General features: G+C 60.6%; 214 protein-coding genes, 1 tRNA gene and 1 pseudogene (2 of these 216 running past the window's edge). 100 read left to right on the top strand and 116 right to left on the bottom strand.

Translation table 11 applies throughout. The annotated features are described in order from the left end of the window. Positions 1 to 3,005 carry the 5' portion of a reductive dehalogenase gene (locus So717_RS13345; protein ID WP_159978101.1) on the bottom strand. 205 nt of this gene lie to the left of the window's left edge, so the window shows 3,005 of its 3,210 coding nt (coding positions 1-3,005); its start codon is at positions 3,003 to 3,005; its stop codon lies beyond the left edge, outside the window. A 213-nt stretch (positions 3,006 to 3,218) separates the two neighbouring features. Here So717_RS13345 and So717_RS13350 point away from each other — a divergent pair, with 213 nt between their 5' ends. From So717_RS13350 to So717_RS13385, 9 genes are all read left to right on the top strand, one after another. Next, positions 3,219 to 3,698 carry a MarR family winged helix-turn-helix transcriptional regulator gene (locus tag So717_RS13350; protein WP_159978103.1) on the top strand — a complete coding sequence of 160 codons (480 nt, stop codon included), beginning with the start codon at positions 3,219 to 3,221 and terminating at the stop codon, positions 3,696 to 3,698. A 150-nt stretch (positions 3,699 to 3,848) separates the two neighbouring features. After that, positions 3,849 to 5,003 (top strand): ABC transporter substrate-binding protein, encoded by a 1,155-nt coding sequence (locus tag So717_RS13355; RefSeq protein ID WP_159978105.1) that lies wholly within the window; start codon positions 3,849 to 3,851, stop codon positions 5,001 to 5,003. A gap of 73 nt (positions 5,004 to 5,076) precedes the next feature. Then, positions 5,077 to 8,010: a methyl-accepting chemotaxis protein gene (locus So717_RS13360; protein WP_159978107.1), complete on the top strand. Its 2,934-nt coding sequence runs from the start codon at positions 5,077 to 5,079 to the stop codon at positions 8,008 to 8,010. Between the two features lie 70 nt (positions 8,011 to 8,080). Then, on the top strand, positions 8,081 to 8,203 hold the full coding sequence (locus So717_RS22525) for a hypothetical protein (RefSeq protein ID WP_275113674.1): 123 nt from the start codon (positions 8,081 to 8,083) through the stop codon (positions 8,201 to 8,203). A 304-nt stretch (positions 8,204 to 8,507) separates the two neighbouring features. Then, positions 8,508 to 9,215 (top strand): hypothetical protein, encoded by a 708-nt coding sequence (locus tag So717_RS13365; protein ID WP_159978109.1) that lies wholly within the window; start codon positions 8,508 to 8,510, stop codon positions 9,213 to 9,215. After that, on the top strand, positions 9,215 to 10,771 hold the full coding sequence (locus tag So717_RS13370) for a hypothetical protein (RefSeq protein WP_159978111.1): 1,557 nt from the start codon (positions 9,215 to 9,217) through the stop codon (positions 10,769 to 10,771). Before So717_RS13365 ends, So717_RS13370 begins: the two co-directional genes overlap by 1 nt. Continuing rightward, entirely contained in the window at positions 10,768 to 11,163 is a 396-nt protein-coding gene (locus tag So717_RS13375) for a hypothetical protein (RefSeq protein ID WP_159978113.1), read from the top strand. Before So717_RS13370 ends, So717_RS13375 begins: the two co-directional genes overlap by 4 nt. Positions 11,164 to 11,253: 90 nt before the next feature. Beyond that, a complete protein-coding gene (locus tag So717_RS13380) occupies positions 11,254 to 11,736 on the top strand; it encodes a DUF4926 domain-containing protein (RefSeq protein WP_238840922.1) in 483 nt (160 codons plus the stop codon). Between the two features lie 130 nt (positions 11,737 to 11,866). Beyond that, on the top strand, positions 11,867 to 12,139 hold the full coding sequence (locus So717_RS13385; RefSeq protein ID WP_159978117.1) for a hypothetical protein: 273 nt from the start codon (positions 11,867 to 11,869) through the stop codon (positions 12,137 to 12,139). Between the two features lie 103 nt (positions 12,140 to 12,242). Here So717_RS13385 and So717_RS13390 read toward each other — a convergent pair whose 3' ends face one another. From So717_RS13390 to So717_RS22660, 15 genes and pseudogenes are all read right to left on the bottom strand, one after another. Beyond that, positions 12,243 to 13,310 (bottom strand): polysaccharide biosynthesis/export family protein, encoded by a 1,068-nt coding sequence (locus So717_RS13390; RefSeq protein WP_159978119.1) that lies wholly within the window; start codon positions 13,308 to 13,310, stop codon positions 12,243 to 12,245. A gap of 40 nt (positions 13,311 to 13,350) precedes the next feature. Beyond that, positions 13,351 to 14,847, bottom strand: coding sequence for a type VI secretion system-associated protein TagF (gene tagF, locus So717_RS13395; RefSeq protein ID WP_159978121.1), 1,497 nt, complete (start codon positions 14,845 to 14,847; stop codon positions 13,351 to 13,353). An 11-nt stretch (positions 14,848 to 14,858) separates the two neighbouring features. Beyond that, positions 14,859 to 18,311, bottom strand: coding sequence for a type VI secretion system membrane subunit TssM (tssM, locus tag So717_RS13400; protein WP_159978123.1), 3,453 nt, complete (start codon positions 18,309 to 18,311; stop codon positions 14,859 to 14,861). Beyond that, complete coding sequence (gene icmH, locus So717_RS13405) at positions 18,308 to 19,792, bottom strand: type IVB secretion system protein IcmH/DotU (protein ID WP_159978125.1); 1,485 nt, start codon at positions 19,790 to 19,792, stop codon at positions 18,308 to 18,310. The genes tssM and icmH overlap by 4 nt, the downstream gene beginning before the upstream one ends. Beyond that, positions 19,789 to 21,123 (bottom strand): type VI secretion system baseplate subunit TssK, encoded by a 1,335-nt coding sequence (gene tssK / locus So717_RS13410; protein WP_159978127.1) that lies wholly within the window; start codon positions 21,121 to 21,123, stop codon positions 19,789 to 19,791. Before tssK ends, icmH begins: the two co-directional genes overlap by 4 nt. Beyond that, positions 21,120 to 22,364 carry a type VI secretion system-associated FHA domain protein gene (locus So717_RS13415; protein WP_159978129.1) on the bottom strand — a complete coding sequence of 415 codons (1,245 nt, stop codon included), beginning with the start codon at positions 22,362 to 22,364 and terminating at the stop codon, positions 21,120 to 21,122. The genes tssK and So717_RS13415 overlap by 4 nt, the downstream gene beginning before the upstream one ends. Continuing rightward, the gene (tssG, locus tag So717_RS13420) at positions 22,354 to 23,367 is read right to left on the bottom strand and encodes a type VI secretion system baseplate subunit TssG (protein WP_159978131.1); all 1,014 of its coding nucleotides are present in this window, start codon (positions 23,365 to 23,367) and stop codon (positions 22,354 to 22,356) included. Before tssG ends, So717_RS13415 begins: the two co-directional genes overlap by 11 nt. Further along, positions 23,364 to 25,139 carry a type VI secretion system baseplate subunit TssF gene (gene tssF / locus So717_RS13425; protein WP_159978133.1) on the bottom strand — a complete coding sequence of 592 codons (1,776 nt, stop codon included), beginning with the start codon at positions 25,137 to 25,139 and terminating at the stop codon, positions 23,364 to 23,366. The genes tssG and tssF overlap by 4 nt, the downstream gene beginning before the upstream one ends. Further along, a complete protein-coding gene (gene tssE, locus So717_RS13430; RefSeq protein ID WP_159978135.1) occupies positions 25,136 to 25,645 on the bottom strand; it encodes a type VI secretion system baseplate subunit TssE in 510 nt (169 codons plus the stop codon). Before tssE ends, tssF begins: the two co-directional genes overlap by 4 nt. Next, positions 25,638 to 26,441, bottom strand: a complete 804-nt coding sequence (locus tag So717_RS13435) for a type VI secretion system accessory protein TagJ (protein WP_159978137.1) — start codon at positions 26,439 to 26,441, stop codon at positions 25,638 to 25,640. The genes tssE and So717_RS13435 overlap by 8 nt, the downstream gene beginning before the upstream one ends. Next, complete coding sequence (gene tssC / locus So717_RS13440) at positions 26,438 to 27,856, bottom strand: type VI secretion system contractile sheath large subunit (RefSeq protein WP_159978139.1); 1,419 nt, start codon at positions 27,854 to 27,856, stop codon at positions 26,438 to 26,440. The genes So717_RS13435 and tssC (So717_RS13440) overlap by 4 nt, the downstream gene beginning before the upstream one ends. A 1-nt stretch (position 27,857) precedes the next feature. Further along, positions 27,858 to 29,336, bottom strand: a complete 1,479-nt coding sequence (gene tssC, locus So717_RS13445; protein WP_159978141.1) for a type VI secretion system contractile sheath large subunit — start codon at positions 29,334 to 29,336, stop codon at positions 27,858 to 27,860. Further along, positions 29,336 to 29,839 carry a type VI secretion system contractile sheath small subunit gene (gene tssB / locus So717_RS13450; RefSeq protein WP_159978144.1) on the bottom strand — a complete coding sequence of 168 codons (504 nt, stop codon included), beginning with the start codon at positions 29,837 to 29,839 and terminating at the stop codon, positions 29,336 to 29,338. Before tssB ends, tssC (So717_RS13445) begins: the two co-directional genes overlap by 1 nt. Positions 29,840 to 29,886: 47 nt before the next feature. Next, positions 29,887 to 30,588, bottom strand: a complete 702-nt coding sequence (locus tag So717_RS13455; protein WP_238840924.1) for a type VI secretion system protein TssA — start codon at positions 30,586 to 30,588, stop codon at positions 29,887 to 29,889. A 9-nt stretch (positions 30,589 to 30,597) separates the two neighbouring features. Then, positions 30,598 to 30,882: pseudogene (locus So717_RS22660) on the bottom strand (type VI secretion system ImpA family N-terminal domain-containing protein); the annotation flags it as partial. 254 nt (positions 30,883 to 31,136) lie between these two features. On the opposite strand from So717_RS22660, the gene tssH reads away from it, so the two are divergent. From tssH to So717_RS13500, 9 genes are all read left to right on the top strand, one after another. Continuing rightward, positions 31,137 to 33,731, top strand: a complete 2,595-nt coding sequence (gene tssH, locus So717_RS13460; protein WP_159978148.1) for a type VI secretion system ATPase TssH — start codon at positions 31,137 to 31,139, stop codon at positions 33,729 to 33,731. A gap of 78 nt (positions 33,732 to 33,809) precedes the next feature. Next, the gene (locus So717_RS13465) at positions 33,810 to 34,286 is read left to right on the top strand and encodes an Hcp family type VI secretion system effector (protein ID WP_159978150.1); all 477 of its coding nucleotides are present in this window, start codon (positions 33,810 to 33,812) and stop codon (positions 34,284 to 34,286) included. 127 nt (positions 34,287 to 34,413) lie between these two features. Continuing rightward, positions 34,414 to 35,112, top strand: a complete 699-nt coding sequence (locus So717_RS13470; RefSeq protein ID WP_159978152.1) for a hypothetical protein — start codon at positions 34,414 to 34,416, stop codon at positions 35,110 to 35,112. A gap of 94 nt (positions 35,113 to 35,206) precedes the next feature. Continuing rightward, a complete protein-coding gene (locus So717_RS13475; protein ID WP_159978154.1) occupies positions 35,207 to 35,806 on the top strand; it encodes a hypothetical protein in 600 nt (199 codons plus the stop codon). A 55-nt stretch (positions 35,807 to 35,861) separates the two neighbouring features. After that, the gene (locus So717_RS13480; RefSeq protein WP_159978156.1) at positions 35,862 to 38,210 is read left to right on the top strand and encodes a type VI secretion system Vgr family protein; all 2,349 of its coding nucleotides are present in this window, start codon (positions 35,862 to 35,864) and stop codon (positions 38,208 to 38,210) included. A 1-nt stretch (position 38,211) separates the two neighbouring features. Beyond that, a complete protein-coding gene (locus tag So717_RS13485) occupies positions 38,212 to 38,469 on the top strand; it encodes a hypothetical protein (protein ID WP_159978158.1) in 258 nt (85 codons plus the stop codon). Further along, positions 38,466 to 39,155: a hypothetical protein gene (locus So717_RS13490; RefSeq protein WP_159978160.1), complete on the top strand. Its 690-nt coding sequence runs from the start codon at positions 38,466 to 38,468 to the stop codon at positions 39,153 to 39,155. The genes So717_RS13485 and So717_RS13490 overlap by 4 nt, the downstream gene beginning before the upstream one ends. A gap of 171 nt (positions 39,156 to 39,326) precedes the next feature. Further along, on the top strand, positions 39,327 to 39,611 hold the full coding sequence (locus So717_RS13495; protein ID WP_159978162.1) for a PAAR domain-containing protein: 285 nt from the start codon (positions 39,327 to 39,329) through the stop codon (positions 39,609 to 39,611). Further along, entirely contained in the window at positions 39,611 to 40,210 is a 600-nt protein-coding gene (locus So717_RS13500; RefSeq protein ID WP_159978164.1) for a DUF4123 domain-containing protein, read from the top strand. The genes So717_RS13495 and So717_RS13500 overlap by 1 nt, the downstream gene beginning before the upstream one ends. Before the next feature lie 356 nt (positions 40,211 to 40,566). On the opposite strand, the gene So717_RS13505 is transcribed toward So717_RS13500, so the two are convergent. The 22 genes from So717_RS13505 to rpoB form a co-directional block, all read right to left on the bottom strand. Continuing rightward, positions 40,567 to 42,006 carry an exopolysaccharide biosynthesis polyprenyl glycosylphosphotransferase gene (locus tag So717_RS13505; RefSeq protein WP_159978166.1) on the bottom strand — a complete coding sequence of 480 codons (1,440 nt, stop codon included), beginning with the start codon at positions 42,004 to 42,006 and terminating at the stop codon, positions 40,567 to 40,569. Between the two features lie 240 nt (positions 42,007 to 42,246). Then, a complete protein-coding gene (gene rplP / locus So717_RS13510; RefSeq protein WP_159978169.1) occupies positions 42,247 to 42,660 on the bottom strand; it encodes a 50S ribosomal protein L16 in 414 nt (137 codons plus the stop codon). 13 nt (positions 42,661 to 42,673) lie between these two features. Beyond that, positions 42,674 to 43,381, bottom strand: coding sequence for a 30S ribosomal protein S3 (rpsC, locus tag So717_RS13515; RefSeq protein WP_159978171.1), 708 nt, complete (start codon positions 43,379 to 43,381; stop codon positions 42,674 to 42,676). Next, a complete protein-coding gene (gene rplV / locus So717_RS13520) occupies positions 43,381 to 43,761 on the bottom strand; it encodes a 50S ribosomal protein L22 (RefSeq protein ID WP_159978173.1) in 381 nt (126 codons plus the stop codon). The genes rpsC and rplV overlap by 1 nt, the downstream gene beginning before the upstream one ends. A 3-nt stretch (positions 43,762 to 43,764) precedes the next feature. After that, positions 43,765 to 44,043, bottom strand: a complete 279-nt coding sequence (gene rpsS, locus So717_RS13525; RefSeq protein ID WP_067296663.1) for a 30S ribosomal protein S19 — start codon at positions 44,041 to 44,043, stop codon at positions 43,765 to 43,767. Between the two features lie 3 nt (positions 44,044 to 44,046). Then, a complete protein-coding gene (gene rplB, locus So717_RS13530) occupies positions 44,047 to 44,889 on the bottom strand; it encodes a 50S ribosomal protein L2 (protein WP_159978175.1) in 843 nt (280 codons plus the stop codon). Positions 44,890 to 45,095: 206 nt separating this feature from the next. After that, on the bottom strand, positions 45,096 to 45,560 hold the full coding sequence (queF, locus tag So717_RS13535; protein ID WP_159978177.1) for a preQ(1) synthase: 465 nt from the start codon (positions 45,558 to 45,560) through the stop codon (positions 45,096 to 45,098). A 242-nt stretch (positions 45,561 to 45,802) separates the two neighbouring features. After that, positions 45,803 to 46,456, bottom strand: a complete 654-nt coding sequence (locus tag So717_RS13540) for a methyl-accepting chemotaxis protein (RefSeq protein WP_159978179.1) — start codon at positions 46,454 to 46,456, stop codon at positions 45,803 to 45,805. A gap of 195 nt (positions 46,457 to 46,651) precedes the next feature. Further along, on the bottom strand, positions 46,652 to 46,948 hold the full coding sequence (locus tag So717_RS13545; RefSeq protein ID WP_159978181.1) for a 50S ribosomal protein L23: 297 nt from the start codon (positions 46,946 to 46,948) through the stop codon (positions 46,652 to 46,654). Then, a complete protein-coding gene (gene rplD / locus So717_RS13550) occupies positions 46,945 to 47,562 on the bottom strand; it encodes a 50S ribosomal protein L4 (RefSeq protein ID WP_159978183.1) in 618 nt (205 codons plus the stop codon). The genes So717_RS13545 and rplD overlap by 4 nt, the downstream gene beginning before the upstream one ends. Next, entirely contained in the window at positions 47,559 to 48,434 is an 876-nt protein-coding gene (rplC, locus tag So717_RS13555; RefSeq protein WP_159978185.1) for a 50S ribosomal protein L3, read from the bottom strand. Before rplC ends, rplD begins: the two co-directional genes overlap by 4 nt. Positions 48,435 to 48,453: 19 nt before the next feature. Beyond that, positions 48,454 to 48,768: a 30S ribosomal protein S10 gene (gene rpsJ, locus So717_RS13560; RefSeq protein ID WP_108838874.1), complete on the bottom strand. Its 315-nt coding sequence runs from the start codon at positions 48,766 to 48,768 to the stop codon at positions 48,454 to 48,456. Between the two features lie 282 nt (positions 48,769 to 49,050). Then, on the bottom strand, positions 49,051 to 50,298 hold the full coding sequence (locus So717_RS13565) for an ATP-grasp domain-containing protein (protein WP_159978187.1): 1,248 nt from the start codon (positions 50,296 to 50,298) through the stop codon (positions 49,051 to 49,053). Positions 50,299 to 50,565: 267 nt separating this feature from the next. Next, positions 50,566 to 51,741 carry an elongation factor Tu gene (tuf, locus tag So717_RS13570; RefSeq protein WP_159978189.1) on the bottom strand — a complete coding sequence of 392 codons (1,176 nt, stop codon included), beginning with the start codon at positions 51,739 to 51,741 and terminating at the stop codon, positions 50,566 to 50,568. A 52-nt stretch (positions 51,742 to 51,793) separates the two neighbouring features. Beyond that, positions 51,794 to 52,219: a hypothetical protein gene (locus tag So717_RS13575; RefSeq protein WP_159978191.1), complete on the bottom strand. Its 426-nt coding sequence runs from the start codon at positions 52,217 to 52,219 to the stop codon at positions 51,794 to 51,796. Positions 52,220 to 52,311: 92 nt separating this feature from the next. Then, the gene (fusA, locus tag So717_RS13580; RefSeq protein ID WP_159978193.1) at positions 52,312 to 54,429 is read right to left on the bottom strand and encodes an elongation factor G; all 2,118 of its coding nucleotides are present in this window, start codon (positions 54,427 to 54,429) and stop codon (positions 52,312 to 52,314) included. 66 nt (positions 54,430 to 54,495) lie between these two features. Next, positions 54,496 to 54,966 carry a 30S ribosomal protein S7 gene (gene rpsG, locus So717_RS13585; RefSeq protein ID WP_159978195.1) on the bottom strand — a complete coding sequence of 157 codons (471 nt, stop codon included), beginning with the start codon at positions 54,964 to 54,966 and terminating at the stop codon, positions 54,496 to 54,498. A gap of 113 nt (positions 54,967 to 55,079) precedes the next feature. Then, the gene (gene rpsL / locus So717_RS13590) at positions 55,080 to 55,451 is read right to left on the bottom strand and encodes a 30S ribosomal protein S12 (protein ID WP_007118826.1); all 372 of its coding nucleotides are present in this window, start codon (positions 55,449 to 55,451) and stop codon (positions 55,080 to 55,082) included. A 466-nt stretch (positions 55,452 to 55,917) separates the two neighbouring features. Continuing rightward, a complete protein-coding gene (locus So717_RS13595; RefSeq protein WP_159978197.1) occupies positions 55,918 to 56,811 on the bottom strand; it encodes a DMT family transporter in 894 nt (297 codons plus the stop codon). Positions 56,812 to 57,026: 215 nt separating this feature from the next. After that, positions 57,027 to 61,271: a DNA-directed RNA polymerase subunit beta' gene (rpoC, locus tag So717_RS13600; RefSeq protein ID WP_159978199.1), complete on the bottom strand. Its 4,245-nt coding sequence runs from the start codon at positions 61,269 to 61,271 to the stop codon at positions 57,027 to 57,029. A 1-nt stretch (position 61,272) separates the two neighbouring features. Next, positions 61,273 to 61,560: a hypothetical protein gene (locus So717_RS22315; protein ID WP_238840927.1), complete on the bottom strand. Its 288-nt coding sequence runs from the start codon at positions 61,558 to 61,560 to the stop codon at positions 61,273 to 61,275. An 8-nt stretch (positions 61,561 to 61,568) separates the two neighbouring features. After that, positions 61,569 to 65,705 (bottom strand): DNA-directed RNA polymerase subunit beta, encoded by a 4,137-nt coding sequence (rpoB, locus tag So717_RS13605; protein ID WP_159978201.1) that lies wholly within the window; start codon positions 65,703 to 65,705, stop codon positions 61,569 to 61,571. 659 nt (positions 65,706 to 66,364) lie between these two features. Between rpoB and So717_RS13610 the strand changes: the two genes are divergently transcribed. Together So717_RS13610 and So717_RS13615 are read left to right on the top strand one after the other, a co-directional pair. Beyond that, positions 66,365 to 66,922, top strand: a complete 558-nt coding sequence (locus So717_RS13610) for a Panacea domain-containing protein (protein ID WP_159978203.1) — start codon at positions 66,365 to 66,367, stop codon at positions 66,920 to 66,922. A 2-nt stretch (positions 66,923 to 66,924) separates the two neighbouring features. Continuing rightward, entirely contained in the window at positions 66,925 to 67,287 is a 363-nt protein-coding gene (locus So717_RS13615; RefSeq protein ID WP_159978205.1) for a hypothetical protein, read from the top strand. A gap of 118 nt (positions 67,288 to 67,405) precedes the next feature. Here So717_RS13615 and rplL read toward each other — a convergent pair whose 3' ends face one another. From rplL to So717_RS13670, 11 genes are all read right to left on the bottom strand, one after another. Beyond that, positions 67,406 to 67,780, bottom strand: coding sequence for a 50S ribosomal protein L7/L12 (rplL, locus tag So717_RS13620; RefSeq protein ID WP_159978207.1), 375 nt, complete (start codon positions 67,778 to 67,780; stop codon positions 67,406 to 67,408). A gap of 71 nt (positions 67,781 to 67,851) precedes the next feature. Further along, a complete protein-coding gene (gene rplJ, locus So717_RS13625; protein ID WP_159978209.1) occupies positions 67,852 to 68,367 on the bottom strand; it encodes a 50S ribosomal protein L10 in 516 nt (171 codons plus the stop codon). A 368-nt stretch (positions 68,368 to 68,735) separates the two neighbouring features. Beyond that, the gene (locus So717_RS13630) at positions 68,736 to 69,215 is read right to left on the bottom strand and encodes a GFA family protein (RefSeq protein ID WP_159978211.1); all 480 of its coding nucleotides are present in this window, start codon (positions 69,213 to 69,215) and stop codon (positions 68,736 to 68,738) included. A gap of 205 nt (positions 69,216 to 69,420) precedes the next feature. After that, a complete protein-coding gene (rplA, locus tag So717_RS13635) occupies positions 69,421 to 70,119 on the bottom strand; it encodes a 50S ribosomal protein L1 (protein ID WP_159978213.1) in 699 nt (232 codons plus the stop codon). Position 70,120: 1 nt separating this feature from the next. Beyond that, positions 70,121 to 70,546 carry a 50S ribosomal protein L11 gene (gene rplK / locus So717_RS13640; RefSeq protein ID WP_159978215.1) on the bottom strand — a complete coding sequence of 142 codons (426 nt, stop codon included), beginning with the start codon at positions 70,544 to 70,546 and terminating at the stop codon, positions 70,121 to 70,123. A gap of 124 nt (positions 70,547 to 70,670) precedes the next feature. Beyond that, the gene (gene nusG / locus So717_RS13645; RefSeq protein WP_159978217.1) at positions 70,671 to 71,204 is read right to left on the bottom strand and encodes a transcription termination/antitermination protein NusG; all 534 of its coding nucleotides are present in this window, start codon (positions 71,202 to 71,204) and stop codon (positions 70,671 to 70,673) included. A 207-nt stretch (positions 71,205 to 71,411) separates the two neighbouring features. Continuing rightward, entirely contained in the window at positions 71,412 to 71,609 is a 198-nt protein-coding gene (gene secE, locus So717_RS13650; protein ID WP_159978219.1) for a preprotein translocase subunit SecE, read from the bottom strand. Positions 71,610 to 71,702: 93 nt separating this feature from the next. Further along, positions 71,703 to 71,778 (bottom strand) — tRNA-Trp (locus So717_RS13655). 81 nt (positions 71,779 to 71,859) lie between these two features. After that, positions 71,860 to 72,513, bottom strand: a complete 654-nt coding sequence (locus tag So717_RS13660) for a CatB-related O-acetyltransferase (RefSeq protein WP_159978221.1) — start codon at positions 72,511 to 72,513, stop codon at positions 71,860 to 71,862. A gap of 657 nt (positions 72,514 to 73,170) precedes the next feature. Beyond that, a complete protein-coding gene (gene tuf, locus So717_RS13665; RefSeq protein WP_159978189.1) occupies positions 73,171 to 74,346 on the bottom strand; it encodes an elongation factor Tu in 1,176 nt (391 codons plus the stop codon). A 108-nt stretch (positions 74,347 to 74,454) separates the two neighbouring features. Then, positions 74,455 to 75,069: a hypothetical protein gene (locus tag So717_RS13670; protein ID WP_159978223.1), complete on the bottom strand. Its 615-nt coding sequence runs from the start codon at positions 75,067 to 75,069 to the stop codon at positions 74,455 to 74,457. Positions 75,070 to 75,183: 114 nt separating this feature from the next. On the opposite strand from So717_RS13670, the gene So717_RS13675 reads away from it, so the two are divergent. Further along, on the top strand, positions 75,184 to 76,560 hold the full coding sequence (locus So717_RS13675; RefSeq protein ID WP_159978716.1) for a cytochrome P450: 1,377 nt from the start codon (positions 75,184 to 75,186) through the stop codon (positions 76,558 to 76,560). 205 nt (positions 76,561 to 76,765) lie between these two features. Here So717_RS13675 and parC read toward each other — a convergent pair whose 3' ends face one another. Next, on the bottom strand, positions 76,766 to 79,066 hold the full coding sequence (gene parC, locus So717_RS13680) for a DNA topoisomerase IV subunit A (protein WP_159978225.1): 2,301 nt from the start codon (positions 79,064 to 79,066) through the stop codon (positions 76,766 to 76,768). Positions 79,067 to 79,268: 202 nt separating this feature from the next. Between parC and So717_RS13685 the strand changes: the two genes are divergently transcribed. From So717_RS13685 to So717_RS13715, 7 genes are all read left to right on the top strand, one after another. Beyond that, positions 79,269 to 79,883, top strand: a complete 615-nt coding sequence (locus So717_RS13685) for an SH3 domain-containing protein (RefSeq protein ID WP_159978227.1) — start codon at positions 79,269 to 79,271, stop codon at positions 79,881 to 79,883. A gap of 57 nt (positions 79,884 to 79,940) precedes the next feature. Beyond that, a complete protein-coding gene (locus So717_RS13690) occupies positions 79,941 to 80,771 on the top strand; it encodes an SDR family NAD(P)-dependent oxidoreductase (protein WP_159978229.1) in 831 nt (276 codons plus the stop codon). Positions 80,772 to 80,846: 75 nt separating this feature from the next. Further along, positions 80,847 to 81,050 (top strand): twin transmembrane helix small protein, encoded by a 204-nt coding sequence (locus So717_RS13695; protein ID WP_159978231.1) that lies wholly within the window; start codon positions 80,847 to 80,849, stop codon positions 81,048 to 81,050. Between the two features lie 4 nt (positions 81,051 to 81,054). Next, the gene (locus tag So717_RS13700) at positions 81,055 to 81,627 is read left to right on the top strand and encodes a cob(I)yrinic acid a,c-diamide adenosyltransferase (protein ID WP_159978233.1); all 573 of its coding nucleotides are present in this window, start codon (positions 81,055 to 81,057) and stop codon (positions 81,625 to 81,627) included. A 526-nt stretch (positions 81,628 to 82,153) separates the two neighbouring features. Further along, positions 82,154 to 82,576, top strand: a complete 423-nt coding sequence (locus tag So717_RS13705) for a hypothetical protein (protein WP_159978235.1) — start codon at positions 82,154 to 82,156, stop codon at positions 82,574 to 82,576. 321 nt (positions 82,577 to 82,897) lie between these two features. After that, the gene (locus So717_RS13710) at positions 82,898 to 83,656 is read left to right on the top strand and encodes an electron transfer flavoprotein subunit beta/FixA family protein (RefSeq protein WP_159978237.1); all 759 of its coding nucleotides are present in this window, start codon (positions 82,898 to 82,900) and stop codon (positions 83,654 to 83,656) included. Next, positions 83,656 to 84,582: an electron transfer flavoprotein subunit alpha/FixB family protein gene (locus So717_RS13715; RefSeq protein WP_159978239.1), complete on the top strand. Its 927-nt coding sequence runs from the start codon at positions 83,656 to 83,658 to the stop codon at positions 84,580 to 84,582. Before So717_RS13710 ends, So717_RS13715 begins: the two co-directional genes overlap by 1 nt. A gap of 52 nt (positions 84,583 to 84,634) precedes the next feature. Here the strand turns inward: So717_RS13715 and So717_RS13720 are convergent, their stop codons facing one another. After that, positions 84,635 to 85,471, bottom strand: a complete 837-nt coding sequence (locus So717_RS13720; protein WP_159978241.1) for a DUF6473 family protein — start codon at positions 85,469 to 85,471, stop codon at positions 84,635 to 84,637. A gap of 154 nt (positions 85,472 to 85,625) precedes the next feature. Here So717_RS13720 and So717_RS13725 point away from each other — a divergent pair, with 154 nt between their 5' ends. Continuing rightward, positions 85,626 to 86,501 carry a 3-hydroxybutyryl-CoA dehydrogenase gene (locus tag So717_RS13725; protein WP_159978243.1) on the top strand — a complete coding sequence of 292 codons (876 nt, stop codon included), beginning with the start codon at positions 85,626 to 85,628 and terminating at the stop codon, positions 86,499 to 86,501. A gap of 119 nt (positions 86,502 to 86,620) precedes the next feature. Here So717_RS13725 and So717_RS13730 read toward each other — a convergent pair whose 3' ends face one another. The 7 genes from So717_RS13730 to So717_RS13760 form a co-directional block, all read right to left on the bottom strand. Further along, a complete protein-coding gene (locus So717_RS13730; protein ID WP_174239049.1) occupies positions 86,621 to 87,502 on the bottom strand; it encodes a lysophospholipid acyltransferase family protein in 882 nt (293 codons plus the stop codon). A 43-nt stretch (positions 87,503 to 87,545) separates the two neighbouring features. Then, positions 87,546 to 87,815, bottom strand: a complete 270-nt coding sequence (locus So717_RS13735; RefSeq protein WP_159978245.1) for an HPr family phosphocarrier protein — start codon at positions 87,813 to 87,815, stop codon at positions 87,546 to 87,548. Further along, entirely contained in the window at positions 87,812 to 88,225 is a 414-nt protein-coding gene (locus So717_RS13740; RefSeq protein WP_159978247.1) for a PTS sugar transporter subunit IIA, read from the bottom strand. Before So717_RS13740 ends, So717_RS13735 begins: the two co-directional genes overlap by 4 nt. Next, complete coding sequence (gene rapZ, locus So717_RS13745) at positions 88,222 to 89,118, bottom strand: RNase adapter RapZ (protein WP_159978249.1); 897 nt, start codon at positions 89,116 to 89,118, stop codon at positions 88,222 to 88,224. The genes So717_RS13740 and rapZ overlap by 4 nt, the downstream gene beginning before the upstream one ends. Further along, positions 89,115 to 89,531: an HPr kinase/phosphorylase gene (locus tag So717_RS13750; RefSeq protein ID WP_159978251.1), complete on the bottom strand. Its 417-nt coding sequence runs from the start codon at positions 89,529 to 89,531 to the stop codon at positions 89,115 to 89,117. The genes rapZ and So717_RS13750 overlap by 4 nt, the downstream gene beginning before the upstream one ends. 49 nt (positions 89,532 to 89,580) lie before the next feature. Beyond that, positions 89,581 to 91,158: a sensor histidine kinase gene (locus So717_RS13755; RefSeq protein ID WP_238840932.1), complete on the bottom strand. Its 1,578-nt coding sequence runs from the start codon at positions 91,156 to 91,158 to the stop codon at positions 89,581 to 89,583. A gap of 153 nt (positions 91,159 to 91,311) precedes the next feature. Next, positions 91,312 to 92,013 (bottom strand): response regulator transcription factor, encoded by a 702-nt coding sequence (locus tag So717_RS13760; RefSeq protein ID WP_159978255.1) that lies wholly within the window; start codon positions 92,011 to 92,013, stop codon positions 91,312 to 91,314. Positions 92,014 to 92,347: 334 nt separating this feature from the next. On the opposite strand from So717_RS13760, the gene So717_RS13765 reads away from it, so the two are divergent. Then, positions 92,348 to 93,946 (top strand): phosphoenolpyruvate carboxykinase, encoded by a 1,599-nt coding sequence (locus tag So717_RS13765; protein ID WP_159978257.1) that lies wholly within the window; start codon positions 92,348 to 92,350, stop codon positions 93,944 to 93,946. A gap of 24 nt (positions 93,947 to 93,970) precedes the next feature. On the opposite strand, the gene So717_RS13770 is transcribed toward So717_RS13765, so the two are convergent. Further along, positions 93,971 to 94,702, bottom strand: a complete 732-nt coding sequence (locus tag So717_RS13770; RefSeq protein ID WP_159978259.1) for a hypothetical protein — start codon at positions 94,700 to 94,702, stop codon at positions 93,971 to 93,973. A 54-nt stretch (positions 94,703 to 94,756) separates the two neighbouring features. Next, the gene (locus So717_RS13775; protein ID WP_238840934.1) at positions 94,757 to 95,689 is read right to left on the bottom strand and encodes a LysR family transcriptional regulator; all 933 of its coding nucleotides are present in this window, start codon (positions 95,687 to 95,689) and stop codon (positions 94,757 to 94,759) included. 154 nt (positions 95,690 to 95,843) lie between these two features. Here So717_RS13775 and So717_RS13780 point away from each other — a divergent pair, with 154 nt between their 5' ends. The 4 genes from So717_RS13780 to So717_RS13795 all read left to right on the top strand — a co-directional run bounded on the left by So717_RS13780 (position 95,844) and on the right by So717_RS13795 (position 99,237). Beyond that, the gene (locus tag So717_RS13780; protein ID WP_159978261.1) at positions 95,844 to 96,203 is read left to right on the top strand and encodes a helix-turn-helix domain-containing protein; all 360 of its coding nucleotides are present in this window, start codon (positions 95,844 to 95,846) and stop codon (positions 96,201 to 96,203) included. Between the two features lie 288 nt (positions 96,204 to 96,491). Continuing rightward, on the top strand, positions 96,492 to 98,177 hold the full coding sequence (locus So717_RS13785; protein ID WP_159978263.1) for an acyl-CoA dehydrogenase family protein: 1,686 nt from the start codon (positions 96,492 to 96,494) through the stop codon (positions 98,175 to 98,177). A gap of 137 nt (positions 98,178 to 98,314) precedes the next feature. Then, positions 98,315 to 98,836 carry a TetR/AcrR family transcriptional regulator gene (locus tag So717_RS13790; protein WP_159978265.1) on the top strand — a complete coding sequence of 174 codons (522 nt, stop codon included), beginning with the start codon at positions 98,315 to 98,317 and terminating at the stop codon, positions 98,834 to 98,836. Further along, positions 98,833 to 99,237 (top strand): META domain-containing protein, encoded by a 405-nt coding sequence (locus So717_RS13795; protein WP_159978267.1) that lies wholly within the window; start codon positions 98,833 to 98,835, stop codon positions 99,235 to 99,237. Before So717_RS13790 ends, So717_RS13795 begins: the two co-directional genes overlap by 4 nt. Here the strand turns inward: So717_RS13795 and recO are convergent. From recO to rpoZ, 11 genes are all read right to left on the bottom strand, one after another. Further along, positions 99,221 to 99,946: a DNA repair protein RecO gene (gene recO / locus So717_RS13800; RefSeq protein ID WP_159978269.1), complete on the bottom strand. Its 726-nt coding sequence runs from the start codon at positions 99,944 to 99,946 to the stop codon at positions 99,221 to 99,223. The two genes, So717_RS13795 and recO, sit on opposite strands and share 17 nt — an antisense overlap. Beyond that, positions 99,946 to 100,275 carry a DUF1491 family protein gene (locus So717_RS13805; protein ID WP_159978271.1) on the bottom strand — a complete coding sequence of 110 codons (330 nt, stop codon included), beginning with the start codon at positions 100,273 to 100,275 and terminating at the stop codon, positions 99,946 to 99,948. The genes recO and So717_RS13805 overlap by 1 nt, the downstream gene beginning before the upstream one ends. 39 nt (positions 100,276 to 100,314) lie before the next feature. After that, positions 100,315 to 101,223 carry a GTPase Era gene (gene era / locus So717_RS13810; RefSeq protein ID WP_159978273.1) on the bottom strand — a complete coding sequence of 303 codons (909 nt, stop codon included), beginning with the start codon at positions 101,221 to 101,223 and terminating at the stop codon, positions 100,315 to 100,317. Then, positions 101,220 to 101,906, bottom strand: a complete 687-nt coding sequence (rnc, locus tag So717_RS13815) for a ribonuclease III (protein ID WP_159978275.1) — start codon at positions 101,904 to 101,906, stop codon at positions 101,220 to 101,222. Before rnc ends, era begins: the two co-directional genes overlap by 4 nt. Further along, positions 101,903 to 102,742, bottom strand: coding sequence for a signal peptidase I (gene lepB / locus So717_RS13820; RefSeq protein WP_159978277.1), 840 nt, complete (start codon positions 102,740 to 102,742; stop codon positions 101,903 to 101,905). Before lepB ends, rnc begins: the two co-directional genes overlap by 4 nt. A gap of 337 nt (positions 102,743 to 103,079) precedes the next feature. Next, complete coding sequence (acpS, locus tag So717_RS13825) at positions 103,080 to 103,484, bottom strand: holo-ACP synthase (protein ID WP_159978279.1); 405 nt, start codon at positions 103,482 to 103,484, stop codon at positions 103,080 to 103,082. Next, entirely contained in the window at positions 103,481 to 104,098 is a 618-nt protein-coding gene (locus So717_RS13830; RefSeq protein WP_238840936.1) for a LysE family translocator, read from the bottom strand. The genes acpS and So717_RS13830 overlap by 4 nt, the downstream gene beginning before the upstream one ends. Further along, a complete protein-coding gene (locus tag So717_RS13835) occupies positions 104,098 to 104,847 on the bottom strand; it encodes a pyridoxine 5'-phosphate synthase (protein ID WP_159978281.1) in 750 nt (249 codons plus the stop codon). The genes So717_RS13830 and So717_RS13835 overlap by 1 nt, the downstream gene beginning before the upstream one ends. 39 nt (positions 104,848 to 104,886) lie before the next feature. After that, complete coding sequence (locus So717_RS13840; protein WP_159978724.1) at positions 104,887 to 105,558, bottom strand: DUF2062 domain-containing protein; 672 nt, start codon at positions 105,556 to 105,558, stop codon at positions 104,887 to 104,889. 81 nt (positions 105,559 to 105,639) lie between these two features. Further along, positions 105,640 to 107,799: a RelA/SpoT family protein gene (locus tag So717_RS13845; protein ID WP_159978283.1), complete on the bottom strand. Its 2,160-nt coding sequence runs from the start codon at positions 107,797 to 107,799 to the stop codon at positions 105,640 to 105,642. Positions 107,800 to 107,832: 33 nt separating this feature from the next. Further along, positions 107,833 to 108,186 carry a DNA-directed RNA polymerase subunit omega gene (gene rpoZ / locus So717_RS13850; protein ID WP_159978285.1) on the bottom strand — a complete coding sequence of 118 codons (354 nt, stop codon included), beginning with the start codon at positions 108,184 to 108,186 and terminating at the stop codon, positions 107,833 to 107,835. Between the two features lie 251 nt (positions 108,187 to 108,437). Between rpoZ and So717_RS13855 the strand changes: the two genes are divergently transcribed. After that, a complete protein-coding gene (locus So717_RS13855; RefSeq protein ID WP_159978287.1) occupies positions 108,438 to 109,103 on the top strand; it encodes a Rossmann-fold NAD(P)-binding domain-containing protein in 666 nt (221 codons plus the stop codon). 13 nt (positions 109,104 to 109,116) lie between these two features. Here So717_RS13855 and folK read toward each other — a convergent pair whose 3' ends face one another. After that, entirely contained in the window at positions 109,117 to 109,734 is a 618-nt protein-coding gene (gene folK, locus So717_RS13860; RefSeq protein ID WP_306439506.1) for a 2-amino-4-hydroxy-6-hydroxymethyldihydropteridine diphosphokinase, read from the bottom strand. A gap of 97 nt (positions 109,735 to 109,831) precedes the next feature. Here folK and So717_RS13865 point away from each other — a divergent pair, with 97 nt between their 5' ends. The 13 genes from So717_RS13865 to So717_RS13925 all read left to right on the top strand — a co-directional run bounded on the left by So717_RS13865 (position 109,832) and on the right by So717_RS13925 (position 120,268). Continuing rightward, positions 109,832 to 110,386 carry a LabA-like NYN domain-containing protein gene (locus tag So717_RS13865; RefSeq protein ID WP_159978289.1) on the top strand — a complete coding sequence of 185 codons (555 nt, stop codon included), beginning with the start codon at positions 109,832 to 109,834 and terminating at the stop codon, positions 110,384 to 110,386. 130 nt (positions 110,387 to 110,516) lie between these two features. After that, complete coding sequence (gene ispH / locus So717_RS13870) at positions 110,517 to 111,467, top strand: 4-hydroxy-3-methylbut-2-enyl diphosphate reductase (RefSeq protein ID WP_159978291.1); 951 nt, start codon at positions 110,517 to 110,519, stop codon at positions 111,465 to 111,467. Beyond that, a complete protein-coding gene (locus So717_RS13875) occupies positions 111,464 to 112,078 on the top strand; it encodes a LysE family translocator (RefSeq protein WP_159978293.1) in 615 nt (204 codons plus the stop codon). The genes ispH and So717_RS13875 overlap by 4 nt, the downstream gene beginning before the upstream one ends. Beyond that, positions 112,075 to 112,524: a DUF3429 domain-containing protein gene (locus tag So717_RS13880; protein WP_159978295.1), complete on the top strand. Its 450-nt coding sequence runs from the start codon at positions 112,075 to 112,077 to the stop codon at positions 112,522 to 112,524. Before So717_RS13875 ends, So717_RS13880 begins: the two co-directional genes overlap by 4 nt. After that, a complete protein-coding gene (locus So717_RS13885; protein ID WP_159978297.1) occupies positions 112,524 to 113,117 on the top strand; it encodes a class I SAM-dependent methyltransferase in 594 nt (197 codons plus the stop codon). Before So717_RS13880 ends, So717_RS13885 begins: the two co-directional genes overlap by 1 nt. Next, complete coding sequence (gene rnhA / locus So717_RS13890) at positions 113,110 to 113,574, top strand: ribonuclease HI (protein ID WP_159978299.1); 465 nt, start codon at positions 113,110 to 113,112, stop codon at positions 113,572 to 113,574. Before So717_RS13885 ends, rnhA begins: the two co-directional genes overlap by 8 nt. Beyond that, on the top strand, positions 113,567 to 113,968 hold the full coding sequence (locus So717_RS13895; protein WP_202981913.1) for an NUDIX domain-containing protein: 402 nt from the start codon (positions 113,567 to 113,569) through the stop codon (positions 113,966 to 113,968). Before rnhA ends, So717_RS13895 begins: the two co-directional genes overlap by 8 nt. Then, a complete protein-coding gene (locus So717_RS13900; protein ID WP_159978303.1) occupies positions 113,965 to 114,588 on the top strand; it encodes a trimeric intracellular cation channel family protein in 624 nt (207 codons plus the stop codon). The genes So717_RS13895 and So717_RS13900 overlap by 4 nt, the downstream gene beginning before the upstream one ends. Positions 114,589 to 114,775: 187 nt before the next feature. Beyond that, positions 114,776 to 116,401: a peptide ABC transporter substrate-binding protein gene (locus So717_RS13905; RefSeq protein ID WP_159978305.1), complete on the top strand. Its 1,626-nt coding sequence runs from the start codon at positions 114,776 to 114,778 to the stop codon at positions 116,399 to 116,401. A gap of 49 nt (positions 116,402 to 116,450) precedes the next feature. After that, positions 116,451 to 117,374: an oligopeptide ABC transporter permease OppB gene (gene oppB / locus So717_RS13910; protein WP_159978307.1), complete on the top strand. Its 924-nt coding sequence runs from the start codon at positions 116,451 to 116,453 to the stop codon at positions 117,372 to 117,374. A gap of 3 nt (positions 117,375 to 117,377) precedes the next feature. Next, a complete protein-coding gene (locus tag So717_RS13915) occupies positions 117,378 to 118,292 on the top strand; it encodes an ABC transporter permease subunit (RefSeq protein WP_159978309.1) in 915 nt (304 codons plus the stop codon). A 3-nt stretch (positions 118,293 to 118,295) separates the two neighbouring features. Then, positions 118,296 to 119,264, top strand: a complete 969-nt coding sequence (locus So717_RS13920) for an oligopeptide/dipeptide ABC transporter ATP-binding protein (protein WP_159978311.1) — start codon at positions 118,296 to 118,298, stop codon at positions 119,262 to 119,264. Beyond that, positions 119,261 to 120,268 (top strand): oligopeptide/dipeptide ABC transporter ATP-binding protein, encoded by a 1,008-nt coding sequence (locus tag So717_RS13925; RefSeq protein WP_159978313.1) that lies wholly within the window; start codon positions 119,261 to 119,263, stop codon positions 120,266 to 120,268. Before So717_RS13920 ends, So717_RS13925 begins: the two co-directional genes overlap by 4 nt. A gap of 58 nt (positions 120,269 to 120,326) precedes the next feature. Here So717_RS13925 and So717_RS13930 read toward each other — a convergent pair whose 3' ends face one another. The 3 genes from So717_RS13930 to So717_RS13940 are packed head-to-tail and all read right to left on the bottom strand — an operon-like array spanning position 120,327 to position 123,363. Then, entirely contained in the window at positions 120,327 to 121,349 is a 1,023-nt protein-coding gene (locus So717_RS13930) for an ABC transporter substrate-binding protein (RefSeq protein WP_159978315.1), read from the bottom strand. Continuing rightward, on the bottom strand, positions 121,319 to 122,698 hold the full coding sequence (locus So717_RS13935) for a sensor histidine kinase (protein WP_159978317.1): 1,380 nt from the start codon (positions 122,696 to 122,698) through the stop codon (positions 121,319 to 121,321). Before So717_RS13935 ends, So717_RS13930 begins: the two co-directional genes overlap by 31 nt. Further along, positions 122,695 to 123,363, bottom strand: a complete 669-nt coding sequence (locus tag So717_RS13940) for a response regulator transcription factor (RefSeq protein WP_159978319.1) — start codon at positions 123,361 to 123,363, stop codon at positions 122,695 to 122,697. The genes So717_RS13935 and So717_RS13940 overlap by 4 nt, the downstream gene beginning before the upstream one ends. 105 nt (positions 123,364 to 123,468) lie before the next feature. Between So717_RS13940 and So717_RS13945 the strand changes: the two genes are divergently transcribed. The 10 genes from So717_RS13945 to So717_RS13990 all read left to right on the top strand — a co-directional run bounded on the left by So717_RS13945 (position 123,469) and on the right by So717_RS13990 (position 132,916). Next, entirely contained in the window at positions 123,469 to 124,437 is a 969-nt protein-coding gene (locus tag So717_RS13945) for a Bug family tripartite tricarboxylate transporter substrate binding protein (protein ID WP_159978321.1), read from the top strand. After that, entirely contained in the window at positions 124,437 to 124,928 is a 492-nt protein-coding gene (locus So717_RS13950) for a tripartite tricarboxylate transporter TctB family protein (RefSeq protein WP_159978323.1), read from the top strand. The genes So717_RS13945 and So717_RS13950 overlap by 1 nt, the downstream gene beginning before the upstream one ends. Position 124,929: 1 nt before the next feature. After that, on the top strand, positions 124,930 to 126,435 hold the full coding sequence (locus So717_RS13955; protein ID WP_159978325.1) for a tripartite tricarboxylate transporter permease: 1,506 nt from the start codon (positions 124,930 to 124,932) through the stop codon (positions 126,433 to 126,435). Between the two features lie 64 nt (positions 126,436 to 126,499). Next, positions 126,500 to 127,912 (top strand): acyclic terpene utilization AtuA family protein, encoded by a 1,413-nt coding sequence (locus So717_RS13960; protein WP_238840938.1) that lies wholly within the window; start codon positions 126,500 to 126,502, stop codon positions 127,910 to 127,912. Continuing rightward, positions 127,905 to 128,204: a DUF4387 family protein gene (locus tag So717_RS13965; protein WP_159978327.1), complete on the top strand. Its 300-nt coding sequence runs from the start codon at positions 127,905 to 127,907 to the stop codon at positions 128,202 to 128,204. The genes So717_RS13960 and So717_RS13965 overlap by 8 nt, the downstream gene beginning before the upstream one ends. Positions 128,205 to 128,318: 114 nt before the next feature. Continuing rightward, the gene (locus So717_RS13970) at positions 128,319 to 129,272 is read left to right on the top strand and encodes a glycosyltransferase family 2 protein (protein WP_159978329.1); all 954 of its coding nucleotides are present in this window, start codon (positions 128,319 to 128,321) and stop codon (positions 129,270 to 129,272) included. Continuing rightward, complete coding sequence (locus So717_RS13975; RefSeq protein ID WP_159978331.1) at positions 129,272 to 129,658, top strand: GtrA family protein; 387 nt, start codon at positions 129,272 to 129,274, stop codon at positions 129,656 to 129,658. The genes So717_RS13970 and So717_RS13975 overlap by 1 nt, the downstream gene beginning before the upstream one ends. Continuing rightward, the gene (locus So717_RS13980; protein WP_159978333.1) at positions 129,655 to 130,422 is read left to right on the top strand and encodes a methyltransferase domain-containing protein; all 768 of its coding nucleotides are present in this window, start codon (positions 129,655 to 129,657) and stop codon (positions 130,420 to 130,422) included. Before So717_RS13975 ends, So717_RS13980 begins: the two co-directional genes overlap by 4 nt. Before the next feature lie 4 nt (positions 130,423 to 130,426). Further along, entirely contained in the window at positions 130,427 to 131,848 is a 1,422-nt protein-coding gene (locus tag So717_RS13985; RefSeq protein ID WP_159978335.1) for a hypothetical protein, read from the top strand. A gap of 96 nt (positions 131,849 to 131,944) precedes the next feature. Continuing rightward, positions 131,945 to 132,916 (top strand): endonuclease/exonuclease/phosphatase family protein, encoded by a 972-nt coding sequence (locus So717_RS13990; RefSeq protein ID WP_159978337.1) that lies wholly within the window; start codon positions 131,945 to 131,947, stop codon positions 132,914 to 132,916. Positions 132,917 to 133,021: 105 nt separating this feature from the next. On the opposite strand, the gene So717_RS13995 is transcribed toward So717_RS13990, so the two are convergent. The 7 genes from So717_RS13995 to xdhA all read right to left on the bottom strand — a co-directional run bounded on the left by So717_RS13995 (position 133,022) and on the right by xdhA (position 142,189). Next, complete coding sequence (locus So717_RS13995) at positions 133,022 to 134,101, bottom strand: BMP family ABC transporter substrate-binding protein (RefSeq protein ID WP_159978339.1); 1,080 nt, start codon at positions 134,099 to 134,101, stop codon at positions 133,022 to 133,024. A gap of 53 nt (positions 134,102 to 134,154) precedes the next feature. Further along, positions 134,155 to 135,075, bottom strand: coding sequence for an ABC transporter permease (locus tag So717_RS14000; protein WP_159978341.1), 921 nt, complete (start codon positions 135,073 to 135,075; stop codon positions 134,155 to 134,157). Further along, positions 135,075 to 136,157, bottom strand: a complete 1,083-nt coding sequence (locus tag So717_RS14005; protein WP_159978343.1) for an ABC transporter permease — start codon at positions 136,155 to 136,157, stop codon at positions 135,075 to 135,077. Before So717_RS14005 ends, So717_RS14000 begins: the two co-directional genes overlap by 1 nt. Positions 136,158 to 136,228: 71 nt before the next feature. Beyond that, positions 136,229 to 137,743 carry an ABC transporter ATP-binding protein gene (locus So717_RS14010; protein WP_159978345.1) on the bottom strand — a complete coding sequence of 505 codons (1,515 nt, stop codon included), beginning with the start codon at positions 137,741 to 137,743 and terminating at the stop codon, positions 136,229 to 136,231. After that, on the bottom strand, positions 137,740 to 138,492 hold the full coding sequence (xdhC, locus tag So717_RS14015) for a xanthine dehydrogenase accessory protein XdhC (RefSeq protein WP_159978347.1): 753 nt from the start codon (positions 138,490 to 138,492) through the stop codon (positions 137,740 to 137,742). Before xdhC ends, So717_RS14010 begins: the two co-directional genes overlap by 4 nt. Continuing rightward, positions 138,489 to 140,786, bottom strand: coding sequence for a xanthine dehydrogenase molybdopterin binding subunit (gene xdhB, locus So717_RS14020; RefSeq protein ID WP_159978349.1), 2,298 nt, complete (start codon positions 140,784 to 140,786; stop codon positions 138,489 to 138,491). Before xdhB ends, xdhC begins: the two co-directional genes overlap by 4 nt. Beyond that, entirely contained in the window at positions 140,783 to 142,189 is a 1,407-nt protein-coding gene (gene xdhA / locus So717_RS14025) for a xanthine dehydrogenase small subunit (RefSeq protein WP_159978351.1), read from the bottom strand. Before xdhA ends, xdhB begins: the two co-directional genes overlap by 4 nt. Positions 142,190 to 142,411: 222 nt before the next feature. Here xdhA and dnaE point away from each other — a divergent pair, with 222 nt between their 5' ends. Further along, positions 142,412 to 145,936 (top strand): DNA polymerase III subunit alpha, encoded by a 3,525-nt coding sequence (gene dnaE / locus So717_RS14030; RefSeq protein ID WP_159978353.1) that lies wholly within the window; start codon positions 142,412 to 142,414, stop codon positions 145,934 to 145,936. A 68-nt stretch (positions 145,937 to 146,004) separates the two neighbouring features. Here dnaE and So717_RS14035 read toward each other — a convergent pair whose 3' ends face one another. Then, positions 146,005 to 146,199 (bottom strand): SlyX family protein, encoded by a 195-nt coding sequence (locus So717_RS14035; protein ID WP_159978355.1) that lies wholly within the window; start codon positions 146,197 to 146,199, stop codon positions 146,005 to 146,007. Positions 146,200 to 146,304: 105 nt separating this feature from the next. Here So717_RS14035 and hisS point away from each other — a divergent pair, with 105 nt between their 5' ends. From hisS to hisG, 3 genes are read left to right on the top strand one after another with little or no spacing between them, the layout of a single operon-like run. Beyond that, a complete protein-coding gene (hisS, locus tag So717_RS14040; protein ID WP_159978357.1) occupies positions 146,305 to 147,957 on the top strand; it encodes a histidine--tRNA ligase in 1,653 nt (550 codons plus the stop codon). Further along, a complete protein-coding gene (locus tag So717_RS14045) occupies positions 147,954 to 149,027 on the top strand; it encodes an ATP phosphoribosyltransferase regulatory subunit (protein WP_159978359.1) in 1,074 nt (357 codons plus the stop codon). The genes hisS and So717_RS14045 overlap by 4 nt, the downstream gene beginning before the upstream one ends. Then, positions 149,024 to 149,716 carry an ATP phosphoribosyltransferase gene (gene hisG / locus So717_RS14050; protein WP_159978361.1) on the top strand — a complete coding sequence of 231 codons (693 nt, stop codon included), beginning with the start codon at positions 149,024 to 149,026 and terminating at the stop codon, positions 149,714 to 149,716. The genes So717_RS14045 and hisG overlap by 4 nt, the downstream gene beginning before the upstream one ends. A gap of 3 nt (positions 149,717 to 149,719) precedes the next feature. On the opposite strand, the gene So717_RS14055 is transcribed toward hisG, so the two are convergent. Further along, on the bottom strand, positions 149,720 to 150,175 hold the full coding sequence (locus tag So717_RS14055; RefSeq protein ID WP_159978363.1) for a DUF1489 family protein: 456 nt from the start codon (positions 150,173 to 150,175) through the stop codon (positions 149,720 to 149,722). Between the two features lie 131 nt (positions 150,176 to 150,306). Here So717_RS14055 and So717_RS14060 point away from each other — a divergent pair, with 131 nt between their 5' ends. After that, positions 150,307 to 152,604, top strand: a complete 2,298-nt coding sequence (locus So717_RS14060) for an adenosylcobalamin-dependent ribonucleoside-diphosphate reductase (protein ID WP_159978365.1) — start codon at positions 150,307 to 150,309, stop codon at positions 152,602 to 152,604. Positions 152,605 to 152,840: 236 nt separating this feature from the next. Beyond that, entirely contained in the window at positions 152,841 to 153,323 is a 483-nt protein-coding gene (locus tag So717_RS14065) for a TnsA endonuclease N-terminal domain-containing protein (protein ID WP_159978367.1), read from the top strand. A 379-nt stretch (positions 153,324 to 153,702) separates the two neighbouring features. Here the strand turns inward: So717_RS14065 and So717_RS14070 are convergent, their stop codons facing one another. From So717_RS14070 to So717_RS14080, 3 genes are all read right to left on the bottom strand, one after another. After that, entirely contained in the window at positions 153,703 to 155,568 is a 1,866-nt protein-coding gene (locus tag So717_RS14070) for a polysaccharide biosynthesis protein (protein ID WP_159978369.1), read from the bottom strand. A 924-nt stretch (positions 155,569 to 156,492) separates the two neighbouring features. Further along, entirely contained in the window at positions 156,493 to 157,566 is a 1,074-nt protein-coding gene (locus So717_RS14075) for a glycosyltransferase family 4 protein (protein WP_159978371.1), read from the bottom strand. Next, entirely contained in the window at positions 157,563 to 158,774 is a 1,212-nt protein-coding gene (locus tag So717_RS14080) for an O-antigen ligase family protein (protein WP_159978373.1), read from the bottom strand. The genes So717_RS14075 and So717_RS14080 overlap by 4 nt, the downstream gene beginning before the upstream one ends. A gap of 379 nt (positions 158,775 to 159,153) precedes the next feature. On the opposite strand from So717_RS14080, the gene So717_RS14085 reads away from it, so the two are divergent. From So717_RS14085 to So717_RS14100, 4 genes are all read left to right on the top strand, one after another. Then, positions 159,154 to 160,287, top strand: a complete 1,134-nt coding sequence (locus tag So717_RS14085) for an O-antigen ligase family protein (RefSeq protein ID WP_238840941.1) — start codon at positions 159,154 to 159,156, stop codon at positions 160,285 to 160,287. 174 nt (positions 160,288 to 160,461) lie between these two features. Beyond that, entirely contained in the window at positions 160,462 to 161,949 is a 1,488-nt protein-coding gene (locus tag So717_RS14090) for an aminotransferase class I/II-fold pyridoxal phosphate-dependent enzyme (protein ID WP_238840943.1), read from the top strand. Continuing rightward, a complete protein-coding gene (gene asnB, locus So717_RS14095) occupies positions 161,949 to 163,763 on the top strand; it encodes an asparagine synthase (glutamine-hydrolyzing) (protein ID WP_159978377.1) in 1,815 nt (604 codons plus the stop codon). The genes So717_RS14090 and asnB overlap by 1 nt, the downstream gene beginning before the upstream one ends. Further along, positions 163,763 to 164,608 (top strand): aldolase/citrate lyase/malate synthase family protein, encoded by an 846-nt coding sequence (locus tag So717_RS14100; protein WP_159978379.1) that lies wholly within the window; start codon positions 163,763 to 163,765, stop codon positions 164,606 to 164,608. Before asnB ends, So717_RS14100 begins: the two co-directional genes overlap by 1 nt. A 29-nt stretch (positions 164,609 to 164,637) precedes the next feature. Here the strand turns inward: So717_RS14100 and So717_RS14105 are convergent, their stop codons facing one another. The 7 genes from So717_RS14105 to So717_RS14135 are packed head-to-tail and all read right to left on the bottom strand — an operon-like array spanning position 164,638 to position 171,868. Continuing rightward, positions 164,638 to 165,354, bottom strand: a complete 717-nt coding sequence (locus So717_RS14105; protein ID WP_159978381.1) for an acylneuraminate cytidylyltransferase family protein — start codon at positions 165,352 to 165,354, stop codon at positions 164,638 to 164,640. Beyond that, a complete protein-coding gene (locus tag So717_RS14110) occupies positions 165,351 to 166,322 on the bottom strand; it encodes a Gfo/Idh/MocA family protein (RefSeq protein WP_159978383.1) in 972 nt (323 codons plus the stop codon). Before So717_RS14110 ends, So717_RS14105 begins: the two co-directional genes overlap by 4 nt. Further along, positions 166,323 to 167,459: an acyltransferase family protein gene (locus So717_RS14115; protein WP_159978385.1), complete on the bottom strand. Its 1,137-nt coding sequence runs from the start codon at positions 167,457 to 167,459 to the stop codon at positions 166,323 to 166,325. Next, entirely contained in the window at positions 167,460 to 168,263 is an 804-nt protein-coding gene (locus So717_RS14120) for an SDR family oxidoreductase (protein ID WP_159978387.1), read from the bottom strand. Continuing rightward, positions 168,260 to 169,507, bottom strand: coding sequence for a capsular polysaccharide export protein, LipB/KpsS family (locus So717_RS14125; protein ID WP_159978389.1), 1,248 nt, complete (start codon positions 169,505 to 169,507; stop codon positions 168,260 to 168,262). The genes So717_RS14120 and So717_RS14125 overlap by 4 nt, the downstream gene beginning before the upstream one ends. Then, positions 169,507 to 170,853, bottom strand: coding sequence for a hypothetical protein (locus So717_RS14130; protein ID WP_159978391.1), 1,347 nt, complete (start codon positions 170,851 to 170,853; stop codon positions 169,507 to 169,509). Before So717_RS14130 ends, So717_RS14125 begins: the two co-directional genes overlap by 1 nt. A 40-nt stretch (positions 170,854 to 170,893) precedes the next feature. Continuing rightward, positions 170,894 to 171,868: a class I SAM-dependent methyltransferase gene (locus So717_RS14135; RefSeq protein WP_159978393.1), complete on the bottom strand. Its 975-nt coding sequence runs from the start codon at positions 171,866 to 171,868 to the stop codon at positions 170,894 to 170,896. On the opposite strand from So717_RS14135, the gene So717_RS14140 reads away from it, so the two are divergent. Next, positions 171,867 to 172,889, top strand: coding sequence for a sulfotransferase (locus So717_RS14140; RefSeq protein ID WP_159978395.1), 1,023 nt, complete (start codon positions 171,867 to 171,869; stop codon positions 172,887 to 172,889). The genes So717_RS14135 and So717_RS14140 overlap by 2 nt on opposite strands. Before the next feature lie 12 nt (positions 172,890 to 172,901). Here So717_RS14140 and hisH read toward each other — a convergent pair whose 3' ends face one another. Genes hisH through So717_RS14155 form a run of 3 tightly spaced genes read right to left on the bottom strand, consistent with a single transcriptional unit; the run spans position 172,902 to position 175,229 of the window. Next, positions 172,902 to 173,543: an imidazole glycerol phosphate synthase subunit HisH gene (gene hisH, locus So717_RS14145; protein ID WP_159978397.1), complete on the bottom strand. Its 642-nt coding sequence runs from the start codon at positions 173,541 to 173,543 to the stop codon at positions 172,902 to 172,904. Next, positions 173,540 to 174,178, bottom strand: coding sequence for a NeuD/PglB/VioB family sugar acetyltransferase (locus So717_RS14150; RefSeq protein WP_159978399.1), 639 nt, complete (start codon positions 174,176 to 174,178; stop codon positions 173,540 to 173,542). The genes hisH and So717_RS14150 overlap by 4 nt, the downstream gene beginning before the upstream one ends. After that, positions 174,168 to 175,229 carry an N-acetylneuraminate synthase family protein gene (locus So717_RS14155; RefSeq protein WP_159978401.1) on the bottom strand — a complete coding sequence of 354 codons (1,062 nt, stop codon included), beginning with the start codon at positions 175,227 to 175,229 and terminating at the stop codon, positions 174,168 to 174,170. Before So717_RS14155 ends, So717_RS14150 begins: the two co-directional genes overlap by 11 nt. 153 nt (positions 175,230 to 175,382) lie before the next feature. Here So717_RS14155 and So717_RS14160 point away from each other — a divergent pair, with 153 nt between their 5' ends. Both So717_RS14160 and hisF read left to right on the top strand, forming a co-directional pair. After that, positions 175,383 to 176,702, top strand: coding sequence for an N-acetyl sugar amidotransferase (locus tag So717_RS14160; RefSeq protein WP_159978403.1), 1,320 nt, complete (start codon positions 175,383 to 175,385; stop codon positions 176,700 to 176,702). 10 nt (positions 176,703 to 176,712) lie between these two features. Then, on the top strand, positions 176,713 to 177,492 hold the full coding sequence (gene hisF / locus So717_RS14165) for an imidazole glycerol phosphate synthase subunit HisF (RefSeq protein ID WP_159978405.1): 780 nt from the start codon (positions 176,713 to 176,715) through the stop codon (positions 177,490 to 177,492). Here hisF and neuC read toward each other — a convergent pair. The 5 genes from neuC to So717_RS14190 form a co-directional block, all read right to left on the bottom strand. Further along, entirely contained in the window at positions 177,486 to 178,613 is a 1,128-nt protein-coding gene (gene neuC / locus So717_RS14170; RefSeq protein ID WP_159978407.1) for a UDP-N-acetylglucosamine 2-epimerase, read from the bottom strand. The genes hisF and neuC overlap by 7 nt on opposite strands. Positions 178,614 to 178,617: 4 nt before the next feature. Next, a complete protein-coding gene (locus So717_RS14175) occupies positions 178,618 to 179,166 on the bottom strand; it encodes a sugar transferase (RefSeq protein WP_202981914.1) in 549 nt (182 codons plus the stop codon). A 174-nt stretch (positions 179,167 to 179,340) separates the two neighbouring features. After that, a complete protein-coding gene (locus So717_RS14180) occupies positions 179,341 to 180,819 on the bottom strand; it encodes a lipid II flippase MurJ (RefSeq protein WP_159978409.1) in 1,479 nt (492 codons plus the stop codon). A 729-nt stretch (positions 180,820 to 181,548) separates the two neighbouring features. Next, a complete protein-coding gene (locus So717_RS14185) occupies positions 181,549 to 183,525 on the bottom strand; it encodes a TonB-dependent receptor domain-containing protein (RefSeq protein WP_159978411.1) in 1,977 nt (658 codons plus the stop codon). Positions 183,526 to 183,652: 127 nt separating this feature from the next. Next, on the bottom strand, positions 183,653 to 183,943 hold the full coding sequence (locus tag So717_RS14190) for a DUF2218 domain-containing protein (protein ID WP_159978413.1): 291 nt from the start codon (positions 183,941 to 183,943) through the stop codon (positions 183,653 to 183,655). 127 nt (positions 183,944 to 184,070) lie between these two features. Here So717_RS14190 and So717_RS14195 point away from each other — a divergent pair, with 127 nt between their 5' ends. From So717_RS14195 to So717_RS14280, 18 genes are all read left to right on the top strand, one after another. Continuing rightward, complete coding sequence (locus tag So717_RS14195) at positions 184,071 to 184,982, top strand: siderophore ABC transporter substrate-binding protein (RefSeq protein ID WP_159978415.1); 912 nt, start codon at positions 184,071 to 184,073, stop codon at positions 184,980 to 184,982. After that, positions 184,969 to 185,934, top strand: coding sequence for an ABC transporter permease (locus tag So717_RS14200; protein ID WP_238840945.1), 966 nt, complete (start codon positions 184,969 to 184,971; stop codon positions 185,932 to 185,934). Before So717_RS14195 ends, So717_RS14200 begins: the two co-directional genes overlap by 14 nt. Further along, complete coding sequence (locus So717_RS14205; RefSeq protein WP_159978417.1) at positions 185,927 to 186,871, top strand: iron chelate uptake ABC transporter family permease subunit; 945 nt, start codon at positions 185,927 to 185,929, stop codon at positions 186,869 to 186,871. Before So717_RS14200 ends, So717_RS14205 begins: the two co-directional genes overlap by 8 nt. Further along, positions 186,868 to 187,626 (top strand): iron ABC transporter ATP-binding protein, encoded by a 759-nt coding sequence (locus So717_RS14210; protein WP_159978419.1) that lies wholly within the window; start codon positions 186,868 to 186,870, stop codon positions 187,624 to 187,626. The genes So717_RS14205 and So717_RS14210 overlap by 4 nt, the downstream gene beginning before the upstream one ends. Before the next feature lie 222 nt (positions 187,627 to 187,848). Further along, positions 187,849 to 189,750 carry a biosynthetic arginine decarboxylase gene (speA, locus tag So717_RS14215; RefSeq protein ID WP_238840947.1) on the top strand — a complete coding sequence of 634 codons (1,902 nt, stop codon included), beginning with the start codon at positions 187,849 to 187,851 and terminating at the stop codon, positions 189,748 to 189,750. A 12-nt stretch (positions 189,751 to 189,762) separates the two neighbouring features. Beyond that, positions 189,763 to 190,995: a saccharopine dehydrogenase family protein gene (locus tag So717_RS14220; protein WP_159978421.1), complete on the top strand. Its 1,233-nt coding sequence runs from the start codon at positions 189,763 to 189,765 to the stop codon at positions 190,993 to 190,995. Continuing rightward, positions 190,992 to 192,170 carry a carboxynorspermidine decarboxylase gene (locus So717_RS14225; RefSeq protein ID WP_438810660.1) on the top strand — a complete coding sequence of 393 codons (1,179 nt, stop codon included), beginning with the start codon at positions 190,992 to 190,994 and terminating at the stop codon, positions 192,168 to 192,170. The genes So717_RS14220 and So717_RS14225 overlap by 4 nt, the downstream gene beginning before the upstream one ends. Continuing rightward, a complete protein-coding gene (gene speB, locus So717_RS14230) occupies positions 192,167 to 193,021 on the top strand; it encodes an agmatinase (RefSeq protein WP_159978423.1) in 855 nt (284 codons plus the stop codon). The genes So717_RS14225 and speB overlap by 4 nt, the downstream gene beginning before the upstream one ends. A gap of 102 nt (positions 193,022 to 193,123) precedes the next feature. Next, positions 193,124 to 194,977, top strand: coding sequence for an IucA/IucC family protein (locus So717_RS14235; protein WP_159978425.1), 1,854 nt, complete (start codon positions 193,124 to 193,126; stop codon positions 194,975 to 194,977). Beyond that, on the top strand, positions 194,964 to 196,694 hold the full coding sequence (locus So717_RS14240) for an IucA/IucC family protein (protein ID WP_238840949.1): 1,731 nt from the start codon (positions 194,964 to 194,966) through the stop codon (positions 196,692 to 196,694). The genes So717_RS14235 and So717_RS14240 overlap by 14 nt, the downstream gene beginning before the upstream one ends. Further along, positions 196,678 to 197,925: an AMP-binding protein gene (locus tag So717_RS14245; RefSeq protein ID WP_159978427.1), complete on the top strand. Its 1,248-nt coding sequence runs from the start codon at positions 196,678 to 196,680 to the stop codon at positions 197,923 to 197,925. Before So717_RS14240 ends, So717_RS14245 begins: the two co-directional genes overlap by 17 nt. Continuing rightward, positions 197,922 to 199,184, top strand: coding sequence for a DUF6005 family protein (locus tag So717_RS14250; protein ID WP_159978429.1), 1,263 nt, complete (start codon positions 197,922 to 197,924; stop codon positions 199,182 to 199,184). The genes So717_RS14245 and So717_RS14250 overlap by 4 nt, the downstream gene beginning before the upstream one ends. Next, on the top strand, positions 199,184 to 200,053 hold the full coding sequence (locus So717_RS14255) for a sugar phosphate isomerase/epimerase family protein (RefSeq protein ID WP_159978431.1): 870 nt from the start codon (positions 199,184 to 199,186) through the stop codon (positions 200,051 to 200,053). Before So717_RS14250 ends, So717_RS14255 begins: the two co-directional genes overlap by 1 nt. Further along, positions 200,037 to 201,866: an ABC transporter ATP-binding protein gene (locus So717_RS14260; RefSeq protein ID WP_159978433.1), complete on the top strand. Its 1,830-nt coding sequence runs from the start codon at positions 200,037 to 200,039 to the stop codon at positions 201,864 to 201,866. Before So717_RS14255 ends, So717_RS14260 begins: the two co-directional genes overlap by 17 nt. A 261-nt stretch (positions 201,867 to 202,127) precedes the next feature. Beyond that, positions 202,128 to 202,985 (top strand): MotA/TolQ/ExbB proton channel family protein, encoded by an 858-nt coding sequence (locus So717_RS14265; RefSeq protein ID WP_159978435.1) that lies wholly within the window; start codon positions 202,128 to 202,130, stop codon positions 202,983 to 202,985. Between the two features lie 2 nt (positions 202,986 to 202,987). Next, positions 202,988 to 203,365, top strand: a complete 378-nt coding sequence (locus So717_RS14270) for an ExbD/TolR family protein (protein ID WP_159978437.1) — start codon at positions 202,988 to 202,990, stop codon at positions 203,363 to 203,365. 9 nt (positions 203,366 to 203,374) lie between these two features. After that, positions 203,375 to 203,758, top strand: a complete 384-nt coding sequence (locus So717_RS14275; RefSeq protein WP_159978439.1) for an ExbD/TolR family protein — start codon at positions 203,375 to 203,377, stop codon at positions 203,756 to 203,758. Continuing rightward, positions 203,755 to 204,579, top strand: a complete 825-nt coding sequence (locus So717_RS14280) for an energy transducer TonB (RefSeq protein WP_159978441.1) — start codon at positions 203,755 to 203,757, stop codon at positions 204,577 to 204,579. Before So717_RS14275 ends, So717_RS14280 begins: the two co-directional genes overlap by 4 nt. Positions 204,580 to 204,660: 81 nt before the next feature. On the opposite strand, the gene So717_RS14285 is transcribed toward So717_RS14280, so the two are convergent. From So717_RS14285 to So717_RS14295, 3 genes are read right to left on the bottom strand one after another with little or no spacing between them, the layout of a single operon-like run. Then, positions 204,661 to 206,307, bottom strand: coding sequence for a hydantoinase B/oxoprolinase family protein (locus So717_RS14285; protein ID WP_159978443.1), 1,647 nt, complete (start codon positions 206,305 to 206,307; stop codon positions 204,661 to 204,663). Continuing rightward, positions 206,304 to 208,349: a hydantoinase/oxoprolinase family protein gene (locus So717_RS14290; protein WP_159978445.1), complete on the bottom strand. Its 2,046-nt coding sequence runs from the start codon at positions 208,347 to 208,349 to the stop codon at positions 206,304 to 206,306. Before So717_RS14290 ends, So717_RS14285 begins: the two co-directional genes overlap by 4 nt. A gap of 55 nt (positions 208,350 to 208,404) precedes the next feature. Then, positions 208,405 to 209,163 carry a copper chaperone PCu(A)C domain-containing protein gene (locus tag So717_RS14295; RefSeq protein ID WP_159978447.1) on the bottom strand — a complete coding sequence of 253 codons (759 nt, stop codon included), beginning with the start codon at positions 209,161 to 209,163 and terminating at the stop codon, positions 208,405 to 208,407. Positions 209,164 to 209,192: 29 nt separating this feature from the next. Here So717_RS14295 and So717_RS14300 point away from each other — a divergent pair, with 29 nt between their 5' ends. The 6 genes from So717_RS14300 to So717_RS14325 all read left to right on the top strand — a co-directional run bounded on the left by So717_RS14300 (position 209,193) and on the right by So717_RS14325 (position 215,268). After that, entirely contained in the window at positions 209,193 to 210,569 is a 1,377-nt protein-coding gene (locus So717_RS14300) for a hypothetical protein (protein ID WP_238840951.1), read from the top strand. A gap of 112 nt (positions 210,570 to 210,681) precedes the next feature. Next, the gene (locus tag So717_RS14305; protein WP_159978449.1) at positions 210,682 to 211,962 is read left to right on the top strand and encodes an ABC transporter substrate-binding protein; all 1,281 of its coding nucleotides are present in this window, start codon (positions 210,682 to 210,684) and stop codon (positions 211,960 to 211,962) included. Between the two features lie 54 nt (positions 211,963 to 212,016). Continuing rightward, entirely contained in the window at positions 212,017 to 212,943 is a 927-nt protein-coding gene (locus So717_RS14310) for a branched-chain amino acid ABC transporter permease (protein ID WP_159978451.1), read from the top strand. Next, positions 212,940 to 213,884, top strand: a complete 945-nt coding sequence (locus So717_RS14315; protein WP_159978452.1) for a branched-chain amino acid ABC transporter permease — start codon at positions 212,940 to 212,942, stop codon at positions 213,882 to 213,884. The genes So717_RS14310 and So717_RS14315 overlap by 4 nt, the downstream gene beginning before the upstream one ends. Beyond that, positions 213,881 to 214,573, top strand: coding sequence for an ABC transporter ATP-binding protein (locus So717_RS14320; RefSeq protein ID WP_159978744.1), 693 nt, complete (start codon positions 213,881 to 213,883; stop codon positions 214,571 to 214,573). The genes So717_RS14315 and So717_RS14320 overlap by 4 nt, the downstream gene beginning before the upstream one ends. Continuing rightward, positions 214,570 to 215,268, top strand: coding sequence for an ABC transporter ATP-binding protein (locus So717_RS14325; RefSeq protein ID WP_159978454.1), 699 nt, complete (start codon positions 214,570 to 214,572; stop codon positions 215,266 to 215,268). The genes So717_RS14320 and So717_RS14325 overlap by 4 nt, the downstream gene beginning before the upstream one ends. A gap of 35 nt (positions 215,269 to 215,303) precedes the next feature. On the opposite strand, the gene So717_RS14330 is transcribed toward So717_RS14325, so the two are convergent. Next, the gene (locus So717_RS14330; protein WP_159978456.1) at positions 215,304 to 215,723 is read right to left on the bottom strand and encodes a MarR family winged helix-turn-helix transcriptional regulator; all 420 of its coding nucleotides are present in this window, start codon (positions 215,721 to 215,723) and stop codon (positions 215,304 to 215,306) included. 80 nt (positions 215,724 to 215,803) lie between these two features. Here So717_RS14330 and So717_RS14335 point away from each other — a divergent pair, with 80 nt between their 5' ends. Genes So717_RS14335 through So717_RS14355 form a run of 5 tightly spaced genes read left to right on the top strand, consistent with a single transcriptional unit; the run spans position 215,804 to position 222,197 of the window. Further along, complete coding sequence (locus So717_RS14335) at positions 215,804 to 216,637, top strand: FAD binding domain-containing protein (RefSeq protein WP_159978458.1); 834 nt, start codon at positions 215,804 to 215,806, stop codon at positions 216,635 to 216,637. Next, a complete protein-coding gene (locus So717_RS14340) occupies positions 216,634 to 219,366 on the top strand; it encodes a molybdopterin-dependent oxidoreductase (RefSeq protein ID WP_159978460.1) in 2,733 nt (910 codons plus the stop codon). The genes So717_RS14335 and So717_RS14340 overlap by 4 nt, the downstream gene beginning before the upstream one ends. Then, positions 219,363 to 220,796: a 6-hydroxynicotinate reductase gene (locus tag So717_RS14345; protein ID WP_159978462.1), complete on the top strand. Its 1,434-nt coding sequence runs from the start codon at positions 219,363 to 219,365 to the stop codon at positions 220,794 to 220,796. Before So717_RS14340 ends, So717_RS14345 begins: the two co-directional genes overlap by 4 nt. A gap of 2 nt (positions 220,797 to 220,798) precedes the next feature. Then, positions 220,799 to 221,623, top strand: a complete 825-nt coding sequence (locus So717_RS14350; protein WP_159978464.1) for a UPF0280 family protein — start codon at positions 220,799 to 220,801, stop codon at positions 221,621 to 221,623. Beyond that, a complete protein-coding gene (locus tag So717_RS14355; RefSeq protein WP_159978466.1) occupies positions 221,616 to 222,197 on the top strand; it encodes an amino acid synthesis family protein in 582 nt (193 codons plus the stop codon). The genes So717_RS14350 and So717_RS14355 overlap by 8 nt, the downstream gene beginning before the upstream one ends. Before the next feature lie 40 nt (positions 222,198 to 222,237). Here the strand turns inward: So717_RS14355 and So717_RS22320 are convergent, their stop codons facing one another. From So717_RS22320 to So717_RS14400, 10 genes are all read right to left on the bottom strand, one after another. Continuing rightward, entirely contained in the window at positions 222,238 to 222,639 is a 402-nt protein-coding gene (locus tag So717_RS22320; RefSeq protein ID WP_238840977.1) for a hypothetical protein, read from the bottom strand. Further along, positions 222,560 to 222,991 carry a calcium-binding protein gene (locus So717_RS14360; protein WP_159978468.1) on the bottom strand — a complete coding sequence of 144 codons (432 nt, stop codon included), beginning with the start codon at positions 222,989 to 222,991 and terminating at the stop codon, positions 222,560 to 222,562. Before So717_RS14360 ends, So717_RS22320 begins: the two co-directional genes overlap by 80 nt. Further along, complete coding sequence (locus So717_RS14365) at positions 222,963 to 223,163, bottom strand: hypothetical protein (RefSeq protein WP_159978470.1); 201 nt, start codon at positions 223,161 to 223,163, stop codon at positions 222,963 to 222,965. Before So717_RS14365 ends, So717_RS14360 begins: the two co-directional genes overlap by 29 nt. A gap of 57 nt (positions 223,164 to 223,220) precedes the next feature. Further along, a complete protein-coding gene (locus So717_RS14370) occupies positions 223,221 to 224,279 on the bottom strand; it encodes a M48 family metallopeptidase (protein WP_159978472.1) in 1,059 nt (352 codons plus the stop codon). A gap of 3 nt (positions 224,280 to 224,282) precedes the next feature. Beyond that, positions 224,283 to 225,347 (bottom strand): YjgN family protein, encoded by a 1,065-nt coding sequence (locus So717_RS14375; protein WP_159978474.1) that lies wholly within the window; start codon positions 225,345 to 225,347, stop codon positions 224,283 to 224,285. 659 nt (positions 225,348 to 226,006) lie between these two features. Further along, positions 226,007 to 226,624, bottom strand: a complete 618-nt coding sequence (locus tag So717_RS14380) for a LysE family translocator (protein ID WP_238840953.1) — start codon at positions 226,622 to 226,624, stop codon at positions 226,007 to 226,009. Between the two features lie 45 nt (positions 226,625 to 226,669). Next, positions 226,670 to 227,644, bottom strand: coding sequence for an N-acetyl-gamma-glutamyl-phosphate reductase (argC, locus tag So717_RS14385; RefSeq protein WP_159978476.1), 975 nt, complete (start codon positions 227,642 to 227,644; stop codon positions 226,670 to 226,672). 119 nt (positions 227,645 to 227,763) lie between these two features. Further along, on the bottom strand, positions 227,764 to 228,486 hold the full coding sequence (locus tag So717_RS14390; RefSeq protein WP_159978478.1) for a FadR/GntR family transcriptional regulator: 723 nt from the start codon (positions 228,484 to 228,486) through the stop codon (positions 227,764 to 227,766). Positions 228,487 to 228,523: 37 nt separating this feature from the next. Further along, positions 228,524 to 229,270, bottom strand: coding sequence for a DUF1028 domain-containing protein (locus So717_RS14395; RefSeq protein WP_159978480.1), 747 nt, complete (start codon positions 229,268 to 229,270; stop codon positions 228,524 to 228,526). Next, positions 229,267 to 230,686, bottom strand: the 3' portion of a protein-coding gene (locus tag So717_RS14400) for a gamma-glutamyltransferase family protein (RefSeq protein WP_159978482.1). It continues 362 nt past the right edge of the window; only the last 1,420 of its 1,782 coding nucleotides appear in the window; its start codon lies off the right edge, out of view; it ends in the stop codon at positions 229,267 to 229,269. The genes So717_RS14395 and So717_RS14400 overlap by 4 nt, the downstream gene beginning before the upstream one ends.

The following is a 230,686-nucleotide window of genomic DNA, read 5'->3' on the forward strand; positions in this document are numbered from 1 at the left end:
GACCTCTCTGCGGGGACAGACAGCAGTTTGCCGGAGCGCGTCAGTTTCAGCGCAAACGCATGGTTGACGTAGTCGGGCTGCTCGGGCACCGAAAAATACTCGGAATGGCAGGCGTCTTCAGGATACCCGGCGCACCCGGCAGCTTGCAAAACGCTGGCCATATAGCTGGCGCCACCGCAGGTATAGAGGTGCCAGCCTAACTGGTAACGTGGCAGCAGAGCATTCAGATCCGCGCGGCGGCCCTCGTCGGAGATGTGCAACTGAACGGCGTCGGCCCACGGAGACCCGGCAATCTCATCCAGCAGCGCCATACTGGCCCGTGACCGCCCTGAGTAGTGCAACTCAAACGGCTGACCTTGCGCATGCAGCTCATGTGCCATGGCCACCATCGGGGTGATCCCGATACCGCCCGCCATGAGGATGGATCTTGTTGCCCCAGGATCAAGCGGGAAGTGATTGATGGGTCGGGAAATGAAGACCCGCCGCCGGACCGAGAAGATCCGATGCAGAAGCTGCGACCCGCCGCGCCCGTCCGCTTCCCTTAGAACGGCGATCTGGTACTTTGTCCGATCTGCCGGATCCCCGCACATGGAATACTGGCGCATGAATTCCGGCGCCACCACGATGTCGAGATGCGCGCCCGCGGACCACTCCGGCAAAAGGCCCCCCTCGACCGGTGCAAACTCATATATCATGACATGCTCGGCACTGCGCTCTGCCCGGATGATCTCCACCTGAATGACGGGGCTGTCGCTAGCGGCCTCGTATCGGTGCACCGCGCTCTCATCGCCTCTCGCCAGCCGCGCCTTGTACTCCTCGGGCGTGATCAGGGCACGATAGGCCGTGATCCCAGCCTCCCGATCCATCGGGAACGGATAGGGCGCGGGCGGCGGTGCCAGAGGCGCGGGATAGACGGCCAGCGTCTGATCCTCGTATTTGAGGTCCAGATCCTTTTGCAGCGCACGCTGGTTTGGAGGATTTCGGGTCGGGCGGTACCCGCCATCTTCCTCGATCTCAAGATCCCACCACCACTTCTTGACCGGGTTCAGCGTGCCGTTGTCCACCGCGTCATCCAACCGCGCCAGCGCAGGCGCCAGCTTTGGCACAGTCATCGCGGCCCAGCGGAAGGGTCTCTCCTTGAAGAGGCCCTCCAGATTCCACGGGCAGGTCTTCATACAGCGGCCACACATGGCCCCCCCGGACGTGGTGATCCGGTAGGTCGCGCATTTCTGGCTGTCGGATTTCCAGATTTCATAGCCATTGAACATCAGCTTCGGCCCGGCGGTGATCGCGCCTGACGGGCATTCGCGCGCGCATTTGTTGCAGCTTTCGCAGAACCTTTGCAGGCCGAAGTCGATAGGTTTGTCATGTGCCAGTGGCAGGTCGGTTGTGATCGTACCCGACTTCAGCCGCGGCCCCAGAAAGGGGTTGAGGATCACCTCACCGATGCGGCTGACCTCACCCAACCCTGACAGCAGCAGAAGCGGCGGTTGCAGCACTTCGCCATCCATCACCGTATGGGCCTTTGCCTCATAGCCCAGATTGCGGATCTGCCGGGCAATCACACCGCCCAGCAGGGAAAAGCGCAAGTAGGCTCGCATGCTTTGCGCCACAGCGATCCAATCGTCGCCGGACGAGCCCTCCATCGTCTCACGCCCCTGATCGATAATCATGTTGATGGCATGATCATGCGGCGGGTCGATAAGCTCGCCACGGGCGTCATGGCTGTACCAGACCCAATCGGGGCATCGCGACAGACCCACCGCATCAGCACCCAGCCAATAGCTCGTGGCCTTGATCAGATCGGCGGCCTCTTGCGGGTCGAGGCGGGCTTTCTCTGTCGCTATCGCCCCATCCTGCAACAGCGAGAACGCGGCCAACGCGCGCCGCTGCGCCATGGACGGTGCCGCCCGGCGGATGTATTGCCCGCCTTTGGCACCGTCTTGCACTTTCTTCCCCATATCGCCGAATTGGGCACGTGCGAACATGTCGGCTCGTTTTGGAACCCGCGCGACACGTGCCTCGTCAATGTAGGTCGTTGGTGTGTCGACCCGTTTCAATGTCTCAAACGGATGCGCGCCATCCACGAAGCGGCGTTTGGCGAAAGGCACGGCAGTTGCGGCGGTCTTGGCCGAGGCCGTCCCAAACCACCAGGCCGGGCCAAACGCGGATTTTGGCTGCGCCGGTCGCGGAACAAGGGGCTTATCAGGCGCGAGCACAAAGGTGGTGGTGACCGCCGCCAACCCGAACCTGTCTCCGATATAGGGATGCAGCAGGCGACCATCCTCCAGCGTCGCGAGACCGGCAGCAGCCGCGAGCCTGCCAAGGTCCACATCCGAGTTGGACACAGTGTGCCCCCGAGCGTCATAACCCAGAAGACGCAGATAGTTGGCCAGGACGATGGCCGTCTCTGCTGCCAGCAGACCGGCACGATGGGACTGCGCATCCCGGATCCAGCGCCCCCCCACCTCGTCTGCCTCCGGTGTTCTCGGGTTCTCGTAAAGCAGGACCAAAGCATGGGTATGAGCGGCAATGCTGGTCGGCGGAGCGGTCACTGACTCTTTGAGATCCGCCAGCGTGCTGTCGATGCCCGCCGCGAAGGTCTTGGTCTGGCGGGTCTGTAGATCTCGCACCAGACGCGCCACATCCGGGTTTGTGAAAGCTTGGGGCAAGGTCAGATCCGGTGACAGCAAACAAACCCCAACATCTGCCGCATCGGCGAAATATCCAAATGCTTTCAGATGATTGGCCCGTTCCTGTGGATCTTTGGGCGCATCTGCAACCACAGCGTTGACCGGGCCACTGCGGATCGCATCGAGCGTCGCCTGATGATCGCACATAGCGTTGATGATCGACGCAGGATCTTGTGGCCGCCGAAACGCCAGCGGACGCATGGGCGGAACCGCCCGGAGGTCTGGCCGATCTTCACGCCGGGCCAGCTGCTCGGTCGGGTACGGCCCCATGTGAACCGGGCGGGTCTTGTCGGAGAAAAACCGCATCGTCATCCTGCCTTGACGTGGCCGAGGGGCGCTCTGGCGCACCAAACAATGCGGCCGGCGCCCGCACCGCTGCCGTCCGATTTCGCTGGCCTGATCACGCTATGCTCCACACTCATCGAAGTTAGTTATAGATGTTAATTATTTTATTTAGAAATAATTGTGAAGCTGCATTTCTGAGGCTATGCAGAAGCACACGCCCAGGTTGGTGGAGCAGGCGATTTGACACAGAAAATTTCGCAGCGCAGCGCTGTGCCGACGGACTATAGGTTGCGGCACCGACTGGGGTTCAGGCTGAGCCGACTGTCTCGCCTGATGCAGAGCCGTCTCGAGGCCGACCTTGCCGATTACGGGCTGACCCGGCTGCGCTGGTGCGTTCTGTCAAGCGTGGAGATCGAAGGGCATCACGCGCCGTCGGAGCTGGCCGAGCACATCGGGATCACGCGGCCTGCCATGTCCCGCCTGCTTAAGGCGATGATCCGCGAAGGTCTTGTCGAACGCGCCCTAGACGACGCGGATGGCAGGTCGCGCCAGATCTCGGTCACCGAGGCCGGGCGCGCCAAGTTGCACGCGTCCTGGCGGAAGGTTGATGCCAATCAGGCGCATTTTATGTCGAAACTATCCAGCACACAGCAAGCGGCGCTGTATGACGCGCTCGACAGCCTTATGATGGGCGAATCCAAGATGTTGGATGACCTCTAGCATCCCGGTACGGTCGACAAATACAGGCAGAACGAGGGCGCATATCGCCCATTAGGTCCAAATCGAACTACCATTTCGGCGGGCGTTAATTCATTCGCAACCACTGAGGGTCAGCTTTGCGCGCAGATTTAGTGACGCAAGGATGATGCTATGCTCAAATTCACTCACGCCACAGCTGTTGCCGCTGCCTGCCTGATGGCGCTTCCGGCCTTCGCCGACGAAGGGGTCAGCGATACAACTGTGCAATTTGCCCAAGTTGCCGCCCTCGATGGGCCTGCCGCCGCTTTGGGTCTTGGCATGCAGCAAGGCATTCAGGCTGCATTCGAAGAGGTCAACCGCGCCGGGGGCATTCATGGCCGCCAGTTGCAACTGGAAAGCATGGACGACGGCTATGAGCCGAGCCGTTCTATCGACGCGGTGAATTCCGTGATTGAGAGCAATGACTACCTGGCCCTGATCGGGCCCGTCGGCACGCCGACAACCAAGGCCACGCAACCGCTTGCCACGGACGCCGCCATGCCCATGATCGGGCCTTTCACAGGTGCCGGATTTCTGCGCGATCCGTCTTTGACCAATGTACTCAACGTCCGCGCGACCTATGATGCCGAAACCGCTGCGTGGATCGATCATCTGGTCGACGATCTTGGCCTGACCAACATTGCCATCCTGTATCAGGATGACGGTTTTGGCCGCGTTGGTCTGTCGGGTGTGACCAAAGCGCTGGACGCGCGCGGTATGAGCCTGTCTGCCGAAGGGACCTACACGCGCAACACCGTGGCCGTGAAATCTGCCCTGCTGGAAATCCGCAAAGCCAAGCCCGAGGCGGTTGTCATGGTTGGCGCTTACAAACCGCTGGCCGAGTTTATCAAACTGTCGCGCAAAATGAAGATGGACGCGACCTTTGTGACGATCTCCTTTGTCGGCTCCAAAGCGCTCGCCGAAGAGCTGGGTCCGGACGGTGAAGGCGTGATCATCAGCCAGGTTGTGCCTCAGCCCTGGGATACCTCCTTGCCGGTGGTGGCAGAGTATCAAGCGGCACTGACAGCGGTTGACGCAAATGCCGAGCCCGGGTTTGTCTCTCTCGAAGGGTATCTGACCGGTCGTGTCGCAATCGAAGCCCTGCGCAACGCGGGCGCAGAGCTGACACGGGACAGCTATATGAATGCCCTGTCTCAGATCGGAACCGTCGATCTGGGGGGGTTCAGCCTGTCTTACGGCCCAGGCGACAACCAGGGGTCTGACAGCGTGTTCCTGACCCGCATTGGCACGGATGGCACCTTCGAAGCCGTTGCCCCCTCCAGCTAGGTTCCGCCAAGCGGCGGCGCCGGATCGGCGCCGCCACCTTCCCTCGACAGCAGCATAGTTTGAAGGATTCAGGATGAAATCCCTGGTATCGAAGATCGCTCATTCGATCATGGCCCGCCTGGCCCTGATCATCGGCGCGATGGGCCTCATGATCGGCGCGGCAGTGTACGTCAGCTGGTCGGTGTTTCAATCCATCGACACACAGATGAGCACCCTGTCCGAGGACAAGCTGCCGCAACTGCGGACCAGCGCCGGGATTGCCCAGGCTGCAGATCAGACACGCGAGCTGTTGTCCAACATATTGATTGCCAACACCACAGAGCAGTTGGACACGCTGCAGACCGAAAAAACGGCAATCATGTCCGATTTCCGCAATGCTCTCGATACTCTGCCCACCGCCGAGCGGGATACGGCCATCAGTTTGCTGGATCCGGTGGAACCCGCACTGGTCGACCTGCTCGATGCACAACGCGCGGAGCAGGACGCGACGGCGCATGCGCTGGAGACATTGAGAATCGCCTTCGAGGATGCGAATTCGGTAAGTGCGCGGTTGGAAGAGGCTACGGATTCAGCGCTGTTTGACATGACGCTCAGCGGTGAAGATGCCATCGGATCGATGGAGGAGACCCTGACGCAGCTGGTCGAACGTGACTTTGCACAGTTTCAATCTGTGCTCGCGGCCCAATCCGAGGTTAATCTCCTGTCCGGCTTGGGGCTGTCGCTGCGGCAAAACAGCTTCGACGCCTCGCAATCCATCACCGAGGATCTGGCTCTGTCGTCCATAGAACGTCTGCAGGCCCTGCTGGACACGATGCAGGATACGGAGAGCCTCAATGAGGTCTCTACCGCTGTCTCACAAGCCTTGCGGGTCTATGAGCGCGCCTTTTCCGGCACCGGGCGCCCGCCCGCAACCAATGAAATTCTGGAACTTCGCCTTGAGGTGGACCGCGTGCTGTCTCCCGCCGTGGATGATCTCTACTTCAATCTCATCATCGGCAGTGACGAGGCCAAAGAGACCAGCAACACCGCTCTGACCAACCTGATGGACGTCGAAGTCGCGGCAATGCGTGACATGGCGTCCCTGGATGCGGCCACGAAGTATTTTTTCTCATTGGCGCTTAAGGTCGCATTGTCCCGCACACCAACCGAGCTGAGCCTTGCGCAGGGGGAGCTTGCAGCACAGGAAGTGGTCGTCAGATCCTTGATCGAACCGATGTCTGACACCGATATCAGCACCGACGTGGAAAAACTCCTTGCCTTGGCCCAGCCGGACACGGGCGTCGCACAAGAGCAAACTGCGGTCTTCGACGCACAGCTGGCCGCAGCTCAGGCTGCGACAAACGCGAGCCGCGCGGTCAGCGCCATCGCGCAAGAGACAGCGTCCTTCTCGGCGGCGGCCGTCGACTCCATTGATGAGACAGCCGCACTGCTGAGCAGCCGGGTCGATACCGCTGGCGCTCAGGTCACGCAGATTGGTACGGTCGGCGTTGTCCTGGCGCTTATTGCGCCGCTGCTCGTCTGGCTCCTGGTCACCCGCCCCCTGAACAAGGTCGCACAGATCACCGAGCGGCTGGCCGACGGAGACCTGTCCGAAATCAAAGGGGTCCGTCGAAACAGCGGTGAATTGGGCCGCCTTGCCACCGCCCTACATGTGTTCCGCGACAACGCCTTGCAGACCATCCAGATGCGGGAGGACGAACGGAAACGCGAAAAGGCCGCCTTGGAGAAAGAACGGGCTGAAGAAGAGGAGCGTATCGCTGCAGAAGCTGCAGAGAAGAAACGTCAACAAGAGCAGGAAGAGGCTGCACGGCAGCAAGCAGAATCTGCACGGAAAGCGATGATCTCCGATCTCAGCACATCGCTTGGATCTGTGGTGAGCGCCGCTTCGGAAGGCGATTTCACCAAGCGCGTCGAGATCACATTTGAAGATGAGGAACTCGTCGGCTTGGCGTCGTCGGTGAATTCTCTTGTGGAAAGCGTCGATGATGGCCTGTCCGAGACCGCGCAGGTGCTGGCACGGGTCGCGCGCGGCGATCTGACCGAGAAGATGACAGGAGATTTCCGCGGGTCGTTTGCCAAACTGCAAGATGACACCAACGAGATGATCGAGGCTCTGCGCGTCCTAGTGTCAGAAATCTCGGGCAGCAGCAGCAATCTGGCCTCCTCTTCCGCCGAACTGCGCGACACATCCGGCGGCTTGTCACGCCAGGCCGAGCAAAACGCGGCCTCGCTTGAGGAAACATCCGCCGCCCTGGAGGAGCTCTCTGCCAGCATCAAGCAAGTCAGCGGCAGCGCCGAGGAAGCCAGCGAGAACGCACGCTTGGCCAGCTCAACGGCCAGCGCCAGCGGGACCGTGGCTGCCGAAGCCGCAGCCTCCATGACGCGTATTTCAGATGCCTCCACAGAAATCAGGCAGGTCGTGGGTGTCATCAATGACATTTCCTTCCAGATCAATTTGCTTGCGCTCAATGCCGGGGTCGAGGCCGCACGCGCAGGCGAGGCCGGGCGTGGATTTTCGGTTGTTGCTTCCGAGGTCCGCCAATTGGCTCAACGCGCCAGCGAGGCTGCAAAAGAAATCGATGCCGTCATGGCCCGCAGCGATGACGCCGTAACGGAAGGCGTGGCGAAGGTCGGCAACGCACAATCTTCGCTGGAAAAAATTGCAGACAGCGTGGTCAATATCTCGGGCCGGGTCGACGACATCTCGCGCGCCATCTCGGAACAGGTCCAGGGCATTGGTGAGATCACAAGCGCTGTGTCGCAGATTGATCGAAACACCCAAAAACAAGCCGCCTCCTTCGAAGAGGTCACCGCCGCCGGCAGCCTGCTTGCCAACGAGGCTGAAACCCTAAAGCACTCGATTGCCAGCTTCGAGACAGGTACCGCTGACACCGTGGTACCGGTGGCAAAGCAACCCGAATCTCCGCCCCCGGTGGCCGAACGCAAAGTGGCCGCCGTCGCCGGAGGCTCTGCGGTTGCCACCGATGATGGGTGGGATGAGTTCTAAGGTATGATCAGCGCGGGGTGTGACAAGACACGCACCGCGCAGGTCCATTGCAGCCGCCAAGAACTGCGGTATGGATTTCATCGAGATCGCCTTGCCCAACCCCGCATCTACCGATGCAGCCCTCGGACGGCGGCTTCTGGACGAGGCAAAACTACCTGCGGTCTGTTCGTTGGGTCTTCCTGAAGCCAACTGAGTCTCGCGCTATCCAGAATCCGCGATCCGTTTTTTGGCCCTCGCCATCGAGACCTGCGTTGCTCTTGGAGCGACGGCGCTTACCGACATCACCAACGGCGGTATGGACGAGCGGTCTGGCCTGCCCCCAACAGATACGGAGCTGGACAAAGTGGATCGGGCTTTTACGCACATGCGATGTGGCCACAGCGGCGGTGGTTTGCCGATCAGGGCCACGCCACTGGACACCCCATGCAGCCGCTATAGAACATAAATTTAACAGGTTGGCTCAAAGCTCAATTAGATCCCTCTTTTGGAGGTGACCATTGGTTATAAAGTTTTCCAAGCAACAGTTCGAGACATTCGAGTCCGACGCAGCGGACCGGTGGGATCGCGAAACAGGCCAGTCGCTTCTGGACCTCTATCCATCCCATATGGCATCGCTCGGCGTCTCGCCCGACCAAGCGGTCGCCTTCGTTCGAACCGTTCGGGAATACGCGCTGCCGTACCAGGTCACCACCAAACGTGACACTTACAAACTGGTCATCATCGCCATGTCGCTGGGCGCGCACTTCCCGCACGACCCCAGGTTTGCGCAGGCCGTGTCAGCGACACTGGGCCAGCTCTCCATCCCGCAAGACCGCCGTCTGATCTTGTTGGCTGACCATGTCGCAAATCACTTGCAGGAATGTTGGAGTGGTAAGGGGCTGGGCGCGATTGGCGGCGAGTTGGTGGCCTGCCTGCAACCCGCCCTAACACCCGAGGAGACCCTAGACAGGCTCGCCAGTCGGCACCCCGGAATTGTCCGGTCTGTGGCCCGTCAAGCCATGCTGACCGCCTGTTTGGCACAGGCTGATGGATACGGTCTGCAAGACCCGCAGCATCGCACCGCCTATCTCGGTGCCGCTGCGATCCACGGCGTATACTGGTTCGATAACCCGCTTATGGCGCGCCTACGCCAAATCGTGGAAGACACAGAGAACATTGACGATCTATGCCAGAAACTGGCTCAATTCTACGAGGGCTTTGCCTGATGGAGCCCGACGATCCACGCAACCCGGCACAGCTGCATGAGGGCCTTGCCGCGGCGGAGACCCAACCCGAGGGCAACGTTGGGCAGGTTTGCGAGGAGTGTCCGGACAACTGGGTCGAAGCCGGGGCAGTCGACGAGATAACCGGCGCGCCGATTCCCGGTATCGGTTACCGCATCTACGATATGGCCTCAGGCGATCAGGTGGCCTCCGGCGTCTTGGACGACGAAGGCCAGTCCCCACGCCATCAGATCCCTATGCCCGCCACCCAGCTTTATGTGGTCTATGGCACCGAAGAAGCGATGGATGAGGCCGAAGCGCAGCTTGAGCAACAACGCCGCCAACGTGCGCTTAAGCAGAATGCTGTCTCTGAGTGGCGCGGGTTTGACGCGGGGCTCACACGCGAAGCCTTCGACGCGCAGCATTGGGAGCGGACACGCAACGGCGACCTCGTGACCGCAGATCGCGGATTCCTCGGGCAGGCGGCACGGGGTGCCGGTGGCCTTGGAAGACTGCCCGGCGCGATTGGAGAGGCCGTCTTTGGCGATGGCTTGCAAGCGGCCGCCATGGATTACTACGAACCTTACCGAGATGAGGCCTGGGAGCAGTATCAGCTTGCAACCGGCGCGCGGGCGGCAAGCTCTGGCGAGAGCTTTGGCGCAGCCGTGCCGCAAGGAACGACCTTCGGATTTGACGAAGAGATCAGCGCTGGCCTGAACAGCCTGTTTGACAACCGCAGCTACGAGGAAATCGTCACTGCGCAGCGCCAAATCCTGCGGCAGAACCAGATCAGCAACCCCGGCGCATTTCTGGGCGGCGAAATCGTGGGCGCGATCCCAACGGTTTTCATCCCTGTGGGCGGCGCTGCTGCCAATGCGGCACGGGCAGGCCAGGGTTTGCGGGGCACAATGCTGGCTGGCGGCGGGGCCGGTGCTTTAACCGGCGGGGTATCTGGTTTTGGCCACGACGAAGGTGGCTTTGTGGACCGGCTTGATGGCGCAGGCATGGGGGCCTTCACCGGCGGACTGGGCGGTGCGGTGCTGTCTGGCGCTGGTGTGCTGGTCGCCAGGGGGGTATCCAGGACAAGGATTTGGGGCAGGATTACAGCGCGGGCGGAGCGCTTCATACCTGACAGCCCCGTGCATGTCAGCGATGCGCATAGCATCAACACAATAAGACCAAATACGCGCTTTGGCGGAGGCAACAGAAATTCACCCAAGACCGTCGCCCGAGGTGACGTTGACCTGTCGAGCGATATCGCGGAAATCAACGCGGGCCAGGCGTTCCGCCTGGACAACGGCGATATCCTGACCAACTCGGGTCGTGTATATGGCACCCACGGTGCAGAAAGCGCTGCCGTGTTTCCTCGCTCCGGGCCCGGACTGGTCAACCTCACGCAAGCGGAGTTCAGCGTCTTGCGGACTATGACCAGCTCTGGTGGGATGACCGGAAATGCTGAGCGCGCTTTGGCGGGGATGATCAGATCTGGCAACCCCGGGGTGACAAGTGCCAGTCGTCAGAGACTCATTGACCTATTTGCATCAAGGACAGCTCCATGATCGAAATAAACCTCTTTCAGGTCAAAGACACAGAGCAAATCCGAGCCGCATTGGCGCAGGCAACGGGCTTGCCTGTTTCAGTCATTCTTGAAGCTGGGGCTTATTGGGCCGTAGACAGTTTTGATGATGTTATTGGCTTTGAGCTGGTTTCTGACAACGTCTGGAATTTACTGGTAGTCCACACAACCAATGACAGTCTTGAGGAAGATGCAGTATCGATCACCAAAGAACTCGCCAGGTCTTTGCAAGAACCTTGTGCGGTTTTTGACCCGCATGTGGCTACGGAAGACGTACTGCGTATTTTCTATCCTGACGGTCGAGACGTCATGGGGTGCCTGAGGCAAGAAGACGGACGGACGACCATAGAACCAGTGCCAATCGATATGAGTTGATGGATAGACGTGTCCATTTCCGAGTGCGTTTCGACCTTTTGACATATCGACGTCTAAGACTTGTCAAAGTGATCTTGTGATTTGAAATAGATGACGCATGAGCCAATACGATCTGAACTGCACATGGCCAATAGAAGCACCAACCAGATAAGCGAATTCGACAATGTGCACTACTCTGGCGAATTCGAAAGACAACTTGCGCTCGCGCCCGGTGAGATTGGAGTCGTATTGGACGACTACGGTGACGGCAACTACGAGGTTGAATTTGCGTTCCCGGACGGGACAACTTGGTTGCAGTGTTCCTTGGCCGGCCATCTTCTGGAACCGGTTTCATCTGATGCTGAGGCTGCTGGTCCGTCTCTATCAGCGGTGTTACCCGCCGTTCAGGCATTTGAGCGCGGCGAAGCCAGCTCCTTTCGGTATCCTCCGACAAGAGAGGAGCTGTCGGTAGAACGAACCGATGACGGTCGCGTCTTGGTGAGAACGCCCTCCATCGCGGTGGTTGCGTCTATGAGCCGACCACAAGCAGCTGGCAAGACGGGCTGTTTACCACTCGATCAGCGAGACCAATGAAGTGAGACGACAGACAGTGGACCTGACATGTCAGCTATACATAGATGGCGCTGAGAACCTCGATGATTTGGCAGATCACATCCTAAAAGTGACGTCTGCCAAACGCTCAGGGCGCACACTTTCCACGCCTATGTTTGACATAGATCTGGAAATCTCTCTGGATCACAACCCTAGCCACCTTGAATCTTTGGGCGGTTTTCTCTTTTGGCCTTATGGTGCTTATTTGGAGCCAACCAGCGACGCAATTTCTGAAAGGCAGTATATCGCCAGCGTTTCAGCTTTGATTGCAGATCTCAGAAAACGCAATCTAAGGGTTGTGGCTTCTTGTGATTTTGAAAAAGAAGTATCGCAGATTACCGGTTGGAACTGGTCAGAAGGTTCGCCTATTCACCCAGTTCATTGAGAAAGAATGATGTTCGGCGGCAGGCCCAGGCCGAGCCAGCCATGAAGGTCAAGCTTTCCCTGAGGATCATCCCAATCCACGCCACACCGCAAAACATTTTCCTCTAGGGTAGAGATGGTGCTGGCACTTCAGGCGGCGTATTGAAGATCTGGAAATACTTGGAGAAGTTCGCCAGTGCCGCGTTACCGACGTAAAGCACATCTCCATCTCGCAGGAAGAACTGTTGCGCAGTCAACCGCTCTGTCGGGCTGTCGAAATCTGCACGGAAAATCACATCTCCATAGATGTTTCGTTCCGTCCCACTGCGTTCTCGATAGCGAAAGAACTCACCCGGCGGCTGGCGCCGGAACAGGAAGACGGCACCCGGGTTGGCACGGGCACTTTGCAGACCACCGGCCTTCGCAACGGCCTGCGACAGCGACAACTCCCCCTCGACAAAGTCGAACTCGCCGGTCGAGTTCAACGCACCATCCGCGATGAATTTTGCCCCGCCTCCCCCGACGATGACCGTATCACCCGGTTGCAGCGGTATGTTCTGTACCGGATCAGACAGCAGCTTCGCATAGATCTGGCGCCCGGATCGGCTGCCGCGCATGACGGTCACGATCGTGCTTTCAGGGTCGGCCTGCGTGCCCCCGGCCATGGCCACCGCATCCAACACGCGTTCCCCACGCGCGGACAGCGGGAACAGCCCACCTTGAGGCACATTGCCCTGCACTGTGAAAGCGCTTTTGGGGCTGACCTGGATATTGACCGCGGCCTGAGGCTCAATGGCATTTTCGCGCAGACGTTGCGTGATCGTGTTTTGCGCCGCGGACACGGAATTTCCGGCCACCCGGATGTGGCCGACGAAGGGGATCATGACGGTGCCCGCCGGGGACACCACGAATTCACCCAGATCAAGCGCGGTGGAATTGACGACGGACAAAACCCCATCCTCGCTGGGCTCAAAGACCCGCACCGCAATCACGTCGCCTGGCTGAATCGCTCCGGGCACAAAGCTGCGGGAGGAGAACCCGACAAACCCCTCCGGCGGCTTGGGCGTGCCAAGCGCGGCAATGACATCGGGGGCCAGCTCAAGGATCAGCACATCGGCGGCACGGGCGTCGCGGCGCACCTCAGCGGGGGTCGGCCCGTCGGACTGAGCGCAGGCGGCAAGGGTCAACCCCACCCATAGCAATACCATTTTTCGAAACATAACTTGGGCCTTTTTACATTTGATTGTAGGGCTTTGCGCTCGGCTCTTGACGTGCCTGAGCAAAAACGCTCAGCGCAGAGGCGTCAAGAGCAGCGCCCGCGATAAGTGCGCTCTGAGTCAGATGGGTCACAGCTTGATGCGGATCCGTTGCATCTGAAAGGGTTTCGCCAATCTCCTGAGGGCCGATGGCCTCAAAGAGTCCCGGAGAGACAAGTAAGAAGCGGTCCCCCGCCCGCACTTCACCAATGGCGGTGTCAGGCGACAGGTTTGGCCCTGCCCCCAAGGCGCGGGTCACAACATTGCGCAGCCGTGGGTCAAGATGCGGCCGGTTCAGTGCAAGCAGCTCACCATCCCGCAACAGGAAGGCCCGCGCGATACCGGCCCAGAGCACTGCATGCCGATGTGCCTGGATAAGCAGTGTGACCACCGAGGCGCCGCCGCGCTGTCCGGTTTGGGCAGCACAGGCGGTCAGCGTGGCATTGGCCCGGCCAAGTTTGCCCTTGGCCTCCGCGATCAGGTCGTTCATCGCGAAGGGATGCGTGATGTCCTCCAGCAGGGGTGCGACACTTCCAAGCGCTGCGGGCAGCCCCGGATTCTGTCCCAGACCGCACAGCAGGGTGAAGGCCTGCCCATCCTCAGAGGTCACAGCCACATCTGTGTTGGCGGTGGATCGCTGCCCCTTGAGGCTCGCAGAGGCGGAGGTCAGTGCCAGCAGTGGCCTTGATGCGGACGGGTATGTGACGTCGGGCGCAGCACCTGAGGGCAGCAGCCGGTCAACGGCGGGCAGTTCGTGTTCAGCCACCGCGACAATTGGCGCAGCGGCCGAGGCCGGGCGCGGCGCAGGATCTGGAACCGGAGCAGAGCGCGGTTGGTCCTGCCCCGTCCCAGCGGCTTGAGCCATGAAGACATCTGCGAAGCTGTCCGCCGCAGGCAGGCCATCGTGCCATTGCGGGTCGCGGTCTGCTGTCCACCAGACGCCGGTGTCTTGCGGGCTGTCTCCAGACTTGCGATGCGCAGCGGCAATCTGATCCGGGCCTGGGAGTGGCAGCGCCTCGATGGCCTCGTTAAACGCGCCAATCGACAGGCCGGACCGGAGCACCGACAACGCTGCCGCCTCAGCGCCCGGGTAGAACCCGCAACCATCCACCGCATGCAGCGCCTGCATCATTGGCATGGGAAAAGAGCCTGCAATGATCAGCGGGAAATAGCGCCCGACCCGGTCGACACTGGGCATCATCACCCCAAGCACAGTTTCGGGGCCAAAGGCGCCCGCTGGCACAGCAAAGTGCCAGACCGGGGTCACCAGAAATGCATCCAGCCACCCGCGCCCCAACTGCGTCTGACTGGCCCGCATCGCCGCGCGCAGCCAAACGTCCAACCCGTTTTCCACCACACGGGGCAACCCGTGACCCACAAAGTCGCCGTGCACGGGCACTTTCCCAAAATAGCCTGTGTGGATCTGCGCGCTAACCGGGGTGGTCTGTGATCCGCGATATCCCAAAGTGTCCATCCCAGCCTCCTTCAAAATCCGGTTGGGCAGCGGAAGGCGGCCAGGGCGGGCAATCGGAAGGGGTTCAGCACCGACCCGGAGGTCACGCGAAGATCGACCTTGCGGTCATCCACAACAAAGCTCACGTCGAACTGATTGTCCGCAACCGGGCGCGGATCCCCCTGATCAAAGAGCCGGAAGGGCGCCCAGGGGCCCGTGGTGACCAGCGCAGTCCGCCGATCCTGCGGCAGCAGCAGAATGCGCGCCTGGGCTGAGCCGTCGTTGGGCCAGGCCAGCACCTTGTTGTCCGACAGATCGCGGCGGTGGGTGGTGCGCATATTCCCCATATCGATCACCACGACGTTGGCGCCTGCGCCCAGCGACAACAGATCAATATCCAGATCGATGCGTGGCGCCGTGGCGCCATTGGGGAAAAACGCGCGCTGGATCGCGTCCGCGCGCTGAAACTGGCGCAATGCGCTGCTGTCCGCATCGTCGAGACCCAGCCCGCCGCGCCACGTCCAGACATCGCGCGAGGTGTCTACAAAGCCCGCGAGATTGGCGTCGAAGAAGCTATCGAACAACCCATCCGGGCCAAACACACGGGTGAAATCCGTCATTGTCACGTCGATGCGGGCGGCGCGCGAGAACGGGTAGCGGTCTTCCACGGCGGCGCGACACACGTCGACACCTTTTGCTTTCCACAGCGCATCAGCCGCAACACGCGCTTGCCCGACGGCTGCATCCGACACCCGCGCAGCCAGGCTCACAACCCAGGTGTCGACGGGGCGCGACAGCTGTCGGCCTTCGGCCACCAGCGCCTGTGACGCATCGCTCAGCGCGGTTTCCGAGGCCAGCATCTGCGCCGCCACAGGGTCCCGTGTGTCCAGACGCGTCAGCTCCTGATAGACTTGATCGAGGATCGGGGTGAGCGCTGCAAGGGGCTGATCCTCCTCTGTCTCTCCTGTTTCTGCCATGGCGCGGCGCAGCGGGCCGAACGGGTCCGGAGCCGTCTGCGGATCGAAAGGCAGCGCTGCCGACGAGACATCGGCGGGCAAGCTGGCCAAATCCGCCTCCTGCGCGATAGAGGCCGCCAGCCGCGACAAGGGCTTGGCCGGAGAGTTCACCTGCGAGACAAGCTCAGCCGCTTCGGCCAGGCTGCTGACCTCGCGGATGGTGATCGCACTGATGGCGCCGCGCCAGGCCACCATATAGTCGGCCCAGTAAAGCTCAATCGCCTGTGCTGCGATCTCGGATGGGGTGTCGGTGATGCGACCGCCAGGCCCGCGCACCCAGCCTTCTTGAGAGGCCGTCTCGGCCATCGCCATGATCTGCGGCAGCACCACACTGATGTAGCCCCGGCGCGTCAGCAGCCCGTCGATGGGCGTAGCGCTGGCGTCAAAAATCGTGCGGGCCGCCGGGCCGATGGCCCGCTGCACGGACCAGTTCGGCAGGGCGCGCGCGATCTGGCGGGCGGCCATCAGGTCAAGCACCCGCCGCGCCGGGCTGAGCGTCTCGATCCGCGCACGGGTCTGCGCCACAAGGGTCTCGTCAATCTGCAACACCGGCAAGGTGCCCCGCTCCAGCATGGCGGCCAGATGGGTGATCAGCGCCTCGCGGGTCGGCGCACGCCCTGTCCCGGGGTAGAGCCCCGCAAAGACCGTCTCGGCATGGGCCAGCAGACCATCGGGGTCAGTCGGACCCAGCCCGCCCAGCGAAAGATAGTGTTTGAGGGCCTCGAAAGCCTGCGCCTCCGTGAGATCCTCCTCGCGCAGTTGGTTTTGCAGGGCGACCATGTAGCGCGGCAACAAATAGGCCCCCAGCGCATTGGAATAGGCCTGCGCGTGCTCTTTCGAAATACGCGCGGACCGATCCATGCCAAAGCCCGCGCGGTGCAGCGGCAGTGCGCTGTCCGCATCCTCGAACGCAGCCGGGCTCTGCGCTAGCAGATTGAGAGCGGGCAGCACCCGCAGAAAGTCGGTGTCGGCGACATCGCGAACGGGGATGTTCCGGGCGAGGTTGGCATAGTCGGTCAACCGCGTGTCCACCGAGGCCAGCGCGGTGCGGTTGAAACTGTAGCCGGACCCCCAGGCCCCGATCAGAAACAGTGTCAGACAGGCCGCAAGACCATACCCCAGCCCGGTGGCGACACGCTGGCGCCGCTCGACCTGCGTGTCACGGGACACCAGCGCCGCTTCTTTCAGGATCACGTCCGAGAACAGACGATCCACGAAGTAGCTGCGGTTCATCGCACTGGCGGGGATCGGAATGCCGCTGGCGCTGCGCGGCGGGGTCAGCGGCTCATCCTGCGTGGCGGAGGCGAAATAGACCCCCCGGATCAGCGGCTCCGCCACCCGGTCAGAGCCGGAGGCCAGCTCCTCCACCACCTCGCGCAGGGCGTCATGCAGAGCGGAGACCTGAGCTGGAAAACGGAAGATGCGGCCCCGCTGGTCGATATCGGTTTCCTGTTGCAAGCGCTCGACCAACATGGCGTTGAGACGCGCAAGCAAGGCCTGGAACTCGCGTGAGAAGATACCCGGGAGGGCACCTGCGGTTTGCGCCTCCTCCAGTGGGAAGGTGATGCCCCAGACCTGCCCGCGCGCCTGTGCTCCGAGGCTGTCAAAGAACCGCGGGAAGCCGGTCAGTTTGTCGGCCTTGGTGAGCACCAGATAGACGGGCACGCGCGCGCCAAGCGTCTCTTCGATCTCGGACAGGCGCTGGCGGATGGCCCGCACCTCGCGCAAACGGTCTTCCGGTGATTGGGTCAGAACGTCCGTCAATGACAGCGTCAGCACCACGCCATTGATCGGCTGTTGCCGCCGGCTGCGGCGCAGCATCTTGAGAAAGCCCAGAAAGCCCTTCGCATCGCGCTGCTGACCCGTGTCCTGCGTGGTGTAACGGCCTGCGGTATCGATCAGAATGGCACGATCTGTGAACCACCAGTTGCAATTGCGCGTCCCGCCGACACCCTGAACCGGTTCGGCGTGCATGGCGTCACCCAGCGGGAACTTGAGGCCCGAGTTCGTGAGAAGTGTCGTCTTGCCCGCGCCCGGCGCGCCCATCATCAGATACCACGGGTACTCATAGGCCGAGCCAAAGCGCCGCCGGGTGATGCGCCGCATGGTCTTGAGCGCATCTTTCAAGCGGCTGCGCAACTCGGTGATCTCGGCCTGTGTCTCGGCGGCGGCACGATCCTCGGCGGTTTCAGTGACCGCGTCGTCCAGCGTCTTTGCGGCACGGCGGCGGCGGAGCCGCGAGACCACCATCCAAAGCAGATAGATGACCACCACCAACGCCATTAGGATCAGGCGAGGCCGCGCCTCAGCCAGCGGGGCCGTGCCCCCCAGCGACAGGCGCGGCCCGAAGATCCAGATCACACCGCAGATCGCGCAGATCCAGATGATGCCAATAAAGCGGCTGCCAGCAATCCCAGAATAGGCCTGCACGGTCGAGCGGAACGAGGTCCACATGCTCAGAGGATTCATCGGGCAACCTCCGTCTCGGTCAAACCCTGGCTCAACGCCCCTTGCGACAACAGCCCGGGCGGAATGTCGTCCCCAGCCTCCCGCACCAGAATCTCTGTCCGGCGGTTCGCTTCGCGGCCCTCAGGTGTGTCGTTTGAGGCGATAGGCCGCTTATCCGCCAGCCCTCGGATCTCGGTGCGATCAGAGGCGATGTAGCCCAGGAAGATATCCCGCACGGCAGCCGCGCGGGCATTCGAGAGGAATTCGTTGTTTGGGTAAGGCGCTGAGACGATGGGCAGGTTGTCCGTGTGGCCGAGGATCAGCACATCAAAGTCCTCTGCCACCAACGCTTGCCCGATGCGGTCAAAGATAGGCACAAAATCTGCGTTGATCTCGGACGTGCCTGGCGCAAAGGCGCCCGCATTGTTCACGCGCACCAGCACCGCATCGCCATCCCGGAACAGCCGGACAAGGCCTTCGTCCACCTCGGGCTGAAGGAAGGCGATAAGTGTTTCAATCGCTGGGGTGCTGGGCGGCTCCGGCGCGGGGGGCTCCGGGTCTACCGCCACCGGTGCGGGCTGCGGCGCAGGTTCCGGCAAGGGTGTGGGCGGCGGGGGTGGCTCCGGTAAGGCCAGCGACGGCACGTCGCCTGGCGGCAGTGCGGCCATCCGCTCAAGCGTGGCTTCGGCGCTGCGGTTCAGCAGCAGGCTCAGCGTCACAAAAAGCGCCAACAGAAGCAGAAGGGTGACACCGCTGATCAGCCAGAACATCAGGCCGCGCCGGGTGCGCGTGTGTGCTGCGTCCTCGCCCTGCCATTGCGGTGACAGATCACGCTCGACAATGTCAAATTCGGTGCGCAGCACGCGAAAGAGGTTCTCGCGCACCTGCGCCAGTTCAGTTGCCCCGCGCGGGCTGACCCGGGCGCGCCCTTCGAAGCCCAAAGACAAGCACAGGTAGATCAGCAGCAGGATGTCGCGGTTGGCACGCGGCGTTTTCTGGAAATGGCCGAGCAGGTCATAGACGCGCTCGCCGCCCTGCACGTCGTGGTGAAAGGTCGAGACAAGGCCATCCACCGCCCACTCGCCGCCCCAGTCCGTGTTGCGGATCACATCATCCAGCGTGCCGCAGACCACGTAGTGCGCCGCGCGCGCCTGTTCGGGCAGGATACCCGCCGTTGACAGATCGGAGTTGTAGCGCCGCACCGCCTCGGTCAACTCGCGACGCAGGGCCCCCATCTGATCGGTATAATCATTCTGGCGCAGCGCATGCGCGAGGTTCAGCAGCGGGGCTGCGCGTGCCACCATGATGGGCAGGTCACCGGTCTCAAACCGGAAGCCTGCAAGGATATCCGCAACCGACAGCGACGGCAGCGGGCGCACCGGATCGGGCGCCACCGATGGCGCAGTGGGAGCCTCGGGCTTGCGCCCGCCGGGTGTCGGCAAGACGATGCGCGGCAGGTCGTCTTCGTCGTCGGGTGTGGATCCAGCGGTTGAACGGCTCATGCCCGCACACCCCACAGCTCCATTTCGATCCCCGGAAACTCAGAGGCCAGATGAATCGCCACCGCCCCGCTGTCAGAGGTCGCACGCCACATCTCGTCTTGCGTATCCAGCTCGAAATACACTGTCGAGGCGCGGTAGGGCAGTTGGCGCGGGGCCACTGGCAAGGGGCGCACGGGCACACCCGGCAGCGCCACATTTACCAGCTCAGAAATACGATCCACCGGGCCAACCTTGATCTGGTTGGGCAAGGCGCGTCGCAATTGCTCCTGAGGAATATCCGCGCGGGCGGCCAGCACCATACCCGCCTCCTGTCGCAAGGCGGCGTCGGCGATCATGCCCACACGCACGCCATGGCGCCGCTGCTCCAAGGGGATCGGCGTGGCCGATTGATCCAGCACAGCCGAAAGCGCGCGCCGCAGCACCTCCATCACCGGCGCAAAGGTCGCCTCGGGCGTCATATGCACATACGGAGCGAGATCCGGCGCCAATGAGTCCTCGGCGGTGAAGGTCGCAAGCTCCCCGGCCAATTCAGCCAACATGCGGTAGACCGTCTCGGGGTGCAGCTGTGCGGCCTGCGCCTCCATATGTGCAATCTGGGGCGTCGCGCGATTGAGCGCCTGCAGCATCATGTAGTCGCCAAACTCGGCCCCGCCGCGGATCGACGGGTCACCCATGCGCCGCGCAATGGCGACAGCGCGATGCTTCAGCAGGCCCAGCAGTTCCGTCAGATACCCGCGCAAGCGCGGTGCGGCGCCAAAACTCAACACCGGCGGCACCATGTCCTCTTCGAGGATCACGGAGAGATCGGCGCGGGTTTCGGCAACGCGGGCAATGGGCAGGCACTCGAACCCCTCCCGGTCCTGCGCCTCCGTCTTCAGGCTCAGTGCCAGTCGCCCGACGGTGACCGGTGCCGTGAAATCCGCATCCGCATTGGCATCAGCCGCCTCATAGTCGGTGCGGCTGTGGCGCGCAGCGGAGGAGCCGCCCTCCGGCCCATACTCGGGCTGGCCCGCCTGGTGCATCGGCAGGGCGAGGTAGATTGTCGTCGCGCCTGACCCTTCGGCCAGTTGCACCGGCGCGGGCAGATCGGCCTGATCCGGGGCAGCGAAGGGAGTGCCATCCGGCATGATGCCCGCAATGGCCGTCAGCGCCACGCGACCCACACCCAAGGCGGCACGATCCAGCGCGATTTGCGTCAGCCCCCAGGGATAGGGCACCAGCGGCTCGGTCCGGTCGCGGATCAGGCGTTCGACCCAGCGGTCAGCCTGCTGAAAGTGCTGAGGGCGAAGGAACATACCCTCGGTCCAGGCAACGCGATTGTCGGTTTTCACCTTGGACGCTCCTCTTGGGTGGTATTGGGATCTGTGGGCTCAGACGCAGGTGGCATCGCCTGGCGGATCGCATCGGCCAAGGCAGCCTCTGTCAGGGGGGCTGCGGCGTAGCGGCTGCGATAGGTGGCCCAGGCCGCACCGGATCTGTTCAAACGGGCGCTCACGCCGCCTTGGGCATCGGTGGCGGCTTCGATCAGATCAGGGTCAAATGTCTCACCGGCCCTGCGCGCAAAGCTTTGAATCCCGGACCAGAGCGCGCGTGTGCCCGCCTCAAGATCAGCAAGCCGGGTGCTGAGCAACTGGAGCGCAAACGCGGGCGATTTGGAGACACTCATCAACGTGGCATCCGCTTGCCGGGTGGCCGCATGCGGTAAGGGGTTTGCCAGGTCGAGCTCTGCTCCGATCTGTGCCTGTGCGTCTTCCAGACGCGCCACTGCATCCAACAAATCGCGCAGCATCCGCCCAAAGGCTTGCATCTGGGCAGGCAGGTCGCCTTGCACCTCCTCCGGCAGCAGCTGCACACCTTTCAGGAAGGCGTCGACTGCCGGGTCTGATGGCGCGGGTTCTTCCGTATCAGTCGCTGGCAAGGCACGCCCAATGCGCAGCGTGACCTCGGCCAGACGCGACTGGGTCATCCGGGTGGAGGTCTCGGAGGGCGCTGTGGTCAGATCCCAGTCAGGTGGCAGGAAGGGGCCGGAGGGCGCCGATACGGCGCCAAGCGGGTCCTCCTCAACCTGAGGCTTGCCGGTTTTCTCGTAGCTACCAAGGCTCATCCATTCCGCGCGCGGCGCCGGAGTGGTGGTCAGCGCGCTGATCCAGTCCTCCTTTTCTGCCGTGCTCCCTTGCGCAGATCCAACAGTCGCTGGCTGGGCGGCACGCGACAGGATGGACGAGACCGTGGGCTGCAAAGTGGTGGTGTCGTCTCCGACCAAGGCATCCGCCATGCTTCCGGCAGCGCGCAGCTGGTGGCCTGCAACCATCAGAACCGCGCCGGGCAGCAGCGCGCGCGGCATGTCCGCCGTCAGGGCCCGCTGATCAAGATAGGCGGTACCGCTTTGCAAAACCGCCATCAACCCATCCGAGGTCGGGGCGATCCTGATGTCGCCCGGTGCCTCTTGTGTCAGAGGCAAACGCCATGTGGCCCCCGCCGACGTGCCGATGACAAAAGGCGTTTCAGTGCCACCAACCAGACGCACTTCACCCGCAGCGGGTCCCGTTATCAGCTCGATCTTAAGCTGCACGGGTCACCTCCTTTTCCATGCTGGGCGGGTTTGCGGCGAGCGCGCCGTCGATCACGACCTCGTCGCTGTCCTGAGCCGCTTGCGCGGTCAGCGCCCAGCAGTTCCACCCCAGTTGCGCCGTATCACTCAGCTGCGTTTCACGCACATCCCGGCGGTCGAGCACAATTTGAATGTCGAACTCTACCACCGGCCCAAGGTACAGTTGCGTCAGCTGCGCAAGTTGGGTCAGGCGCGGCTGCCCGAAGCCAAGCGACAGAAAATCCGCGTAGCGGACAGGACCCACAACAAGGCGCACCTGCCCCGTTCGGTTGGGCACATAAGCGCCCGCAGCTGTGGTCTGGCCCAGCGCACCCTGCCCGCTCAGGCAGGTCTGATCCTCCAGCGGCATGGGACGCCAACGCCGGTGGAACTGCAACACACTCACGGGCAGATCCAATTCCGCCTCGGCCATGGTCTGCAGACCCAGTGCCGAGCGGGTCCGCTGCGCAAAAAGGCCAACATGGCGCAGTGTTGCCTCCTGCCCCAGAGGCAGTCGTGCCGCAGTACGATCCGTACCAGCGCCCATCAACGCGCGCAGAGCCTGCAGCAGACGGTTTTCGCGGGGCGCGACCCATTGCAGAAGGTTCGGCAGATTGTACTTGCCGGAGGCCGCCGCAAAAAGCAGCGTGAGCCGACCGGCAAAGAGATCAAAAAACGCACCCAGCCCGCCCGCGCCGCGCCTCCGGTCGGCCGCTGCCAGTTCCGTATAGGCCAAAGGCAGTGGCGAGAGCGGTCCGGTCAACCCGCCCAGCGCCACATCAACGGTCACTGCGTCACCATCCGCGGCCACACCCGCGATGGCGACAGGAGCCAGCCGCGCCTCGGTCACGGCGCGAATATCCAGCGGCACCCCACGTGCCTCCGCCTCCTGCGCAGCAAGGCGCAGCGCGACAATCGCGTCAAACCGGTCCGGGGCTTCGGTCAGATCCTCAAACAGGCCTACGGTCTCAGGAACATCGGTCATATCAACGCCTCCTCACCGGCGCGGGCGTCGAACCGGGCCAGCGTGTCAGTGCGGTTCTTCATGCGCAGCGTCAGCCGGGTGAAGGTATTTATGGTCGTGTAACAGCCCAGAAACCGGTCAATCACCGCGCCGAACAGCACCGCCTGCGCGGCGCTGATGCGGTTGTCGTCAAAGGTCAGCATCACATCGGTGCCCGTGACCGTCACACCGCCCACACGCCCCAAACCGCTGCGGGTTTCAAGCGCGTCGATGGCATCGATCATCTGCGCCATCTCCGGCCCGTCGCCGGGATCGTAGAGCCGCAGGATGTCCCGCAAGGCAGCAGCCCCAGCAGTATCCAGTGAGAGGTGGTTCAAAGACAGATGCGAGATCAGAGACCATGCGCGGTCGGCATCCGCCGCAGCGCCACGATGCGCGGTGGGCGCGCGCAAACAGGTGATGCCTGCGACCACATCCTGCGGCGAGATCAGCGCCAGCCGGGGCTGCCCGCCGCCAAAGGGCAGACGGCTGGCCAGCGTGCCATTGGTGGCCAGAACCTCAACGCTGGCGGTGCTGTCGCGCCGCACCGAAGCCCGGTTGCGATGATCGACAAAGGCGATGGCGGTGGCACCCGGCGCGTGGCCGTCCGCGTCCGAAAGCCGTTGCAATTGCCAGAACACGCCGCCGCTGCGGTGATCGGTCAGCCGGTGGAAAAACGGCGGGCAGGTCTCCTCCGTCCCATTAGGATGGGTCAGGGTCACGCGGCGCACCGAATGCACCGCGCGGGTCCGGGGCCGCCGGGCATCAGCCTGAAGCGGATAGCTGCTGCGTGTCCCGTCGAAGGGTACGGGTTCGGTGCGGGCCGGAAAGAGGTTGATCGCCGGCGTCGCGTGCAGGGTCAGCGCCTCCGCCCCGATGCCTCGCAAGGTCTCATCGGCGGCTGCGTCGAAATACAAGAACAGCTCTGTTGCCGGTCGGGGTGGCAAAGACGGCAGCGCAAGATCGAAGAACAGGAATTTTTCAGGCAGAACCGCAAACTCCGTCAGCATGCGGTAGCCTCGGAAGCTGCCCTTGGGGTAGGGCAACAGCGCCGTGTCCGCATCGAACCCGATGGGCCGCAGGGCGCCTGGCGCGATCTCCAAAGGCTCGGGGTCATTGGCGTGCTGAGCCAGGACGCTGCCCAGATGGTGCTGCAGGAAAAGCCGCGCCAAAGCCGGGGCCTGCTGGCCCGGGCCGGAGAGGTAGAGGCGCAGGGTCTCAAGCCCGATCTCCTGCAGTGGCGCCCCATTTGTCGTGCGCAGGCTGATCCGCAGACAAGCGCGCGCCGCCTTAGGACCCATGGGCGCGTCAAAGGGGCGCGCCATCATGCGCACACTTTCAATCTGCAACGGCGCCAAGACCACATCCTGCGTTGTGGCAAAGCGCACGCGGTCATTGTCGAGGGTCTCGGAGGCGGCTTCGGTCCCGCGCGGCACGGTGGTGGCCACATCCAGACCGACATCGGGAGTGAAGGCCAGCACGGTCAGTGCCGGGGTCGGCGCGAGGTAGTGCGGATAAAGCGTCTCAAGCAGGCTGTCCGTGAGCTCGGGCAGGCTGTCGTCCAGCTTTTGCCGGACCCGGGCGGCAGTATAGGCGAAGCTCTGGATCAGCCGCTCCACATGCGGGTCATCCGCCGTGTCCGGCGCCAGCCGGAGCCGCCCGGCCAGTTTCGGATAGCTTGCGGCAAACCGACCCGCGCGGCGGCGCAGCGCGGTCAGCTCTGCATTGTAGAACTCCAGAAACCGCCCGCTCATCCCACCGGCCCCTGGCCGTTGGTGACCGCAAACCGCCCCGCAACCGGGTCCATCGCTGTCTCGAACACCATCGGCGGCAGACCCGGGCGCGCGGTGTAGCGCCCCGAAATCCGCAGCCGCAGCGTGCGGCGCGACGGCACCGGGCCGGCAACCAAAGACACCTCGACGCCCTCAAGGCGCGGCTCGCAGCGGGCGATCCGGGATTTCAGGCTTTCGGCAAATGCAGCGCGCTGGCGCGTCGTGGTCAGACTGGCGGAAAAGAAATCCTCGACACCATAGGTCAGCAGGCTGTCACTGAGCGCCTCATAGGCCTTGGGTGGTGTCCGGGGCATCCGACGGGTGTTCAACAACCACTCCAGATCCCGGCGCAGTGCCGCTCGGATGCCATCAAGCGTCTCGGCCTGGGTCACGGGCGGGTCCCGCTCCCGATCAGGGTCGGTGTCGACCAGCCGGTCGATCAACGACGGCTGAAGCCGGTCCGGTCGGAGGCAGCGAGCATTATCCATAGGTCAATGTCAGCCTTTGGATGTCGTGCAGCGCCACGATGTTCTCACCCGCAAGAAAGGCGCGCTGCCCGTAGGCACGGGTCAGACCGCCCGGCATTGGCGCATAATCGGTGCTGCGAGCCAGCCGTTCTTGCGCCGTGCGCGGTGCATCATAGGTGGCGGGCAAGCGCAGGTCTGCTCCTGATCCGTCGGTCAGCGTCACCCGGGCCGGACGGGCAACAAGATCCAGCACCGAGGCCAGCGGCGCGAGGATCACGTCGCTCAGTTTGCTGAAGTCGAGCCAGAGATAGTGCCCTCCGGGGGTGAACGCCTCCAGCGCATGGGGCAGCCGGTCATCCAGATCGCGAAGCCCTTCAAAGGGTGCACCGTTCAGCGTTCCATGTACGGGCTCCACTGCGCCGTCGAGCATCTCTGCTGCAGCTTCGATCTCTGCCGCCCGCTCGGCGCCAAGGGCTATGCTCAGCTGCAGTGCCGCACGGTCTGCATGCGTTGGGCCAAGCGGCATGTCGGGCATGGCCCCAGCCGCCCACCACTCCGCCCGTGCGTGCATCGCCCGCAGATACTGCCTCAGTTCCGCCACCTGCAGCGCCGCCCTGGGAGCCAGCTGTTGCGCCATGCGGGCGTGGGTCTCGGCCCGTTCCAGATCGCCCGCAATCGCAAGAAGCTGCGCCAGTGCCACACGGGCCTCAGCGGCCTTCGGATCCGCCTTGACGCGGGCAACGGCCTGCGCGCGAGCCTCGTCGAAACGGTCTTCGTTCACGAGATCGGCCAGGGTTGGCGTATCGGTCACGCTCATGCAGTGATCCTTTCGGGGCTGATCTGCCCGCTGGTTTCCGAAATCAGGTGAAAGCTGGTGGACACATCATCCAGCTGGAAATGCGGCTGCAGCCGGACCGTTGCGGCATAGATGCCAGGGCGCCCAAGCACCGGCGCCACGCTGACCGAACCGTTGCGCAGCGGATAGGCCGCCTTGAGGTCCTGATCGGCATCGTCATTGCCCAGACAATATTCGCGCAGCCAGTCGGACAGCCGGTGCTCAATTGTTTGCGCGTCAGCCACCGTGCCCACGGCGTCGCGCATCATCACCTTGAGGTAATGGGCAAAGCGCGACGCGCAGAGGACATATTGCAGCATCGCGCCAAGCCGCGCGTTTTCCGTGGCCACCGGGCTGTCGTAGGTTTCAGGGCGGTGTAGGGACGGGTTCGCGGTGAAGACGGCTTCGGGCTCCAGATAGAGCGCCGTCAGTGGCACGATGCCCCGGGCGATCAACGCGTCCTCCTGCGCCGAGGTGAAGCGGGTCTGCACGGGGGCCTGCGCGGACAGACCGTGTCGGTCCGTCCCGAAATCATAGGCGCCGAACCCGGGCACACGCCCACCGCCGCTACCGTCCTGAAAAGCACCCCGGATCGCCGCATACCAGCCGCTGTCATGAAACGCGGCCATCACGGTCGCGGCAAAGGCAAAGGCCCCCGAGACAAAGAGCGGGCGCCCCGCTGTCTCGTCAAAGGTAAAACCATCCGTGCGCGTGATCTCATAGCGTCGGTAGGCGCGGCGCAGGGCAACGCGGGGGGCTACCACACCGACAAAGCGCGTGTCGTCCTTTTGCCGCAGCCTGTCCCAGCGACGGGCATCGTCGAGCGACCGGGCGCCTGTCTGCACGTCTGTCAGGTCGGCATAGGCGGGAATATCGGCGAAATCATCCACCCCCAGCAGGTCCGGCGCCGCCCCCAGGATCACCGGGCAAAAAGCCGCCGCCGCCACGCGGGACAGCCGCCCCAGCGTCTCCACCTGATCGCCGCGCTTGCGGTCGGTCGTGGCGCTGACGTCATAGTCGCCAACGATCAGGCCAAAAGGCAGGCCACCCGGCATACCAAACTCGCCATCATAGATCAGCTGATAGATATGGCTCTGGTCGAAATCGACCGCCCGTTCCAGATCACGCCGCAGGGCTGACCAGCTGACATTCAGCACGCGAACCAACACCCGCCCCGGCCCGCTCTGCGCCTGGTCCACCAGCCGGGCAAGTGCGCGCCACCGGGCTTCCATGGCGCGGAAGTCCGGGTGATGCAGGATCTCATTCACCTGTTGGGTCAAGGCAGCATCAAGGGCAATGATCAGCCGATCAATCCGCGCGGCAAGGACCCGATGTGCCGGGTCCCCACCAAAGTCGCGATCAATCACCGCCCCGATATCGCGAACCGGGGCGGTCATGTCAGGACTTCTCAGGAATGCGCGCCACCATCCGCAGCGAGGTGGTCAGCTCTTCCATCTGAAGCCACGGGCGCAGCCAGGCCACCGCGTTGTAGCTGCCCGGACGGCCCGGGATCTCCTCAACCTTGACCCGCGCGTCGCGCAGCGGATATTTGGCCCGGTTCTCCGCCCCCGCTGCATCATTGGCGTTGACGTAATTGTTGATCCAGCGGTTCAGCCACTCTTCACAATCCTCCGGCTCCATGAAGGAGCCGATCTTGTCGCGGCCAATGACCTTGAGGTAATGCGCAAAACGTGAGGTTGCCATGATGTAGGGCAGACGTGCGGAAATCGCGGCGTTCGCCGTCGCCTCGGGGCGATCGTACTTGGCGGGTTTGTGCGTGCTTTGCGCGCCGAAGAACACCGCGTAGTCGTGGTTCTTGTAGTAGCAGAGCGGCAGGAAGCCCATCTTGCCCAGTTCCGCATCCCGACGGTCGGTGATGGCAATCTCGGTGGGGCATTTGATATCCGTGTCGCCTTCATCGGTGGCAAAGAGATGCATCGGCAGGCCTTCAACCTTGCCGCCGTTTTCCGCACCGCGGATCGCCGTACACCAGCCCGTCGCCGCAAAAGCCTCGGTCAGGCGCGTGCCCATGACGTAGGCGGCGTTCATCCAGCAGTAGTTGTTGTGCGGAATGCGGTCGCCATCATAGGCGATGGCCTCATTGTAGTCGAACTCGTCAATCGTGCGAGTGTCAGCGCCATAAGGCATGCGCGCCAGCACGCGCGGCATGGTCAGGTTGACGAACTTAGAATCCTCGCTCTCGCGGAAACCTCGCCATTTGGCGTATTCCGTCGCATCGAAGATCTTCGACAAATCGCGCGGCTTGCTCAGCTCAGTATAATCGTCAAAGCCAAAGAGCTTGGGCGAGGCTGCCGAGATGAAAGGCGCAAACGCCGCCGCCGAAACATGGCTGAGGTTGGTCAGGCATTCGAGGTCTTCAAAACTGTTGTCGAACTCGAAATCCCCGATCAGCGTGCCGATGGGCTCACCGCCGGGTGTGCCAAACTCATCCTCATAGATCGCCTTGAAGAGGCGTGACTGATCAAACTCCACAGCCTTGGCCAGATCGCGCCCGATTTCTTTCTTCGAGGCGTTCAGCACCCGGATCTTGAGGTTCGATGAGGTGTTGGAGTTCTGCACAAGGTGCTGCAAGCCGCGCCAGGACCCTTCCAGCGCTGCGAACTCAGGCGACTGCATGATCTCGGCCAGCTGCGTGCTCAGTCGCGCGTCGATCTCTTCGATGGCCTTGGTCAGCGTGATTGTCAGGTTGCGCGAATAGCTGACGGTGCCGTCCAACGCGGCATCCGTCAGGGTTTTCAGCAACTCCTTGGTCCGGTCCGGCTCGGTCTGGCGCGTGGCGCCAATAACCTGATCCAGCAGACTGTCATCCTGCGCCGTCTTTGTGGCGACAGCGGCATTCTGTGTTGCAGCAGCCATTATTTACCCTCCTCGCGGCCAAGATCATCCATCAGTTCTTTGAGCGCGTCGTTGTCCTGCAGCATCCGCTCCAGCAGCACTTCGAGCTCTTCCGAGCGGTCGGCCTTGCTCAGCAAATCGCGCAGCTGGTTGCGGCTCTCCAACAGCTTCTTCAGCGCGGGCACCTGATCGACCACGCGTGCAGGCTCAAAATCCTCCATGGATTTGAACGCGAGGTTCACCCGCATGTTATCGTCTTCCTCAGACAGCGTGTTGTTGACCTGCAACGACAGCCCAGGCGTCATCCGCTCAAGCACATCATCGAAATTGTCCTTGTCGATCTGAACAAAGCCACGCTCTGAAAACGGTTTGAGATCCTGCGTGGGCGTGCCCGAAAAATCCCCCAGAACGCCAACGACGAAGGGCAATTCCTTCTCGACCATCGCGCCTTCGGTTTCGACTTCATACTTGATATGGACCCGCGGCTTGCGCACCTGATCCAGTTTGTCGTGAATACTCGCCATTTAAGTGTCTCCTGTTGAAATTTCGATGACGGGCAGCCCGGCGCAGGTCACGTGCCGCCCGTGCTGTCAGATTTGGTCTTTCCGATCCCGGCGGAGGTCATGACCGCCTGTCGCGCGTTGGGGTCGGGGATCAGCTCTTCGATCAAGGTCAGAAAATCCATTCGCCCGCGCCGCACCAATGTCTCCAGCGTGTCGGCGATAGGGGAATGCGGTTCTGCATGGCGGAAAAAGCGCGCGATCTGCAACAGCTGCTCAAACGCATCCTCGCGGTTGCGGATCGCGGTCGTGCTGACTTCGGCAGATGCTTCCATGGACGGCGCGCATGGCTCTCTTTCGACATCCGCAGGCATCCCGTCCAGATTGGCCAACCGGCGCAGAACCGCCTCCGATTCACCCAAGACGTCCAGGATTTGCGAAAATGGCGGGGCCTCTCGCCCCAGCAACTCGGTCAGCGCAGCATCGCACGCTCTGACGGCATCTCCGGCTACTTGAATATCTGCCAAGGTGTCACCTGCGGCTTTGGCGCCGCGCGCGGCCAAGGCCGCTGTCATCTCAGCCTCCGATCCCGCCTGCGCAGACCATAAACAGGCCTCGCCATAAGACGCGCCCTTGGCCAGCGGCAACAACCGCAACGGCTGTATCAAAGAGCCTTCGCGACCAACCCCGTTCAATGACGAAATCATGTCAAAAGGACGGTCGTCAACATCTTCGCTTTGCGGGTGCAGCATACGCCCGTATACCTTAACCATATCGGTCAAAACTGCGACCGAATTAATAATTCCAGCATGGCCATTGAGACGAGTTTCCGCCTCAATCAGCCAAATGGCAACTTCAATATCTTTACCGACGTTGCGGATAGTCTTTTCCGCAAGCAGGGCAATTTCAGCCCACTGCGGCGCAACGCGCAATTGGCGGTCTGATTCATCTTGTATCTCTTGTCTACGCTCATCGTCACGAGCTGCCGACCGCAAATCCCTCAACCGACGATAATCCGCCTGTCCAACCGGGGAAATGCGCGGGTTGTCGCCGACACCGGTGCCCATGTCGCGAATACCAGACTGGAGTGACACGTTAATCCCCCCTCATAGCGAGAAAATAATACTATTATTAAACATGATGTTATGCAGTTTCCAACTGCGATTCGGATTTTCACACTACACGATAGACATCTGAATGCAGCCGAAATTAGTCCTTGAACTGCACGAGACGAATTGCATTCTCATGGCCAAATCAACGGTGAGGAATCATAGCTCCGAGCACAACCGGAAGCTGATTGTTTTGTATTGATGTTTGGCCTGTGTCAGTAATTGATTTACACATTCTTATTCGGCGCTTGACGCCGGAATTGTCGGGCACTCTGGAAAGTGCGGCGGCAATTGCAGTTCGAAATGGGCATACCTCAATTGAATTAGAACATTGGTTTTTTGCACTTGCCGACGGAGCCGTAAAGACCTCAATTGAAGCCGCTGCCGTTAACCCGGCAGAAGTCAGGTCGGAAGCAGCAAAATCAATTGAATTGCTGCGTCGCGGCAAGCCTTGCACACCCGCAATGAGCCCGCAGATTACAGAGCTTTCAAGAGAGGCCTGGGTGGCCGCATCGCTCCGGTTTTCCCACGCTCAGATTACCCCTGAAGTGCTGCTTTTGACGCTTGGTTCGGACACCACGCTGCGCGGGCATGTTCGACGCGTTGCGCCTGCTCTGCTGAAGCTCAACTTGAGCCATTTGGAGCAGGTTGCACAAAACCACGATGGTGCGTCAGCGGACGATGAAATCCGCGCAAAGGCGCCTTCAAACTCCGGAGGTGAGCGTTTTCTCAACACCTATGCGCACGATCTGACAGCACAGGCGCGTGCGGGCGAGATCGACCGGATCGTCGGGCGGGACGCAGAGCTGCGGCAAATGGTGGATATTTTGCTGCGCAGGCGCCAGAACAACCCCATTCTGCTGGGGGAGGCGGGCGTCGGCAAAACTGCTGTCGTCGAAGCTTTTGCTCTCATGATCGCGGACGGACGTGCGCCAGGGTCGCTAGCGGATGTAACGCTCTACACACTTGATATGAACCTTCTGCAGGCGGGTGCGGGCGTGAAGGGCGAGTTTGAACGCCGCCTGACCGGCGTGCTGGATGAGGTGCGTGATAGCCCGACGCCGATCATCCTCTTCATCGATGAGGCGCACAGCCTGATCGGCGCCGGAGGTCAGACCGGACAGGGGGATGCAGCCAACATCCTCAAGCCGGCACTGGCCCGAGGAGAGCTGCGCACAATTGCGGCAACCACTTGGAGTGAATACAAAAAACACTTCGAGAAGGACCCGGCCCTCACACGCCGCTTTCAGTCGGTCAAGGTTGACGAGCCGGATATCGACACCGCCGTCCGCATGTTGCGCGCCATTGTCACGCGCTTTGAAGAGCATCACGGCATTGCCATCCGCGAAAGCGCCTTGCGCGCAGCGGTCGAGCTGTCCGCCCGCTATCTGCCCGAACGTCAACTGCCTGACAAAGCGGTCAGCGTGATCGACACCGCCGCCGCTGCGGTCCGGCTCAGCCGGGATGTCGACCCCGAAGCCCTGCAAGCCCATCAGATCGAGGCGGAGCATCTGCGCGCGGAACTGGGCCGGCTGCGGTCTGAGCCCCCGACCGCAGGTGCACCGCGCGAGATCGCCAGACTGACCCAAGAGTTGACCCGGGCCGAGCAGGCCGCTGAGGTCATCGCAGCGGAACTGGCCCACCATCGCGCGCTGGCAGATGCCGCTGACGAGGTTGCGGCCAGCGGGGCAACAGATGCGCTCACGCAGCTCGGGACCCTGGAAAAGCAATTGCAGAAAGCGGGGGGAGAAAGCCCGCTGGTCAGCCGTGTGGTCGACGCGGAGGCGGTTGCTCAGGTCATCGGTCGCTGGACCGGTGTGCCATCTGGGCGGCTTTTGCGCAGCCAGATTGCCGCAGTGGGCACGCTTGCAGACCGGATCAAGACCCGCGTCATCGGTCAGGACGCCGCCATCGAGACATTAAGCGAAGCGATGCGCGTGGCGCGTGCAGGGCTCAACGATGCCCGCCGCCCGCAAGGCGTGTTCCTGATGGTCGGCACCTCCGGTGTGGGCAAGACCGAGACGGCGCTGGCACTGGCGGATGAGCTTTTTGGCGGCCCGCAGGGGCTGACGGTCATCAACATGTCGGAATTCAAGGAAGAGCATAAGGTCTCGCTGCTCATGGGCTCGCCCCCCGGCTATGTCGGCTATGGTGAAGGCGGTGTGCTGACCGAAGCGGTGCGGCGGCGGCCCTATGGCGTGCTGCTGCTTGATGAGATCGACAAGGCGCACCCAGGCGTGCAGGACATTTTCTATCAGGTATTCGACAAGGGCAGCCTGCGCGACGGCGAAGGGCGCGATGTCGACTTCCGCAACACCACGATCCTCATGACAGCGAACACCGGGACAGACACCCTCGCCACACTGGCTGAAGACCCCGAGACCATGCCCGACGCGCATCAGATCCCCGATCTGCTGAAACCCGAGTTGCTGGCGCAGTTCAAACCGGCCTTTCTAGGCCGCCTGACGGTTGTGCCCTTCCTGCCGCTGGATGCAGACACGATGGGCAAGATCGTCGATCTGCAACTTGGCAGAATCGCCGACCGCGTGACGGGCCGCTATCAGGCTCGGACCGAGGTGACCCCCGCCGCCCGCACGCGTCTGGCACAGGCAGCACAAGCTGGTGATGCCGGCGCCCGCGCGATCGAAACCATGCTCTCGCGCGATGTCCTGCCGCGCATTGCTGACCTTTTCCTGAATTCGGTGGCGGATGGGTTTGTCCCGCGCGCCATCGAGATTGGCGTCTCAGCGGATGGGGCCGGCTTCACGGTGTCCGCCCTTGGAAAAAGGAGACGCCTTGCAAGCTAGGAGGAAGGCCGCCTGCGGCCTCTCTCCTTCCTCGACGTTCACGACCACCCGTATTTCTATGTTTTAAGGAGCAAGACCATGCCGATTTACCTGCAAATGGACGGAATTCCAGGCGACGCGACACATGAGACGCATCGTGCCTGGATGGACATCGAAACCCTGCACTGGAATGTGGCCCGCAATATGAACACCCAGGCCGGGTCCACCGCAAACCGCGAAGCCTCCGAGCCGACCGTGTCGGAAGTTGTTCTCACCAAGGTGACGGACAGCTCTTCCACCCGCCTCTTTGCCGAGGCCTGCACCGGCCGCACCGGCAAAACGGTCACAATCCATCTGGTCACAACCGGCAACCCCGGCGACACCTATGTGGAGTACATCCTGACCAACACGCTGGTGTCCAACTACTCCGTCGACACATCGGGCGACCGCCCGGTCGAAACCATCCGGCTGAACTTCACCAAGATGGAAGTGAAGTACACGCCGCATGACGAAAACCACAGCCCGCAGTCGCCGATGATCGCCTCCTACGATCTGACGACGACACGCGCGGCCTGATCCTGAAGGACCCGGGCGCGCCCCGGGTTCGCGTTCAAACATTTGTGGTGGCCGCCTGACCTTTTGACAGGCGGGCGGCCCCGCTCCTTCAGCGACCCCACCCCACCGACTGCAAGGACGAGAACAAATGCAAGACTGCAACCACACCCCAAAAATCACCCGCAGCCCGGCTGTTGCCAACCCCTGCGCCATCACTCGCAGCCAGTGGGATGCCTTCTGGGCGCGGCGCGAGCGCACCAGCCCCGCCCGCGACTGGACAAATTACACCGATGGCGGACACTGGATGGGGTCGGGCAAGGACCCAAGCCATCTGGGCAAGCAGGAGTTGTCGACATCCTCGAAGGCCGCGCTGCACCTCTCCTGGCCGACCAACGGCTGCGTGCAGAAATTCCGCGAACAGACCAGCGAGATCAACTTCAAGGTCAGCGTCATGGCTGGCATCCTCGCAGGCCTTGCCACCCGCAACGCCGGGCTCGGCACAAGCATTGGCACCGGGGTCGGCACCAGCTGGCTGCTGGATCAGGCGGGCGGTCTGCGGGTGCATCGCGGATGGTCCTATGCGCTGGAAGTGGAGTGGTCTTTCACCATCGCCAGCCGCCCCTCCTGGCGCGAACCGGACATCGACCTGTCGCTCAACCGCAAGGAAACGCTGCGTGACGAGACCGGCAAGGCGCAGTATTTCAAGACGCACACCCACAAGGAAGATCGCGCCTCTGAATGGCCGCCTGACATGCTCTGGACGTTTGTCTCGGGCGTGACCGGGACCACGGATGGGGCGACGCGCATCGTATGCCCGGATGCCAGCGTGCTGGTGCATTCCGATTGATCTTCTCCCGCTTTCAACGAGGCGCCTTGCTCATGTCATTTGATCACAGCGTATCACATGCCAGACTTTGCTGTCCTGACGAAGACTGCAAGAGATGACGGGCGCGCTGCATCCACTGGCCCGCAGCCTGCCTGTTGCAGTCGTGCTTGGCGATGCAATTGTGGTCCTCTGCCCGCGCCGGAGGGTGCGCCTTAATGCGCTCACGGCGGCACTTGCCGATGCGCCGTTTGCGGACCCTCTGCACAACAGGGCCCGGCCTGCCCCACGCAAGGCGGGATACGCAATGAAAGAGGCACTCCAAGACCAAATGAGAGAGCGCGCGGCGATGGCCAGTCGTTTTGATGCCGATGCCGTTGTGGGGGTCTGCGACATCTATCCAGGCCGATCGCCAAGGGACTGCCAAGGCGATCGGCGCAAGATCGAGCGCAAATACCTGCTCAGCCGTTGCAAAAGCAACCGCATTCTCGACGGGCGTGAACGCTACGACACCCGGCGCCAGCACTCCGGGTCAAACCTTCCCGGGCGTTGGGTGCAGGAGCAGGGCATGAGCTGGAAGGACCAGCACAGCAGGCTGGTCGAAACCAAAATCCAGCGCAAGGCCGCCCGGTGTTATGGGGAATACTGCGAAATCGCCCAGCTCCTTTGGTCCGTGAATTTCGAGACTGGCAGCAAACTGAAGACGAAACTGCATTGAGACACTGGCCACCCCGGCGCGCACCAACACCGCGCCTAAGCTGATCGAGGTCACTATGAACGCTCCGAACTATATTCAGGCCGACCGCATCCTGCGCATCGATGGGCTCCTGGGGTCTGATCAGTTGCTGGCAGAACGCCTTGATCTGCGCGAGGAAATCAGCGCCCTCTTCGAAGGTGTGGTGCAGGTCCGATCCAAGCGGGATGATCTGGCCCCCGATCAGATCGTGGGCCATACAACAGACATCTCGCTGGAGCTCGGAAACGGCGAACGGCGGGCCTGGAACGTGCTGGTCACCGACATGGCGGTCGGGCCCAAGATCACGCGCGGGCTGCAAAGTTACCGGCTGACCTTGCGCCCCCAGATGTGGCTGCTCAGCCAGAAGAGCGATTGCCGCATCTGGCTCGACAAAACATCGGTGGAGGTGTGCGAAACCTTGCTGTCTGAGCATGGCCTGCCTGCGCCTGATACCTCGGGCGTGGTCGAGGCACCGCAGCCGCAACACTATTCCGTGCAGTACAATGAGACGGATCTGGCCTATCTGACCCGACGGCTGGAAGAGGACGGGATCTTCTACTGGTTCACCCACACGCCTGGCCAGCACGTGCTGCACATCGCCTCGCACACTGCCGGCTACACCGGAGGCGAGGACGTGCGCTTTGCCCATGGCTCCACCGACCGCAACCATATCAACCGCTTTGAGACGCGGTTTCGCTACACGCCCGGTGTGCGCACCGCGCGGGATTGGAACTTCAAGACCCCCGGTGCCGTGCCCGAAGGGACCGCGCCGTCCACTGTCGCGCTGCCCTCCAACGGCAACTACGAGCTTTTTGAGTATCCGATGATTGGGGGCTATGGTTCGGGCAAGGCGTCGGACGCAATTGAATCGGCCCGGATCGAGACGCAGACCAAGCTGCGCATGCAGGCTTCAGAGGTGGAACACCGACAGGTCGATGGGGCATCGAACCAACGCACGCTGGCACCTGCGGCCAAGTTCACACCCTTTGATGTCGCCAACCCCGAGACCACCTTTGACGAGCACGTCATTCTGGCGATGGAGCATTCGGTTGTCGACTCCAGCTATGAAACAGGAGGGCGCGATCCGGACTACCAGAACCGCTTTGTCGCCCTGCCCGCAGCTGTCCCCGCCACCCCTCACCGCACAACACCGCGCCCGCGCATTGACGGCACGCAGGTCGCCGTGGTGGCAGGCCCCGAAGGCGAAGAGATCCACCCCGACGAATACGGGCGCATCAAGCTGTGGTTTCCCTGGGACAGGCGGGCGGCTAAGGATGGCTCCGACACCTGCTGGGTGCGTGCCATGCAGAACTGGGCGGGCGCGGGCTATGGCGGGCAGGTCATCCCGCGCATCGGCATGGAGGTCATGGTCACCTATCTGGAGGGCGATCCGGACCGCCCCGTTGTCACCGGCGTGGTGCCCAACGAGCGCCAGACGGTGCCCTATGATCTGCCTGGCAACAAAACCCGGACAGTGCTGCGCTCGAACACACACAAAGGCGACGGGTTCAACGAAATCTCATTCGAAGATGAAAGCGGCAAGGAAGACCTGTTTCTGCACGCGCAAAAGGATATGACGCAAAAGGTGCTGAACAACCAGTCCGCCAATATCGGAGCTAACCGGGTTGAGACCGTGGGTGCCAGCCAGACGCTGCAGGTTGCTGACAACGTGGTTGAGCGCATCGGGCGCAACCGCAATGTCTCTGTCGGGGGGCAGTCGCTGCAGATGTTGTCGTTCCTCAGCCCGCTGCTGCAGGCTGGCGGGCGCATGTTCCAACGATCCGGTCAGCGGACGGGGGCCACGGCCATCACCGATGTGGCCGGTGACTTCACCGGTGACGTCAATATCGCCAATGAAGCCGCGATGCTGTTGGGCAACAGCGGGTTCCAGCAATCGGGCGCACACCGGCAGGGTCAGGGCGTTGCACAGGCCAGTCAGGCCGCGTCCCTGGCAAGCCGAGCGGCCGGGTTGATCGCAGGCTCCGGCTTGCTGAACAGCTTTGTGGAACGGATTCGGACAGACACCGTTGGGGTCGCCCGGACCGAGCATGTGGGCATCGCAAAGAACACCATCGTTGGTGACATGCAGTCCACCTCCGTCGGCAAGACCAAGAAGCTTGCCGTCGGCGAAACCTATGATTATGAGGCGCGCCAATCGATCTTTGGCCGGACGGTGCACCATACGCTATCCGCCACCGATACCTTCCGCATCGCGGGCCCCGGCGGAACGATCATCATTGATGCTTCGGGTGTGACCATCAAAACCAACCACTTCAAGGTGAAGTCTCCCAGCGTCGACTTTACCTCCGGCTCTCCCGATCAGGTGGAGGCGCTGCGCTCAGACAAGCCCTTCGTCCAGGAATGCAAAGAAAAGAGCTCAGGGTGATATGACCGACATCATGCGCGACTGCCCCAATAGCCCCGATCCCGAGTTGATAGAGGGCACGCAGGACTGGCCGAGGCGCAAGCGCCCGGCGCAAGACGGTCGGGACGGCCCCACATGGCGAAACCCGGCTCCCTGGCGGTTGGCGATCAGGATCGGCGAGAGAATTGCTGCCGCAGCCTTTGCTCCGCTGGGTCTGCCAGCCGGAGGCGACACTCTTGGTCGCAGTGCCGTCGCTTTGTCCGAGACCGCAATACAATGAATACCTTGGGCTTGATCTCCGCCAAACGCCCTCATCTATGGGAGCTGGCCTATTTCGCCCTTGATCTGGGATATGCGCATTATGCCACCTATCTTCCGGATCACGCGGATCAAGTGCACACCCTCGCCCGGCGAATCATCGATACGTCGGGCCACAGCGATGATCCCAGCAGACTTGCCGCTGTGCTCGCGGCACTGCCCGCACAAGACGCCAGTTTTGTCACAAGCTGGATCAACACCAGCTATTTTGCCGAAGATCGGCTGACCTCGTCGCGCTGCCTCGCACAGGGGGCAATCGGGCGCGGCTGGGTCGATGCATTGGGCTTTGCCTCCGCAGAAGACGCTCAGGCGGCGCTTGGTCGAACCGTCTTGCAGGCGTTTGACGATCTGGCGCACGCACAGAACACATTGTTCCTCAGGCTCGATGACGCAGCCATTGCGCTGCGCGACAAGCCGGTCTCGTCTGGTGATCAGCAGCTTCTGTCCGCCTATCCAGGTTTGGGAACCGTCGCGGATACGCTGACCTATCTGACAGACTACATCCTGGGCGAAACGCTCTGGCAAGCGCTGACGGATATCGCACCGGACCCAGCAGTGCTGGAGATCCTCGACCACCGCATGAATACGCGGCTGGCCCTTGGCGGGCGGGGCATGGCGCAGGTCAACTGGGCGGAGGTCATCGCATGAGCCTGCGGTTTTCCATCTCCCCGAAGCGGCGCATGCAGACCGCACATTCCACCGTCTGGTCCTCGACTGTGCCACACCCGCTGGAACGCGCCGACGCCCGCTTAGCTCTGCAGGCCAGACCATGAAGGAATGCGCCCGACCCCCCCCCACCCTAGATACCGGAGTCTGCTGATGTCTGCCAAACCCGTCGCCCTTCTCGGCCACGAACACACCTGTCCCAAGCACCGCAGCGGCGGGCCGATCACCTCTGCCGGGCAATCCCATGTCCGGGTCGACGGCATTCCGGTCGCAGTCGAAGGCGGAATATGCCTGTGCAAACGCAAGCCAAGCTCAGATGATCTTGTCAAAGGGTCGAGCAAGGTCCGCATCAACGGCAAGGGGGTGATGCGTGTCGGAGACAAAACCGGGCACGGCGGGCACATCGTCCTTGGCCACACCCATACGAAGTTCTGCTGATGTCCAACGACCTTGCAAGCCTCTTCCCACATGATCCGGTCAAAGCGCAGCGCGATGATCGGCTGCGCACGCTCTTGTTCGATCTGCCCGACACTGCGGACGGTGATCCAATACGCAGCTACCTGCTTCTGGATGCTGCCGCAGCCCCCGAAATCGCAACCTATGCGTTGGCCTTCCCCGAACCCGCATCCTGCCTCTTTGACGGCGACGCTTATGAAGATTTGGCGGACGTCGCGCCTTGGGTCATTCAGATCGACCCGTTTGGGGACGCCTTGGATTGGTATCTGGACAGGGGGTGGGGTCAGAACTGGGGCGTTTTCGTTCAGACCGCCCTGCCCCTTGCGCGGCTCAAGACCCGACTGAAAAGCCACCTCTATGTCTCAAGTGAAGACCAGGGGAAGATGTTCTTCAAGTTCTACCGTCCGCGCACGCTGCGCGACTATCTGCATGCTTTTGAGCCTGAACAGCTATCAAATTTCTTCTTCAAGCTCGAGGCTTATGTGGTCGAAGGTGCGGACGTCAACGAAGCGATGAAATTCAGCTGCGATACGGAGGGATCATTGTTGCGTGAAACCCTCAATTTGCGACCCGACGCGTGACCCCACATCAAAGGGAGATCTTGATGCGGTCAGAAGGCAGTCCATTCCGTGGCTTGAAAGCATGTATCTCGCGGGTCACATCGACGCGCTTGAACGCATCGAACCCATAAGCTGTCGGCGCATTTGACTTTGAACAACACCTTGCCGTTTCAAAGGTGACGTCAGGCCCTATATGCGCCGCCGGTGCACCTGGGTTCGGTGACACCACCCAGATCAATGCAGCAGATCACCCTTCCCCAGGGTGACCTTTTCTGTGACCGCCGCATTCGAACATTGCCAGGTCGAAACGACAGTACGCCCGCATCAAGGCACTCCGGCTTACGGGAGAGGCTGATCACCAAAACCTAGCAGGCAATTCAATAGGCCCCTTTGGCGCTAAAGAGGCTCAGGGGCGTCCGGAACAGCACCTGTAAATCCAACCAAATTGACCAGTTTTCAATGTAGTACAGATCATGCGCACAGCGCGCTTCGAGTTTTTCCGGACTATCAATCTCACCACGCCACCCGTTGATCTGTGCCCAACCGGTGATACCCGGCGGCAACCGGTGTCGTGCCGAGTAGCCGTCCACAATCTGGGCGAAAAGATCCTGTTGACTGGATTGCGCTTTGATCGCGTGGGGTCGTGGCCCGACCAGCGACAAGTCACCTTTCAACACGTTGAAAAGCTGCGGCAGTTCATCAATGGAACTGCGCCTTAGGAACCGACCGACTTTCGTCACCCGCGGGTCGCCCTTTGTCACCACCTGTTCAGCGTCGGGGTCAGCGGCCTCAATATACATGGACCGGAACTTCAAAACCTCGATTGTACGATCATTGTACCCGTGACGAAGCTGACGGAACAGCACAGGCCCAGGGCTTTCCAACCGAACCGCGAGGGCGGCGGCGAGCATCACGGGCCACAGCACCAGCAAGGCGATGATGGCAAAGAAGACGTCGAAAAACCGCTTGGTCAACCGACACTCGGGAGCAAAGCTGCGCCTGAGTTTCTTCAGATATGGCCCGCCAGCCTGATCAAAGGCATAATCTTTGCTGTAAGTGGACAGACCAACTTCGACCGGCAGAACCTTGAACTCATCAAGCAACCATTTGATGCGCTCTTCGGCTGCAAACGGCAGGGCGATGATCACAAGATCAACCTCAGACGCCCGCACGAAGGCGATCAGATCGCTGTAGCCTCCGATTTTGGGAACCCCCAGAACCTGCGTCGGCGAGCGTATGTCATCCCGGTCATCGAATATGCCGAAAATGCGTATGTCATTGCCGCGCTGCTCGTGCACTCCGCGGATGAGGCGGGCCGCCTCTTCCCCACCGCCCGCAATGACGGTGCGACGCGCAATCAGCCCGGTTTCGATCACCCATCTTACAATGATGCGGGCACCAAGCCGGGTTGGAACAATAGCAATAATCAGGCTGAAGCCAGCGGCGACAAAGGCGGTATTGACGCTTTCAACAGGCGCGAGGAGCACAAATCCCAATACGGGCGCAATCGCGGACAGACACGTGCGGGCGCTGAACGAGGATAAGCTCACCATCACCTTGCTGCGATATGCCCCGATTGCCGTCATGGTCACTATGAACACGCCTCCCGCCAAAACGGCCCAACCAGCCGCGAGAAGGGGATCAAACTCAACAGCGGGAATGGCTGCATAAAGCGCAAACCAGAACGCAAGAATGAAAACCGGCGCATCAACGGCAACAGCGACACAAAGCAACCAGAGAGGCTCCAACGCCCCCCGGCGCAATGTCTGCGCCACGTTCTGTGCAGCTTCGTTCAGTGGGATTGTGTGTCCGTCCATATGCGTGACGCTGAGGTGTCCTTGATGCTGCACTGTGTGCGTTTCAGGGCTTGAACCACAGACGTAACCTTCAAGGCGTTAAAGGCTGGTAATCACCACGGAAGATAGAGCGCATGCGGTGCTAAAACTTTTTCCAAAGAAAACGCCCCTGCTGACATCTCAGCGGGGGCGTTCAGTTCTTTCAGTATCCTACGCGCAGACTGTGGTTACAATTCTACACCCGACGCGCGAAGACTGTCCTTACCAGTCTTCGCGGACGACAACGCGTGTCTTGATCGGCAGTTTCATGGCCGCCAGACGCAGCGCCTCGCGGGCCACGTCGTCGTTCACGCCGTCGATCTCGAACATCACGCGGCCTGGCTTGACCTTCGCCGCCCAACGGTCAACGGAGCCCTTACCTTTACCCATCCGAACTTCGATGGGCTTGGCAGTCACCGGGACATCCGGGAAGATCCGGATCCAGACTCGGCCCTGACGTTTCATGTGACGCGTCATCGCGCGGCGCGCCGCTTCAATCTGACGGGCTGTGACCCGCTCGGGCTCAAGCGCCTTGAGACCGTAGGTGCCGAAGTTCAGGTCAGACCCACCCTTCGCCAGACCCTTGATCGAGCCCTTGAACTGCTTGCGGAATTTCGTGCGTTTTGGTTGTAGCATCTGTCATTCCCCCTTAGCGACGGCCACCGGCACCACGCGGTGCGGGACCATCCTGGAGTTCCTGTGCCTTGCGGTCGCGCGCGGAAGGATCATGCTCCATGATCTCACCTTTGAAGATCCAGGTCTTGATCCCGATGATCCCATAGGCGGTTGTGGCTTCCACATGTGCGTAATCGATGTCGGCCCGCAGCGTGTGCAGCGGCACGCGACCTTCACGGTACCATTCGGTCCGCGCGATCTCGGCGCCACCCAGACGGCCCGCAACATTGACGCGGATGCCCAGTGCACCCATACGCATAGCGTTCTGAACCGCACGCTTCATAGCGCGGCGGAAAGACACCCGACGCTCCAGCTGTTGCGCGATGCTTTCACCAACCAGGGCCGCATCCAGCTCAGGCTTGCGCACTTCAACGATGTTGAGGTGCAACTCGCTGTCGGTCATCTTGGCGATCTTCTGACGCAGACCTTCGATGTCCGCGCCTTTCTTGCCGATGATGACACCGGGGCGGGCTGTGTGGATCGTGACGCGGCACTTTTTGTGCGGACGTTCGATGATCACACGGGCAACACCGGCCTGATGACACTCTTTCTTGATGAATTCACGGATCGCGATGTCTTCCAGCAGAAGATCACCATAGTCCTTCGTGTCGGCGTACCAGCGGCTGTCCCAGGTGCGGTTCACCTGCAGGCGCATGCCAATCGGATTGACTTTGTTACCCATTAGGCTTGCTCCTCTACCTGACGCACCAGAATTGTGATTTCCGAGAACGGCTTGATGATCTTGCCGAACCGGCCACGCGCGCGCGGACGTCCACGCTTCATGGTCAGGTTTTTACCCACATAGGCCTCAGCGACGATCAGCTCGTCCACGTCGAGGTTGTGGTTGTTTTCCGCGTTCGCGATGGCGGACTGAAGGCACTTCTTCACGTCCAGTGCGATCCGCTTCTTGGAGAAGGTCAGGTCCGTCAGGGCCTTGTCCACCTTCTTGCCCCGGATCATCGCGGCCACGAGGTTCAGTTTCTGCGGGGATGTACGCAACATGCGCAGCTTTGCACGTGCTTCGTTATCAGCCACGCGGCGGGGATTTTTATCCTTGCTCATGGCTTACTTCCGCTTCGCTTTTTTGTCGGCGGCATGACCATAGTAGGTCCGGGTTGGCGAATACTCACCAAACTTCTGACCAATCATGTCTTCGCTGACGTTAACAGGGATGTGCTTGTGACCGTTGTAGACACCGAACGTAAGGCCCACGAACTGGGGCAGGATTGTCGAGCGGCGCGACCAGATCTTGATCACTTCGTTGCGGCCGCTTTCGCGGGACGCTTCGGCCTTTTTCAACACGTAAGAGTCGACAAAAGGGCCTTTCCATACTGAACGAGACATAGATTAACGCCCCTTCTTCTTGGCGTGCCGCGAGCGCAGGATAAGCTTGCTGGACGCTTTTTTCTTGTTCCGGGTCTTGGCACCCTTTGTCGGCTTGCCCCAGGGGGTGACCGGGTGACGACCACCAGAAGTCCGGCCTTCACCACCACCATGCGGGTGGTCGATCGGGTTCATCACCACACCACGCACCGACGGGCGGATGCCCTTGTGACGCATGCGGCCCGCTTTACCGTAGTTCTGGTTCGAATTGTCGGGGTTTGACACGGCACCAACGGTGGCCATGCACTCCTGACGCACGAGGCGCAGCTCGCCCGAGCTCAGACGGATCTGAGCATAGCCGCCATCGCGGCCCACGAACTGGGCGTAGGTGCCAGCGGCACGCGCGATCTGACCACCTTTGCCGGGCTTCATCTCGATGTTGTGCACGATTGTCCCGATGGGCATGCCCGAGAAAGGCATCGCGTTGCCGGGTTTGATGTCGGCTTTCTGCGACGCCACCACGCTGTCGCCCACGGCCAAACGCTGTGGTGCGAGGATATAGGCCTGCTCGCCGTCTTCGTATTTCACGAGCGCGATGAAAGCTGTGCGGTTGGGGTCATATTCGATGCGCTCGACCGTGGCCACCACATCCAGTTTGTTCCGCTTGAAGTCAACGATCCGGTAGAGGCGCTTGGCCCCGCCGCCTTTGCGGCGCATCGTGATCCGTCCGGTGTTGTTCCGTCCGCCATTCTTGGTCAAGCCTTCTGTGAGGGCTTTGACCGGGCGGCCTTTCCAGAGCTCCGAACGGTCGATCAGTACCAGCCCACGCTGGCCCGGCGTCGTCGGTTTGTACGACTTGAGTGCCATGTTGTCTGTCTTCCGTTTGCTAGACGACGAGGCCCATCAGGGTGATCCCGCCTATGGTATCAAGGCCCCCGTAGGTGCCCAAGTTCATTGCCCTTGTGGGCAACGGATAAGCCCCGGACGAATCCGGGGCCTTGCCGATGGGGTCTGGTAAAAGAAGCCCGGTGCCGCGTCAAGTCGTTTGCGGCGCTTATCCTCGGGCGCTGAACTTACCCGCGCCCGCGATACGGCGGCACGGCTTGATCGGGGATCCAGACCCCCGCAGGTATCTCGCCTGATTGCCAAAAGACATCAATCGGAATGCCCCCGCGCGGATACCAGTAGCCCCCGATCCGCAGCCACTGCGGCGACAGGAAATCGACCAGCCGCCGTGCGATGGAAATGGTGCAATCCTCATGAAAAGCGCCATGATTGCGGAAAGAGGTGAGATAGAGCTTCAGCGACTTGCTCTCCACCAGCCACGGCCCCGGTACATAGTCTATCACCAGATGCGCAAAGTCCGGCTGACCCGTCATCGGGCAGAGCGAGGTGAACTCCGGCGCCGTGAAGCGCACGTTATAGGCCGTATCCGCCTGCGGGTTCTCGACCCGCTCCAACTCCGCTTCCTCCGGGGATTGCGGCACGCGGGTCTCGCCGCCCAATTGCTTGAGGTTGCTATAAATCGTCTCGCTCATGCGCTTTGCTCCCGATGCCAGCCTCTGCCCCAACAGGACAGACAGACTTAAGACCTTGCTGGCGCTGGATCACTGCACAGCTCACCAATGGCCCCGTTACCTTGACGCCCGACTTAGACTGCAAAGTCATTCACGACAAGCATTGGGCAAGCGGGCGGCAGGGAAACGACCGACGGATTCGCTCCGTAACTAAGGGGTCCACATCTCAGGGTGCTGCTCAGCAACCAAATCTAGCAGCAAGTTCAGGAGATAGAGCTTCTCATGCGTTCGACCGCCGCGCGCGATTGCTGCGACAGATCTTTGATCTCGGAGGCAATAACGGCGAAGCCACGCCCCTGATCGCCAACGCGTGCGGCCTCGACAGAGGCGTTCACGGCAATGAAGTTGATCTTCCGAGACAGGGAGTCGATCTGCGACAAGGCGGAGGAGTCAACGTCCCGCGCCAGGCGCGCGCTTGCTTTCTCATGCGCGACCACATTGTCAAACAGCGCGGACAGAAACTTTGTGACAGCTGGCGCGAGCAGGTTTTCCGTATCCGCCTTGAGCGCGGAAATATCCTCAGGCGAGATGGTATCAGATGTCTCGGGCAAGCGATCGCAAAGATCGGCAAGGACAGTTTTTAGGTTTTCCGTTGAATCGGCCAGTGCGTCCTGCATGCCATCCGCGACATCGGCGAAAGACTTGCCAAACTCTTCGCCGATGTAACGCAGCGCTGCCTGCATGCTCCGCCGCTCGTTTGCCTGCTCGGCATCACGCTCTTTGCAGGTCGTTTCGGCCAGTTGGCAAACGGCCTGCCCCAGCAGATATGAGAGCATGCGACGTGGCAACACCACCGCATGTGCTTCGGCTGTGTTCGCAATCTCTCGCGGCATCAACGGCTTTTCGTCTTCGACCATCTGCTCTCTCACTCTCTGACAAAGATAGCCTAGAGCGGTGACATTAATTTCCGATAAAAGCGCTGAGGATTGGGGGCAGTGTACATGAGGCTGGCCGACCGATTTCTTGTACGTTTGTCATGGAAGTCCAGCTGCACAAAAAAGAAAACCCGGCCAGTTGCCTGACCGGATTCAACTTTAAGCGATGTACCAACCTTAGAGGCCAGTGGTCACATCAATGGTGTTGCCCTCTTCGAGGGTCACATAGGCCTTCTTGACGTCCTTCCGCTTGCCCAGCTGGCCGCGGAAGCGCTTCACTTTGCCCTTGGTGATGGTCGTGTTCACCGCCTTCACCTTCACACCAAAGAGCGCCTCAACGGCTTCCTTGATCTGCGGCTTGTTGCTCTCCATCGCCACTTCGAAGACAACCGCGCCGTTCTCGGACGTCATGGTTGCTTTCTCGGTGATGATCGGCTTGCGGATCACGTCGTAATGTTCTGCCTTGGCACTCATTTCAGGCGAGCCTCCAGTGCTTCGACACCCGCCTTCGTGATCACCAGCGTGTCACGCTTGAGGATGTCATATACGTTTGCGCCCATCGTCGGCAGGATATCCAGACCATCGATGTTGCGCGCGGCCTGGGCAAAGGTCTCGTTGACGCTCGCGCCATCGATGACCAGCGCGCGCTTCCAGCCCAGGTTTGCAACCTGCCTGGCCAGAGCGGCGGTTTTGCCCTCTGCGGCAGCCTCATCCAGAATGACCAGCTCACCCGCTTTTGCCTTGGCGCTGAGCGCGTGGCGCAGGCCGAGTTTGCGGAACTTCTTGGTCAGCTCATGGCCGTGGCTGCGCGGGGTCGGGCCCTTGTAGATCCCGCCCTTGCGGAAGATCGGCGCGTTGCGGTCACCGTGGCGTGCGCCGCCGGTGCCCTTCTGGCGATAGATCTTCTTGGTCGAGTAGCTGGTTTCCGAGCGCGTCTTGACCTTGTGCGTGCCGGCCTGCGCGTTGTTACGCTGCCAGCGCACGACGCGGTGCAGGATGTCAGCGCGGGGCTCAAGACCAAAGAGGTCCTCGCTTAGCTCGACAGACCCGGCTTTGCCGCCGTCCAGTTTGATGACATCGAGTTTCATGCGTCACCTTCTTTCTTGTCTTCGCCAGCATCAGAGGCGTCATCCGCCTTGTCTGCTGCGATTTCAGCTTCGGCTGCTTTCAGCGCTTCGGCTTCTGCGGCGGCTTGCTCTTCGGCCAGACGCTGTGCTTCGGCTTCAGCCTCTGCAGCGGCTGCTGCTGCGGCTTCTTCGGCGGCTTTGGCGGCCTCTTCAGCAGCGGATTTCAAAGCGGCGGGCAGAATGGCGTTTTCAGGGAACGGCTTTTTCACCGCGTCCTTGACTGTGACCCAGCCGCCTTTCGAGCCTGGCACAGCACCCTTGACCATGATCAGGCCACGGTCTGCGTCGGTGCGCACAACCTGCAGGTTCTGCGTGGTGACACGAGCAGCCCCCATGTGACCAGCCATTTTCTTGCCCTTGAAAACCTTGCCCGGATCCTGACACTGGCCGGTGGACCCGTGCGAACGGTGCGAGATCGAGACACCGTGCGAGGCGCGCAGACCACCGAAGTTGTGGCGCTTCATCGCACCGGCAAACCCTTTACCGATGGAGGTGCCCGCCACGTCGACGAATTGACCTTCGAAATAGTGGTTCGCGGTGATCTCTTCACCCACGCCAATCAGGTTCTCTTCGTCCACGCGGAATTCAGCAACCTTGCGCTTGGGTTCCACTTTGGCGGCGGCGAAGTGACCCCGCATCGCCTGGCTGGTCCGCTTGGCCTTGGCTGTGCCCGCGCCAAGCTGAACGGCCGAATAGCCGTCTTTGTCAGCGGTGCGTTGAGCCACAACCTGCAGTTTGTCGAGTTGAAGCACGGTCACAGGGATCTGCTTGCCGTCTTCCATGAACAGCCGGGTCATCCCGACCTTTTTTGCAATAACGCCTGAGCGCAACATGATAATTACCCTCCTACGCTTATGACTGCAGCTTGATCTCGACATCCACGCCAGCAGCGAGGTCGAGCTTCATCAGCGCGTCCACAGTCTGGGGGGTCGGATCAACGATATCCAGCAGACGCTTGTGCGTGCGGATCTCGAACTGGTCACGGGATTTCTTGTCAACATGCGGGCCACGCAGAACGGTGAACTTTTCAATCTTGTTCGGCAGCGGAATGGGGCCGCGAACAGATGCACCGGTGCGCTTGGCTGTGTTGACGATTTCTTGTGTGGAGGCATCCAGCACGCGGTAGTCAAACGCCTTGAGGCGGATGCGGATGTTTTGGCTTTGAATCGCCATGAGCATCACCCTTTATATCAGGGTCCAGATCGGAGAGGAGGATGGGCGCTCATCGCACACCCTCATCGCGTCTTTTTTTGAACTGAAAAAGGGCACGGCTGGCCGCACCCTGTCAGGACTTCGGCGTATTAGGGCGAGTCGTCACAAAACGCAATGGGGTTTCGGCGTGTTTTTCGATGGGACCAGACAGTGATCGACAGACGTTGTCCGTCCCTCTCGGGTCCGTACGCAATCACCCGCACACGGATGCTATAGCAGCACTGGCCTTTGTCGGGGTCAAGATGCAAGAAGAGGCTTTGACCTTTGCGGCGCGGGCGATTTTGCGGCGGGGCGGCAGTTGTCCGCAAGCAGCTGTTCAAACGCGGAGAAGATCGCACGCATGGGCTGTACCTTGTAGGGAAACACAGTCTGGGGGTCCATGTCGTGAACAATCAGGGCATTGTCCGCCTCAAAAACAATCAGGTTGCCCTCCGGATCTTCCGCACAGTCCATGCCGAAATAGTCCAACCCGACGCGGTCCACGATGGCATCGAGGCGCGCGCGATGCCGCAGACCGAAGTCACCTGAGAATCCTTCCATGAATGCAGCTTCCTCAAACCGCTTTTCCGGCGACAGATGCATGTTGGCGTTCAGATACCAGACATCCCACTGCTCTGCGATTGCCATGTGGCAAGGGAACGCTTGCCCATCCACAAAAACGATGCGGTATTTGCGATACTTCTGGTCTGCTGGTGATGCGTAGTCTTCGAAGGTTGAGACGTAGAATTCCTCCTCGTCCCGGCGCAGCAGATATGATGCGAAATCCTCAGGCGCCTCCAGTTTCTCAAGCCCCTCACCTGCGTGCGACCCAACTGGCCGCACAACATAAGGATATCCATTCAACGTCCCAAGCCTGTTGGCCTCGTCTTCACTGCAAAGCGCAGAGATCAGCTGTTGCCTGGTCAGCTTCACAGAGATCGGCACGCGCAGACCGTCGACTCCAGACAGCATTTGGCCCAGGGTATCGCGATCTAGCCTGACCATCTGTTCGGGCAGGTTTACAGTTTTTGTCCCGGACGTGCGTGTCAGCCTGTGAACGGTGTCAAAGAAGGCCTCGGCTTCTTCGGCGTCCGTCGGTGCGGCACAGAAGGCCACATCGTGATCAGGCAGGATGTCGCTGTCTGAGGTCTCGATATTCGGGTAGTAGAAAACAGAATTGAAGTCTGACCCCTGAAGCAGAAACTCCACTGGCGTATTCCCGCCAATATGCGTCGGAGCCGCGAAGACCAGAACTCTCTTTCGGGTACGATCATTGACCTGCGCCTTGAAGACCCGGCAGGTTTCAAAGGCTTTGGACTGCCACACAAGGCCCAATTCACGATGCCCGGTGAGCTGATCGATGACCGACAAATCCATGAGCGCACCCGCGCTGTTTGTGGAGCCAAAGCTCTGTTTCAACAGGTCTGACCGCAGGGGGTGCAGATCGACGCCTTCAAACGCCATCTTTGTCAGCTGTGCCAAGCCGATTCTAGCTTGAGGTTCCATTCTGGCTCCTGTTCTCAATTTGAGATGAGAGAGCCATGGTTTTATTTACAATTTATGGATCAAAGCGCCCTGCGACGGGACCTTTCGCAGCCAATTTGAATTAACTGATATGCGTGTTTGCGCGACTTAGAACGCGAGAAAGGCCGCAGTGTTTGTCTGCGGCCTTTCTTTGAACTCAGGCGGAGTGCAACGCGCCCGAGGCTCTCGGCGATCTTGCAGATCGCCTGCCGCCCGACGGTTCGCCCCGCTCACGCAGGGCAAACCTGGTTACTCGGTGATCTTGGAGACGACGCCGGCGCCGACGGTGCGGCCGCCTTCGCGGATCGCAAAACGCAGGCCCTGCTCCATCGCAATCGGTGCAATCAGCTCGACACCAAAGCTCACGTTGTCGCCCGGCATCACCATCTCGGTGCCCTCGTTCAGCTGAACCGTGCCGGTCACATCCGTTGTGCGGAAGTAGAACTGCGGGCGGTAGTTCGCAAAAAACGGCGTGTGGCGGCCACCCTCATCCTTGGTCAGGATGTAGGCTTCCGCTTCGAACTTGGTGTGCGGCGTCACCGAGCCCGGTTTGCAGAGCACCTGGCCACGTTCCACACCCTCACGGTCGATGCCGCGCAGCAGCGCGCCGATGTTGTCGCCCGCTTCGCCGCGATCCAAGAGCTTGCGGAACATCTCGACACCGGTGCAGGTGGTCTTCTGCGTGTCGCGGATGCCGACGATTTCGATCTCGTCGCCCACGTTGATCACGCCACGCTCCACACGACCGGTCACAACGGTGCCGCGACCGGAGATCGAGAAGACGTCTTCCACCGGCATCAGGAACGGCTGATCCACCGCACGCTCAGGCGTCGGGATGTAGTCGTCCACCGCTGCCATAAGTTCCTTAATTTTCTCTTCACCGATGTTGGCGTCACGGCCTTCCATCGCTGCCAGAGCGGAACCCGCGATGATCGGCGTGTCGTCGCCGGGGTACTCGTAGCTGTCCAGCAGCTCGCGCACTTCCATTTCGACGAGCTCCAGCAGCTCTTCGTCGTCAACCTGGTCGACTTTGTTCATGAAGACGACGATCTTCGGGATGCCCACCTGACGGCCCAGCAGGATGTGCTCGCGCGTTTGCGGCATCGGGCCGTCAGCGGCGTTCACCACCAGGATCGCGCCGTCCATCTGCGCCGCACCGGTGATCATGTTCTTCACATAGTCGGCGTGGCCGGGGCAGTCGACGTGCGCGTAATGACGCGCGTCGGTCTCATATTCCACGTGTGCTGTGGAAATGGTGATCCCGCGGGCTTTCTCTTCGGGCGCGCCGTCGATCTGGTCGTAGGCTTTGAAGTCGCCAAAATACTTCGTAATCGCAGCCGTCAACGTCGTCTTGCCGTGATCCACGTGACCAATCGTCCCAATGTTCACGTGCGGCTTGTTACGTTCAAACTTTTCCTTTGCCATGGTTGGCCTCCTTCTTTTCGGTTCGGCTTTTCACGCCATATTCGATTTCTGATTAAGTCAATGCGGAACGCGCATATCTGTCTTTGAGCCCGTCCAGCAATCGCTCCGCATATATGTCGGACATGTATTCGCGTGCTGCATCAGCATCCGTGAATCTCTTTAAGGGTGACAAATCTGTCCGAAGTTTTGCTTCAATGGTTGTGTTAGCGTAACGCATTGTAAGGCGTGTATCCAACACGAAGCCGAGATAGACAAAACCACCCAAGTGGTTTTTTGGTATAGCGACGTCTTTAACAACCACGTGCACCTTCATCGGTTCTGAACCATTACCGGCACCAACGAGGTTATTCCTAAAGTCTTCCTGCAGACCATTCTCAAGCCAGGCCAAGCCCGTCTCCGCAACCATATTGTTTGCGGAACGAACTTTGGCTTGACTTGCATCGACAGTCACACTTGCAATAGTGACTTCGTCCATCAACTTCGGTGGACGCGGTTTCCGAGGTGAGGAAGCGCACCCAGTCGTGAGCAAAGCCGCTCCACTCAGTGTAAAAAATCGACGTGAGAAGAGCATCAGGCAAATTTCGCCTGGATCTCGTCCGAGATGTTCTGTGGCACCGGGTCGTAGTGATCGAACTGCATCGTAAACTGCGCCCGCCCAGAGGACATCGACCGCAGCGTGTTGATGTAGCCGAACATATTCGCCAGCGGCACGAAGGCGTCGATTGCAATCGCGTTGCCGCGTGGCTCCTGACCGGACACCTGACCGCGACGGGAGGTGAGGTCGCCGATGATGCCACCTGTGTACTCTTCCGGCGTGATCACTTCGACCTTCATGATCGGCTCAAGCAGCTTCGCACCCGCACCCTTCATGCCTTCACGCATACCCATGCGGGCCGCGATTTCGAACGCCAGCACGCTGGAGTCCACATCGTGGAACTTGCCGTCGATCAGAGCGACCTTGAAGTCGATCACGGGGAAGCCCGCAAGAGGGCCAGAGTCCATGACCGATTTGATGCCTTTTTCCACGCCGGGAATGTATTCCTTTGGCACGGCGCCACCGACGATGCGGGACTCAAACGAGTAGCCTTCGCCCGCTTCTGTCGGGGTCAGGATCATCTTCACTTCCGCGAACTGACCCGAGCCACCGGACTGCTTCTTGTGGGTGTAGGTGACTTCATACTCTTTCGAGATCGTCTCACGATAGGCGACCTGCGGCGCACCAATGTTCGCCTCGACCTTGAATTCGCGCTTCAGGCGGTCGACGAGGATGTCGAGGTGCAATTCTCCCATGCCCTTCATGATGGTCTGACCGCTCTCAAGGTCGGTCTCCACCCGGAAGGAGGGGTCTTCTGCCGCCAGACGTGCGAGACCTTGCGACATCTTCTCCTGGTCGTTCTTCGTCTTCGGCTCCACCGCGATCTCGATCACCGGATCGGGGAAGGTCATGGTTTCGAGCACCACCGGATCATTCTGCGCGCAGAGCGTGTCGCCTGTCGTGGTGTCTTTCAGACCGGCCAGCGCGATGATGTCACCTGCAAAGGCTTCTTCGATCTCTTCGCGGTTGTTGGAGTGCATCATCATCATCCGACCAACGCGCTCTTTCTTGCCTTTGGTCGAGTTCAGGATGGTGTCGCCCTTGTTCATCACGCCCGAGTAGATGCGTGTGAAGGTCAGCGAGCCAACAAAGGGGTCGTTCATGATTTTGAACGCAAGACCCGCAAAGGCCATGTCATCGTCCGCACGGCGCGCGATGTTGCGGGTTTCTTCCTCGTCACCGGGTTTGAAGCCCATGTAGTCGACCACGTCGAGCGGGCTCGGCAGATAGTCGATCACGGCGTTGAGCAGCGGCTGCACACCTTTGTTCTTGAAGGCAGAGCCGCCCAGAACCGGCACGAAGTTCAGCGCCAGGGTGCCCTTGCGCAGCAGTTTGCGCAGGGTCGGCACGTCGGGCTCGTTGCCTTCCAGATATTCCATCATCGCGTCGTCGTCTTCTTCGACGGCCGCCTCGATCATCTTGCCGCGCCACTCTTCGGCCATGTCCTTCAGGCTGTCACGTACAGGCGCCTTGACCCAGGACGCACCCAGGTCTTCACCCTGCCAGAGCCACTCTTCCATGGTCACGAGGTCGATCAGACCTTCCAGCTCGGTCTCGGCCCCGATCGGGATACCAACCGGCACAGCGCGCGCACCGGTGCGGTCTTCGATCATGTTCACGCAGTTGAAGAAGTCAGCGCCGATCTTGTCCATCTTGTTGACGAACACCATGCGCGGCACCTTGTAACGGTCAGCTTGGCGCCACACGGTTTCGGTCTGCGGCTCAACACCGGCGTTGGCGTCAAGCACACAGACGGCCCCGTCGAGAACCGCAAGCGAGCGCTCCACTTCGATGGTGAAGTCCACGTGGCCCGGGGTGTCGATGATGTTCAGGCGGTGCTTGGGCGTATCGGCGGTCTGACCGTCCTCGGTGCGCTCCCAGAACGTGGTGGTCGCAGCAGAGGTGATGGTGATGCCGCGTTCCTGCTCCTGCTCCATCCAGTCCATGGTGGCCGCACCATCGTGCACCTCACCGATGTTGTGGGATTTGCCTGTGTAGTACAGGATGCGTTCCGAACAGGTGGTTTTACCGGCATCGATGTGAGCCATGATGCCAAAGTTGCGATAGCGGTCTAGCGGATAATCGCGTGCCATGGGGCTGCTTCCTTGAGGTATCTGAAAACGATTTGCCGCGCCCCCGGATGGGACGCGACGTTTGTCTTACCAGCGGTAGTGGCTGAACGCTTTGTTGGCGTCGGCCATCTTGTGTGTGTCTTCGCGCTTCTTCACTGCGGTGCCGCGAGATTGAACAGCATCCAGAAGTTCACCGGCGAGGCGCTCTTCCATGGTGTTCTCATTGCGGGCGCGGGAGGCTTTGATCAGCCAGCGGATCGCCAGCGCTTCACGGCGCTCGGGGCGCACTTCGACGGGCACCTGATAGGTCGCACCACCAACACGGCGGGAGCGGACTTCGACAGAGGGTTTGATGTTGTCGAGTGCTTCGTGGAAGACTTCGACAGGGGCGCGCTTGATCTTGGTTTCAACGCGTGTGAGGGCGTTGTAGACAATGCGCTCTGCGACTGACTTCTTGCCGTCGATCATCAGGTTGTTCATGAATTTGGTCAGCACCAGATCGCCATATTTGGCGTCGGGCAGGACTTCGCGTTTTTCGGCTGCGTGGCGACGGGACATCTTGGTATCCTCTTGAAACTCTTCGTTGCGTCATCCTCGGGCTTGACCCGAGGATCTGCGGGGCCGGAGATCCTCGGGTCAAGCCCGAGGATGACCCGCCCCATGGGGTCAGGTCACTTGGGTCGCTTCGCGCCGTATTTCGAACGGCGCTGCTTGCGATCTTTCACGCCCTGGGTGTCCAGCACACCGCGCAGGATGTGATAGCGGACACCCGGAAGGTCTTTCACACGACCGCCACGGATCAGAACAACCGAGTGCTCTTGCAGGTTATGGCTTTCACCGGGGATGTAGCTGATGACCTCGAACCCGTTGGTCAGGCGGACCTTGGCCACTTTCCGCATCGCGGAGTTCGGTTTCTTCGGCGTTGTCGTATAGACGCGCGTGCAAACGCCACGCTTCTGCGGGCATTCCTGCAGATGCATGGACTTGGAGCGTTTTACTTTTGGCTGCCGCGGCTTGCGGATCAGCTGTTGAATCGTTGGCATTCCGGTTCTTTCCCCGTGTTGCTCACATATGTGTGCACGAGGACGGCCCCCATGCGGTTGAAACTTGCGCGCAGACGCGTCCGCCTGCGGGTTCTGCGCGAAAGGTGCAATGAAGCGACCAGCGCAATGCGAAAAGACCGCCACGTTTCCGTACCGAGGAAAACGACGCGGTGGGTTTACAGAGGATCGGGCCGATAGGGGGCCGGATCGTGACCACTTCAGTTCTGATTTCGGCGCGCAGGTGTGACCCTGCCGTCGAGATGAGCGGCGTATAGAAGGAGTCGAGGAAGCTGTCAACCGCAGCTCAATGGAATTTGCCGGCCCCGCAGGGGGCTTGGGTTTGTGGCAGGTGCTTTGAAGACAGAAAGCGCCCTCACCCCCATTGAGGGGGATCGCGGGCGCTGCCCGCCGTGACCCGCCGGGCCAACGGGTTGAGAGGTCTCTACAACCCTATCATAGGACACCGCTAACCGCGACGTTGGGCAAGGTGACGTTCCCGAACCATGGTGTAGGCACTTGCGCTGACGATGACCCCTGCCCCGACCAGCGTCAGGAGCGCTGGCCATTCGCCAAACACCAGCCAGCCCAACACAAGCGCCCAGAGAAGCCCCGTGTACCGGAACGGCGCGACAAAGGACACGTCGCCCTGTCGCATTACCTGAACGCTGAAGTAATAGCCGCCCACGATGAACACCGACGAAGTCGAGACCAGCATGCCCAGCGTCGGGGTCAACGGCGCCCAGGTGATGGTCAGAGAGCCCGCTCCCGCCGCGAGCAGCACGCCTAGAGATGCGGAAAACGTCACCAATAACGAAGGCGCGGCATTGGAGATGCGTCGCATGATCAGGTCGCGTGCCGTGACGCAAAGCACGGCGATCAGCGCATAGACCGACCAGATGGTGAACCCATCGGCACCCGGGCGCACAATAAGGAGCATGCCGCAGAACCCGATTGTGATCGCTGTCATCCGTCGCCATCCAACGGCCTCGCGGTAGATCAGCGCCGAACCCAGCGTCACTGTCAGCGGGAGAACCTGAAGGATCGCTGTGACATTGGCAAGCGGCATGTTCAGCAGTGCGGTAATGAAGAAGTAAGCAGCTCCGACCTCCGAGGCGGAGCGGAGCGCGATCCAGTTCCAGTCTTGCCGGGGCACCCGAGCCTGAAAGGCACCAAGCGACCATGCGAGGACGCCGATCAGCGCAGTGGCCAAAAATCCGCGCAACACCAGAAGCTGGAACAGCGGCACAGCCCCACCCGTTGCTTTGATCAGCGCGTCATTGATCGTAAAGCACGCCATCGCGGCCATCATCAGTAACGCGCCGGTGATATTGGGTGAGAGGCTGCTTCTGCCCTTTTTCATCATAGGATGCCCGTCAAAGGGGTTTGATATCTGACATGTATGAGCCTTCTGACAGCACAAACGTGTGGTGAGATACCCGCGTTTCAATGCGGAGGACGCTACCGACGGCGGGTGGGTTCGACCATATCGATTTTCGCGCGGGTCCCCTGCCCACAAGCAAAGAAAAAGCCCCCGGGGCACCGCACCGGGGGCTCTCTCAATAGTATCCGCGCGGCTTAGTCGCGGCTGTCGATGTCCGGTGTGATCACTTGATCAAAGACATCGCCGCCAACCATGTCGTCACCGGACGGCGCAACCAGCGCGGCGGCGGCTTCGGCCTCCTCGCGGCGCGCTTCGATCACGACATTGTCGCGGTCTTGCGCCACGCGGCGAACCTTCATGGTGGCCCCGCCGGTACCGGCCGGGATCAGACGACCCACGATCACGTTCTCTTTCAGACCGACCAGTTTGTCTTTCTTCCCTTGCACGGAGGCTTCGGTCAGAACGCGCGTGGTCTCCTGGAAAGAGGCCGCTGAGATGAAGCTGCGGGTCTGCAGCGACGCCTTGGTGATGCCCAGAAGGATCGGCTCGCCCTGTGCCGGGCGACCACCTTTGGAAATCGCCTTCTCGTTGGCGTGATCGAACTCCTGCTTGTCCACATGTTCGCCCTTGAGCAGCGTGGTGTCGCCAGAATCCTGGATCTCCCACTTCTGCAGCATCTGGCGCACGATGACCTCGATGTGCTTGTCGTTGATCTTCACACCCTGCAGGCGGTAGACGTCCTGCACCTCGTCGATCATGTAGTCCGCCAGCGCTTCGACACCCATGATGGCGAGGATGTCATGCGGCGCCGGGTTGCCGTCCATGATGTAGTCGCCCTTCTGGACAAAATCACCTTCCGCAACCGGGATGTGCTTGCCCTTGGGCACCATGTACTCGACCTTGTGATCCGGATCTTCCGAGGACTCGATCGCGATACGGCGCTTGTTCTTGTAGTCCTTGCCGTAGCGCACATAGCCGTCGATTTCGGCGATAATCGCGTGATCCTTCGGACGCCGTGCCTCGAAAAGCTCGGCCACACGCGGCAGACCCCCGGTGATGTCCTTGGTCTTGGCACCCTCACGCGGGATCCGCGCGACCACGTCACCGGCCTTGATCTCGGCCCCGTCTTCGATGGAAAGCACCGCGTCGACGGACATCGGGTAGGTCACCGGGTTGCCCGCGTCATTGCGCACAGGCTCGCCATCAGACCCCACCAGGATGATCTCGGGCTTGAGCTCGTTGCCCTTGGCCGCCGAGCGCCAGTCGATCACGATTTTCTGGGTCATGCCGGTGGCATCGTCCGTCTCGTCCTTCACGGCAATGCCGCTGACCAGATCGACGAACTTGGCTGTCCCGTCTTTCTCCGCGATGATCGGCAGCGTGTAGGGATCCCACTCAAAGAGCTTGTCGCCCCGTGCGATCTCCTGCCCATCCTTGACGAAGAGCTTGGAGCCGTAGCCGACCTTGTGGCTGGCGCGTTCCTCGCCGTTTTCGTCCTGGATGATCAGCTTCATGTTGCGACCCATGACCATGGTCTCGCCTGCGGCGTTCTCAAGGGTCTGGGCATTCTCGAAGACGACGGTGCCTGCATGGCTCGCTTCCAGGAAGGACTGCTGGCCACCCTGGGCCACACCGCCGATATGGAAGGTCCGCATGGTCAGCTGTGTGCCAGGCTCACCGATGGACTGCGCAGCAATGATGCCCACCGCTTCACCGGTGTTCACCATGGTGCCGCGCGCGAGGTCACGTCCGTAGCACATGGCGCAAACGCCTTCCTCGGCCTCACAGGTCAGCGGGCTGCGGATACGTGCCGAGGCCACGCCAGCCTCTTCGATGGCATCCGCCATACGTTCATCAATCAGCGTGCCCGAGGCCACCATAACGTCCTCGGTGCCCGGGCGCAGGATATCCTCCGCCACAACGCGACCCAGAATACGTTCGGAGAGCGAGGCGACGACCTCACCATCGTTTACGGCGGCAACCGCAGTGATCGAGGTTTCGGTGCCACAGTCGGGCATGCGCACGATGCAGTCTTGCGCCACGTCGACCAGACGGCGGGTCAGATAACCCGAGTTCGCGGTCTTCAGGGCGGTGTCCGACAGACCTTTCCGCGCGCCGTGGGTGGAGTTGAAGTACTCCAGAACGGTCAGACCTTCCTTAAAGTTGGAGATGATCGGCGTCTCGATAATGTCGCCATTGGGCTTGGCCATCAGGCCGCGCATGCCCCCCAACTGTTTCATCTGCGTGACCGACCCCCGTGCCCCGGAGTGCGCCATCATGTAGACCGAGTTCGGCTCCATTTCGGCACCGGCCTCATCCCGCTTGCTGGCCGAGATCGAGCCCATCATGGCGTCGGTGACCTTGTCGTTACACTTCGACCAGGCATCGACCACCTTGTTGTACTTCTCGCCCTGGGTGATCAGGCCGTCCATGTACTGCTGCTCAAAATCCTTCACCTGGTCGCGCGTCTCTTCGACGATGGGCCATTTGGTGTCTGGAATCAGCATGTCGTCCTTGCCGAAGGAAATCCCGGCCTTGAAGGCCTCACGGAAGCCCATGGTCATGATCTGGTCACAGAAGATAACGGATTCCTTCTGGCCGCAGTACCGGTAGACGGTGTCGATAACCTGCTGCACCTCTTTCTTACGCAGCAGACGGTTCACCAGCTCGAACGGTGCCTTGGCGTTGAGCGGCAGGAGCGCGCCGAGGCGCACACGGCCCGGCGTGGTCTCAAACCGTTTCATCACTTCGAGGCCATTCTCGTCGATCTGCGGAATCCGCGCGGTGATCTTCGAGTGCAGGTGCACCAGCCCTGCGTCGAGCGCGTGCTGAACTTCCTCGACGGAGCCAAAGACCATGCCTTCACCGGGCATTCCTTCGCGTTCCAGAGTCGTGTAGTAAAGGCCCAAGATCATGTCCTGCGAGGGCACGATGATCGGCGCACCGTTGGCAGGGCTGAGCACGTTGTTGGTGGACATCATCAGCACGCGCGCTTCCAGCTGGGCCTCAAGGCTCAGCGGGACGTGAACCGCCATCTGGTCCCCGTCGAAGTCGGCGTTGAACGCCGAGCAGACGAGCGGGTGCAACTGAATGGCCTTGCCTTCGATCAACACGGGTTCAAACGCCTGAATGCCCAGCCGGTGCAGGGTCGGCGCACGGTTCAGCATCACCGGGTGTTCGCGGATCACCTCATCGAGGATGTCCCAAACCTCCGGACGCTCTTTCTCGACCAGCTTCTTCGCCTGCTTCACGGTGCTGGAAAGGCCCTTGGCCTCCAACCGCGAGTAGATGAAGGGCTTGAAAAGCTCCAAGGCCATCTTCTTCGGCAGACCACATTGGTGCAGCTTGAGCTCCGGCCCGGTCACGATGACCGACCGGCCCGAGAAGTCGACGCGCTTGCCGAGGAGGTTCTGACGGAAGCGACCCTGCTTGCCTTTCAGCATGTCCGACAGCGATTTCAGCGGGCGCTTGTTGGCACCTGTGATCACGCGACCGCGACGACCGTTGTCGAACAGCGCATCAACGGATTCCTGCAACATCCGCTTTTCATTCCGCACAATGATGTCGGGCGCACGCAGCTCAATGAGCCGCTTGAGGCGGTTGTTCCGGTTAATCACCCGGCGGTAGAGATCGTTCAGGTCGGAGGTCGCGAAACGGCCCCCATCGAGCGGCACCAGCGGGCGCAGCTCTGGCGGGATCACCGGGATCACGGTCAGAACCATCCACTCCGGACGGTTGCCGGATTCAAGGAAGCTCTCCACCACTTTCAGACGCTTGATGATCTTCTTGGGCTTCAGCTCGCCGGTAGCCTCTTTCAGGTCCGCACGGAGAGTTTCGGCTTCCTGCTCCAGATCAATCGCGGCCAGCATTTCACGGATCGCCTCAGCGCCGATGTTCGCCGTGAAGGCGTCCATGCCATAGGCGTCCTGCGCGTCCATATATTCTTCTTCGGTCATCATCTGACCGTATTGAAGATCCGTCAGGCCCGGCTCGATCACCACGTAGTTCTCGAAATAGAGCACCCGCTCCAGATCGCGCAGCGTCATGTCGAGCATGAGACCGATGCGGGAGGGCAGCGATTTCAGGAACCAGATGTGCGCGACGGGCGAGGCCAGCTCGATATGGCCCATGCGCTCACGGCGGACCTTTTGCAGCGTGACTTCCACACCGCATTTCTCGCAGACAACGCCGCGATACTTCATGCGCTTATACTTGCCGCACAGGCACTCGTAGTCCTTGATTGGCCCGAAGATCCGCGCGCAGAAAAGGCCGTCACGTTCCGGCTTGAAGGTCCGGTAGTTGATGGTCTCGGGCTTTTTGATCTCCCCGAAGGACCAGCTCAGGATGCGCTCTGGCGAGGCCAGAGACACCTTGATTTCGTCAAACACCTTGGGCGGCGTGAGCGGGTTAAACGGGTTGTTTGTCAGTTCCTGGTTCATATCATAGTCCAATCTGACGAGCGTTTTGCGTCATATCGCCAGCCATGCCGCGAAAAGGCAGGCCGCAGTTATTGCTAGATGAAGTAGTGCGATCAAAGCTGCGCGAAGAACGAAAGCTTTTGTCATGTACTTCCAGTTCCACCAAGGCCAATGCGGCCTCAGACTTTCCGGGTACATCGGCACTCGATGCTCGTGATAAAGCCTGAAGCCCCTGAACATCAGATACATGGTCGCGAAGAACCATCCGATGAACAGGGCACTCAGAGTAATCACGGTTGAGGCCATGCATCACAGCCCTCACTCATCTTCCTCCGCATCGAGAAGTTCCATATTGAGGCCGAGGCCGCGGACCTCTTTGACCAGCACGTTGAACGACTCCGGCACACCGGCCTCGAAGTTGTCCTCACCCTTGACGATGCTTTCGTAGACTTTCGTCCGTCCGGCCACGTCGTCCGACTTCACGGTCAGCATCTCCTGCAGGGTGTACGCGGCACCGTAAGCTTCCAGAGCCCAGACCTCCATTTCCCCGAAGCGCTGGCCACCGAACTGCGCCTTACCGCCCAGCGGCTGCTGGGTGACGAGGCTGTAAGGCCCAGTCGAGCGTGCGTGGATCTTGTCGTCCACCAGGTGGTGCAGTTTGAGCAGGTACTTCACGCCCACGGTTACAGGCCGCGCGAATTGCTCGCCCGTGCGCCCGTCGAAGAGGATCGACTGGCCCGATTCCGAGAAGCCAGCGCGCACCAGAGCGTCATTCACGTCGCCCTCTTTCGCCCCGTCAAAGACCGGCGTCGCAATCGGCACACCGCGTGTGACGTTGCTGGCCGCTTCGATCAGCGTCTCTTCATCCATGCCCGCGACGCCTTCGTCATAGACGTTCTCACCATAGGCGTGGTGCAGCGCGTCGCGCACAGGGGTCAGGTCACCCGACCGGCGGTACTCCTGCAGTGCCTCGTCCACATTCAGGCCCAGACCGCGCGCGGCCCAGCCCATATGCGTCTCGAGGATCTGCCCGACGTTCATGCGCGAGGGCACGCCCAGCGGGTTGAGGCAGAAATCGACCGGCGTGCCATCGGCGAGGAACGGCATGTCCTCCATCGGCACCACCTTGGAGATCACACCCTTGTTGCCGTGACGCCCGGCCATCTTGTCGCCCGGCTGCAGCTTGCGCTTCACCGCCACGAAGACCTTGACCATCTTCATCACGCCCGGGGGCAGATCGTCGCCGCGACGGACCTTCTCGACCTTATCCTCAAAGCGGGCGTCAAGCGCGCGCTTCTGGATCTCATACTGCTCGTTCAGGGCTTCCACGACTTGCGCGTCGGCCTCATCCTTGAGCGCGAGCTGCCACCACTGACCGCGGGTCAGCATCTCCAGCAGGTCTTCGGTGATCTCGGAGTTCGCAGAGACGCCTTTCGGGCCTTTCACCGCGACTTTGCCGAGGATCATGCCCTTGAGGCGCGCATAGATGTTGCGGTCGAGGATTGCGAGCTCGTCGTCCCGGTCCCGGGCCAGTCGCTCGACTTCCTCGCGTTCAATCTGCAGCGCACGCTCGTCTTTTTCCACACCATGGCGGTTGAAGACGCGCACTTCGACGACAGTGCCGAAGTCACCCGGTTTCACGCGCAGTGAGGTGTCCCGCACGTCGGAGGCTTTCTCACCGAAGATCGCGCGCAGGAGTTTTTCCTCCGGCGTCATCGGACTTTCACCTTTCGGGGTGATCTTGCCCACGAGGATATCGCCCGGCTCCACATCGGCACCGATGTAGACGATGCCGGCCTCGTCGAGGTTGCGCAGGGCTTCCTCGCCGACGTTCGGAATATCGCGGGTGATCTCTTCTGGTCCAAGCTTGGTGTCACGGGCGGCGACTTCGAACTCCTCGATGTGGATCGAGGTAAAGACGTCATCACGGGCAATCCGCTCGGAAATCAGGATCGAGTCCTCATAGTTGTAGCCATTCCAGGGCATGAAGGCGACGACGACGTTCTTGCCGAGCGCCAGCTCCCCCATGTCCGTCGACGGACCATCTGCGACCACCTGACCTTTGGTCACCATGTCGCCCACCTTCACCAGCGGACGCTGGTTGATGCAGGTGTTCTGGTTCGAGCGCTGGAACTTGCGCATGCGGTAGATGTCCACACCCGCGTCGCCCAGCTCCAGGTCTTCGGTGGCGCGGATCACGATCCGGCTGGCATCAACCTGGTCAATGATACCCGCACGGCGCGCCATGATGGCCGCCCCGGAGTCGCGGGCCACAACCTCTTCGATGCCGGTGCCGACGAGCGGCGCCTCGGCTTGCAGAAGCGGCACCGCCTGACGTTGCATGTTCGAGCCCATCAGAGCGCGGTTCGCGTCGTCATTTTCCAAGAACGGGATGAGCGAGGCCGCAACCGAGACCAGCTGCTTCGGTGACACGTCGATGAGGTCCACCGACTCGCTCGGCGCGAGCGTGTATTCACCCGACTGGCGGGTGTTTACGAACTCATTGACGAACTTGCCGTCCTCATCGATCGCCGCGTTGGCCTGCGCCACGGTGTGGCGCTGCTCTTCAGTGGCGGACATGTAGTGGACGTCATCCGTGACCTTGCCGTCTTCGACCTTGCGATAGGGCGTTTCGATAAAGCCGTATTTGTTCACACGCGCAAAGGTCGCGAGGCTGTTGATCAGACCGATGTTCGGACCTTCCGGCGTTTCAATCGGGCACATCCGGCCATAGTGCGTGGCGTGCACGTCGCGGACCTCAAAACCCGCGCGCTCCCGCGTCAGACCGCCCGGCCCAAGCGCTGAGAGGCGACGCTTGTGCGTCACTTCCGACAGCGGGTTGGTTTGGTCCATGAACTGGCTGAGCTGCGAGGAGCCGAAGAATTCACGCACAGCAGCGGCAGCAGGTTTCGCGTTGATCAGATCCTGCGGCATGACGGTGTCGATCTCGACGGACGACATACGCTCCTTGATCGCGCGCTCCATGCGCAGCAGACCCACACGGTACTGGTTCTCCATCAGCTCACCGACCGAGCGCACCCGGCGGTTGCCCAGGTGGTCAATGTCGTCGATGTCACCGCGCCCGTCACGCAGATCGACCAGTGCCTTGATGCAGGCCACGATGTCTTCGCGGCGCAGCGTGCGTTGGGTGTCTTCGGCATCGAGTGCCAGACGCATGTTCATTTTCACGCGGCCCACGGCGGAGAGGTCATAGCGCTCCGCATCGAAAAACAGCGTGTCGAAGAGCGCCGAGGCCGCCTCGACGGTGGGCGGCTCACCCGGACGCATGACGCGGTAGATGTCCATGAGCGCGGTGTCGCGGTTCATGTTCTTGTCCTGCGCCATGGTGTTGCGCATGTAGGGGCCGACGTTCACGTTGTCGATGTCGAGCACCGGGATCTCGGTGATGCCTGCGTCGATCAGCTCCTTCGCGGTGCCGCCGATCAGGTCGCCGTCCTTGTCGTACTCAAGGGTCAGCTCGTCGCCCGCTTCGACATAGATCGCGCCGGTCTCTTCGTTGATGATGTCCTTGGCGACAAACTTGCCCGCAATGTGATCGTAGGGCAGCAGCAGCTCGGTCACCGTGCCTTCGTCGATCAGCTTCTTGACCGCGCGCGGGGTGACCTTCTTGCCCGCTTCAAAGAGCACTTCGCCGGATTTCGCATCGACCAGATCGTATGTCGGGCGGGTGCCGCGTACACGGTCGGGGAAGAAGGGCGCGACCCAGCCTTTGTTCTTCTCCAGCTTGAAGGTGATGGTGTTGTAATAGGCATCCATGATGCCTTCCTGGTCCAGCCCCAGCGCATAAAGGAGCGTGGTCACCGGCAGCTTGCGGCGGCGGTCAATGCGCGCAAAGACGATGTCTTTAGCATCAAATTCGAAGTCGAGCCAGGAGCCACGATATGGGATAATCCGGCAAGCGAAGAGCAGCTTGCCCGAGCTGTGCGTCTTGCCCTTGTCGTGGTCGAAGAAAACGCCGGGCGAGCGGTGCATCTGGCTGACGATCACCCGCTCGGTGCCGTTCACCACGAAGGTGCCGTTGGGCGTCATCAAAGGCATATCGCCCATGAAGACATCCTGTTCCTTGATGTCCTTCACGGACTTCGCGCCTGTGTCCTCGTCCACATCAAACACGATCAGGCGCAGGGTCACCTTGAGCGGCGCCGAATAGGTCATGTCGCGCTGCTGACACTCTTCGACGTCGTATTTGGGTTTCTCCAGCTCGTACTTTACGTACTCGAGTACGGAGGTCTCGTTGAAATCCTTGATCGGGAAGACCGACTGAAAGACGCCCGCAATACCCTCACCGTCCGTGGGGACGTCGGCGTCGCCGGAGTTCAGGAAAAGGTCGTAAGAAGATTTCTGCACCTCGATGAGGTTCGGCATCTCCAATACTTCGCGGATCTTGCCGTAGTATTTGCGTAGACGTTTCTGGCCGAGGAACGTGTTTGCCATGCGAAGTCGCACTCCATATCTTTGTCTGTTCACGCAGCGGGGGGGCGGCCCGTGGCGAACGCTCAAAGATCGAAAAGAAGATCTATCCCTGCGTGCTTGCCCGAAAGCACGCGCCCGATCACAATCTCTCCGGAAAAAGCCGCTCTGCTTGGGGTGGGCGGCTTTTTGCGAAAGATTTCAGGGGTGTATGAGTGGGCCTGCTCCTGCCTGTGTCTAAGACGCAAAAAGCCGGGCGCGAATCATCGCTCCCAGCGGAAGCCTTCACATAGGCTGTGATTAACAAAAGCACAACAGGGCGGGCGGAGAAAAGTGGTTTTTGGGGTTTACGATTGCGAGGCAAGTCGGATGGCGCCACCGCGGCAGGTCTGCGGACGAAGCGGCCTTTACATTTCAGCGCCTTAAGATCCGCTGAATGTCCAACGGGCTGCCAGAGCGTACGACCTCAGCCAACCGTGTTATTAATTGTCGCAACCTAATGTTGACAACATGTCGAACGCCGAAGCCTTGAAAATTACACCAAAAATAGCACAAGAAGTTTTTTTCAGGGTGTTGCCGTCTCCAAAGTGCGCATAAACCACATGTTGTTCACATTTCGTGAAGTTATATTGTCGAAAATAGTTACAGCGCGCATATTTGTAGTGGAAAGGACTAAACGAAAAATGCCGTACAGCCCGCGCAAAGCTGCACAGACCATTGCATTCTTTGCAATGCAAGAAGGCCACGCCATCAATGTTTTGAAGGTGATTAAGCTGGTGTATCTTGCGGATCGTGAAAGTGTGCGTGCTCGGGGCTACCCGATCCAACAAGAAGCGCGTGTATCGATGCCATACGGTCCGGTGAACAGCGTCACACTTGGATGGGTAAACGGTTCGTACCGTGACAATGGTGACTGGTCATCTGTGTTGAATGATCGGTCAAACCATCGCGTTGGCCTGTGTAACGCTCAAATGACAACTCATGACCTTGACGAACTTTCCGCCCGCGAGCTGGAAATCCTGCAAGATGTGTGGGACGAGTTCGGGCACATGGACCGTTTCGACTTGGCAGATTGGACCCATGATCCCAACAATGTACCGGAATGGGAAAACCCGAACGGATCATCTTTGCCAATTCCCCTCGAGCGAATGATGACCGCTGTGGGCCTTGATAAGCCCATCGAGCGCGCGCGCGAACAAGAAAGCCTGAACCAAGCTCACAACACTTTGGCTTCACTGTAAGCGTGTTCTATCGCAAGGGCACGATGCTGATCCCATCGGGGCCATCGAACCACCTTTTCATCGTTTGCAATGACACCTGCAACCTGGGCGCCAATCTTCTAGTGAATATCAGTTCCGTTGTTGACCTGTGCGACACAACTTGCGTCTTGGACGTGGGGGATCATCCATTTATCAGGTACCCTTCATTTGTCTTTTACGCTCGCGCGGTCATCCATCGGGCTGAAAATCTGCAACGCGGTTTTGAAAACGGTGCGATCACGCCCCAAGACGATTTGGCGGAGGAAGCGTTCCAGCGGGTGGTGGACGGAATCACTGTGTCGCCTGACACACCTCAGAACGTAGTTCACTACTACACGCAACTATAACTGCCATAGCGTACACCAGCTGCGTTGCAGACATCGCTCACTTTGGGCGCCCAGCCGCCATATAAGTAAAAAGGCGCCCCGTCTCCGGAGCGCCTTTCCATTCGCATAAGCGTCAAGCTTAGGCCAGTTCGACCTCGGCGCCAGCTGCTTCCAGCTTGCCTTTGATCTCTTCGGCTTCGGCTTTGTCGACGCCTTCTTTGATCTTGCCGCCGGCTTCGACCAGGTCCTTGGCTTCTTTCAGGCCCAGACCGGTGATGCCGCGCACTTCCTTGATCACGTTGATCTTGGAGGCGCCTGCGTTTTTCAGGACAACGTCGAATTCCGACTTTTCTTCCTCGGCTGCGCCACCGGCGTCAGCAGGGCCCGCCATCATCACTGCGCCGCCAGCGGCGGGCTCGATGCCGTACTCGTCCTTGAGGATGGTTTTCAGTTCTTGTGCTTCAAGCAGGGTCAGACCAACGATCTCTTCTGCCAGTTTCTTCAGATCAGCCATGTTTAGCTCTTTCCGTTACGATATGTGTGTTCCAACGTCGCGTTTTGACCACGACGCCGATATGACGTTGCTTATGCCGCCGCCTTGTCCTCGATGGTGGACAGGATGGAAGCGATATTGCTTGCAGGTGCGCCAATGGCCCCGGCGATGTTCGAAGCAGGTGCGCCCAGCATGCCGGCGATCGTGGAGATAAGCTCCTCGCGCGACGGCATTTTGGACACGGCTTCGACACCGGCGACGTCCAACGCGTTCTCACCCATGGCCCCGCCGAGGATGACAAATTTGTCATTGCCCTTGGCGTAGTCCTGAGCCACCTTGGCCGCAGCCACGGGATCCTCAGAGAAGGTCAGAACGGTCATACCCGTGAGAAGGTCAGCAATGCTTGCGCATGGCTTGCCCTCAAGGGCGATCTTGGCGAGCCTGTTCTTGGCAACACGCACAGACCCGCCCGCTTCGCGTGCTTTGGCGCGCAGGTCCTGCATTTCAGCAACTGTCAGACCGGCGTAGTGGCTGACCACGACGACGCCAGAGCTTTCAAAGATCTGGCCGAGTTCGTCGACCAGCTGTTCTTTTTGTGCTCTATCCACAGTTTCACTCCAATTGTGGACGGGTTGCCCCGCCCGGCTCAGTTTAAACCGGATCACTCCGGCAGTTTTGGTCCTCGAAACAACGGGCCAGAACCGCCAGAGGCTCTACGGTTGAGCATCTGGAGAGTAAGTCTGTTCCCATCTCAGGCAGGAATTACAGGATTGCTCCAACCCACCGTCTCGGACGAAAGCCAGCAGCACACGAATCGACGGGCACCACCGGCATTTAGCGTGTAAGGGTAAGTCGCTTGTTGGACAAGGGGTCTTGTGGGAGGTTCTTTGACGGCTGGCTACCGGACTTTGCGAGCCTTCGCAATTGATGAGTGAATGGCTGCTTCGGTGCATGGCCTTGGGATTTTCGAATGATTTCATTGGTCAGAATTGCTCAGAAGATGTTGTCCTGCTTCGGTCGAGGCCTGTAGGCCCTTTGCATGCTTCGGGAGCGCATCTTGTTGTTCGATCCATGGCAACCGTTCTGACCAGAAAATATGTGCAGTCGGCTGATACAAAGATGGGTCAATCAAAGTTGCAGCATAAAGGTGCGTTTCACCGGGAAAGACTTCTGTCTCGAAGGAGAGCGGTGAACCGCAGTCTTTGCAAAAACTCCGCTCCACGTTCGGCGATGAACGATAGGTTTTGCGAGGCCCTGACCAAACCACGTGCTCCCGCTCTACACCAAACCAACTGACGTAATCAGATGATGATGCTCTTCGACAGTCTTCACAATGACAAAGCGCCGCCCACAGAATTGGATCAGCCGCCGTCCAGGAGACCGAACCGCAAAAGCATTGTCCCGATAAACCGCTCATGTTCTCGATCCCAGCGCTCATGAAATTTCTCAACTTCATTCCAGCATCTCTTTGTTCGCCGCATCCAACTTGCCAACACGCGACAGAAACCAGCGCTGACCCGACTCCATTTTCCAAGAACTACAGTCATTCGTGTTTATTGCAGCATCGGTCAGTACGAGCTCAAAGCTACCTTCCACGATTACAGCCAGAACAAAAAAGGCGTCCCAAAGGGACGCCTTTTTATCAGTCTTGGCACGTAAAGCTACTCGGTTACCGCGTTGTCCACCGAAACGGACACACCCGGTCCCATGGTCGAGCTCAGCGCGATTTTCTTCATGTAGGCGCCCTTGGCACCGGTTGGCTTGGCCTTGGCCACAGCGCCCACGAAAGCGCGGATGTTTTCGACCAGTTTGGCTTCGTCAAACGACAGTTTGCCGACACCTGCGTGCACAACACCGCCCTTTTCGGCCTTGAACTGCACTTCACCGCCCTTGGCGGCTTTCACGGCAGCTTCGACGTCCATGGTTACGGTGCCAACCTTGGGGTTCGGCATCAGGTTACGAGGACCCAGAACCTTACCCAGACGGCCCACGATGGGCATCATATCGGGTGTGGCGATGCAGCGATCAAACTCGATCTTGCCGCTTTGCACGGTTTCCATCAGGTCTTCGGCGCCGACGATATCCGCACCGGCCTTTTCGGCCTCTTCCGCCTTCGGACCACGGGCAAAGACAGCCACGCGGACAGTCTTGCCTGTGCCATTTGGCAGGCCCACCACACCGCGGACCATCTGGTCTGCGTGGCGCGGGTCAACGCCGAGGTTCAGCGCGATCTCAACGGTCTCGTCGAACTTGACGTTCGAGTTGCCTTTGATCAGAGCGACGGCCTCTTCAACGGTCACGTTCTCTTTGCCAGCGAAAGCCTCGCGCGCGGCGCGGGTACGTTTTCCAAGCTTTGCCATCTTACTTCACCTCGATGCCCATGGAGCGGGCGGAGCCCAGGATGATCTGCATCGCCGCTTCAATGGAATTGGCGTTCAGATCTTTCATCTTCGCTTCGGCGATCTCGCGCACCTGCTTGGAGGTCACGTGACCCACCACTTCGCGCGACGGTGTCTTGGCACCGGACTTCAGCTTGGCGGCCTTCTTCAGGTAGTAAGACGCAGGCGGCGTCTTGATGTCCATGGTGAAGGACTTGTCCTGATAATAGGTGATCACGGTGGGGCACGGTGCGCCCGGCTCCATATCCGCTGTCTTGGCGTTGAACGCCTTGCAGAATTCCATGATGTTGATGCCGCGCTGACCGAGCGCCGGGCCCACGGGGGGGGACGGGTTCGCCTGCCCTGCCGGCACCTGCAGCTTCATGCTGCCAACGAGTTTCTTGGCCATTGGCCTTCTCCTTTTCCAACCCCTCGGCAGCGCGCTGCCTCAGGTTCCTCGACGGGACACCCGCCGTTGTTGTCGTGGTCCGGTACGGGTGCCGCGGCCCCCTCGCCTCCCACGCCTTGCGCACTCAGGTCTGTTTGTTGACCTGGGTGAATTCCAGCTCGACCGGGGTTTCCCGACCGAAGATCGACACCGACACCTTCAGGCGCTGGTTCTCATCGTCGACCTCCTCAATCATACCGTCGAAGTCCTCGAACGGGCCGTCGGCAACCTTGACCTTCTCACCCACCTCAAAGTGGATCAGCGTGCGCGGGGCGTCCTCGCCCTCCTGAACCCGGTTCAGGATCGCGTTTACCTCAGCGTCGCGCATCGGCATCGGGCGCCCCTGGGGGCCCAGAAAGCCGGTTACACGATTTATCGAGTTGATCAGGTGATACCCCTGATCCGACATCTCCATATGCACCAGCACATAGCCCGGCATGAAGCGGCGCTCCGTCGTGACCTTCTTGCCACGGCGCACTTCGATCACTTCCTCGGTCGGCACCAGCACCTCATCGATCTGCTCTTCGAGGCCCTGTTCCGTGACCGAGGTGCGGATCTGCTCTGCAATCTTCTTCTCGAAGTTCGACAGGACACTGACCGAATACCACCGCTTTGCCATTTGATCCTTCGTTCCTGTCTTGGGCCGCGCACCCGAAGGCGCGCAAAATTTCACTGTATCTCAGGTGCTTGACCTGCCGACCTCAAACAAAAAATCGGCGCACAACTCGAATCGCCGTACGCCCCTGCTTCGGTCAGGTGTGCGGGATACTCCGCACGGGCCAATGTTTCAAGAGGTCGGGCAGGTTTTTTGCGGCTTGCCCGGGGCCTAGCCAAACATGCCAAGAACCGCTTGCAGGCCCCAGCGGATGATGATGTCGACCGTGGCAAAAAACACCGCTGTAAGCGCGGCCAGAATGAACACCATGACGGTGGTCAGCATCACCTCACGGCGCGTCGGCCAGACAACCTTCGAGACCTCAGCACGGACCTGCTGGATAAACTGTAACGGGTTCGTGGTGGCCATGGTCGAAGTTCCCAAACTTGCGGTGAGCGTGATGTAACGGGCAGGATGCCGGATTTCAAGGCCAATGGCGCCTGTGTGACCGTTCTGGAAGGCTGGCAGGGGCTGAGGGACTCGAACCCACGACCCTCGGTTTTGGAGACCGATGCTCTACCAACTGAGCTAAACCCCTATGCCGGTGCTTGGCCTAGTCGGAAACGCGCGCGGGTTCAAGAGGCAACGCACCGTGCTGCTGCGAAAAAGCCGGGACGCATCAGCTGACGGCCTCAAGCGCGTCAATATCCGCACCAACAATCAGCGCTTCATGCGTCATGATCTTCTCGATGGGCCAGTCCCACCAGGCGACGGCCAACAAGCGCTCTATGATGTCAGGGGCAAAACGGCGGCGCAGCACGCGCCCTGGATTGCCCACCACAACGCTGTAGTCCGGGACCTCTCCCCCGACCACGGCCTCGGTGCCGATGATCACCCCATGTCCGATCCGGGCACCGGGAAGGATGCGCGCGCCCGCTCCAATCCAGACATCATGGCCCACTATGGTATCGCGCCCGGGCGGCAGCGTGCTGGGATAGGCAAGAAAGCGGTCGGGGTCGTGAATTGCGAAGGGAAAGGTCGAAAAGCCGCGCATATCGTGATTGGCGCTATGGGTGATGAAGCGAACGCCATGCGCAAACTGCCCGAACTTACCGATGATCAAGCGGTCGGATGAGCTGGGGAACAGGTAGGGCGCCAGCCGACCCGCCCAGCCCGAGAGCTCGGTCGGCGGGTCGAAGTCGTTGGCGTAAGTGTAGTCACCCACCTCGATGCGTGGGTGATCGATGACCGCTTTGAGGAACACATTATTGGGCAGCCTGGATCCGTCGGGAAGGGTCACGGGGTGCACCGTGTCGGGGGATGGGAATCGCATCACGTCTCTCCGGATAAGGGGGGCTCGTGGCCGTTTTATCTGGTCTGCTGCGGAAGAAAATCGCGAAATGCGCAAGAAAATCGACCCTATGTGAACCTGTTCACTGAACCGGCGGCAATAATGGGCCAAAAGGGGGTCAAGCAGCGTGTTGAGTGATCGTGTTACGAGTAGCTGCCCATATTTTAAGACCAGCCGGACTCATTACCGGCACCTTTTTTTTAGGACGAAATCCATGCATATGAAATTCATCTCCTTTGTCGCTGGCGCTGCCATCATTCTTGCAGGATGCGCAGGACAGGCCAACTATCCACTGTCCGGAGTGGCCGCGAGCACAGAGGATGGCGTTCACTTTATGAGTGCGCCGGACGTCGCCCGGTATTGAGCTAGCGGGTGTCCGATGTGGACATCATCGGGCCCTGGTGTTGTGTCTGACCTCGGAGGCGCAGCACAACAAGAGGGCCACCCGTCTGCGGTGGCTCTCTTTTTGTTTTGGGGGTGTGCAGCGGTTGCATCCTCATGGAACGCGAGAAAGGCCGCAGTGTTTGTCTGCGGCCTTTCTTTGAACTCAGGCGGAGTGCAACGCGCCCGAGGCTCTCGGCGATCTTGCAGATCGCCTGCCGCCCGACGGTTCGCCCCGCTCACGCAGGGCAAACCTGGTTACTCGGTGATCTTGGAGACGACGCCGGCGCCGACGGTGCGGCCGCCTTCGCGGATCGCAAAACGCAGGCCCTGCTCCATCGCAATCGGTGCAATCAGCTCGACACCAAAGCTCACGTTGTCGCCCGGCATCACCATCTCGGTGCCCTCGTTCAGCTGAACCGTGCCGGTCACATCCGTTGTGCGGAAGTAGAACTGCGGGCGGTAGTTCGCAAAAAACGGCGTGTGGCGGCCACCCTCATCCTTGGTCAGGATGTAGGCTTCCGCTTCGAACTTGGTGTGCGGCGTCACCGAGCCCGGTTTGCAGAGCACCTGGCCACGTTCCACACCCTCACGGTCGATGCCGCGCAGCAGCGCGCCGATGTTGTCGCCCGCTTCGCCGCGATCCAAGAGCTTGCGGAACATCTCGACACCGGTGCAGGTGGTCTTCTGCGTGTCGCGGATGCCGACGATTTCGATCTCGTCGCCCACGTTGATCACGCCACGCTCCACACGACCGGTCACAACGGTGCCGCGACCGGAGATCGAGAAGACGTCTTCCACCGGCATCAGGAACGGCTGATCCACCGCACGCTCAGGCGTCGGGATGTAGTCGTCCACCGCTGCCATAAGTTCCTTAATTTTCTCTTCACCGATGTTGGCGTCACGGCCTTCCATCGCTGCCAGAGCGGAACCCGCGATGATCGGCGTGTCGTCGCCGGGGTACTCGTAGCTGTCCAGCAGCTCGCGCACTTCCATTTCGACGAGCTCCAGCAGCTCTTCGTCGTCAACCTGGTCGACTTTGTTCATGAAGACGACGATCTTCGGGATGCCCACCTGACGGCCCAGCAGGATGTGCTCGCGCGTTTGCGGCATCGGGCCGTCAGCGGCGTTCACCACCAGGATCGCGCCGTCCATCTGCGCCGCACCGGTGATCATGTTCTTCACATAGTCGGCGTGGCCGGGGCAGTCGACGTGCGCGTAATGACGCGCGTCGGTCTCATATTCCACGTGTGCTGTGGAAATGGTGATCCCGCGGGCTTTCTCTTCGGGCGCGCCGTCGATCTGGTCGTAGGCTTTGAAGTCGCCAAAATACTTCGTAATCGCAGCCGTCAACGTCGTCTTGCCGTGATCCACGTGACCAATCGTCCCAATGTTCACGTGCGGCTTGTTACGTTCAAACTTTTCCTTTGCCATGGTAAGAGGCGCCCTTTTGTTTGCAGGGGGTCAGTCTCGACCCGTTCTTCACATGGCGCGCGATGTATTGCGAAGCTGAGGGAAAATCAAGCACAACCGCAAGCGGCGCTAGCCTGCCTCGGCCACAGCGCTTTCTTCAACCCCTTGCTCGTCGGCCGGGGGCTGCACAGCCACAGCCGTGTCGTCCACAAACCAGCCTTCTTTGGCATTTTGCTTCACAAGATAATCTTCGATCGCCTGTGCCGCATTGCGCGACAGGTTCATGAGCTGCGTCTCGGCAGATTGGCTCCAGCCCGTGCCGACAATGCTTGCGCCATCCAACTGTTCCAGCACGGTCAGCTGCACCGGCTCTTCATTGAGCTTTGCGCCGCGTGCGTCATCCCAGACGGTCAAGCGGATGATCATGGCAGATTTGGGCGCAGCCACCACCGGCACGCCACGCTTGGCCAGCACATAGCCCTCGATGCTGACCCCGAAATGATAGTCATTTGGGCCTTCATAGCGATCAAACCGCTCTGCGATCGCGGATTTCAGCGCCTCGGTCAGTTGCTCTTTGGGAACTTCGCGGCTCACCGTAGCGGTTGTTTGCACCTTGGGCGCAACCACCACGTTGTGGCCGAGACTGAAGTCACCCAGCGGCACCATCGGCGCATCGAGATCCCGCGCACCCGTGCACGCCGCAAGCGACAGACCCGCCAAAAGGAGAAAAACCCGCCTGATCATACTGCACCCCGTTGGTGTTTTTGTTGACATATGCCTAGCTCAAGCGTGCCACGCGTGCAATCCGCAGGCGCCCGGGTCGTTGGACGACCAGTGCTCCAGCGCTACATGAAGGTCATGGCAAAGCGCGAGATTGCACAGCCCGACGAAGCCCCTTTGCCCGTCCGCGCGCGCCTGGCACGGGAGCAGATGGGCATTCTGCGCAGTTTCAACGCGATGCAGGATAACATCCTCAGCATCATCCCCGAGATTGCGACACAAAAGCCGGTTGTCTCGGGCCGCACGGCCCGGCGCTGGCATATGGTGATGCATCCGCCCTCCATACGGCGGATCCTGCTTGATCGCGTGGAGGATTATCCGAAATCCGTGGTCACCAAAAACCTGCTGCAACCGGCTGTGGGCGACTCGCTTTTCATTGCAGAGGGCGCACATTGGCGCTGGCAACGGCGTCTGACGGCACCGGCCTTCTCACACCGCAACGTGCGCAACCTGGGCCCCATCATGACCAGCGCTGCCGAACGCAGTGCCGCGCGGATTGCCGGTGCCGGACGGCGAGCAGTGAACCTGCTGGATGAGATGATCGCCGCGACATTTGACGTCATTGCCGATGTCACCTTCAGCGATGACGGCAGCTTTGACCGTGCAGACATTCACCGCGCCATCGAGGACTATGTGGCGGAGGCTGGGCGGGTCTCACTGCTGGATGTACTCGGCGCGCCTGACTGGGTGCCCCGCCCCGCTCGGCTGTGGTCGGCACAATCCATGGCCGAGATGCGGCGGAGCGCGGACGCGGCCATCACTGCGCGGGCCGCGCGCGGCCCCGGTCTGGTACCGGACCTGCTGGATCTTCTGCTGGCTGGCGAAGACCCGACGACCAAGCGCCGCCTGACCACGGGTGAGTTGCGCGACAACCTGCTGACCTTTATTGTTGCGGGGCACGAAACCACGGCGCTTTCCCTCGCATGGTCTTTCTATCTGTGTGCCTTCGATCAAGGGGTTCAGGAACGCGCTCGCGCCGAAGCGCAAGCCGTTCTCCAGGGCCGCGCCGCGACGGGTGAGGACGTGGACCAGCTGCCTTTCATCCGCCAGATCATCGACGAAGCGTGGCGGCTCTATCCTCCCGCTGGTGTGGTGTCGCGGACCGCACAAAAGGCAGACATTCTGCATGACGCGGAGATCCAGCCCGGTGACACGGTGATGATTCCCATCTACGCTCTGGGGCGGCACGCGCTGCTCTGGGAGAACCCTGACCGTTTTAAACCTGAGCGGTTTGCGGACCGCAGGGCCATCGACCGTTATGCCTATCTACCGTTTGGCGATGGCCCCCGCATCTGCATCGGCGCCTCTTTTGCCTTGCAGGAGGCAGTCATCATCCTCGCCACCCTGCTGTCGCGGTTCCGGTTCACGCCCGTCCCCGGACGAGACCCGAAACCTGTGATGATCCTCACCCTCCGTCCCGAAGGTGGCGTGTGGCTGATCGCCGAGCCCGTCTAGCGCCATACCTAGAAGATCTGTCCAAATCGGTGAGGCCAGGCCGCCCGGCGGGAACCGCCGGGCCTGCGCCCGATGCCGGGGCGGGTGCATGCACCCGCCCCGGCATCGGGCGCTTCCCTCGTGGCCAGCCTTGGCCCTGCCAAAACTGGCGCTGCACAGTTCGACCGAACCGCAATTTGGAAAGTGCCGGTATCGCCGACAGGATCTAGGTGAACTTATTGTTGCGCGGGAAACCACGCGGGGCCATGCGGCCCGCGCTGGCGCGCTTGCCGGTCCATTCGCTCAGTTCCGTTTCGGTACGCGTGCGTCCGGCCGGGTCAAGCCAACTCAAACCCTCTGCCCGCGTGAACGTGGCGGCATCGGACATTCCGCCGTCCTTATAGCGCTGCAACCGGACGCCCTTGCCGCGCCCCATTTCCGGCAGCTCGTCAAGGCCGAACACCAACACTTTGCGGTTCTCGCCAACAACGGCCACGCTGTCACCGGTCACCGGCTTGCAGACCAAAGCTCGGGTCTCGCCCCGCACGTTCAGCACCTGCTTGCCACTGCGCGTCTGCGCCACGACCTCCTCCTCGGGCACAATGAACCCGTCTCCAGCATCCGACGCCACAAGCAGTTTGCGTCCCGCCTGATGTCTGAGGATCGTCACAATCTCCGCTTCATTTGGCAAATCTACCATGAGACGCAATGGCTCACCCATGCCGCGCCCACCCGGCAGGTTGGACGCTGACACCGTGTAAAACCGGCCATTCGTGCCAAAAACCAACAAACGGTCCGTGGTCTCTGCGTGGAAGATAAATCGCGGCCCATCGCCGTCCTTGAACTTCAACTCGCGCGCGAGGTCGATATGCCCGGTCATTGCCCGCACCCAGCCCATCTGCGAGCACACCACTGTAATCGGCTCTCGGTCGATCATCGCCTCGATGGGCACCTCTTCGACCTCAGCCGCCTCCTCGATCAGCGTGCGTCGCGCACCGCCGTCGTAGTCCTTGCCGAACTGCTTGCGGGTCTCGCGCAACTGCTGGGTAATCGTCTCCCACTGCAGGCTCGGATTTTCGAGCAAATCCTCCAGATGCGCGCGCTCTTCCATCAGCTCGGACTGTTCGCGCAGCAGCTCCATCTCCTCAAGCCGCCGCAATGATCGCAGGCGCATGTTCAGGATCGCTTCGGCCTGAACCTCGCTCAACTCCCCCTCGCCTGGCAGCGGCGAGACATAGTCCGCCTCATCCGTCGCCCGTAGGTGGCTTTTGCCCCAATCCTCCCGCATCAGCGCTGCCTTGGGGTCGTCATCATAGCGGATGATGTCAATCACGCGGTCCAGGTTCAGGAAGGCAATGATGAAGCCTTCCAGCACCTCCAGCCGATGGTCGATCTTCTCCAACCGGTGCTGCGAGCGGCGCAGCAACACCTCCTGCCGGTGGTCCAGAAAGGCGCGCAAAACCTCCTTCATCGAACAGACCTTGGGTGTCACCCCATCGATCAACACATTCATGTTGAGCGAAAACCGCACCTCCAGATCCGAGTTGCGAAAGAGCATGCCCATTAGAACATCCGCATCCACCGAGCGCGCGCGCGGCTCGATGATCATCCGAACGTCTTCGGCGGATTCGTCACGCACATCCGCCAGGATCGGGATCTTCTTGGTCTGGATCAGTTCCGCGATCTTCTCGATCAGCTTGGACTTCTGCACCTGATAGGGAATTTCTGTCACGACGATCTGCCACTGACCGCGGCCCAGATCCTCCACCTCCCATTTGCAGCGCAGCCGGAACGACCCGCGCCCTGTGCGGTAGGCCTTGGCGATATTCTCAGCCGGTTCCACCAGCACACCGCCTGTGGGGAAATCCGGACCAGGCACGTATTTCAACAGCGTGTCATCCCGCGCATCCGGTGTCTTAATCAGGTGAATGCAGGCCTCACAGAGCTCAGCGATGTTATGCGGCGGAATATTCGTCGCCATCCCCACAGCGATCCCGCTGGAGCCATTGGCCAGAAGGTTCGGGAACTGCGCAGGCAGCACCACCGGCTCGGTCAGCGTGCCGTCGTAGTTCTCGCGGAAATCAACGGCGTTTTCGTTGAGACCCTCCAGCAGCGCCTCGGCCACCGCCGTCATCCGCGCCTCGGTATAGCGGCTGGCCGCGGGGTTATCGCCGTCGATGTTGCCGAAATTGCCCTGCCCGTCCACCAGCGGATAGCGCACGTTGAAATCCTGCGCGAGCCGCGCCATGGCGTCATAGATCGCGGCATCCCCATGCGGGTGATAATTGCCCATCACATCGCCGGAAATCTTGGCGGACTTCCTGTATCCACCACTCGAACTCAACCGCAACTCACGCATCGCATAGAGGATGCGCCGGTGCACCGGCTTCAGCCCGTCGCGCGCATCCGGCAGCGCGCGGTGCATGATGGTGCTGAGCGCATAGGTCAGATAGCGCTCTCCCAGCGCCCGGCGCAGCGGTTCAGACAGATCGGATGATGTGTCGGGAATGTCGAGATCATCGGCCATTGCGGTTGTGTAGCCTCCGGCGTGCGGTCGAACAAGCGCGATATCGCTCCAACCCTGCCTCTGGCGCGTGTCGCAGACGCAACACTGCGCGGCTGACATCGCGCGCCGCGATTTCCCCCTCCCGGAAACCAATTTCGATTGTTAGGGACCCGAACGGCTGGGAACTGTGTTAGTGTTGTAACAGAGTGGCGAGGGTATCATTATGAAGCGATTCATTCTTTTGAGTTTTGTATTTCTTGGACTGGGCTTCTACGAGTTGAGCGGCGGAGCGGAGTTTGACCCCGTCGCAGCGCGTGAGGCGGCCATCCTCGCCCGTTCTGACGCCCCACAAACACCAGGCCCGTCCGTCAAGGGTTCTGCGGCAGCCGTGCAGCTGACCGAGGCGGATTTGGACAACCAGGTCACGCGCGTGTCTTTGAACCTCGTCTCCTTCGGCGACGCAGCAGCGCCGCAAGCTGGGGTGCAACGGCAGACCAGCGAACCTGCAATCGCCGAACCAGAGAGCAGCCAGGTGACACCGGTCACCTTTTCGACCGGGGATGAAACCCCTGCTGTTCTGCCAAGCCTGATTTTCCCGGGTTCTACGTCGCGCGCCTCTTCTGATGCGGTCACATTAGAACAAAACCTGCGGTTTATCTCGGGCGACCGGGTCAACATGCGCGGAGGGCCAGGCACAGGGTTCGACGTGGTGACGCAATTGGTTCGCGGCACGCAGGTTGAAGTGCTGCAGGATAACGGCACTGGCTGGGTCAGGCTGCGCCCTGCCGATGGCGGCCCCGAAGGCTGGATCGCAGATTTTCTGCTGAGCGGCGGCTGAGCTTGCACCTGATGTGCTGACTTGCCATGTCTTGGGGCAAGCCAGTCGGAGCATCCCATGCGCAAAAACTCCATCCTCATCACCGGGTGCTCCTCCGGCATCGGATATTGCGCGGCCATAGGCATGCGCGCCCGCGGCTGGCGGGTATTTGCCGCCTGCCGCAAAGCTGAAGACTGCGAACGGCTAAAAGCCGAAGGCTTCGAAAGCCCGCTGCTCGACTACGCTGACCAGTCGACCATCGACGCTGCTCTCTCAGAGGTACTTGCCGCAACCGGAGGAACGCTGGATGCGGTGTTCAACAACGGAGCGCACGGGATACCCGGCGCTGTCGAAGACCTGCCCACGGACGCGCTGCGCAGCATATTCGAAGCCAATTTCTTTGGCTGGCACCACCTGACCCGCGCTGTGATCCCGGTGATGCGTGCGCAGGGGCATGGCCGGATTGTGCAATGCTCCTCCGTGCTTGGGTTCATCACCTTGCCCTGGCGTGGCGCCTACAACGCCACCAAATACGCGCTGGAAGGGCTGACGGACACACTGCGGATCGAGATGCGCGACACGCCCGTGCGCGTGATCCTCATCGAACCCGGCCCCGTCACATCCAAGATCCGCCAGAACGCCGTGCCGCATTTTGAGAAATGGGTGGACTGGCGCAATTCACCCCGGCGCGCGCAGTACGAGCAAACCTTGAACCCCCGGCTCTACGCCGAGACCGGCCGGGACCCCTTCGAGTTGCCCGCGACGGCCGTGCTGGAAAAGTTGATACACGCCTGCGAATCCCCCCGACCGCAGCCGCGCTACTATGTCACCACGCCAACCTTCATCATGGGAGCCCTGCGGCGGCTTCTGCCAACCCGGGCGCTGGATTGGATCCTTTCCAAAAGCTGATGTGTCCGTAAAAAGCGGTTCGCTTTTTGCGCGAGGCCGCCTACATGTGCCGCTGACAAACAAAAGGAACAGATCGTGGGTGACGCCTTATTCGTTTTGATCATTCTTGCCTGCGTGGCCGTTGTTGTCGTGCTCATGCTCGGCCTGGGCGGTTTCGCTGGTGGAGGAGCCTTTAACAAGAAGAACTCCAACAAGCTGATGCGCTACCGGATCGGGGCCCAGTTCGTCGCCGTGATTCTCATCGTCATCTACGTCGCCTTGCGCCAGAACGGAGGCTAAGCCCATGGTCGTGCTAAACAAGATCTACACCAAAACCGGCGATGCGGGTGAAACCGCTCTGGGGAACGGGGCCCGTGTCGCCAAACATGCGCTGCGGGTCACGGCTTATGGCACATCGGATGAGCTGAACTCCTTCGTCGGCGTCGCCCGGCTGGAGGCCGCCGGTGCGGTGGATGAGGCGCTCAGCCGCATCCAGAACGATCTCTTTGACCTGGGCGCAGACATGTGCCGCCCCGACATGGAGCAGGACGCCGAGGCCGAATACCCGCCGCTGCGCATGATTGACGCGCAGGTGACCCGGCTTGAAAGCGAGATTGACGTGATGAATGCGGAACTTGACCCACTGCGCAGTTTTATCCTGCCGGGTGGATCGGCACTGGCCGCACATCTGCACGTCTGCCGGACGGTATCGCGCCGGGCCGAGCGGCTCTGTGTGGAGCTGGCCACGATGGAGGCGATCAACTCGTCAGCGGTGAAATACCTCAACCGCCTGAGTGATTGGTTCTTCGTCGCCGCGCGCATGGCCAACAACGGCGGCAAAGACGACGTCTTGTGGGTTCCGGGCGCGAACCGCTGAAAGCGGCGGCACGTCCAGTGGACGTGGCGGCGGCCGGAAGGGCGGAGCCCCGGCCCGATAGGGCGGGCGCGAACCGCTGAAAGCGGCGGCACGTCCAGTGGACGTGGCGGCGGCCGGAAGGGCGGAGCCCCGGCCCGATAGGGCGGGCGCGAACCGCTGAAAGCGGCGGCACATCCAGTGGACGTGGCGGCGGCCGGAAGGGCGGAGCCCCGGCCCGATAGGGCGGGCGCGAACCGCTGAAAGCGGCGGCACATCCAGTGGACGTGGCGGCGGCCGGAAGGGCGGAGCCCCGGCCCGCCAGGGCGGGCGCGAACCGCTGAAAGCGGCGGCACATCCAGTGGACGTGGCGGCGGCCGGAAGGGCGGAGCCCCGGCCCGCCAGGGCGGGTGCAAACAGCCGGAGGAAGCATTGCCACCTGACGACAGGTCTGCCGTAGATTGGATGCGCGGGCCTTAGCTGCCGCTCGCCATAGCGCGTCATTCGCGGTACTGTTGGACGGAGTCGCGTGCATTGGGAGGCTACAAACATGATCGCTAAACCATCAATGGAAGACATCAAGTACAAAGAGCGCTTCGAAGCTGGTCAGGTAGGACCTTCCGAATTTCGCCATCGTGACCACTTGAGGCTGGTCTACGTCTATCTTTGCGAAAACAGTGTCGAGACAGCAAACGATCAGATGCGACGTTCCATCACGAAATTCCTGAAAAACAACGATGTTCCGGCATCAAAGTATCATGAAACCTTGACCCTCTCTTGGACGCAGGCCGTCAAGCACTTTATGGTTCAGGCGGGTGCGCCAGCATCATTTGATGAGTTCATCGCTTTTGACGCACGGCTGCTCGATACTAATATCATGCTCACCCACTATGACCCCGACACTCTCTTTTCTGATCGGGCGCGTTCCGAATTCATTCCACCAGACGTGGAGCCAGTTCCACAGTATACTTGAGCGGCTCTAGCTTGGTCGGCTTGATCTGTGCGCCCGACCCTCTTGGCGCGCGCACCCGCTCTCCTGCAGATCAAGACAAGGCTGTGGCGGCAGAACCCGAATGCCCCGTGCCATCTGAGTCCAGCGTAACACCTCCTTGCGCCACGAACCCTATCGGAAATTTTTGCTCTGATTGGTGAAAATCGCCCAAAACGCGGCGTTCCCGGGCTCAGGCGTGACGATTTTACACTGTTTCATGCGTGCCAGCTTGGGTAAACCACCGGTCAGAGAACGAAAGGCTCAACGGGAGTGTGAGTCGCTTATCCAAGGAGAGAGACGCCAATGAAGGTTCTGGTACCTGTCAAACGCGTGATCGACTACAACGTGAAGGTGCGCGTGAAAGCGGACGGATCGGGGGTTGATCTCGCCAACGTGAAAATGTCGATGAACCCGTTTGACGAGATTTCCGTCGAACAGGCCATCCGGCTGAAAGAAGCGGGCCAGGCGGACGAGGTCGTCGTCGTCTCCATTGGCGTCAAGCAAAGCCAGGAAACGCTGCGCACGGCGCTGGCCATGGGCGCAGACCGTGCCATTCTGGTGGTCGCGGCTGACGACGTGCATCAGGACATCGAGCCGCTGGCCGTCGCCAAGATCCTCAAAGCCATTGTGGATGAAGAGCAGCCGGGCCTCGTGCTCTGCGGCAAGCAGGCCATCGACAACGACATGAACGCCACCGGCCAGATGCTGTCGGCGCTGATGGGCTGGAGCCAGGCGACCTTCGCCTCCGAAGTGGCCATTGAGGGTGATCACGCCGTGGTCAGCCGCGAAGTGGATGGCGGGATGCAGACCATCAAGGTCACAATGCCTACCGTCATCACCGTGGATTTGCGTCTGAACGAGCCGCGCTATGCCTCGCTGCCCAACATCATGAAAGCCAAGAAAAAGCCGCTGGATGAAAAAACAGCCGCAGACTACGGCGTTGATGTGAGCCCACGCCTGGAAATCGTGAACACAGTCGAGCCTGCGGCGCGCGCAGCAGGCATCAAGGTCGGCTCGGTTGACGAGCTGGTGTCGAAACTCAAAGAAGCGGGGGCTGTGTAATGGCTGTTCTACTCCTTGCAGAAGTAACCGATGGCGAACTGGCGATGGACGCAACATCGAAGGCTGTGACCGCCGCCAAGATGCTGGGTGACGTAACCGTTCTTGCCGCAGGCGGGTCGGCCGCCGCAGCTGGCGAAGCGGCCGCCAAGATCGACGGTGTGAGCAAAGTGCTGGTTGCCGAAGATGCGACGCTGGGCCACCGCCTTGCGGAATCCACAGCGGCGCTGATCGTGTCCTTGTCGGGTGACTACGAGCACATCGTGGCCCCTGCGACCACAGACGCCAAGAACGTGATGCCGCGTGTTGCCGCATTGCTCGACGTGATGGTGATCTCAGACGCCTCCGGCGTGGTCGATGGCAACACGTTTGAGCGTCCGATCTACGCGGGCAACGCGGTGCAGACCGTGAAATCCGGCGATGCCAAGAAGGTTGTGACTTTCCGGACGTCGACCTTTGACGCCGCTGGCGAAGGCGGGGCGGCACCGGTCGAGACCATCTCGGCCGCAGACAACCCGGGCCTGAGCGAATGGGTCGAGGACAAAGTGGCCGCAAGCGACCGTCCGGAACTGACATCCGCTGGCGTCGTTGTCTCCGGTGGGCGCGGCGTTGGCTCCGAAGACGATTTTGCGCTGATCGAGAAACTGGCTGACAAGCTGGGCGCTGCCGTAGGCGCGTCGCGGGCGGCAGTCGACTCGGGCTATGCGCCAAATGACTGGCAGGTGGGTCAAACCGGCAAGGTTGTGGCGCCCGAGCTTTATGTCGCTGTGGGCATTTCCGGTGCGATCCAGCACCTGGCTGGCATGAAAGACAGCAAGGTGATCGTCGCGATCAACAAAGACGAAGAGGCACCGATCTTCCAGGTGGCGGACTACGGACTGGTGGCGGACCTGTTCACCGCCGTTCCGGAGTTGATCGAAAAGATCTGATCCAGACTTACGAGTTCAGGGGGCTGCGCCGGTCTGCGGTGCGGCCCCTTTTCTATACGAGGTCCTGCAAGACCTGACCCAGCGTATGCGCCAGTTCGCCGTGCGCCCGTGGCCCCATCATCTCTGCGGCGGCAGGCGCCTCCATCTGACTGAAGACCATCCCTTCGGTGGCTGCATCCGCAGATTCCGGTGTTGCGACAACCTCGACATAGGCTGCTGCATCCTGCTTCAATGCCTCAAGCAATTCCCGCGTGACAAACAGCGGCGATGCGGCATTGACAGGATCAAGACTTGCGGTGCCATTCGACATGGGCGCATGATCGGCAAACCAGACCAGCACAACTTTCCCGGTGACCTGCCTGAGCAGCAGCTTCATTCGGGCCAGCCAGGCGGTCTGAAGCTCCTTGCGCACAGCCAGGAACCGATCCGCCGAGACATTGTACAGACGGCCGAGCATGTGCTTGTTGAAATGAAACTCGGCGAAATCCACCTCAGGGTAGATTGATGCCAGCAGCGCCGACGCCCTTACAAAGCGGTCGTTCCGCCGCGGATGCACCGTGTAAAAGCGGTTCGACAGGTTTTGTGTCCCGATGATCTGCATCACCGTCACCTCTGCGCCGCAACACGCCGCCGTCAGGAAACTGTCGTTCAGAAGGACATCGACACCTGCATTGGCAATGCCGAAGTTGATACAATTGACGCCAAGCCCGCTTTCCACCAACGCGGGAAACGGGGCCTTTATGAATTTGCCGTATGTCGCAGTGCCACCCAGAAAGGCCACATATGGCGCATCCAACCGCCGCTCCGGCCCGCGAAACAACAGTTTTGAGCCGTCATACCGGCACGGCATATAATCGAGAGCCCCCGCTCCCAGAACATCATAGGTCATGAACCCACCTTTTTTTCTCACCCGCAGCCAAATTGCACGCCGGATGCTTAGAATGTCTTAATGGGTCATTTTGTATCGAGTTTTAGACAACCTGCAGCCTTGCAGCCGAACTGCCGCGCACCCTAAGGTGCCTCAAATCGAAAAGGGTTGGCGGATGGACATCAAGACAATCGGAATTGTGGGCGCAGGACAGATGGGCAATGGCATTGCGCATGTGATGTCTCTGGCGGGATATGACGTCCTGCTCAACGATGTCAGCGACGACGCCTTGGCGGCCGCCATGGATCTGATGTCGAAGAACATGGCCCGGCAGGTCAGTCGCGGCAAGATCACCGAGGATGACAAGGCGGGGGCCCTGTCGCGCATCACCACCACCCAGACCCTGACGGAGTTGGGCCAGTCGGATCTGGTCATCGAAGCCGCGACCGAACGCGAAGCCGTGAAACAGGCCATTTTTGAAGATCTGGTTCCGCATCTTCAGGCCCATACGATCCTGACCTCCAACACCTCTTCGATTTCCATCACCCGATTGGCCAGCCGCACGGACAGGCCCGAGAAGTTCATGGGCTTTCATTTCATGAACCCGGTTCCGGTGATGCAGTTGGTCGAGTTGATCCGCGGCATCGCCACGGATGAGCCGACCTATAACGCCTGCAAGAGCGTGGTGGACAAGCTGGGCAAGACGGCCGCCTCCGCCGAGGACTTTCCCGCTTTCATTGTGAATCGCATCCTGATGCCCATGATCAATGAAGCGGTCTATACGCTCTATGAAGGTGTCGGCAGCGTTCAATCCATCGACAGTTCCATGAAACTCGGCGCAAACCATCCAATGGGCCCGCTAGAGCTGGCCGACTTTATCGGGCTCGACACCTGTCTTGCGATCATGAACGTTCTGCATGACGGGCTTGCCGATACCAAGTACCGCCCCTGCCCGTTGCTGACGAAATATGTGGAAGCCGGTTGGCTTGGCCGCAAGACCCAGCGCGGGTTCTATGACTATCGCGGTGAGGCTCCGGTGCCGACACGCTAGCCAAGCTCTCCGTGGCAGGGGACAAAGCGCCCTTCCCCCCGTCGAAGGGGGGCGGGCGCTGCTCGGCTTGTCAGCCGAGCGCCCTGGTTGCCACTGGTCGGGTCAAGATTCTGCGCAGCTCAGTCTTTCAAAGACAGCGTATGATCCCTGAGCCAGGCCATGAACCCACGTGGGTCATCGTCCCACTTGCGCAGATCATCCTGCGCCAGCGGGTGGCCCACAATCGGAGATTGCGACTTGTTCAAAGAGTGCACAATTTCATGTAGCAAGAGCCCCTGCCGCAGGATCGGGGAGAGTTTGTTGGCGATCTGATAGGCGCGCGAATTCTGGCCCGGAAATTTGATCGGAATAACCGTCGCGCCAGACCGACGAATGAGCTTGGCTGTGAACACGTTCCACTCCCCCTCGATGGCTGGGCCGAAGAAGGTTTCAGAGGCGGCAACCCCGCCCGACGGGAAAAGCGCCACAACCCCGCCGTCCTTAAGGTGCTGCATGGCCTTGGCGCGCATCTCCACGCCTTTGCGCTGCGCCTGAGGGTCGTGGGGGAACGGCACCGGGATCATGTAGGACCCTGCCACTTCGTCGATCACCGTCAGCAGGGACCGCGTGAGAATGCGGTAGTCCGGTCGCACGCGTCCAATCAGGTCGGCGAAGATCATCCCGTCCACCATCCCATGCGGATGGTTTGAGACCACGATGACAGGGCCTGTTTTCGGGATGCGCGCCAGCTGGTGTTCGGGTGTGAGAAGGTCGATCCCCATCACATCCAAAGCGGCCCGCCAGAAGGCCTGGCCCTGAGGAGCGCCGCGCTGCTCGAACTTGCGGACGAGCCGCAAGACCGTGAGCTTGCCGGTCAGCGCTTCGATGATCCGGATCGCGGTGGACTTCCACGGATCCTCAAAGGTTGAGGCATAAGAGAGGCTGCTGCGGTCATATTTGGTAAAATTGACCGGCTCCGCGATGCCCGTGGGCACGTCAATGTCTTGCGAACTTTCTACCAAGACCTGTTATCCCGTCCTACGGCTCTGTGACCGCTTCGTTTCGCTACTGGCCTTCGCCGAATTTGTTTGCCACAAGAGCTTTCAACGCGTCAGCAAGCGCTTCAGCATCGGGCCCAGAGGTCCGAATGTCAATAAAGCTTCCTTTGGACGCTGCCAACATCAATAGTCCCATGATGCTGTCACCGGAGGCAGTTTGCCCGTCCTTGAGCACCTCAGCCCTGGCATCAAACCCCTCAACCACCTCGACGAGTTTGGCAGAGGCGCGGGCGTGCAGCCCCTTTTCATTTACGATTTCAAGCGTACATTCTGTCATGTGTCGGCTCGGTTGCTCTGCTCTGGGCTGACATTCTGGCTGTCGATGTACTTTTTTCCGGCCTCAAGCGCCAGCCTGACAGCATCGGGCACCGGCTTCTGACGGCTTTTTGCCAATTTGATCAGCATCGGAAGATTGGCGCCGTACAGGATGCGGCGATTGCCCGGGCGGCACGCCAGAAGGCTGAGGTTGGAGGGCGAGCCGCCGTAGAGATCCGTCACAACCACGACCCCGCCGCCGGTGTCCACCTCATCCGCCGCTTGGCAGATCTCGCGCTCTTTCGCCGCACGGTCGTGCACCGCCTCGATCGCTATGGCTCTAATGCCCGGCTGCGCCCCGACCACATGTTCGACGGCGGCCAGATACTCCCTGGCCAACCCGCCATGTGCCACAATCACAATACCAATCACCGGGCTCCAGCCTCTTCCCTTTTGCGCAGGTCCAATTCGCGGTGCCTTATTGACACCTGCCAGCCTTGCTCCGCAAGGCGCAAAGCTTGCCGTTCGGCCATCACAACAGAGCGATGTTGACCGCCCGTACACCCAAAGGCGATTGACAGATAAGACTTTCCCTCATTGCGATAGGCCGGCAGCAGCAATTGGCACAAATCGCCGACCTTTTCCTCGAAAGGCGCAAAGCTGGGATCCTGCATCACATGGTCCGCAACAACCGCATCTGTCCCGTTCAGATGACGCAGGTCCGGCACCCAATAGGGGTTGGTCAGAAAGCGACAGTCGAGCACCATATCGACGCTGCGCGGCAACCCCCTTTTGTAGGAAAAAGACTGCACAGACACGGCCAGTTTGTGCTGGCCGCCCGGCGCAAACCAATGCTCCACCTCGGCGCGCAACTGGTGCACGTTCAGATCGCTGGTGTCGATCAGCACATCGGCCCGCGCGCGCAGCGGCGCCAGCATCTCCAGCTCCCGGATGATGCCTTCAGAAGGTCGGTCATCCGGTGCCAGAGGATGCCTGCGCCGGGTCTCGGAAAAGCGACGCAGCAGAACATCGGTGCTGCAATCGAGATAGAGAAGCTCCGGTGCAAGCCCGGCCACCCCGGTCAGCCGCCCCAGGCTATCGATGATGATGTTGGTTGAGAAATCGCGATTGCGCGGGTCGATCCCCAAGGCGAGGTCCCGGTTTATGCCAGCCTCATCCAGCACAGCCGGCAGCAACCGCAACGGCAGGTTATCGACGACCTCAAACCCCGCATCCTCCAGCACATTCAGCGCGCTGGAGCGCCCGGCGCCCGACGGCCCGGTGACAAAGACGATCCTGCGCGCGGTCGGGTCCGAGGTGGTCATGACGGCTCTCTTCTACCTGTCTTGAGATATTGCAAAACGGCGGCGGGAAAAGCGGGGCTGTCCACTTTGTGAAGACAGGGGATGCCAATCCCGGCGATGACACGGGTTTGCAACTCAGGGAGGCGGCGCGTCTCCGTATGGTCCATGTCGATCACCGCGTACACACGCGCTGTTTTGATCGGGGTGGCCTCCAGCAAACCCACCCCCCGCGCCTCAATCAGCCCCGAGATCGCTGGCGGAGCGCTGACCCAAAGCGTCTCCTGTCGTCGATCGATCTGCGTTTGATCGTCCGAAACCAGCGCGGCGCCCAGAGCCATCATTTGCAAGGCCAGGGTGGATTTCCCCTGGCCTGACGCGCCAACGATCAGTGCCGCACGCTCACCCACAGCAACGCAGGATGCGTGCAAGATCATCTGATCGACATGCTGATGATCCTCTTGCACGACGGCCCTCCACAGCGCGTTAGATCGGCAACCCCACAACAAACCGGGCGCCGAGCGGGTCCGATGTGATATCCAATTCGGTCGGTCGGATGTTCTCCGCCCAGATCACCCCCCCATGCGCTTCCACGATTTGCTTCGAAATCGCAAGGCCAAGACCGGAATTGTTCCCAAAGTGTTCGTCCGGGCGCTGCGAGTAGAACCGCCTGAATATTTTCGCAAGCGCTTCGTCGGGGATGCCCGGGCCGGTGTCTTCGACCACAATCAAGACGCGGTTCTCCTTGGTCCGGGCCCAGACCCGGATCGCATCGCCCTCCTCGCAAAAGGACATCGCGTTTGTGATCAGATTGACAAAAACCTGCGCCAGACGTGCTTCAAGCCCATGCACCGTAATCGGCGGCTCCGGCAGATCGGTTACAAAGTCGACACCTTTGGCCTCGGCCTCCTCCCCGAAGTATTGGCTCAGATTGGTCAAGGTCGAGAGCACGTCAAAGGGCTCTTCCTCTTCCTTGACGAGTTCGCTGTCGAGCCGGGACGCGTTCGAGATGTCGCTGACCAGCCGGTCCATGCGGCGGACATCATGGTCGATGACGTCCAGCAGCTTCTGCCGTTGATCCTCGCGCTCGACGCGGCGCAGCGTGCCCACGGCAGAGCGCAGAGACGCCAGAGGGTTCTTGATTTCATGCGCCACATCCGCGGCAAACTGCTCGTTTCCGTCAATGCGATTGTAGAGCGCCGAGATCATGCCGCGCAACGCCCCGCTTAGGCGGCCAATTTCATCTGGGCGTGTGGTCAGATCCGGGATGCGGATGCGGCCGGGGTTCATTTTACGAGCGTTCCTGTCGCGCCCCAGTTCCGCTGCGGCAGAAAGCTCCGCCAGCGGATTTGCGATCGTCGACGCCAGCACAAGGCTGAGGCCGATGGAGACAAGCATTGCAACGACGAACATCTGTAGTACGCGCTCGTGCCCGATGCGCACAAGATGGTCGATTTCACCCGCTGCGGTGGCAACGGCGACGACACCGACCGCCGCATCGCCGTGCACAACCGGTGTGATCACAGCCAGCAGCTTGCCCCCAACCACGTCGAATTCATTCCGGATCTGTGTTCCATCTGTCATCACGCCGCTGATCATCGGCATGAGTTTCTCACGCAGGGGTGTTGGGTCCGGTGTTTCGGGCCCGAGGAAAATGCGCGACAGCTTTGACCAGAGCCAATTCAGCCCATCAGTCAGATAGGTTTTCCCATTGATCCCGACGGTTGACGGGCTCGTCTGCAGCGCGCCTTCGACATTCGCCACCAACCGCTCGCGGCGGTCATAGACAAAAACCTCGACCCCGTTGCGCAAATCCAGATCTTCAAGCGTCGCCTGCAGATCAATCCCGCCGCCCCGCGCAAGCGTCACGGGCACGCCGGATGGCAACCTGGCCTCGATGACATCGGCAATCAGCTCAGCCTCGGACAGCAGCGAGGCAGCCCGCTGCAACGCGAGGCTGTCGCGGGAGGAATTCAGGTTCAGGATGCCCGTGACCAGCAAGCAGAGCGCGACGAGGTTGAAGGTAATGATCTTCCGGGTGAGGGGCGACGCCCGAAGCGACATTACCCCACGCCACGCGCGGGGCCTGGATGCGCCATCTGCACGACCACCGTCCAACGTCGGCCAGCCGTCGGCTGCGCTGCTCTCACCCTCTCGGACCGGCGGCGGCACCATATCTCGGACAAAGGTCCTATCGGCTGAGGCCATCTCCGGGCACTATTCCTCGTTATACCGGTAGCCAATCCCATAAAGGGTCTCGATAGCCGAGAAGTCTTCGTCAGCGGTTCGCATCTTCTTGCGCAGCCGCTTGATGTGGCTGTCGATGGTCCGGTCATCAACATAGACCTGATCATCATAGGCGACATCCATCAGCTGATCGCGGGATTTGACGAAACCGGGGCGCTGTGCCAGCGCTTGTAGCAACAAGAACTCCGTCACCGTCAGCGACACGTCCTTGCCTTTCCACGACACGGCGTGGCGCAGGGGATCCATGCGCAGATCGCCACGCTCCATCACCTTGGCCTCTTCACTATCACCCATGGCATCACCTGCCACTGCATCCTGCCTGCGCAACAAGGCCCGGATGCGTTCCACGAGAAGGCGTTGGGAGAAGGGCTTCTTCACATAGTCATCCGCGCCCATCCGCAAGCCCAAAACCTCATCGATCTCATCATCCTTTGAGGTCAGAAAGATCACGGGCATCGCAGTTTTCTGGCGCAGACGCTGCAGCAGATCCATGCCATCCATCCGCGGCATCTTGATATCCAGCACCGCCATATCGGGCAGCCTTTTGTTGAACGCATCCATTGCCGCCTGCCCGTCATTGTATGTCTCAACCTCGAACCCCTCGGCCTCCAGCGTCATGGACACCGAGGTCAGGATATTTCTATCGTCGTCAACCAGCGCGATCTTCGACATAGTTTATCTCCATATACCGCCCACCCTTTCGAAGGTTCGGGTGGTTTACCGTTCCCGGTCTGTCCAAAAACACATACGCAAGCGAATCAGCGCACAATACGGGATTCATTCGGACAGAATTTGATTACGAATGACTGAATTTGCGCATAGTGTTGCCAAAGTTCAGCCATCATTGATGCGGATTCGCTGCGGAAACTGAGACGTTTTTTATGCGGCTCCGACAAACTGCGGAATGGTGGCGCTAACTCTAGATCCGCGCCTGTTCAACAACAAAAACCTCATGTTAAGAGGCACCAGCGCAGGTGTAGGTGGCGCAAATACAGGAGTACGATGGATGACACATGGACGGGTAAACCCGGACTTCACACTCGAAGATCAAGGGATCAAGGGCGTGGGCGCCGTCTATTACAACCTGATCGAACCTGACCTGATTGAACACGCGCTGAGCCGCGGCGAGGGCCGCCTTGGCAAAGGCGGTGCCTTTCTGGTGACCACCGGAAAGTTCACCGGACGCTCGCCAAAGGATAAACATGTCGTCAAAACCGACAGCGTCGCAGGCACGATCTGGTGGGACAACAACGCCGCCATGTCGCCCGAAGGCTTCGACGCGCTGCATGCCGATATGCTCACGCACATGGAGGGGCGCGACTATTTCGTGCAGGATCTGACCGGTGGTTCGGACCCGAAACATGCCATCAACGTGCGCATGGTCACGGAGCTGGCCTGGCATGGTCTCTTTATCCGCCACATGCTGCGCCGCCCCGACCGCGAGGATCTGGATGATTTCATCGCCGATTTCACTGTGATCAACTGCCCCAGTTTTCAGGCCGATCCGGCCAAGCACAACTGCCGCTCCGAGACCGTGATTGCGATGAACTTCGACAAGAAGCTCATCCTGATCGGCGGCACGGAATACGCGGGCGAAAACAAGAAGTCCGTCTTTACCCTGCTCAACTACTTGCTGCCAGAAAAAGGCGTGATGCCGATGCACTGCTCGGCCAATCACGCAACCGGCAACCCCGTCGACACCGCGGTGTTCTTTGGCCTGTCGGGCACCGGCAAGACGACACTCTCCGCTGATCCGGCCCGCACGCTGATCGGCGATGATGAGCATGGCTGGTCCGACACCGGCACCTTTAATTTCGAAGGCGGCTGCTATGCGAAGACCATCAGCCTCAGCCCCGATGCTGAGCCGGAGATCTATGCCACGACCGAGAAATTCGGCACCGTCATCGAGAACATGATCTATGACGAAGAAACGCGCGAGCTGGACTTTGAGGACGACAGCCTGACCGCGAACATGCGCTGCGCCTACCCGCTGCACTATATCTCCAATGCCTCCGCAGCAGCACGGGGCGGGCATCCCAAGAACATCATCATGCTGACCTGTGATGCCTTTGGTGTACTGCCCCCGATCTCGCGGCTGACGCCGGCGCAGGCGATGTATCATTTCCTTTCGGGCTTCACCTCCAAGGTGGCGGGCACCGAGCGCGGTGTGACCGAGCCGGAACCCACCTTCTCCACCTGCTTTGGTGCGCCCTTCATGCCCCGTCGCCCTGAGGTTTACGGCAATCTTCTGCGCGAAAAGATCGCGACACATGGTGCGACCTGCTGGCTGGTGAACACAGGCTGGACAGGCGGGGCCCACGGCACTGGATCACGCATGCCGATCAAGGCGACACGCGGGCTGCTGACGGCGGCGCTCGATGGCTCGCTGGCCGACGCCACCTTCCGCAAGGACCCGAACTTCGGCTTTGACGTGCCGGTGGATGTGAAAGGCGTGCCGACCATCCTGCTGGATCCACGGCGCACCTGGGACGATGCGGAGGCCTACGACCGTCAAGCCGCCAAACTGGTCAAGATGTTCTCGGACAATTTCGAGCAGTATCTGCCCTTCATCGACGAAGATGTGAAAGCTGCGGCGATCAGTTAGTCGCCGCCAGCCTGCGCAAAGGGATCAGGCCGCTTTCTTCTGTGGCTCTGGCACGTCGACCACGTCGATAATCGGCATCTCCAGCAGGTACCGCGTATCTTCGTTGCTCAGGTAGCTCAGGAAGCCCTCCAGCGGCCTGTCAGAGCCCTTACGATACCACCGCAGCGCGCCGGGTTCGTTGTGCATGTAGCCCATCCGCTCGGCAAACCCTTTGAAGGCCACCGTGCGCGCCATGAAGCCGAAGATGGTATCCGGGTTCCACCGGCACATCGCCTCGTGGATGCCGTAGCGCGCCAGAACAGTCGACAGCCCAGTGCCGCGGTAGGGCCCGGTGTCTCCCATCCAGACCTCGCCATGATAGACCACCTGCCCGGTGATGCGGTTGGCACCAGGGCTGGCGCGAAAGCGGGAGCGGCGCAGATCGAGATCGGGGATCGCGGGGGGGAAATCCCGGAACCGTTTGAGCATGTAGCCGCCCAAGGTCTTGCCCTGAAGATCGATCAGACGCGACGCCTGAGTATGCATCAACTGGCCATCCGAATCGCGCGCGATCAGCCAGAACGCGGTCTTGTCATTCAGATCATGCACATCCGGATCGAACGGAGCGCCCAGCACCTGCTGTGGACGCTCTTCTTTGAGCATGGCACGGTATTTGAAGAAATTTGACCCAATTGTGACCGAAATGCGGTTTTGATGCAGAATATTACGGCTCGACGCGACGAATTGTGTCCCCGCGTTCAAACTTTGAAAAGACATGCCAAAACTCCTTTGCACGAGTATCCCCATGCAAAGGTTAACCTATTTACGGACTTAACGCTCGAACTTTGCGTCCGACGGATCAAAATTTACCATAATGTCGGCAGAAGGTTGCACAATCTTGCCATGATCGAGCCCAAATATCTCGATATCCGATGAAGGCTCGACAAGGGAATAAAGTGCAAGGCTGCCGTCAGGGAATCGCCCTCCTAACATCAAACGTTGATAATTGACGGGTTTCAGGGTGCCATCCGCCTCAGAGGGCACCAGGGTGAACACATGGTCGAGACGCACGCTTTGCGTCGTCTGGACCTCGTGAAAGGGTTCATCGAGCATGCGGGCAAAGTCGTCACCGCCCGGCATCCGCCCCAGCGAGCGGCCCACGCTGCTGCGCGCCTTGGCCCAGCCGAACCACTTCACGAAAAACGATTCTTCGCCGAACTCGACGCAGATCCATCCGGCGACCGTATGACGGTAAACGATCAGATAGGGGCGCACGTGCTCCATATGCGGGGACTCGATGTCTCCCCCCGCCATGGCCCAGCTGCGCAGGGTTTCCCGCTGGATGCAGGAGGGCGAGTCCCACACTTTCCCCAGCGAATGCTGCTGCTGCCAGAAACACCAGCCATCCGGCAGGACAGAGCTGAAAAGCTGCAGCCCGTGCACGTGGCTGACATTGCTGTTCAGCCAGGCGTTGCCGCGCGCCAGAATGCCAAGTGCCTCGGGCAGCGCCCGCTCCCCTGCGTCGGTCAGACGATACTGCCGCTCCTCCACAGCAAAGAGCGCGTCACCCTTGGCCTCTTCCAACTGTGCAATATGGCGGCGCACGGTCTGACGCGTGCTGCCCAGCTCTTTGACCGCGTGGCTGAGGTTCAGGGTCCGGGCAAGCGTCGTGAACGACCGGATCATCTCATGCAAGAGGCCATGAGAGTCAGCGGATTTCTTTACCGCTTCTTTCGTCTCTGACGGGTCCACGATCCGGTTCATGCATCAGATGGTAAATTAATCATCCAGTAATGCAACATCTATCACCCATCACCAGAACATTTTTAGTCAAAAAAATGAAAAAGGTACTCAATTGAACGGTTGGGTGATTCCCGGAAAGAGTGTGAACAGTCACAACCAGAGGTGTTAAATAGTTATGTCCCATCCAGTTGATGTTCACGTTGGCCGCAAGTTGAAGCAGATTCGCACGATGCGGCGCCTGTCCCAGACGGACGTTGCCCGTGAGTTGGAACTGTCGTTCCAGCAAATCCAGAAATACGAAATCGGATCGAACCGCATTGCTGCCAGCCGGCTGTACGAGTTGTCTCGCATTCTTGATGTTCCAACGTCGTATTTCTTTGAAGGCCTTGATACGACAGCAGAAGTCTCTGATCGCCGTGATCCGGGTCTTGAAATCGTCACGGCGCTGGCTGCGATCCGTGACGATACGATCAAGACACGCATCGTGACATTCATTGAGGATGTTTCGGGCGTGACAGTCGCGCGTCAGGGCTGAGGCGCCCCGGGGTCGGGCGCATCGGCAGGCAAGACCACCTGTCTTCCGATGCGCCAGTTTTCAAACGAGAATCGGTAACCAGTGTGACTGAGAAGCGTCGCGACAGCGGCGCTTTTTCACGTCTGAGCGCCAGATAACGGCGATCAACAGAGTGTTTCCGCCTGGGATACAGAGTAACGCCCGCGACGTCGCGAAACTTTAGTGCAAATTGACGCATTCAGAGGTATTTATATTGCGCTGCACCTGCGAAAGACTTACATCGTCTCTCAACCGATGAAGGATGTTATGATGCCCCATGATGGACAAACACCGCCAACGCAGACCGCTGTGATCCTGGACGATCTCCTTGGCCTGACGGCCGCAACACTACCGCCTCTCACCGCGTTACTTGAGACAGCGACCGCGCGGGTGAAGGCTTTGGTCACCGAAGGCGACCGCGTGTCCGGCGCATTGGTAGAGCAACATCAAACAGCCGCCCATGGGTTGGCTTGGGTCGCGACCTACGTGCAGTCGCTGCGCCAGATGCAGGCCTGGGCGGAGGGCCTTCGAGACAAAGGCACCTTTGGCGAGACCGAGCAGCTGATCCTGCAGATCGCATTTGGCGAATACCTTTGGCAGCTTTATGGCGGCATCCAGATGAACCAAGGGGAGATGCTACGACTACAGGACCTTGGCCTTGATCAGTCCGACATGCGGGCGATGATGGAACCTGCCGTCGTGACGTTGACCCAACAGGGCAACACCCAAGCCGCGCGCACGCGGCTGGTCGAACTGATGCAGGAGCATTCGGCCAATATCATCACCGGGGCTTCGGGTCTTGATGACGAGTTGGAGATGATCCGCGAACAATTCCGCCGCTATGCGGTGGAGAAAGTCGAACCCTTCGCGCATGACTGGCACTTGAACGACGAGTTGATCCCGCTTGAGGTGATCGACGAACTGGCCGAGATGGGTGTCTTCGGCCTGACCATTCCCGAGGAATACGGCGGCTTTGGCCTGTCAAAAGCCTCCATGTGCGTGGTCTCGGAAGAGCTGTCGCGCGGCTATATCGGTGTGGGCTCACTGGGCACCCGCTCGGAGATCGCAGCGGAGCTGATCCTTGCGGGCGGGACCGAGGCGCAGAAAGAGAAGTGGTTGCCGCAACTGGCCAGTGCCGAGACGCTGCCCACAGCCGTCTTCACCGAGCCGAACACCGGCTCAGACCTTGGCTCGCTGCGCACGCGGGCCGTGAAAGACGGCGATGACTACAAGATCACCGGCAACAAGACCTGGATCACCCACGCCGCGCGCACCCATGTCATGACCTTGCTGGCGCGGACAGATCCGGAGACGACCGACTACAAAGGCCTGTCGATGTTCCTGGCCGAGAAGACGCCCGGCACCGACGAGGCGCCCTTCCCCACCGAGGGCATGACCGGCGGCGAGATCGACGTGCTGGGCTATCGCGGGATGAAGGAATACGAGCTGGCCTTTGACAACTTCCATGTGAAGGGTGAGAACCTGCTGGGCGGTGAGGAAGGCAAGGGCTTCAAGCAGCTGATGGAGACCTTCGAAAGCGCCCGCATTCAGACCGCAGCGCGGGCTGTGGGCGTTGGGCAATCCGCTCTCGATATCTCCATGCAATACGCGCAGGACCGCAAGCAGTTCGGCAAGCCACTGATCGCCTTCCCGCGCGTCTCGGGCAAGCTGGCCATGATGGCGGTTGAGCTGACCATCGCGCGCCAGCTCACCTATTTCTCGGCGTTCGAGAAAGATGAGGGACGCCGATGCGACGTGGAGGCTGGTATGGCCAAGCTGCTCGGCGCCCGCGTGGCCTGGGCAGCCGCCGACAACGGGCTGCAAATCCACGGCGGCAACGGGTTTGCGCTGGAATACAAGATCAGCCGCGTGCTTTGCGATGCCCGCATCCTCAACATCTTCGAGGGCGCGGCCGAGATCCAGGCCCAGGTGATCGCGCGACGCCTACTGAACTGATAGATTCACTTGCGCAGACGGGGAACCGGCGGGCATCCGCGCGCGCCGGTGCACCCTTGGCAGGCACCTGCGGCTGTTCGCCGCCGCCCGGCACCTTCGCACTTGCAGCATGACAACCACCTGCGTATGGCTGAGCCATGGCGACACAGCGACTCACCCGACAGTCCTGGATCGACGCGGGGCTTGATGCCTTGGTCCAGAACGGCCCCCCTGCCCTGGCAGCCGAACCGTTGGCCCGAGGCCTTGGCGCGACCAAAGGATCGTTTTACTGGCACTTCAAGGATGTTCCCGCTCTGCACGATGCTGTGGTGCGCGACTGGCAGTCGCGGGCGCTGACCCAGATCGCCTCGGCGCTGGCGGAAAGCGGCAATGCCGAGAAGCGGCTGCGCGCCTTTGGCAAATATATCCTGACGGACAAGCAAGACCCGGCCTTCCGGGCCTGGGCCCAGACGGATCAGTTTGTTGCGAAGGCCGTGGCGGATGTGGACGCCGAACGCCTGACCTATCTGGTCAACCTTTTGGCACATCTCGGAGTGCGCAACCCGACCTTTGCACAAAGCTGTCTGGGTGTATTGACCGGCCTGCCCATGCTTCAGAGCAAAACCAAACCGGTGCAGGCCTTTGACACCATGATTGACCTCGTTCTTGCGCTGAAATGAACCGGTGGCATCTGGCCCTACTTGCGGCCCTCTGCGCAGTCAGCCTTGCAGCCTGTCGGGGGGACGAGACTGTCTCTGCCTATGGCGGCGCGGGCAAGGTCTGGAAGCTGGTAGAACTCGATGGCATCGCCGTCTCCTACCGCGCAACGCTGAGTTTCCCGGAGCCTGGCCAACTCGCGGGTGAGGCCCCCTGCAACAGCTTTCGCGGCGCGATGACCGTCCCGTATCCCTGGTTCGAGGCTACGGACATTGTGAGCACGCGCATAGCCTGCACGGAGCTCAACGCCGAAACCACCTATTTCTCGGCGCTCACCACCATGACCCTGTCAGAGGTTCTGGGCGAGACGATGATCCTGTCGACACCCGAGGGGCGCAGCATGGTGTTCACAGCCTCCGAGTGAACGCCTCGACAAAACGCGCCCGCGCTTCGGGCAGCGGCTTGTTCCCCAGATCTGCTGCCAGATGTGCTGTCAGGAAATGCCCCGTCGTACGGTAGCCTTCGGCCACCTCCGCGTCACTACCCGAACCAACACCGCGCAGCACATCCGGCAGCGGCAAAAGCCGCGTGGCCCACTCCCCCGCTGCGGCGCGCGACACCGCACGGCCGGACTTTGGCGATACAAAGGCCAGATCCCCGCGCTGCCCGGTCACGGCGCAGGCGTCCAGATCCAGCGCATAGCCCATCTCTTCCAGCAGACAGAGCTCCCATTTCAGATAGGCCAAAGGCCATACCTCGGGCTGATCCAGAAGGTCGAGCAGTTGCTCGCTGCGGCGATAGAGCCGTGCGTGCGGCTCCCGCTCGGGCAAAGAAAAGCTCAGGAGCGCCGTGACCGCATTGAGCCCTGCCAAAGCCAGACGGTCCCCCAGCGCAGCCGCCGCCCGGCTGCGCACCGGTTCGACCTGAAAACTGCCAATATGATCCTCCAGCCGCGCGCGCCAGGTCACATCCAGCTGCGCACCCGGCTGCAGGATGGGCGCAATCTTGCGGCTGGTGCCGCCACGCACCACGCCGGAATGACGCCCGTGCTCTGGCGTAAAAACATCAATGATTGCAGAGGTTTCACCATGGCGCCGGGTGCTGAGCAAAATCCCCTCGTCGCGCCAGTCCATCACTCCAGACCCGGCTGATCCAGCATATGGCGGCCCTGTCGGTCTTCCACTTCGATCACCCAGATGTCCGGATCATAGTTGCGCTGCCGGGTGATGCTCTCGTCCACATCAGCCTCGCTGCCCTGCTCCAGAATGGCCCAGTTGCGGCGGTCTTCCATCAGGTTGTAGCTGCGTTGAAACACGGTCGCCTGCCCGTCGAGACGGTTCAGTTTCACCAGAACGCTGCCCGCATCATCATCCCCATGCGCCACGATGAACGCCGGAATATTCTGGCCCTGCAGGCGCGCCAGATAGGCGTCGATCCAGAACCGCGCCGTCAGCCGTGACATTGCGCCACTCGTCTTATGCTCACATGCGGACACATCGGATCAGCTGTTTCCATCTCCAAAGTCCAGCCCCATCTCGGTGTAGCGCTCCGCCTCGTCCAGCCAGTTCGGGCGCACTTTGACCTGCAGGAAGAGATGCACCTTGCGGCCCAGAAACTCTTCCAGCTCTTCGCGCGACGCCTTCGACACCGCCTTGATCGTCTCGCCCTTGTGGCCCAGCACAATCCCCTTGTGCCCGTCGCGCACCACATAAATCAGCTGATCGATCCTGGCGGAGCCGTCCTTGCGCTCCTCCCAACTCTCAGTCTCGACGGTCAACTGGTAGGGCAATTCCTGATGCAGACGCAGGGTCAGCTTCTCGCGCGTCATCTCGGCAGCAATCATGCGCATGGGCAGATCCGCAATCTGATCCTCGGGGTAAAGCCAGGGCCCCTCAGGCAATTCCTCTGCCAGCCAGCCGCGCAGGGCGTCCACGCCATGCCCTTTCTCGGCAGAGATCATGAAAGTCTGCGCAAAAGGGTAGCGGTCGTTCAAATCCTTGCTTAGCCCCAGGAGAACCTCAGACTGCACCCGGTCGATCTTGTTAATGGCCAGGGCAACCTTGCGCCCCTCGCCGATATCCACAAGGCCGTCCAGAATACGCTCCACCCCTTCGGTCACGCCGCGCTGCGCTTCGATCAAAAGCACGATGACGTCCGCATCCGCCGCCCCACCCCAAGCCGCCGCGACCATGGCGCGGTCGAGCCGCCGGCGCGGTTGAAAGAGGCCCGGCGTGTCCACAAAGACGATCTGCGCGTCGCCTTCCAAGGCCACGCCCCGGATGCGCGCTCGCGTGGTTTGAACTTTGTGCGTGACGATGGAGACTTTCGCGCCGACCATGCGGTTCAGCAAGGTGGACTTGCCCGCATTGGGCTCTCCAATCAGGGCCACAAACCCCGCGCGCGTGCTCATGCCGATTGCTCCAGCGCGGAGAGCAGATTACCTGCGGCCGCCTGTTCCGCCTGCCGCTTGGACCCTGCGGTCGCCTCGCGACGCTCACCTGTTTCAAGCTCGGCGGCGATGGTGAATACGGGCGCATGGTCTGGCCCGGCCCGCGACACTTCGACATAGGAGGGCGGCTGCAACCCGCGGGCCTGGGCCCATTCCTGCAGCGCGGTCTTTGCGTCCCGCGCATCCTCATCGACGTTTTTCACGCGGTCGCCCCACAACCGCAGGATCAGCGTTTTGGCTGTCTCAAACCCGGCATCAAGGTACACTGCGGCCAGCACCGCCTCAATGCTGTCCCCCAGAAGCGCTTGCTTGCGGCGCCCGCCCGACAGCATCTCGGAGCGCCCCAGCCGCAGAACCGCACCCAGATCGATCTGGCGCGCGACATCGGCACAGGTTTCCTTGCGGACCAGCGCATTGAACCGCGGCGCCAGCTGTCCTTCCGTCGCGCCTGTGTCGAGCTTCAGCAAGGCTTCGGCCATCACCAGCCCCAGAACGCGGTCGCCCAGGAACTCCAGCCGTTGGTTGTCGTCCCGGTTGGCCGAGGACATCGAGGCATGCGTGACCGCCTGCGCAAGCAGTTCGGGGCGCTTGAACGTATGCCCGAGGCGGTCCTGAAAGGACTTGAGTTCGGCAGAGAGCTTCACTCGACCGCCTTGAAGAAACGGTCACCCCGCCACGTCCAGAAAAACAGCATTGACCGCCCGGCGGATGAGAACATGATCCGATCCGCGCGCCCGATGAGGTTTTCGTAAGGCACAAAACCCACGCCCTGGACCTGCTGGGCCAACCGGCTGTCAGCAGAGTTGTCGCGGTTGTCGCCCATAAAGAAATAGTGGCCTTCCGGCACCCTGTAGACGCCGGTCCGGTCAGAAGCCTGAGGGGCAATATCAAGCACGATGTGTTCGGTCCCGCCGGGCAAGGTCTCGATGAAGCGGGTTTTCTGGCAGACACCACCGTCCCCAACGGGGCCATTGGCGCAGCGGGGCCTGCGGCCTTCGGGGCCCTGCGGCTCCATGATCTCTTCAAACACGCCTGCGGGTTCCTGCGGGGCTGCGGCGCCATTGATAAAGACCACACCGTCCCGCATCTGGATGCTGTCGCCCGGCAGACCGATCAGCCGCTTGATATAGTCGCGGCCCGACACTGGGTGTCGAAAGACAACCACATCGCCGCGCTCCGGTTCGCCGCCCAGCAGACGGGTGTTGTCGCCGTCAAACATGCCGCAGATATCCTTGGCATCCACATTGATGCCAAAGCGCGGCATGATCAGGCTGGGGCAGGAGGCGTAGGAATAGCCGTAAGCCATCTTGTTCACAAAGAGGAAATCGCCAACCAGCAGCGTCTCTTTCATCGAGCCCGAAGGAATCCAGAACGGCTGAAAAAAGAGGGTGCGGAAGACACCGGCAATCAGCAACGCATAGACGATGGTCTTGATCGTCTCCACAATGGCGTTCTGCTTTTTCTCTTCTTTGGCGGCCATCGGGCGCTCCCACTGATTGATCTGCGCCTAAATGCGGGTGGGAGAGAGGCGAGTCAAGGCAGCCCCGTGCACCCCGCATCTCCCCTACCGCTGGGTTCCATACAAATGTCCGTGTGAGCTGCCGGTTTCAGGCAAACTAGCGTGGATCAAAGCAGAATGAGACGCACCCTCCCCTCAGGCTGCAAATCAAACGCCGGTCGTGCCGCCTGCCCCCCGGCGGGCACCGCCGGGCAGCGCCTGCTCCCCCCTCGATGGGGGGACGGGCGCTTCCTGCCCGCGCTGGCACCCGCAAACGACCCTTCAGATCAGAGATAAACCAAAGACTTGGCCCGGTGCGCTAAGGCGCAACAATCCGCGCTTCGATCACCACAAAGGCCTGCGCCCAGGGGTGATCGTCTGTGAGGGTCACGTGGATGATAGCTTCATGACCGGCCGGTGTCATCCGGTCCAGTCGCTCTTTCGCCCAGCCGGTCACATGCATCACCGGCTGGCCGGTCGAGAGGTTGCTGACGGCCATGTCCTTCCAGGCGATGCCCATGCGCAGTCCTGTGCCAAGCGCCTTCGAGCACGCCTCCTTGGCCGCCCAACGTTTGGCATAGGTGCCCGCCACATCGCGGCGCCGCTCTGACTTGCGTTGCTCGACCTCGGTGAAGACGCGATTGCGGAACCGGTCGCCAAAGCGATCCAGCGTACCCTGAATGCGCTCGATATTCGCGAGGTCTGTGCCGATGCCGAGGATCATCGCGTCAACGCGGACCTCAGCATGCCCAGACCGGCCAGGGCAAAGAGCCCGGCGACCACGCCCTCCAGCCAGCGCCGCAAACGCTGATAGATCCGCAGCGCGGGACCTGCGGAAAAGAGCACGGCCCAGACGAGGTAGTTGGCCAGGCCGATCAGCGCGCAGACAAAGGTGGCGATCCCGACCGCGCCCACCCCCGCATCAGCATCGAGCCCCATGGCAAGTGCTGCCATCCAAGCAAAAACGGCCTTTGGATTTGAGAGGTTCAGCAGCACCCCCTGGCGAAGCCAGCGGGCGCTTGTGGCCGCCGGTTTGACATCCGCCATCCGGCGCGCGGCAGATCGCCCGGACTGCCAGGCCAGCCAGAAGAGGTAGCCAGCACCGATGAGCTTGAGCGCAATCAACGCCTTTTCCGATGTCTGCAGAACGGCGCCCAGACCAGCTGCTGCAAGCACGCCCCAGACGGCGAGGCCAACCGACAGACCCACCCCAAACTGAAGCCCTGCCCGGCGCCCATGCCGCATCGACACCAGCGCGCAACCCAGATTTGCAGGCCCGGGTGAGGCGGCGACGATGAAGAAGGCTCCGGCGACGGTGAGAAGCGTGCCGATATCCATCAGGCCCGCGCCTCATCCATCAGGCGGCGCATTTCCTTGATCGCGGGGTCCAGCCCGAGAAATATGCTTTCGCCGATCAGGAAGTGGCCAATGTTCAATTCCCGCACTTCGGGGAAGGCAGCAATAGGCATCACCGTGTCATAGGTCAGCCCGTGGCCCGCATGCACCTCCAGCCCCAGTGAATGAGCGAAAGTCGCCATCTCACCCAGCGCCCTGAGCTCATCGTGATGGGTGTCAAGCTCGCCGTCCGCATAGGCATCGCAATACGCGCCTGTATGCAGCTCGATCACTTCGGCGCCGATGCGGTGCGCGGCTTCGATCTGGCGCTGGTCTGCCGCAATGAAGATCGACACACGGCACCCGGCGCCCCGCAACGGTGCAATGAAATGCGCCAGGCGGTTTTCGTCACGCGCCACATCCAGCCCGCCTTCGGTGGTCCGCTCCGCGCGCTTTTCAGGCACGATGCAAACCGCGTGCGGTTTGTGGCGCAGCGCGATCTGCTGCATCTCGTCGGTCGCGGCCATCTCGAAGTTGAGCGGCACGGTCAGCACCTCCATCAGCCCGTCGATGTCCGCGTCCGAGATATGACGCCGGTCTTCGCGCAGATGGGCTGTGATGCCGTCAGCGCCGGCCTGTTCTGCCAGTCGCGCGGCCCGCAGCGGGTCGGGATAAGCGCCACCGCGTGCATTGCGCACAGTGGCCACGTGATCGATGTTGACGCCGAGGCGCAGTTTTTCCTGATTGGCCATGACTGACCCCCCATTTGGGCGTGGATTTCAACCCACGCGTTAGTCCCCGGCTGGATGTTCCGCTTTGCGCTTTGCGTCTGCCTTTGCAGCAGCCTTGGCCTTGATGGCGTCCAATTTTGCCTTGATCATACCTTTACGGCGCGTCTGGTAAACCCGGATCACAGGCACCGAGAGATAATAGCACAAGCTCGCAAAGAAAATCCCCGGCAGGATGCCTCCCACAAGGTAGGGAAAGAAGATCTCATCATAGAAAATGCTCAACCGCGTCCAATCGGCCCGGGCGTCGGTAAACATCGCGATGAAGTTGTCTTTCAGATCCGCAGCGGCGTCGGCAAACTTGCCCACAAACGAGCGGTGCATGCGCTCATCCACGTGATCTCCCAGCAGCCAGTGCCCGGTCGAGAGCGCCGCGACCCCAATCGGCACATAGGTGAGCGGGTTGCCAAAAAAGGTGCCCATCAGGGCGGCAATCACATTGCCGCGCAGAACGAAGGCCAGCCCGGCCGCGATAAAGAAGTGAAACCCGTAAAACGGCGTGAAGGCGGCGAAGACGCCCGCCCAGATGCCACGGGCGATGCGCTCGGGACTATCGGGCAAACGCCGCATGCGGTGTTTGACATAGTGGAAGGCGCGCGCCCATCCCCCGCGCGGCCAGAGAAACTCCGCCACTGCACGAGGCCAGCTTTTGGGATCGCGGCGTTTGAAAACCACCGGGCGAAGTTCCTCTTTCACTATCCTGCGGGGGCGCCCGCCCCCGCAGACAGCCCCGAAATCACCACCATCGCAACCGCATCAGACAGGCGTCTCGACGGCCCCCTGCGCGAGATTGCGCGCGCGGGAAATGGCGGCCACGTCGCTTTCGGCTTCCACGGTCAGCATCAGCGAATGCAAATGTGCCACATCCCTCAGTTCGACATAAATCAGAAGACGGTAAAAGTCAGGTTTCCTATCGATAAATTGCAAATCTGCAATATTCGCACGAGTTTCACCGATCAAGGTGCAAATACGCCCCAGGGTGCCTGCATCATTATTAAGCGTTACGTCCAATGTGGTGCCGTAAACCGTGGAATGCGGGCCCTCGTGCCAGCGCAGGTCGAGCCAGCGGTCAGGCTGGTCCTCATAGGCGCTCATCCGGTCGCAGTCGATGGCGTGCACCACCACGCCGCGCCCCTTGAAGGTGATCCCCACAATCCGCTCGCCAGGCAGCGGCTGGCAGCAAAACGCGCGTTCGAACGACTGCCCCGGTGTCAGGCCGATCACCGCGCGTTGCGCATCCACACGCTCTCCCGATTTGGGTGTGAGGTCCGGGTAGACCGCCTGCACAACCTCGCGGCCCGTGATCTCGGCACTGCCCAGACGGGCCAGCAGATCCGCGCGGTTCTTGAACCGCATATGCCGTGCAGCCGTGCTGAGCGCCTTGTCCGTCGCCTTGCGCCCCACATGCTCAAAAGCCGAGCGTGCAAGCTCGCGCCCCAGCTTGACAAAGCGGGCGCGGTCCTCGTCGCGCAGCGCACGGCGAATGGCCGACCGGGCCTTGCCGGTGGTGGCAATGTCGAGCCAGGTGGCCTGCGGGCTTTGCCCTTCGGCCGTGATAATCTCGACGCTCTGCCCGTTCTTCAGACGCGTCCAGAGCGGCACGCGCATATGGTCCACCTTGGCGCCGACGCAGGCCGTGCCAATGCGTGTGTGGATCGCAAAGGCGAAATCTATTGGCGTGGCGCCGCGCGGCAGCTTCACGACCTCGCCTTTCGGTGTGAAACAGAAGACCTGATCCGAGTACATCTCCAGCTTGACCGCTTCGAGAAAGTCCTGATGGTCTTCTTCGGCGTCAAACTGTTCGGTCAGTTGGGTGATCCACTTGGCGGGATCAACCGCAAAGGGGTTCTGGCTGCGCACCCCGTCGCGGTAGGACCAATGCGCCGCCACGCCCGTCTCCGCCACATCATGCATCTGCGAGGTGCGGATCTGCACCTCGACCCGTTTGCCGTCCCGGCCCGAGACGGTGGTATGAATCGAGCGATACCCGTTCGATTTCGGCTGGCTGATGTAATCCTTGAAGCGCCCTGGCACCGCGCGCCAGCGCTGGTGAATCGCCCCAAGCGCACGGTAGCAATCCTCTTCCGTGTCGGTGATCACGCGGAAACCGTAGATGTCCGAGAGCCGCGAGAAGGTCTGCTCCTTCTCCTGCATCTTGCGCCATATGGAATAGGGCTTCTTGGCGCGGCCAAAGACTTCGGCCTCGACCCCGGCCTTGTCGAACTCCAACCGCATGTCGCCGGTGATCCGCTGGATCACATCGCCGGTTTCGCGCTGCAGGTTGATGAACCGGCGAATGATGCTCGCGCGACCCTCGGGGTTCAGCACACGAAAAGCCAGATCTTCCAGCTCCTCGCGCATCCACTGCATGCCCATCCGGCCCGCAAGCGGCGCAAAGATCTCCATGGTCTCGCGGGCCTTCTGCGCCTGCTTGTCAGGACGCATCGCCTTGATCGTGCGCATGTTGTGCAGCCGGTCTGAGAGCTTGACCAGGATCACCCGCAGATCCTTGGACATCGCCATGAACAGCTTGCGAAAGTTCTCGGCCTGTTTGGTCTCGGTCGAATTGAGCTGCAGGTTGGTCAGCTTGGTGACCCCATCGACCAGCTCGGCCACTTCCTTGCCAAAAAGCTCCGCCACCTCAGCGTAGGAGGCTTTGGTGTCTTCGATGGTGTCATGCAGCAGCGCGGTGATGATCGTGGCGTCATCAAGTTGCTGTTCAGTCAGGATCGCCGCAACCGCAACCGGGTGGGTGAAATAAAGCTCACCGGAATGGCGAAACTGCCCGTCGTGCATCGCGCGGCCATAGTCATATGCCGCACGGATCAGCGCTTCGTTCGTCTTTGGGTTATATTTGCTAACGAGGCTGACCAGATCATCCGCAGTGATTTCGATCTGGTCCAGCGTCGTTGTCATCCATCAGCCTTTTGGATCGGGACCAGGCTGCCTTCAGCCTTGACCCTGTGCTGCCATCAGCTGCCGCAGCAGCGCCTCTTCGGACATGCTGTCCTCTTCGGGCTTGTCCTGCTCGGCTCCCATCAGAAGCGCCATTGCGTCTTCTTCCGGCTCGTCCACTTCGATCTGGTTCTGGTTGCTCTCGATCAGGCGCTCGCGCAGCTCATCGGTGCTTTGCGTCTCATCGGCAATCTCGCGCAGCGAGACGACCGGATTCTTGTCGTTGTCCCGGTTCACGGTGATTGCAGCGCCCGAAGAGATTTCGCGCGCACGATGCGCGGCCAACATCACCAGTTCGAACCGGTTAGGAACTTTATCGACGCAATCTTCAACGGTGACGCGGGCCATGGAACACTCCATTGATCGGGGGTGGGTCAGAAGGTGCCTATTTAGGCGGCTTTCCCCTGATATACAAGCGCCTAATGTGCCGTCCCGCCTGACCGCCGGGCGACGCTTCAGGCGCAAGGACGGGCCGCAAACCGCGATCCGGCCAACCCGACACCCAAAAGCACACATTGACGCCACCGGTGATTGCACCAAAGACTTGGCCGCGACAGCGCTTAAGCGCCGCCTTCCCCCAACGCGCGGAGACAAGTTTCATGAAGAAGAGTTTTCTGATTGTCGGCGGCACGGCTGGCCTGGGGCTTCATCTGGCCACACAGTACAAGGCCGATGGGCACACTGTTGCCATCGCCGGGCCTGACGACCCAGCCGTATCGGGCATCGCGTTTCATAAGCTGTTCGTGGCAGCGGACACAAGGCAAGTCGCAAAGGATGTCGATCGTCTGCTGGCCGGGACGGAGATGATACATACGCTCATCTTTATTGCCGATCACCGCGCGTGCGGTTCCATCGACGACCTGAACGACGAGGATCTTTACCGGACTGTGACCTATGGGCTGCTGATGCCGATGATGCTGGTTCAGCGGCTGAAAAAGCGATCAGACTGGCCGCTCAAAGTCATGCTGGTCACCTCCGATGCTCAACACATTCCTTTTGCCGATGCGCCAGCGGACTGCGCCGCTCAGGCCGGTCTCGGAATGCTGGGGGCAGCTCTGGTCCGGGATCTGGCTCTCGGCAAGGTGCTTGTCGCCTCTCACTCCGGGGACAGAACCGGTATGAGCACGGCTGACGCAGCCTGGACCGCCCGGGAGATTGTCGCGGTGTCGGGCGGGGCGTTCAAATGCAAGACTGCAAAGCTGGACCCGGGTTTGCGCAGGGTCGAGGTCACCGCCTGTCTGAACGCGCAAATGGCCGCGATCTAGGCGGGCGCTGCTCTCAGCCTTGGGGAAGTGGCTGCACCTGGGCAATGTCTTCGGTCGGCAGCGCCGCAACCATCTGGCGCACGGTCAGGCCCAAAGCAGGATGCACCCAGTCAGGCGCCACATCAGCCAGCGGGACCAGCACAAACGCCCGCTCCTGCACCCGAGGATGCGGCAGGATCAGCTCTTCCGGAGCCGCATCCACCTGCTTCTCCAGCGACAAACCCCGCCATTTTTCATGGGTTTCCGCGTCAGGCAGCAGCAATTCGCCCATGCCGATCAGGTCCAGATCGAGGGTGCGGGCCTCCCACCTCTTGACACGGGTCCTGCCATGCAGCGCCTCGATGTCATGCAGCCCTTTGATCAACTGCTGTGGAGGCAGGTCCGTCTCGACGCCAAGTGCCGCATTTACATAGTCTGCTCCGTTGCCTGGGGGAAAGGCCGGCGTCTGATAAAGACGGCTTTGACCGCGAATCACTCCCAGCTTCTTTGCAACCGCAGCAATACCCGATTTTACGGCCTGCGCGGGGGTGCCCTCCCGCGATGCGCGATTTGACCCTAGGGCAATCAGCGCAATTGTCAGGGTTGGCGGCAGTTTTTCGCTCGATTTAGAGCGGAGTGTATCTTGCGGCAAGATTAAAAACCCCTATTTTTGAACTGATCGGTTCGCCTAATAGATAATGAAACTGTTTCGTGAGCACCAGCGACCGGCCCCATCGGAAGGACCAAAAATGTTTTACAAGGACGAACGGCTTGCGCTGTTCATCGACGGCTCGAATCTCTACGCCGCGGCGAAGTCACTGGGCTTTGACATCGACTACAAACTGCTGCGTCAGGAATTCATGCGTCGGGGCAAGCTGCTGCGCGCGTTCTACTACACGGCTCTTCTGGAGAATGATGAGTATTCGCCCATTCGCCCTCTGGTTGATTGGCTGAACTACAACGGCTTCACAATGGTGACCAAGCCCGCGAAGGAATACACCGACAGCATGGGGCGTCGGAAGGTCAAGGGAAACATGGACATCGAGCTTGCCGTCGATGCGATGGAGCTTGCACCACGGATTGATCATATTGTGCTGTTCTCCGGTGACGGGGACTTCCGCCCGCTGGTTGAGAGCCTGCAGAGGCAAGGCGTTCGCGTATCAGTTGTATCAACAATTCGCAGTCAGCCGCCGATGATCTCTGACGATCTGCGCCGCCAAGCGGACAACTTCATTGAGCTGGACGAGCTCAAGGAAGTGATTGGCCGTCCGCCCCGCGATATGCCGGATGCGGCCAACGGCTGAGTCCGACCCGGCATCCGCGTCGGTCTGATCTGCATATTTATTGAACAATGAAGAAGCGACCCGGCAGGGCGCTCTGGACGGCTGCGGTGCGAGACGGTAGCTAGGTCTTGAGCTGACGGGAGGGCCACCGATGACCAAGCCGCCATTGACCTTGTATCTGGCCGCACCTCGCGGGTTTTGCGCGGGCGTCGACCGGGCGATCAAGATCGTTGAGATGGCCTTGGAGAAATGGGGCGCGCCCGTCTACGTGCGCCACGAGATTGTACACAACAAGTTCGTGGTGGATGGGCTGCGCAACAAAGGCGCCGTTTTTGTCGAAGAGTTGGAGGAGTGCCCCGACGACCGACCCGTCATCTTCTCTGCCCACGGGGTACCCAAGGCGGTGCCCGCTGCCGCCGCCGCGCGCGAGATGATCTATGTCGACGCGACCTGCCCTCTGGTCAGCAAGGTGCATATCGAAGCCCAGCGACATTCCGACAACGGTTTGCAGATGATCATGATCGGTCACGCAGGCCATCCTGAGACCGTGGGCACCATGGGGCAATTGCCCGAAGGCGAGGTCCTGCTGGTCGAAACCGTCGAGGATGTGGCGGACATCAAGGTGCGCGACCCGGGCCAGTTGGCCTATGTGACGCAGACCACGCTGAGTGTGGATGACACGGCGGATATCGTCGCCGCGCTGCAGGCGCGCTTTCCGGCCATCGTTGGCCCGCACAAAGAAGACATCTGTTACGCCACCACCAACCGGCAGGAGGCCGTGAAGGCCATGGCGCCGAAATGCGACGCGATGCTGGTGGTCGGCGCGCCCAATTCGTCGAACTCCAAACGCCTTGTCGAGGTCGGCGCGCGCGCGGGCTGCCAATATGCGCAGTTGGTGCAGCGTGCGACGGACATCGATTGGCGCGCCCTTGAGGGCATCCGCAGCATTGGGATCACAGCAGGGGCCTCCGCGCCCGAAGTCCTGATCAACGAGGTGATGGACGCCTTCTCCGACCACTATGACGTCACGCGCGAGCTGGTTGAGACCGCCGTTGAAAACGTCGAGTTCAAGGTGCCGCGCGTGTTGAGGGTGCCCGCATGATTTCGCTGCAGTTTCTTCTGACCGCGATTGTCGTCGTGCTGGCGCCGGGCACCGGGGTCATCTATACGCTGGCCCTTGGGCTTGGTCAGGGGCGAATCGCCGCGTTTTGGGCCGCCTTGGGCTGCACCTTCGGGATTGTGCCTCACCTTGCTGCGGCAGCGCTGGGGCTGGCAGCGGTGCTTCACACCTCGGCCGTGCTGTTTGCCATCGTTAAATTCGCAGGTGTCGCTTATCTGCTCTACCTCGCCTGGCAATCGCTGCGCTCGGGTGGTGCACTGGCGATCTCGGCAAACCGCAAGGTGGAAAACGGCTGGCGCATCGCGCGGCGGGGCGGGTTGATCAACATTCTGAACCCCAAACTCTCGATCTTTTTCCTGGCGCTGCTGCCACCGTTTCTCTCTGGCAACGCGGCCACTGCGACGCTGGAGATGAGCCTGCTCGGTGGCATCTTCATGGCGCTGACCTTCGCCGTGTTTGTGCTTTATGGCCTGTTTGCTGCGCAGGCGCGCAGCTGGCTGCTGGGCTCGGAGGTGGTGATGCGCTGGCTCAACCGCTCCTTCGCAGCCATTTTTGCGGCCCTCGCAGGCCGTCTGGCGCTGGAACGGGCATGACCCGCATTCCGATGGCACCGCTGGTCCTCGGGTTGGCAGGGCTCATCCCCTTCGTCTGGGGCGCGGCCACCTACATCAACGCGCCGCTCGCCAACTGGGGCGCTGGCGCGCTGGGGTCACGATTTGTCGGGCCATATGTCCAGCTGTTCTACGGCTCGGTCATCCTGTCGTTCATGTCGGGCGTGCTCTGGGGCTTTGCGACCAGAGCCAGCGGCTCGCAGGCGGCGACCGGCTATGCGCTTTCAGTCATCCCGGCACTCTGGGCCTTTTTCATGACGGGCGGTGGGCCAACCACGGCGGCAATGAACCTGATCTTCGGGTTTCTCGGTCTGCTGGTGCTGGACTTCGCCTTCTCCCAATGGGGGCTGACACCGCGCTGGTGGATGTCATTGCGGATGCTTTTAACGACCGTCGTGGTGGCATGCCTCGCAGTGACGGTGATCTGATGAGCGACGCGGAAACCCTGAAGGTTTACGCCGCAAAGGCCCAGGACTATGCGAGCATGGTCACAGATAAGGCCGCGAAAAACCCGCAGCTGGCCGCTTTCATCGCGGCCTTGCCGGAGGGCGGTCATGTACTGGATCTGGGCTGCGGGCCTGGGAACTCTGCCGCCGAGATGGCGAGAGCTGGCCTGCAGGTCACGGCCTTTGACCCGGTACCGGAGATGGTGGCGCTGGCTGGTCAATATCCCGGCGTGCGCGCGCGTCTTGCCGGGTTTGATGATGTCACCGGTCACGATCTCTATGACGGGATCTGGGCGAATTTCTCACTGCTGCACGCCCCGCGCGCCGATATGCCCCGGCATCTGGACGCGATTGCGGCAGCGCTGAAGCCCGGCGGGCGATTTCATATTGGGATGAAGACCGGCAGGGGCGCGCAGCGTGACCCGATCGGGCGGCTCTACACCTATTATACCGATGCGGAGCTGACGGGGCTGCTGGAGGACGTGGGGCTGACGGTCACGGAGCGCACAACGGGCCGCGAAAAGGGCCTTGACGGTGTTGAAGCCGACTGGATATGCCTCGCCGCTCATGGCTGAGCTTTTTGCATACACCGATGGTGCCTGTTCCGGCAACCCCGGCCCCGGCGGCTGGGGCGTGCTGCTGCGCGCGATGGACGGTGAGACCATCGTGAAGGAACGCGAGTTGAAAGGCGGCGAGCCTGAGACCACGAACAATCGCATGGAGCTGCTGGCCGCGATCCATGCGCTGGAGAGCCTGAGCCGCCGCAGCACCATCACCATTGTGACCGACAGCAACTATGTCAAAAACGGGATCACCGGGTGGATCTTCGGCTGGAAGAAGAACGGCTGGAAGAACGCGGCGAAAAAGCCGGTCGCCAACGCCGAGCTGTGGCAGCGGCTGGATGCGGCGAATGCGGCCCATGATGTGACCTGGACCTGGGTGAAGGGGCACGCAGGCCACCCCGAGAACGAGCGTGCGGATGAGTTGGCGCGCGCAGGCATGGCGCCCTTCAAGACATCGACCCGTGCGTGAGGTCGCCTGCCCGGTCGCGCTGCATCTCGACGGGGTGCCGCGACGGATCGCAGCGTTTGAACATCCTCAGGCCGGTCTGCAACTGGTGAAAGGCGGGATCAGGTCAGGCGAACGGCCCGAGCATGCTGCCGCACGTGAGCTCTTTGAGGAAAGCGGGTTGGAGACGCGGGCGGCCATCTCTCTTGGCGAAAGCACGAAGATTGACGCGGGCGCGCGCTGGCACGTCAGCCTCTGCCGTTTGGCCGGGCCTCTGCGCGACAATTGGCAACACCATTGCGCCGATGACGGCGGGCATCTCTTTCGGTTTTTCTGGCTGGAACTGGACGCAGCCCTGCCCGAGGGATTTGCACCGCCCTATCGGCGGGCAGTGGACTGGATCAGAGGCCAGCTATGACCCTGATCGCCCTGCTGGACTATGCCTCGGTTTTCATCTTTGCGCTCACCGGCGCGCTGGTCGCCTCGCGGCAACAGCTTGATCTGGTGGGCTTTGCCTTTGTGGCCTGCCTCACGGCGGTGGGCGGTGGCACGGTGCGTGATGTGCTACTCGACCGCAACCCGGTCTTCTGGATCGCACAGCCAAGCTATATCGGCGTGGCCTGCGCGGCGGCCCTGCTTGTGTTCCTGACCGCCCACCTGTTTGAAAGCCGCCTGAAAACACTGATCTGGCTCGACAGCTTTGCGCTGGCCGTGGCGGTCCCGGCGGGCACGGGCGTCGCGCTGTCGCTGGGGCAGCCGGTTCTTGTGGTGGTGCTGATGGGCACGATCACCGGCTGCATGGGCGGCCTGTTGCGCGACGTGGTGCTCGACGATGTGCCTTTGGTGCTGAAACAGGGCGAGCTCTACGTGACCGCCGCCTTCGCAGGTGCCCTAACGGCAGCCTTGGCGAGACCTCACTTTCCCGATGCGCTGGTGCCCCTGATGGTCTGCGCGGGCGTGACCTGGGCACTGCGTGCGGGCTCCTTGGCCTTGGGCTGGCGCCTGCCCGTTTACAAGAGCCGTCCGCCACGCGGGTAGATGTCACGGGGAGCGATCCGCCCCACTGACGCATCTTTGATCTGCATCGGAGCTTTGTTGCCGATCCGCCTGATCCTTGCCACGTTGTGAGTGTACAATCGCTGCGTTTGCGACAATCCTATGCAACTATATGGCGAATAATAGTCAAGCTGAACGATGCCATACCAACACAAAACGGGAGAATAAGATGACCAAATTTCGAATTTTGGCGACCACAGCGCTGTTGACACAAACGGCTTTCGCACCGGCCTGGGCCGCAGAGACACATCCGGTGACAGGAGAACCGCTGGCCGCCGATCAGACCTTCGAATATCGGCTTTTGGATCAGTTTCCATCGATCGACCCGCAGCTGATCGAGGAAACCGTCGGTGGCCACCTGGCCCGGCAGCTGTTCGAGGGGCTGCTAACCCAAAACGCAGACGGCACCCTGCGTCCCGGCGTGGCGGAGGAGTGGTCCTCCGAGGACAACCAGACCTGGACCTTCAAGTTGCGCGAAGACGCGCGCTGGTCCAACGGAGACCCGGTCACTGCACAAGACTTCGTCTTTGCCTGGCAGCGCGCGGCTGACCCCGCCACGGCGTCCGAATACGCGTGGTATGTGGAACTGAGCCAAATCACCAACGCCTCTGCTGTGACCTCCGGCGAGGCCGACCCCTCAGAGCTTGGCGTGCGTGCCATCGATGACCGCACGCTGGAGGTCTCGCTCGCGCGGCCCCTGCCCTATTTCCCGCAGATGACCGTGCATTACACCTTCATGCCGACGCATCCGCCCACAGTCGAGGCGCATGGAGCAGCTTGGACAAACCCGGCAAACATCGTCTCCAACGGCGCTTATGTGCTGGAGGATATGGCCGTGAACGAGTTCGTGCGCCTTGTCCAGAACCCGGAGTACTGGGGCGCCGAAGATGTGATCATCACCGAGATCACCGGCTATGTGATCAACGACGCCAATCAGGCGCTCAACCGGTTTCAGGCAGGCGAGTTCGACATGATGGATGACCTGCCCGCGGGCAGCTATCCGCGGCTTGAGGAAGAGATGCCGGATGTGGCGCATTCGGTGCCCCGGCTCTGTTCCTACTATTACACGGTGAACCAGACCGAAACCGGCCATGAGGCGCTACAGGATCCGCGCGTGCGCACCGCGCTGAGCTACATGATCAACCGCGATGTGATCACCGATCAGGTGCTGAAAGCGGGTCAGGCGCCCGCCTATAGCTTTACCCACTGGGCCACCGCCGATTTTGAGCTGCCGGAAATCGACTACGCCCTCTGGAGCCAGGAAGAGCGGATGGAGAAGGCCAAGGCCTTGATGGAGGAGGCCGGCTACGGCCCCGACAACCCGATCGAGCTGGACTTGATCTACAACACCTCGGAAAACCACAAGCAGATCGCCACCGTGGTCAGTCAGATGTGGCGACCTTTGGGCGTGACCACCAAGCTGAGCAACTATGAATGGCAGTCCTATCTGGAGATCCGGGGCAACCAGAACTTCGATATTGCCCGCTCCGCCTGGTGTGGGGACTACAACGAGGCCTCCACCTTCCTCGACCTGCTCACCACGCGGAACGCCAACAACGATGGCAAGTATTCCAACGAGAAGGTTGACCAGCTGATGTTGGACAGCGTGACCATGTCGGACCCACAGCCGACCTATGCCGAGGTCGAGAAGATCCTCGCCGAGGACATGGCCGTTTTGCCGATCTACCACTACACGCAGAACTTCGTGCTGGACCCGACCATTCGGAACTGGCCGACTGAGAACGTGGAAAACAATTGGTACGTGCGCGACATCTACCGCGTCGCCACAGACTAAGACGCAGCGGAGCGGGTGACAGCGCCCGCTCCGCCGTTAGACTGACCTCATGTCTTTTTATATTCTCAAGCGCCTGTTGGTCGCGATCCCGGTTCTGCTGTTCCTAATCGTGTTCACCTTCGTGCTGATGTATGCCGCGCCCGGAAGCCCCTTCGCCAGCGAACGGGGCATCCCGCCCGCCGTGCTTGCCAACCTTCAGGCGCAATACGGGCTGGATCAGCCCTTTCACATCCAGATCTGGCGCTATCTGGTGGCGCTGGTCACCGAGTTCGATTTTGGCCCCTCCTTCATCTACCGCGATCAGGATGTGAACAGCCTGATCGCCCAGGGCTTTCCGGTCACGCTGACCTATGGGTTCTGGAGCTTTGTCGTCGCCGTCTTGGTTGGCGGCGCGCTTGGCATTCTGGCCGCCGTGCGGCACAACACCTGGCTCGACTATCTCGCCGTGGGCGTTTCCATCGGCGCGCAGGTTCTGCCGAATTTCGTGCTGGCCCCGATCCTAGTGCTGACCTTCACGCTCTGGCTCGGCTGGTTGCCGGGCGGCGGTTGGCAAGGCGGGCAATGGCAATTTGTGGTGCTGCCGGTGATTGCGCTCTCCACCAGCTATATGGCGTCGATTGCGCGCATCGCCCGAGCCTCGATGCTGGAGGTGCTGACCTCGAACTACATCCGCACCGCCCGCGCCAAGGGGCTGCCTGCGCGGCGTGTCATCCTGCGCCATGCCCTGAAACCGGCGCTATTGCCGGTGATCTCCTACCTTGGCCCAGCCTTCGTGGGCATGATCACCGGCTCGGTGGTGATCGACATCTATTTCTCCACCGGGGGCATCGGACAGTTCTTCGTCGCCTCCGCGCTCAACCGCGACTACGGCGTGATGATGGGCATCACCATCCTGCTGGGGGCGCTGACGATTCTCTTCAACCTGCTGGTCGATGTGCTCTACGCCTGGATCGACCCCAAGATCAGGTACTAGGCCATGTTCGCAACCAAATCCGTGGCGGACGATCTGGCAACCGCACCGCTCAAGGGCCGCTCGCTCTGGGCGGATGCGCGCGCACGGTTCTTTCATAACCGGGCGGCGGTGACGGGCCTGATCGTGCTGATCGCCGTCGCATGTTTCGCCATCATGGGGCCGTTCATCGCCCCCTGGAACAACGAAGACATCGACTGGAACGTCCTTGGCAATGTGCAAACGGGCGGACGCCCCTCGCTGGAGACGGGGCATTGGTTCGGCACCGACGCGCTAGGGCGCGATCTCTTTGCGCGCACGGTGCAGGGCACGCAGATCTCGCTGCTGGTGGGCATCGTCGGCGCGCTGATCTCGGTCATCGTCGGCACGCTTTACGGGGCAGTTGCGGGCTATTTCGGCGGGCGCATCGACAATGTGATGATGCGCGTCGTCGATGTGTTGATGTCGATCCCCTATATGTTCGTGCTGATCCTGCTGCTGGTGGTCTTTGGCCGCTCGCTTTTCATGCTCTTTGTAGGCATCGGGCTGGTCAGCTGGCTCGATATGGCGCGGATCGCGCGGGGCCAGACCCTGACGTTGAAGGGCAAGGCCTATATCGAGGCGGCCCGCGCCACCGGCGTCCGCCCCTTCACGATCATCCTGCGCCATATCATCCCGAACCTGCTGGGCGTCGTGATCGTCTATGCCACACTGCTGGTCCCCTCGATGATCATCTACGAGAGCTTCATCAGTTTCCTGGGCCTCGGCGTGCAGGAGCCTCTGACCAGCTGGGGCGCGCTGATCAATGATGGCGCGGCGGAGATGACGAATGGCACGCTGTGGATGCTCACTTGGCCGCTGCTTTTCTTTGTGATCACGCTGTTTGGTTTCTTCTTTGTGGGCGACGGGCTGCGTGACGCACTGGACCCGAAGGATCGCTGAGATATGAGCCTTTTGGAAATCACAGACCTGACGGTCAGCTTCGACACCCCGGACGGCACGGTGAAAGCCGTGAACGGCATGACCCTGTCGCTGGAGGCCGGAGAGAGCCTTGCCATCGTGGGCGAGAGCGGCTCGGGAAAGACGCAGCTGGCCTTTGCCACGCTGGGGCTTCTGGCCAAGAACGGGCGCGCGGCGGGGTCGATCCGCTTTGACGGGCAGGAGATCCTGAACCTGCCCGAAGCACAGTTGAACGCCATTCGCGCCGATCAGATCGCAATGATCTTTCAGGACCCGATGACCTCGCTCAACCCCTACCTGCGCGTGGGCGAGCAGATGGCCGAGGTGCTGATGCTGCACAAAGGAGCGTCGCGTCGCGATGCGATGACAGAGAGTGCCCAGATGCTCGACGCCGTGCGCATCCCCGATGCCCGTGCGCGGCTGCGCATGTACCCGCATGAGTTCTCAGGCGGCATGCGGCAGCGGATCATGATCGCCATGGCGCTGCTCTGCCGGCCCAGGCTGTTGATCGCCGATGAACCCACAACAGCGCTGGATGTGACCGTACAGAACCAGATCATGGACCTGATGGGCGATATCCAGCGCGACTTCGGCACCGCACTCATTCTGATCACGCATGATCTGGCGATTGTCGCAGGGTCCTGCCAGCGGACGTTGGTGATGTACGGCGGACGGGTGATGGAGATGGGGGCCACCGATGACCTCTTTGAGGCACCCTCCCACCCCTACACGCGGGGCTTGCTGAACGCGGTGCCACGGCTCGATGTGCCGCAGGAGATGCTGCAGACCATCCCCGGCGACCCGCCGGACCTGACCGCCCTGCCCGCAGGCTGCCCGTTCAGCCCACGCTGCCCGATCCGCCATGGTCCTTGCGCGGATATCATGCCCTCACTGGACGGGTTTGCCGCCAGGCGCCTGCGCGCCTGCCACGCAGACCGGGAGGCGGTGACGTGAGCGCGCCACTGCTCGACATCCGCGACCTGAGCGTCACCTTCTCCATCACACGGCAGGGCGGCTGGCCCTGGAGCGCACCGCACCGCCTGCAAGCGGTGAGAGGCGCGTCGCTGACGCTGGCACCGGGGCAAACGCTGGGGCTCGTGGGGGAAAGCGGATCGGGCAAATCCACACTGGCGCGTGCGATTGTCGGCACGGTTCCCGCCAGCGAAGGGCAGGTTTTGTGGCGTGGGAAAGACATCGTCAGCATGACCGCCGAGCAGCACCGCAACCACGGGCGCCATGTGCAGATGGTGTTTCAGGATCCGCTGGATGCGCTCAACCCCCGCATGACCGTGGGGCAGATCGTCGCTGAACCGCTGCGCACCCATTTCCCCAACCTCTCCAAGGCCGAGATCCACCGCAAGGTCGGCGCGATGATGGAACGCGTCGGCCTGCTGCCTGCGCTGATCAACCGCTACCCGCATGAGTTTTCGGGTGGGCAGTGCCAGCGCATCGGCATCGCCCGCGCCCTGATCACCGACCCCGAGTTGGTGGTCTGTGATGAACCTGTCAGCGCGCTGGATGTCTCCGTGCAGGCGCAGGTGGTGAACCTGCTGCAGGAGTTGCAGCGCGAGATGGGGCTGGCGCTGCTCTTCATCGCCCATGATCTGAGCGTGGTGCGGCATATCTCGCACCGGATCGCGGTGATGTATCTGGGCCGGATCGTCGAGGTTGCCGAGGCAGAGGAGCTCATCGAAAACCCGCGTCACCCCTATACGAAAGCTCTCATCGCCTCCGTTCCGATCCCCGCCCCCAAAGCGGAACGCGCGCGCCATCGACCGGTGCTGCAGGGCGAGCTGCCCTCGCCCATGTCGCCGCCCTCAGGCTGCGTGTTTCGTACGCGCTGTCCAATTGCGCAGCCCAATTGCGCCGATGCCCCGCCAGCGGTGCAAAAGCTCGACGACACCCATTGGGTCGCCTGCCCTTACCACGCAAATACGGACAAGCCGGTGCAAATCTGACCAAGGCTGCACCCGGGCCGCCGCGGCACAGCGCAAGGATCCGGAGGAGCCAGATCGGTTAGTCCTGCTCGATGGAGCTGGCCCAACTGCGCAGAAAAGTGTCGCGGCGCAACCGGTCGAGGAACACCAGCAAGCCGGGGCCAAGCCGGATCGGGCGGATCACCCGTTCATCTGCGGCAGAAGCGCTCACCACCGGCGGCAAGCCTGTTGCGGCAACAAGATCGGGCCGCAGTCGCAGCCCCGCGAGGAAATCGATCATCAGCCCCGCGGCCTGCGGCGCCTGCGCAGTCTGCGGGATAAGAGCGGTGCGCAGCATGACCGAAACAAAATCATCCATCTCCACGATGCGCACCTCTGGCGTATCCGTCAGGCGCGCGCGTGCATAAGACCCCAGCACGTTATAGGCCAGCGCCAGTTCGCCCCGCGCCACCGCGTCGATCATCTCGCTAGAGCAACAATAAAGCTGCGTGTTGAGCCGCCCCATGATCTCCGTCAGTCGCCAGAAACTCTCTGTGTTGCGCGAATCCTGCGTGGCAAAGAGGTAGCCCGCGCCCGACACCCGAATGTCATAAGTCCCGATCCGGCCATCAAACACCTCCGGGTGGGCGCGCAGCAGGGTGATCAGCCCTTCGCGGTTCTTGGGCGCGGCCAGCGTCTCGAAGACCTGCGCGTTCAGCACCAGAACCGCAGGCTCCTGCGTGAAGGCAAAGACCTGATCCCCCCATTTGGCCCAGGGCGGCAAGGCGGCGGTCGCATCCGAGGCATAGCGCTGCGCCAGACCGTCATTGGCCAGCTTGGTCTGCAGATCCATCGCCGAAGAAATCGCCAGATCATACGCCGCCCCTTCCTCATAGAGCCCCGCCATCACCTGCGCCGAACTGGCCACATCATAGGTGATCGCAATGGGGTAAATGGCCTGAAACGCGGTAATGATCGGCTCGAACACATCTGCGTCCGCCGTGGACAGAATCCGCAATTCGGACCCACCGGGCACGGGATAGCTGCGGCTTTCCTCGATCTCGAAGGCGCAAGCCAGCACGGCCCAGAGGCTCAGGAGCAGGGCAAGACAAGTGTGACGCATGCGCCGGGTCCTTCCATATTCGGCGTGATTTCGAGCGATCCACCATGAGCTTCGGCCACGTCGCGCACGATGGTGAGACCAAGACCGGACCCCACCACATCCTCCACATTGGAGCCCCGCGAGAAGCGTTCGGGCATGCGGGCGACGTCTTCGGCCAGGAACCCGCGGCCCTGGTCGCTGACCTCCAGGCGGCAAAGGACGCCGGGGACAAGCCGCACGGTGATTTCCGTGTCGGCCGGCGAGTATTTGATCGCATTGTCGAGCATATTGCGTACCGCGTTCTGCAGCAGGATCGTATCGCCCTGCACCCGCAACTCGGTCGTGGACAGATCGAGCGTGATCACGATGTCCTTGAGGTCCGCCGTGGGCGAAAGCCGGTCCACCGCGTCGCGCAGCAGCTCAACCGGATCGATCTCTTCGGTTTCCAGTTGGTCCGAGCGCAGCGTGACCATCGCATGATCGAGCAGTTGCCCAGCGGAGCGGGAACTTTCATCCACCGCCCGGATCATCTGGCGCAGGGCGGCGCGGTTTTCCGGCTTTTCCATCTGCAGATGCACCATCTCGGCCTGCGTGCGCACGGTGGCCAGCGGTGTGCGCACCCGGTGTGCGGCCTCCACAATCAGGTCTTCGGACCGCGTGAGGGCCGACCGCAACCGTGCGATGAACCCGTTCAGCCCCCCCACAAGCGGGGTCAATTCGGTTGGCGTCTCGGCCGTCACGGGGCGCAAATCACGCGGGCCACGCCGACGCACCGCCTCTGTGAGGCGGCTCAGCGGCGCCAGCGCATTCTGCGCCGCAAAGGTGCTGAGCGCCGTGGCCGCAAGAAAGAACACCACGCCAATCGCCGTCGCCGTGGTGGTGATACGTGAAGAAATCGCAGCAAGCCCTCGCCGCGTCTGCGCCACAACAACGTCCACGCGGTGCGGGCGGTCAACATTCAACGCGCGCTGGACGACGACAGCGCGCACCGTGTCGCCCCGATAGAGATAGGTGGCAAAGCGCGGATCGCGCCCTGCGCCGCGCGCCTCAGGCACCGGCAAGTCCTCATAGCCGGTCAGCGTCTCGCCATCGAGGATCACGTGGTAGAAGACCCGATCCTCACTGACCGTGCCCAGCATCGAGAGCGCGGAATAGGGAATTTCCACCCGCACAACGCCCGCATCCGTATAGACCGCATCGGCGATGGAGGTGGCAGACGCCGCGAGGATATTGTCCTGCGTGGCCTCGGTCGCCCGTTCCGCCACCACTCGCAGCGCAAGGAAAAAGACCACCGACAGCAACGCCGCCACCAGCGCCAGCTGCACCACCAGACGGCGGCGGATGGAACTTGGCGCGCGCGCAACGGTCATTCGCGGCGCACCATGCGGTAGCCTAAGCCGCGCACCGTCTCGATAGTGGCCTGCGTCTCGCTCAGCTTGCGGCGCAAGCGTCCCACATAGACCTCGATCGCATTCTCCGAGACGTCATCGGCAAAGGAAAACAGCCGGTCCATCAGGTGCGACTTGGAGAATATCTGACCAGGTGCCGCAAAGAACACCTCCAACAGACGCATCTCGCGATTGCGCAACTGTTCGGAACGCTGCCCTGTCGTAATTGTGCCCGCATTCGAATCGAATATGAGCCCTGCGAATTCCTTTTTGTTGTCTGCGGCGCCGCCCAGGCGCCGCATCACGGCGCGGGCGCGCGCCTCTAGCTCGGCAAAATCAAAAGGTTTCGTGATGTAATCATCGGCCCCGAGATCCAAAAGCCCCACCCGGTCCGATACCTCCGACCGGGCGGTCAGCACGATCACCGGTGTGGGGTTGTCCGCCCCCCGGTGACGACGCAAAAACTCCCGCCCATCCCCGTCAGGCAACATAATATCCAGTAAAATCAGATCATAAGCCACCGTGCGTGTGGCCAGCTCCGCATCCGCCAGATTGCCGGCGTGATCGACCACATGACCATCGACCGCAAAGCGCCCCGCAAGCGCGCGGGCCAGATCGGCGTTGTCTTCGACCAGCAAAAATCTCATTTCGGCGCACTCAATCTTCCGACGTGACAGGTTCGTGTCAGGTTCTTACAGTCATGTGACCACACGAAACGAGTGCAAACTCGTCAAGTCAAATGGGAGGAACCAATGACAAAACGCTTTTTCAAGGCGCTCATGACGGGTGCCGTGTTGTCTGTTGGCGTGGCCGGTGGCGCCACGGCGGCGGAATGCATCGCACCCGCAAACCCCGGCGGCGGCTGGGATTTCACCTGCCGTCAGATCGGCAAGATCATGTATGACATCGGCGCGGTCGACAAACCCGTGCAGGTTACCAACATGCCGGGCGCAGGCGGCGGTCTGGCCTACAACCACGTGGTCTCTGAGCGTGCGGATGATGGCGATGTGATCATCGCGGCCTCCTCGGCCACAACCACGCGTCTGGCACAGAACGCCTATGCGGGCATGACAGCGGATCAGGTCCGCTTTGTGGGTGCCATCGGGGCCGACCCGGGCGTGATCGCCGTCGCAGCTGACAGCGACTATCAAACCCTTGGCGATCTGGTAGAGGCGATCAAAGCCGATCCGGGCTCGGTCGCCTTTGCAGGTGGCTCCGCCGTGGGTGGCTTTGACCACCTCAAGCCGCTGATGATCCTGAAAGAAGCGGGATTCACCGACATCACGAAGGTGAAATACATCGGCGTGGATGGTGGCGCGGATGCGATCACCCAGACTGTGGGTGGCTTCACCCAGGCCATGACGGGCGACATGTCCGAGATCGTCTCCTTCCTGAACAACGGTGACATCCGCGTGGTCGCGGTGCTGACCGAAGAGCGGGTGCCGGGCTTTGACGACATCCCCACCGCCAAGGAGCAGGGCTTTGACGTGGTCGCGGTGAACTGGCGTGGCCTCTACGTGCCCAAGGACATCTCGGACGAACAGTTCGACGCATGGGCCGGCAAGCTGCAGCAGGTCGCGGACAGCGACGCCTGGGCACAGGCCATGGTCGACAATGGCCTGGCTCCCTTCACCAAAGTGGGCGGCGACTTTCAGGCTTATGTTGACGGCCTCGTGGCCGATATCAACGCCATGTCCAAAGAGCTGGGAGTGCTTCAGTAATGGCCTCGGACCGGATTTTTGGTCTGGTCTGTCTGATCACGGCGGTCGCGTATATCGCGGCTGCCACCCAGATCCAGACGAACCTCTTCTCGGGTGAATTCCTGCCCAAGCTCTTCCCGCTGATGATCGGCGGCGTGGCGGCGCTTTGCTCGCTCACCATCATGTTCCGCCCCGACCCTGACCCGAACTGGCCGGTGGCGCGCACATGGGGTGCCATGGCCATCGCGGTGCTGGTGCTCTGTGTCTATGCAGTGATGATCACGCCGCTGGGCTTCATCCTGCCCACAGCGATTGCCGCAGGCATTCTGAGTTATCAGATTTCACCCAACGTGAAACCTGCCATCGCAGCGGGCGTGGGGCTGTCCCTGGGGCTGTTTGTTCTGTTCAAATTCGCGCTTGGGCTCGGCAATATCGTCGCCTACAAGGTGCCGACGGCGGCCAAGCTTTGGGATGCGTTCGCAATTCTTATTCCATTTGTCGGGGGGCATTGAGATGGATATCCTTGCCAATCTCGCGCTCGGGTTTTCCGTGGCGCTCTCGCCCTTCACGCTGTTCCTCGCGGTCTGCGGCTGCTTTCTGGGCACCATCATCGGCGCGCTGCCCGGTCTGGGCCCATCGAACGGCGTGGCGATCCTGATCCCCATCACCTTTACACTCGGGCTCGATGCAACGTCCGCACTGGTACTGATGACCTCCGTCTACTACGGCGCGATGTACGGCGGGCGGATTTCTTCGATCCTGCTGAACATCCCGGGGGACGAGCCCGCGTTGATGACCACGCTGGACGGCTATCCGATGGCCAAGCAGGGCCGCGCAGGCGATGCGCTGGTGCTCTCCGGTGTCGCCTCCTTCGTCGGTGCCTTGCTGGCGACCGTGGGCCTGATGTTCCTCGCGCCGACGCTGGCACGGGTGGCCTTCTACTTCGGCCCGGCGGAGTACTTCGCTCTCTATCTCTTGGCCTTCTGCACGCTCGGCGGCATGGCCTCGAACAATCAGGCCAAGGCGGCGCTGGCCGCCTGCATGGGGCTCGGTATCGCCATGATCGGGGTGGACAGCTCCTCCGGCCTGCCCCGCCTGACCGGTGGCAACCTGCACCTCTTCGACGGGATCGATTTCCTGGTGGCCATTGTGGGCCTCTTCGCCATCGCAGAAGTCTTCTTCTTCATTGAAAGCCATGGCAAGGGCTCCTCCATTGGCGTGAAACTCGACAAGGTGCGCATCCCCTGGAAGGACATCATGTCCACCAAATGGACGATGCTGCGCGCGTCTTTTGTGGGGTTCATCGCGGGCATCCTGCCGGGGGCAGGCGCCTCGCTGGGCTCCTTCCTGGCCTACATGTCGGAGAAATCCATCGCCGGTGAGAAGGGTGGCTTTGGCACAGGTGTGGCCAAGGGTGTGGCGGCCCCTGAGGCGGGGAACAACTCTGCCGCAGGCGGTGCTCTGGTCCCCATGCTGACGCTGGGCGTGCCGGGGTCCGGGACCACTGCGGTGCTACTGGCGCTTCTGATGACGCTGAACATCACGCCTGGCCCCACGCTCTTTACCGAGCGAGCGGATGTGGTCTGGGGTCTGATCGCCTCGCTGCTGATCGCCAATGTGGTGCTGCTTTTGATGAACGTGCCGATGGTGAAGATCTTCGTGAAAATCCTGTCGGTACCTGCCTGGGTGCTGCTGCCAGGGGTCACGATGATCTCCTTCGTTGGTATCTATTCGCTCTCGGGCAGCTATTTCGATCTGCTTCTGATGGTGGGCTTCGGAGTGCTGGGCTACATCCTGCGCAAGCTGGACGTGCCGACAGTGCCAGTGATCCTCGGTATCCTGCTGGGCGGGAACATGGAGGACGCACTGCGACGCGCCATGACCCTGTCAGACGGTGACCCCACCTATCTCTTCTCCAGCCCCATCGCCATCGGCCTCTGGGTGGCCGCCATCGCGGGGTTTGTCGCGCCAATGTTCCTGCGCAACATCTTGAAGAAACCGCAAGCGGTGACCGACTGATGGACGGCGCAGCCGTCCTGCCCGGCTTTGCCGGGCATAGCCGGGGTGCAGGGGCGCGCGGGCCATGGCCCGCGCGCCCCTGCACCCCGGCTCGCCGCACCCCGCAGATCGTCCGACCTCTATGACCCGGGTGTTGATCCCCTCTGGTGCTCTTGGGCTGAACTACGATCCTGAAGCACTTGCTCGCGGGGTTGCAGCAAGACCCGATATCATAGCCGTCGATGGCGGTTCGACCGACAGCGGGCCATCATATCTGGGCCGCGGCGTTTCAAAGTATGCGCGCGCCTCGACCAAACTTGAGTGGGCCGGGCTTATGAAGGCCCGAGCCATCGCAGGTGTGCCGTTGGTCATTGGCACTGCGGGCACCTGTGGCACCGATGCGGCAGTGGACTGGATGCTCGACATCACCCGCGAGATCGCCACAGAGCAAGGCACATCGCTGAAAGTGGCGGTGCTGCGGTCCTCGCAGGACATTGGCCGCGTCGCTGAATCTTTCGAGGCAGGCAATATCGCCCCGCTTCCCGGCGCCCCCGACGTGACCGCACAGGACATTCAAGCCTGCTCCAACATCGTCGCTCTGGCCGGGGCAGAGCAAATCAGCGCAGCTTTGCAGACCGGTGCCGATATCGTCATCGCAGGGCGCACCACCGATACGGCCATCATTGCAGCCCTGCCGCTGATGCAGGGCTGTCACGGGGGCGGCGCTTGGCACGGTGCCAAGATCGGTGAGTGTGGCGCGCTTTGTGCCACCAACCCGCAGTCGGGCGTCATCATGATCGACTTCGACGACGCAGGCTTCACGGTCACACCGATGGCGGACGGCGCACACGCGAGCCCGCATACCGTTTCGGCGCATATGCTCTATGAAAACTCCGACCCGTTCATCCTGCATGAACCGGGGGGTCACCTGGACGTGACCGGCGCGCGCTACACCGCGCTTGATGAGACGTCGGTGCGGGTTGAAGGCTCAAAATGGGTGCCGTCCGACCGCTATACCGTCAAGCTCGAAGGTGCACGGCCTGCGGGCTGCCGCACGGTCTTGATGGCGCTTCTGCGCGACCCGCGTTACGTGGCAAACGCCGCTCTATGGGCTGAGGACATCGTGACGAAATGCACCGCCAAGGTTCTCGATCGCATGGACATCACGGCGGAGGAGTTCACGCTGGAGATCCGCCTCATGGGTCACTCCGCCAGCTTTGGAATGCTGGAAACGCGGCACGCCGACCCGGTGGAAATCGGGGTCATCGGGATCATCACTGCACCTACCGAAGACCAGGCAGCAGAGATAGGCAAGCTCCTGAACCCCTATCTGCTGCATCACCCCCTGACGCAGGAGGAAGAGCAGCCTACCTTCGCTTTCCTGTTCTCTCCGCCCGACATGCATCAGGGCACCGTCTATGAATTCGCGCTGCATCACGTGATGCATCTGACCGACCCTATGGACGCCTTCCGGCTGGAGGTGACCCACATTGGCTGAGCTGCGCACCCTCGTCACCAAGGTCCGCAGCAAAAACGCGGGCCCTTTCTGGCTGACCATCGACATCTTCTGCGGCAGCCCGGAGGCCTACGCACAGGTAAGCCGCGATCTGAAAACGTCGCGTGTGGCCACTGCCTTCAATGCGGACAGTCAGACCGTCAAACGCTTCGATATGCCGGATCTGAACGTGGTGAAATTCTCCCTCCCCCGCCCGACGGTGCAGGGCGCTATTGCCGACCGCGACATGCATGGGGCGTCCTGGGCCGCGTTGGTCGGCGAACTGGAGATCTAGGGCCGGCTCCCACAGTAGAGCGGGCGCGCACCCCAGTTTCGCTCCCAAATCGCCACATTCTCACCGCAAAGCACGGCTAATCTCGTACCGATGCGCAACACTCGGGGCCGGAGCATGTATCTTTCGATCGTCGTTCCCTGCAGGAACGAGCAGGATGCCATTCTGGCGCTGATTGACAGGCTGTCCGCTGCGCTGACGCCCTGGCGAGACCAATCGGAAATCATCCTCGTCGATGACGGCTCGACCGATGACACATGGGAGACGATCCAGGACGCGCGGCTGCTCTGCCCTTTTGTTGTCGGCATCCGGCTGTCCACCAACAGGGGGCATCAGATTGCGCTGACCGCCGGGCTGGAAGCGGCCCGGGGCGCGCGGATCATGATGCTCGACGCAGATCTGCAGGACCCGCCCGAACTCCTATCTGACATGATGCGGTTAATGGACCAGGGCTATGACGTGGTCTACGGGCGCCGGATCGAGCGGCGGGGTGACAGCCTGTTCAAACGCGCGACAGCCCATGTCTTCTATCGCGTGCTCAACGCCATGTCGGATGTGGCGATCCCTCAGGACACCGGCGATTTCCGCCTGGTCAACCGCAAGACGCTGGATGCGGTCCTGGCCATGCCCGAGCGTGCGCGCTTCATCCGCGGAATGTTCGCCTGGGCCGGGTTTCGCCAGATCGGCATTGAATACAGCCGTGCGCCACGTCATTCGGGTGAAACGAAGTACCCGCTGCGCAGCATGATCCGCTTTGCCGCCGACGCCATGACATCTTTTTCTACCAAGCCGCTCCGGTTGGCGACCCGGCTTGCCTTTGCAACGCTCGGGGTCAGCGCCTTTATGGCCGTCTATGTGGCGTGGTCCCTGATTTTCCACCAGGCGGTGGCGGGGTGGGCGTCCGTTGTGCTGGCGATCAGCTTCTTCTCGGGCGTGCAATTGCTGACGCTGGGTATCATGGGTGAATACATCGGGCGCCTCTACATCGAAGCGAAGAACCGCCCGCTCTATTTTGTCAGTGAAGAGCTGCGCGACACTCCCGCTGCACGTCCGCTCAGAAAGTCGGCGTGATGCGAATGCAGCGCTTTGCGATTATCGGCGTGTTGGTGGCGCTGAGCTACCTGCTGCTCTATCTGGCTTTCCTCGCGTTGGATCTGCCTCGTGTGATAGCCAACGCCCTCGCATTCGGTCTCGCGATCTGTCTGCAATACGTAGGCCAGACCTGCTTCACCTTTGGTCGGCGCTTGCAGGATTTAGCACAGCTTATCCGGTTCGGCGTGATGGTGAGTTGCGGCTTTGTCACCTCCGCCGGTGTGACGGGCTGGCTTGGCCCGCTTTTTGCGGTGCCCGACTGGGCCGTAGCCGCAGTGGTGACCGTGATCTTGCCCGTGCAGAACTATCTGCTCATGCGCCTTTGGGTTTACGCGCCGCCGCAGGGCCATGAGAGGCTGTCATGAGCCACATCTATGACGACCGCTTCTTTGACTATATCGACGCCAGCGCCCGCGCGTCGGCCCGGCGTTTCACCGCCTTGCTGTTTCCCCTTTTGCGCCCGGAGAGCGTGCTGGATCTGGGCTGTGGGCGCGGGGTCTGGCTGGACGAGTGGCGCCGCGCCGGGGCACGGGATATTCTTGGGGTCGACGGCGGCTATGTCGACCCGGACCTGTTGGAGATCCCGCGCGACTGCTTCCGGCCCGCTGACCTCACAACCCCGGTGCCGACGGACCGCCGTTTTGCGCTGGCGCAGAGCCTCGAAGTCGGAGAGCATCTTCCGCCCTCTGCGGCAGAGACGCTTGTGCACAGCCTGACCGCAGCGGCAGATCGTGTGCTGTTCTCGGCGGCGGTGGTGGGTCAGGGCGGCGAATGCCACATCAACGAACAACCACTGTCCTACTGGCAGGCGCTGTTCGCCGCGCGGGGGTATCGGGCCTATGACGCCATTCGCCCCGCCCTGCAGGCGGATCGGACCGTGGCACCGTGGTATCGCTACAACGCGACGCTCTACGTGAATGACGCCGGGCACGCGGGGCTGCCAGACCAGATCCTGCGCCATGAAGTGCCCACAAACCGCACCCTCGCAAACGGTGGAGACGTGGCATGGCGGCTGCGCTGTGCAGTACTTGCGCCGCTGCCGGAGCCCTTGGTGACAGGGCTGGCGCAGCTGCATGCAACGCTGCGGAGCCGTCACATCCGCCTGAGCCCTCCGCGCATCCAAGGTTAGGGGCATGGCTGTCACAGAGATCACGGGGCACATGCCGGTTGCGGCCCGGCGCATCCCGCCTGTGTTTTGGGTTGCTCTCGCCGTCGTCGGTTTGATTTCCTTGCCAAACCTGGCGGATCCGATGATCCGGCATGATGACTTCCCCGCCCTTTTCGGCGAGGGAGATCTGTTCTGGAGCAAAACGCTGCATGAGGGGCGCTGGCTGAACTACATCTGGCATCTGCGCGGTCTGCAGACACCGGCCTGGCTGAACTTTGCAGCCTATCAGCTCTGCTGGGCGACCCTTGCCACCGCGCTGGCGCTTTCTGCTACGCGCGACACCCCGAGCACCGTTTTCGCCTCAGTCCTGGCCGCGCTGATCCTCGTCGCACCGCCTGCAACGATGATTTCTTCATGGTTCAACACGCTGCTGCCCGGGCTTGCGGTGGTCGCAGCCTATGGCCTGATCACCTGCCGGGCAGAGCAGCGGACCGCGCGGTGGCTGCTGCCGGTCTTCACGCTGCCCGCCCTGATGGCCTATACCACTTATCCGCTGCTCCTGCTCGCGCTCTGCCTGGCTGGAACGCGTCACCGGTCTGTTGCCGATCTCTGCGCGGTGCTGATCCTCTTCGCGGCCAGTTTCGCCGCTGCTGTCGCGGTCACCTATGCGCTGAACTGGCATGTCCATGGCGTCTTTGGCGTGCCGCTGGCACCATGGAGAGAGGCGCAGCCTGCGACGGGCCTGCCGGGGCTGTGGCAGAACCTGCACTGGATTGAGGCCACCTTTGCTACGTTCCTTGATCGGATGAGCCTCGGCTCGCCGCAGCTTTTGCTGGTACAGGCCATGGGGTTTGTGGCCGCATTGCTGCTGATGCTGCGGCGCGCACCGCTGGAGCTGGCCTATCTTGGCGCAGGGTTGCTGACCGGCATCGGCCTGATCGCGCTGCAGGCTGCCAAACTGGGAATCGAGGTGCCGCCGCGCGCCTTGCTCTTTGTCTGGGTCTTCTGGGCGTTGATATGTCTGCGGGCCGCCCAGATCTTTGCAGCGCGCCCCGGTCCACTGGGCGCGCTTGGGCTGGTTTTGGCCAGCATGGTCGCGGTTGCGTATGGAGTTGTGGCGCATCAACGCTATGCCAGCTTTCATCCCTGGCTGGAACAGACCCGGACGCTGCAAACCGCGCTGGCCGCAACCTCCGGACCTGTCCACATCTTTGGGCACCCGGCGCAAAGCGCTGTGGGGCGCAGCGCGGGGCTGCAATCGGACGAGGCGCTGATCTTTCGGATGCGCCAGTTGGGCGGCCCGGCGCTGACGCTCTGTTCTCCCCCCGACCCGATTTGCCGCACGCTGACACACCATCAACGTGACACCACCGGTTGGCAGGTGACGCAAGTGGATGGCCGCACTGTTGTGGTGGTCCCACCAGTCGATATGGCGCCCGACAGATAGCAAAGTTTTCACGGAACTCGACGCGTCTGATCGGGTTGACATTGCAGCGGGTCAGGGGCCTGCTGCAGCATCGAAAGTCAGTCGAGCGTCCAGACCATGTTCTATTTCTTCTCTGCCCTCTTCTGGCTTCTGGCGGCAGCCGTCGCCTTCACCACGATTGCGCCCATGACCAGCAGCCAACTGTGGTGGATCCGCGGATGGGATTTCCCGCGTCTGCACATCGCGCTCGTGGCCCTTTTGGCGTCTGGGCTTGGGCTTTACCTTGCGCTTGGTGCGACACGGCTCGCTGCACTGGCTCTGCTTGCTGCGGCGCTCTATCAAGGTTACCGCATTTTTCCCTACACACCGCTTGCGGCGCAGGAGGTCGCGCTGGCAACAAAGACACCCGAGGCCGAGCAGGTCTCTATCCTGTCGGTCAACGTGTTGATGGAGAACACCGACCACAACCGCTTGCGCGCGCTGATCGACCGGGAAGATCCGGACGTGCTGTTCCTGATGGAGACGGATCAGACCTGGGTAGACGCATTGGATGATCAACTGGCCCGCTACGAGACGGTTCTGCGCCATCCTTTGTCGAACTACTACGGCGCGGTCTTTGCGACACGCCTGCCGTCCACGCGGGCCGAGATGGTCTTCCTCAGCGACGATGACACACCGGCGGTGCTGGCGCAGTTGACGGCGCCTACGGGGGATTTCTTCTTCGTCGGCCTGCATCCACAGCCGCCCGTGCCCGGTGTCGACACCGAGGCGCGAGACGCACAGATCAAGCGCGCCGCCCTGCTGGCCGACAGTACCATCCTGCCGGTCGTGGCCATGGGCGATTTCAACGATGTGGCCTGGTCCTGGACGGCAGAACGTTTCAAACACTACGGTGATTTCATGGATCCGCGCGTGGGGCGCGGCATGCTACCCAGCTTTGACGCCAATTCGTGGATCATGCGGTTCCCAATTGATCAGCTCTATGTGACCCAAGGCGTTGGGCTGGTCTCTTTCGGGCGGCTGGAGAACATCGGCTCCGACCACTTTCCCATGAAGGCAGTGGTCACCGTCACCGGTTTGGACCCGTGACCAGAAACTCCTCAATTCAGTGAAACCTCAGCGTGAAAACGGGCGCCCAAAAGAAAAGGCCCCGGAAACGGTCCGAGGCCTCTATCCTGTGGTCTATCAGACGCGTTACTGCGGGATCTCGCCGGTCAGACCTTCGACATAGAAGCTCATGCCCGCCAGCGTGCCATCATCGGCCACTTCACCCTCTGCCAGCCAGTCGCTGCCGTCCTGCTTTTTGATCGGGCCGGTGAAGGGATGGTAGGAGCCATCCGCGATGGCCGCCTTCATGGCCAGCGCCTCTTCCTTGACATCTGCAGGCACCGCATCGGTGATCTCGCCAATGCCGACCATGCCAGCGCCGATGCCATCCCAGGTGTCCATGCTCTCCCAGGTGCCGTCCATCACGGCCTTGGTGCGCGCCACGTAGTAGGGACCCCATTCGTCAATGATGGAGGACACGCGCGGGAACGGCCCATATTGCGCCATGTCAGAGGCCTGGCCAAAGGTGACCACATTGCCCGCCTCCTGCGCCGCCGCCTGCGGGGCGGTGGAGTCGGTGTGTTGCAGCACCACGTCAGCACCCTGTTCGATCAGTGCGCGCGCGGCGTCAGCCTCTTTGGCCGGGTCGAACCACGTGTAGGCCCAGATGATCTTGAACTCCACATCCGGGTTCACCTTGGCTGCATGGATGTAGGCGGCATTGATGCCTCGGATCACTTCGGGGATCGGGTAGGAGGCGATGTAGCCGATGATGTTCGACTTGGTCATCTTGCCCGCGATATGGCCCTGGATCGCACGGCCTTCGTAGAAGCGCGCGGAATAGGTCGAGACGTTGTCCGCGCGCTTGTAACCCGTCGCATGTTCGAATTTCACATCCGGGAATTTCTTGGCGATGTTGATCGTCGGGTCCATATAGCCAAAGGAGGTGGTGAAGATCAGATCGGCACCGTCCAAGGCCATCTGTGTCATCACACGCTCACTGTCGGGGCCTTCGGCGACATTCTCGACAAAGACGGTTTCCACCGCATCGCCCAACTGTTCCTCGACCATCAGGCGGCCCTTGTTGTGCTCATAGGTCCAGCCGCCGTCACCGATCGGGCCGACAAAGACAAAGCCGACCTTGGTCTTTTCATGGCCATCCGCAAGGGCGCTGGTGGCCAGGCCAAGCGCCATCGCGGCCCCGGCCAAAAGGGTTGTGAGTTTCATAGTCAGGTCTTCCCCATATTGAACCGCCCCTTATGTGAGGCGTTGTTTGGCCCCTAGTTTGAGGCGTGGAATGTCCGGCCCAGAGAGGCGGGCGCTGCGCTTTTGTCCGCAGAGAGGATCACAAGCACAACGATGGTGATGATATACGGCGACATTGCCAGATATTCGACGGGAATGGCAACGCCCGCGCCTTGCAGATTGAGCTGCAGCTGGGTGATCCCGCCAAAAAGATAGGCACCCAGCAAAACGCGCCAGGGCTTCCAGCTGGCAAAGACCACCAGCGCGAGCGCGATCCACCCCACACCGGCGGTCATGCCCTCGGTCCATTGCGGCACCCGGATAAGGCTGATGTAGGCGCCACCCAAGCCCGCGCAGGCCCCACCAAACATGATGGCGAGCGTGCGGATGCGCACCACCTTGTAGCCAAGCGCATGGGCGGCGTCGTGGTTTTCCCCCACGGCCCGCAGGATCAGACCCGCCCGCGTGAAGCGGAGCACGGCCCAGGTGCCCGCCACTAGCAAAAGCCCCACGTAGACGATGGGATCATGTGAGAAAAGGGTCGGTCCAAGCACCGGGATCTCCGCCAGCGGGCCAAAGGATACATCCCCCATACGCGGCGGTTTGATCCCCACATACCCCTGCCCCAGCAGCGCCGAAAGGCCCAGCCCGAAAAGCGTCAGCGCAAGCCCTGACGCCACCTGATTGGCCAGAGCAACCTGCGTCAGCAGCGCGAAGAGCAGGCTCAGCACCGCGCCGCCAGCGGCTGCCGCGACAAAGCCGGTGAGCGGCGAGCCTGTCTCAACCGCGATGGCAAAGCCACAAATGGCACCCACGATCATCATCCCCTCAACACCGAGGTTGAGCACGCCCGCGCGCTCCGCCACCAACTCGCCAGTTGCGGCCAACAGGATCGGGGTCGCCGCACTCATCAGTGCTGCAATCAGAAGGATGGGATTGATTGCGCCAAGATCCATCAGGCGGCCTCCACCCGGCCCACGCGCAGCCGGTAGTTGGTGAACAGATCCAGCGCGAGCAGGAAGAAGAGCAGCATACCCTGAAACACCTGAATGGCCGCGGCGGGCAGGCCAAGCTGGCTCTGCGCGATGTCGCCGCCGATGTAAGTGAGCGCCATCAAAAGCCCTGCCAGCACGATGCCGATGGGATGCAACCGGCCCAGAAAGGCCACGATGATCGCCGTGAACCCATAGCCCACGTTGAAATCGATACTGACCTGACCGGCGGGCCCGGCCACCTCGAAGAGCCCCGCAAGTCCCGCAAGCAAACCAGATGTGCCAAGGCAGAACAGGATCAGACGGCCGGGGTTCACACCGGCAAACCGCGCCGCGCGCGGCGCCTCCCCCGTGACCCGCACGGCAAAGCCCAACCGGTGACGTGCCAGCAAAACATAGGCAAAGATCACCGCGATCAGCGCCGCCACAACGCCCCAATGCATGCCTGTGCCCGCAATGATCTCAGCGTTATGGGCGCTGTCATATTGTTGCAGATTGCGGCTGCCGGGGAAGCCGAACCCTTCAGGGTTTTTCAGCAACCCCAAAGACATCGATGCCAGAAACTGCTCGGCCACATAGACCAGCATCAACGAGACCAGGATTTCATTGGTGCCAAACCGCACCTTCAGAATGCCGGGGATCATCGCCCAGATCCAGCCCCCGAAAGCCCCGGCCAACATCATGCCGGGAAAAATCAACACGCTCTCAGCAGGGTAAAATGCCAAACCAAACCCCGCTCCAAAGAGCGCGCCCATGATGTACTGCCCCTCAGCCCCGATGTTCCAGATGCCCGCCTTGAAGCCGAGACTCAGCCCAATGGCGATCAACACCAGCGGCGCCCCCTTGATCAGCAACTGCGGACGGTAGTAGAAGGCGAACTCGCCAAAGAGCGGCTCCCAGAAAATTGTCAGGATCGACTGCACCGGATCCTTTCCCAGCGCCGCGAACAGCAGCCCGCCAAAGAGAAACGTCGCCAGCACGGCCAGAAGCGGCGTCAGATAGGCGAACGTCTGACTTGGCTGCGCGCGTTTCTCAAGCCGCACCACAGACCGACCTCCCGCTTCTCTTGGCCAAAAATATCCTCGCCGAAGGCAAGAAAGTTTCTGGCGCGTCCGATCTAAACATGCGCGACCTCCATCCCGTGCGCACCACCCATCATCAAACCGATCTGCTCGACATCGAGGCCAGCGGTCGGTTGCGGCACCGACAAACGGCCCTCATTCAGCGCGGCAAAGCGGTCGGCAATCTCCATCAGCTCATCGAGATCCTGGCTGATCAAGATCACGGCCGCGCCGGCTTCAGCAAGATCCAAGAGCGCCTGCCGGATTGCCGCAGCTGCTGATGCGTCCACCCCCCAGGTCGGCTGGTTCACCACCAGAACCTCTGGCCGCTGCAGCACCTCGCGACCAATCACAAACTTCTGCAGGTTCCCCCCGGACAAGGCGCGCGCTGCAGTCCCCGTCCCCGGCGTGCGCACATCAAAACTGTGAATGATGCGCTCGGCAAAGCCGCGCGCAGCGCTCCAATTCAAAAAACCCCCTCGCTCCAACCCCTCGCGCACCGCCCCCGTCAGCATGGCATTCTCGGTCAGCGACATGTCAGGGGCCGCCGCATGGCCCAACCGTTCCTCCGGGGCCGCCAAAAGCCCCATCGCGCGCCGATTATTTGGGCCAAGCGCCCCGATCTCCTGCCCTTTGAACCGGATCATACCGGGCGGCGCGCGCCGCTCGCCCGAAAGCGCGCCCAGAAGCTCATCCTGCCCATTGCCCGCCACACCGCCGATGCCAAGGATCTCGCCCCGCCGCAGCTCAAGCGCAACCTCGCGCAAGGGCATCCCAAAGGCCGACGGAGAGGGCAGCGACAGCCCTTCAAGCGCCAGGACCACCTCGCCCGGCGCCACACCGGAGCGCGTCGGCGTCGAGAGCACCTTGCCCACCATCATCTCGGCCATATCCCGCGCCGTGGTCTCGCGCGGCACGCAGGTGCCCACCACCTTGCCCAACCGCAGGATCGTGGCCGTGTCACACAGCGCGCGGATCTCCTCCAACTTATGCGAGATATAGAGGATCGCCGTACCCTCCCCGCTCAGCTTGCGCAGGGTTTGAAACAGGATCTCCACCTCCTGCGGGGTCAGCACGGATGTGGGTTCATCCATAATCAAAAGCTTCGGATCCTGCAGCAGACAGCGAATGATCTCGACCCGCTGGCGCTCTCCAGCGGAGAGGTCGCCCACAATCCGGTCCGGTGCCAGCGGCAACCCGTAGGTGTCCGACACCTCCTTGATCCGCCGCGACAGATCCCGCAGGCGCGGCGCGTTCTCCATGCCGAGCGCGATGTTCTCGGCCACGCTGAGCGCATCGAAGAGCGAGAAATGCTGGAACACCATGCCTACGCCCGCCGCCCGCGCCGCACGTGGCTCTGACGGCGCAAAGGGGGTGCCACGCATCCGCATCTCGCCCTGATTCGGCTTGACCAACCCATAGATCATCTTGACCAGCGTGGATTTCCCCGCACCATTTTCGCCCAGCAGCGCATGCACCTCCCCCGGTGCGATCTGCAACGACACATCATCGTTCGCAACCACGCCGGGGTAGGCCTTGGTCAAGCCGGTCAAAGACAACAGAGGGGTCATACGGGGGCCTTGGTCTCCAAAAGCAGCGCCTCGACGACGCCAGCCGCAATCGCATCGGGGCGCTTGCCGCGCGACGTGTCACCAATGGGGCAGGTGATTCGATCGGGGTCAAGCCCTGCGGCGCTCAGGCGTTTCCGAAACCGCGCCCATTTCGTCTCAGATCCGATCAACCCGCAAGAGGCAAAGCCGCTTTCCAGCAAGGCTACGCAGAGCGCAAGATCGATGTCATGGGCATAGGTAAAAATCAAATGATGCGCCCCGCGCGGCGCGCTGGCTACCAAGCGCGGCATATCCCGAGCGGTGATCACCGTCACGCCAACTCTCGGCGTCTCTGGAAAACGGGCGGCATCATCATCAACCCAGGTGATGTTGAAACTGCGCGCCGGACAAGCGGCCACCACAGCCCGACCCACATGACCCGCACCCCAGAGCCACAGCTCCGGCGCGCCCTCCGGCGGCGCCAAGGCATCGGCGGGCGGTGCGGGCTGGTCCACCTCCAACGGCGTGCGCGTGAACCGCAAAGTCACCGACCCGCCGCAGCACTGCCCCAACCCGGGGCCAAGCGGCAGGGTGCGCGTGTCTTCCCCATCCGCCTCCAGCATGGCGCGCGCATGCTGGATCGCCTCAAGCTCCAGAGCGCCGCCCCCGATTGTGCCAAAGCTCCGCTCACGCGTGACCTTCATCGCTGTGCCCACCTCCCGCGGGACAGAGCCGCGCGTGGCGGCGATCTCCACAAAGATCGCGCTCATCCCCGCGCACGCCCTATAGCGGCCAGCACCGCCTCAGCGGTCGCGGGCGTCTGCAAATCCGCATAAACCGGCCCGCAGGCCTGCACCGCATCACAGAGCGCGGAATAGGCCGAGATGCCCAGCATCAGCGGCGGCTCACCCACCGCCTTGGAGCGGTAGATGGTCTCCTCGCGGTTCTCGCCATCCCAGAGTGCCACGTTGAACACATCTGGCCGGTCGGAACAGGCCGGGATCTTGTAGGTCGACGGCGCATGGGTGCGCAGCCGTCCCTTATCATCCCAAACAAGCTCTTCGGTCGTCAGCCAACCCGCACCCTGCACATAACCACCTTCGATCTGGCCGATGTCCAGGCTAGGGTTCAGCGAGGCCCCCACATCATGCAGAATATCTGCCCGCAGAATGCGATTTTCCCCGGTCAGCGTATCAACCACCACCTCCGTCACAGCCGCCCCATAGGCAAAGTAGAAAAACGGACGCCCCTCCCCCTTGATCCGATCCCATTTGACCTTGGGTGTCTTGTAAAATCCGGTCGAGGACAGGCTGACGCGCGCCTGATAGGCCATCTGCGCCACCTCGGCAAAACCGTAACTGGCGCCGCCCGCCTGCACCTGGCCCTCACGAAACACCACCTGAGCCGCAGTGCACTGACAACGCTCCGCCAGCAGGTCCGCCATACGATCCCGAATGGTGTCACAGGCCACTTTCACGGCCATACCATTCAAATCGCTGCCCGAGGACGCCGCCGTGGCCGAAGTGTTGGGCACCTTGCCGGTGTCCGTGGCTGTGATCTTCACCTGCGCCAGATCGACCCCAAACCGGTCTGCCGCGACCTGCGCCACCTTCTGAAACAGCCCCTGCCCCATCTCGGTTCCACCATGGTTCAGATGAATGGACCCATCCTGATACACATGCACCAGAGCGCCGGCCTGATTGAGATGCGTGAGCGTGAAGGAAATACCGAATTTCACCGGCGTCAGCGCAATCCCGCGCTTCAAAACCTCATTCTGCGCATTCCAGTCCGCCACAGCCCTGCGCCGCGCCTCGTATCCGCTCGACACCGTCAGCGCGTCGACCATCTCAGGCAGGATAAAATCCTCCACCTCCTGCCCATAGGGCGTGACATTGCGTTTCTTCTGGCCAGAAATATCCCCGCCGGAGGCATAAAAATTCCGGCGTCGCACGGCCAAAGGATCGCATCGCAGATGTTGAGCGATATGGTCCATCACCCGTTCCACTCCCAACATCCCCTGCGGCCCGCCAAAGCCGCGAAAGGCCGTCGCACTCTGCGTGTTGGTCTTCAACCGATGACTGGTGATGCGCACCGCAGGCAAAAAGTAAGCATTGTCCGCGTGCAACATCGCGCGATCCGCCACCGGCAACGACAAGTCCTGCGCCCAGCCGCAGCGGGCATAATGGGTAAAATCGATGCCCAGCACAGCCCCGTCATCATCAAACCCCACCGTATAGTCGATGCGAAAGTCATGCCGCTTGCCGGTGATCACCATGTCATCGTCACGGTCATAACGCATGCGGCACGGGCGCCCCGTGGCGCGCGCCACAACCGCGCAAGCGACCGCAAGCGCGTTGCCCTGGCTCTCCTTGCCGCCAAAACCACCGCCCATGCGCCGCGTCTCGACGCGCACGCTGTGCATCGGCACCCCTAACGCCTCAGCCACCTTGTGCTGGATCTCGGTCGGGTGCTGGGTGGAACTCATCACCACCATATCGCCCCCCTCTTGCGGCAGCGCCAGCGCCGCCTGCCCTTCGAGGTAGAAGTGCTCCTGTCCGCCCACGTGAAGCTGGCCGCTGATCTGGTGCGGTGCGCCCGCAATGCTGGCCTCGACGTCGCCGCGCCCATAGACGCGCGGACCGTCTTCGAACCGGCTGTTCTGCGCAAGTGCATCCTCGATGGTCAGGATCGGCGCTGTCTCCGCGATCTCGATCCGGCCCAGACGCGCGGCACGCCGCGCCGCCAAATGCGAGGTGGCCGCAACGACAAAGAGCGGCTGGCCCACATAGTGCACGGTTCCCGTTGCCAAAAGCGGCTCGTCATGGATCGATGGCGAGACGTCGTTATCAAACGGCAGATCCTCCGCCGTCAGCACGGCCTGTACGCCTGGCGCACTTCGCACCGCGTCCAGATCCATATGCGTCAGAACGCCCGACGCGACCTCAGACAGCCCAAACGCCAAGTGCAAGGCGCCTTTGGGCAGCGGAATATCATCCACGTAACGCGCCGCCCCGGTGACATGCAGCGCGGCGGCATCATGCGGCAGAGGTTTTGCGACACTCATGGCGCAATCTCCAACGCGTCTACCGCCTCGCCCTGATCCGCATACCAATAGCGCAGCAGCATGTTCCGGGCGGTTTCCATCCGGTAGGCGGCACTGGCGCGCATGTCGGACAGCGGTGCAAAATCCTCGCCCAGCGCAGCCATCGCGGACCGCACGGTCTCCTCGTCCCACGGCTGGCCGACCAGCGCAGCTTCTGCGTGCCCAGCACGCTTGGGTGTTCCGGCCATCCCGCCGTAGGCCAGCCGCGCCCGGGTGACCTGCCCAGCCTCCACCGTGATCGTGAGGCAGCCGCAGACCGCCGAGATGTCTTGATCAAACCGCTTCGACAGCTTGTAACAGCGCAGCCGGTCCGGCTGGTCCGGCACGGTGATGGCTTCGACAAACTCCCCCGGCGCGCGGTCCTGCTTTCCGTAGCCCAGAAAAAAGTCTTCCAGCGCCATCTCGCGGCGCGCGTCGCCACGGCGCAGATGCAGCCGGGCCCCCAGTGCGATCAGCGCAGGCGATCCATCGCCGATGGGTGAGCCATTGGCAATGTTGCCGCCGATTGTGGCCGCATTGCGCACCTGAACGGATCCATAGCGCCGCATCAGCGCGGCAAAAGACGGATGGTGCGGCGCCATACTCTCTTCCAACTCCGTCAGCGTCGTCATGGCACCGATGCGCCACCCTTCATCTGTTTTGCTGATCCCCTTGAGATCAGCGCATTGGTTCAGAAAGGCAACCGGCCCCAAATCTCGAAACGCCTTGGTGACCCAGAGCCCGACATCGGTGGCGCCTGCGATCAGCGTTCCTTGCGGATTGGCGGCGTACCATTTGGCCAGTTCGGCTATCGTTTCAGGCTGCACCCAAAGAGGGGGCTGCCCGCCCCCGCCGCCTGCGGCGTCTCCCCCGGGGATATTTTTGGCCAGAAGAAACAGTGTCTCCTGCAGATGATCTGGAACGGGCTGCTCCGCTGCTGCTTCGGCCGCGCGGATGATCGGGGCGTAGCCGGTGCAACGGCACAGGTTGCCGGCGAGTTGCGTGTCATGGTCGGTGGCGCCGTTGAGGTGGGCCGTGGCCATGGACACGATGAAGCCCGGCGTGCAAAACCCGCATTGGCTGCCGTGATGGTCGATCATGGCCTGTTGAACGGGATGCAGCGTGCCGTCAGGCGCGGCGATTCCCTCGACCGTGCGCACCGCCTTGCCATTGAGTTGCGGCAGAAACAGGATGCAGGCGTTCAGCGCCTTGGCGCCGTCGTCGTCAGTGACCATGACCGTGCAGGCCCCGCAGTCGCCTTCGTTGCAGCCTTCCTTGGTGCCGGTCAGCCCACGCGCGTCCCGCAGCCAGTCGAGCAGCGTCACCGTGGGCGCCACATCGTGCAGCGCCACTGTTTCTCCGTTCAGGCGAAACGCAATCTCCATGCCATCAGATCCGCCGCGGTACCAAAACGCCCCGTTAGCCCGGCGTTCGATGCGGCGTAGAACGGCGAGCGGGTGTCAACAGACGCAAAGCTAAGCGGGCCGCGCGCAGGTTTGCAAGGAAAAAGGTCAGCGGCGTTGACGGATCCGCGCCATCCGCTCAAAAAGTGCTGCCGTCGCGCGTTCGCACTGGTAGCGGCTGAGGCGCTCCACTAGGGTCACGACATGAGTTCCCATCCCCGATTCATTCACCTGCGCAGCCACTCCGAGTATTCGCTTTTGGAGGGCGCCCTGCGGCTGAAGAAACTGCCCGATCTCTGCCGCAAGGCCGCGATGCCCGCACTGGCGCTGACCGATACCAACAACATGTTTGCGGCACTGGAATTCTCGGTTGCGATGTCGGGTGCGGGTATCCAGCCCATCTTGGGCTGTCAGGTGGACATGGCTTATGTGGAGGTGCGTCCCGGCGACAAACCCGCGCTGCCCGCGCCCCTCGTCCTGCTCGCGCAGAGCGAGGCGGGGTATGAGCACCTGATGAAGCTCAACTCCTGTCTCTATGTCGACAAAGGTGGGGCGCTGCCGCAGGTCACAGTGGATCAGCTCGGCATGCATGCAGAGGATGTGATCTGCCTCTCTGGTGGGCCGGAAGGGCCTGTGGGCAGGCTGTTGCAATCGGGCCAGCGCCCGGCAGCAGAGGCGTTGATGACCCGGTTGCAAGAGATTTTTGGCGACCGGCTCTATATCGAGTTGCAACGCCACCCCGGGGAAGGGGGCCAGCCCGAGGCCGAACGGCTGACCGAGCGCGGCTTTGTCGAGATGGCCTATGCGATGGATTTGCCGTTGGTGGCGACCAATGACGTCTATTTCCCGGCGCCAGAGATGTATGAGGCCCATGACGCGCTGATCTGCATTGCCGAGGGCACTTATGTCGACCAGCAGGAGTCCCGGCGGCGCCTGACCGCACAGCACTACTTCAAGTCCCAGGCCGAAATGGTCACGCTCTTTGCGGATCTGCCTGAGGCCATCGAGAACACGGTTGAGATAGCCCAGCGCTGTGCCTTTCAGGCCTATCGCCGCGACCCGATCTTGCCGAAGTTCGCCGATGACGAGGTGGAGGAGCTGCGCAAGCAGTCCTACGCGGGCCTCAAGGATCGGCTGGCCGTGATCCCACATGCCGCCTCGGTCGAGGAGTACGAGAAACGGCTAGACTTCGAACTGGGCATCATCGAGGGCATGGGTTTTCCCGGCTACTTCCTGATCGTGGCCGATTTTATCAAATGGGCCAAGGAGCATGATATTCCCGTGGGTCCAGGGCGCGGCTCGGGCGCGGGGTCCCTTGTCGCCTATGCGCTCACGATCACCGATCTGGACCCGCTGCGCTATGCCCTGCTGTTCGAGCGCTTCCTGAACCCCGAGCGGGTGTCGATGCCCGACTTCGACATCGACTTCTGCATGGACCGGCGCGAAGAAGTCATCCGCTACGTGCAGGAGAAATACGGGCGCGACAAGGTGGGGCAGATCATCACCTTCGGTGCGCTGCTGTCCAAGGCGGCGGTGCGTGACATCGGGCGTGTCTTGCAAATGCCCTACGGGCAGGTGGATCGCCTGTCCAAGATGATCCCCGTGGAGGGCGTGAAGCCCGTGAGCATCGAAAAGGCCTTGACTGACGAGCCGCGCCTGCGGGAAGAGGCGCGCGCCGAGGAAGTGGTGGACCGGCTGCTCACCTACGGCCAACAGGTGGAGGGGCTGCTTCGAAACGCCTCGACCCACGCCGCCGGTGTAGTGATTGGCGACAGGCCGCTCGACGCGCTGGTGCCACTCTATCAAGACCCGCGCTCAGACATGCCCGCGACGCAGTTCAACATGAAATGGGTCGAACAAGCCGGGCTGGTGAAATTCGACTTCCTCGGCCTGAAGACTCTGACCGTGATCCAGAACGCGGTCGAGCAGATCCTCGACTCAGGCCGCAAGTTGCACGAGGCGGCGGACGGCACCGAGCTTTACGTGCCCGCTGAGGGCATGGAGAATGACATCGGCGGCATCCCTCTTGATGACGAGGCCAGCTACAAGCTCTATGCCGCAGGCAAAACGGTTGCCGTGTTCCAGGTGGAAAGCTCAGGGATGATCGACGCGCTCAAGCGTATGAAGCCCACCTGTATCGAAGACATCGTGGCGCTTGTCGCGCTCTACCGACCTGGCCCGATGGAGAACATCCCCACCTACTGCGAAGTTAAAAACGGGCTGCGCGAACGCGAGAACCTGCACCCGACTATCGACCATATCCTGGATGAGACCCAAGGCATCATCGTCTACCAGGAACAGGTGATGCAGATCGCGCAGGAAATGGCAGGCTATTCGCTCGGCGGCGCCGACCTGCTGCGCCGCGCCATGGGCAAGAAAATCCAGGAAGCGATGGACGCCGAACGCCCCAAATTCCTCGATGGCGCCGCCAAGAACGGCGTCGACAAGGACAAGGCCATGGAGGTCTGGAACCTCCTCGACAAATTCGCCAACTACGGCTTCAACAAGTCGCACGCGGCCGCCTATGCGGTGGTCAGCTACCAGACCGCCTGGCTGAAAGCGAACCACCCGGTGGAATTCATGGCCGGTGTGATGAACTGCGATATCCACCTGACCGACAAACTCGCCGTCTACTTCGAAGAGGTGCGCAAGGCGCTCGACTTGCCGTGGGTGCCGCCTTGCGTGAACCGCTCCAATGCGACGTTCAAAGTGGTGGACGGTGCGCTGGTCTATGCGCTTGGGGCGCTGAAGAACGTCGGTCTGGAGGCGATGAAACTCATCACCGACGGGCGCGCGGGCAAACCCTTCGCCACACTCTTCGACCTCGCCCGCCGGGTAGATTTGAAACGCGTCGGCAAGCGCCCGCTAGAGATGCTGGCCCGCGCGGGCGCCTTCGACCAACTGGATGCAAATCGCCGCCGCGTCTTCGACGCGCTTGACCCGCTGGTCGCCTATTCCGCTGCGATCCACGACCAGAAAGCCTCCGCCCAGGTCTCGCTCTTCGGTGAAGCGGGTGAGGACCTGCCCGAACCGCGCCTGCATCCGGTGCAAGACTGGCTGCCCGCCGAACGGCTGAGCGAAGAGTTCAAGGCCGTCGGCTTCTACCTCTCCGGCCACCCGCTGGACGACTACATGGGCCCGCTCAAGCGCCGCATGTCCACGGACCGAGGCGCCGCCTTCCTCACCCTCGACGAGTTGACCGAAAAGGTCAGCACCAAAGGCGCCATGAACGCTCGGCTCGCAGGTATCGTCGCCGGACGGCAGGAGCGCAAATCCGCACGCGGCAACCGCTTTGCCTTTGCGCAGATGTCGGACCCCACGGGCGCCTATGAGGTCACGCTCTTCTCTGACACGCTCGAAGCCGCGCGCGATCACCTCGAAACAGGTTCCAAAGTCATCGTCACCGTCGAGGCCACGCTCGAAGCCGATCAGCTGAAACTGCTGGGCCGCGCCGTCTCCCCCGCCGATACGATGGTCGACCAAACCGGCACCATGGGGCTGAAAATATTTGTCGAGGCCGCCGACGCGATCCCTGCCGTCGCAACCGTCCTTCGCGACGCCGCCGAGGCCGTGAAAACCGCAGGCCGAGGCCCGGTCGAGCTCTGCCTGATCGACCCGGACCTACCCGGCGAGGTCGAGGTGGACCTCGGCGCCGCCTTCGTGGTGAACCCGCAAATCAAGGGCGCGATCAAATCCCTCTCCGGCGTGCTCGAAGTGCAGGACCTCTAAATACAATTCACCCTTCGACAAATACTCCCGCCGGAGGCGGACACCCCACCTGCCGAACGCGCCCCGTGTCAGTAGTGCGGCGGACGCTCATCCCCCAGCATCACACCGCCGGACCCCTGCGCCTCGCGCTCCCCTTCGCGCTGCATCAGCATGAAGACGCGTCGGTTCAGCGTCGCAATCTCCGCTTCCTGCCGCGCCACCACATCCGACAGCTCCTCAACCGTGCGGGTCAGATGCGCAATCTGTTCTTCGAGCTTTTCCATGAGCCGCGCCTATCACGGAGCCGTACCACAATAAAGACCGCGCCTTGCCCCCCCTGCCCCCTTGGGCTAGACCGCGCGCGAACCCGGCATGCCAAAAGGTGCATCATGGCCAAACCCAAAAAGACCCCACGTCCCAAGGCGGAAACGCCCAAGGGCTTTCGTGACTATTTCGGCGCTGAAGTCACCCAGCGCGCCGAAATGCTGCGCAAGATTGCGGCGGTCTATCATCGGTACGGCTTTGACGCGCTGGAAAGCTCGGGCGTGGAAACCGTCGAGGCTTTGGGCAAATTCCTCCCCGATGTGGACCGCCCCAACGAAGGGGTTTTCGCCTGGCAGGAGGACGCCGAGGCGGACAAGCCGGGCGACTGGCTGGCCCTGCGCTATGACCTGACGGCCCCATTGGCCCGCGTCTATGCCCAGCACCAGAACGACCTGCCCAAACCCTATCGCCGCTACGCAATGGGCCCGGTCTGGCGCAACGAAAAGCCGGGGCCGGGGCGATTTCGTCAGTTTTATCAATGCGACGCGGATACCGTCGGCGCCCCCTCGGTCGCTGCCGATGCCGAAATCTGCGCCATGTTGGCCGATTGCCTCGAAGAGGTCGGCATCCCGCGCGGCGACTACGTGATCCGCGTGAACAATCGCAAAGTGCTGAACGGCGTGCTCGAAGTCGCAGGCCTCGCAGACGACGACAAGGACCGCGAGCGTGGGATCGTCCTGCGCGCCATCGATAAACTGGATCGATTGGGCGTAGAGGGTGTGCAAGCGTTGCTAGGCGAAGGGCGCAAAGACGAAAGCGGCGATTTCACCAATGGCGCCGGACTTTCCATTGCACAGATCGACAAAGTCTTGAGTTTCGTAACAGCAAAAGAACAAGCTGCCGAGGATTTGGCGGCAGCCTTGGAGATTGAACGCCAATCAAATCCTGGGTTTGATGGCAGGCTTTCCGCAATGAAAGGATCATTTGGTTCGGTTGGGCCAATGGATAGTTATAAGCCAGAAGAGTACCAAACCGTCTTCCTTCTAACTTTCCTGAAGAAACTCGTTGCTGGATCGAAAGCAGGCGAGGAGGGCGTAGACGAACTAGGACAGATATATCTCGCTCTTTTTGATCAAGGCTACGGCCCCGACCGCATCATCATCGACCCCTCAGTGGTGCGTGGCCTCGGCTACTACACCGGCCCGGTCTATGAAGCCGAACTGACCTTCGACATTCAGGACGAGAAAGGCCGCACGCGCAACTTTGGATCGGTCGCGGGCGGTGGTCGCTATGACGATCTCGTCAAGCGCTTCACCGGGCACGAAGTGCCCGCCACGGGCGTCTCCATCGGCGTTGACCGGTTGCTGGCCGCGCTGCAGGCCAAGGGTCGCATGACTTCGTCCGAAGCTGGCCCGGTCGTCGTGACCGTCATGGACCGGGACCGCATGGCGGACTACCAGAAGATGGTCGCTGATCTGCGGCGGGCGGGCATTCGAGCGGAGGTCTATCTGGGCAATCCGAAGAACTTCGGAAACCAGCTCAAATACGCCGACAAGCGCGGCAGCCCCGTCGCTGTGATCGAAGGCGGCGACGAGAAAGAGCGCGGCGTTGTGCAGATCAAAGACCTGATCCTCGGCGCGCAGATCGCCGAAAGCGCCACGCTGGAAGAGTGGAAAGACCGCCCCAGCCAGTTCGAAGTGCCGCGCGATGATCTGGTCGCCAAGGTTCGCGAGATCCTGCGCCAGCACGGCCTGCCGGACGGCAGCTCCGAGGCATGACAACCCGGGCAGACACGCTGGCGCGCGCGGCCACGCTGCGCGCGACGTTTGAGGCCGCAGGGGCCGTGCCGGTGGAGACGCCCATTCTGCAACCGGCGGAGACCCTGCTCGACCTCTATGGCGAGGACATCCGCGCGCGCGCCTATGTGACCTCGGACGCGCTGCGGGGTGAGCAGATGCTGCGCCCGGACTTCACCGTGCCGGTAGTGGAAATGCATATGGCGCATGGGGCGGAGCCTGCGCGCTACACCTACTCCGGCGAGGTCTTCCGGCGGCAAGAGCATGACCCCGACCGTGCCAATGAATACATTCAGGTGGGCTATGAGGTCTTTGACCGCGCCAACCCGGCGGCGGCGGATGCGGAGGTGTTTGCGCTCTTTGCCGAGGCTGTCGCCCCGCTGGGCCTGCGCGCGGCAACGGGCGATATCGGCATCCTGATGGCCGCTGTACGGGGGTTGCAGACCAGCGAGGCGCGCCGCGCGGCTCTCTTGCGGCACATCTGGCGGCCCCGCCGGTTCCGGGCGCTGCTCGACCGCTATGCAGGCCGCGTTCCGGTGCCTACGCGCCGGGCCAAGCTGCTGGACGGAGCGCTCGATTGTGACGCCCCGCTGATCGGCAAACGCTCCCAGACAGAGATCGACGCGCGCATTGCCCTGCTGCGCGCCGATGCTGCCGAGCCGCCCTTGAGCGGCGCGGAGGTCGATCTGCTCGATGCCCTTCTGGATGTGCGCGAGACCACGCCCTACGCGCTGGCACAACTGCGCGACATCGCCGTGGATCTGCCCGCCATCGGGCCAGCCGTTGACGGGCTCGCGGCCCGTGCCGAGACCTTGGCCGCCCGCGGCGTGAATGTGGAGACCCTGCCCTTCGAGGCGAGCTTTGGCCGGACGTCGATGGAATACTACGATGGATTTGTCTTTGGTTTCTTCAGCCCTCAGCGCGCAGACTTGCCCGCTGTGGCCACCGGCGGGCGCTACGACGCACTGACCCGGCGGCTGGGGAATGGCGCCGAAATCCCGGCGGTGGGAGGCGTGTTGCGCCCCGGGTTGATGCTGGAGCTTGAGGCATGAGCGTGAAGCTGGGCGTGCCCTCTAAGGGGCGGTTGATGGAGAAGACCTTCGACTGGTTTGGCCAGCACGGCATCACGCTGACGCGCACCGGATCTGATCGCGAATATGCGGGTGCGGTCGAAGGGATTGGCGGCGTCTCTCTGGTGTTGCTCTCGGCAGGAGAAGTGCCGCGCGAGTTGGCGGCGGGGCGGCTGCATTTCGGCGTCACCGGCACGGATCTGGTGCAGGAGAAACTGCCGCTTTGGGAGCAGCAGGTGGAACCCATGGCCGAATTGGGCTTTGGCCACGCGGATCTGGTGCTGGCGGTGCCCAAGGCCTGGGTGGATGTGGATACGCTCGATGACCTCGACGCGGTCGCCACGGCCTTCCGGACAGCCCACGGCATGCGTTTGCGGATCGCGACCAAATACCACCGGCTGGTGCGGGACCACCTGCGCCATGGGGGTGTCGCCGATTATGCGCTGGTCGACAGTCAGGGGGCGACTGAAGGCACCGTTGCGAATGAAACGGCCGAAATGATTGCCGACATCACCTCCAGCGGTGAGACGCTGCGGGCCAATCACCTGAAGGTTTTGGAAGACCCGCCAATCCTGCGATCGCAGGCGACCCTCTGGCGGAGCCGGGTGGCGGAGGTCTCAGACGGGGATCGAGCGGTGGCCGCAGCCTTGATCACGCAGCTGACGGGCTGAGCGTCAGAGCACCCCGATTTCGGCGAGCGCGCGGTTCAGCTCCACCGGCAGAGCCTCTTCACTTGCCCGTCCCTTTGGCAGGTCCGGCGGCGCATCTTCTGGCTTGAGATAGCGCCAGCCCTGAAATGGGCGCTTGAGGCTTGACTGCGTGCGGATCACCTCCGGCTCCAGCACAATGGCGCAGCGGCGGATGCCGTCCTGCCCGATCACTTCGTCGAGCCGCATGACACGCTGGCGACACTGCAGCACGCCTTTCACCACCCAGTAGATGGAGCCGCCGTTGAGGATCTCTGCCTCGCGCTTCGGCCACATGCGGGTGATGTGACGCGGCAGCCCATCTGTGCCTTGCGCGCGCTTGGTGGCCTGCCAGGCGATGAGGCTGTCCACATTGTCAGAGCCCACGGAGAGCTTTATTAAGTGAATCGCGCCCGAATTTTCGTTCTTTTTCTTGCAGGTCATGCCCTATGTGTCCCAATTGCCGGTTTTCTATCGCGATTCATCCTGTATATTGTAGTTCTCCACCCGGAGACCTCAAGAGGTAGTGCTTTGTCCACAACCATCTGTGGATAAGTCAATGGGAGATATTGACCATGTCATCGTTTGCGGCGCCAATCGCCGAACAGATCTGGGATATGAAGTACCGCTTCAAAGAAGCGGACGGGACCCCAATCGATACGACCGTTGAAGACACCTGGCGCCGGATCGCGAAAGATTTGGCCAAGGTCGAGAAAGACCCGGCGGCGTGGGAAGATCGGTTCTATGCCGCTCTGGAGGATTTTAAGTACCTGCCTGCTGGGCGGATCACCGCGGGAGCGGGCACCGCGAGGACGGTGACGCTCTTCAACTGCTTTGTCATGGGCACGGTGCCCGACAGCATGGGCGGTATCTTCGACATGCTGAAAGAAGCCGCGCTGACCATGCAGCAAGGTGGTGGCATCGGCTATGACTTCTCGACGATCCGGCCCAAGGGCGCGGATGTGAAAGGGGTTGCTGCGGACGCCTCGGGTCCGCTGAGCTTCATGGACGTCTGGGACGCCATGTGCCGGACGATCATGTCGGCAGGCTCGCGGCGCGGGGCGATGATGGCCACCATGCGTTGCGATCACCCGGATATCGAGGATTTCATCGCGGCGAAGTCCGACCCCGCGCGGCTGCGTATGTTCAACATGTCGGTGCTTGTGACCGACCCGTTCATGGAGGCGGTCAAGGCCGACGGATCTTGGGATCTGGTCTTTGGCGGTGAGGTGTACCGCACCGTGCAAGCCCGCGATCTGTGGAACCGGATCATGCAGGCGACCTATGACTACGCTGAGCCGGGTGTGATTTTCATCGACCGGATCAATGCGGCCAACAATCTGAACTACTGCGAGACAATCGCGGCGACAAACCCCTGTGGGGAACAGCCATTGCCACCTTACGGTGCTTGTCTTTTGGGCTCAGTCAACCTGTCTCGGCTGGTGTCGGACCCGTTTGAAGAGACGGCAGCGCTGGATGAGGCGGCACTGGAGGATCTGGTCGCCGTGGCTGTGCGCATGATGGACAATGTGGTCGATGCCTCGAAATTTCCGCTGGAAGCGCAGGCGCGCGAGGCGCAAGCCAAACGGCGGATCGGTCTGGGGGTGACAGGCCTTGCGGATGCTCTGCTGATGGTCGGTCTGCGCTATGGCTCGGACGAGGCGGCGCGTCAGACCGAGCACTGGTTGCACCAGATCGCCCGCGCCGCCTATCTGGCGTCGGTGCAATTGGCGAAGGAGAAAGGTGCCTTTCCGCTTTTCGATGCAGACGGATATCTGGCGTCCGGGACCATGCAGATGATGGATGGCGACGTGCGTGACGCGGTTCAGGAGCACGGCATTCGCAACGCGCTGCTGACCTCGATTGCCCCCACGGGAACGATCAGCCTTTATGCGGGCAATGTCTCATCCGGGATCGAGCCCGTCTTTGCCTATGCCTACACCCGCAAGGTTCTGCAGAAAGACGGCTCCCGGACAGAGGAAGAGATCGTTGACTATGCCGTGCAGCTCTGGCGCGAGAAGTTTGGCGAAGCTGCACTACCCGACTATTTTGTGAACGCCCAGACTTTGGCACCACTAGATCACGTGAAAATGCAGGCAGCGGCACAGAAATGGGTCGACAGCTCGATTTCCAAGACCATCAACTGCCCGGAAGACATCAGCTTTGACGCCTTCAAGGACGTCTACATGCAGGCGTGGGACACCGGCTGCAAGGGGTGCACCACGTATCGGCCCAATGCGGTGACAGGATCTGTGCTGAGTGTTGCAGAGGAAAAACCTGTGGAGGCTGCGCCGGAGGTGATCACCACAGAGGCGGCGGAGCCGCAGCAACCGCATGGTGATGTAATCTACATGTCGGAGCCGCTGGACCGCCCCAATGAGTTGGAGGGCAACACCTACAAGGTGAAATGGCCCGACAGCGAGCACGCGCTCTACATCACGATCAACGACATTGTATTAGGCGGACATCGGAGACCTTTCGAGGTGTTCATCAATTCCAAGAACATGGAGCATTTCGCCTGGACGGTTGCCCTGACGCGGATGATATCGGCGGTGTTCCGACGCGGTGGCGATGTCTCCTTTGTGGTCGAGGAGTTGAAAGCCGTTTTTGATCCTCGAGGTGGGGCCTGGATGCAGGGCAAGTACATCCCATCCATCTTGGCAGCCATTGGTGGCGTGATCGAACAGCACATGATCGCCACCGGGTTCATTGCCGGTGAGGGCATGGGGCTGAAATCCGACCCACAAGCCCAAGTCGTCGGCCTCGACGGCAGGCGCGGTCAGGCCTGCAGCAGCTGCGGGCAGTATGATCTGCGCATGGTGGAAGGGTGCATGACCTGCGGAAGCTGCGGCTATTCCAAATGTTCTGGCTGACTCTGCTTCGTTCTGTGGACGTACCCATAGTATTGCCGTTTTGGCCCTAGGGATTGCCATTTTGAGCTTATAAATTTGCCATTGAGGTGTAGGCGATGGTTCATCCTTGGCATTCTAACCAGTCGGGAACCATTAATACTTGACCAGGGGAAGTCGACTCAGGTCAGGCTGAGCCTTATTTCGGATTCGACCTCGATGATTACAGATCTTGCGAAGATTCGTTTAGACCGGAACGCTTGACCCAAAAGCCTGTCAGAGGAAGTTTTCGCAGTTCGCTTGTGCTGCGGACAAAGGCGGATGGTCAGGACAGGGTATTCTATACGCACAGTCGAGGCGAACGAAACTGCCTTTTGCTTTATGCGGCTATGCCGAATGTCTTTGATATTTGGGAGCAGCCCAACCGGCTTTCCTATGACTCGGACGGAAAAATGCGCCATCACACACCAGATTTCTTGCTGACATTGATTTGCGGCAAGAAAGTTGCTGTGGCGTATCGACCTGAGGAACGTGCTAAAGCTGAGTACCGGCGTGAGCTACGCAGGTTGGCGGATCAAATGCCCAAGGGCTATGCCGACAAATTCATGTTGGTGACCGACCGCAGTTTCACACGCGAACAAGCATATAACGCGGACCTTTTTCACGCCTTTAGCAAGTCCCCAGACCCAGACGCCGATAGTGCTCTTCAAGATGTTCTGAGTACGCGACGAACCGCGATGTGAAGGACAATGGGCCTCAGGCACTGAGACGGACAGTTTCCGTCAGCAACTCTCGGATACACACGCGGATCGATGACCGCCAAGTGTCGGAATCGACGTTTGGGATTTTGCGCCCGTTCAATTCGATGAAACCTTCGCTAGAACCAGAGATTTGCCGGAGAACTTGCATTGGAATGATGTCGAGCCGCGATGACCCTAGCAAAGAACGGCGACCCTTCTCGTCAGTTCGAAGAACGAAGATTACAATAACGCCTCACTCGCCGACCCTGGACATACAACAACGAAAGACCAAACATCAACCGCAGCGCCAAACCACCGTAAACTTGAGAAAAGCTCAGACTGGATCGACCTGGCCAAACGTCAGCGCTGGCTCTGCTGCTGATCAGGTCGAGGCACCATTCGTATAACCATCAACCGTCTCAAGAAACAGGTTTCGAATGGCCTGTGCATCTTGCCTCTCAACCGCCGCGATCAACCGGTTCAGCGCATCGGCGCTTTCTCCGGCATCAAGACATGTTTCGCGCGCGCACATGATCTTGGCGTGCGGGGTTGCGATCTGATTGGCTCCAATCAGCAGTTCTTCATAGAGCTTTTCACCCGGACGAAGGCCAACGAACTCAAGCGCGATATCCCCGTCCGGGTTGTTACCGGTCCGCTCCGTCAGACCGCAAATGCGGATCATGTTCCGAGCCAGATCGACAATCTTGACCGGCTCACCCATGTCCAAAACATAGACCTCTCCGCCTTTGGCAAAGGTACCGGCCAGAAGAACCAGCCGCGCCGCCTCACCCAGTGTCATGAAAAACCGGGTCACCTCGGGATGTGTGACCGTCAGAGGGCCGCCCTTTGACAGTTGCTCCCGGAAAAGGGGGATCACCGAGCCCGAACTATCCAGCACATTCCCAAACCTGACCATGGAGAAAACGGTGTTGGCATGCCGTGTCTGCAGATCCTGGACCAGCATCTCCGCAAACCGTTTGGTCGCCCCCATGACATTGGTTGGTCGTACGGCCTTATCCGTTGAGATGAGGATAAAACGCTCAACACCCGTTTCTGCGCAAGCCTCCGCTGTCGCGTAGGTTCCGATTGCATTGTTGCGCGCACCGACGACTTCGTTGTGCTCAACAAGGGGTACATGCTTGTAAGCCGCAGCATGCAGCACGACAGTGACCTCATGTTTCTTCAGCGCCTGTTTGAGAACATCTTTCTCCAACACAGACGCCAGAATGGGGACAATTTCACAGCTGACACGATTGGCTCGCAACCGTCGCTCGATGTCATAGAGAGCCACTTCACTATGATCCAACAGGACCAACCTCGCAACGGGAGCAGAGGAGAGCTGCAAGCACAGCTCGGACCCAATAGACCCCCCTGCCCCGGTCACGAGCACATTCCTGCCCGCATAGGCCGCCTCGATCTCCGGCATATCGAGCGACTGCGGTGACCGGCCAAGCAGGTCTTCGCTGGTCACGCTTTGCAGTTGCGCGGTCAAGGGCTCTCCGGTCATGAAATTCAGAAAATGCGGCAATGTCCGTAAAGTGACCGGGTAATCGCTCAGGCTGCGCAGGATCTCCTGCTTGCGCGCGCGCGACGCAGACGGCATCGCCAGAATGATCTGTGTTATGCCACGCGCCTGGATCAGCCGGTCAATCTGCGACGGGCCATAGACCCGCAACGCGCCGACCAGGACCCGACGCAGCGACGGGTTGTCATCAATGAAGGCAATGGCGTCAGCCCCGTCGAAGTTGTGCAGCGCATTGGCCAATTGCAGCCCTGCTGCACCCGCCCCGTAGATCAAGACGCGATCCTGCCCGCTTTGGCGGAACCAACGATCAAGCAGATGGCCAGACGCGAGCCGTACGCCGACCAACCCCACCAAAAGAACCGGGATCATGATCAGTGGTGCCGATCGGGGGACCAGCCAGGGACCCCAAAGATTGAAGCAAAAGAAGGCGACACCAAGCGCAAAGGCGAAGACACCGAGCCGAAAAACACCATGCATGCCAAAGGCGCGCATGGACACCCATGGGATCGACATCACGACCGACCCGATCCCCGCCAGAAGGCAAACGCCGACCGCTGATGTGAAGAATCCGGACCAATAGATACCCAGATCAAACGTGCTGATCCGCAAGGCAATCGCGACATAAAGCGACAGCGCGACAACGACGGTGTCGAGAAGCAGGACCAGACCCACCTTGCGTCGGCGTTCGAGACCGACAAGAAATTGCAAAACTGAAATCGTCACCTGTTAGCCTGGTTCGTCATAATTCATTTGGCCGCTGTTTGTGGCAAGCCCTGCGATCTTGCAAGCCAGTCGAGCGTATCAGCTTTTCCACCAATGGTCGCATCTTTCTCCCTTTTGCCTGACTTTGCCAGCGACTGCAAAGCCGCATCGGAGCTTGGCCGGTCGTCGTGCTTCAGAATTGATCAGATGAGCAAGAACAGAGGGACGGAAAACATCGCCGGTGCACAATAATAACATCAAGCATGGGGCACATTGGAGCCAAACCAACACCATCAGCCGACAGGACAAGGCTCGCTGATCGACGGAATGGCGAGACGGAATACCTGCATGGAAGACAGGTAATACTTTGTTTTACATTTGTATTTTTGAGTTATTCTTGGGTAACTTCCGTCTGGCAACACTGCTGGGTTACCCGCGGCAACCCGCTCCCAGCGAATCCGGGGCCCCGCACAATGTAGCCTCGAACACGTGCACTGCCGCCTCCAGCCGCACCTCCGGAATCATCGCAAGGTTCCGCTCGTTCACCAGGCGCCACTCGCCCTGACGGTCCGTAACCCTTATCTCATCGACAAAGAACTCGGGCTTCTGCTTCGGCTTGACCGATTTCCCGCTCGCGCTGTCGCGCTCGCCCGCTTCTGACAGAGCGTACAGTACCCGCCGCGAGCGTGGTGCAGCCCCATTCGCAGAACCTTTCAGCGTTCAGCAGCCAAGCAAAGGCGCGGTACGCACAGACTTCAAGGGCCATACACGCGTCCCTGCCTTTGTTGGGCGGCCTCCACGCCAGTCTGGGGCAGTTCCAGCGGATCATGTCGGAGGACATGCACCAGTCAGAAACCAAGAAGTATCTTAGAGTTCGCAGCTTTCAGGTTAAGATGCCTATATCAAGGGATATGCTCCGTAGACGGTTCTGACCTTTGTTGGACGCTAGCTCTCGGCGTAGGTGGCAAGAATGTCGCGCTGCAACGTTTCGATATGAAAACGTTTCCTTGCTTCTTCATGACCGTTGTAGCCTAGGAGGTGGCGATAATCGGGATCTTTGATCAACCTGGAGAGTGCCTCAGCCAGTTTTTCAGTATCTTCGCGGTCATCTACAAGCACCGCAGTTTTGGCCTCCACCACGACTTCGGGGATGCCGCCAACACGCGTTGACACAACGGGAAGACCTCGCGCCATTGCTTCGGCCAGGACAATTCCAAATGTTTCAAAACGAGGGAGGTGAACCATGATGTCCGCTGCGTCCAAAGGGCCGATGACGTTGGTCAGCGCGCCAGTAAATGTCACACGGTCACCCACGCCCAGATCACGTGCCATACGTTCGCAATGCGCACGAGAGTCTCCGTCGCCAACCAATGTGAGTGTCACATCCAAACCGTGCTCCTTGACCAGCGCTGAGACCATCGGAATAATGTACTCATGGCCCTTGTTTCCGGTAAACATGGCGATGCCGACCAAGTTTACGGGCTTACCAGGACTGCCGTCGTTGTGCGATCTTTTTGGCAGCGGGGCAAAGAAGTTGTCGTCAAGGGTTGCGTTGTAGACAACTGATATCTTGCGTTCGGGCACGTTTGCTTCGATCAGGCGTCGTTTTACGTCTTTCGAAACGGCTATAACTCTACCCGGAAATATCCGGTTGGTCCATTCCCGACCCGTTCCAAGTACCGTGTTGACGTGGGTTCGGCGTTGCGGAATGTCCGCCAAAGCCGCGTAGAACCCTGCGTGAAAATTGAACGAGTTGACGACGTCAATTGCTTCATTTCGCATCAGGGAAGTGATCTTGCGGATACAACCTGATATGCTGCGCAGGCTCCGGTCAGGGATCGCAAGGCCGTGTATTTCATGATGTTCGAAGCCGTCGGCAACAAGTTGCTCCGCATACTCGCCGCCGCCGCTTGCAATGCAAACCGAGTGGCCGCCTAAGCGCAGTGCCCGCGCGTAGGCATGCATGAGTTTCGCAGGTCCTGCGAGCTGAACGTCAGATCTGATCAACAAAACGTTCATGCGTGTCTCTCTCGCGAAATTGTCGCATGAAATTGTCCTCCAATGAACATCATCAAGACTGTGAGTACCCTCAGATCGGAAATCAGCGCTTCAACTAACGCAAACCCGCCAACGATGACAAGAGTTCCCACTAGGATCCAATTTTTTTTGCTGATCGAAAGCCCAAGAAGTATTGCAAACACCGACACCAGGCAAAGAGTGGCGAGAGAGCCATATGCGAGATAGCTTTGAAGCAAGAAGTTATGTGCATGCTGAAAATTCGTGCCCTCTAGGATCGGCGGGTCGTTGAGCGCGGCAATCACTGCGCTGTCCCCCATGCCTACCATATTAGGGAATGTCTGTTTGGCAACGGAAGCGGCCCGCGCAAAGATCTCCAAACGCAGTTGGTCGGACGAAGTACCAAGGTCGAGCAAGGGTTCTCGTGGGAGATTTCTGTCAGATGCAAACTCCTGACCGGTCACCATCTCGGCCGGCCCCCTGAGCAGGCGGATGATCGTGTCTTGAGGCGTTGTATCGGAGGAGGACAGACCAAGCCATATCGCTGCGACGCAGAGTATGACTACGATGCCACGGCGCCAGTCCAGAACCAGATTGCAGAACAGGACGCAGCATAGAATGACAATGCCAATGCGGCTTTCGATCAGCGAACAAAAGCAGAAGGCCAAAACCAGCAGGACCGAGCGTAAGATGCCTTGCCGAAGTGCAAGAATAGCAGGAAGCAGAGGTATCAGGACAGAGGCAGTATTGTTTTGATCTGGGGGGTACAGGGGCCAAGCTTGTGAAATGCGAAAAACGGGCCCGGATGTGATGGCGGACGCCACGAAGAAAGCGATCGCAAGACCATAGATGCACGTTACAAAGACTGACCAGCTGGCGACGCCTCTGAGAACGACAAACCCCACTATGAAGGCTGTCGTGTATACGGCAAACTTCAAGAACTCCAACTGTATATCCGATTTCTGATTGATCGGAAACGTGCCCAACAGGCAAAGCACAGCACTGGCGCTGAGCAAGCCGGCAACAAAAAGGGTAATGCCGTCGTAAGCGCTTTGCTTGAACTCCCTCCAACAAACAACCAACACAGGAAGTCCCGCAGCTGCCACGAATGGAACGAGAAGTTTTGGCGGAAGGACGAGTGTGATAGCAAGCAAGGCCGCCACGATGAGCGCCATAGCGTCGAAGGAACGAACCGGGCCGTCGGCTTGCATCTGGAGCTGTCCTTTCTTTTTATTGAATGCATCAACCACAGATAGGTTAGGGGTACAAGTCAGTTCGCTTTGGTTGTCTTTTTCGAGCGACGATGGTGTAACTTGGATACTTTGTGAGGCTACCGGTCACGGAGTAGTTTCCGGTCCTGCGGCAGGCAAGATGTTGAAAATGCTGTTGTGAGTTGGCGATTGCTGTGCGACTTGAGCTACCTTAAGAGTTGTTGGCTTTGCAGTTGCGCGGCCATCGGAAAACATTTCTGGAGGACAGGCTCCACCTATGGTCGGATCAACCACCACTGATGCGCAAACGGACTCAGCTCGAAGGGGGTCGGTTGGTCTCACAGCCCTTTGGTTGGCGCTGCCTTTACTTGGCAAGCCATTGGCTGTCATTTCGCTGCTGATTTTTCCGGTGATCAGAGATCGCAATGGTGCGGGCATGCCGCTCTTGTGGGGCTATTTTTTGCTAAGCTGCGTCTATGGCGCCTACATTTGTATTAGGGCGCTGGCTGCTGGCGCTGGCGCAACCGAACCCATCCTTGATACCTTGACCGTAGTCTTGATACCCGGTCTGGTATACTGGGTCGTCAGAACCCCGGTCAGACTCAATCTCAAAATTCTTTTCCAGTTGGTCGTCATATCGCTCGTTCTCGTTTTGTTGGCGACCCTTGTTGAGCGCTACATATTCGACGTACGCCGCCCCGAATTGCTTCTGGGCAACCCCTTCAACCTCGCGCCATTGCTGTTTCTGCCATTGTTCATCGCAACCATGGACACACTGGCGCCAAGTCGGATCTGGGTTTGGCTTGGTCTTATCGCCGCAACGATGACGCTGTTCGTTTTGGGGGGATTGGTCCAGACCCGTGGCCTCTTCATTGGCGCTGTCTTACTTTGGATTTTGCGCGCAGTGTTCATGCTAACCGAACCCCCGGATGTTCGGACTCGCCTTTGGGCAGCATGCAGGATGTTGTTGCCACTCTTTCTGGCAGGCGCTCTGGTTTTTGCGAACGGTGAAGTCTTTAGCCGCTACAAAGCCGCCGCAAACATTATCCTGACCCAGGACTCCACCAAAGAGTGGTCGACAGATCTACGTTACAGGATGATTGAGGCGGGTATTCGCGCAGGAAAGGAACGCCCCTACTTCGGGTATGGACCGCAACACAGATTCGACGCGGCACTGCCTGATCCCGAAACTTTCCCAAAACGGTTTAGCCATCTGCACAATGACTTTGTTACACACTGGGTCGCCGGGGGCGTGCCCGCAGTTGTTTTGCTGACAGCGCTGCTGATGTATCCTGCAATAGCTGGCTTCACCCGCAGTGTGGGGCAATCCCGAAACCAGTTGGCGCAGGCCCGTGGTTTTGGAGTACTTACATCCTGCGCTTTGTTGGGAACAGCGGCGGCCAACAATGTGTTTTTCACAGATATCTCCGCGTACTCGACATCGCTGACGATCGTCTGGTCCCTTGTCTTTATCGAAGTGCTCAAAGGCAAAGAGTCCAGCGATGCGAGCTGAAGCTGCCTTGCAAAGCCACAGCAGCACCTTGTTGATGAGCCACGATGGGCGAGAAGCTTCGAACACAGTTGCCAGACCGGCCATTGGCACTGCGACCATGGGGGCAACATCCGCTACATTGTACCTGTGCCCTTCAAAGGTTACTTCATTGAGGAACACAAGTGCGAGTCAGAGGTGACCCAGATCGATCATCATATATTGCCAGCGGCCACGAACCTGCGCCGGGTTCTTTCGGCGCTTGAACGCGTCAGCACAAAGATCTGCCTCATCGTTGACGCAGATGGACGCATCTTGCGTACGGTGACAGACGGTGACGTCAGGCGTGCTCTGCTTGGGGGTCACAACCTTGACTCGTTGGTATCTGTCCTGGGTGAGAGACAACCGGTTACAAGACCACATGGTACAAGCCGCACAGAACTGCTCTCTGTTCTCGATGAGCGCGCCATAGACGCAATTGTTTTAGTCGATTCCGAAGGCAAACCGGTTGACCTGGCCGATCGCACCACCCTGACCAAAACCTTGCTCCTATCACCACCACACATTGGGAAAACCGAAGCGGGCTATGTCCAGCTCGCTTTTGATGAAAACTGGGTTGCCCCGGCAGGCCCAAACCTAAATGCATTCGAAGATGCCCTGTGCCGCGTGTCCGGCAGGCAACATGCCGTAGCCTTGGTATCGGGCACGGCAGGGCTACACCTTGCGCTGAGAGTATTGGACATTGGCGAGGGCGACCGTGTTTACGTCTCAGATCTGACCTTCGCCGCGTCTGTTCAACCCATTCTCTACGTTGGCGCCGAGCCGGTTTTCATAGATAGCGAACCGGAAAGCTGGAACATGTCACCGGCCGCATTGGAGCGGGCGTTGGAGCAAGACAAGCGAGCAGGCCGATTGCCCAAAGCCGTGATCGTTGTGCATCTTTACGGTCAGTCGGCCAATATGAACGCGCTTCTCAAGCTAACCGAAGCCTACGGCGTGCCGGTTATTGAGGACGCAGCTGAAAGTCTTGGCGCCAACTACGGCAATCGACCTTCTGGTGCACATGGGCTGATGTCGGTCTACTCATTCAACGGCAACAAGATCATCACGACATCAGGCGGAGGTGCACTGGTCTCAGATCGACCGGACCTCGTGGAGAGGGCTCGAAAACTTGCGACGCAAGGACGTGACAATGCAGAGCACTACCAGCATTCAGATTTATCCTACAACTACCGGATGTCGAATGTGTTGGCCGGCATTGGGCGCGGTCAACTCGAGGTTCTGAGTGATCGGGTCGCAGCACGGCGGGCTATTTTCGAACGTTACGTCGACGGGCTGTCCAAAATTCCGGGCGTTGGCTTTCAGATGGAGGTCGAAGGCTCGATCGGAAATCGCTGGCTGACCGTGATTTCACTTGATCCTGATGAGATCGCACTGCATCCGTATCAGCTTATGCGCTCTCTGAAGGCTCGCGGTATCGAAACCCGGCCAGCCTGGAAACCGATGCAGATGCAACCTCTGTTCTCCGATATACAGTTCGAACCACACATGCCGGACCGTGCCGTGAGCCCGGGGCTGTTTCTTACATCTCTCTGTTTGCCGTCCGGAAGTGCGATGAGCGTTTCTGAACAAGAAGGTGTAATTGAGGCCGTAACCGATATCCTGGCGTCAGGAGGGCAAAGCTGATGTGCGGAATATTTGGTGCATTCCGCTGGGATGGCGGTCGGGTGTCCGGCGGTTCTTCGATGGCAAAAGCTCTCAGACACAGGGGGCCTGACGCCGAAGGCATGCACGAAGGGCCTGGCATTCTATTGGGCAACACAAGGCTTTCGATCCTTGATTTGACCGAAGCTTCCAACCAGCCACTTTACTCAGAAGATGGAGATCTCGTCGTTGTGCAGAATGGCGAGATCTACAATTACATCGAACTGCGCGAGACCCTGCGTCAAGCAGGCTACAGATTCCGCACGCAAGGCGACACCGAAGTGCTGTTGCACGGTTTCGATCATTGGGGCCCGGATGTCGTTCACCGCCTCAATGGCATGTTTGCTTTTGCGGTCTATCGGATCAGCACGCAGACACTTTGGCTGTTTCGAGACCGGCTCGGCGTCAAACCATTGTATCTTGCCGGAAATGAAGAAAGTGGAACGCTTTGGTTCGGATCGGAGATCAAGGCCATTCTCACCAATGGGCGACGTTATGCGCCCGATATCTCATCGCTAGCCAAGTTTTTTGCGCTGAATTACATTCCGGCACCCGCTACCATATTCCAGGGCATACATCATCTGATGCCGGGGTGTCGGGCAAAGATTGATCGTACAGGCGATGTAAAGATCGACCGATACTGGGATCTCAACTCCGTTTCACCAGACAAGGCGATGTCGCCAGGTGATGTGCATGCTGGCCTTATTCGTATTCTGGATGACGCGACGCGCATCAGGATGAGGTCCGATGCCGCATTTGGAGCCTTTCTTTCTGGAGGTCTAGACAGTGCATCGGTTGTAGGGATGATGAGCCTCTACCAGAATGCACCCATCCGTACCTACTCTATTGGCTTTGAGGATCCCCGTTTCGATGAAACCTATTGGGCGCGGAGGGTCGCCGCACGGTTCGGCAGCTATCACCAAGTCCAGATTATGGAGCCTGACCTAGAAACACTGTGGCCTCAAATGATCTGGAATTGCGACCAACCGCATGGAGACATCTCCTTTGTCCCAACCGGTCAGATTTCGGCGCTAGCTTCGCAGGAGGTCAGGATGGTTCTGACTGGCGACGGCGGCGATGAACTGTTTGGTGGGTACGAGAAGTATCTTCAGGTCTTTCCCGGCGGCAAGACTGATCAGTTGGCGCCAGATTGGGAAAGCGCGTTTGCGCGCGGATCGGGTTTGCTTGAGGGCAGCCAACCGGAATGGTTGCTGGCTGGTGATCTTGCTGCGGCATTTGCGGAAGATGACCCCTATTCTGCGCTGACGCGGCCCATGGAGGCCGCGAGCCATCAAGATCCGATAAACCGCGTATTGCTGGCCGAGACCCTGACACTTCTACCAGGAAACAATCTCGTGAAACCGGACAGAATGGCGATGGCACATGGTCTAGAGGTCCGCTCGCCATTTCTTGACTACCGTATGGCGGAGTTTGCTTTCCAGGTGCCCGGTGCGCTTAAACTGAGCGGTGGCAGAACAAAGGCCGTCTACAAGGACGCCATGCTCCCCCTTCTCGGGCAAGAAATCGTCGAGCGTCGAAAACAGATGTTTACCGTACCTGTGGGTGAATGGTTTCGCCAGGCCCTTGCCTCATATTGCCAGTCCTGTCTGCTGGATGGTCGACTGGAGGCACGAAATCTTTTCACTGGTGAGGGCCTCAGGCGTCTGGTCGGGGAGCATCTCTCGGGCCACGCCAACCACACACGCCAACTCAGGGCTTTGATTGCTACGGAACTCTGGTTTCGCCGCTTTGAAGACCTGGAAAACACACCAGCCGAACGGACCGAGATGGCCTGATGTTAACCAGTAAAAACAAATTTCAGCTTTTGATGATCGTCGACGATCCAGACATCGCGCGTTTTGCGTTCTTGAATGGAGTAGATCGCATCATGGTGGATTTGGAGGTCCTTGGTAAGCAAGAACGCCAAGGACATTTGGACACCGTGCAGTCAGCTCTGGAGATTGAGGACGTAACCCGGATAAGGCAGGGCGCTCCTGACGCCCACCTCTTGGTTCGGATTAACCCACTGCACGAAGGATCAAAAGAGGAACTGGACGCTGTGGTGGCGCGCGGCGCAGACGCCGTTATGCTGCCGATGTTTCATGATCGCGATACTTTGGCGCGTTTCTTCGATATTCTGGCTGACCGCATCGAAGCTCTACCGCTCTTCGAAACAATTGGAGCCGTTACTCAACTGCCTCAAATGATTGGAGATCTGCCGTTGACGGGGCTGCATTTCGGCCTGAACGATTTGCATCTTGAACGAGGCGACACGGTGATGTTCGAACCCCTTGCAGAAGGGGTTCTTGAGGACCCAGCCAAAACATTGAGGTCGGCAGACATCCCCTTTGGCATTGGTGGCCTAGCACGCAGTGGTGAGGGCATAATCCCACCCGAAATTCTTTTGGGCGAACATGTCAGGCTGGGGTCTACGGCGGCCATTCTTTCACGTAGCTTCCACCGCAGGGCAAGGAGCTTGCAAGAACTCCAAGCGGGCATGGATTTTGCGGCTGAGATTGAGCAGCTAAGAGAGATTTATGATCGTTTCATTGATGCCGACGCGATTGTGATCGACGAGAATGCTCAAGAGTTTCGGCAAGCTTCAGAAATGGCCAAGTCACATCCTGTGACACAGACATAGCTGATGCTGCTGCAGATGTTTGGTTGGCTTCAATCGGACGATGAAGCCTGAGCAATTTTTGCCCGGCGCTGATCCTGCATGATCAATTCGACGATACGAAAATCAAGCGGTTCGTCTATATCAATCGAGCGTTCTCTTGGCATCACATGCAGCTTGGTCCGGCCTGACCAAAGGTTTCTTGTGAGACTTTGGCGGTGCCAGACATAGATGGACGCATTCATCGAATAGACTTTGGGGGCTGATTGCCTTGACGTGACTGGTCCTTCAAGGGGTTTGCACAGCCGAACACTGCCGTCCTGATCTACTTCGACCATGTTGAAGTACGGGTTTTTATCGGCTTCAAACCCGGTGATGACCGCATCGCAAGAGCTATCGAGAAGACCAAGGCATTGCTCGATATCCGATAACGCTCTCAACGGCGACGTCGGGTCCAGATCTATGACGCGGGAGAACTGAGCGTTGTCAGCCTCAACATGTTCTACCAAATGAAGTATTGCGTCCAGCTTGCCTGCTGTGTCTGTTGCCAGGGCGGCAGGTCTTAGAAACGGCACTTCAGCGCCGGCCAGACGCGCGACATCAGCGATCTCCTGGCTGTCTGTCGAGACACAAACCCGGTCAATCTGACCGCAGGCCAGCGCTTGTTCAATGGTGTATACAATCAGTGGTTTCCCCATCAGGGGGCGAATGTTCTTGCCGGGAACACCCTTACTGCCACCACGGGCGCAAATTGTAGCAATCGTGCTCATAGGCTGGCCTTTGCCTTAAGAGCCAAAGTGGCCGTTTCGAGCCCGGCTTCAATCCCTTGGCTGGTTGCCCCCCCTGACGCAATAGCGTCGAGCAGTTCCGACATGGCCGTCACATAGGTTTGGGCAACGTCAAAATCACCCGGGCAATTTGATAACACTTCACTTCCGTCAACTGTATCTAAGGTCATTTTCTTTCCTACCAGGTCCAGTCGAAGGGTTCCCGCCGTGCCGATGATATCATATCGACGTATCGGCTTTCGGCTGACGTAGTCGAGCCCCACGGTCACCAGCGATCTGCCTTTTTTTGAACTCAGGATTATCGTGGCGACCGCCTCTGAACGAATATCCAAAGCTTCCACAGATGCGGCAAAAGCGTGCACCTCGCCAAAGGGCCCAATTAGAAAATGCGCCGAGTCCAGTTCGTGGATCAAGTCGAAGATGACACCGCCACCCAATTGCGGGTCAGCGCTGTAGGAGCATCGATGATCAGTTCCTGGCCGCCAGTCAGGCAGATATTGACCAGCCTGGAAACTGGCGCGTGCAACGTGTCCAAGCGCGCCGGACCGGAGCAGGGCGTGAGCGTCTCGCATTGCTGGAAGAAACCGCAGGTTGCAGCCCGTCTGGCTCGGCGCGTCGTACGTTTGACTTGTGATCAGATCGCGGATCACGCTCACATCTGCTTCTCGTGTTACAGCAGGTTTTTCGAGGTAGATTGGCACGTTTTCCAGTATGCAAGGAGCCAGCGCTTCCATATGCATAGCCGACGGGGTTGCAATAACTGCAAGGTCGGGCCGCATATCGAGCGCCATCTTCGCAGAACCAACCACTGAGGCGCCAATGCCTTGGGAGTACTCATCCTCGATTGCGTCACGGCGTACGAGCGTGATCTCACAGTTTGGTTCAATCTGTCTAAGAGACTCAATATGGCGTCGCCCGATCGATCCGCTTCCGAAAACGACAGCTTTCATTCATCCACCCCGGGTAGGCCGTCCCGCAATCCAATAACGCAGGCGCCGATGATGTCTCTCGAAAAGCGCCCAAAGAACGATCGCGGCAATATTGCAGATCAGATAGAGAAAAACCAACCTTACCAGCTTGTCTTCAGGTCCAATTGTGAGTGCGTCGCAGAAATAGATAATTGAGTAGTGTATTAAATATAGAGAATAGGAATAATCGGCGAAGAACTGAATAGGTTTGCGGCCCAAAGGTTTCGTGATCTGCGCCGCCAGCACGAACATCAGTGATATGGCCGCGGCGATGAGAACATAAAGATTGAAATCGTAGACTACAGGCATTCCCGGTGCCAGGGATGGATGCAAGTACGATATCCAGATGAAGCGGACCGTTGCAAGCGCAAGGATACAGCCGACAGCTGTCGCCAGTATCAGTTTAAACCCAGCGTTTTGTGCTTGAAAAGTCGAGATGTGTGCCTCGAATTTCTGGCGGCTGCGGGCATACAAGACTCCAATAAGAGCCATGAAAACCCAAAGCAGACTCAACCCTTCGCCGGTTCCTGCGACAAAATTAAAAACAGGAAAGATCGCTGCTACTAGAAGAAAGCCCAAACCAAGTTTGCGTTTTTTTGAAGCGATGCCAAAGAAAATCAGACCAAAGGAAACATACAACCACCACTCGTTCGCAACTGTCCAGAAGGGTCTGGCGCTGCCAAAAGTCGAAAGCTTCGCTGCTTCAAGCCCGAAAACCTGATCAAGCAGAATACCTGGTGGGAACTGCTGCAACATAAAAAGGCTGGCAGCAAAATCCTGCACAGTGAAGTACTCAGCATAAGTTGACGCCGTCGAAAAACGCATGGTCAGCCCATCGAGTATGAGAACGGCGAATAAAGCCGGAACATAGGGCGTGAAAATCCGGAAGGCCCGGTCCAACAAATAGTCTCTAAAGTTGTATCGGCCAAGATCTGCCTTTTGAGTGCTGGTCGCTGCGATTAGAAAGCCCGATAGAATAAAGAAGATTATGACACCTAGGTCACCCAAACCGGTACGCAATCCGGGGAAGATCGAAAGTGACAGGATATGCCCGAGCAGAACGAAATGCGCAGCAAGCGCCCGTATCGCATCTAGAAGTGTCGATTGCCCTGGCGACATTTACCAAGCGCTCCAGCCGCCGTCGACCATAAGGTTTTGGCCTGTCACATAGGCCGAAAGATCGCTCGCAAGATATGCGATTGCGCCCTTTAAGTCCTCTTCTCTCCCCATGCGTTCAAGTGGCGTCCTTGCGGTATAACGATCAACAAAGACGTCGGGTTGCCCGCGGGAAATACCCCCGGGGCTTATTGCATTCACTCTAACCTCTGGCGCAAGCACAGTCGACAGCCAGCGTGTCAATTGAATAAGCCCCCCCTTGCTTGCGGCATAGGCCGCCGGATTCCCCATGGGCGTCCCGTCGTAAAGCGAAAGATCAGGGCCCAATACTCCGTAAAGCGACCCCAAGTTGATGACGCTACCGTGACCGCTCTCGCGCAGGGGCTTTGCAAGTGCTTGAACAAGCGCGAACGGGGCCGTCAAATTAACCTGCATGGCCTGGTTCCAAGTGTCGACGCTTTGATCTTCGAACCGGGTAACCCAACCTTCGAGGTCAGACGTGCCCACAAAGGCGGCATTGTTTACGAGGATACCAAGGGTGCCCTCCGTTTCTTTGAGGTTTTCGGCGATCACGTCAGGCAAATCGGCGTCCTTCAGATCACCGCCGAGCGCTTCTACCCGGTTTCCATGCACATCCCGCAGCATTGCTGTACATTCTTCAAGTCGCGGGGTGGGGAGATCAAGGAGAATGACCTCTGCGCCGAGTTCGAGCAGCGCCTCTGCGGCAGCAAGTCCGATGTGCCCTGCGCCTCCTGTGACAAGTGCCTTTCGTCCGGAAAGATCAGCCAAGGCCTGGATGGATTTCATTCAGCGGCCTCAATGTTTGGTAGATTTTCCAAGATACCATCGATTGTCTTCAAGACATGGTCCGTGGCGCGACCAATATCAGGCGCGCCTAAACGTGAAAGATCAGGTTTGGTCGGATGTTGCAACACGTCCAATGCTGCATCGATAGTCGGCACGTCGGTGGCCAGTCCCAGATCCGCATAGGGCGGATAGCCATCTGCATTGATCGTTACCACCGGCCTGCCAAGTAGAGCTGCTTGCAAACCGACCGTGGAGGTCTCTTGAAGAACGCAATCGCAGGCTGCCAGACAGTCTTCGATCGTCCAGCGTGAGGGCGGCTGCAAGGCTCGGCCAATTTGGCTTTCGTCTAAGATTTTCTTATTCGGATGCTGCCGGATCAGAATATGTGTTCCCGGTGCCTGTCTTGCCAGATTTTGCAGCATTTCAAGAATGTGTACAGGATTGGCGAAAGGCTTGCCCAATATCGAAACAGCAGACGACTGACAGACCCACAGTACCAAACTATCTGTATCCTGTAGGCCCAACTCAGACCGGCGCTTCCGTCGCAGTTTTTCAGACCTTGCTTTGGCAAGGGAGTCAAATGCCGGGTTGCCAGTGACCCAGATCCTCGATTGGCATCCTTTCGAGATTAGAAAATCCCGAACATAGCCTGAAAGAACGGAAACATTTTCTGCGTAGTCTGGCGCGCAGATGTATTCAGCTTCTGCTTGCAGAAATAAGTCCGATATCGCCAAAGACTCAATCTTCAGCCGCTTTGCCGCTTTTATCATGGCAAGCTCGGACCTGGGGCTGCTGGATGCAATGACCAGATTGGGGCAAGTGCGCTTCAGAAATCTCTCGAAACTGTGCTGTGGCATAAAACACTTACGCCCCAATTGCTCAAACTGTTCGAGCGCGACAGTCTGGCCGCTGTCTTCGGCCAGATCTCTTAGCCCAATCGCATGGTACGCTAGGTTTTCATCGTCTGTAATGTCCGGATGAGCTGCTGATGGCGCATATTGCCGGGCAAGGTCGATCCACTTCTGATCGGTCTCGTCTAACAAGCAGCAATATCCGGCGGCGGGCACGCCAGCGCGCTCGAAAGCTGCCCGAGCCGTGGTGAAGCCGATCACCTCCAACTCGATATCTTGCCGCTCCAGCAGGGCTTGGGCGATAGGGATAAGCGACTGGACATGGCCGCCGCCATAGCAGGCCATCATGACCTTTCTTGGCGAGCTTTGGCCGTTATCTCGCAAACGGGTCATCAGTGCGGCCGGAATGTCTTTGTGACGGTGTTGCCTTGAATATCGCTGGCGCCTACTCCGATCATCTCGACGTCATCGATAGGAAGCGTGTCGCCGTGAAACGCATAGTACCATACGTTCGGCACTTCACCGAAATCGAGATTGTCATGAATGAAGCGGCGCGATTTCGTTTGGATGGCGAGAAACGGTTGCGGTCCAAAAACCTTTCCTCTTTTTGCTTCGATCTTGATGTACGGCACATCCTGACCGGGGGTTTCCGGTACGAACTCCAGAGACAAGTCCAGGGCATCCTGCTGCCGCTCTTCCGTCAGCAACTGACTTTGAAAGGCTGATCGAGCCGGGCTGTAGTAAAAGTGCACGCCTGGATGCAGACGTGCACTTTCGCGTAGCATGTCCATGCCCTTACTGACCTCCGGTTCAAGATCACGCCAGTCGTGACTGCACATCCCGACAACGGTATCGTGTCCTTCAGCCGCGCGCGAAAAAGCGGCGTTCATCTCTTTTTGGGTCATCGGAGCGATGCGGCTGCGCAGATTGAGTGATCGCGCGATCAGGCGCCGGCATCGACCTTCCTTTTGGTAGTCATCGTGATCAGGGCGGTACACTCTCCAGTCACTGGGGGCTCGCCGCCAGTTCCCCGACCTGCCATTTCGAAAATCGATGGAAGCATCGAGATCGGCGGTGTCTTCTGTTGCCATGTTCGAGAAATCAAATGGAATGAACTGTTCTAGGAACCAATGGCTGTCTGGCCTCTCGGCCTGAAATCCCGCGCGATAGCTTGCGGGAAAAAACCCGCGCTCCAGAATCCGTCGAGACAAAATCGTATATAGATCGTCGTAGCGAAGGTAGTGTGTCGCACAGCGGTGCGCCTCTCGGTAAGTCGACACAGGATGGAAATGGAACTCAACCGCGTCCTGCGACCACGGTTGATCCTTGATCAAACCCATATAGCGGTCGTGAATATGGTGATGACCTATATCCCTCTTCCGGGGGTTCACATTAAAACCGACGTGGTCCATGCAGTACCACGTATAGACCCAGCCATTGCCTGCGCTATCGGGCAGTTTTTTGCGAAAAGCCTGCGCGGTCACACGGCCAAGCATCTCATTGACTTCTTCCCAGCTGCCCAATGTCCCATCTGCATGACTTTGCAGCGCCTGCGCGATGATCGGAGCTTTTTCGCCCAGATCGATTTCGCCTCTCTTCAATCGCTGAAGGTTGTCGAGTGTCGGTTCGACACCGCTGAGACCATAAAGTTCCTGCAGTCGCTCGAACTTTGCCTGCACAGGTTCAAACAGCGGTCCTTCGGTGTCGATGGTATGCACGATAAAAACACGACCGGACATCACTTATCCCTCAAAGTGTCAGCGACCTACTGGTCTCATCTTATTGATTTTGAAATGTTTTTGAATGGGTCGCGCTGATCTTTGGCACACGCGCATAGCTCTCACCACGCTCAAAAACCAGGAGGTATTCATAGAACGGGAGTCGGGGCGTCTCGATACTGTGAAAGGCTGCAAAATCCCCACGTCGCTCAAAATAGTGCTGGCCAACCAGTGTGTGACCCTGCCGGGACATGACTTCGAGCAATTCTTTGGTATCAGTGAAGAAATTTGGATGGTTCTTCTTTCGAGCACCAATTTCAGCCGCAAGCGCTTCTGTATCATCAGCATGATAGAGATCGTTCTTTCCGGTCACATAAAGCCTTCCCCCAGGGCGAACAACCCTCAGAAACTCGGTAAGCGCCTCGTCCTGTCGGGTTGCATCCAGAACCGCCAAACAGGCAAGATTGTCAAAGCTCTCGTCCGGGAATGGCAGCTCTTCGGCCGGCGAAACCACCAATCCCTCAATGGAGTCGTCAGCTTCCCAGCTCTCCCGTGCCGCACCTATCATCGCCTCCGATATGTCCAAGCCGGTGATTTTGAGGTTGCGAGCCTTGTAGAGAGGGAACATCCGGCCCCATGCACAGCCCACCTCCAGCAAACGACCCGGTTCAAAGCCGTAGCGATCAAATACACGATTGTATACCTCATCACCTTCCGTGTTGGGATCGCCTGCGACAACGTCGCTTGTACCTGCTCCTGCTTCTGCTACCCTGCTGCGCCAGTACTCCAGATACTGGCCGTTCCAATAGTCTTTTCGCGGATCGTCTTGCGTCATCAGTTGCTCCAAACAGGCTTGGGGTGAGGCGGAACTGGCCCGGTCGCCGACATTAACCACTAGTTGAAAGTTTGACGGCTGACCAGCCTGCATTCTCATTGCTTCAGGTGAAGAGAGGCGCTTCACGCCAATATCCGCAGTGGTTATAGCTGCTTTTGCACAACCTTTGTAGGAGGCCTGATTGAAACCTTGCCGCGCCATGCCAGCCTCAACGGATGAGACCAGACCTGTTTTCCTGTCGGGTGTTTACCGCAGTGGAACAACGTTCCTGACAGCCGTCGTGAACAATATTCCAGCTATTGCGGCTGCTTCATCCACCGTAAAATATCTGCGGTTTTGCTACCCGCATTTTTCGAACCCGGCTGACCCGGCCGAGCTTCGAAGGCTGTTAGAGCAAACGAATGAACGAGTTTCGAAACGCTGGGGCTTGCACCTTTCGGAGGAGGCGGTCTCATCTCAGCTTTCTGACGGACAGATCACCCATAGCCGGGTTTATGATGCCATCATGCAGTCGCTGCTTGTGGCGGATAAACCTGGTGCAACACGTTGGGCAGAAAAGCTTGCGGCGCAGTGGCGCGACATACCACTTTTCCTGGAGATGTTCCCGAAAGGCCAGGTCGTTCACGTGATGCGTGATCCCCGCGATGTGACAGCATCCTACAAGAAGATGACATATGAGCCTTGGCCCACCTATCTTGATGCAGCGCTGAACTGCAAGGGTGCCATGATGGAACTTCCCAACCTGCAGCGCACGCACGGAACAGATCGTATTCTGATTCTGCGTGCAGAGGATCTCGCAACCAATCTGCCGGGGGAAATGTGCAAGATTTGCGAGTTTCTCGGCGAACCTTATGTCGATGACATGGCGGATCTCAGCCGATTTTCAGAGATCAAAGGCGAGGCATGGCGCACCAATACATCCTTTGAAGAAACCGGGGACAACTACAGCAAGGCGACGTCGCGCTGGGAACGCCATCTCGACCCGGAAGAAGTCTTCCTGGTCGAAATGATATGCCAGCCCGATATGGCCGCGTTCGGGTATGAGGGCAGCGGGCTGGACATGGCCGCAATCTCTGCGGAACGCCTTGGGCAAATCTTCGCTGATCCATGGTTCGCGTCGCGCATGTCATACTACCTTACTCATGGTCGGCCGATGCAAGGTTACCGGACCGACCCGTATCAGACTGAAATGGAGATCGTCTTTGGAGCAGCGCGCGGATGACGTCTTTCTATCTCACAGCTGCAGGAAGCCCGCCAAAAAGGACTGACCGTCTAGCGCAGATCTCTCCGGGTGGAACTGGACACCAAAAATATGATCTCGAGCGATGGCTGCAGTCACCTGCGTTGTTCCAACATCCGTGACGGCTATGGCGGCCGCCTTTGAAGCACATTGCACCGCGAAACTGTGAACGAAGTAGTATGCCGCGCCGGGTCCAGCCGTTGCGAACGGTGTGCCATCGAAACTGTTGGGAAATGCCTCGCGAGGAGTGTTCCACCCGATGACAGGGACCCGTTCCGGCTTACCATCCTCTCGTTCTGCGGCTATTTTCGAAACCGTGCCCTCAAACACACCAAGCCCGCGATGGACGCCGAATTCCTCTCCGGTCTCCATCAGCAGCTGCATGCCAACGCATATGCCCAGAAAGGGCCGCTCCCGTTCAAGGTAACGCAAGACCGCTGCATCAAGACCCGTCGCTCTCAACTGTTCGGCGGCACGTCCAAATGCACCCACACCAGGCAGGATCAAACGGTCAGCGTTAGCAACGCTGTCTGGATCGGAGCTCAGTATGGGAGAGGCATTGCAACGTTTTAGCGATTCCATCACGGAAAAAAGGTTTCCGCTGCCATAGTCGACAATTGTACAGTTCAATGTCACCTTGTGGGGCCCTTGTGTTGGATTTTCCTTGCTGGCACACCGACGTAGGTGCCGCGTTCATTGATGTTCTCGCAGACGACAGCCCCTGCACCGATTACCGCCCAGTCGCAAACCGTTACGCCCGGTAAAGCGGTCGCATTGCTGCCAAGCAATACACCGGAGCCGATCCGTGCGCCGCCGCCGACAACACTGCCGGGTGCGAGATGGCAATGGTCCCCAATCACCGCGTCGTGCTCGACAATGGCCCCGCTGTTCACGATGATATTCCGCCCCAATGTGGCGCCGATGTTGATGAAAGCGCCTGCCAGCACCATTGTCCCTTCGCCAACGTGTTGCGAAAAGACGCGGGCTGGCTCCACAACCAGCTGGGAGAGATCATGTCCAATGGCGCGACTTTGATCGAAGATGCCCTGCCTGGCACCGTTGTCGCCAACAGTGATGAGCAGAGAGCGGTCTGTTACGCTGACCAGATCAGAAAAGAGAACCGGGATACCATCAACGCTGGAACCTGCGTGAGCGGCATTATCTGCAAAGCAAAGGTCCGTCACCCCGATTGACCGGGCTTGATGAGCAACCACACGGCCATGGGCTCCGGCACCAAAAAGACAAAGCCTTTGCGTATGCTCACTCGACATGCGCAAAATCCACCAGCGTACCTGCGGTGACGTCCTGGCGCAGGGTGCGTCCAACAAACAGGTCCAGCAGCGTGGGCGAAAGACCAAGACCAGGGCGCATAGCCGATAGGTCGGCCTCCGAGAGCCGATGCCCGCCCGGAAGATCAAGGCCGAACACGAGGCTTTTCTGCGCCACGGCTTTTACGTCTGAGACCGAGCCAATCTCGCGCTTGACACCATCTCCAAGGCCTTGTTCGATCTGTCTCAACAACGTGATCAAAGAGGCGAAATCCTCTGGTTCGATAGATGCGGCGTGGTCTGGCCCGGGTTGGGAACGATCAAGCGTGAAGTGCTTTTCAAGCACGCACATTCCAAGGCCACGTGCTACAAGTGCGGCGTAGGGGCCAACGGTATGGTCAGAGAAGCCTACCGGGCGGCCGAATGCTGCACTGAGCGCAGGCAAGCTGCGCAAATTCTGATCCTCTATCCGTGCCGGGTAATTCGACACGCATTGCAGGATCGCGATATCTCTCTGCTTCGGCTGGGTCAGTGTATCGATGGCCGTGGCAATTTCGGCGAGGCCACCCATACCGGTTGACAGCAGAATGGGAAGGTCAGACTGCGCCGCTTGTCGCATCAGAGGTACATTGGTGATTTCCCCCGATGGCCACTTCAGACAAACCGGATCCAGATTGACAACCAGCGCAAGGCTGCGGGCGTCGAAGGCGGTGGACATGAAGTCAATGCCAACGGTCTCACAGTGACGGCGCAGTGACCTGAAGGTGTCCTGATCAAGCTCCAGAGCGCGCAGCATGTCAGCCTGCGACCCGCCACCGGTCTGGGCGACTTGATAGTCCGCCTTTCTCGTATCTGCCCCGATCAAGTCCTCCGTACAAAACGATTGAAATTTGACCGCATCCGCCCCTGCTTGCTTTGCTGCATCGATCATCTGATGCGCGATCTGGGCGTCCCCGTTGTGGTTCACACCGATTTCGGCAATAACATAGCACGGATGGTCCGGGCCGACGGAACGGCCCTTCAGAGACAGGACGGGTGAAGAGCGGGGTATCATCGTTCAGCCTTTCGTGTAGGCGTTTTTTCGACCGGTTTTGCTGAGCATGGTCGAAGTGTTTGGGAACCGTTTGCGGGGTTGACAGCCTGCCGTCGCTCTTTCACTGGTCTCAGATGATATACCAACAATCTGATCCCGGGGGTCGATCTTTCCATGACATTAAAACCGAGCGCCTTGGACTGGCAAGTTGAACTGGAGGATTTCTCTCCTGAGAAGAACGATCCGCCCAGGCTGTACGGGCTGCCCGCAGATGTTGAGTTTTGTTCGTCTTGCGGCATCTCTAACCAGAGAGCGAACTCGAGCGTAGAGTTTCAGCATACACAGAGCTCTGTTAAGACGACGATCCGTTTTGATCAAGACCGAGTATGCGATGCCTGCCGCACCGCGGCAAAGAAGGAACGTGAGATTGACTGGGACGAACGGCGCGCAGAACTAAAGGTTCTCTGCGATCGCTTTCGCAGCCGCAATGGCTCGTATGATTGTCTTGTGCCGGGATCTGGTGGCAAAGACAGCTTCTACCAGTCTTGGATGCTGAAGTATGAGTTCGGCATGAACCCGCTGACCGTGACCTGGGCTCCGAACATATACACTGACTGGGGCCGTCACAACTTTGATGCGTGGATTCACTCCGGGATGGACAACTACAAGATGACGACATCCGGCCGGTCAAAGAGGTTGCTCACGCGGCTGGCTGTTGAGAACATCTTCCATCCATTTCAGCCATTTATCATTGGCCAGAAGTGCTTTGCACCGAAGATGGCGCTGCTGTTCGGCATTCCTCTGATATTCTACGGTGAGAATGAAGCAGAGTATGGCAACCCAATCGAAGACAACGCTGCCGCACAACGGTCATACGACTACTTCGCCGCCAAAGGTGATGAGGAAATGTATCTTGGCGGCGAAAGTATCGCTAGTCTGAAGGAAAATTTCGGTCTGAGCCAAGCCGATCTGTCGCCTTACCTGCCAGCCGATATGGCCCCCTTGCGCGACTTGAAGGCCGAGGTGCATTATTTGGGATACTATCTGAAATGGCACCCTCAATCCGCATATTACTTCGCTGTGAAAAATGGAGGGTTCAAAGCCTCGCCTGAACGCACCGCTGGCACATACTCGAAGTATAACTCCATCGACGATAAGATCGACGACTTTCACTATTATACAACCTACATCAAGTTTGGCATCGGACGCGCCAGCTACGACGCAAGCCAGGAAGTGCGCTCCGGCGATTTGGAACGGGAGGAGGCCGTTGCGCTCATTCGTCGATATGATGGCGAGTTCCCTGAAAGATGGGCGGAAGAGATTTTCGAGTATCTCTCGATTGATGAAGAAACCTTTCCGAAGGCTTCTGGCATGTTTGAACATCCCAAAATGGACCGCCGCTATTTCGAGGCGCTTACAGATCGCTTCCGTTCACCGCATCTTTGGAAAAAGGACGCGGAGACAGGTTGGTCATTACGTCACCGAGTAAGTTGAGGATTGCTGTATGCGCAATGTCCGCTTGATCGCACGCCTTGATATTAAGATGAACTGGCTGATCAAGGGCGTTCAGATGGAGGGCTGGCGCAAGGTTGGACCGCCAGATGAGTTCGCTTGCAAATATGCCATGGGCGGCGCGGACGAATTGTTGCTCATGGACGCTGTTGCCAGTCTCTACGAACGCAACAGTCTCTTGGATATTGTCAAACGCGTTGCAACGGACGTCTTTGTCCCTATGACAGTTGGTGGCGGTGTGCGCAGCGTTGAGGATGCGAAGGTTCTACTCAGCTCCGGTGCAGACAAGGTGGCGATAAACACAGCTGCAACGCGCGATCCTGGCTTGATTACAGCTCTATCGGACCGTTTTGGTGCTCAGGCCACTGTCGTGTCGATTGAGGCGATCCGGTCTGGGACGGACTGGCTTGCCATGACTGATAACGGAAGAAATCATACAGGGCGCAATGTTCTGGACTGGGCATGGGAAGCCGAGCAGGCTGGTGCTGGAGAGATTGTCTTGACCGCGATTGACAAAGAGGGCCTTGGCCTGGGCTTTGATGTTGAACTCGTCCGTCAGGTGAGCGAGAGGGTGTCTATTCCGGTTGTAGCATCGGGCGGACTTGGGTCAGCAAATCATTTAAAGGATCTGATAAAACTGACCGAAGTGTCGGGTGTCGCTGTTGCTCAAGCACTTCATTGGGATGTCTTGGAATTGGCGGACCTCAGGGATTGTTTGCGCAGCGAAGACGTTTTCGTTCGTCCCATTCCCAAGGAAGATGCAAATCAATAGCTATTCTGTTTCGAAAGCATTTCAGGGAAAAACTCGATTTCGTTCAATGCGCTCAGCAGCAATGTATCCGTACGGCCGTCTCCATAAACATTTTTTCCATCACAGGTAAGTTCAAGAGCCTGATCGATAGCTTTCAATATGGCAGGTTGATCGAACGTTAGGCAATCAATCGTATTGCTGTTTCGCTGACGATTGTTCTGCCTGCTACCGATGTTTACGCATGGAACAGAGAAACTCGCCGATTCAATGATACCTGAAGACGAGTTCCCTATAACCAGATCACAAGACGCCATTGTCTTGAGATAGTCCCGGCGTCTGAGATGGGTACAAACGCGAACATCCTTCGACGCATCGCTCATGTCGAGGACTCTATCTATCGCATCGCCACCAGCGTCAGAGTTGGGTCGAAGGATGATTGCTGAGAGGTTCGCTGAGTGGAGACCACCAAGAAGAGCTTCTATCTGCGCTCCCGCATCCTGTTGCTCCTGTACAACCGGGTGAAACACGACCAGCGCGATGGGCTTGGAGGCAGAGAGTTCGAAGGTGCGTCTGAGTTCTATCGGGTCTCTTCGGATGCCATCGGTCAACCCAACCAGCCCGGGCGCTCCCACGAGGACGATCCTGTCTTCGTGTTCTCCCATTTTCGCCAATCGTGCGGCGGCATCTTCGGTTGCAGGAAAGTGTATATGGCTCAACTTGGAAATGGCATGACGATAGCTTTCGTCGATCGTTCCGGATCGCTCGCCGCCGTGGATATGAGCGATGTGGATGCCCATGTTGACCGCAGCGATGGCCGCCGCCAGCATCTCGCCACGATCACCCAGAACCAGCACCAGAGCGGGTCGCCTTTTCTTCCACAGGTCCGCGAATCCCGCCAGCTCGCTTGCCATCGCATGGGCCATCTCGTGGCCATCGCGTCCAGAAAGGGCCACCGGGATCTGCGCTGCCATCCGTAGGCCGCTACGCTCAATATCAGACGTCGTGTGGCCATATTTGTCGATGAGATGCTGTCCGGTGACAATCACCTCCACATCATGTTGCGTTGACGCGTCAATCGTCTTCAGACAGCTTTCGACCAAGCCAAAATCCGCGCGACTTCCGGTCACATAGTGGATCAGCATCGGTTCATATGCCCTTCCGCAACACGCCGAAAGTTCTGATCAAAATCTGGATATCCAGTGCCAGGCTGGTTTTCTCGACATATTCCAAGTCATGCGCCAACCTGGTTTCTGGGGTGATATCGGACCTTCCTCTGACCTGCGCAAGCCCTGTTATACCGGGTCGGACCTGATGGCGCCGACGCCAGTCCTCCGGCGAATAGAGCTCTTCTTGCTTCGGAACATCAGGTCTTGGCCCGACCAGGGACATGTCGCCGCGCAAGACGTTCAAGACTTGCGGTAGTTCATCGATTGATTTGGACCTGATGAAAGCGCCGACCCGTGTCACGCGCTGGTCATTTGGTTCAGTTTGAAACCCGCCTTCTCGATCGGCGTTCACGACCATCGACCTAAATTTCAACATCTCAAAGACCACGCACCCGCGCCCAACTCGCTTCTGCTTGTAAAACACAGGCCCTCTGTCCTCGCGTTTTATTGCTATCGCGACGACTAACATTGGGATTGCCAGCGGCAGGAGCACCATCAAGGACAACAGCACATCGACAGCTCTTTTCACGACGCAGCCCCGTTCATGTACCCCGAGACGGCATCGAGAGACAGAGTTCGCAAGGTCACGCCGTGACCATCGAGGCTACGTAGGATCTCGTGCTTTCGTGTCCGCGAGGCAGAGCGCATCGTCAATACATCAAGATTGAGAAGAGATCTCCATAGTTGAAGCATAGTCGGCATCCTATTGTGATGTCTCACCCTCATCGATACGAACCGAGCGAAGAGAGAGGAAGACACGGAAATTGGCGACGGTCATCAGCACTGTGATGCAGAGGATCAAGAAAAGGTCTGTCAAAAGGCTTTCAGGCAACGACAGAACGTTGAGTATGAGAACCGTCGGAATCAAGACCGCCATACAGCGCAGGAAGGTTCGGCCAAGTTGACGGGCAAGTTTTGGCAGCTCATACGTTTCCATCGCAAACAGGACCGAGATGGCAGCGGCCGCAATATGGAAGCTTGCGAACCCCCAGCTGGCGGATACGTAGGCTGGAAGCCCGGCCTGGTCCAGGGTTAGAAAGACAAGCACTGACGTGGCCAATGCCAAGATGGTTGCTTGAAGGACTCTAAGAGTGCGCATCTGCGCGTTGAGAGCAGCGCTCATGACCTGGAAGATGGCAAATGCAGGTAGACCAGCCAAGAAAATCCGAAAAGAACTCGCGATTTGTGTTGTTTCCTCTATCTGCATCCGACCATACCCAAAGACAACTTCGGAAATGGGAACAGCGAACAGTGCGAGCACACCGGCCGCGGATAGCGTGGCCGCAAACGCGGCATCTGAAGCCAGTAAAATGCGAGCGCGGAACGTACCGTTGGACCCTTGCGATAGCCTCGACAGGATTGGCAGGAAGATCAGCATGATCGGCGAGATCAACAAGGCCACCGGAAGATGAAAAAGACGCTCGGCAAAGCTGAACGCGGCGAGGTTTCCTGGCCCGCTTGTCGACTGCAAGGAGCGGAATATGATCGGGGTCGCGGCAACCAAGCTTTGGGCGGCCACGCCCTGTAAGAACTGACGTCCAAACCCGGGCGGAAAGCGTGCCTGCAGAGCGGTTTTTCTGAACGCTGCGCTCATGCCGACCGCCAGCGTTCCAAGCCGCAACAAAACCGCCACCATCATTGCTGCCCCAAATAGGGTGAAGTCCATCAAGCCCGGGTGGGTCAGGCCAGTTGGAAGGGTGGCAAAGTAGACCAAAAGCACCCCATTGAAGACGACCACACTAAGGGGGGGCAGTGCATTACGGCGCTCAACCTGCAGGTATGCTGCGCTGGGTCCCAAGGCAAAGGAGAGCGGGAGAACCAATATGGAAAGTGCAAATCCCACATGAAAGTTGGTCAATGCCGAAGTGTCGAGACTTGGTGCCAGCAAATCGAGCAATGTGTTCCGAAACACCAGCAAACCAATTCCCAAAACGACCGCACCGGAAGTCACGTACAAGATACTGCGCTGCAGAAGCTCTAGCCGCTCAGCGGGTGCGGCACGACTGAGCGCAGGAACCAATGCAGCGCTAAACCCGCCGGCCAACAAGATATTGACGAGCATATCCGGCAGGGTCAGCATAACCACCGTTGCATCTGCTTCAGGGCTAAGCCCCAGTCGAGCGGCGATCATCTGCTCTCGCATCAACCCGGAAAGTCGGCTGAAGAGCAGTAAGACGCTCAAGATAGCGGAAGCTTGCAGAAGGGTTCGTGCCATTGGATCCCGGTGGCGGTGAACTCCGCCTCGTCTTTGTGTATCGTTATTGTCGCCGGTCGGAAAGAATGGAGTGTTGGTAGTGATCTGCCCCCCAAAAAGCTACGACCCCACGGTATTTCGACAAACACCCCCGCAGACCATCAAGTGACATGAAACGGCCAAAAAGAGGAGGGCAAGTCTGATGGGTTGAACAACGAAAGGGTTGCGGTTCGCAAGCTTAAAATGTGCCATCGCGCGAGATATGAGCTGTAAACCACTGGAGGAGAAAGGATCTAGGTATCAGATCGCCTTAGGAGCTCTGGCTGAAAATCCCCTGTAGAATACCGTCGCGGACACTGTTGCAACGCGGGGAACGCCTCGCGACCACCTTGCTATCCGCTGCGTCTTGAGCATCCGCGCGCAAACAATAGTCCAGCGGAAAGAAGGTCAGGATCGCGCTGAATAGGCTGCGCGGCAAGGACGAAAAGACTTGTGCACTTTCGGTCCGACGGCACAGGTCGAATGCAACCCGACCTGCTCGCGCGAAAAGTCTCAGGTTTGAGATGAGCCGGTTCTTCAACTGAAGAGACAGAGGGTGACGAGAAGCCGCACAAGGTCGTGATCACGGCGGCTGCCCGCAAACTTGTCACAATTGCAGACCCCCTGCGCAAAGCTCGCCAGCAGTGGACCCTGCAACTTGAATGAGAAATACAGATGCTAGAAGGTGTATTGCAGGCTGAGTTGCAGCGAGCGGCCTGGTTCGTTCAATGGCGTAACATTGCTGAATTCTCGACCGTAAGTCGCACGGCTGGCGTAGGTCTCATCGAAGATGTTGTTGACGGCGGCGCGGAGGGTCAGGTTGTCCCAGGCCTTCGGCTTGTACTCAACAAACGCGTTGAACACCTCATACGACGGCAACGCAGGACCCGCTGCGCCCGTAGTCGGATTGAAGGTATTCGTTTCTTCGAGCACAATTTCTGCATCGGCGCCGATCCGCAGCCCGTGACGCTCAAAATCCTGCACAACCTCAATGGTGATCACCTCTCCGATTGGTGTTGTCAAATAACGCCCTGTATCTGAATCCGATGGCTGTCCGTTGATGGTCGTGTCGATATTGGCATAGCCGACCCGCACAAAACCGCTCTCCCAACGGTGACCCACGCCAAGTTCAAAGCCTTCGGAGCGCATGTCTGCTGTCAGTGCAGCGTTGTTGACGTTGAACGTCGGGACGCGCGCATTGCTCAGGTTTGTGCGAAAGATTTTCCCGTCAAAGCTCCAGTCGCCAAAAGACGTATCAACCGCGAAGAAAATATTGTTGGCGGTGACGGGTGTGATGCCGCCTGTCGGGTAAATCCAGTTGGAGTTGATGATAAAACTTTCGGCCAGCGCAACGCCACCCCACACATGTGACGCCCCACCGCTGATCGTTACATTATCGGTGACATCAAAGGCGCCAGAAACATTCCCAGAGAGGCCAGCATCTTTGGTCTCATTGCCGTTAGCTCCCTGAAACTCCTGAAAATCAGCCCGCGCGCCAAATGACAGACGGGACCTGTCCGTTGGCTCCAGCCGTGCTTGTGCAAAGAGGCCAATGTTCTGAGCTTCTTCCGTCCCGATATCATCTGACCCGCCGGTGAGCGATCGAAAGTCAAGCTCAACACTGTCGGAGTAAAAGTCGACCCCGGCCGTAACGGTCCCCGAATGGACAGGGAAACGGTTCTGGATCACACCATTCACACTGTCCGTCTCGCCGCGAGATATAAAATCATCGGTGGAATTGTCCAGATCGGTGGTGCTGTAGGCCAGCGTGATCTTCGGGTCCCACCAGCCCGTCGGTGTTTCGTCGGTATAGGTGAAGGTGACGTTCTGACGGTCCAGCTCATAGTTGCGGGTGAGCGGGGTGGATGGCCCCACAAGGACTCCGATATTGGCCCGGTAGGGGCGTATTTCGTCGTCGTTCACGCGCTCGTAAGACAGCTCAAACCGGTCCCCGGTTTCGGCTTCATATGCAACCTTGCCCAGGCCGCTGAGCAGCCCGGTACCGGACCCGGTGATGTCGACATTGTCGCCATCCTCACGCTCATTGCCGTCGGCGTATTTGAAATATCCGAGGTATTCAAAGTTACCGGAGCGCCCGTAAAGGGAAGTGCTGGTCGTGAAGATATCGCCGTTGGAGTCGTATTCCTGTTTGATGAACCCGCCAAAGCTGAGACCCGGTTCAAGCAGATCATCCACATCCCGCGTCTCAAAGGCCACCGACCCGGCCAAGGCGCCTGGGCCCGCATCGGCGCCCGCGACACCCGCTTCGACCCGCACGGCCTTGAGCAAGGCCGGGTCGATAAGCGTGGTCGCATTGTGGTGGAAAATCTTGTTGTTCTGCCGGCTGCCATCAATGGTCACCGCAAGGTTGTTTTCCTCGACACCGTTGACATAGAGCTTTTGTGACACGGGTAGCGAGCTGCCGACGGCCACGCTGGGCTCGCCCTTGAAGAGGTCTTGCAGGTCGGCGGGGTTCCGCCGGGCGAGGTCTTCACTGTCGAGCGCAAAGGCGTTGCCGGTGGGTCCTTCGGCCTCAAGCTCGTCTTCCGCTTCGACCGAAATCGGGTCAAGCTCTATGGGGTCTGCGTCCTGCGCGAGCGCACCTGACACGCCCAAACCCGTTGAAATGACAATGACTGAAACTGATCGCGACATGCCGCACCACCCCTGTTGATCTTGATCTGGTGGTGGCTCGTATCGCGGTCGATTGGCTGCCTCGCGGCACGCAAATCACAATTGAGTGTTTTACTCAAGATTAAAAATTCTGGCGAACTATGGGCTCCTAGCCGGTATCTGCCCATTGCATCTGCTCAAACCCCTCGCGGAACGCAAAGCGCTGCAGATGGCTGTCCATGACCTCTTTGGCCGTTGTAGCGTCCGACCCTTCGGCCAGTGTGACCGTCGCCATGAGCCTGTCCTCGGTCGCTTGAAACGACAAGTGACCAAAAGGCAGCGTGACGGACCCAGCCGTGTCCGTCCACTCGGCAGCCCCCTTGTGCGCCCAATGTTTACAGAGCTGCGTCATGTATTTCGCCGCAAAGGGCGTGGCGAATGTTCCGGTCAGTTTTGACATGTCCATTTCCTGATTCTTTCAGTCAGATTATTCACTGGACCCGCTCTCTTCAACTTTGTAAGGACAAGCCAAACGGACGTTCGCCAGCATTTGCCAGCCGGAACATCTCGCCTATCCGGAGTTTTGCATGGTCTTCTTCCGTTCTGTTTTCATCGGTGTCTTTGCCTCATTGGGCTTTGCGACCTGCGCCTTCGCCGACACCCTGATGCTCGGCACCGCGACCGGCGACGTGTCTGTGCCGCTGCACCCTGCCAACATCGTCGCGCTGGATGTCGCGGCTGTCGATACGCTGGATGCGCTTGGCGCACCGCTCGCTGCGGTGCCATCGCCCATTTATGTGGCATATCTGGCAGATGTGGCAGCCAGCGCGCTGCCCGCCGGAACGCTGTTTGAACCGGATTTCGAGGCCATCGCCAATCTCGATCCTGATCTGATCGTCGCCGGGGGCCGCTCTTCGACCCAAGTGGGCCTGTTGTCGGATATCGCGCCAACCATCGACATGACCATATGGGGCGATGACCATGTGGCGCAGGCGCTGGCCCGGCTGGAGACCTATGGGCGGCTCACCGGGCGAGAGGATCGGGCAGCAGAGCTTGCCGAAGACTTCAAGGCCCGCCTCGCCGCGACCAAGGCTGCGGTTGCAGGTCGCGGGTCTGCGTTGATCGTCATGACAAACGGGCCAAAAGTGTCGGCCTATGGCGCCGGGTCACGCTTTGGCTGGCTGCACCGTGCGTTGGAATGGCCCGAGGCTGTGCCCGGCGTTGATGCGCAGACCCACGGCGAAGCAATTTCCTTTGAATTCATCGCCGAGGCCAATCCCGATTGGCTGATCGTCATCGACCGGGCCAGCGCCATCGGAGAGACCAGCGCCGCCGCGTCGGCCACCCTCGACAACGCGCTTGTGGCGCGGACAACCGCCTGGCAGGCGGGCCAGATCATCTATCTTAACTCCGCCAATATCTATATCGCAGGCGGCGGCATTCAGTCGATGATGGAAACGCTGGACAGGGTACGTGCCGGGTTTGATGGCCGGTCCTGACCATAGCGCAAGGCGCCGGTATCTGTGGATGGCGCTGGCGCTCTGCGTGCTGTCTCTGTGCAGCCTTTTCATCGGCGTGGCCGACCTGTCATTGTCCTCCATCCTTGACGACCCGCAGGTGCTGGTCGTCAGCCGATTGCCGCGGACACTGGCCGCGCTGCTGACAGGCGCAAGCGTGGCAGTGGCAGGTGTCATCCTGCAACTTCTGGTCTGCAACCGGTTCGTGGAACCCGCAACAACCGGAACATCCGAGGCGGCGATCCTTGGACTGCTGGCAGTCACGATCTGGGCACCGGCCTGGCCGATCCTCGGCAAGATGGCGGTGGCGGCCTCAGCTGCGCTGATTGGCACCTTCGGGTTTCTGGCTTTGACCCGCAAACTGCCGCCGGAGCAACCGCTGCTGATCCCGCTTGTGGGGTTGATCTACGGCGGAATCCTGGGTGCTGCGGCGACCTTTGTGGCATTTCAGGCAGATCTGATCCAATACTTGGGCGTCTGGATGAGCGGTGAGTTTTCCGGTGTTGTGGCGGGCCGCTACGAATTGCTCTGGCTGGCGGGAGGGGCCGCACTTCTGGCTTATCTGGCCGCGGACCAGTTTACCGTCGCAGGTCTGGGTCGCTCGGCCAGCCTGTCCCTGGGCCTGCGCTACCATCAGGTCCTGGCGCTAGGAATTGTGACCGTCGCCCTGGTCTCCGCCTTGGTGATCGTGACCGTGGGCGTGCTGCCCTTCATCGGCCTGGTCGTGCCTAACGTGGTCTCGCGTGTCATGGGTGACAACCTGCGGGAGAGCCTGCCCTTTGTCGCCGGGCTGGGGGCTGGTCTGGTGCTGCTCAGCGACATGATCGGGCGGGTCGTGCGCTATCCCTATGAGGTTCCTGCGGGCACCGTTTTCGGGATCATTGGCGCGGCTGTGTTTTTGCAAATGCTGCTGGGGCGGCGATCTTATGCCTGACAAGCGCCTGATCTGGGTTGGCGTCGCGCTGTTGCTCGCCATGGCACTCTTTCTGTTCTGGGGGCTGCGCGGCAAGGTCTGGTTCATCATGGAATTGCGCGCAACCAAGCTGGCAGCGTTGCTGTGCGTTGGCATCGCGATTGGTACGGCGACGGTCCTGTTTCAGACCCTCAGCCACAATCGTATCATGACACCCTCCATCATGGGGTTTGATGCGCTGTTTCTCTTGCTGCAAACCGGGCTTGTCTTCGCGCTCGGCAGCGTCGGATACGCACAGCTGCCCGCCTTCGGGGGCTTTGTGCTCGAAGCCGCCGTGATGGTTGCTGCCGCCGTCGCCTTGTTTGGCTGGCTGTTGAAACGGACACGCCAGGATCTGCAGTTGATGATCCTTGTCGGTATCATCATCGGGCTGATGTTCCGCGCGCTGACCAGTTTCGCGCAGCGCCTGATGGATCCGTCAGAGTTCACCATGGTTCAGGGCGCCATGTTCGCGCAATTCAGCGGTGTCGATGACGGCGCACTGCTGGCCTCGGCGGTTGTTCTGCTTGGGATTCTGGCCTGGCTCTGGCCCCGACATGCGGTTCTCGATGTCATGGCGCTTGGTCGGGCGCAGGCGCGGGGATTGGGTGTGGCCTACGACTGGCTGCAATTTCAGATCCTCTGTACAATTGCCGCGCTGGTGTCCGTGTCAACGGCGCTGGTCGGGCCGCTGACCTTTCTTGGCCTCCTAGTGGCCAGCCTCGCTCACAGCCTGATGCGGACCCACAGGCACAGTCTGCTGCTGCCCGCCGCCGCATTGATCGCGGCGCTTGTGCTGGTGGCCGGGCAGACGCTTTTTGACCGGGTGCTGCAGTTGCAATCGACGCTGTCCGTTGTGATCGAATTCGGCGGCGGGATGCTGTTTCTGGTCCTGCTTGCGCGGGGACACATCCGATGATGAAAATGTCCGAGTTGAGTTACAGCGTGTCCGGCACCGATATCCTGCGCGATATCAGCGTCGAGATTCCCGCCCGAGGCATGACGGCGCTGATCGGCCCGAACGGTGCGGGCAAGTCCACGCTGCTGCATCTGATGTCACGCCAGATGGAGCCCATGAGCGGGCAGGTTGTGATCGATGGGCAGGATCTCGCCACGATAACTGCCCAGGCCCGCGCGCTGAAACTGGCCGTTGTGGCGCAGCACCTCAACATCGCCAGCCGCATCCGTATTCGCGATCTCGTGGGGTTTGGCCGTTGGCCACATGCGCGCAACCGGCCAACAGCCGAAGACCGTGCCTGGGTCACCGATGCGATGACCCATTTCGATCTGATCGCGCTCCAGGACAGGTTCCTTGATGAAGTGTCTGGCGGCCAGCGGCAGCGCGCCTTCATCGCCATGGCCTATGCGCAGGATACGGAATGGTTGTTGCTGGATGAACCGCTCAACAACCTTGATCTGCACCATGCGCGCAGCCTAATGGCACGGTTGCGCGACATGGCGGATCATCAGGGCAAAAGCATTGTAATCGTGCTGCACGATCTCAACTATGCGATCAGCTGGGCGGATCATGTGGTGGCCCTGCGCGCAGGGCGCGTCGCCTTCGAAGGACCGGTGCAGGCCATGGCAACCGGGGAAAATCTCAGCAACCTCTACCAGACGCCCGTTGCCATGGATCATGTCGATGGCAGGCCATTTGCCAGGTACCACCGCTAGGGCCAGTGACTTTCTGCAAGAAACAGCCGATAGGCAGAATTCCCTCTTGAGTTGAATATCTCAAGGAACTATCCCTACCATAACGCCCGGTCTTGCCACCGATGATCCTGTCGCGATCACGCAGCTGCCCAGCAAAAACTCCTGACATGTAACACACAACGTGATGAGCATTGCGATGGCACCTCTGTGCATGGACCTCTCCATCAAGATGGCGTCCCGCCCGTGAAGGACACCGCAGATACCCAGGCTGCCCTCTACGGCATGGCGCGGTGGGGCGATGGCCTGCTGACAGCCACGTCAGACGGAGATGCCGCCCTCTGTCTGCCGGAGATGCCGTCGAAGGCCCCGGTGTCGCTGCCCGCAACCATGCACGCCCTGTCGGACCGGGGGATCTCGGCACCCATTTTGCTCAGAGTGCAGCCGTTCCTCGACCGCTCTCTCACGCGGCTACATGCGGCCTTTGCCAAGGCCTTTAAGGATGTGGGCTATCAGGGAACCTATCGCGGCGTCTTTCCGATCAAGGTGAACCAGCAGTCCGAAGTTATCAGCCGCCTTATCCGCGTTGGTCAGGCGCACCACTACGGGCTTGAGGTCGGCTCAAAGCCGGAGCTGATGATCGCGCTGGCGCAACCACTCTCACCGCAGGCGCTGTTGATCTGCAACGGGGCGAAGGACGAGGGTTTTGTGCGCCTTGCGCTGCTCTCTGGTAAGGCGGGGTTCAATACGGTGCTGGTGATCGAAAGCCTGCGCGAGTTTGAAACCATCCGCCGCATCGCAACCCAGCTTGACATCCGTCCGCAGCTTGGGGTGCGCCTGAAGCTAACGGAACGCGTGGGCGGGAAGTGGCAAGCGTCCTCCGGTGACCGCTCTGCCTTTGGTCTGGGTGGGCATGATCTGCTGACGCTGGTGCAGCGGCTCAAGGCCAGTGGATTTATCGACTGCCTGATGTTGCAGCACACGCATCTGGGCTCGCAGGTGCCCGACATCATCGATATCCGGCGCGCCGCGGCTGAGGCCTGTCGGTTCTACGTTGAGCTCACCGCCCTGGGCGCGCCACTGACCCATATGGACCTCGGCGGCGGGCTTGGGGTCGATTACACCGGCGCGCGCGCGCGCGACGACAATTCGGTCAATTACTCGGTGCAGGAATACTGCACAAACCTCGCCGAAACGCTGCGCCATGCGATGGAGGCCGCCGGGCTCGACCACCCGACGATTGTAACCGAGAGTGGCCGCTTTGTCGTGGCGCAGTCATCAATCTTCATCTTCGACGTGCTCGACGCGACACTCTACGACAGCGCCGAAAAGCCGGAGCTGCGCGACGGCGACCACCATCTTCTCAGCGATCTTGCAGCGGTCGAGGGCTATATCGACAGCACCCGCCTGCGCGAAGCCTTCAACGATACGATCTACTATCGCGACGAGCTGCGCGCCCTGTTCCGACGCGGGCAGATCGATCTGGAACAGCTGGCGCGGACGGAGCAGAGCTTTCTCTATCTCGCCTCTCGGTTCAAGGCGGCTGCACATATCCATGGTGACCTGTCGGCCGAGCTTGGAACAGGGGTCGACCACTACCACGGAAATTTCTCGCTGTTTCAGTCGCTGCCCGATGTCTGGGCGATTGACCAGCTGCACCCAATCATGCCGATCCAGCGATTGAACGAGGCCCCCAACCGGCGCGCTGTCTTCCACGATCTGACCTGCGACAGCGACGGGACCATCAACCGTTTCATTCTGGAGGGTGGCATCGGTGACGCGCTGCCGGTGCATCCCTTGCGCGAAGGGGAGGCCTATCACATCGGTGTCTTCTTTGTCGGCGCCTATCAGGAAACGCTTGGCGATCTGCACAACCTCTTTGGTGACGCGCCGATCGTGACGATCACGTTGGAGGGCCCCGACGGGTTCACCATCGAACACGAAACCGAAGGCGACAGCATTGCCGAGGTGCTGTCTTACGTCGAATACGACCCCGGCGCCTGTCTGGATGCGTTCCGCCAAACCGTTGAAAAGGCGGTTGCGGCAGGCAAGCTCAGCCCGTCCGAGCGGCGGATGATGACTGCGGCCTACAAGAGCAGTCTTGCAGGCCACACCTACTTTCACACAGCCAGTCCGATCATAGGATAAGGAATTGAACTCATGGACCATGTTCTAGTTGTGGGCGCGGGCGGCGTTGGCGCCGTCGCGGTGGCGAAAATGGCCATGCGCCCGGAGATATTCAAAAAGATCACCCTCGCCAGTCGAACCCTGTCGAAATGCGACGCCATCGCGGCGGATGTGAAAACCCGCACCGGCGTGACCGTAGACACCGCCCAGCTGGACGCGATGGATGTGGCGGCAACGGTCGCGGTGATCCGCGAGAGCGGGGCGGAGTTGCTCCTGAACCTCGCCCTGCCCTATCAGGATCTCGCCCTGATGGACGCCTGCCTGGAGGCCGGCATTCACTACCTCGACACTGCGAACTATGAGCCGCCGGAGGACGCGCATTTCGAATACAAATGGCAGTGGGCCTATCAGGAGCGCTTCCGCGAAAAAGGGCTGACCGCCATTCTGGGTTCCGGTTTTGACCCGGGCGTCACGTCGATTTTCGCCACATGGATTCGCAAGCACAAGCTCGACGGCATTCGCCTGATCGACATTCTGGATTGCAACGGCGGCGACAATGGCAAGCCCTTTGCCACCAACTTCAACCCAGAGATTAACATTCGCGAAGTGACCGCGCCCGCGCGTCACTGGGAAAACGGAGCCTGGGTCCAGACCCCGGCGATGACGCAGAAGGTCGCCTTCGACTTCCCCGCCGTGGGTGAGAAGAACATGTACTTGATGTACCATGAGGAGCTCGAAAGCCTGACCACACATTTCCCCGAAATTGAACGCGCGCGCTTCTGGATGACCTTTGGCGATGCCTACATCAACCACGTGACCGTGTTGCAGAATATAGGCATGACGCGGATCGACCCGGTGGTGCATGAGGGCAAGGAGATCATCCCGCTTCAGTTCCTAAAAACTGTGCTTCCGGACCCCAGCGATCTGGGTGCGCTGACCAAAGGAAAGACCTGCATTGGCGACATCATCACCGGGCCGACCGCAGACGGGGAGAAGACCTATTACATCTACAACATCTGTGATCACGAGGCCTGTTTTGAGGAGGTCGGCAGTCAGGCGGTGGCCTATACCACAGGCGTGCCCGCAATGATTGGCGCCGCGCTGGTGATGCAGGGCATCTGGCGCGACCCCGGCGTCTGGAACACCGAACAGCTGGACCCGGATGCCTTCATGGCCATGCTCAACAGCGACGGCCTGCCCTGGCAGGTGGTTGAGCTCGACAGTCACCCGGCCTTTGGCGAAACCGAGGCTGAGGCGGCGGCGTGAAGATCGACCCGCCCGATATCGCGGTCATGGCGCGGGCGCAGTTCGCGCGGTTCGACCTGAACCGCGTGCCCTCGCCCTGTTTCGTCGTGGATCAGGCTGCGGTCGAGCGGAACCTGAGCCTCCTGCGCAGTGTCGTAGACCAATCCGGCGTGCATATCCTGCTGGCGCTCAAAGCGTTCTCCATGACGACGCTTGCGCCTTTGATCAGCACCTCTCTCGCCGGTGTCAGCGCCTCGGGTCTCTACGAGGCGCGGCTGGGGCGGGCACATTTCGGCGGCGAGGTTGCAACCTACAGCGCCGGGTTCAAAGCGGATGACCTGCCCGAGATCATCCGGCTGTCCGACCATCTGATTTTCAACACACCCGGCCAGCACCGGCGCTTCCGGTCTCACCTTGACCTGGCAGAGAAAGACATCAGCGTGGGCCTTCGCATCAATCCCGAACATTCCGAGGGCTGGTCAGCAACATACGACCCGGCTGCGCCCTGTTCACGGCTGGGCACACCTGTGTCACAGCTTGCGCCGGAGGATCTGGCCGGTGTCGATGGGTTGCATATGCACACGCTCTGCGAACAGGGGTTTGCGCCGCTGCGACGGACGTGGGAGGCGGTGGAACCCGCCCTCGCAGACCTGTTGCCGCAGATGAGCTGGCTGAACCTCGGCGGCGGCCACCACATCACGCGCGGCGACTACGACCGCGCCGGGCTGGTGGCACTGATCCGGCAGATCCGGGACCGCTATGATGTCGAGGTCTACCTTGAGCCGGGCGAGGCGGTGGTGCTGCATGCGGGCCTTCTCGTGGGCGAAATCCTCGACACCATTGAAAACGGCATGCCGCTGGCGATCACCGATATCTCGGCCACCTGCCATATGCCGGACGTGCTGGAGGGGCCTTATCGCCCCGACCTGCTCGGCGAGGCGGAGGATGGCACCTCCTACCGGATGGGCGGCCCGTCCTGTCTGGCGGGGGATGTGATTGGCGATTACGGCTTTGCCCATCCGCCAAAACCGGGAGATCGCATCGCCTTTCTGGACCAGGCGCATTACTCCATGGTCAAAACCAACACCTTCAACGGCGTGCCGCTGCCCGCCATCGCGCTGTGGCACTCCAGCACCGATGACCTGACGCTCCTGCGCCGCCCGCAATATGCCGATTTCGCGGAGCGGCTGGCATGACCTGTTTCCTGCATGGTGAACTGACGCAAGCGGAGCGCGATCCTGACACCGCAAGGTTCCGGGTGATCCCTGTCCCGCTGGAGCGCACGGTCTCTTACGGCGGCGGCACAGCGGATGGGCCGGATGCCATTCTCGCGGCCAGCACCGAATTGGAGCGCCTGTTTCGCGGTACAGAGCCTTGCGCAGCGGGTATTGTGACCGAAGCCCCGGTCAGCTGTTTCGAGGCGCTGCCCGAGGTGATGGAACAGATCGCGCGGCGCACAAAGGCCGCCGCTCAACAGGGCGCAATCCCGGTTGTGCTCGGAGGCGAGCATGGGCTGACCTGCGGCGCCGTGCGCGGGGTCGTACGCGGGTTGCAGCGCCAGGTGGGCATCCTGCAAATCGACGCCCATGCGGATCTGCGCAAGGCCTATCAAGGCGAGATGCACTCCCACGCCTCGGTCATGCAGCTTCTTGTCGAAGAGGACGGCCTGCCGCTCATGCAACTGGGTGTGCGCGCCCTCTGCGCCGAAGAGGTCGCGCGCCGCGCAAGCTGCGGTGTGGTCTTCCGGGATGCAGAGGAGCTGGTCGCCGAGGCCATAGAGGCCGTGGATCTGCCGCCAGATTTCCCCAAAGACGTCTACGTCAGCTTCGATCTCGATGGGCTGGACCCGTCGGTCCTGCCCGCGACCGGCACACCGGTGCCGGGGGGTCTGGGATACTACCAGGCGCTCAACCTGATCCGGCACGCGCTGAAAGATCGGCAGTTGGTCGGGTTTGACCTGGTCGAGCTGGCCCCGGATGCCAGCAGCCGCGTGTCCAATTTCACCGCAGCGCAGATCGTCTATGCGCTAATGTCTTTCGCAACCTGAGCCAGGCCTCCGCCCAGCAACTCATGCCTGCCGTCGCCCGTTAGGGGTCGGTTGGGCTGTGTATCCAACGCGGCCCCGCGCCGCCGTCAGAGGCCTATCCAGATGCGACCACCTGCAAAACAGTATGCCCCGCATGCGCCGCACGCAACGGTGCCTTGGTGGGATGACAAAGACACCCCCGACAAGCAGAGTGGCACATCGAGCCCACACGCACGCGCAGAATATGCAACGCTCAAGGCCTTCCTGAACGGCTATATGCTGGAGGTGACGGCGGGTGCGGTGATCGCGCGTCAGGGCGCCGCACCAAGCGTTCTGGAGTTCGATCTGCCACAGTCCTTCGCGCGACTGCGGGTCGCAGTGCGCCATTGGTCGATCACCGGCCCACATGATTTCGGCGCGCTTTATCTGTGCAACGAAGAATGCGGGCATTGGCAGCGCGCAAGCGTCGCAGAGGTTCTGCCGATGCTGGTGCGGGACTGTTTTGCGCGGCATGGAACGTCAGACGGCCCCAAACTGCAGGAGCTGCTGCGCCGCATTCTCAACAGCTATGATCAAATCGCCAAGTCCTGTGCCTGGGCAGAGGGGTTACCTTCAACGCCTGCTGAATTCCTTGCCGCTGAGCAATCGCTGATATTTGGTCACTGGTTGCATCCCACGCCCAAGAGCCGGGAGGGCATGACCGACTGGCAGGCGGCGAGCTATGCGCCGGAGTTTCGCGGGCGCTTTCAACTGCGGTTCTTCGCGGCGCACGACAGCATCGCGCTGAACGGTTCAACCGGCAGTGTTTCGGCGCAGGACATGATCCGGCAGATCCCCGGGCTTGATCTGGCCAGCTTTGCACTGCGCCCTGACGAACACCTGCTGCCCATGCATCCGCTGCAGGCCGAGGCGCTGTGCCTGCAACCCGCCGTGCAAGCCCTGCTGGCCTGCGGTCAACTGCGGGATCTCGGGCCCTCGGGTGTGCCGTTTGCGGCCACCTCTTCGGTGCGCACGGTCTATGCGCCGGGATGTCCGTGGATGTTCAAATTCTCACTGCCGGTCAAGATCACCAACTCGCAGCGCATCAACCTGCACCACGAGCTTGAAGCGGGCGTTGTCATGGCGCGGTTGCTCAACACGACCGGGTTTCTAAACCAGCAGCCCCGCTTTGGCGTGATCAACGATCCGGGATTTATGTCCCTCACGCTGCCAGGCCAGCGTGAAAGTGGCTTTGAAGTGATCATCCGCGAGAACCCGTTTGAGCGTGAAACAGCACCGGTGGTGACGGTCGCGGCCCTGACAGCTGACCCCGCCAATGGGGGCCGTTCCATGCTGGCCCGACTGGTCGCCAAGACAGCAGCGCGCAACCACATGTCGGACGGGCAGGCTGCCAAACGCTGGTTTGGCGCCTATCTCGGCTGTGCGCTGCACCCGGCTCTCGCGCTTTACGACAAGTTCGGCATTGCGCTGGAAGCCCATCAACAAAACAGCTTGCTGGACGTGCGCGAGGGTTTTCCCATCCGCTATCTCTTTCGCGACAATCAAGGCTACTATATCGCGGACAGCCACATCGATGCGCTGGCGCAGTTGGAACCACGGGTCACAGCACTCAAGTCGGTGTGTTATCCGGAAGCGGAGATCCGCGATCGCTTTGGCTACTACCTGATCCTCAATCAGGTCTTCTCGGTCATCAGCCGCCTCAGCCGCGATGGTCTGGCCACCGAGACGGAGCTGCTGAGCCAGCTGCGGCAGGCCTTGCATCAGGCGCGCGCGACCCATCGCGGTCTGGCCAAACGCTTTGCCGATCATCTGCTGCACGCCCCCGAGCTGACCTTCAAGGGCAATCTTCTGACCCGTGTGCATAACGTGGATGAGCTGCGCGCCGACGGCGAAAAGGCGATTTATGTGCACCGCAAGAACCCGTTGGTCTCGGAGGCGGCAGCACCGGCCGCAGCGGTGCCCCATGTCAATGCTTGAGCGACAGGCCATCGCGCCCGACGGGGCGGCGCATCGCCGGGTGCTGCGGCAGTTCTGCGAAGCGCTGCTGTTTGAGGCCTATCCCGCCCTGCACATCGAGCATGACGGCGGTGGCAACTTCCATTGGCGTCTCGGCAAACGCCGCTTTCAGGCGCGCGGGTATCGCGGGGCCTTTGGCCGCATTCGGCTGGAGGACGACCCCATAATGACATCCGGGCCGAGGGCTGATCGGCCGGCCAACTGCGAGGACCTGTTGCAGGCGCTCCATTTGGACAGGGAGGCTGAGGGCAGCCTGCGCATGGATCTCACGCGGACAGCGCATCTCACCGATCTGACACGCGCGACGGCAAACCCGCAGCGCCAACGCGCGCAGCTGCCCTTTGCGCAGATGGAGGCTGCGCTGCACGAGGGGCACCCTTATCACCCCTGTTTCAAGGCCCGCAGCGGGTTTTCAGACGCGGATCACATGGCCTACGGCCCCGAGGCGGGTGGCAGGTTTCAACTGCACTGGCTGTCGTTGGATCCGGCCCTTGTCGCGCAAACCCTGCCCGGAGCGGACACCTTCTGGGCGCGCGAACTGGGCACCCCGCGCTGGCAGGCCCTGCGCCAGATGGTCCAATCGCCGCGACAGCTGCTGCCGGTGCATCCGTGGCAGCTTGGGCAACTGAGGGCACAGCCGCTCTATCAGGCCTGGCAGGCGGCGGGGCGCGTGCAGGAGCTTGGCGCCTGGGGCGACCGCTATGTTGCCAGCCAATCGGTGCGCACGCTGATGAACGCCGACGCGCCAACGCGGGCGCATGTCAAAACGGCCATGGCCATGCGCAACACCTCCGCCTTGCGCATTCTTGAACCGCATTCCGTCTGTGTGGCCCCTGCGATATCCAACTGGCTTGCTGCAGTCTGTGACAGCGACCCGCTGTTCGGGACCGAGCTGCGGCTGAAGCTTCTTAAGGAATATGCGGGCGTGATTGCGGGGCGCGACACGCCGCTTGCCGGGCATCTGGCTGCGATTTGGCGCGAAAGCCCGGAGGGCATCGGGATCGCCAGTGACGCGGTGCTGCCTTTCAACGCGCTCTGCGTCATCGAAGAGGATGGCCACCCGCTGATCGACCCCTGGATCAGGTCCTTGGGGTTGGAGCGCTGGCTCGATCAGCTGTTGCGCGTCTCGGTCTTGCCGGTCTGGCACCTGATGATCGCCCATGGGATCGGGCTGGAGGCGCATGGCCAGAACCTGCTGCTGGAACATGACGGCGGCTGGCCCACAGGGCTCGTCGCCCGCGATTTCCACGAGAGCCTCGAATATGTACCTGAGCTGCTGTCACACCCTGATCTGCTGCCGGATCTGAGCGCCATCGATCCGGTCTATGCCAATGCCCCACCGGATCGCTTTCACCGGATGAGCACTGCCGAGGCGCTGCGCGAACTGGTGGTGGATACGCTCTTCATCTACAATCTGGCGGATCTCTCCGCGCTGCTGCACGGGCACTACGGTCTGCCGGAGGCTGAGTTCTGGCGCCGGGTGCGCAGGTTGCTGGACACGCACGCAAACCGCCACGGCTTGCAGGCGCGGCAACGGCTCTTCGACCCTTTCGCACCGCGCATTCTGACGGAATCCCTCATCACGCAAAAACTGCTGCCCCGCCGCAACCTCTGTCGGCACCGGGTCGCCAATGCCTTGCACCATGCCAAAGGAGACACTGATGTTCATCCTGAATGAAACACGCGTTGACCCCAACCGGGGCCGGGCCGCCTTGCGGCAGTTCTACGCGGATGCGTCCTCGCATCGCTATGCGCTGCACCTGACAGACACCGCCGAGCTTCTGCGCCACATCCTGTTTTTGCGGGACATGAACGCGGGAGTATTCCCGATCCACCCGGACATTCCCGCCAGCACCGCCCATGACATGGCCGTCACCGCAGGGTGCGACAGGATCGTGACCGCCGAGGGCCTGACCAACCTTCCACAAACATCCCCCATCGGGCGCGGTGGCGTTTTGGTGCAGATGAGCTCCGGCACCACCGGGGCGCCCAAGGTGATCACCCGGACATGGGCGCAGATCAGCGTTGAGGTGGCCAGCTATGCCGTGTCGTTCAAGGAAGCGCAGGCCATGACGCCGGTGATCGCCTGCCCGGTGAGCCATTCTTACGGTCTGATCGCCGGGGTGCTGGTGGCGCTGCATCGCGGCCATACCCCGGTGGTGATCGACACGCTGAACCCCAAGTTCATCCTGCGCCGCCTGCGCGAGGTCACACGCCCGCTCCTCTATACCTCACCCGCGATGCTGCACACTCTTGCGCAATTGCTGCCGGCGGAGGAGACGCTTTATGCCGCCATGACCTCTGGCACGGTGCTGCCGGAGCCGTGGTTTGTCTGCATCCGGGCCAGAACAACCCATCTCTTCCAGCAATACGGCTGTTCGGAGGCCGGGTGCATCGCGATCAATCCGGACCTGCGGCAAGCCGCCGACATCGGATATCCGCTGCCGCACCTGGAGGTTGACACCGGCGGCACCGCGCAAGCCCCGCAGATGATCCATGTGCGCGCTGATGGCTCCGAGATCCGCACCGGTGATCTGGGGTATCGGCGACCAGACGGCATGCTGGTCTTTGCCGCGCGGCAGGACGATGTGATCGATGTCGCCGGGCTAAACGTCTATCCGCAAGACGTAGAGCAAGCCGCCCTGGCGCAGCCCGGTGTCGAGGACGCGCTGGCCTTCGGCATCGATGACCCGATGGCGGGCGGACGCGTGGCGCTGCTGATCGCGGGTGCCGGGGCCGATCCAGCAGCCATACGCAAGGGGCTGCAGACCCGGCTCGCGCCCTACCAACAGCCCGGCGTCATCGAACAGGTGGGCACCCTGCCCCGGCAGGCCAATGGCAAGATCAGCCGACGCGAGGTCGCGAAACACTTTGCCAGACAAGGTGTCCAAGCGGAGATGAGGGCATGAGCGTCGACACCATCGAACGCGCCGTCGAACAGGTGCTGCGGGATCAGATGGCCAACCCCCATATGGCGGAGTTCGGGCCAGAGGCGCGGCTGAACGAAGACCTGCATCTCGATTCCGTGCAGGTCCTGAACCTGCTGCTGCATCTGGAAACCCGCCACGGCATCGACGTGCCGGAACGGAGTTTTGGCAAGAACAGCTTTGATACAGTCTCCGGTCTGGCCCGCTTTCTGGCCGGAGCTCTCCCTGCCGCCCCCGCGCCGGAGGAGGACGAGATCGACATTAAGGTGCACTGCTTTGTCAGCTGCCTGAGTGCGGCGATCAAGGCCTGCGACGGGCTGGATCACCGCCCGTTCTACTTCGGAGTCTGGGACACGGATTTCCACGTGGATGAAGCCGCACAGCTGACCTATCACGCGCCATCGGTCAAACATGACCATTTCCGCCACTGGTTCCGCCGCCTCTATGGCGTGCATGTGATCGGCTGGTACGACCCGGCAAAGACCAAACAGCAAAACCTGCTCACCTTCGAACGGCTGCTGCAGGACAAGCGCGAGACCGAGCATCTGATGGTCATGCTCGATCTCTATCATCTGCCGGAGCGCGAGAATAAGTTCAATCAGAACCCCTTTCCGCACTATGTCATGATCGAGCGGACCGAGGACCCTGAGGTCTGGTTCATGCACGACCCCGACTACCGCTGGGAAGGCCCGCTGCCGCGCGCTGCGATCCTGAATGCGATTGCGCAAGAGAGCGTGGCGGGTGGCTATATCTTTGATCGGGCAGAGGCCCGCCCGCCCTCCAACGCGGCGCTGCAGGACTATTTCCGCGCCATGTTCGACGGCCGCCGCAACCTGCTGACCGATGCGGTGCGCGACATCATTCAGCGGCATGTGGACCCGGTCTCCCACCTGCCCTTGTCAGCTCTGGGTCATGCGCTCCGCGAGTTGCCGGTGATCGCTATTCGCAAATATGCCTATGAGCACGGCTTTGCCTTTTTCTGGCGCGCTATGGGGCTACCCGAACAGGATTTTGAAGACTGGTGTGACGAGATTGAGGTCCTGCATCAGGGCTTCAAAACCCTGCAGTACAAGATCGTGAAACTCGCAAGCATACAGGATCTGACTCTGGCAAAAGAGATCTTTGCCGATCTCGATGCGCTCGACGCGCAGGAATTCAAGATCAAGGCGGGCCTGCTGAGCTGGTTCGACCAATGGCAGGCCACAGTGCTCGTCCCCCCCTCAGAAACAGGAGCGGCCTAATGGACATCTCCCTTTGCACCATCACCTTTCGTCATCATCTGATCAGCCTTGACCAGATCGCCGACTGGGCACAGCGCACCGGGTTTCAGGGGGTCGAGATTTGGGCCGCCCACGCCCGCAATCTGCCCGCAGAGGATGGCCGCGACGCCGACTGGCTGGCGCAATACGGCCTGCGCGTGCCGATGATCAGTGACTACCTGCCACTGGACCAACCCGATCTTATGGCTGAGAAGATCGACACCACCCTGCGCCACGCCGCGCGCTGGAAAACGCAGAACATCCGCACATTCGCTGGCAAGGCGGGCAGCGCTGCCACCGGTCGTGAGCAGCGGGCTGGCATGACGGCGGCCCTGCGCGGGGCCTGCCAACGTGTTGCGGAGCAAGGTTGCGAGCTGCTGATTGAGACGCACCCGGGCACCCTGGCCGACACGCTGGCCTCCACCTGCCAGCTCATCGACGAAGTTGACCACCCCGCGCTCGGCGTGAATTTCGACGCGCTGCACGTCTGGGAAGGCGGCGATGATCCGGTGCAGGCCCGGCGTGTTCTGGCACCCAAGATCGGCAACTATCACTTCAAGAACATCGCACAGCGGTCGATGCTGCCGGTCTTTGCGCCTGCCAATATCTACGACGCCGCCGGGTCGCGCGCGGGTATTGTGCCGCTGCTGCAAGGAGAGATGGACTACGCCCCGCTGATCGCGGAGATCGCGGAGGCACCCGCCTGCAACATCTCGCTGGAATGGTTCGGCGGAGATGTCTTTGCCGCGCTCAAGACCGATCTGCACACCATACGAAGCCGTCTGGACAAGGCCCCGCCGCACCCCCTTTCACAGACCACCTCGGATCCGCAGCATGTTCCGCTTCTTTGAATCGCGGATCGACCCCTTCGCCGCCCCCCCCGAGGACACGCCGCCCGCCACCGTCATCGGTTTCATCCGGTCGCAACTGGCCCCCTACCGGCGCTGGCTGCCCTGGGTGGCCCTGACGGGCCTTTTGGCGGCATTGATCGAAACGGCGCTGATCTTTTACTCCGGGCGGCTGATCGACCTGATGGCCGCCAGCGGGCCGAATGCCTTCTGGGCCGATCACTGGGGTGAGACGCTGCTGGTGCTTGGGTTCGTCCTGCTGGTGCGGCCCGCCGTTGTGGGACTGAACCACCTGTTGCTGGAACAGACCCTGTCGTCGAACCTGCAAGAGCAGATCCGCTGGCGCGCGCACCGGCATCTGCTGCGCCAGTCGGTCGGGTTTTTCCAGACCGAGTTTGCCGGGCGGCTGTCTGCCCGGGTCATGCAGATGGGTCCGGCAGTTCAAGACAATGTGCATATGAGCTTTGAGGCACTTTGGTACAGCCTGACCTACGTGCTGGGCGCGGCGGTGATCCTCAGCCAGATCGACATCCGCCTTGCGGTGCCGCTGATGCTCTGGGTGGTCGGTTATGTGGCGTTTGTGCGGTTTGTCGCCGCGCGGGTTGGTGTGGCGTCGGAACGCTGGGCGCAGGCACGGTCTCGCACGGCCGGGCGGATCGTCGACGCCTATAGCAACATCGAAACGGTCAAGCTCTTTTCCGGTGCCGCGCAGGAAGAAACCTATGCATTGACGGCCCTGCGCCGATTGCGGCTGCGATTTCAGAAATTCCTGCGGATGATGACGGCGCTGGCCTTTGGGTTGAACGCCATCAACGGGGTGTTGATCGTGATTGTCGTCGGGCCTGCGGTCTGGCTTTGGACCCATGGCAACGTGTCTCTGGGCGAAGTCGCTGCCGCCGCCGCCTTGACCATCCGCCTGAACGGGATGAGTTCCTGGATCCTCTGGGTGACCGTCCGGCTCTTTGAAAATGGCGGCATGATCCGTGAAGGGCTGCAGTCAATCGCAGCCCCGGTGGAGATTGCCGATGCGCCGGGGGCCGTCGCGCTCCCCAGGCGCGGGGCGGAGATCCGTATCGAAAACCTCAGCCACCACTATGGCAAGGACATGGGCGGGTTGACCGACATCACCCTGACCATTCCCGAAGGTCAGCGGGTCGGTCTTGTGGGTCCTTCCGGTGCGGGAAAGTCCACGTTGGTCAAGCTCCTGATGCGCTTTCACGAGATCGAGCAGGGCCGCATCCTGATCAACGGACACCCAATCAATACCGTCACGCAGAACAGCCTGCGACAGCGCATCGGCATGGTCAGCCAGGATACCTCGCTGCTGCACCGCTCCGTGCGTGAGAACATTCTTTACGGGCGCGCCGAGACGACAGAGGCGGAGATGATCCGCGCCGCCAAGCAGGCGCGGGCGCATGAGTTCATCATGCAGTTGCAGGATCACGAGGGGCGGCGCGGCTATGACACTCAGGTCGGCGAACGGGGCGTGACCCTCTCGGGCGGGCAGCGTCAGCGCATCGCCATCGCGCGGGTCATTCTCAAAAACGCGCCCATTCTGATCCTGGACGAGGCAACCTCTGCCCTGGACAGCGCGGTGGAGGCCGAGGTGCAGGAGGCTTTGCAGAACGTGATGACCGGCAAGACCGTCATCGCCATTGCGCATCGCCTGTCCACCATCGCCCGCATGGACCGGATCATCGTGCTGGACAAAGGGCGGATCGTCGGGGACGGCACACATGAGGCGCTGTTGCGCGCAGGCGGGCTTTATTCGGATCTGTGGTTGCGACAATCGGGAGCAACCTTAGAGGCTCAATAGGCGATCAATATGCGCTTGTGGACCACTTCGCGCTCTGAACTTGACAAAAATACTCGGCAATCCTATCCCCAAGGCCGACACCGCTGAAGCGGGGTCCAGCAAATCTGTCCGGCCATGCCGCCGCAGATCAGCCAACAATCCCAATTGCGGCCTGATGCGGCTGTGACCGGTCTTCGATGCGCGAATGGCACAGGACGAAGACCCGGGCAGGCGCGGGGCCATCAGGGGCCTCTGTGTCAGAGCGGCCCAGCGGAGCGTGCGATGACCCGTTTTTTGAAGCCTCTCGTCTTGTCTGTATCGATCTGCGTTCTGGGCGCGATGGTCTCGGCACAGGAGATCCCCGAGGCAGGACCGGACCTGACAACTGCACCTCCCGTTCTGGATGCCCCACAGAACAGCGGCTTGGAAGAGAACGCTCTCGCAGCCGAAACCGCCCCGGTCTCCCCGGTCATCACGCTGGACACCGAACCCGAGAGCACAGCCGACCAGGCCAAGCGCTTTCTCCAAGACGGCGGCCCCGCAATCTGGGCGATCACGGCGCTGTCTGTCATCACCATGGCGCTGATCCTGTGGAAGCTCTGGCGCCTGGCGCTGATCGGGGCCTGGTCGAAGGGCCGCGCGTCTCAGGCCGTTGCTGCCTTTGAGCAAGGTCAACGAGACGAGGCGCAAGCCATCGTTCGCGGGCGGCGCGGCATTCGCTCAAAGGTCATAGACGTCACTCTTGGCGCCGCGCGCTCATTGCCTGAAGACAAGGCGCGGGAGACGGCGTCCCGTGTCGCGCGCAACGAGCTCGCGCAGGCAGGGGGTGGGCTGCGCGCGCTGGAGTTGATCGCGACCATTGCGCCTCTGCTGGGGCTTCTGGGGACCGTTCTGGGCATGATCGCGGCCTTTCAGGCGCTACAGGCGGCCGGCAATCGGGCGGACCCTGCCTTGTTGGCCGGCGGCATCTGGGAGGCGCTGCTGACCACAGCCGCAGGCATGGCCGTTGCCATTCCGGCCTCCGCCGCGCTTACCTGGTTCGAAGCGGTCATCGACCGGATCCGCCGCGACATCGAAGACGGCGTGACGCGCATCTTTGTGGCCCATACACCACCCCGCATGAAACTGGCGGCGGAATAGCCATGGATCTGGCGCTCCCGGATCAGCCCCGGCGCAGGCCCAGCCTGACCCCCATGATCGACGTCGTGTTTCTGCTGCTGGTCTTCTTCATGCTGGCTTCGCGCTTTGGCATGGAGGCGGTGCTGCCGTTGCCACTGGCCTCCGGAGGCGGCAGCTATACCGGGCCACCCCGCCTGCTGGACGTCGCGCCACACGAGCTGCGGTTGAACGGGGTGCAGACCGCAGAAACGAGGTTGGATGAGGCTTTGGCGCCGCTGATGACAGCCCCGGATGACGTCATCATTCTGCGCGGTCGCGACGGCGCCACGCTGCAACGAATCGTGCAGATCACCGAACAGCTGCGCAGGGCGGGCTTTGGCACCGTCGTTCTGGTGAAGTAGGAGGCTGTCGTGGAGCTGTCGCCGCCGACCCGCAAAGCCAGCACAGAATCCATCGTGCCCATGATCAACGTCGTCTTTTTGCTGCTGATCTTCTTTCTGATGACCTCGCAGATCGCGCCGCCTGACCCCTTCGACGTGACCACGCCCATAGCGCGAGATGGGGCGGAGCCGGAGGCGCGCGCCGTGCTCTATGCCAGCAGCACCGGCAGGCTGCATTATGACGGTGCCGAGGACGCTGCTGCGCTAAACAGACTGCAGAGCGTGGGCTCGGAGGATACAACCGTTTTGCTGCGTGCGGATGCGGCGCTTGAGGCAACCCGCCTGGCTGAAATCCTGTCAGACCTCGCACAAAGTGGCCTGACACGGGTTGAACTGGTGGTTCAGCCGCAATGATCCGTCTGCTGGAAATCGGGGCATTCCTCGGGCTCGCTCTGGCGCTTCATGTGCTGTTTTTAGCGCAACGTCCGCAGGCAGGGTCAGAGGCTGGCGGTGTGGGTGGCGAAGCCATCGTGACCCTCGCAGCGGCCACACCGCAACTGGCCGCTATGGTCGAGACGTGGGAGCGCCCGCCTGACACTGCGCAGGCGCCTGACCCGTTGACGCCGAGACAGCTTATCGACCCCGCAACGCCGGACACCCCACAGATCGATCGGCCAGTGGTCTCATCGGCGCCGGTGCAGTTGCAATCCGCCGAAGACACGTTGGACACCCAACCACCCAGGATCGATAGAGCGCCACCTCCGCCGCCCCCGACAGCTCAACCTGAACCAGTGCCACGCCCGCAGAGCCGCCCTGCACCACCTGCTGATCCGGGCACGGCATCCGTGACAACAGCAGGCCGCGCCGCTCAGAAAGCGGCAGGAACCGGTGGGCAGCAACAGGCCGGGCAATCCGCCTCGACCCAAACCAGCACTGCATCCTCGGGTGAGGCCGCGAAAGCGCAGGCTGTTTGGGGGGCCAAGATCAGATCCCGCATTGAGCGCGGCAAACGCTTTCCCAGAGGGGCGTCCGGATCCGGCAAGGTTGTGGTGGTGATCACGGTCTCGACCGCTGGCCAGATGCTGGGGTATCGCATCCGGTCGTCTTCCGGCTCGCAGGTGTTTGATACGTCAGCCATGCAGGCTGTCGCCCGGGCAACCCGGCTGCCTGCGGCACCGCCGGAACTCACCAAACCGCAATACAGTTTTGCGCTCCCTATCGTGTTTTCCAGATGAAAGCCGCGGGTCAAGAGAGAATTGCTGCGCATTGCAAGGTGTTCATGGGGCTGGATGACCTAACAGGATCGCACTGGTTTCTCAGATCCGCCCGAGGCGCTTGTCGACGGCAATCCGCTCGGGATCTCTCTTGCTCGGGTCGCCGTAACCACCGCCACCGGGCGTTCTGACGCAAACCCTGTCACCCGCCGAGAGGGCGATGTCCTGCTCTTTGGACAGATGCTCCGGTGTGTAGACTTTATCACCGCGCTTGATTTCAACCTCGTTCACGGCACCGTCCGCGCCGCCCAAGGCGCCTTGAGGCCCAAACCGCCCGTGATCCATCACGAAGCTTGCCGTGGCCCGGCCCCGGCGCAGCTCGACCTCGTATTCCAGCCCAAGCCCGCCCCGAAACATACCAGCTCCACCAGAGCCTTCGCGCATGGCATAGCGGTGATAGAGAACCGGAAAGTTCTGCTCCATAATTTCAATTGGCGGGGCCTTTGAAATCCCGATGGTGGAGCACCCGTTCGTAATCCCATCATGGTCGGCGTTGCCGCCATAGCCTCCGCCAGAAAGCTGGTACATGACGTAGTCGCGACCCGTCTCGGGATCGTGCCCGCCGAGGGCGAAATTGCCACTGGTGCCAGCCGGGGCGGCCGTGACACGGCCCGGCAATGGGGCAACCAATGCTGCAAAGACCGCCTCTGCAATCCGCTGCGAGACTTCGGCCGCACATCCTGACACCGGGCGCGGATATTGCGCGTCAAGAAATGTGCCCGTTGGTCGCAACACTTCCAGCGGTGCAAAGGCCCCTGCGCTGATCGGGACTTCGGGAAAAATGTGGCGCATGGCGAGGTAGACGGAGGAGAGTGTGGTCGCCAGGACCGAGTTCATCGGTCCCATGCAGGGTGGGCTGCTGTCGGAGAAGTCGAATTGCAGGTGCCCCGCTGTCTTCTCGATCTTCAGCCGGATCGCCAGCGGTTCGTTCACCACGCCATCGCTGTCGATCCAGGCGGTTGACGTGTAGGTGCCATCAGGGATCTCATCGATCAACTTGCGCATTTGGGTTTCCGCCCGGCGGCGCAGCTCTGCAATTGCCTCTTGCACCACATCGTCGCCGTAGCGATCCAGAAGAGCGTTCAACCGATCTTCGCCCACCATCAGAGCCGCCGCCTGCGCCTTCACATCACCAATCCGCTGGTCCGCCACCCGGATGTTGGAGCAGATAATGCTGTAGATCTCCGGATCGAGCACGCCTTCCTTGAACAGGCGCACAGGCGGCAATCGCAGCCCCTCTTGCTCTACGGACGTGGCGGAGGCCGAAAACCCACCCGGCACTGCGCCGCCCGTGTCCGGCCAGTGCCCGGTGTTGGACAGCCAGCAGAAAATCTTGCCCCCGCGATAAAACGGTTTGGCGAAGCGGACATCCATCAGATGCGTGCCGCCCAGATAGGGATCGTTCACAATATAGATGTCGTTCGGTCTGGGGGCGGCGGCAGTGCCTGCGGCGATCATCTCGATCAGCACGCGGGTGGAATACTGCATCGTGCCCACAAAGACCGGCAGCCCTCCGGCCCCTTGCGCAACAAGCGCACCGTCCTTGGCGTCGTAAATGCCATCCGAGCGGTCATTGGCTTCGGCGATCACGGGCGAAAAGGCCGCGCGGGAGAAGCTAAGATCCATTTCATCGCAGACTTGCTGCAGCCCTGCCTGAATGACCGACAGGGTGATGGGGTCAATGCTCATGCCGCGCCCCCGATATGAATGATGAGGTTGCCATCCGCCCCGGAGGTGACCGTATCCCCTGGCGGGATCAGGATGGTGCTGTCGAGCTGTTCGACAATCGCGGGCCCATCAAAGGCCGCGTCGGCAGGCAGGTGATCGCGCCAGTAAACGGCTGTCTCATGCGGCTTGCCGTCAAAGATCACGGCACGATGGTTGGCTGGGGTCGCTGTGTCCCGCCGCCCGGCAGGGTCGATCAGACAAGCCAGATCCACCGGAGTGCTGACCCCGATGACGGAGGTGTTCACCGTCACAATGCGCGCGCGAATTTTCGGCAATTCGACTTTGAAACGGGTCCAATAGACCGCCTCGAACCCGGTGCGCAGGTCGGCAGCCGACGGAGTCGCGTGTTCTAGCGGTACCCGGACCACATGGCTTTGCCCAAGAAACTGCATATCGACGCTGAAGACTTTTCGAATCTCCTGGATCGTTACGTTTTCTTTCGCAAGCGCGGCTTCACCCGCGGCGACCTGCCCGGCAAAAACATCATGAATGACGCTGACATCGTCCTCACCAAGCGGCTGATTGACGGTCTGCACATAGTCGTGGCGCAGATCGGCGACGATACAGCCAAGCGCGTTGGTCATGCCCGGTCGCGCTGGGATCAGCACACGAGGCACGCCCAGTTCCCGCGCAAGATCCGCCGCATGCAGTGGCCCGGCACCGCCAAAGGCAAAGAGCGCAAAATCGCGCGGGTCGGCCCCCAGCGACAGCGACACCATGCGGATGGCCCCGGCCATCTTGGCATTGGCCACCCGGATCACGGCCTCTGCCGCCTGTTGCGCGTCAACACCGAGCGGCGTGCCCAGCCTGTCCAAAAAGACCTGCGCGATCTGGCCCTGCCCAATACCGCCCGCAACCGCGTTCAGCTTGTCAGGGTTTAACCGACCTAACAGCATATTGGCGTCTGAAATGGTGGGGTCCGTCCCACCTTTGCCATAGCAGATCGGGCCGGGGTCGGCCCCTGCACTTGCTGGCCCCACCTCCAGCAGGCCTGCCGCGTTGACCGATGCGATGGACCCGCCACCTGCCCCGACCGTACGCACATCCACCATCGGCACATGGATGGGCATGGCGTATTCGATCTCGATTTCGTTCGAGATCGGCGGCGTGCCGTTGCGGATCAGGGCCACATCGGTCGAGGTGCCGCCCATGTCATAGGTCAGAAGGTTCTCTTCGCCCGCCCGAACGCCGGTATACGCGGCTGCCATGACGCCGGAGGCTGGCCCGGACATGACCGTTTTCGCAGCCTCACGGGCCACAAGCTGCGACGATACCATTCCCCCATTGCCGTTCATGACCAGAACGTCGCCCTGATAGCTTTTGCCCGTCAGTTCATTACGCAACCGGGTCACGTATCGTTCCAGCAAAGGCTGGACCGAGGCGTTCACGGCGGCGGTCACCCCCCGTTCAAACTCGCGCGTTTCCGACAGCAAGCTATGACCGGTGGTGATGTAGGAATTGGGCCAGAGCTCTGCGGCGATCTCTGCCGCGCGGAGCTCATGGGTGGGATTGGCATAGGCGTGCAGAAAGTGGATCACCAGCGCTTCACAGCCCGCGTCGATTAGCGTGCCGACCGCTTCACGCAGGGCGGTCTCATCCAGTGGTGTCAGAACATGGCCGTTGGCATCCATGCGCTCGGCCACTTCAAGGCGCAGATCCCGGGGGATGATGGGGAAGAACTGCCCTGTCATCCCGTAAGGCTGCGGGCGGGTCCGCCGCCCAAGCTCCAGCACATCGCGGAAGCCCGCAGTTGTGATCAGCCCGGTCTTTGAGAGCTTACGTTCCAGCACGGCGTTGGTTGTTGTGGTGGTGCCATGCACGATCAGATCGACATCTGCCAAATCGATCTCGGCGATCGACAGCGCCTTGATCACGCCAAAGGCCTGATTGTCCAATGTGGTCGGCGTTTTGGCGATACGCAGGCCGCCGGACGCGCCATCAATCGTCACCAGATCGGTAAAGGTGCCGCCGACATCCACGCCAATTATTCTGTCTCTGGCCACGCAGGCGCCTCATGCAAACTCACTTGTATACCAATAAAGTCGCAAAGCGGCGGCGCTAGTCAACTGTAATGATGGTTTCGGCCTCGACCGGTGTGCCATCGACCGCATAGGCGCGGTGGTCGTTGGTATTGAGCGAGACGCGCAGGATGTGTTGGCCAGATGGCAGAGCGCCGATGCTGTAGCTGTTGGTAAAAACCCGGCCCAGCTTCATGCCGCCCAGATAGATATGCCCATGCCCGGTCCCATCGACATGGTCGCCATCCTGCATGGCTTCGGAGAACGTGAAGTTGGTTGTCTCAATCTGGGCCAACCAACCGTTTTCGACCCGTTCCACGCTCAGGCTGACGGTGGGCTGAGGCCCGTCGCCAACATCGTGTTGCATGGTACCATGGCCCATCGCGCTATGCGCGGCCATACTGTCCGGGTTCGGCGTGGCATAGCGAATATTCACGCTTGTGTCGCCCGCATTTGCGAAGGTCAACGTGACCGGGATCAGGGCGCCATCTTCAAACGGGGTGTCCGAGCGGATCATGATATGGGCCGCGTCCGTCGCCAGTGACGATGTGCCGGTCTGGATTGGCAGGCCTGCTTCTGCGCCATGCAACATGACAGTGGCGGTCGGGCTGCTGACAGCGACCAGCTGATCCGGCGCGCCCTGGTTATCGATGGTCAGCACGGCAGCCGCACCATTGCCCATGGGGGAGGCTGTGGACTCGGTGATCAGGAGATGGCGCGCCGCGGGCGAAAACACCCCGCTGAACCACAGCGCCGCCCCGGTTGCCGCGACCGCCACCAACAGAAAAGCCGCTTTCATCTCTGGCACGCCCCACGCATCATACCCCGGTGAGACTGAGGAACATAATCATTGCCGTCAAGCTTGCGCTGCTGTGGTGCAGCCCGGCGCTGGCGCATGTCTCGGAACAGGGCTTTGTGCTGCTGCTGCCGACGGGGGCCTATATCTCCGCCGGTGTGGCCGTTGTCGCGCTGACGGTGATCGCATTGTTTGCCATTCCGGAACGCGCGGTGACGCGGATGTTTTCCGTACGCGCTTTGCCGTCCCGCGGTTTCGGCACATTGCCGGTGGTCACGAGCCTGCTGTCCTTCTGCGTCATGTGCTTTGGCATCTACATCGGCATCTACGGCTCGCGTAATCCGCTGTCGAACCTGATGCCTTTGGGGTTTTGGACGGTTGGCTGGATTGCGCTGGTCAGCCTTGCGGCCTTCCTTGGCAATATCTGGACATGGATCAATCCGTGGGTGGGCCTCTATCACCTGCTGAGGATCAAGGAGCCGCTGGTGCGCTTGCCAGAGGGCACCGGGGTCTGGCCTGCGACGCTGATGCTGGTCGCATTTGCTGCGTTCCTACTCGCGGACCCGGCTCCAGACGACCCCGCGCGATTGGCGCAATTGGTGGCCGCTTATTGGGGGTTCACCTTTCTGGGGCTGATCCTGTTTGGGCCGAACTGGTGCCGGCGCGCGGAGCTTGGGCAGGTCCTCTTTGCCGCCTTTGCCAGTCTGGCGGTGATCCGGCTGCAGCCGCCCGCAGGGATCGGTGGCCCCGGCTGGCAGATTGCGCAAGCCCCACCGGTGCGGGCGGCAGGTCTTTTTGCGCTGACCCTGTTGGGCGTCGGCAGCTTTGACGGGCTGAACGAAACCTTCTGGTGGCTGGGCCAGATCGGCGTGAACCCGCTGGAGTTCCCGGGCCGCTCGGCCATTGTCGGCGTGACAGTTATGGGGCTCTTCGGGGCCATTCTGGGCCTGATCGTGGCGTTTGCCGTGGTGGTCTGGCTGGGCATGCGGCTGGCGCGCAAGCAGGTGCCGTTTGGCCTCGCATTCGGATGGCTTGCCCTGTGTGTTCTGCCGATTGCGCTGGTCTATCACATGGCGCACTACCTGACCGCGTTCATCGTCGGCATCCAGTACACCATTGCCGCTGTCAGCGATCCGTTTGCCACCGGGGCGGACCTGCTGGGCATACAGCCCTTCCGGGTCACCACCGGGTTTTTCAACCGGATTGACACGGTGCGGCTGATCTGGGTCACCCAGGCGGGGCTGGTTGTGCTGGGTCACGTCTGGTCGGTTCTGTTGGCCCACCGGGTGGCCATCACGCTCTTCGGCGATCATCGCCGGGCGGCCATTGCCACGCTGCCCCTGTCGATTTTCATGATCGGCTACACATTCCTTGGTCTGTGGCTTTTGGCGGCACCGAAAGGCGCGTAAGCTGCCCACACACAGCCCATCACCAGAATTATCTGGACAAATTGCATGTATGCAAACAACATTTACCCACAATGATCAGAGGCCAAAGGCCCCACCGACAGGGAGAGTTGGAATGACACAGACACCAAAGACAAGCCGCCGGAGACTATTGAAAAGCGCAGGCGCAGGTGCCCTTCTGGCAGCCTCACCTTTGATCGGGCGCTTTGCCAGCGCGCAATCCAGCGCCCCGATCAAGATCGGATTTCAGCAACACTCCACCGGCATCGGCGCCGCTTATGGCCGCTGGTACGGGCGCACGACGGATGCGGCGGTGAAAATGATCAACGACGCGGGCGGCATCAATGGCCGACCGGTTGAGATCATCGCCGAAGATGACGGCACCGACCCCAAGCGCGGGGCTGAGGTGGTCGAGAAATTCTCCAACCAGCATGGCTGCGATGTCGCGTTCGGAACGCTGTTCAGCCATGTGGTCATTGGCTCCGCCCCGGCGGCGGGAGAGCAGAAGATCCCATATTTTGTTGTCTCCGAAGGGCACCATGTCGCCTCCGGCGCGTTGAACCGCTACACCCTGCAGCCGGGCATCACCGATGTGAAAAGCCAGGTTCAGGCGATGGCGCCTTATGTGTCGGAAAATCTGGGCAAGAAGGTCACCATGATCTTCCCTGATTTCGCCTTTGGCCATGATCACCGCGACTTCTTCACCGCTGCGATTGAGGCACAGGGAGGTGAAGTGCTGGAACATATCGCCGTGCCACCCGCCGAGACCTCCTTCACCAAATATTTCCCCAAGATCCCGCGCGAGACCGAAGTGCTGTATCACGTCATGGTTGGCCCAGCGGTGCTGACATTCGTGAAGGAGCTGGGCGAATTCTTTGGCCCGTCGAGCCCTGCGATCTTTGGCTTCATCGACTCGCTGGAGGCGGTCGATCTGGCCTCGCCCGGTCTGGAGTTTCTGGAGGGCACCTATTTCTGGGAGGGCAATCCCCGCTACGCACAGGCCGATCAGACGGAATACGACCAGGCCTTCCGCGCGGCTGTTGGCGTTGATGACAACGGCGCATCGGTGTCGGACCCCAGCGATGTGTCGACCTATGCCCATATGTTCGGCTGCTGGGAAACCCTGAATATCATCAAGGCGGGGATGGAAGCCTCCGACTATCAAAGTGCCGCAGATCGCCAGAAGCTGATCGAAGCGGTTGAGGCCATGACCGAGATGCCGGAAAGCATGCAGCATCCGCAGGGTCCGAAGCTGTTCAACGGCAAGACACATCAGGTCTTTGGTGTTCAATACATCTCGCGCGTTGAAAATGGGCGTCTGGTCAAAGTGCATACGACGTCCATCGAGGACACGCTTTACCCGGATGAAGTGGACTACACCACGCAATCGTTCTGAAACCAGAGCGCCATCGCCCGGGGCCCCGGTCCCGGCTGGACGAGTAAAGACTGAATGGATTTCGGACCTCACCTCATGCTCGCCATCCTCGAAGGGGCTGTGGGCGCATCGGTTCTGGCGCTGACGGCGCTTGGCCTGTCGCTCGTGTTTGGGGTGATGCGGGTGGTCAACGTGGCTCACGGCGAATTCTTCATGCTGGGGGCCGTTGTCGCTTGGTTTGTGTCCACGTCCATTGCCGGGCATCCGGCCATCGGGTTTCTGGCCGCACTTGCGATCGCACCGCTGATCGCGGGCGCAGTCGCCGTGCTGGTGGATCGGCTGATCCTGAAAAACGTGGCCTATGACCCCGAGGCGACCATCGTCGGCACCATCGGGGTTCTTTACATCCTGCAGCAGTCCGCGCTGATGATCTACGGGCCGGAGGCGCGGCCGGTTGAGCCGCCTTTCAGCCACCGGATCGCACTGCCCTGGCTGGAATGGGGCGAAAATGGCTTGGCGTTTTTCTATCCCTGGGGGCTGAGCATCACCAGCTACAAACTGTTTGTGATCGCTGCGGCCATCAGCATCCTGCTGGCGTTCTGGTTGATCCTGTCCCGCACGCGGCTGGGGCTGATCATGCGCGCGACACAGATGGATCGGGAAACCGCGCTGGCCTTTGGCATCCCGGTGCAGCGCGTCTACTCGATTGTCTTTGGTCTGGGCGCGGCGCTGGCGGCGCTGGCTGCGGTCCTGATCGTCCCGATCCAGCAGGCGCACTACCTGATGGGGCATGATCCGCTCCTGCTGAGCTTTATCGTTGTGATCATCGGCGGGCTGGGGTCGGTGCGGGGCACGATTTTCGCGGCCTTGCTGATCGGCATGTCGGACGGGGTCATTTCGGTCTTCCTCAGCCCAACGCTGTCCAAGATCCTGGCCACGCTGCTTGTGGCACTGGTGCTCGTCTTCCGCCCGCAGGGGCTTTACGGGAAGAAGATGGCATGAGCCTTGATACCCGGTCCGTCACCCTGCATCTGGGCCTGATCGCTGCGCTGATCGTACTGGGCTTCGTGCTGCCAACGTATCATCAGGGAAATCTGGCCCGCATTCTGGTGCTGGCGACCTATGCCGTCGGGTACAATGTCCTTTTCGGCTATACCGGGCTGCTCAGCCTCGGGCATGCGATGTTCTTTGCCGCAGGCATGTATGGTTGCGGGCTGGCCATGCATCTGGGCGGTGTGACCGTCATACCGGCCCTTGTAATTGGGCTGATCTGTGCGGCGGCCCTGTCAGCTGTTGTTGCGCTTTTGGCGCTGCGGACCATTGGTGTGGCCTTCATGATCGTGACACTGATGTTCGCGCAATCGGTTTATCTGACAGCGCTCTACCTGGGCGAATGGACCGGCGGCGACGAAGGCTTTGTCATTGCGCAGGCCAGCCGCCAGATCGCTGGCTATGCGCTGACCGACCCCCTGACCCGCTATTACGCGGCCCTGAGCCTCTTTGCCATAGCACTGCTGATCACGGCCCGCATGATGCAGATGTCTTTTGGCCGTGTCCTGATCGGCGTGCGCGAGAATGAGGAACGCACGCGCATGCTCGGCTATGACGTATTTCGGCACAAGCTGGCTGCGGTTGTCATCTCCGGTACAATCGCGGGGGCAGCGGGGGCCGGATATGCGGTGCTGTTTGGCTATGTGGGGGCCACATTCGCATCGGTGCAGTATTCCATCTTTCCGCTGCTTTGGGTGCTCTTGGGCGGGATGGGCACCACGATTGGCCCGCTGGTCGGCGTCGCCTTCATGTTCTATCTGATCGACTATGCCAGTGGGATCACCAATGCCTACATGCTGATCGCGGGGGCGGTGCTTGTGTTGCTGACCCTTTTCGCGCGCGCGGGGATTGTCGGTGAGATCCGCAATCGCTGGGCGCCTTGGCTGCCATGATGCTGTTGGAAACCAAAGGCCTCACCCGCATCTATGGCGGCCTTCGGGCGGTCGACACGGTGGACTACACGCTGGCCAAAGGTGAGATCCACGCGCTGATCGGACCCAATGGCGCGGGCAAGAGCACCTTCGTCGGTATGGTGTCGGGCCGCATTCCAGCCAGCGAAGGCGAGGTCTGGTTTGACGGCGAGAATGTCACGGCGCTTCCCGCCCATGCCCGAATTCAGCGCGGCATGGCCTATACATTTCAGATCACGGCGATCTATGCGCGCCTTAGCCTGTTCGACAATGTCGCACTGGCCTTGGGGCAACGCGACAAGGCCAAAGTGCGGGCCGCGCTCGACCGGGTGGGGCTGGCCAACCGCATGGAACAGATCGCAGGCGATCTGGCCTATGGCCACCAGCGGTTGCTGGAGATTGCCATGGGTGTGGCCCAGACCCCGCGCTTGCTGATCCTCGATGAACCCACGCAGGGCCTCGCCGAAAGCGAGATTGAGGAGTTCAACACCCTGATCAGAGAGCTGGCCGGTGACACGACGATCCTGTTGATCGAGCACAACATGAGCGTCGTGATGGCGCTGGCAGATGAAATCACGGTGCTGGAGACCGGCAAGATACTCGCCCGTGGCACGCCTGCCGAGATCCATGCCAATGCCGATGTGCAAAATGCCTACCTGGGGACGGGATGACGCTGAGGGTGGAGGCCATAAGCACCGGCTACGATCAGGTTCAGGTGTTGTACGACCTGTCGCTTGAGGCGCGCCCGGGTGAGGTGCTGTGCCTCTTGGGCCGGAACGGGGCAGGCAAGACCACCACGCTCAAGGCGATCATGGGCCTGCTGCCGTTGCAATCAGGCACAATCCGTCTGGATGGGCAAATCATCAGCACCCTGCCGCCGCATGAGGTGCCGCGCCAGGGCATCGCCTATGTCCCGCAGGGCCGACGTCTGTTCAAGGAGCTGACAGTGGCCGAGAACATCGACGTGGGCCTGATGACGCGCGGCAAATCCGCCGCCACCCGCGAGCGGATCCTGACCATGTTTCCGCGGCTGCGGGAACGGCTGTCCCAACGGGCCGAGACCCTGTCGGGCGGCGAGCAGCAGATGCTGGCCACGGCCCGCGCCCTCTGTCTGGAGCCTTCTGTCCTGTTGCTGGATGAGCCGACCGAGGGCTTGCAACCTTCCATGATCGCACTGATCACCGACACCGTCCGTGCGATGAGGGACGAGGGCAAGGCGGTCATTCTGGTCGAGCAGCGGATTGAAACGGTTTTATCACTGGCCGACCGCGTGGCCTTCATTGAAAACGGGCACAGCCGCGAGGTGGTCGAGACCCAAACGCTGCGCGATGATCCCAGCCTGTTGAACAAATATGTCGGCATCTAAATCCCTGCACATCTAAGGCAGCAGCGCAAAGAGCTTCAGATCAGCTTGGCCAGGAGGGCCTCGAACGCCACAATTTCATCGGGCGTCAAACGCTCGACCGTTTCGGTGCGCGCGGCCAGGGCCTGATCTAAGGCGATCTCGAATGCGGCACGCCCCGCCTGCGTCAGATCCACAAGGCGCAACCGCTGATCGTTCTGATCCGCCGAGGAGTGCACCAGACCTTTGGCCCGCAGCCGTTCCACAACCCCTTTGATCGTCGCGGAATCCATCGCCGTCAGCCGGCCCAGCTTGTTTTGCGACAGCGCCCCGCATTCCCATAAACGCGCAAGCACAGCAAATTGGGTGGGCGTCAGCCCGTCAACATGTTTGGCAAAGATCGCCACATGACGCTGATTGGCCCGCCGCAGATTGTACCCGATCTGCTGGGACAGCTGATAAGGATCCGGTTTCTTCATTTCGTTCGCCATAGCAAAGCATTGACAGTTTGCACGGCCTCCCGCAACATCTGCTTGTATACGAACAAATCTGCACGGCCATGACGGACAGACATCTGTATCAACGCCCGGATACTCTGAGCGACGCGCTTTCTCTTCTGGCGTCGGGCGGCTGGCAGGTGGCGGCAGGGTGCACCGATATCTTTCCAGCCACGCAGCGTAAGGTGCTGGATGGTCCCACGCTGGACATCACCGGGATTGCAGATCTGCGGGGCATCACGCGCACCGACAAGGGGTTGCGCATCGGGGCAACGACAACCTGGACCGACATCATCAAGGCGGATTTGCCCGCCGCGTTTGACGGGTTGAAGCTGGCGGCGCGCGAGGTGGGCGCGATGCAAATTCAGAACCGAGGCACGTTGGCCGGAAATCTGTGCAATGCCTCCCCTGCTGCAGACGGCGTGCCACCCCTGCTGGTGTTGGACGCACAGGTTGAGATCAGCAGCCCCGAGGGTGTTCAGACGCTGCCGCTCGCGGCATTCATCACTGGCCCGCGACAGACGGCCCTGGCCCCCACCGACCTTGTCAGCGCCATCCATATTCCAGTGGCGTCGATGGACGGGCGCAGCCATTTCCTGAAACTGGGCGCGCGAAAGTATCTGGTGATCTCCGTTGCGATGACAGCGGCCCGGATCGTGGTGACGGACGGCGTGGTGACGCAGGCCGCGCTGGCAGTGGGGTCCTGCGGCCCGGTTGCAACCCGCTTGCCCGAGGTTGAGGCGCAGTTGATCGGCCAGCCCGTCGATGCCAGCCTGGTCACGGATGCAGCTGTGGCCCGGGCCATCGCCCCCATCGATGACATCCGGGCTGATGCCACCTATCGCACGGAGGGCGCAGCTGAGTTGCTGCGCCGCACGGTTGATGCGGTGTCATGAAGGACCGCGCGCAAAACATCTCATTGTCCATCGGCGGCGAAGTCCACCACCTGCAGTGCCATCCTGGCCGCCGCCTATCGGACGTGTTGCGAGATGATCTGAACCTGAAAAGTGTCAAGATCGGATGCGATGCCGGTGATTGCGGGGCGTGTACCGTGCTGATCGACGGGGCGCAGCAGTGCGCCTGCCTGATGCCGGCCCTTCAGGCGCACTGCTGTGAAATTGAGACACTGGAAACTGCGGAGCCGGACCTCTCCCAACGACTGCAGGATGCCTTCCTCAACCACGGTGCGGCGCAGTGCGGGATCTGTACGCCGGGGATCATGATGGCCGCGATGGAATTGCTGCGTGCAGCACCGCATCCGGATGAGGCAGAGGTGCAGGCCGCCTTGGGCGGTGTCCTCTGCCGTTGCACAGGATATCGCAAGATCATCAAGGCGGTCATGGCAGCCAATGAAACGACAGGACTGCGCGCAGCGCAGGATTGTGCGGCGGTCGGCCAATCCATCCCACGCCTCGACGGGCGGCCAAAGGTCGATGGATCAGAGATTTTTGGCGCTGACCATGTAGCGCCGGGGTCTTTGCTGATCCGGGCGGTTCGCGCGCCGATGTATCATGCGGATTTCAGCTTCGGCGATACGGCTGGTTGGGTGGCTGAGCGTCCGGACGTACATGCCGTGATCACGGCTCGCGACATCGCAGGCGTAAACGCTTTCGGGGTCATCCCGCCGCTGGCCGACCAACCTGCCCTAGCCGAAAGCCATATCCGCTATCTCGGCGAACCCGTCGCCTTGGTTATCGGTGACCCGGATGTGGTCGAAGCGCTGGACCTCTCCGATTTCCCGGTGTCTTGGAAGCCACGCCCCCACAGCTTGACCGAGGCAGATGGGGCCGTCGCCGATGCCGCTCTTCTTCATAAAAACCGGCCCGACAACACACTGATCTGCGGCAATGTCACCTGCGGCACAGCAGATGCCGCCTTGCAGGACGCCGCTCATGTGGTGTCGGGCCGGTTTGAGACATCTTACGTTGAACATGCTTACATCGAACCCGAAGCGGGGGCGGCCTGGATGGAGGGGGGTGTCTTGACCATTCAGGCCTGCACGCAGGCGCCGGTGATGGATCAGGAAGAGACCGCAAAAGTGCTGGGTTTGCCCCCAGACAAGGTGCGGATCATCCCAGCGGCGGCGGGCGGCGGGTTTGGATCAAAGCTGGACCTGACGGTGCAGCCGCTTCTTGGGCTTGCGGTGCTCAAGACCGGACGGCCCTGTCATATGGTGTTCAGCCGCACCGAGTCCATGCAAGCGAGCACAAAACGCCACCCCGGCACAATGCAGGCCAGCATTGGGGCCGACGCGGATGGCCGCGTGACGGGTATGGTGTTTCACGGTGATTTCAACACTGGCGCTTATGCCAGTTGGGGCCCAACGGTGGCAACACGCGTGCCCGTGCATGCCTCGGGCCCATACCGCACACCGAACTACCGCGCGACCAGCCGGGCCATCCACACCAATGGCCCAACGGCTGGAGCCTTTCGCGGCTTTGGCGTGCCGCAGGCGGCCATCACGCAGGAGCTGCTCTATGATGACCTGGCGGAGAAATGCGGGTTGGACAGGCTGGCGTTTCGCCGCCTGAACGCGTTGGCGGATGGAGACAAGACACCATCGGGGCAGGTCCTCCAGGCGGTGGGCCTGCGCGACTGTCTGGATGCGCTTGCACCGCATTGGACCCGCGCCGGAGAGGATGCGGCAGAGTTCAACGCGCGCCATGCAGATCGCAAACGCGGGATCGGGGTGGCCTCCTGCTGGTACGGGTGCGGCAATACTGCCCTGTCAAACCCGTCCACCATCCGCCTTGGCATCACGGCTCAGGCGCGGTTGAGGCTGCATCAGGGGGCGACGGATATCGGTCAGGGGTCAAACACGGTGATCGCACAAATTGCAGCGGACGCCTTGGGTGTCAGCGTTGACGCGGTTGAGTTGATCGGCCCCGACACGGCCCTGACACCGGACTGCGGGAAAACCTCTGCTTCGCGCCAGACCTTCATCACCGGCCGCGCAGCCGAGGCAGCGGGCCAGACCTTGCGCGCCGCCATCCTGCGCCTGACAAACCTGAGCGATCTGACCGGGCTGGAGCTTGGCGCCGGCACCCTGACAGCCCGTCAAGACGGCACCCACCGCAGTATCGATCTGACAGCCCTGCCGGTGGACGCGCATGGCTATGTTCTCTGCGCCGAAGAAACCTATGATCCGCCGACCACCGCATTGGATGAAAACGGTCAGGGCACGCCTTATGCTGTCTACGGCTACGGCGCGCAGATTGCAGAGGTCGAGGTCGACCTGAAACTCGGCACCACCAAAGTGCTGCACATCACAGCAGCTCATGATGTGGGCCGGGCCATCAATCCGCTCTTGGCCGAAGGGCAGATCGAGGGCGGCATCGCCCAGGGCCTGGGTCTGGCATTGATGGAGGAATACATCCCCGGCCAGACCGAAGACCTGCACAACTATCTGATCCCGACTATAGGCGACATGCCCCCGGTAACCTCTCTGCTGATCGAAAAGCCTGATCCAGAGGGGCCAATGGGCGCGAAAGGTCTGGGAGAACATGTTCTGATCCCCACGGCGCCCGCGATCCTTAACGCGATCCGCGACGCCTGCGGGGCGAAGATCACCAAAGTGCCCGCTCTGCCCCACCGGGTGCTGGCGGCCATGAAAGCCGCCCGATGACCGCGCCTGAGAAGATCCGCTGCGACGCCTGCCCGGTGATGTGTTACATCGCCGACGGCAAGACCGGGGCCTGTGACCGCTATGCCAACGCAGGCGGCAAGATCATCCGCAGCGATCCGCTGACACTGCTGGACCGGCGCATGGCAAAAGGTGATGAAATCAAGCCGTTTCTGGCCGCAGACTGGGACGGGCAGACCGCAACAGGCGATGAGGTTGTCGTCTCTGCCATCGGTGCAGGCACGACCTATCCCGACTACAAGCCGGCGCCCTTCATCGTCAGCCGTGACATAGACGGGTTTGACTGTGTGACCGTCGTGACCGAAGCCATCTTTTCCTACTGCGGCGTCAAGGTGAAGATCGACACCGACCGGCATCTGGGGGCCGAGGCTGCGCCGGTCCGCGCCGAGGGCGAGGTCATCGGACATGTGATGACCTCTGAATACGGCTCGCAGATGCTGTCATTGGGGGGCGTTGACCACCTGACGGGCGGCAGCAAGGCCGAGGGGCGCAAGACCTGCGATGCGCTTTTGCGACTGTGCAACAAGGACGCGGTCGAGCTGAGCGTCGACGGCGGATGCACCGTGATTGTGCAAGCCGGGCAGCCCCCCATCGTCGATGGTGTGCGCGAGGATCGGATGCGCGTCGGCTGCGGGTCTGCCACCATCGGAATGTTTGCCTCGCAGTGGCAGGGTCTGGTGGATGAGGTCGTCGTGGTGGATGACCACATCACCGGCGTTGTCTCGGAGCATCAGGCGGGCAAGGTGATTGATTGGCCCGCGACGGGCATCCGCATTCTGGGTCATCGGTCCACACCGGGCCGCTATTTCAAGGTCGCGGGGCCGGGCCAGGGTTGGGGCGGCACCGATATCGATGACCCACTGACCATCCTCGGGCCGTGGCGGGCGGAGAAAGGGGCGCGACCGGGCCTCAGCCTGCTTATGGTCTCAACCACCGGCGAACACGCGGCCTACTACGTGCTCAACGACGCACTGGAGCCTGTGGCGCAGCCGATGCCAGAGGTGCTGCAACCTTCTGTTGATCTGATCGCACAGAACTGCGAACCGGCCCTGTGTACTGTGCTGTTCATGGGGGGTGCGGGCGGGTCGCTCCGCTCTGGCGTGACGCAAAACCCGATCCGGCTGACGGAATCCGTGCAGGCGGCACGGACAACCGTTACCATTGGCGGCGCCCCGGTTTACCGGTGGCCCGGCGGCGGGATCACTGTCATGGTCGACGTCACAGAGGTGCCTGATGGCGCCTTTGGCTATGTGCCCACACCGGCGCTGGTGGCCCCGTTGGAATTCACCGTGCTGCGCGCCGACTATGAGGCACTGGGCGGGCATGCGGCGAAGATCCGTGAGCTGGATGATGTGTTGGAGACAGGCGGCGAATACGGTGCCGCGGCTCGCATTGTCGGTGGTGCGGAATGAGCATGGGGCCACAAGCCACCCTACTGCCCGGAGATCGTTTGCATCTGCATCACGGGCCGATCGATCTGATCATCGGGGTTGAGGGGCCAGAGCGGCGAAGCTGTTTCCGGGCCGCCACGGATAGGTTTCAAACTGTGCTGCAGGGTCTGGTCTCTGAATTGGCGGACCTGCGACGGCCGTTGATCGCGAACAGCCATTTTGCCAATCCGATTGCAGATCGTATGGGCCGAGCGGTGCAGCCTTATCATGACGTTTTTGTCACACCGATGGCCGCCGTCGCGGGGGCTGTGGCAGATGAGGTCCTGGCGGCGATGCTGCGTCATCACGAGCCGCCAAAGGCCTATGTCAACAATGGCGGTGACATCGCCCTGCATCTGACGGGGCGGGCAAGCTTTGCTGTGCTTGGGCCTGCGGGCGAGATCACCGTGAACACCGGTGACGCCGTGCGCGGCATCGCCACGTCTGGCTGGCGCGGGCGCAGCCATTCGCGCGGCATTGCCGATGCTGTGACAGTGCTGGCCCGCTCAGCCGCTGCAGCAGATGTCGCAGCAACCCTGATTGCCAATGCGGTGGATCTGCCGGGCCATCCCGGAGTGACGCGCAAACCAGCCTCAGAGCTCAGCCCAGACAGCGATTTGGGCAATCGCCTTGTGACTACGGATGTTGCTGCCCTGTCCGCAACCGATGTTCATCAAGCGCTACAGAATGGGCGCCGCTTAGCAGAGCAATTGATCAAAGCCGACCAAGTCCTCGACGTTGTCATCTCTCTCCAGGGTCAGACCGAGACCGTCCAAGCCCCCACACTAGGAGCCTACACGCATGCCTGAATTTGTCCTACGCAAGATGCAGTTGATCGTCGAAGAGGTGCATCATGACGGTGGTCCAAAGCCGGAGCATCCAAGGATGCTGGGGGCGATCATCGCGTGTGTCAGCAACCCTTTTGCGGGCCGATATCAAGCGGATCTGCAACCCGCGATGGACGACCTGAAACCCCTTGGCGCATTGATGAGCACGCGTTTGATCAGCGCATTGGGCGGGAAGGACAAGGTCGATGGCTATGGCAAGGGGGCCATCGTCGGCGAAGCGGGCGAACTGGAGCATGCGGCGCTGTGGCACGTCCCGGGCGGCTATGCGATGCGCGGTCAGTTGAACGACTCAAATGCCATTGTTCCATCCTGTATGAAACGGGGTGGGGTCGGCAGCAGGCTCGACATACCGCTCGGCCACATCAACGCCGCCTATGTGCGCAGCCATTTCGACGGCATCGAGGTCGGCTTGCCAGATGGGCCAAAGGCGGACGAGATTGTGTTTGGCCTCGCTATGTCCTGCGGCGGGCGTGTGCACAACCGCATGGGCGGGCTGGAGGTCTGGGATGTGAAGGGTAAGGACGGGTTGCGATAAAGACATTCAGCGACGCACCGCGCGCGTGTCGGGGCCAAGCCTAAACCCTGGTCGAACAATGGCGTGTTTGGAGCAACACGAACTGACCCCGCTGCGTCTTTTTGGACAGAGGCGCAAAAAATGCAGAAGTCATACAAACAGACAGGTCAAATCCGACCTGGCGTCTCGAAACAAGATGCTCCCGCGCGATGCACAGCACGGGACCAGTGGAACTCTTTTCTCGGTACGAGGCTGTTTGGGAAACCGCCTCGACCATGACATGTGTGACACCGCCTTCAAGCGCCAGCTGTTTGGTGTCGGGAAAGGACAGGACCATCTCACGCTCACCGTGCTGAGTGGTCGTATTCTCCAGCAACTGCGCATCAACGTCCAAGTGGTCGAGCCTGACGTTGAAGTCGATGATCGTATCGGTGCCGCCGCCCGTTTTTGAAGACAAGGACATCCGCGCCGTCGCCACCGGTCAGGATATCACTGCCGAGACCGCAGCGCAGCCAGTCGTCGCCAGCACCGCTAGACAGCAGGTCGTTGTCCCACCCACCTGACAATTCGTCAGCGCCTCCGCCACCCGACAGCGTATCTTCGCCCTTGTTGCTGCCCAGAAAGTCGTCACCGCTTTCACCGGTCATCTGGTCGTTGCCGGGGCCATCAGCGACGTTGTCGTCATCGCCACGTGCGATTTTGGTGTCGTTGCCCTGATCGCCGGTCAATGCGGTGGCACCATGATCTCCCTTCAACACATCATCGAAGGAAGAGCCCGTGGCGCCATCAAAGCCTTTGATCTGGTTGCCCCGCATGACCGCCCGCCGTCTTCTGGTAACCTGTGTCGTCGGTGTTCATCAGGCCCACGGTTACGGCTTCGTCGGAACCGGTGTCGTCCACGACATCCATGCCACCGTCCTGGACGATCATCGTGTTGGCACCGTCACCACCCCGCAAAGTCATGGGCCTGCAACTGACCTCAGACACGCTGCTCCACCTAACCCGGTCGACAATCCAGGACGACCTCTGTTTCATATTTCTTAATCAGAGCGTATCAATAAATGCTTCGATCGCTCTTAGCCGCTCCGAACTCGATGGATGAGTAGACATCCACTGTGTGGGTTCACGTCCACCATATGCGTTCTGCAACGTCTCAAAGAACAGCAATAGACCGGACGGGTTGAAACCGGCTTCTTTTGCGAGCGCCAGGCCAAATCGGTCGGCAGAAGTCTCCTGCGCACGGCTGAAGGATAGGGAAAGCAGCAGGTTCCCTTCAAGAATGACGTCTTCCAAAATTGGCCCTGTATCTCCTGCCAAGAATGCAATGAGAACATAGAGGCTCAACGAACGGTAGAGCCGCTTGAGCCCGTGCTCCTCAACCACATGCCCAATCTCATGGCCGAGAACTCCGGCAATCACATCCGGGTCTGAGAAGGTCTCCGCCAGGGCATCGGTCATCACCATGGTCCCACCCGGCAGTGCAAAGGCGTTTGGCCCCACGCCCGGCATGTTTCTAAACTGCAAATCAAAACTGTGCTTTTCCCGCTCAGCTTCCGGTAGGGAGGCCAACAGTTTTCGGTAAATTTGAGTGACTTCCGCCTTGTCCCCGTCGCTCAGTTCCGATGGCTTTGCCATTGCAAAGTCCATTGTCTTCAACGTTCCGTTGTCGATCTGTTCAACCAAGATTGCGGGCGTGAAGGCAATGGCCACCGCGACCATGATATCAAGCCCATACCGCCAAAGCACCCAAGTCGCCGCCAAACAAAGGGCGATGACCCCGAATAAACGGGGCCTGAACGCCTCGATGTCATGCAGGACCGTGCCATGTGTGCGCCCGGTCAACTGCTTGATGCCCTCGTGGTCGTCCGTCTCGAAAACGGTTCCATCGGGCAGCGTTAGCTTTCGCGGGGATCGGCCGAGAGGGGGGTCGATTGTCACCTGGGAGAGATAGGCGCCGCCGATGACGGCCTTGCCATCACCTTGTATTTCGATCCTCAAGCCCGCATCGTCATGGCGTGCAAGCAGGCGTGCGCTCTGGCGATGGGAGGAGCGCGTCGCGTAAGCGTAGCCTTGCAGCTCCGTCCTGTGCAACGTGCTCCCCATCGATTAGACCGGCAAGCCGACGTCAATGCCTTCGAGATCAGTATAAGCATCACCCGCGGCGGACCCTTCAGCCTGTTGCTGATTGACAAACTCGTCGAGGGTGTCGCCCGGTATCAAGCCAGTGTGGCTTGTCAGATATCTGGCCATCCGGACCTGCGCCCAGGGCAGCATCAGGAAGAGGGTGAAGACGACGACAACCATGTTTGAGATAGCCAGCCACAAAAGCCGCGGTGCAGAAACGCAGGATGCAAACCTGTGCCCACCTTCCAGGGTCGTGGTGTTGTAGACTTCATTGCGAACAAGCGCCTGATAGATGAAGGCAGCAGGCAGGATTGCAGCAAAAAACATCAGATAGATAAGTCCGACTGCGGCAATAGCCACGCCAGGATCACTTTCAGCATTGTCCAAGGCGATATAGAACGCTGAAAAACTGAACCCGGTGACCAAAACACCGATCACACCAACGGCCAGAATCCAGGTAAGGGCTGCCAGAAGTGCTTTGTAGAATGCGCCCAGACCTGCGTCGAACTTGAACCGGGCCTGCCCCAATTTGTGGTTGTCGATTGAAAAGCGCTTCACGGCCCGGTCCCAGATCGGAAAGGTCGTGTAGAGCGTCAGAGCCATCAATATCGGGTAGATCAGGAAGACCAAGACCGCCTGACCTGTGGTGCCGACAAACCCAAAACGCACGTTCGAGAAGCTTGTCATACGGGCATTGAATTGCATGGAGCGCACGATGAGCCAAGGGTAGGCGAAAATCAGGCCAACTGCGAGGATCAGCCCCAAGACGGGTGCTGTGGTCAAAATCACCTGGAAAACAACGAAAAAGGCGATGATGATCAATCGCCCAATCAAAATTTGTTTGCCCGTGGCGTGGTAGTCAAAATTGCGGCCTTCAACATAGGTGTTGTTACAAAAGTACTTTTTTGCACGCACCTTCGCCCATGCAGAATATATGCCGATTGTCAAAATGCTTAGTAACAGGTTTACGATCCAGATGCCGAACCACTCACGAGCATTTCCCTTGAATTTAAATGGCTTGGCGTCGCTTGGAAGACCAATACTCATTACAACTGTTCCTTTCTTGCTCGAACTGCCCCGAATCGAGCTCAAATAAAAAAAGGTTTGGCGCAGTGTCTGGCATTTATCCAATTTTTTGAATGCTGTACACTCCACCTGCTTCAGCCGGACTGATATTCTGGCAAGATTTTTCCCACTTTGACGGGATCGTATGGTTTATGAACTCACCGGCTTGTACCCTCCGGAGGTCATGGGCAAATCCCCGCAATCCTGTCCCAGAACTGACAAAATCCCATTGACCGCTTGGTCCCGTCCCGCGGTCATCCACTCGGCTTGCGGCTGAGCGCCCGTTCTGTGGAAGAATAACATTTTGCAGACACCGAAAGCGGTGCGTTGGGCCAAAAGCGCGTGCCTTTTTCTGGTCAGGCTTTTAACCTTTGCCATGGCGCAGGAAAGATCTTGGCCAGTCTGCGCGGGCGCGCTTGGTCCGCGTCCGGATGGAGGTCTGGTTTGGGTCAGGGACAGCTTGAGGTCTGAATTATATAGTGCGTGACGCAGCCTGTCGGTTGGCTGCGCGGCATTTGGCGCATCGGGTCAAAATGCCCACCACATTCCACAAAAGATGCCAGCCAAACAGTTTTGGCTGACACATGTGCGGCGCAGTTCCGGGTTTCGTCATGCGGCGAGACACCGCGCACACCGGGCCATCAGCCCCGCGTTGCGATGGCCCCCGCCGCCCCGCCCAGGCAACTCGCTCCAATCCGATTGGCCACCCGTATCGCGCGGGGCGTGCGCAGGAAGGTCCGTGCACGAGAGGCAAGCGCGATCCAGGCAAAATCAACGCTGGCAAGAGACAGAACCGTGACCATCGTTACAACGGCCCACATGCTGAAGGTGACATCTGTCAAATCAATCAGGGACGGAAGCAGCGCGAGATAGAAGATCGTGATCTTTGGATTTCCCAAGGTGAGGGCCATGCCCGCTGCGAACATCGACATAGGCGATCGGCGCCGTGGCAGCGGTTCCTGCGTCTGTTCGACCGGTTGGTGCCACATCTTCCACGCCAGCCACAAAAGGTAGGCCACACCAAGATACTTCAGAACGAGAAAGGCGCCGTGGAAGGTCTCTGCCAGGGCGGACAGGCCGACCATTGCGAGGGTCAGCCAAATCACCTCGCCGAGCCACATAGCTGCAACGAAGGGCAGTACATCCTGCCATCCGTTTGAAATGACGCGCGACACAAGCGCTGCGATGCTCGGCCCGGGCGTCCCGGCATTGAGAATAAGTGCCAGGGCAAATACCCCAAGGGATAGAATATCAATCATATGTTTTGTCCTTATATCTGCGCAGGTGCCAATCCATCGCGGAGGTCACGGCCAGATCGGCATGCTCTGCAAACCGTCCGTCTCTGACAGGCCGCACATAAGGTTCGCATTCTGCACCGCCTGGCCTGCGGCCCCTTTTCCGAGATTATCCACCACACCCAACGCGATGACCAGATTGCGGGCGGGGTCGGCCGCGTAGCTGACAAAAGCGAGGTTTGATCCGCTGGCCCATTTGGTCTGCGGGGGGTTGTCGGTGACGCGGACGAAGGTGCTTTGCGCATAATAAGACCGTGCCGCATCCAGACAGGCATGCGTCGTCGTAGTGCCACGGCAATACAGAGTGACAAGAATGCCGCGCGTCATGGGCACCAGATGCGGTGTGAAAACAAGCCCGGTGGCGGGCCCACCACTCAGTCGTTCTATTGTGGTGACCATCTCGGGCATGTGGACATGTTGCAAGAGGCCGTAGGGCACAAGGTTTTCGTTGCTGGCGGCATAGGCGAACCCGCCCCCGCCGCCGCGACCCGCACCGGAAATACCAGTTTTGGCGTCAATGACAATATTCGCGGGCTCAATCAGATTGTTTGCCAACAAGGGGGCCAATGCAAGCTGCGATGCAGCTGGAAAACAACCGGGGTTGGCAACACGGGATTGTCCGCGGATCAGCTCTGGCCAGACATCCGCAAGACCGTAGGCCCATCCGTCAGCATAGCGGTGGTCTCCGCCGATATCGACGATCTTCACATGGTTCGGAACACGCGCCAGCGCCTCTGCTGATGTGCCGGTCGGCAGCGATGCAAAGAGCAGGTCGATGGCGGGCAGAGTCTCAGGCGACCACGTCTCGATGACCAGCTCCGCCAGCGGCTCTGGCAGACCCGGAAAGTGGTCGATCAGCTTGCTTCCAGCACTGCCTTCGCCTGCGGCATAGACCAACTCAAACGACGGATGACCCGCGATCAGGCGCAACGCCTCACCCCCGCCAAAGCCGCTGATCCCGACAATTCCGATACGAATGCTCATCTGGTTCATCCCTTACTGCCAGCGCGTGATCCTGCGCGACGGTTTACCACGCCCTAGCAGCCAATGCTGGGTCAGCAAAAGCTCATTGCCGTCAAATTCGATGATTTGACCGTACGTGCTCAACGTACCTGTTGCGCTGCCAATTCATCCTGCAACGCCGCGAACCGGGTCTCAAGATGGTCGTGCATTGCAATCCGGGCAGCATCTGCATGGCCCGCCGCGATGGCGTCGATGATTGCGGTATGCTCGCTGTGGGTCACCTTTAAGGAGGTTCCCGTCCGGCTCTTGGCCCGAAGGCGCACCCAGGCCGGGTTGGATCTGATCTTGTCCAACATCGCATAGGCGGTCAGCAGAGGGCGGTTGCGCGCGCACTGCGCAATCAGCCGATGTAAGGACCCATCCCAAAGCTCCATGGCCTGAGCATCAGTTGCCTCCCATTGCCGCTGCGCCAACATCCGCAGCCGTGCCACTTCCTCGGGAAGCGCGCGCTCCGCGCATAGGGCTGCAAGTTCCGGTTCGATGCAAAGTCGTGCTTCCATCACTTCCAGTGCATTGGTTTCGCCGGTGATCTTGGCGGCGAGATCACCCATCGGGTCGGCCGGCTGGCCGACGAAGGTGCCCTTGCCCTGCTTGCGCCAGACAAGACCCTCCGCTTCAAGCGCATCGAGCGCTTGTCGCACAAAGCGCCGACCTACGCCGAACTTGTCTGCCAAGGCCCGCTCCGTGGGCAGTTTGCCTTCGGGCCCAAGATCTCCGGATTTGATCAGATCAAGCAAGCGGGCGCGCACCTGTTGGGGCAGGCCTTTTGGCGGCACGACGGTCATTTCAGTTTTTGTATCCACAGAGGCCTCCAGACTGCTTTATGGCTGGTCTCTTGCACTATTCAAACTCCACCGCATGTGACCGACTTGGGCGGCCAGCGGCTTTTCGCTTTGCTTCAGCGCGCGCGATATCTGCATCGATCTCGTCGCGTGTTGGAAAGCCGGAAAACCGCTCCGCGCTTGGCATTCCTTTGGCGAAGTGCACGTATCGTTCTTGAGCGACGTCCCACAGGCGGGCCAGCTCGCCCAAGGGGTCGGCGTGATCATCGGCGCGCAGATCGAGCCAGGGATGCGCCTGCCCACAATGGATCACCAGCCCTGCAGCCTGCCGGCCACGCTTGTCCCCGCCAGCCGCCTCACCCGCTTGCATTGCAGTGAGCAGGCGCGCGGCAAAGGGAAGATCTGTGCCGTTGGCATAAGCTTGGGACGTAGCCTCAAGAACCTCTGCGCCTGCCAGCATGTTGCCAGCAACGGAATGATCGTCTCGGATCAGATGACCCGCCCAGTCGACGCAATCGGGTCCCGTGTGCGCAGCAAATCCGCCATGCAGGTCCATCAGATGCGCCTGCCGGATGGCGCGCCCTTCATCCCGGGCAACCAGATCATTGAGGACGGCTTCGGCCGTTTCGCCTGCCATCATGCGTGCGCGGCCTTCGGTGCCCCAGACGGGGTTACAGAACGCCTGACTGGCGACCGCAACCTTGTCGGAGACGAAAGGAACGACAGAGCCACAGGCAAAGAATTTGCTGGCGACAATCAGACCGATGCTGCCATCGCGGTCTTTTGCAATCAGGGAAAACGTCATCGGCCCACCGCATAGGCTTGCATCAGTCGAGGGGTGGCTGCGGCGCGCAGTGTCCCATCCGGTTCGCGCAGAGCCGCTGTGAGGCGCCCCACCGTCCAGGGGTCTGCAACCGTCACCTTGTGCCCACGTGCGCGCAGGTCTTTGATCACGGCATCGCCGACATCGGGTTCGATCATCATTTCACCTGGTTTGACCTCTCTGGGGAAGAACGACCCCTGAAAATGCATAGAATGGAACAGCGGCTGGTCCATACACTCCTGCAGCCCCATGCCAAAATGCACAAACCGCAGGAACCAGATGAGCTGCCACTGGTCTTGCTGGTCGCCCCCGGGCGTGCCGAACACCAGTTGCACCCCATCCTTCTCCGCGTAACTTGGGCTGAGGGTCGTGCGTGGGCGGCTTTTTGGGATCAGCGATGTCGGCAGATTGTCTTCCAACCAGTACATCTGGGCGCGTGAGTTCAGCGCAAAGCCAAGCCCCGGGATGACCGGGTTGCTTTGCAGCCAGCCGCCGGACGGTGTTGCGGCCACCATGTTGCCCCAGCGGTCGATGACATCGAGATGCACCGTATCGCCGCGTTTCTCGGTCAGATGCGACATGGTCGGTTCCTGCGCGGCCACATGGCCAACGTCGAAGTCTAGTTGCGCGCGTTCGATATAGGCGTCGGCCTGGGCCTCGAACCCCGGCACCCGTCCGGGGCGCTGCTCCATTGAGGCCTCAGCGCAGATCAGCTTGCGGCGTTCGGCGTTGTAGTCTTCGCTCAACAGCACATCCATCGGGATTTCGCTGAAGTCCGGGTCACCGTAGTAGGCCTCCCGATCAGCGTAGGCGAGCTTCATCGCTTCAATCACCGTGTGCACGAATTCGACCCCGTTTGGGTCCATTGCGCCCAGACCGATCCCTTTCAACAGCGCCAGCGTTTGCAAAAGAACGGGCCCCTGCGACCAGGCCTGCGTCTTGTAAACCCTCCAGCTGTGGTAGTCATAGCTGAGCGGCGCCTCGTAGGTCGCGCGCCAGTCGGCCATATCTGATGGCGCGAGAACGGCGGAATGTTTGGCCTCTGACACGTCCATGACATGCGCGTCCCCGAGGTAGTCGAAAATCGCCTCCGCAACGAAACCGGCGCGCCATTCATGGCGTGCTGCGTCGATCTGCTCTTCGCGTGTGTCGCCGGGAGACGCGGCCAAGCGATCATAGGTCGCCGCCAGATCAGGGTTCTTAACGAGCGCGTGGGGGTCTGGCGCGCGACCATCAGGTGTCCAGACCGCGGCGGACGTGGGCCACTCGTATTCGAAAAACTCCTGTAGGCCTGCGATGGTGTTGGCCACGCGCGGCAGAACCGGATGCCCGTTGCTGGCGTAGTCGATGGCCGGTTGCATGACCTCGCGCAGGCGCATTGTCCCGTGATCGCGCAGC

Origin of the sequence: Roseobacter cerasinus, assembly GCF_009811755.1 — a bacterium.
Taxonomy (GTDB): Bacteria; Pseudomonadota; Alphaproteobacteria; order Rhodobacterales; family Rhodobacteraceae; genus Roseobacter; species Roseobacter cerasinus.

Excerpts from the sequence above, each read along its gene's own strand:
- So717_RS13355 (WP_159978105.1), top strand. The coding sequence starts at position 3,849 with ATGCTCAAATTCACTCACGCCACAGCTGTTGCCGCTGCCTGCCTGATG.
- So717_RS13360 (WP_159978107.1), top strand. The coding sequence starts at position 5,077 with ATGAAATCCCTGGTATCGAAGATCGCTCATTCGATCATGGCCCGCCTG.
- So717_RS22525 (WP_275113674.1), top strand. The coding sequence starts at position 8,081 with ATGGATTTCATCGAGATCGCCTTGCCCAACCCCGCATCTACCGATGCA.
- So717_RS13370 (WP_159978111.1), top strand. The coding sequence starts at position 9,215 with ATGGAGCCCGACGATCCACGCAACCCGGCACAGCTGCATGAGGGCCTT.
- So717_RS13375 (WP_159978113.1), top strand. The coding sequence starts at position 10,768 with ATGATCGAAATAAACCTCTTTCAGGTCAAAGACACAGAGCAAATCCGA.
- So717_RS13380 (WP_238840922.1), top strand. The coding sequence starts at position 11,254 with ATGACGCATGAGCCAATACGATCTGAACTGCACATGGCCAATAGAAGC.
- So717_RS13385 (WP_159978117.1), top strand. The coding sequence starts at position 11,867 with ATGTTTGACATAGATCTGGAAATCTCTCTGGATCACAACCCTAGCCAC.
- tagF (WP_159978121.1), bottom strand. The coding sequence starts at position 14,847 with ATGGACACTTTGGGATATCGCGGATCACAGACCACCCCGGTTAGCGCG.
- tssM (WP_159978123.1), bottom strand. The coding sequence starts at position 18,311 with ATGAATCCTCTGAGCATGTGGACCTCGTTCCGCTCGACCGTGCAGGCC.
- icmH (WP_159978125.1), bottom strand. The coding sequence starts at position 19,792 with ATGAGCCGTTCAACCGCTGGATCCACACCCGACGACGAAGACGACCTG.
- tssG (WP_159978131.1), bottom strand. The coding sequence starts at position 23,367 with ATGACCGATGTTCCTGAGACCGTAGGCCTGTTTGAGGATCTGACCGAA.
- tssF (WP_159978133.1), bottom strand. The coding sequence starts at position 25,139 with ATGAGCGGGCGGTTTCTGGAGTTCTACAATGCAGAGCTGACCGCGCTG.
- tssE (WP_159978135.1), bottom strand. The coding sequence starts at position 25,645 with ATGGATAATGCTCGCTGCCTCCGACCGGACCGGCTTCAGCCGTCGTTG.
- So717_RS13435 (WP_159978137.1), bottom strand. The coding sequence starts at position 26,441 with ATGAGCGTGACCGATACGCCAACCCTGGCCGATCTCGTGAACGAAGAC.
- tssC (WP_159978139.1), bottom strand. The coding sequence starts at position 27,856 with ATGACCGCCCCGGTTCGCGATATCGGGGCGGTGATTGATCGCGACTTT.
- tssC (WP_159978141.1), bottom strand. The coding sequence starts at position 29,336 with ATGGCTGCTGCAACACAGAATGCCGCTGTCGCCACAAAGACGGCGCAG.
- tssB (WP_159978144.1), bottom strand. The coding sequence starts at position 29,839 with ATGGCGAGTATTCACGACAAACTGGATCAGGTGCGCAAGCCGCGGGTC.
- So717_RS13455 (WP_238840924.1), bottom strand. The coding sequence starts at position 30,588 with ATGGTTAAGGTATACGGGCGTATGCTGCACCCGCAAAGCGAAGATGTT.
- So717_RS13465 (WP_159978150.1), top strand. The coding sequence starts at position 33,810 with ATGCCGATTTACCTGCAAATGGACGGAATTCCAGGCGACGCGACACAT.
- So717_RS13470 (WP_159978152.1), top strand. The coding sequence starts at position 34,414 with ATGCAAGACTGCAACCACACCCCAAAAATCACCCGCAGCCCGGCTGTT.
- So717_RS13475 (WP_159978154.1), top strand. The coding sequence starts at position 35,207 with ATGACGGGCGCGCTGCATCCACTGGCCCGCAGCCTGCCTGTTGCAGTC.
- So717_RS13480 (WP_159978156.1), top strand. The coding sequence starts at position 35,862 with ATGAACGCTCCGAACTATATTCAGGCCGACCGCATCCTGCGCATCGAT.
- So717_RS13485 (WP_159978158.1), top strand. The coding sequence starts at position 38,212 with ATGACCGACATCATGCGCGACTGCCCCAATAGCCCCGATCCCGAGTTG.
- So717_RS13490 (WP_159978160.1), top strand. The coding sequence starts at position 38,466 with ATGAATACCTTGGGCTTGATCTCCGCCAAACGCCCTCATCTATGGGAG.
- So717_RS13495 (WP_159978162.1), top strand. The coding sequence starts at position 39,327 with ATGTCTGCCAAACCCGTCGCCCTTCTCGGCCACGAACACACCTGTCCC.
- So717_RS13500 (WP_159978164.1), top strand. The coding sequence starts at position 39,611 with ATGTCCAACGACCTTGCAAGCCTCTTCCCACATGATCCGGTCAAAGCG.
- So717_RS13505 (WP_159978166.1), bottom strand. The coding sequence starts at position 42,006 with ATGGACGGACACACAATCCCACTGAACGAAGCTGCACAGAACGTGGCG.
- rplP (WP_159978169.1), bottom strand. The coding sequence starts at position 42,660 with ATGCTACAACCAAAACGCACGAAATTCCGCAAGCAGTTCAAGGGCTCG.
- rpsC (WP_159978171.1), bottom strand. The coding sequence starts at position 43,381 with ATGGGTAACAAAGTCAATCCGATTGGCATGCGCCTGCAGGTGAACCGC.
- rplV (WP_159978173.1), bottom strand. The coding sequence starts at position 43,761 with ATGAGCAAGGATAAAAATCCCCGCCGCGTGGCTGATAACGAAGCACGT.
- rpsS (WP_067296663.1), bottom strand. The coding sequence starts at position 44,043 with ATGTCTCGTTCAGTATGGAAAGGCCCTTTTGTCGACTCTTACGTGTTG.
- rplB (WP_159978175.1), bottom strand. The coding sequence starts at position 44,889 with ATGGCACTCAAGTCGTACAAACCGACGACGCCGGGCCAGCGTGGGCTG.
- queF (WP_159978177.1), bottom strand. The coding sequence starts at position 45,560 with ATGAGCGAGACGATTTATAGCAACCTCAAGCAATTGGGCGGCGAGACC.
- So717_RS13540 (WP_159978179.1), bottom strand. The coding sequence starts at position 46,456 with ATGGTCGAAGACGAAAAGCCGTTGATGCCGCGAGAGATTGCGAACACA.
- So717_RS13545 (WP_159978181.1), bottom strand. The coding sequence starts at position 46,948 with ATGAGTGCCAAGGCAGAACATTACGACGTGATCCGCAAGCCGATCATC.
- rplD (WP_159978183.1), bottom strand. The coding sequence starts at position 47,562 with ATGAAACTCGATGTCATCAAACTGGACGGCGGCAAAGCCGGGTCTGTC.
- rplC (WP_159978185.1), bottom strand. The coding sequence starts at position 48,434 with ATGTTGCGCTCAGGCGTTATTGCAAAAAAGGTCGGGATGACCCGGCTG.
- So717_RS13565 (WP_159978187.1), bottom strand. The coding sequence starts at position 50,298 with ATGGAACCTCAAGCTAGAATCGGCTTGGCACAGCTGACAAAGATGGCG.
- tuf (WP_159978189.1), bottom strand. The coding sequence starts at position 51,741 with ATGGCAAAGGAAAAGTTTGAACGTAACAAGCCGCACGTGAACATTGGG.
- fusA (WP_159978193.1), bottom strand. The coding sequence starts at position 54,429 with ATGGCACGCGATTATCCGCTAGACCGCTATCGCAACTTTGGCATCATG.
- rpsG (WP_159978195.1), bottom strand. The coding sequence starts at position 54,966 with ATGTCCCGTCGCCACGCAGCCGAAAAACGCGAAGTCCTGCCCGACGCC.
- rpsL (WP_007118826.1), bottom strand. The coding sequence starts at position 55,451 with ATGCCAACGATTCAACAGCTGATCCGCAAGCCGCGGCAGCCAAAAGTA.
- So717_RS13595 (WP_159978197.1), bottom strand. The coding sequence starts at position 56,811 with ATGAAAAAGGGCAGAAGCAGCCTCTCACCCAATATCACCGGCGCGTTA.
- rpoC (WP_159978199.1), bottom strand. The coding sequence starts at position 61,271 with ATGAACCAGGAACTGACAAACAACCCGTTTAACCCGCTCACGCCGCCC.
- So717_RS22315 (WP_238840927.1), bottom strand. The coding sequence starts at position 61,560 with ATGCATGGCCTCAACCGTGATTACTCTGAGTGCCCTGTTCATCGGATG.
- rpoB (WP_159978201.1), bottom strand. The coding sequence starts at position 65,705 with ATGGCAAACACGTTCCTCGGCCAGAAACGTCTACGCAAATACTACGGC.
- So717_RS13610 (WP_159978203.1), top strand. The coding sequence starts at position 66,365 with ATGCCGTACAGCCCGCGCAAAGCTGCACAGACCATTGCATTCTTTGCA.
- rplL (WP_159978207.1), bottom strand. The coding sequence starts at position 67,780 with ATGGCTGATCTGAAGAAACTGGCAGAAGAGATCGTTGGTCTGACCCTG.
- So717_RS13630 (WP_159978211.1), bottom strand. The coding sequence starts at position 69,215 with ATGAAGTTGAGAAATTTCATGAGCGCTGGGATCGAGAACATGAGCGGT.
- rplA (WP_159978213.1), bottom strand. The coding sequence starts at position 70,119 with ATGGCAAAGCTTGGAAAACGTACCCGCGCCGCGCGCGAGGCTTTCGCT.
- rplK (WP_159978215.1), bottom strand. The coding sequence starts at position 70,546 with ATGGCCAAGAAACTCGTTGGCAGCATGAAGCTGCAGGTGCCGGCAGGG.
- nusG (WP_159978217.1), bottom strand. The coding sequence starts at position 71,204 with ATGGCAAAGCGGTGGTATTCGGTCAGTGTCCTGTCGAACTTCGAGAAG.
- secE (WP_159978219.1), bottom strand. The coding sequence starts at position 71,609 with ATGGCCACCACGAACCCGTTACAGTTTATCCAGCAGGTCCGTGCTGAG.
- So717_RS13660 (WP_159978221.1), bottom strand. The coding sequence starts at position 72,513 with ATGCGATTCCCATCCCCCGACACGGTGCACCCCGTGACCCTTCCCGAC.
- tuf (WP_159978189.1), bottom strand. The coding sequence starts at position 74,346 with ATGGCAAAGGAAAAGTTTGAACGTAACAAGCCGCACGTGAACATTGGG.
- So717_RS13670 (WP_159978223.1), bottom strand. The coding sequence starts at position 75,069 with ATGATCAGGCGGGTTTTTCTCCTTTTGGCGGGTCTGTCGCTTGCGGCG.
- So717_RS13675 (WP_159978716.1), top strand. The coding sequence starts at position 75,184 with ATGGCAAAGCGCGAGATTGCACAGCCCGACGAAGCCCCTTTGCCCGTC.
- parC (WP_159978225.1), bottom strand. The coding sequence starts at position 79,066 with ATGGCCGATGATCTCGACATTCCCGACACATCATCCGATCTGTCTGAA.
- So717_RS13685 (WP_159978227.1), top strand. The coding sequence starts at position 79,269 with ATGAAGCGATTCATTCTTTTGAGTTTTGTATTTCTTGGACTGGGCTTC.
- So717_RS13690 (WP_159978229.1), top strand. The coding sequence starts at position 79,941 with ATGCGCAAAAACTCCATCCTCATCACCGGGTGCTCCTCCGGCATCGGA.
- So717_RS13700 (WP_159978233.1), top strand. The coding sequence starts at position 81,055 with ATGGTCGTGCTAAACAAGATCTACACCAAAACCGGCGATGCGGGTGAA.
- So717_RS13705 (WP_159978235.1), top strand. The coding sequence starts at position 82,154 with ATGATCGCTAAACCATCAATGGAAGACATCAAGTACAAAGAGCGCTTC.
- So717_RS13710 (WP_159978237.1), top strand. The coding sequence starts at position 82,898 with ATGAAGGTTCTGGTACCTGTCAAACGCGTGATCGACTACAACGTGAAG.
- So717_RS13715 (WP_159978239.1), top strand. The coding sequence starts at position 83,656 with ATGGCTGTTCTACTCCTTGCAGAAGTAACCGATGGCGAACTGGCGATG.
- So717_RS13720 (WP_159978241.1), bottom strand. The coding sequence starts at position 85,471 with ATGACCTATGATGTTCTGGGAGCGGGGGCTCTCGATTATATGCCGTGC.
- So717_RS13725 (WP_159978243.1), top strand. The coding sequence starts at position 85,626 with ATGGACATCAAGACAATCGGAATTGTGGGCGCAGGACAGATGGGCAAT.
- So717_RS13735 (WP_159978245.1), bottom strand. The coding sequence starts at position 87,815 with ATGACAGAATGTACGCTTGAAATCGTAAATGAAAAGGGGCTGCACGCC.
- rapZ (WP_159978249.1), bottom strand. The coding sequence starts at position 89,118 with ATGACCACCTCGGACCCGACCGCGCGCAGGATCGTCTTTGTCACCGGG.
- So717_RS13750 (WP_159978251.1), bottom strand. The coding sequence starts at position 89,531 with ATGATCTTGCACGCATCCTGCGTTGCTGTGGGTGAGCGTGCGGCACTG.
- So717_RS13755 (WP_238840932.1), bottom strand. The coding sequence starts at position 91,158 with ATGTCGCTTCGGGCGTCGCCCCTCACCCGGAAGATCATTACCTTCAAC.
- So717_RS13760 (WP_159978255.1), bottom strand. The coding sequence starts at position 92,013 with ATGTCGAAGATCGCGCTGGTTGACGACGATAGAAATATCCTGACCTCG.
- So717_RS13765 (WP_159978257.1), top strand. The coding sequence starts at position 92,348 with ATGACACATGGACGGGTAAACCCGGACTTCACACTCGAAGATCAAGGG.
- So717_RS13770 (WP_159978259.1), bottom strand. The coding sequence starts at position 94,702 with ATGTCTTTTCAAAGTTTGAACGCGGGGACACAATTCGTCGCGTCGAGC.
- So717_RS13775 (WP_238840934.1), bottom strand. The coding sequence starts at position 95,689 with ATGAACCGGATCGTGGACCCGTCAGAGACGAAAGAAGCGGTAAAGAAA.
- So717_RS13780 (WP_159978261.1), top strand. The coding sequence starts at position 95,844 with ATGTCCCATCCAGTTGATGTTCACGTTGGCCGCAAGTTGAAGCAGATT.
- So717_RS13785 (WP_159978263.1), top strand. The coding sequence starts at position 96,492 with ATGCCCCATGATGGACAAACACCGCCAACGCAGACCGCTGTGATCCTG.
- So717_RS13790 (WP_159978265.1), top strand. The coding sequence starts at position 98,315 with ATGGCGACACAGCGACTCACCCGACAGTCCTGGATCGACGCGGGGCTT.
- So717_RS13795 (WP_159978267.1), top strand. The coding sequence starts at position 98,833 with ATGAACCGGTGGCATCTGGCCCTACTTGCGGCCCTCTGCGCAGTCAGC.
- recO (WP_159978269.1), bottom strand. The coding sequence starts at position 99,946 with ATGGACTGGCGCGACGAGGGGATTTTGCTCAGCACCCGGCGCCATGGT.
- So717_RS13805 (WP_159978271.1), bottom strand. The coding sequence starts at position 100,275 with ATGTCACGGCTGACGGCGCGGTTCTGGATCGACGCCTATCTGGCGCGC.
- era (WP_159978273.1), bottom strand. The coding sequence starts at position 101,223 with ATGAGCACGCGCGCGGGGTTTGTGGCCCTGATTGGAGAGCCCAATGCG.
- lepB (WP_159978277.1), bottom strand. The coding sequence starts at position 102,742 with ATGGCCGCCAAAGAAGAGAAAAAGCAGAACGCCATTGTGGAGACGATC.
- acpS (WP_159978279.1), bottom strand. The coding sequence starts at position 103,484 with ATGATCCTCGGCATCGGCACAGACCTCGCGAATATCGAGCGCATTCAG.
- So717_RS13830 (WP_238840936.1), bottom strand. The coding sequence starts at position 104,098 with ATGGATATCGGCACGCTTCTCACCGTCGCCGGAGCCTTCTTCATCGTC.
- So717_RS13835 (WP_159978281.1), bottom strand. The coding sequence starts at position 104,847 with ATGGCCAATCAGGAAAAACTGCGCCTCGGCGTCAACATCGATCACGTG.
- So717_RS13845 (WP_159978283.1), bottom strand. The coding sequence starts at position 107,799 with ATGACAACGACGCTGGACCAGATCGAAATCACTGCGGATGATCTGGTC.
- rpoZ (WP_159978285.1), bottom strand. The coding sequence starts at position 108,186 with ATGGCCCGCGTCACCGTTGAAGATTGCGTCGATAAAGTTCCTAACCGG.
- So717_RS13855 (WP_159978287.1), top strand. The coding sequence starts at position 108,438 with ATGAAGAAGAGTTTTCTGATTGTCGGCGGCACGGCTGGCCTGGGGCTT.
- So717_RS13865 (WP_159978289.1), top strand. The coding sequence starts at position 109,832 with ATGTTTTACAAGGACGAACGGCTTGCGCTGTTCATCGACGGCTCGAAT.
- ispH (WP_159978291.1), top strand. The coding sequence starts at position 110,517 with ATGACCAAGCCGCCATTGACCTTGTATCTGGCCGCACCTCGCGGGTTT.
- So717_RS13875 (WP_159978293.1), top strand. The coding sequence starts at position 111,464 with ATGATTTCGCTGCAGTTTCTTCTGACCGCGATTGTCGTCGTGCTGGCG.
- So717_RS13880 (WP_159978295.1), top strand. The coding sequence starts at position 112,075 with ATGACCCGCATTCCGATGGCACCGCTGGTCCTCGGGTTGGCAGGGCTC.
- So717_RS13885 (WP_159978297.1), top strand. The coding sequence starts at position 112,524 with ATGAGCGACGCGGAAACCCTGAAGGTTTACGCCGCAAAGGCCCAGGAC.
- rnhA (WP_159978299.1), top strand. The coding sequence starts at position 113,110 with ATGGCTGAGCTTTTTGCATACACCGATGGTGCCTGTTCCGGCAACCCC.
- So717_RS13900 (WP_159978303.1), top strand. The coding sequence starts at position 113,965 with ATGACCCTGATCGCCCTGCTGGACTATGCCTCGGTTTTCATCTTTGCG.
- So717_RS13905 (WP_159978305.1), top strand. The coding sequence starts at position 114,776 with ATGACCAAATTTCGAATTTTGGCGACCACAGCGCTGTTGACACAAACG.
- oppB (WP_159978307.1), top strand. The coding sequence starts at position 116,451 with ATGTCTTTTTATATTCTCAAGCGCCTGTTGGTCGCGATCCCGGTTCTG.
- So717_RS13915 (WP_159978309.1), top strand. The coding sequence starts at position 117,378 with ATGTTCGCAACCAAATCCGTGGCGGACGATCTGGCAACCGCACCGCTC.
- So717_RS13920 (WP_159978311.1), top strand. The coding sequence starts at position 118,296 with ATGAGCCTTTTGGAAATCACAGACCTGACGGTCAGCTTCGACACCCCG.
- So717_RS13930 (WP_159978315.1), bottom strand. The coding sequence starts at position 121,349 with ATGCGTCACACTTGTCTTGCCCTGCTCCTGAGCCTCTGGGCCGTGCTG.
- So717_RS13935 (WP_159978317.1), bottom strand. The coding sequence starts at position 122,698 with ATGACCGTTGCGCGCGCGCCAAGTTCCATCCGCCGCCGTCTGGTGGTG.
- So717_RS13940 (WP_159978319.1), bottom strand. The coding sequence starts at position 123,363 with ATGAGATTTTTGCTGGTCGAAGACAACGCCGATCTGGCCCGCGCGCTT.
- So717_RS13945 (WP_159978321.1), top strand. The coding sequence starts at position 123,469 with ATGACAAAACGCTTTTTCAAGGCGCTCATGACGGGTGCCGTGTTGTCT.
- So717_RS13950 (WP_159978323.1), top strand. The coding sequence starts at position 124,437 with ATGGCCTCGGACCGGATTTTTGGTCTGGTCTGTCTGATCACGGCGGTC.
- So717_RS13955 (WP_159978325.1), top strand. The coding sequence starts at position 124,930 with ATGGATATCCTTGCCAATCTCGCGCTCGGGTTTTCCGTGGCGCTCTCG.
- So717_RS13960 (WP_238840938.1), top strand. The coding sequence starts at position 126,500 with ATGGCCCGCGCGCCCCTGCACCCCGGCTCGCCGCACCCCGCAGATCGT.
- So717_RS13970 (WP_159978329.1), top strand. The coding sequence starts at position 128,319 with ATGTATCTTTCGATCGTCGTTCCCTGCAGGAACGAGCAGGATGCCATT.
- So717_RS13975 (WP_159978331.1), top strand. The coding sequence starts at position 129,272 with ATGCGAATGCAGCGCTTTGCGATTATCGGCGTGTTGGTGGCGCTGAGC.
- So717_RS13980 (WP_159978333.1), top strand. The coding sequence starts at position 129,655 with ATGAGCCACATCTATGACGACCGCTTCTTTGACTATATCGACGCCAGC.
- So717_RS13985 (WP_159978335.1), top strand. The coding sequence starts at position 130,427 with ATGGCTGTCACAGAGATCACGGGGCACATGCCGGTTGCGGCCCGGCGC.
- So717_RS13990 (WP_159978337.1), top strand. The coding sequence starts at position 131,945 with ATGTTCTATTTCTTCTCTGCCCTCTTCTGGCTTCTGGCGGCAGCCGTC.
- So717_RS13995 (WP_159978339.1), bottom strand. The coding sequence starts at position 134,101 with ATGAAACTCACAACCCTTTTGGCCGGGGCCGCGATGGCGCTTGGCCTG.
- So717_RS14000 (WP_159978341.1), bottom strand. The coding sequence starts at position 135,075 with ATGGATCTTGGCGCAATCAATCCCATCCTTCTGATTGCAGCACTGATG.
- So717_RS14010 (WP_159978345.1), bottom strand. The coding sequence starts at position 137,743 with ATGACCCCTCTGTTGTCTTTGACCGGCTTGACCAAGGCCTACCCCGGC.
- xdhC (WP_159978347.1), bottom strand. The coding sequence starts at position 138,492 with ATGAGCGCGATCTTTGTGGAGATCGCCGCCACGCGCGGCTCTGTCCCG.
- xdhB (WP_159978349.1), bottom strand. The coding sequence starts at position 140,786 with ATGAGTGTCGCAAAACCTCTGCCGCATGATGCCGCCGCGCTGCATGTC.
- xdhA (WP_159978351.1), bottom strand. The coding sequence starts at position 142,189 with ATGGAGATTGCGTTTCGCCTGAACGGAGAAACAGTGGCGCTGCACGAT.
- dnaE (WP_159978353.1), top strand. The coding sequence starts at position 142,412 with ATGAGTTCCCATCCCCGATTCATTCACCTGCGCAGCCACTCCGAGTAT.
- So717_RS14035 (WP_159978355.1), bottom strand. The coding sequence starts at position 146,199 with ATGGAAAAGCTCGAAGAACAGATTGCGCATCTGACCCGCACGGTTGAG.
- hisS (WP_159978357.1), top strand. The coding sequence starts at position 146,305 with ATGGCCAAACCCAAAAAGACCCCACGTCCCAAGGCGGAAACGCCCAAG.
- So717_RS14045 (WP_159978359.1), top strand. The coding sequence starts at position 147,954 with ATGACAACCCGGGCAGACACGCTGGCGCGCGCGGCCACGCTGCGCGCG.
- hisG (WP_159978361.1), top strand. The coding sequence starts at position 149,024 with ATGAGCGTGAAGCTGGGCGTGCCCTCTAAGGGGCGGTTGATGGAGAAG.
- So717_RS14055 (WP_159978363.1), bottom strand. The coding sequence starts at position 150,175 with ATGACCTGCAAGAAAAAGAACGAAAATTCGGGCGCGATTCACTTAATA.
- So717_RS14060 (WP_159978365.1), top strand. The coding sequence starts at position 150,307 with ATGTCATCGTTTGCGGCGCCAATCGCCGAACAGATCTGGGATATGAAG.
- So717_RS14075 (WP_159978371.1), bottom strand. The coding sequence starts at position 157,566 with ATGAACGTTTTGTTGATCAGATCTGACGTTCAGCTCGCAGGACCTGCG.
- So717_RS14080 (WP_159978373.1), bottom strand. The coding sequence starts at position 158,774 with ATGCAAGCCGACGGCCCGGTTCGTTCCTTCGACGCTATGGCGCTCATC.
- asnB (WP_159978377.1), top strand. The coding sequence starts at position 161,949 with ATGTGCGGAATATTTGGTGCATTCCGCTGGGATGGCGGTCGGGTGTCC.
- So717_RS14100 (WP_159978379.1), top strand. The coding sequence starts at position 163,763 with ATGTTAACCAGTAAAAACAAATTTCAGCTTTTGATGATCGTCGACGAT.
- So717_RS14105 (WP_159978381.1), bottom strand. The coding sequence starts at position 165,354 with ATGAGCACGATTGCTACAATTTGCGCCCGTGGTGGCAGTAAGGGTGTT.
- So717_RS14110 (WP_159978383.1), bottom strand. The coding sequence starts at position 166,322 with ATGAAAGCTGTCGTTTTCGGAAGCGGATCGATCGGGCGACGCCATATT.
- So717_RS14115 (WP_159978385.1), bottom strand. The coding sequence starts at position 167,459 with ATGTCGCCAGGGCAATCGACACTTCTAGATGCGATACGGGCGCTTGCT.
- So717_RS14120 (WP_159978387.1), bottom strand. The coding sequence starts at position 168,263 with ATGAAATCCATCCAGGCCTTGGCTGATCTTTCCGGACGAAAGGCACTT.
- So717_RS14125 (WP_159978389.1), bottom strand. The coding sequence starts at position 169,507 with ATGACCCGTTTGCGAGATAACGGCCAAAGCTCGCCAAGAAAGGTCATG.
- So717_RS14130 (WP_159978391.1), bottom strand. The coding sequence starts at position 170,853 with ATGTCCGGTCGTGTTTTTATCGTGCATACCATCGACACCGAAGGACCG.
- So717_RS14140 (WP_159978395.1), top strand. The coding sequence starts at position 171,867 with ATGCCAGCCTCAACGGATGAGACCAGACCTGTTTTCCTGTCGGGTGTT.
- So717_RS14135 (WP_159978393.1), bottom strand. The coding sequence starts at position 171,868 with ATGGCGCGGCAAGGTTTCAATCAGGCCTCCTACAAAGGTTGTGCAAAA.
- So717_RS14150 (WP_159978399.1), bottom strand. The coding sequence starts at position 174,178 with ATGTCGAGTGAGCATACGCAAAGGCTTTGTCTTTTTGGTGCCGGAGCC.
- So717_RS14155 (WP_159978401.1), bottom strand. The coding sequence starts at position 175,229 with ATGATACCCCGCTCTTCACCCGTCCTGTCTCTGAAGGGCCGTTCCGTC.
- So717_RS14160 (WP_159978403.1), top strand. The coding sequence starts at position 175,383 with ATGACATTAAAACCGAGCGCCTTGGACTGGCAAGTTGAACTGGAGGAT.
- hisF (WP_159978405.1), top strand. The coding sequence starts at position 176,713 with ATGCGCAATGTCCGCTTGATCGCACGCCTTGATATTAAGATGAACTGG.
- neuC (WP_159978407.1), bottom strand. The coding sequence starts at position 178,613 with ATGCTGATCCACTATGTGACCGGAAGTCGCGCGGATTTTGGCTTGGTC.
- So717_RS14185 (WP_159978411.1), bottom strand. The coding sequence starts at position 183,525 with ATGTCGCGATCAGTTTCAGTCATTGTCATTTCAACGGGTTTGGGCGTG.
- So717_RS14190 (WP_159978413.1), bottom strand. The coding sequence starts at position 183,943 with ATGTCAAAACTGACCGGAACATTCGCCACGCCCTTTGCGGCGAAATAC.
- So717_RS14195 (WP_159978415.1), top strand. The coding sequence starts at position 184,071 with ATGGTCTTCTTCCGTTCTGTTTTCATCGGTGTCTTTGCCTCATTGGGC.
- So717_RS14200 (WP_238840945.1), top strand. The coding sequence starts at position 184,969 with ATGGCCGGTCCTGACCATAGCGCAAGGCGCCGGTATCTGTGGATGGCG.
- So717_RS14205 (WP_159978417.1), top strand. The coding sequence starts at position 185,927 with ATGCCTGACAAGCGCCTGATCTGGGTTGGCGTCGCGCTGTTGCTCGCC.
- So717_RS14210 (WP_159978419.1), top strand. The coding sequence starts at position 186,868 with ATGATGAAAATGTCCGAGTTGAGTTACAGCGTGTCCGGCACCGATATC.
- So717_RS14220 (WP_159978421.1), top strand. The coding sequence starts at position 189,763 with ATGGACCATGTTCTAGTTGTGGGCGCGGGCGGCGTTGGCGCCGTCGCG.
- speB (WP_159978423.1), top strand. The coding sequence starts at position 192,167 with ATGACCTGTTTCCTGCATGGTGAACTGACGCAAGCGGAGCGCGATCCT.
- So717_RS14235 (WP_159978425.1), top strand. The coding sequence starts at position 193,124 with ATGCGACCACCTGCAAAACAGTATGCCCCGCATGCGCCGCACGCAACG.
- So717_RS14240 (WP_238840949.1), top strand. The coding sequence starts at position 194,964 with ATGTCAATGCTTGAGCGACAGGCCATCGCGCCCGACGGGGCGGCGCAT.
- So717_RS14245 (WP_159978427.1), top strand. The coding sequence starts at position 196,678 with ATGTTCATCCTGAATGAAACACGCGTTGACCCCAACCGGGGCCGGGCC.
- So717_RS14250 (WP_159978429.1), top strand. The coding sequence starts at position 197,922 with ATGAGCGTCGACACCATCGAACGCGCCGTCGAACAGGTGCTGCGGGAT.
- So717_RS14255 (WP_159978431.1), top strand. The coding sequence starts at position 199,184 with ATGGACATCTCCCTTTGCACCATCACCTTTCGTCATCATCTGATCAGC.
- So717_RS14260 (WP_159978433.1), top strand. The coding sequence starts at position 200,037 with ATGTTCCGCTTCTTTGAATCGCGGATCGACCCCTTCGCCGCCCCCCCC.
- So717_RS14265 (WP_159978435.1), top strand. The coding sequence starts at position 202,128 with ATGACCCGTTTTTTGAAGCCTCTCGTCTTGTCTGTATCGATCTGCGTT.
- So717_RS14270 (WP_159978437.1), top strand. The coding sequence starts at position 202,988 with ATGGATCTGGCGCTCCCGGATCAGCCCCGGCGCAGGCCCAGCCTGACC.
- So717_RS14280 (WP_159978441.1), top strand. The coding sequence starts at position 203,755 with ATGATCCGTCTGCTGGAAATCGGGGCATTCCTCGGGCTCGCTCTGGCG.
- So717_RS14285 (WP_159978443.1), bottom strand. The coding sequence starts at position 206,307 with ATGAGCATTGACCCCATCACCCTGTCGGTCATTCAGGCAGGGCTGCAG.
- So717_RS14295 (WP_159978447.1), bottom strand. The coding sequence starts at position 209,163 with ATGAAAGCGGCTTTTCTGTTGGTGGCGGTCGCGGCAACCGGGGCGGCG.
- So717_RS14305 (WP_159978449.1), top strand. The coding sequence starts at position 210,682 with ATGACACAGACACCAAAGACAAGCCGCCGGAGACTATTGAAAAGCGCA.
- So717_RS14310 (WP_159978451.1), top strand. The coding sequence starts at position 212,017 with ATGGATTTCGGACCTCACCTCATGCTCGCCATCCTCGAAGGGGCTGTG.
- So717_RS14315 (WP_159978452.1), top strand. The coding sequence starts at position 212,940 with ATGAGCCTTGATACCCGGTCCGTCACCCTGCATCTGGGCCTGATCGCT.
- So717_RS14320 (WP_159978744.1), top strand. The coding sequence starts at position 213,881 with ATGATGCTGTTGGAAACCAAAGGCCTCACCCGCATCTATGGCGGCCTT.
- So717_RS14325 (WP_159978454.1), top strand. The coding sequence starts at position 214,570 with ATGACGCTGAGGGTGGAGGCCATAAGCACCGGCTACGATCAGGTTCAG.
- So717_RS14330 (WP_159978456.1), bottom strand. The coding sequence starts at position 215,723 with ATGAAGAAACCGGATCCTTATCAGCTGTCCCAGCAGATCGGGTACAAT.
- So717_RS14335 (WP_159978458.1), top strand. The coding sequence starts at position 215,804 with ATGACGGACAGACATCTGTATCAACGCCCGGATACTCTGAGCGACGCG.
- So717_RS14340 (WP_159978460.1), top strand. The coding sequence starts at position 216,634 with ATGAAGGACCGCGCGCAAAACATCTCATTGTCCATCGGCGGCGAAGTC.
- So717_RS14345 (WP_159978462.1), top strand. The coding sequence starts at position 219,363 with ATGACCGCGCCTGAGAAGATCCGCTGCGACGCCTGCCCGGTGATGTGT.
- So717_RS14350 (WP_159978464.1), top strand. The coding sequence starts at position 220,799 with ATGGGGCCACAAGCCACCCTACTGCCCGGAGATCGTTTGCATCTGCAT.
- So717_RS14355 (WP_159978466.1), top strand. The coding sequence starts at position 221,616 with ATGCCTGAATTTGTCCTACGCAAGATGCAGTTGATCGTCGAAGAGGTG.
- So717_RS22320 (WP_238840977.1), bottom strand. The coding sequence starts at position 222,639 with ATGTCCTTGTCTTCAAAAACGGGCGGCGGCACCGATACGATCATCGAC.
- So717_RS14360 (WP_159978468.1), bottom strand. The coding sequence starts at position 222,991 with ATGCGGGGCAACCAGATCAAAGGCTTTGATGGCGCCACGGGCTCTTCC.
- So717_RS14370 (WP_159978472.1), bottom strand. The coding sequence starts at position 224,279 with ATGGGGAGCACGTTGCACAGGACGGAGCTGCAAGGCTACGCTTACGCG.
- So717_RS14375 (WP_159978474.1), bottom strand. The coding sequence starts at position 225,347 with ATGAGTATTGGTCTTCCAAGCGACGCCAAGCCATTTAAATTCAAGGGA.
- So717_RS14380 (WP_238840953.1), bottom strand. The coding sequence starts at position 226,624 with ATGATTGATATTCTATCCCTTGGGGTATTTGCCCTGGCACTTATTCTC.
- argC (WP_159978476.1), bottom strand. The coding sequence starts at position 227,644 with ATGAGCATTCGTATCGGAATTGTCGGGATCAGCGGCTTTGGCGGGGGT.
- So717_RS14395 (WP_159978480.1), bottom strand. The coding sequence starts at position 229,270 with ATGACGTTTTCCCTGATTGCAAAAGACCGCGATGGCAGCATCGGTCTG.